The sequence below is a fragment of the Variovorax ginsengisoli genome, from assembly GCF_030811835.1.
In the GTDB taxonomy this organism is placed as follows: domain Bacteria; phylum Pseudomonadota; class Gammaproteobacteria; order Burkholderiales; family Burkholderiaceae_C; genus Variovorax; species Variovorax ginsengisoli_C.
Window position 1 is genome coordinate 112,975 of the sequence record NZ_JAUSRO010000002.1, and the last position, 224,527, is coordinate 337,501.

The following is a 224,527-nucleotide window of genomic DNA, read 5'->3' on the forward strand; positions in this document are numbered from 1 at the left end:
GTCCCACAGGATCACGGCCAGCGCGATGTGCAGCGACGGCGCCTGGTTGAACGGTTTGTCGAAGCCGCGCAGCGCGTCGAACAGGAACGCGGGCGCGCCTTCGACCACCGGTTGCCCAAAGCTGAAACGCAGCGGCCAGATCAGGAAACAAGTGACGGCAATGACGGTGGCGGTCAGCAGTCGCCAGGCATGGCGGTCGAGCGTGTGGCGGTCGCGTGCGAGAAAGAGCGACAGCGCATAGAAGGCATTGATGGTCCAGTACGGAAAGATCGTCCAGGGCCAGAAGGGGATCTGCCGCTCCCACCCGAAGGCCAGCGTCGGCACCTGGGGGCGCGATGCCGCCCACCAGGTCGCGAATCCGTAGGTGGCGTAGAACAGCGGGCCGAGCAGCAGCAGCCAGGCGGCGGCACGCTGCCACGGTCGGTGTCGGGCGGGCGCCTGCATCGCAGCGTCTAGTGACCGGTGCGGATCGCCAGCGACACGGTGAAGATCCCCCACTCATCGACGCGCTGGGCGATCTTGCGAAAGCCCGCGGCCTCGACCAACTGGTCCATCTCGGCCTGCGTGCGGCGGCGCATCACCCACGCTTCCCCCTGGCGGTGGCTGGTGAGCGCGCGCGCAATCATCTCCAGCTGCGGGTGCCAGGGTTGGTTGGTGTAGACGAGGTAGCCGCCATCTTCCACTGCATCGCCCACACCCGCGAGCGAGCGGCTGACCATTTCGTTGTCGGGGAACAGCTCGTAGAGGCCCGACACCACGGCCAGCGTGGGGCGTGGCACGACGCTGCCGACGCTCATTCGGTCGAAGGCGTCGGCCTGCACGAACTGGGCGACGTCTTCGAGGCCCTTCTCCGCGATCAGCGCCCGGCCGTCGCGCACGTTGATCTCGCTGTAGTCGCGCAGCAGCACCGAACTGGCGCGCACCGGGCTTGTGACCACCGCGTCGAGCACGTAACGGCCATGGCCGGCAGCGATGTCCATCAGCCGCACTTCGCGGTGCTTGCGCACCAGGCGTTCCATGGCATCGCGCAGGAACTCCTCCACGTGGATCTTGCGCTGGCGGATGCCGCGCCAGCCGATCGATTCGAGGTAGGTGCGGTCGATCGACCGCCCTAGGCTGCCGCGGCCAGCCGGTTGGTTGCGGTAGACATAGTCGAGCGTGCTGCCCGAATCGAAGCCGGTGGCGTGACCGAGCTTGACGCCCTCCGACAGGCGGCCGCCCAGCCGCAGGCTGGCGCGCGTGAGTGCCCAGTAGATGCCGCGTGGCGACAGCGCCGGCAGTGGCGCGGCCAGCCTGCGCGACTCCTCGGCGGTGTCGCCGCGCAGGTGCGCCTCGCGCAGGTCGACCGGTTGCGGCGCGGTGTCGAAGCGCTCCAGCACGAAAGCGCGCACGCCCTGCACGGCGGCTGCGCGGTCGCGTTCGCCGAGCGTGTCGTGAAAGAAGCCCGGCAACTCGACCTTCGTCTTGACGGCGCTGCCCAGCCGCTCGAAGAACCGGTGCTGCGGCTTGTGGTGCACCACCCAGTCGGCGCCAGAGATGAGCAACTGCACCGGCAGCGTGATGGCGTTGGCGTCGGCCACCACCCGGTCGGCGGCGGCGTACAGGTCGAGCAGGATGTTGACCGCAATGGGCCGCGAGATCAGCGGATCGCGCTCGTAGCTGGCGATGCGCTCGGGGTCGTGCGTGAGGAACTTGGGTTTGACGTAGCTGTTGACGAAGAACAGCCCGCGCAGCTTGTGCATCAGCCCCAGGCCGGCGCGCGCAAAGGGCACGTAGAGCTTGACCTTGAAGGCCGGCGAAGCCAGCGTGAGGCCGCGCACCTTGGGGGCGTAGTCGTGCGCCCAGGTGGCGATCAGCACCGCGCCCACGCTCTGGGCGATGACGTGGATGTCCTGCTCGGGCACGCCGTGCACGCTGCCGATGTGGTCGATGAAGGTCTGCACGTCGCGCACCGAGGTCGCGAAGCTCGGGCTGTGGCCGCGCGGGCCGGGCGACAGGCCGTGGCCGCGAGCGTCCCAGGCGAAGAAGTCGAAGTCGGGCAGGTCGAGCTCGTCGACCAGGTGCGCCATGCGCGCGCCGTGCTCATGGCCGCGGTGAAAGAGCACGACCGCGCCCCGTCGGTGGGGGGTCGTCGCGGGCCAGTGGCGGTAGAAAAGGGAAACGTGGTCGTGGGTCTCGAAATGGTGTTCTTGCGGTACGCGTGGTTCTGTCATGAAATCCCTGTCTCAGATGATGGGTGGGCCGCTGATCTCGGCCAGCGCGCGGCGGACCCGGTTCACGATGGTCCAGGCGACCAGCAGGGCCAGCAATGGCATCAGCCATGCGGTCCATGCGGGCAACGGCCCGCCGAGGGCCACGTAGAGTCCGAGGGCGCCAAAGACGAAGGCACGGTCGCTCTTGCCGAGCGGGCCGTCGTAACGGCGTGACGCGCCAACGGTCGGGCCAAGGGCGCCGGTGAATTCGCTCAGCCCTGCCAGCACGATCACCGTGCCGACCCAGAAGGGGCTGAAGGGCAGCACCAGCGCGAAGGGGAGGTAGAGCGCCGCGTCGGAGACGACGTCCGTCAGCTCGTTGAGGAAGGCGCCCAGTGCGCTTTGCTGGTGATGTTCGCGCGCCAGCATGCCGTCGATGGCGTTGAACGCCATGCGCAGGAACATCCACAGCGGGACCAGCGCGAACGCGCCGAGCGGCGGGGCTGCGAAGAAGAGCCAGAGGCCCAGCGCCACGGAGAGCCCGCAGGCGGCGATCGTGACCTGGTTGGCGGTGACCCCAGCCCGATGCAGGCGCAGCACCAGCGGTCTCAGCAGGGCCTGAAAGCGCGGCTTCAGCTCGTAGATCGACAAACTTATCCCCTCTGTTCTTGTAAGAGCGGCGATTCTCACTCGCCGCCCTGCGCGATCCTGTCGTCCGCAGCGCCGTCATCGCGAACTAAACTCTGCCAACGTTGCCTTATTGCACATGACCATCCAGACCGACGATTTTGCACCGCCCCTCCCGCGCATGGTGTCTGCCGCGCCCGCCTCGCCCAACGAGGAAGCGATCGAGCGCGCGCTGCGCCCCAAGCTGCTGCAGGAGTATGTCGGCCAGGCCAAGGTGCGCGAGCAACTGGAGATCTTCATCGGCGCGGCCCGCAAGCGCGGCGAGGCGCTCGACCATGTGCTGCTGTTCGGCCCGCCCGGACTGGGCAAGACCACGCTCAGTCACATCATCGCGGCCGAGCTGGGCGTGAACCTGCGCCAGACCTCCGGGCCGGTGCTGGAAAAGCCCAAGGATCTTGCGGCGCTTTTGACCAACCTCGAGCGCAACGACGTGCTCTTCATCGACGAGATCCACCGCCTGTCGCCCGTGGTCGAGGAAATCCTCTACCCCGCGCTGGAGGACTACCAGATCGACATCATGATCGGCGAAGGCCCGGCTGCGCGCAGCATCAAGCTCGACCTGCAGCCGTTCACGCTGGTCGGGGCGACCACCCGCGCGGGCATGCTGACCAACCCGCTGCGCGACCGCTTCGGCATCGTCTCGCGGCTGGAGTTCTACACGGCCGAAGAACTGGCGCGCATCGTCACGCGCAGCGCCGGGCTCCTGAACGTGCCGATGGACGCGGCCGGCGGCTTCGAGATCGCGCGCCGCTCGCGCGGCACGCCGCGCATTGCCAACCGCCTGCTGCGCCGGGTGCGCGATTACGCCGAGGTCAAGGGCGACGGCCGCATCACCGAGGACATCGCGCACCGGGCGCTCGCCATGCTGGACGTCGACCCGCAGGGCTTCGACTTGATGGACCGCAAGCTGCTCGAAGCCGTGATCCATCGCTTTGACGGTGGGCCGGTCGGGCTGGACAACATTGCTGCGAGCATCGGCGAGGAGTCGGGCACGATCGAGGACGTGATCGAGCCCTACCTGATCCAGCAGGGCTACCTGCAGCGCACGCCGCGCGGTCGCATCGCCACGCTGGCGGCGTACCGCCACCTGGGTGTGGCGCCGCCGACGCGCGACGGCGATCTGTTCGGGGCCTGAGCCGAACCGGAGCCAGGCGCTGTCACTGGCGCTGTCATTGTTGCGTCATGCCACCGCCGCGCCAGCGTCACGCACGCGGCGCAAGCTTCGGCCTCATGCAACGCGACGACGCCTTTCTTCGCGCATGGCGCGACACCTCCGGTCCTTCGTCTACCGACGCGGACGATGAACCCACGCGTGCGCCGCAGCGCTTTCGCACGTTGTGGATCTCCGACCTGCATCTGGGCACGCCCGGTTGCCAGGCGCGCGCGCTGCTCGACTTCCTCAAGCACACCGAGTCCGAGACGCTGTTCCTGGTCGGCGACATCATCGACGGCTGGCAGCTCAAGCGCCATTGGTACTGGCCGCAGGCGCACAACGACGTGGTGCAGAAGCTGCTGCGCAAGGCCCGCAAGGGCACGCGCGTGATCTTCATCCCCGGCAACCACGACGAGTTCGCCCGCAAGTACCTGAACCACAACTTCGGCGGCATCGACGTGGCGGACGACTGGATCCACGAGACCGCCGACGGTCGCAAGCTCTGGATCATGCATGGCGACCTGTTCGATGGCGTGATCCAGTGTGCCAAATGGCTGGCGCACGTGGGCGATTCGCTCTACGAATTCACGCTGCGCCTGAACCGGCACCTGAACTCGCTGCGCGCGCGCATGGGGTTGCCCTACTGGTCGCTCTCCAAGTACCTCAAGCTCAAGGTCAAGCGCGCGGTGAGCTACGTCGGCGACTTCGAGACCGCTGTGGCGCGCGAGGCCCGCAAGCGTGGCGTGCAGGGCGTGGTGTGCGGCCATATCCATCATGCGGAGATGCGCGACATCGACGGCATGCTCTACTGCAACGACGGCGACTGGGTCGAGAGCCTGACGGCGCTGGCCGAGCGTGCGGACGGCACGCTGGAGATCCTGCACTGGTCCGAGCACATGCCGCGGATGGTGCGCTCGAAGAAGGAAAAGGCCGCGAACCGGGACACCGTCGCGGCATGAAGGCACGCGCCAGCGCGGCTGGCGGTGGCGACGTGGCGCGCATTGGGTAAACTCCTGCGCATGTTGTCCTGGCTGCGTCTGGTCATGTTGTGGGCCGTCATGCTCGCTGTCCCCTTGCAGGGCTATGCGGCGGCGACCATGGCTTTCTGCGCGCCCACGGGCACTCCAGCCGCCGCCGGGACGACACTGCAGCCTGTGGCGCAGGCCGATCACGGCAACCACGGCCATGCTGCGGCGCCGGACCATGGCGCGCATGCCACACACGCCGGCCACACCGGTACCCATGCGCAGCACGCCGAAACCGCGGCCGATGTTTCTGATGGCCATCACGCCCATGCCGATGGCGGCGCCGCGCACAAGTGCGGCAACTGCGGGGCTTGCCACGCGCTTGGGTTGACTTCGGCGCTGCTGCAGTTCGTGCCCCACGTGCTGCCGCCCGCCGATCTGGTGGAGCCTTTCCACCCCGTGGCCAGCGTCGCGCCACGTCTTCTCGACAAGCCTCCTCGCGTCTGACGATGCGTTCGCACGCCCGTGAAAAGTCACGGGTGTCGGCGCACGCCCATGCATCGCACGTCTGCCTTGCGCCCTGAACACGGGCGCGTCGGCCGACGCACCCCGTTCATGACTTCGCGAGGATCCCATGTCCCACATCACGACAGCCCGTTGGCTGTTGACCCTTCCGTTGGCAAGCTCGGCATTCGGCGCGTTCGCGCAGGCCGCACCGCCGCTGTCGACCTACCGTTCGGCCATGGCCGGCTACCGCAGCTTTGCCGACGAGAAGCCGGTTCCCTGGAAAGAGGCCAACGAGATCGTTCACCGCCGTGGTGGCTGGAAGGCCTATGCGACGGAGGCCGAAACGTCGGGGGCGGCCGAGGATCGCAACGAGGCGCACGGCCATGCCGGGCATGCGGTGCTGAATCCGAGCACGCCGCACATGCCGAACACGCCACAAGCGACGGATGACGCGAAGGGGCGGCCATGAAGCACCCGCCGCGCCTTGCCGCCTGCGCTGCAGCCCTGGCCGCCGCAGTGTCGCTGGCAGGTTGTGCCTCTGCCGGGATCGACGAGGCGCTCCAGGAGACCCACTTGCGTGCCGCGGCCTTTACCGGTGGCACGCTGGCGCTGGACCGCACCCCGGCCGACCGCGATCGCTCCGCCGCGCTCAGCCGCGACCTGCTGGCCCAGCCACTGACCCAGGACGCTGCCGTGCAGCTGGCGCTGGCCAACAGCCCGGCCGTCCAGGCACTGATGGCGCAGGGTGCGGCCGACGTTGCCGCGGCGGGGCAGGCCGCGCGCCTGCCCAACCCGGTGTTGGCCTTCGAGCGCCTGCGTCTGGGCAGCGAACTGGAACTGGGGCGCCTGCTCTCCTTCGGCTTGCTGGATGTGCTGCTGTTGCCGCAACGCGCGGCCCTCGGGCAGCGCCAGGCACAGCAGGCCCGGTTGCAGCTGACCGGCGCCGTGGTCGACCAGGTCACGCGCGTGCGGCAGGACTGGGTGCGTGCCGTGGCCGCACAGCAGTCGCTGTCGTATGCCGAGCAGGTGCAGCAATCGGCCGAGGCCAGCGCCGAGCTGGCGCTGCGCATGCAGCGCGTGGGGAACTTCAGCCGGCTGCAGCGCGCGCGCCAGCAGGTCTTCTATGCCGACGCGACCACCGAACTCGCCGTGGCGCGCCATGCGGCGACGGCCACGCGCGAAGCGCTGGTGCGCAGCCTTGGGCTCGACGACGTGCAGGCCGCGCAGCTGCGCCTGCCTGAGCGCCTGGCCGAGTTGCCCAAGACGCCGCGGCAAGCGCAGGACGTAGCCGCAGCCGCAGGTGCCGAGCGCCTGGATGTGCAACTCGCCCGCACGCAGCTCGAACTGGCCGGCCGCGCGCAGGGCCTGAACCTGCTGGGCTCCTTCACCGACGTGGAAGTCGGCGGGCGTCGCGACACGGTGTTCGACAACGCCGAAGGCACGCGCAGCACGCGCCGTGGGTTCGAACTTGCCATCCGGCTGCCCCTGTTCGACTGGGGCGATGCGCAGCGCGACGCCATGAACGCACAGGCGCTGGCCGCTGCGCACCGCTACGACGCTGCCGTGCGCGACGCGTCATCGCAGCTGCGCGAGAGCTATTCGGCCTACCGCACGGCGTACGACATCGCTCGCCACTACCGTGACGAGATCGCGCCGCTGCGCCAAGCCATGGCCGACGAGAACGTGCTCCGCTACAACGGCATGCTCATCGGCGTGTTCGAGCTGCTGGCCGAGGCGCGTGACCAGATCGCGAGCGTGCGCCGCGCCATCGATGCACAGCAGCAGTTCTGGCTGGCCGATGCCGCGCTGGCCGCCACCGTCATCGGCCGTCCTGTCGGCGTGGGGGCCATCGCGTCTGCCGCACCCACCCCATCTGCTGCGCACTGAGCGCCATCCCCCCCATCACGGTCATCGACATGAACACCCACAGAAGAAACTTCCTCGGCGGCGCAGGCGCCCTCACCGGCGCGCTGGCCGCGGCCTCGGTCAGCAAGGTGGCCTTGGCCGCGCTGCCCGAACCCGTGCTGCAGACCTCGCCCGACACGATGGCGCCGCTCGCGCCCGCCACCGGTCGTCCCTACAACCCCGTCGTCACGCTCAATGGCTGGACGCTGCCCTGGCGCATGAACCAGGGCGTCAAGGAATTCCACCTGGTTGCCGAGCCGGTCGTGCGCGAGATGGCGCCGGGCTTCAAGGCTCACCTGTGGGGCTACAACGGCCAGTCGCCTGGCCCGACCATCGAGGTGGTGGAGGGCGACCGCGTGCGCATCTTCGTGACCAACCGGTTGCCCGAGCACACCAGCGTGCACTGGCACGGCCAGCGCCTGCCCAACGGCATGGACGGCGTCACCGGCCTCACGCAGCCGGGCATCGCGCCAGGCAAGACCTTTGTCTACGAATTCGTCGCCCGGCGCCCGGGCACCTTCATGTACCACCCCCATGCCGACGAGATGACGCAGATGGCCATGGGGATGATGGGCTTCTGGGTCACGCACCCGAAGGCGCGCCATCCGCTGATCGCCGAGGTGGACCGCGACTTCGTGTTCCTGCTCAACGCCTACGACATCGAGCCCGGCAGCGCCACGCCCAAGACGATGACCATGCTCGACTTCAACCTGTGGTCGTGGAACAGCCGCATCTTCCCGGGCATCGATTCGCTCAACGTGCGGCTGCATGACAGGGTGCGCATCCGCGTGGGCAACCTGACCATGACCAACCACCCGATCCACCTGCACGGCCACGAGTTCGAGGTGACCGGCACCGACGGCGGGCCGGTGCCGCGCGGCGCGCGCTGGCCCGAGGTCACGACCGACGTGGCGGTGGGCCAGATGCGCCAGCTCGAGTTCGTGGCCGACGAGGAGGGCGACTGGGCCGTGCATTGCCACAAGAGCCACCACACGATGAATGCGATGGGCCACGACGTCCCGACGCTCATCGGCGTGGACCACAAGGACCTGGCCCGCAAGATCACGAACCTGGTGCCCGACTACATGGTCATGGGCGAACGCGGCATGGCCGACATGGCCGAGATGCAGATGCCCATTCCCGACAACACCGCGCCGATGATGGGCGGCCGGGGGCCGTTCGGGTCGGTCGAGATGGGCGGCATGTTCAGCGTGCTCAAGGTACGCCGCGACCAGAAGCCGGGCGATTACGCGAACCCCGGTTGGTTCAAGCACCCGCCGGGCACGGTCGCCCGCGAATTCGATGGCGCGCTGGCGGCACCGGCGCGCACGCGCGACGCGGGCTCGGCGGCCATGCCCGCGCAGCACACGCCGACCAGGAACATCGAAGTGCAAGTCCGCAAGCCCGGCACGCACACCGGACATTGACGCCACCCCGTGCGCTCTGACTTTTTTCAATCACCCCCAAGCTCGAGGAAACCCATGAAAACGCTTCATTCCACTCTGTTCATCGCCGCCGTTCTGGCCTGCGCCAGTACCTTCGCCTCCAGCCAGCACGCAGGCGGCCACGACCATGCCGATGCGACCGAGGACCCGAACATGGTCACGCTCGCTGCCGGCAAGGTCGACTTCGCCTGCCTGCAGCCCGGTCACTACGACGCGGGCATGAAGGGCGTCGTCAGCGTGGCAAAGGCTTCGAAATGAGCACGGCCCGTCCAACCGGCGCACGGGGAGTGCGCATGTCGGTGCGGGGCCGCAGGGCCGTTCTGGCTGTGCTGGCGACGCTCGCCGTCAGCCATGCCGCTCTGGCGCAGACCGACGCGGCGGACCTCTCCGAAGGCGAGATCCGCAAGGTCGACAAGGAAAACAGGAAGCTCACGATCAAGCACGGCCCGCTGAAGAACCTCGACATGCCCGGCATGACCATGATCTTCACGGTCCAGGACGAGGCCGTTCTCGACACGCTGCAGCCCGGCGACCGCGTCCGCTTCCAAGCCGAGAAGGCCGACGGCAAGTTCACTGTGACCCGCATCGAAGCGGCGCGCTGACCCGGTCGCGTGGCAGAGGCTCAGCGCTTGAGTGCCTGGAGCACGTGTGCCGGTCGGATCGGCAGGTCGCGCACGCGGGCGCCCACGGCGTTGAAGATCGCATTGCCGATGGCCGGGCCGACCACGGTCGTGGCCGGCTCGCCGAGGCCGACTGGCATCTGCGTGCTCTGGATGAATTCGATGTCCATCTCCGGCACGTCACCCATGCGCAGCGGCGTGTAGGTGTTGAGGTTGCTGTCGGCCACCGCGCCGTTGACGAAGCGGGTGCCTTCGTGCAGCGCCATGCTGGCGCCCCACAGCGCGCCGCCTTCGGTCTGAGCGAGCGCGCCGTCGGGGTGCACCAGCGTGCCCGCGTCGACCACGACCGTGAGCTTCTCCAGCTTGACGAAGCCCGTTGTGCGGTCGACATGCACACGTGCCACGCAGGCGACCCAGGTCGGCATGTCGCGTTCCTGGCCGAAGGTGGTCGCGATGCCCAGGCCGGTGTCGGCGGGCAGCTTGCTGCCCCAGCCGGCTTTCTCGGCCGCACGCTTGACCACCGCGGCCTGTCGCAGCGCGCCACCCAGTGTCGACGGCGTGCTGCCCGCGTTGCGGCCTGCGCCGTCGAGCAGCTTCAGACGGAAGGCGACCGGGTCGATCTGGCGCGCGTGCGCCGCTTCGTCGATGAACGACTCAACGGCCCAGTTCGTCCAGCCCGGCCCCACCGAACGCAGCCAGCCCGGACGGAAGGCCCGGTTGGCCAGGCTGTTCGACAGCGCGCGCACCCGTTGCGCACCCACGCTGTACCAATGGTCCGCGCCGGAGATGGCAAACGGATCGTAGGGCACGCCGTTCTTGCCCTTGGGCATGAACGCGGGCACCATGACCTCGGTCGGCCAGCCCGCCGATGCGGCGTGCTCCATGGCGACCACCTTGTTATCGGAGTCGAAGGCCATGCGGACCTTCTGGATCGAAGGCGAGCGGAACGAGTCGAAGTGCGCGTCGTCCGGGCGTGTGAACACGACCTTGACCGGCTTGCCCAGCGCCTTGGCCGCAAGTGCGGCGGGCACGGCATAGTCGCCGTTGAGCCGGCGCCCGAAGCCTCCGCCGAGCAGGTACGTCCACATGACGATCTTCTTCGCGTCCACGCCCAGCGCCTTGGCGAGCGTCGGGAGGATCAGCGACTGCCACTGGTTGCCCGTGTGGATCTGCCAGATGCCGTCCTTCTCGAAGGCGAGCGCATTCACCGGCTCGAGCTGGAAGTGCAGCACGCTCGACGTCGTGTAGGTGGCCTCGACGACGTTCGCGGCGGCCTTGAACCTGTCCTCGGCGCCGGCGTCGTCGACCACCAGCGAGCCCGGTTCGCTCGCGTCGATCTGCTTGCGGCCGAAGGCCAGGATGTCCTCTTCCGACACCTTGGCCGTGTCATCGGATTCCCACTGCACGCTGACCAGCGATGCGGCGCGGAACGCGTTGTAGGTGCTGTCGGCCAGCACCAGCACCCAGCCGGGTACGGTGTTGCTCGGATCCTGCAGCACCAGATGGCCCTGGTAGCCCGGCGCGCCCTTGGCCTTGCTGTCGTCGACCGAGATCACCTTCGAGCCGTTGCGCGTCGGCGGGATCTTCGGTGCAGCGTAGACCATGCCCTCGACCTTGGCGTCGATGCCGTAGATGGCCTGGCCATCGGTCTTGGCGGGAATGTCGAGGGCCTGCGTCGGCAGGCCGATCTGGCGGCGGTCGACCGGCTTCTTGACCGGGATCTTCTTGAGCTCGTCGGCCGTGAAGCTCGCGCTGAAACCACCCTGCTTGACGATGTCGCCGTAGCTCGCCGAACGCGCGCCGGCATGGATGCGGCCGCTGCGCGCCTCGCACTGGGCCACGTCGGCGCCCAGCATCTTCGCGCCCGCGGCCAGCAGCACCTGGCGGCCGGCCGCAGCGGCTTGGCTCAGGGGCTCGAAGCTCTGCCACACCGACCAGCTGCCGCCGGTGACCATCAGCCCCCACTTCGGATCGCTGTTCACATGGTTGATGCGCACCTGGCCCCAGTCGGCCTCCAGTTCGTCGGAGACGATGCGTGCGAGCGCCGTGCCCACGTGCTGACCCATCTCGGCACGGATGATGTTGACGGTGACGATGCCTTGCGGATCGATGCCGTACCAGATGCTGGGCTCGAAATTGCCACTCTGTGCGGCCTCGGCCGGGTTGTCGACGCTCATCGCATTGCGCGCGAAGGCCAGCACGAGGCCGGTCGATGCGGACGCGACAAGGAAGCCGCGCCGGGAGAGCACGGACGTGGCGGCGGCGCCGGCGCGGTTCAGGCGATCAAACATGTTTGCCTGCCTCCGGCTGGGGTGCCGTGGTGCCCGCCATTTCGGCGGCGGCGATCTTGATGGCCTTGCGAATGCGGACATACGCCATGCACCGGCACAGGCTGCCCTGCATGACGCCGTCGATGTCTGCGTCGCTCGGCTGCGCAATGTCCTTGAGCATCGCTGCGGCCTGCATGATCTGTCCCGACTGGCAGTAGCCGCACTGCGGCACCTGGCATTCGACCCAGGCCTTCTGCAGCGGATGCGGCTGCGCGGCCGGCGCGAGCCCTTCGATGGTGGTGATCGATGCACCCGCGACCAGGCTGACCGGCGTGATGCACGAGCGGGTGGCGCGCCCGGCGATGTGTACCGTGCACGCGCCGCACATGCCAATGCCGCAGCCGAACTTGGTGCCGGTCAGATTGGCGTGCTCGCGGATGACCCAGAGCAGCGGGGTGTCGTCGGCCACGTCGGCCGACATGGGTTTGCCGTTGAGTTCGAAATTGATCATGGTTCTAGTTCTTCTTGGCGTCGTCGCGCTGCTTGGCCACCAGTTGCGCCACGCCCTGCCAGGGCGGAAGGTCGGTGCGCGTCTTGCGCAGATAGGTCACCAGGGCAGCGATGTCGTCGTTGGTCAGTGCCGTGCCGAAGGCCGGCATCATGGCCTCGGGCAGGCCTTCCTTGAGGCTCACGCCGTGCAGGATGACGTTGACGAGATTGGTCGGGTCGGCCGCACTCAGCGAACTCTTGAGACCCAGCTCGGGCCGCGCCGCCTGGGGCCCGGACAGCGCGTTGTAGTGGCAGGCCGCGCAGGCCGCCGCATAGACGTTGGCACCGCGTTCGACCGTCTGGCTGGCATCGAAGCGCGACCGGGCCAGCGCGCCGGCGACGACTTGCGCCACGTCGACGTTCCTGCTCGCCGAGCCGTTCATGCTGGCGAAATAGTGGGCGACGGCATGCACGTCGCTGTCATCCACCAAGGCCATGCCCTGGTACACGACATGCGACATCGGACCTGCGGCGACCCCGTGGTAGGCGGTACCGCCCTTGCGCAGGTAACTGTAGAGTTCGTCGGCGTTCCACGGCACGGGCGAGTTGTTCGACGCATTCAGCGCCGGGGCGAACCAGCCGTCGACCACCGCGCCCGCATAGCGTGCATCGCCCGTCTTCTCGGCGCCCAGCGCATTGCGCGGCGTGTGGCAGGAGGCGCAATGCGCGAGGCCTTCGGCCAGGTAGGCGCCGCGATTCCATTCGGCGGTCTGGGTGGTGACCGGCTCGTAGCGGCCCTCCTTGAAGAACAGCAACTTCCAGCCTGCCTGCAACAGACGCACGTTGAGCGGGAAGGGCATGTCGGGCGCCTTGGGCGCCTGGCTCACGGCCGGCTGGCTCATCAGGTAGGCGTAGAGCGCCTTCACGTCCTCGTTGGACGTCTTCGTGAAGCGGTCGTACGGGAACGCCGGAAACAGATGGGACCCATCGCGCGCCACGCCCTCGTGCATGGCACGGGTGAAGGCGGCCAGCGACCAGCTGCCGATGCCGGTCGCGGCGTCGGGTGTGATGTTGGTGGTGTAGATGGTGCCGAAGCCCGTGACCATTGGCAGCCCGCCGGCGAAGGGCTTGCCGCCCGCAGCCGTGTGACAGGTGACGCAGTAGCCCGCGGCAGCGAGTTTTTCGCCCCGCTGGATCTCCGTCGTGTCGAAGGAGATGGGAGCCGGTGGCGTGACCGGTGCAATGGCGGGCTTGATCGCCCAGGCGGTGAACCCGACCAACCCCGCGACGACGCACGCGCCGCCCCAGAGCAGCCGCCGGGCCGCTTTACTTTTCCCCATGGGTATTTCCTTGTTATTTGTGGGGGTAGTCTGCCTGAAGCTGGCGATTGAAGGCGGAGATGGTGGCTTTGGCCTTGGGGTGCGGTCAGTCACTTTGATGATGCCATTGCGCAAAGTCGGCTAAGTGCCGCAGCCCTGGTCGCGGCACACTCGACGGCAATGAGAACCCACCGTGCCGAACAGACCTACCGAAAGCGCGTAGCGCGCGTCGTTGTTCGCTTCGTGTTCAAAGCGGCATCGCCCGCGATCACGTTGCTGCTCGTCGCATTCATGGTCGCGGCCGCAGCACGCGAGGTTGCTAAGCGCCCCAAGCAACGTCTTGCAAAGTGGCAACTACTGCCTCGGCGTGCGGGTGGACCATTTGCGCTGACGGCGGGCGGCGCCGGCAGGCCACTGGCAATGCCGGAAAGATGAGCAGATACCGAGCCCCGCACTGCGATCGCCATCAGCGTGCAGTACCGCCCAGCTTGTCGAAATCACTGTCCAGCCGTGCCAGCGATGAAGAAATGCGTGCCCGGCTGCCCTGGATCCAGGCGTCCTGCTGCACGACGCGCTGCTGCGCCTCCTTCACCATTCGCTCCATCTCGGCTGGCTGCGGTCCGCCGGCGGTCTGGCGGTTTTGAACGATCGCGATCGGGTTGAGTGTGGAGCGAAATTCGGACTCCGACATCGGCAGCACCTGGGCGAAGTCCGAACCCTTGGCCGTTTCGGCGTAGATGCGCTGCGCCTCGGCATACGGGAAGTCCAGCGGCTTGATGTTCTTGGCCTTGGCGTACTCGACCACTTCGGAGGCGAAGTGGTGCCCGGCGCGAAACGGCAGCTTGTAGTTGCGCATCAGCACGTCGGCGAGTTCCTGCGAGGCCGTCCAGTCGCTGTTGAGCTCTTCGAGCGCGCGGTTGGGGTCAATCACCAGGTTATTCAGGATACGGTCCCAGTTGTTGAGCACGGTGATCGCGCTCTGAAGCATTGCGGTGTTGTTGCGACCGTCCTTGGGGTCCTGCATACCCGGTGGGATGTTGTGCGCCTGGATCGCTGCGCCCATACCGAGGGTGAGCGCCTGCGATGCATCGCGTCGGGTGCTGTTGAGCAGACCCGGGTTGCGTTTCTGCGGCATTGCGCTGCTCACATATGTGTTATCTCCGCCCTCCTGCAGCAAGATCCACGGTCGGGCTTGCGCATACTGCGTCATGACGTCCTCGATGAAAGTGCCGGCATGCAGCGCGATCGCCATCACGATGGCGCCAGCCTCCACCGGCTGATCTACCGCCGACACCTGTGCCGCGTCGTAGGCGTTGTCCACCGTGGAAGCGAAGCCCAGATAGTTGGCCATGCGTTTGCGATTGAGCGGCCAACTGGTGCCGTTGAGCACCGTGGTGCCCATGGGCGAGCGGTCGATGCGGGCATAGGCCTCACGGATGCGCTGCGCATCCCGATCCAGCCCCGCCGTCAGGCCCAGCAGGTAGTGGCCGTAGCTGTTGGGCTGCGCAGCCACGCCGTTTGTGTAGTTGGGCACGATGGTGGCGCGATGCTTATCGGCGAGCCGCACCATCGTGCCCGATACCTTGTTAAGCGCATCGGCCAGGTTCAGCATTTCGTCGCGCAGCATCGCAGAGCGCACGGTGGAGAGCATGTCCTGACTGGAGCGCCCTGCATGAAGAAGCGTGATCTGTGGCCCTACCGCCTCGATCAGCAACGGCTCGAACGTGATGACCAGCGTGGGCCGCTTGCCGCCCGGCTTGTCGCCATCGGCCAGCACCTTGGTGATGCCCGCGTAGGCCAGCGGCGTGATCGACTTGTCGAGCAGGCCCTCGTCGGTGTTGATGACGGCCGTTGCCTTGTTGATCTCGCCCAGCCAGAAGAATTCATCGTGCTTGGGTTTGGTTTGCGCATCTGCCTGGTCGGCGGCGAAGGACAGAGAAAAGGAGACTGCTAACGCCAGGGTGGAAAGTTTCATCGATGTCTCTTTGTAGGAATGGAGCAAACGTTGCATCGGAGCTGGTGAAGTAGCCCTGCAGTTCAGTTGCCTGGCTTCTAGTTTGCCTCCAAATGGCCGCGAATTTGAACTTCTCAAGAACCTCGACGAGCGCCAGTGATCTTGCCTCGCGTGCGGTAGGCGCGAGTGCTGGTTGTTGTGGTGCTCACGGCTAGGCGTTCGTGGTGACTGGGGGACGCCCAGTGTTTAATCACGACCGTCACCTGTAGTGTGAGTAACTAGCGGTTTTGAGACAGCGCTGGTCACATAAATGATTACGGCTCCGATCAGCGCTGCGATTAACAGCGTATTGAGACGCTCGCATGAAAAGCTCGTCTCAGGCGATGTGCAGGACTTTCAGTGAAGGGCCGAAATCGGACTTCGCGGAGAGTGTGTCGCTGCCGTTTCAAGTGCCTTATCCCATCCAGTGCAGAACCGCAGACAGGTCCAGCGGGGTTGTTGCGTGGTTCAAATTGCCGGACTGTGTCGCAGTGTTTAAGAAGCTGACTCGGTCCGTGTCAGTCTTTCCGATGCCGAGGTGCGCTTCAATGGCTCCGCCGGGCCACACCCAAATATCTTGGCCAAGGAGCGCCGCGCCGATTTGCGCAACCTGGGCTTGCATGGCCGCTGCCATCTTCTCAAAAGCCTCTGCGGGCGTTATGACTGCCTGGTTGCCTTGCTGATCTTTTCTGGCCGGAAGGCCGGACGCATCGAGGCAAAAGCCGTGCGCTGTCGCGTTGGCAGCGAACCACGCTTTGCAGTCCAGAAACTCCTGTGCTGCTGAATTAACCAGCCCTTCTCTTGGCGCGATCTTGAAAGCGAAATCGAGGTCCGCCAGGATTTTGGGTGCAAAGCCGACAGCAGCAAGAATTTGCTTCATCGGCAGCAGCGCTGAGCTACTCGACCCCGGTACGATGCAGCCCTTGTTATGGGCGTATGTATGCCCGCGGACAGTTTGATATAGCAGAGGCAACAGCATTTGCTCCGTCTTACCCTCCACTAAAAGGATGCTTTCTGAAAATAAAAAATGCGAGGCGTGCTGCAGCGAGAACAACGCTTCAGCATGATGGCCAAGTGTTTGCAAGGCGACCGCTGCCGCCTGAAGCTTATTCCGCGCGACAGTAGAGTTTGCCGCGCTCTTGTAGATCATCAGTGTGTTAAGCGCATGTGCTCGACCAATCAGGAGCGGAGAATGAGTGGAAAATATTATCTGGAAGTTCTGTTTGGATAACTGAACAAGAGACTCACGTAGGAGCTCAACGGCTTGGGGGTGTAGGTATAGCTCTGGCTCGTCGATAAGAAGAACTGTTGTTCCAACAGCATTTCCCGCTCCAGCCACGGTGAGATCCGCTAATAGCTTGATTAGGGCCATGTGTGCGCTGCGCTGCGCACCATGCCCGAAGGATGTGAATGGCCTGGGAAGACCTTGGGCATCGGACAGCGTAACAGTCGAAGATTTGAATAAATCGTCGATTGCTGGAGTCTCGAAATTCAGATGCAAAGAAAGTCCGGGGAAAAATGATGTGATCGCATCTGTCGCATCTACTTCAAAGGCGCCCAGCTCAGCCATGCGAGTTGCGCCGTTTAAGTGCCCTGACACTTGCGTGAGCGCCGCTCGCATCGCAGCGATTGCCGCCGCGTTCTGTGCATTGATCTTCGCAAGGACGTGCTTCAGCAGAAGGCCGATAGTATTTTTTGCGCCGAATTTTCCGACGTCTTCACCCGCATCTTCCATCGCCTCGATGTGTAAAGGCTCTGGGAAAAGTACCGCTAGTGCCGTGTCTAAGCCGGCCGGGTTGTCCACCCACGCTCCTGTTGCAGAGTTAAAAACATCGAGCTTGATCTGAGCAGCAGTCGTGGTGGGGCTATCCTGCCGCCGTCTGACTCGTAAGGCGCCGCCATTAACAAACGGTGTGACCGCCTGTCTTTGGTTTTGCGGCAGCAGGGCCAAATTAACGTTCTCAATCACGCCTTCAACCGTCACCGGTCGCGCAGTGTCAAAAAATCTATGGGCTGGCAAGGCGCTTTTCTTCAACAGCCAGCTTATGGCACGAAGAATGTTGGACTTTCCGGAGTTGTTATATCCGACGATTGGGTTGAAAGCAGCCAGTGGGACATCCACTGACTGGCATGAGCAAAAATTGTTAACAACGACTTGCGACAAGCGCATTTCCTTCTCCTCTTTTTTTTGATACCTTCCGTTATATCTGCCAGACGGCGAAACTTCAGTGATCTTGGGCACGTCTTGTCCGGTGAAAACCCGTAAAACTCGATGAGAATCTACGATGTGAAAAATGCGGGCCGCTTCAGCCCCGGCGAGGGTTGGTGCATCGCCATCGGCTCGTAGAAAACTGCCTCCCCTAAGCGCGCAGGTTTGTGGCGGCTAGGCAACGTGCTGCCGTGTTGCAGTGTTGCGTAAGAAATTTTGGGCAACAAAAAACCGCACTAGGCGGGTTTTTTGTGTTCGCGTAAGTCGTTGACTTACTTGAACTTTTAGTCTGGTGGCTCTTCACGGAGGAGCCAGTTAACCTCTTGCGAGAGGTCGAAAAACCTATATTAATCAACAACTTGCAACGCTCGTCAGGGGTGCCATGAGCGATCCGGCAAGTGGCACCCCGCGATGTAGCTCTTCTGGCGGCCAGCGCCGTTTTTTTGACAAGCGCGTGATCCTGCACGTCATGGAAGTTGATGGCGCCATAAGTTCAGATGTAACGTGCCGTTGCCGAGCTAAGTAAGCTCTGCCACAATGGAACCTTCAATTACGCGTACGGTAGCGGTTCTGTTTCTGCTATCAATGTCGGGCGCTTCGCCAGACTGAGCTGTAGTGGAGTGGATCAACGGCACGAAATCGGCATGCGCCGAATCCGTGTCCAGTTGGTCCCGATTCGGCGCATGCCGATTTCGTGCCTAAATTCTAGGTAATTGATTTGCTGGACGCTTTAGAACTATTTAAATCGAGCGTCGACCCGGCGAAAACCCGACTATGCCGTTTGCCAAAGATAATTTTGATTTTTGGCAGCGGCCCAATCGGGATCAGCGACGAGCATCGCTCCTCATCATTCCGGAACGTTTTTTTGAACTGGACGAGCGAGAACAGTCACTCGCTTACGTCGCAGTTTCGATTGCCGGAAAGCTTTCCAGAATGGAATAATTTCGAGGGCTATCAAAATCTAATTGATTTTGAGAGAGACGCCGGCGCCCTTTCAAATGCAATTCTTCTTTTCTCCGAAGGTACCGGAGCATTAGTGGAATTGGGCGCGTTCTGCATGGACGAAGTTTTGTCCGAACGCCTTCTAGTCGTTGTAAATCAAGCGCACTACAGTGCCGACTCGTTTCTAGTTCACGGCCCACTTCTGAAGCTGCGCGGTAGTCATTCCGACGCTTCAGTCTGTGTAATAGAGTCAAAACAACCTTCAGATTTTTATCTTGAAGCTGAAATTGTTGCTGAAGCGTTGAGGATTAAAGTTGACGAAAAACCTCGAACTAAAGTTTTTATCGAAGGTCGGACGCAAGATCAACTTTTGTTGATTGCGGATTTGGTCGAGTTGTTTGGTGCCGTAACCGAGACCGAAGTAATTTCCTTGCTGGAATTTATGGGCGTTAGTTTGGATAGAAATGCCTTTAGACGGATGGCGGGGCTTTTAAAACTCTTTGAGTTGATTTCTGAAAAACAGCAGTACACTCAAAAATTCTTGATCGCACCGCATAATGGTCGTCAGTCCTATATGGATTACACGTCTGTTCAGATTGGGCAGGCGGATAAAAAATTTGATAGGACCCGGTTCAAGTTCTCGGCGTTCGAGCAGTTGAAGAAAGAAACTGCTCGAAAGAAGGCGTACGAGCAAGTACATGGAAAGCTGCCACATGCAAGTAATTGAGTTACTTACTGCCGCTTTCCCGATTTCAGATCGTGAAGCCTTGCTGTTGATACGAACGGCCCCGCGCAGATACAAAGTTCATTCAATCGAGAAGCGCAATGGGCGTGGTAAAAGAATAATTGCACAGCCAACCGCAGAGTTGAAGGCGATCCAAAAATTTTTGATGGGAACATTGTTGCGAGGATTGCCAATCCATCCCGCCGCAATGGCGTATCGCCCAAAAATAGGAATTCGAAACCATGCGGAGTTGCATGCAGCAAAAAAATACCTGCTGAAACTTGACTTTGAAAACTTCTTTCCTTCGATAAGGGTTGAAGATTTTCAGAAGCATCTGGTCTTGTATTCAAAGTTGAATGAAGATGATGTGCGAGCCGTTTCGCGTCTTCTATTTCGATATGAAAAGGAAGTCGGAGCGCTAATTTTGTCCATTGGCGCGCCGAGTTCTCCATTCGTGTCGAATACTATAATGTATGAGTTTGACTCAATTGTTGCGGAGTATTGTGGCTCGCGGAACATAACTTACTCACGTTATGCCGATGACTTAGCATTTTCAACCGATGTACCTCATGAACTGGATCGGGTTCAGAATTTTGTTAGGCTGTTGTGCGAAAAAATCGTATTTCCCAGGCTAAGATTGAACGAAGAAAAGACAGTATTTACTTCGAAAAAGTTTCAACGCCAACTTACGGGATTAACTCTAACGAATGATGGAAAGGTTTCTCTCGGCCGAGAAAAAAAGAGAGAAATTCGATCAATGGCGCATCATTTCTCTTTAGGTCGATTAGATGCGCCCCAAATTGGAAAACTTCGTGGCTTGCTGTCATTCTCCCTTTCCATCGAGCCAGATTTTTCCGTTTCCATTCAACGAATGTTAGGCGATGTTAAATACCGAATTTTAATGATGGGGCTAAACTAAAATTTTTCGCGGAATTAGTGCGCTGGGCGTCATGTGCGGTGTCGTGTGTGGTGCCGACCGAAAAAATTCCTAAACATCTCCTCAAATGTCGGAACAGGCTTCCCGATGGACTATCCCGCGTCGTTCAGAAGGCTCATGTCATGAGGTCAGAGTCACCTAAGATTGCATGTTTGGGCTGGGGCTCATTGTGTTGGCAGCCGAAAGAGTTGCGGATGATCGGTGGTTGGCAGTCAGATGGCCCGATGCTCCCTTTGGAGTTCACGCGGGCGTCGGACATGGGCAAGGGGCGCCTGACGTTGGTTGTCACCCCAGGCGTTCCCGAGGTTCAATCGCTCTGGGCGCTCTTGGACTACGAAAGCCTGGAAGACGCTCGTAAAGCACTCATAGTCAGGGAAGGGTGCTTGCCACAAGGAGTAGGCGTTTGGCCAGGGGCCGATGAGCACAAGCGACTTGGGGGCGACACTATCGCGAAGTGGGCGAAAAATAAAGGCTTCGACCATGTGCTGTGGACTGCCTTGGGCCCAAAGTTCATGAATGAGAATGGAAGACAGCCGGCCTCTGCAAAGGAGGCAGTGGAGTACCTGCGCTCAAGACCGCTCGCGGTTTTCGCCCAAGCCGAGGAGTACGTGCGCAAGGCACCGCCTCAGGTCCGTACTGCATTTCGAACTGCCTTTGAGGAGCGACTTGGCTGGACGCCGCATCAGCCGCCGTTTTAATGGAGCCCCCAAACTTCCGCCGTTGCTAACGCGACCAGAATTGTGGGACGAACTGCCGAACTCCTTCAGATCACCATCAGCCTTTGGCCGGAGTCTGAATCGCCCCGGATTTTCTAGACACCTCTGAGCCCCAAACCTGAGGCCCAATAGGAGGTGCCATGAGCAAGCAGAGATACCCCGAAGAATTCAAGATCGAAGCGGTCAAGCAGATCACGGAACGAGGCCACAAGGTGGCCGATGTGTCGGCCAGGCTTGGCGTCAGCCAGCACAGCCTGTATCAATGGATCAAGGCCAGTCAGATGTCGCCTGACCAGCGCCAGGCACAGGGCTCGCAAGCCGACGAGATGCGCCGCCTGAAGGCTGAGCTCAAGCGTGTGACCGAGGAGCGCGACATCTTAAAAAAGGCCGCAGCGTACTTTGCCAAGCAGTCCGGGTGAAGTACGCATTTATCGAGCGGCATGAACATGAGCACAGCGTGCGCCGCATGTGCTTGTGTCTGCAGGTGCACCCCAGCGGCTACTACGCCTGGAAGGTCGATCCGATGAGCCCACGTGCGCAGGACGATCAACGGCTGCTGGGCCTGCTCAAGCACGCGTGGTTGGAGAGCGGCGGCGTGTACGGCTACCGCAAGCTCACCCTGGACATGGGCGATCTGGGCGAGATCTGCGGCAAGCACCGGGCTGCTGCTGTACTGCGAAGGTGCTGGTGGCTGTGCGACAGCAACAACTTGCGTTACAGGGGCCGCCGGCACTTCGATCTGCGCGGGCTGGTGGCATCCAGAAATCGCCTCCACGACATTGACGTTGCGCCCGAGGATGTCGAGGAAGGTGGCTTTCCATGTCGGACGTCGATCGAGTTCGGCCAAGAACCGACCGAGTCGATCCTGATCGTCGTCGTCGGCAACGGAGACATTGCCGATGGTCCACGTACTGATCGTGTTTCGGAAATCTTTGAAGGCAGACGGGCGGTGCGGCATTGGAACTCCCTCGATGAACGCGTTGAGCACTGCCACAAGTCTGCGGGCTTGGGAAAGGTCTTTTGTTCGAAGGGAGCTGCGCAGCTCACTAGGGAAAACACTTTTGCCTAGGAGCACTCGGACGAAGTAAACGCCCGTTTTTTGCGGTGTAAGCGCGGGGATGAAAATCCCATGGTGGCACCCTCAAGTGGCACCCCTGAAAAACAAAAAGCCTTGTAAGTCGTTGACTTACAAGGCTTTCTTGACTGGTGGCTCTTCACGGATTCGAACCGCGGACCTGTGGATTATGATTCCATCGCTCTAACCGACTGAGCTAAAGAGCCGAGCCTCGAATTATAGCGTGGTTGGACGCGTGCTCAACCCCCTGGGGAAATTTTTTAGCGTCGGGGGCCAGCCGGCTTCATCACTGGTGCGTGAACTTCGCCGTCCGCTTGGCCAGGAACGCGTCCATGCCTTCCTTCTGGTCGTTGGTTGCGAACAGCGCGTGGAACAGGCGGCGCTCGAACATCACGCCGTCGCTCAGGCTGCCCTCGAAGGCGCGGTTGACCGACTCCTTGGCGGCCATGACGGCGATCTGGGAGAAGTCGGCAATGACCAGCGCGGCACCCAGCGCCTCGTCGGCCAGTTTCTCGAAGGGCACGACGCGGCTGACGAGGCCGGCGCGCTCGGCTTCGGTCGCGTCCATCATCCGGCCGGTCAGCGCCATGTCCATCGCCTTGCTCTTGCCGACCGCGCGCGGCAGGCGCTGGGTGCCGCCGGCACCGGGGATCACGCCCAGCTTGATTTCGGGTTGACCGAACTTGGCGTTGTCGGCCGCGATGATGAAGTCGCACATCATGGCCAGTTCGCAGCCGCCGCCCAGTGCAAAGCCGCTCACGGCGGCGATCACCGGCTTGCGGATCGATCGGATGGTTTCCCAGTTGCGGGTGATGTAGTCGCCCTTGTAGGTGTCGACGAAGCTGTACTTTGCCATGGCGGCGATGTCGGCGCCTGCAGCGAAGGCGCGCTCGCTGCCGGTGATGATCATGCAGCCGATGGCGTCATCGGCGTCGAAGGCGCGCAGGGCGGCGCCCAGCTCGGTCATCAGCGCATCGTTGAGCGCGTTGAGCGCCTTCGGGCGGTTCAGCGTGACGATGCCGACCTTGCCGGCTTCGGTGCGCACTTCGATGTTGTCGTAGCTCATTGGTGTCTCCATGAGGGAAGGGAACAGGGTGAACAAGGGAAAAGGGGACGCGGTCCACTATACCGAGGCGCGCGCAAAACCTTTGTCGCCTTCACCTCTTCATTTGAGAATTGTTCTCATCTAGAATGGCGCGATCGAACGGAGATGCCATGGAAGAACACGCGGTACTGCTGCGCGCCTATGCCAAGGCGCAGGAACGTTGCTCTCGCCTGCTGGCCGATCAGGCCGCGCAGATCATGCGTCTGCGGGCGGCCTTGATCGTGCGCGATTCGGCACTGGCGCTGGCGCGTGAGGCGCTCGCCGACCAGGCGCACCAGGGCTTTCAACCGCCCCGGAGGCTGCTGGGCCTGCTGACGCCCGGCAAGCGCCGTGTGCCACCGCCGTCGGCCCCGTTGCCCGACCTGCGGGTGAAAGCCGTGCTGTGCGTGGGCCGTGCCGATGAAGCGTCTGCGCTCGCGCGCCAGCTGGTGGAGATTTCGGGCGGCAGTTACCTGCACCATGACGGCCGGGACGAGCCGGGCCTGGAGGCGGCCGACCTCGAAGCCAGCCTGCGCGCGGCCGATCTGGTGATCTGCCAGACCGGCTGCGTGAGTCACGGTGCCTACTGGCGTGTGCAGGACCATTGCAAGCGCACGGGCAAGCCCTGCGTGCTGGTGGACGCGGCAGGCACACAGCCCGTGCATTTCGTCAGGCGCGCAGAGGCGCCGGTGGCCTCAGAGGCTGCTGCGGGCGACGGCGGCTGAGGATGGCGCCGAGGACGCGGCTGCCGAAGGTACAGCCAGCCAGGCCGACAGCTTGCCCGCATCCTGCGCGAACAACCGCCACGTGGTCACGCCAGCGGGCAGCGTCAGCGGCAGGCGCATCAGGCGCCGGTCGCGCGCGACCAGTGCAGTCATCTTCTTGTGCGGACCAAGGTAGAGCGCCAGGTCGTCGAGCTTGGTGATGCGCCAGGCCTGCACCGGCTGCCGCTTGGGTGCAGGTACTTCGATGCCGATCCATTCGTCGTGGGTCGCGAAGCCGGCCTTCTCGGCCGCGCCGCCGCGCAGCACGACCTTGACCACCACACTGCCATTCGACTCCGCCACGCGCAGGCCGAGTTCTTGCGCGCGCTGCGCTGCATCGTCGAGCGTGGCGACGCCATGCGCGCGCAGCAGCTCCGACAGCGGCAGCTCGGCGGTGGAATGGACCCACTGCGTGAGTTCCTTGTCGTACGAGCGGCCGCCCACGGTCTCGATTGCCGCCGCCACGTCGGCTTCGGTGATCGGTCCGCCCTGGCTGCGCGCCCACAGCAGGCGCATCACGTCGTCGAGCGTGCCCTTGCCTTCGCTGCGCAGCGTGAGGTCCAGGCACATCGCCACCAGCGCGCCCTTGGTGTAGTAGCTGATGGTGACGTTGGGCGTCTGCTCGTCCTGGCGGTAGTACTTGACCCAGGCGTCGAAGCTTGCCTCGGCCACCGATTGCACCTGCCGGCCCGGCGCCTGCAGCACGCCGTTGATGGTCTTGTTGATCAGCCGCAGGTAGGTCGCGTCGTCGATGCGGCCGGCACGGCGCAGCAGCAGGTCGTCGTAGTAGCTGGTGAAGCCTTCGAAGAACCACAGCAGTTGCGTGTAGTTCTCTTGCGCGTAGTCGTAGCTTGCGAACTCGGCCGGCCGCATGCGCTTGACGTTCCAGGTGTGGAAGTACTCGTGGCTGATCAGGCCGAGCAGCGTGACGTAGCCCTCGGGCTGCTTCTTGGCGGCGAGCTGCGGCAGGTCGCGGCGCGTGCAGATGAGCGCGGTCGAGTGGCGGTGTTCGAGCCCGCCATAGCCGTCGTCCACTGCGTTGAGCATGAACACGTAGCGGTTGTGCGGCGCCTTGGGGCCGCCGCGCTTGCCGACCTTGTCGCCATGCCAGAAGCGCATCTGCGCTTCGCAGATGGCACGGGTGTCGGCAATCAGTCGTTCGCCGTCGAACGCCGCGGTCGCGCCGGCCACCACGAAGCGGTGCGGCACGCCGCAGGCCTCGAACTCGGCGCTCCAGAAGGCGCCCAGCTCGACCGGACTGTCGGCCAGTTCGTCGTAGCGCGCGGCCAGGTAGCTGCCGAAGCCGTACCGGTCGGTCTTGACGGGCATGAGCGCCGTGGCGCACGACCAGCGCGCATCGCCGGCGCGCAGCGGCACAGGTGCGACGATGTCCACCGCATGCGGGCTCTCAGTCTGGCCGTCGACGCGCAGGCAGAGGCTGGTACCGTTGAAGAAGCCGCGTTCGCTGTCGAGCCAGGCGGTGCGCACCGAAGGGTCGTACGCGCAGACCTCGTAGCGCAGCACCAGTGGCTTGCCAGCGTCGCAGGCAACCTGCCAACTGTGCTTGTCGAGCTGGGCCAGGGCCAGCTTGCGGCGGCCCTGCGTGGCCCGCAGGCCCTGCAGGTTCTTTGCGAACTCGCGCACCAGGTAGCTGCCAGGAATCCACACCGGCAACGACACGCGCTGCAGGGCAGCCGGGGACGCGACGGTCAGCGTGATGGCGAACAGATGGGCGTGACGGTCCGCGCACTCGACGCGGTAATGAACGGCAGCGGTTGTGCTCATCATCAGCTGGCAGCTGCGGCGAGTTGCTTTTCGACCTGTGCCGCGGGAATCGCGCCCGGCGTGCGCGTGCCGTTGGTAAAGATCAGCGTCGGCGTGCCGGTGATGTTGTACTTGCGCCCGAAGTCGATGTTGCGCTGCAGGGCCGTCACGTCGCAACTGGCGGCTGCGGTGTCGGGGCGGACCTCGCTGGCCATCCAGTCGTTCCACGCCTTGGCCTTGTCCTTGCTGCACCAGATGTTTCGGGCCTTGACGGTCGAATCGGGGCCGAGCACCGGGTAGAGGAAGAGGTAGATGGTCACGTTGTCGACGTTCTTCAGGTCGCGCTCGAACTGCTTGCAGTAGCCGCAGTTCGGATCCTCGAACACGGCGAGCTTGCGCTTGCCATTGCCACGCACGATCTTGAAGGCGTCCTGCACCGGCAGCTTGTCGAAGGCGACCTCACTGAGCTTTTCGATGCGCGCGGCCGTCAGGTCCTTGCGTGCCTTCACGTCGATCAGGCTGCCCTGCAGCAGGTAGTTGCCCTGCTCGTCGGTGTAGAAGATCTCGGTGCCGTTGATGCGCACTTCATAGAGTCCGGCCACAGGCGATTTGCTGATCTCGTCGATCTTCGCGAACTGCGGAATCTGGGCGGCGAGGTTCTTGCGGATTTCCGCTTCGCCGGCCTGCGCGTGAAAACTGGCGATCAAGGTGGCACCGAAGGCGGCGGCAAGGAGGGTGCGGGCGAATGTCATCGGCGGTACATCTCGAAAGGAAAACAGATCGTGTCGGACGGCGGCGCGAGCCTCATGACTTCATCGCCTGCCGCGTGACCCAGTGCTTGAGCATCCGGGTGCGGTCGAAGCCGCGCATGCCCCAGTTGCGCAGGGCGGGCAACGGTTCGGTGGTGTGCGAGAAGAGCTGCTGCAGGCCGTCGGTGGCCAGGCTCATCGACAGCACGTCGGTGCGCCGCGCGCGTTCGTAGCGGCGCAGCAGGCGCGCATCGCCCACGCTGCGCCAGTAGTCGCGCTGGCGCAGGACCTCGGCCAGCGCAGCCGCATCGGCCAGCCCCAGGTTCAGGCCCTGGCCGGCCAGCGGGTGCACGGTGTGCGCAGCGTCGCCTGCCAGCGCCCAGGCGCCCGGTGTGTGATGCGCGGGCGCACCGGCCGGCACGGGCATGCGGCCCGTCCAGCGATCGGCGATGGCGCGTTGCAGCGGCCATGCCGTGCGTTCGCTGGCGAGCGTGAGCGCACCCAGCACGTCGTGGCTGGCTTCGCCCACTGCCGTGGCAAAGGTGTCGGCGTCCTGAGCCATCACCTCCGGCGCGCGGAACTGTTCGACTGACCACACCAGCGCGACCGAGCGGCCCTGCTCGCCGCCCAGCGGCAGCAGCGCGAGCACCTCGCCCCGGTCGTTGAACCACTGGCGCGCGATGCCGTCGTGACCGCGCTCGGTGTCCAGGCGCGCGGCAATCGCGTGCTGCGGGTAGCGCGTCACCTCGTAACTCACGCCCAGCGCTTCGCGGGTGGCACTGGCCTTGCCTTCGCAGACCACCGTCAGCGGTGCCGCCACGGGCTCGGCGACCACCTCGATCATCGGCTGGAAGCGCACGGCGTCGGCCAACTGGCGTTCCAGCGCAGGCACGTCGACGATCCAGGTCAGCGCGTCGACCTTCTGCTGCAGCGCGCTGAAGGCGACATGGCCACCGTCGTCGCCGTAGACGCGCATTTCGCGCACGGCAGTGGCGTGCGCGGCGTCGGGCCAGGCGCGCAGGGATTCGAGCAGCGTGCGCGAGGCGCTGTTGAGTGCGTAGGCGCGTACGTCCTGCCGCACTGCGCTGTCGTTCGGGGAGGCGACCGCGGGCGCGACCAGCGCCACGCGCACACGTTCGCGTGCCAGCAAGAGGGCCAGCGTGCGGCCGACGATGCCGGCGCCGCGGATGCAAACTTCGGGAGGGAGGGCCATCGGCCCATTGTAGAGAGCCGTCCATGTGGCCCCGCGGCGCGCGTGCAGGAGACAATCCCGCATCGCCGCAAAGGAATATCGCTCGTGACCGCTCCCGTCCCCTTTCCCGTCCCTGTTCCCGCTCTCGCCAGTGACTTTGACCTGCAGGCCACCATCTCCCGCCTGTTCGTCTATCCCGTCAAATCCTGCGCAGGGGTCGAAGTGCCCGAGGTGCTGCTGACCGAAACCGGCCTGGAGTTCGACCGTGCCTGGATGGTGGTCAATGCCGAGGGTGTGTTCGTGAGCCAGCGCGAACTGCCGCGCATGGCGCTGATCCGGCCCCAACTCAAGCAACTGGAGATGGTGCTGCGCGCGCCCGGCATGCTGGCGCTCCACATCGCCTTCGACCGTGTCGAGCAACCCGTGCGCGTGAAGGTGTGGCGCGACGAGGTGGCCGCCTATGACATGGGCGATATTGCGGCCCAGTGGTTCAGCGACTTCCTCTCGGAGCCCGGCCGGCCCCAGACGCTGCGCATGGTGCGCTTCGACCCCGAGCACCAGCGGCTGTCGAACATGGCGTGGACGAACGGCGTGGCCGCGCCCCACCAGTTCGCCGACGGTTTTGCGCTGCTGGTGGCAAGCGAAGCGTCGCTCGACGAACTCAACGTCAGGCTGGAGGCCGCAGGTCATGCGCCCGTCGGCATCGAGCGCTTCCGCCCGAACATCGTGCTCGCGGGCATCGAGGCGCAGGACGAGGACCGCGTCGAGACGATGCACATTGCCACCGCCGAGGGCGGCGCGCGGATCGAGCCGTCAAAGCCCTGCACGCGTTGCCCGATCCCGGACATCGACCCGGCCACCGCCGCGTCCTCGCCGGAAGTCGGCGACACCCTGCGCAGCTACCGTGCGAACCCGCGCGTCAACGGCGCCAGCACCTTCGGCATGAATTGCATCGTGGTCGACGGCATCGACCACCTGCTCAAGATCGGCCAGCCGGTCGGCGCGAACTACCGCTTCGACTGACCCGGGCGGGCGCTCAGAAGCACACGCCCGAGACCAGCACGATGTTGGCGTAAGGCGTGCATTCGCCGGTGCGCACCACCGCCTTGGCGCGGGCGCTGAGCTGCTTGAGCGCCTCGTGCGAGATGGCTTCCGGTCCCTGGCCCAGCGCGTCCAGCGCGCTGGCGCACCACGCGGGCAGCGCGCCACCGTTGCGGTCGAGCGCTTCCTGCGCAATCACCGCGCGCTCCACCTGCATTTCCGAGAGCACGGCCTTGAGCACGTCTTCGACACGCGGAATGCCCGGTGTCAGCGCCAGGTCGATGCGGCGCGGGCCGTCCGGCACGGGCAGGCCCGCATCGCCGATGACGATCATGTCGCCGTGGCCGAGCATGGCAATTGCGTGGGAGAGTTCGGCGTGCAGGAGGGGGGTGCGCTTCACAGGACGGTCCAGTCGGTCGGTGAGGTGTGGCGCAGCACGGCGTCGCGCTGCGGAATCGAAGGTTGCGCGCCGGGCTGCGTCACGCAGAGCGCGGCGGCGCGGATGCCCAGGCCGACGGCTGCGTCGAAGCCGTTGCCGCTGCCCAGCGCCACCGCCAGCGCGCCGAGGAAGGTGTCACCGGCGGCGGTGGTGTCGACCGCCTTGACCACTGGCGCGCCGTGGTGGCGCGCACCGGTGGCGTCCACGGCCACGGCGCCCTGCGCGCCCAGCGTGACCACCACGCGCGCCACGCCGCGGGCGCGCAGCGCCTGGCCGGCCGCAGCCGCTTCGGTGGGCGTGTCGGCCGGCAGCCCGGCGAGCATGCGGGCCTCGACTTCGTTGACCACCAGCGTGTCGATCAGCGGCCACCAGGCGTCGTCGACCGGCTGCATGGGCGACGGGTTCAGCATCACCTTGCAGGCACTGCGCTGCGCCACCTGCAACGCGCGCCCGACTTGGGCGAGCGGCGTTTCGAACTGGGTCACGAGGAAAGCCGCGCCAGCGAGCTGCGTGGCAAGCGCCGCTTCGTCGATTTCCAGCTGTGCGTTGGCGCCCGCGATGACGACGATGCGGTTCTGCGCGGCGTCGTCGACCATCACCAGCGCCGTGCCGGTGGGTGCGTCCGGAACCACGCGCACCGCGGCCGTGTCGATGCCGTCCCCGGCCAGCGCGTCGCGCAGCGCCCGGCCATGCGCGTCGTCGCCCACGCAGCCGACCAGTTGCACGCGCGCGCCCTGGCGGGCACAGCCCACGGCCTGGTTGCCGCCCTTGCCGCCGGGAACGTTCGTGATGGAGCGGCCCTGCAGGGTTTCGCCGGCGTCCGGCGCGTGCGGCACGCGCAGCACGATGTCCATGTTCAGGCTGCCAAGCACCACGATGCGGGGTGGGGGAGAGGAAAGCGTCGGGTTCACGGGAGCGGTTCTGCGATCAGGGCTGGCGGAGCAGCGGGACGGGGTCAAGGGCAAGGGTAGGAGATAGGGCAAAAGGGGGCGCCGTCGAGGCACGCACGCGCAGCTCGGCCGGCAGCACCATCTGGTGTGGCTGGTGGCGCTGGCCGCTCACGCGTTCGAGCAGCATGTCGACGGCCAGCGCGCCGATGCGCGCCTTGGGCTGCGCGACGGTGGTCAGCGGCGGGCTGGTGTAGGCGCAGAGTTCGATGTCGTCGAAGCCCACCACCGACAGGTCGTCGGGCACGCGCAGGCCGACCTCGTGCGCGGCGCGCAGTGCGCCCATGGCCATCAGGTCGTTGCAGGCGAACACGGCCGAAGGCCGTGCGCCGGGGCTGCTCAAGATGGCGCGCATCGCCTCGTGGCCGCCCTGGCTGGTGAAGCCGCCGCGCCAGAGCAATGCATCGCCTTCGGGCAGCACACCGGCGTTGGCCAGCGCCTGGCGCCAGCCCTGCACGCGCAACTCGCCGGCGATCACATGGGCCGGCCCGCCGATGCAGGCGATGCGCCGGTGGCCGAGTGCCAGCAGGTGCTGCATGGCCAGCAGTGCGCCGTCCTTGTGGGCGGTTTCCACCAGGTCGCAGCCGGGGTCGTCGATCTCGCGGTCGAGCAGCACTGCGGGCATCTGCAGGCCATGCAGTTGCGCGACCAGCGCATCGTCGTCGCCGGTGGACACCACGATCAGCCCGTCGATGCGACGTTCGGCGAGCACCTTCAGGTACACGCTCTGGCGCGCGGGCGCATCGTCGGTGTTGCAGAGGATCAGCGTGTAGCCCGCTGCAAAGCAGCGTGCTTCCACCGCGTGCACGATCTCGGCGAAATACGGGTTCGAGCTGTTCGGAATCAGCATGCCCAGCGTGCGGGTGGTGTTGCTCTTGAGGCTGCGGGCCACTGCGCTGGGCACGTAGCCCAGTTCGCGGATCGCCAGCTCCACCCGTTCGCGCACCGCCGTGCTCACGTGGCGCGTGGTGTTGACGACGTGCGACACGGTCGTGACCGACACCCCGGCCTGCAGCGCAACGTCCTTGATGGTGGCCATGGGGCGCGCAGCGGTCAGTGGCCGCGGCGGTCGGCGCGGCGCTGGCGCAGCGTGTCGATGATCACCGCCACCACGATCACGGCGCCGGTGATGATGCGCTTGCTCGGCTCGCTCGCGCCGATCTGCGCCAGGCCCGCCTCGAGCACCGCGATGATCAACACGCCGAAGAAGGTGGTGATGACCGAGCCGCGCCCGCCCATCAGGCTGGTGCCGCCGATCACCACGGCGGCGATCACCTGCAGTTCGATGCCCACGCCCGCATTCGGATCGGCCGCCTCCAGGCGCGCCGACTGCATGAGGCCGGCCAGCCCGGCGAGCAGCCCGGTCAGCGCGAACACGATGATGCGGATCGGCCGCGGGTCGATACCGGCCAGGCGCATGGCCTCCTCGTTGGTGCCGATGCCTACCACCTGCCGGCCGAACACCGTGCGTGTGAGCACGGCCTGGCCGATGATCACCAGCACCACGGCCAGCAGGAAGGCGACCGAAATGCCGCCGATCCATGGCGCGGCCAGACCGGAGATCGCGTCGCCGACGTACTGGGTGCGCGAGTCGGTCACCAGATAGGCGCCACCGCGCACGGCTTCCAGCATGCCCAGCGACACGATGAACGAAGGCAGGCGCCAGGCCACCGACACCGCGCCGGTCACTGCGCCGCAGAGCAGGCCCGTCGCCAGGCCCAGCGCGGCTGCGGCCGGCACGCTCCACTGCCATTGCAGGATGGCGGCGGCCGTGGCCGCGGCGCTGAGTGCCAGCACGGAACCTACCGACAGGTCGATGCCCGCAATGATCAGCACGAAGGTCATGCCCACCGCCATCACGGCCAGCGCCGGGATTTCGTTGGCGATGGTCACGAAGGTCTCGCGCGTGAGGAAGTAGTCGCTCAGGCTGCCGAACAGCGCGATCATGCCGATCAGCACCGCGGCCAGGCCGAGGTAGGTGCCCAGTTGGCCCTTGAGGGCCGAGCGCGGCGCGGGCGCTGCGTCGGGCGCGTGGAGGGGAGTGGCAGTCTGGCTCATGAGGAGGCGCAATCGGTGGAGGCCGCGGCGGGCGGCGGGGAGAAAGAGGGGGCGTCGGTCGCTGTGGGTGGCAGCACGGCCGCATCGCTGAACGCTGCGGCCAGCAGCGACTGCTCGGTCCACTGGCCGCGCTCGAACACGGCGACCAGTCGGCCGCCGCTCATGACGCCGATGCGATCGCACATGGCCATCAGTTCGCGCAGGTCGCTCGAGACCATGAGCAGTGCGCGGCCCGCGTCGGTCATGCGGTCGAGCTCGGCGTACAGGTCGGCGCGCGCGCCCACGTCGACGCCGCGCGTGGGCTCGTCGAGCAGCAGCACCCGGCATTCGCGGTGCAGCCAGCGGGCGAACACCACCTTCTGTTGGTTGCCGCCGCTCAGCGTCGCCACGGGCTGCTCGATGCTGCTGGAGCGCACGCGCAGGCGCTCGACGAAGCGGCGTGCGATGCCGCGCTCGAAGGCCGGCCGCAGCCAGCCGCCGCGCGAGACCGCGCCCAGGTCGCTGAGCGTCGTGTTCACGCGGATCGATTGCGCCAGCAGCAGGCCCTGCGACTTGCGGTCTTCGGTGACCAGCCCGATGCCCGCGCGAATGGCCTGCATCGGCGAGCGCCAACCCTTGGGAATGCGGCGCACCCCGGCGGCGTCGCCCGTGCCCGCGTGCAGCGTGAGTTCGCCCCGATCGGCGCGATCGGCGCCGAAGAGCAGGCGGACGAGTTCGGTGCGGCCCGAGCCGACCAGGCCGGCCAGGCCCATCACCTCGCCGGCATGCAGGCTGAGGTCGACGTCGCGCACCACCTGCGCGCGGCCGATGCCGTGCGCCTGCATGACCACCGGGCCGGCCAGGCGGCGCGGGCGGCCTTCGTGTTCGTGCACGGCACGTCCGACCATGCGCTCGACGATGTCGGCCTCGCGCACGCCGGCCATCGGCCGCACGTCCACGAGCCGGCCGTCGCGCAGCACGGCCACGGTGTCGCAGATGCGCTGGAGTTCCTCCAGACGGTGCGACACGTAGATGATGGCGACACCCTGCGCCTTGAGCAGATCGATCTGCTCGAACAGGTGCGTGGTCTCGCGGGGCGTGAGCATGGCGGTGGGCTCGTCGAGCACCAGCACACGGGTGTCGTCCTGCAGGTTGCGGGCGATCTCCACCATCTGCTGCTGGCCGATGCCCAGCGCTGAAACCGGCGTGCCCGGGTCGATGCCCTGCATGCCGATCTTGGCGAGCTGGTGCGCGGCCAGCGCATGGAGTTCGGCGCGGCGCAGCCAGCCGGCGCGATGGGGCAGCCGGTCGAGCAGCAGGTTTTCTGCCACCGACAGCGTGGCCACCAGACCGAGTTCCTGCATGACCATGCGCACGCCCTGGCGTTCCGCATCGCGGCGCGAGGTCGGTGCAAAGGCCTGGCCGCCGAGCGACATGTGTCCGCGCGTCGGCGTGACCAACCCGCAGATGATCTTCGACAGCGTGCTCTTGCCCGCACCGTTCTCCCCGGTGAGCGCCAGCGCCTCTCCGGCACGCAGGGTGAGCGTGACGCCGTCGAGCACGGGCGCCGCGTAGTCCTTGCCGACCGCATCGATCTTCAGGACGGGCAGGGCGGCGCCTGCGGGGAGGGTGGAATGGCGCAAGGCAGTGTCCGTTTCAGCAGCCGGTTACTTGCTGTCCTTGGTCACCAGCACCACGTCGGTCTTCACCGTTGCGGGCATGGCTGACTGCGGCTTCTTCTCGGCCAGCGCCTTCAGGGCGGTCTCGATGCCGAACACGGCCTGCTTGGCGGCGAACTGGTCGGCCGTGGCGAGCACGCGACCGTCCTTGAGCATCGGCTTGATGGCGTTGATGTTGTCGTAGCCGACGACCTGCACCTTGCCGGTCTTGCCTGCAGCCTTGACCGCGGCCACTGCGCCCAGCGCCATGCTGTCGTTGCCGGCCAGCAGGGCCTTGAGGTCGGGGTGCTCGCGCATCATGCCGGCGGCCACCGTGTTGCCCTTGTCGATTTCCCACTGGCCCGACTGCACGCCGACCACCGTCACGCCGGCGGCCTTCATCGCGTCCTGGAAACCCAGGGTGCGCTGCTGTGCATTGAACGTGGTCGACACGCCTTCGATGATGCCGACCTTGTCGCCCGACTTCAGGCCCTTGGCCAGGAAGTCGCCCACCAGCTTGGCACCAGCACGGTTGTCGGGGCCGACGAAGGGCACCTGGATTGCCTTTTCCTGCAGCGCGGCTGCGTCGAGCTGGTTGTCGATGTTCACCACCAGAATGCCCTTGTCGATCGCGGCCTTGATCACCGGCACGAGCGCCTTCGAATCGGCCGGTGCGATCACCAGCGCGTTGATCTTCTGCGCCACCATCTGCTCGACCATCTTGATTTGTGCGGCGGTGTCGGTCTCGTCCTTGATGCCGTTGGCCATCAGCGTGTACTCGGCCGCATGGGCCTTCTGGTGGGCCTTGGCGCCGTCTTCCATGGTGCGGAAGAACTCGTTGGCCAGCGATTTCATGACCAGCGCGACCTTGGGCTTGTCCTGGGCCAGGGCGGGGGTGCCGGCCATGGCGCCGAGAACGGTGAGGGCGATGGCGCTCTGGAGTGCGCGACGGGTGAATTTCATGGTGTCTCCAAGGAATTGAACAGTGCCGGGTCTGTGCCGGGACCGCGATTCTTAGCGAAAGCAAACGTTTGCGCAAACGTTTGCTAATCAGGGTTTTCCCCGGGATGGCGTCCTCGCCTAAAATGCCCGGTTGACCCAAGAGGACCTCCATGAGTTTGCAATGCGGCATCGTCGGCCTGCCCAACGTCGGTAAATCCACCCTTTTCAATGCGTTGACCAAGGCCGGTATCGCAGCGGAAAACTATCCGTTCTGCACCATCGAGCCCAACACCGGCGTGGTCGAGGTGCCCGACCCACGGCTGCAGCAACTCGCCCAGATCATCACGCCGGAGCGCATCGTCCCGGCCATCGTCGAATTCGTCGACATCGCGGGCCTGGTGGCCGGCGCCAGCACCGGCGAAGGCCTGGGCAACAAGTTCCTCGCGCACATTCGGGAAACCGACGCCACGGTGAACGTGGTGCGCTGCTTCGACGACGACAACGTCATTCACGTGGCCGGCAAGGTCGACCCGATCTCCGACATCGAGGTGATCCAGACCGAACTCTGCCTGGCCGACCTGGCCACGGTCGAAAAGGCGCTGCACCGCCACACCAAGGTCGCGCGCTCGGGCGACAAGGATGCGCAGAAGCTGGTGGCCCTGCTCGAGCGCTGCCAGAAGGCGCTCGACGAGAACATCCCGGTGCGCGCGCTGGAGTTCACGAAGGAAGAGCAGCCGCTGGTCAAGTCGTTCACGCTGATCACGGCCAAGCCGGCGATGTTCGTGGGCAATGTGTCGGAGGACGGCTTCGAGAACAACCCTTACCTCGACCGCCTGCGCGAGTACGCCGCCAAGCAGAACGCACCGGTCGTGGCCATCTGCGCCAAGATCGAGGCCGAACTTGCCGAGATGGACGACGAGGACAAGAAGATGTTCCTCGCCGAGATCGGCCAGGACGAGCCGGGCCTTGACCGCCTGATTCGCGCGGCCTACAAGCTGCTGGGCCTGCAGACCTACTTCACCGCTGGCGTGAAGGAAGTGCGCGCCTGGACCATCCATGTCGGCGACACCGGCCCGCAGGCCGCCGGCGTGATCCACGGCGACTTCGAGAAGGGCTACATCCGCGCCCAGACCATTGCCTTCGAGGACTTCATCGCCTTCAAGGGCGAGCAGGGTGCCAAGGATGCCGGCAAGATGCGCGCCGAAGGCAAGGACTACGTCGTCAAGGATGGCGACGTGATGAATTTCCTGTTCAGTAGTTAAGCTCGCCCCCAGTCTCCGCGCACTTCGTGTCGCTTCGCCAACCCCCTGCCGGGGGCAACACCAGCGGCCCGGCAAAGCCGGTTCCGCGGTGTTTCGCGAAGTGGCCGTGATGTTTTCAACAGCACAACAGGTCCTTCGCGATGCTCACCGTCCACCACCTCAACAACTCCCGCTCGCAGCGCGTGCTCTGGTTGCTCGAAGAACTCGACCTGCCTTACGAGGTCGTGCGCTACGAGCGCGACCCCAAGACCATGCTGGCGCCTGCGGCCCTGCGTCAGGTCCACCCGCTGGGCAAGTCGCCGGTGGTGACCACCGACGACGGGCTCACGCTGGCGGAGTCCGGCGCCATCGTCGAGACGGTGATCGAGCGCTACGGCCAGGGCCGCCTGGCGCCAGCGGCGGGTACGCCCGAGGCGCTGCGCTACCGCTACTGGCTGCATTTCGCTGAAGGCTCGGCCATGTCGCCGTTGCTGCTCAAGCTGGTGTTCGACAAGATCGAGAACACGAAGATGCCCTTCTTCGCCAAGCCGATTGCCAAGGCGATCGCGGGCAAGGCCAAGGCCAGTTTCGTGATGCCCAACATCAACGCGCACCTCGACTACATGGAGCGCGAGCTCGCCAGCAACGAATGGTTTGCCGGCCCCGCGTTCAGCGGCGCCGACATCCAGATGAGCTTTCCGGTGGAAGCCGCAGCCGCCCGCGGCGGCCTGGACGCCAAGCATCCGAAGCTCATGGCCTGGTTGCAGCGCATCCATGCACGGCCGGCCTATCAGCGGGCGCTGGAACGTGGCGGCCCCTACGGGCTGCTGAGCTGAGCGAGCGTCGGCCGCTTCAGCTCGGCCAGATGTAGAGCAGTGCGACCGTCATCGTGACGTAGCGCGCGAACTTGCCGACAGCCATGTAGAAGGTGCAGGGCCAGAACGGCAGCTTGAGCCAGCCTGCCACCGCACACAGCGGATCGCCCACGATCGGCAGCCAGCTCAGCAGGCACGCCTTGGGCCCGAGCCGCTCCAGCCAGCCGAGCACGCGCACGTGGTGCTTCGAGTTCGCGTACTTGTCGGCCACCTTGTGGGCGCCGTAGCCCATCCACCAGTCGACCATGCCGCCCAGCGTGTTGCCCAGCGTGGCGACGGCGATCGCGGGCCAGAAGAGCTCCGGGTTGAGCTTGAGCAGGCCGAACAGGATGGGTTCGGAGCCGACAGGCAGCAACGTGGCTGAGACGAAGGCCGCGATGAACAGTGTCGAAAGCCCGTACTGGGGCAGCGCGAGAAGCGCCATGAGGGAGTCGAGCCAGGCTTGCATGTGGGCTGGAGTATAGGAAGTGCGCGTCGGATGTCGCGTCGGAAAAAGCGCCGCAAGCGTTCGTCGGCGCCACAGGTGCAAATGGTTTCAGCGCAAGGTGCCCGGCCTCGCTACAATCGTGCCTCATTTTTCAGCAGCCAGCGCTCGCGCCCCTCCATCCGTTTTCTCTCGACCATGCAGATCGGCCCCATCGCGCTGGAGAATCGCCTGTTCGTCGCCCCCATGGCGGGTGTGACGGACCGGCCTTTCCGCACGCTCTGCCGTGCGCTGGGTGCAGGCTACGCGGTCAGCGAGATGGTGACGTCGCGCAAGGACCTCTGGAAGACACTGAAGACCTCGCGCCGCGCCGATCACACCGGCGAGCCTGGCCCGATCTCGGTGCAGATCGCCGGCACCGATGCGGCCATGATGGCCGAGGCCGCACACTACAACATCGACCGCGGCGCGCAGATCATCGACATCAACATGGGTTGCCCGGCCAAGAAGGTCTGCAACAAGTGGGCCGGTTCGGCGCTGATGCGCGACGAGCCGCTGGCGCTCGCGATCGTTCAGGCGGTGGTGGCTGCTGCAGCGCCGCACGGCGTGCCCGTGACGCTCAAGATGCGCACCGGCTGGAGCGAGGACCATCGCAACGCCGTCAAGCTCGCGCGCGATTTCGAGGCCGCAGGCATTCAGATGCTCACCGTGCACGGCCGCACGCGTGAGCAGGGCTACAAGGGCGCTGCCGAGTACGACACCATTGCGGCCGTGAAGGCCGCCGTGCGCGTGCCGGTGGTGGCCAACGGTGACATCACTTCGCCCGAGAAGGCCCGCGACGTGCTCGCTGCGACCGGTGCCGACGCGGTCATGATCGGTCGCGCCGCCCAGGGCCGGCCCTGGATCTTTCGCGAGATCGCCCATTTCCTGGACCACGGCACGCACCGGGCGCCGCCGCGGGTGGCCGAGGTGCGCAGGCTGCTGCTCGACCACTTGCAGGAGCACTATGCGCTCTACGGCGAGTTCAGCGGCGTGCGCACGGCACGCAAGCACATCGGCTGGTACGTACGCGACCTGCCAGGCGGCGAGGCGTTTCGCAGCCAGATGAACGGCATCGAGGACTGCGCGCTGCAACTGCGCGCTGTCGGGGACTATTTCGACGTCCTCGCCGCCACGACCCAGCGCATGCCCGCAGGCAATGCCGCCGCGGCAGGCGCGCAGGGGGAAGAAGAAGACGAGGAGGCGGCATCGGCCGCGCATTGAGAAGAGAAAGCCATGAGCAAGAAAAACATCGAGGACTGCGTCAGGACCAGTCTGGACAGCTATTTCCGCGACCTGCGCGGGACCGAGCCTGACGGCATGTACGACATGCTCGTGCGCGTCGTCGAGAAACCGTTGCTTGACGTGGTCATGGCGCGCGCCGAAGGCAACCAGTCGAGGGCCGCCCAGTGGCTGGGCCTGAACCGCAACACGCTGCGCAAGAAGCTGGTCGAACACAAACTTTTGAAATGACGAAGAACCCCATGGCACTGACCGCACTCCTTTCCGTTTCCGACAAGACCGGCATCCTCGAATTCGCCCAGGCGCTGAACGCGCTGGGCATCAAGCTGCTGTCGACCGGCGGCACCGCCAAGCTGCTGGCCGACGCCGGCCTCCCGGTGACCGAGGTGGCCGACCACACCGGCTTCCCCGAAATGCTCGACGGCCGCGTGAAGACGCTGCACCCGAAGATCCACGGCGGCCTGCTGGCGCGGCGCGACCTGCCGGCGCACGTGGCGGCGATCCAGGAACACGGCATCGACACCATCGACCTGCTGGTGGTCAACCTCTACCCCTTCGAAGCCACCGTGGCCAAGCCCGGCTGCACGCTGGAGGACGCGATCGAGAACATCGACATCGGCGGCCCTGCCATGGTGCGCAGCGCAGCCAAGAACTGGAAGGACGTCGGCGTGCTGACCGACGCCTCGCAGTACGCCGTCGCACTGGCCGAACTGAAGGCCGACGGCAAGCTGAGCGACAAGACCAAGTTCGCGTTCTCCGTGGCCGCGTTCAACCGCATCGCCGACTACGACGGCGCCATCAGCGACTACCTGTCGGCCATCGACTTCGACGCCAGCATCGGCCAGAGCGCGCCCAAGCGCACGCTGTTCCCTGCGCAGAGCAACGGCCGCTTCGTGAAGATCCAGGACCTGCGCTACGGCGAGAACCCGCACCAACAGGCCGCGTTCTACCGCGACCTGTATCCGGCACCGGGCTCGCTCGTGTCGGCCAAGCAGCTGCAGGGCAAGGAACTCAGCTACAACAACATCGCCGACGCCGACGCTGCGTGGGAATGCGTGAAGAGCTTCGACGTGCCCGCGTGCGTGATCGTCAAGCACGCCAACCCGTGTGGCGTGGCCATCGGCAAGGATGCGGCCGAGGCGTATTCGAAGGCCTTCAAGACCGACCCGACCTCGGCCTTCGGCGGCATCATCGCCTTCAACCGGCCGGTCGATGCCGACACCGCACAGGCCATCGCCAAGCAGTTCGTCGAGGTGCTGATGGCGCCGGGCTACACACCCGAGGCGCTCGAAGTGTTCCAGGCCACGAAGGCCAAGCTCAACGTGCGCGTGCTGGAGATTGCACTGCCCAAGGGCGGTGCCAGCGACTGGGACAACGGCCGCAACATGATGGACGTCAAGCGCGTCGGCTCGGGCCTCCTGATCCAGACCGCCGACAACCACGAGCTCGCCGCCAGCGACCTCAAGGTGGTCAGCAAGAAGCAGCCGACGCCGCAGCAGCTCGACGACCTGCTGTTCGCCTGGAAGGTCGCGAAGTACGTCAAGAGCAACGCCATCGTCTTCTGCGCCGACGGCATGACCATGGGCGTGGGCGCGGGCCAGATGAGCCGCCTCGACTCCGCCCGCATTGCCAGCATCAAGGCCGAACACGCGGGCCTGTCCCTCAAGGGCACGGCCGTCGCCAGCGACGCCTTTTTCCCGTTCCGCGACGGTCTCGACGTGGTGGTGGATGCGGGCGCGAGCTGCGTCATCCAGCCCGGTGGCTCGATGCGCGACCAGGAAGTCATCGACGCTGCGGACGAGCGCGGCGTGGTGATGGTGCTGTCGGGTGTGCGGCACTTCCGGCACTGACAACGTGCGGGCACTCCGTGTATCCCACCGTCGCCATCGCGTCAGCCGCTGGTGGTACGTGGCGGCGGTCGCCTTGCTGGCCGGCTGCGCGCTGGAGGTGACGGCACAGACGGTCATGACGCCGCAGGACCTGGCGCGAAAGAATGGCTGCATGGCCTGCCACGGCATCGTCCACAAGCAGGTCGGGCCAGGCTTTGCGCAGGTGGCCGAGCGTTACCGCAACGATGCCGACGCGCCCGGCCGCCTGGCTGCGAAGATCCGTAACGGCAGCGTTGGCACCTGGGGCCGCTTGATCATGCCGCAGCAGACCCAGGTGGGCGATGCAGACGCCCAGGTGCTGGCGCGCTGGGTGCTGTCGCAGCCTTCGCCGCCGCCCGCGCGGTAGCCGGGTTCGGCGCTGCGCGCTGGCGGTCGGCGGGGCCATTCGACGGGCGCGCTACTCCGAAAAACGGTACTTGAGCTGAAAGCTCAAAGCGCCGTAGAGGCGGTCCTTGTAGCTGGGAATGAACGCAATGTTCAGTCCCCAGTTCCGTCCTTCGATAGCCGCGGTCGGGATCAGTGCCGGGAACCAGCCGCCGTGGCGGTAGTTGGAATAACCGTCGAAGGCGCCGACCACCGCGCCGAGCTTCACGCCGTAGAGCTCGACGGGCATCACATACAGGCCGAGGTAATGTGAGGTATCGCGGTCGCTGTTGCGGAAGATACCGGCCGTCAGGGAGTAGGTGGAATCCAGTGTCCACTCGACGCCGAGCCCCGGGTTCGCGTCCTCCAGGCCCTTGTGGCGATCGAAGTGGTACGAATAGAAGCCCGGGTTCAGCCAGAGCCGGCTGGGTTCGGACTGGGCGGTCGCCGCGTCCGGCAGGACCGCCAACAGGGCCAGGGCTGGCGGCAACAGGGTACGCAGTCGCATGGTGGTGAGGCCTAAAGGGTCTTGAAGATCTGCCGGGCCGCGTCGATGGTCGCGGCGATGTCGTCGTCGCTGTGCGCCGCACTCACGAAGCCCGCTTCGTACAGCGCCGGCGCGATGTAGACGCCGCGGTCCAGCAGGCCATGGAACAACGTGTTGAACCTGGCGTTGTCCGTGGTCATGACTGTGGCGTAGTTCTGTGGCAGTTCGTTGAACAGGAAGAAGCCGAACATGCCGCCTTCGCTGTCGACGCTGAAGGGCACGCCTTCGGCCGCCGCGGCGGCCTTCAGTCCTTCGACCAGCGTGCGTGTCTTCGCCGACAGCGCTTCGTAGAAGCCGGGCTTGGCGATTTCCTGGAGCGTGGCCAGCCCGCAAGCCGTCGCCACCGGGTTGCCCGACAGCGTGCCGGCCTGGTAGACCGCGCCCAGCGGCGCGAGCTGTTCCATGATGGCGCGCGGTCCGCCGAAGGCCGCCAGTGGCATGCCGCCGCCGATCACCTTGCCGAGTACCGTGAGGTCGGGCGTGATACCCAGCACGCCTTGCGCGCCGTGCAGGCCGATGCGAAAGCCCGTCATCACTTCGTCGAACACCAGCAGCGCGCCGTGCTGGGTGCACAGTTCGCGGCAGCGCCGGGCGAATTCGGGCGTGGCACGCACGAAGTTCATGTTGCCGGCGATGGCTTCGATCATCAGGCAGGCCATCTCGTGGCCGTGCAGCGCGAAGGCCTCTTCCAGCTGCGCGATGTTGTTGTACTCGAGCACCAGCGTGTGCTGCACCGCTTCGGGCGGCACGCCGGCCGAGGTCGGGTGGCCGAAGGTGGCCAGGCCGGAGCCGGCCTTGACCAGCAGCGCGTCGGCATGGCCGTGGTAGCAGCCCTCGAACTTGATGATGTACTTGCGGCCGGTCGCACCGCGCGCCAGGCGCAGCGCACTCATCGCGGCCTCGGTGCCCGAGCTGACCAGGCGCACCATCTCCATCGACGGCACCAGCGCGAGGATGGCCTCGGCCAGCTCGATCTCGCGCTCGGTCGGCGCGCCGTACGAGAAGCCCTCGGTCACGGCCTTCTGCACTGCGTCGACCACGGCCGGATGCCCATGGCCCAGGATCATCGGCCCCCAGGAGCCGATGTAGTCGATGTAGCGCCGGTCATTGGCGTCCCAGAAGTAGGCGCCCTGGGCACGGGTGATGAAGCGCGGCGTGCCGCCCACGGCCTTGAAGGCACGCACGGGCGAGTTGACGCCGCCGGGGATGACCCGGCGGGCGCGTTCGAAGAGGATGTCGTTGTGGTCAGTGGCGTGTGTCATGGGGAGGCAATGCAAAGTCGATGGGTTCGGGCGGCAGGCCGTCGTCTTCTTCGTTGTCGTCGTCTTCGGGCTGGGCCCAGAAAAGGCGGTCGGGCAGCACATGGCCCATGCCCGGGCGAAAGCCCGCGTCCAGGCAGCGGTCCATGTAGCTCAGCGCTTCGGACGCGGCGGCGGGCAGGTCGGTGCCGCTGGCCAGGAGGGCGGCGAGCGCGGCCGACAGCGTGTCTCCGGCGCCGGAGAACACGGCTTCCAGGCGCTCGAACTTCTCGCTGGCGAGCACCGACTGGGGCGACGCCAGCACGTTGTCGATGAACTGCTCGGGCAGCACGATGCCGGTGACCAGCGTGTAGGGCACGCCGAATTCGCCGGCCGCACGGGCGATGTCGCGCGCCGACGGCGGCCTGTCGCCCTGCCAGTCGGGCAGCAGCCAGCGCCACAGCGTGCTGTGGTTGCCCACCAGCACGGTGGCCTGCGGCAACAGCAATTCGCGGAAGGCGTCGAAGTAGGCGTCGATCTGGTTTTCTTCCCACCACGACAGGTTGGGCATGTAGGCCACCAACGGCACGTCGGGGTAGTCGGTGGCGGTCTCGGCGATGGTGCTGAGCACCTCGGGCGAGCCCACGAAACCGACCTTGATCAGCTTGACCTCCACGTCTTCCAGGATGGCGCGCGCCTGCTCGGCCACGGCCTCCTCGTCGAACGCGAAGTGGTCGAAGATTTCGGCCGTGTCGCGCGCATAGGCACCGGTGACGACCGGCAGCATGTGCGCGCCCACCGAGGCGATGGCCAATGCGTCGCCTCCCAGGCCGCCCGCGCCGCTGGGGTCGCTGGCGTTGAAGACGAGGACACAGGGCGGGTCGAGTTCGATTTCGGCGGCGATGTCCTCGGTGTCCGTCGGGTCGCTAAGATCGCGGGATGGGTCGGTGGTCTCGGGGGGTGATGCGTTCATGGTTTCGTGCCAGTGTGTCGTCCGAAAGTTGATACACCTGAATACAATTTTTGCCTCTCCACGGAGGCGTTGAGTTTGCGATGAATACGAAAACCTGGATGTGTCTGATTTGCGGCTGGATCTACGACGAAGCCGTCGGTGTTCCTGAAGATGGTATTGCAGCGGGCACGGCCTGGGCCGATGTGCCGATGAACTGGACCTGCCCGGAATGTGGCGCACGCAAGGAAGACTTCGAGATGGTGGAAATCTGAAGTTTGGCGCCGCATGGGCCTGATACCTTGGCAGGCTCCTTTTTGCATCACGCGCCTGCCGCCACCTTGCGCACCACCGCATAGCGCTGCAGTGTGCGCTCGCGCGCCTCGGCGTGGTCGACGATCGGCTTGGGGTAGTGCTCGCCCAGCTTCAGGCCGGCCGCTTCCAGTTCCACGGGCGTGGCCGTCCACGGCGCATGGATCACCTTGTTGTCGAGCTTGGCGAGTTGCGGCAGGTAGCGGCGGATGAACTTGCCCTCGGGGTCGAAGCGTTCGCTCTGGGTGACAGGGTTGAAGATCCGGAAATACGGTTGCGCGTCGCAGCCGCTCGAGCTGGCCCACTGCCAGCCGCCGTTGTTCGACGAGAGCTCGAAGTCGTTGAGGTGGGTGGCGAAGTAGGCCTCGCCGCGCCGCCAGTCCAGCCCCAGGTCCTTGCACAGGAAGCTCGCCACCACCATGCGCAGGCGGTTGTGCATGTAGCCGCTCTGGTTGATCTGCGCCATGGCCGCATCGACGAGCGGGTAGCCGGTCCGGCCCTGGCACCAGGCGGCGAACAGCCCATCGGCGTGCTTGCCGTGGTGCCAGATGATCTTGTCGTATTCAGGCTTGAAGCTTTTGCCTCGGGCGACGTCCGGGCGATGTGCGAGCGCCTGGAAGTAGAAGTCGCGCCAGATCAGCTCGCTCAGCCAGGTCGCCGCACCGGCGCTGCCCTCTCGCGAAAGCCGGTGCGCCGTGCCGGCCATCTGCCGGATCGACACGGTGCCAAAGCGCAGGTGCACGCCCAGGTAGCTGGGACCGCGCACCGCCGGAAAGTCGCGGGCGGTGTCGTAGCGGTCGATGCGCTCGACGAAGTCGTCGAACAGGGCTGCGCCGCCCTGGGCGCCGGTGGGTATCTCCAGGCTCGCGAGGTTGGTTGGCTTGAAGCCGATCGCCTCCAGCGTCGGCACTGGCGCGCGGTGGTCCGCGGGTGGCGGCGCCAGCGCGTCCACGTAGGCGCGAACGGGATAGGGCTTGAGGTAGAAGTCGTCGACCTTGGCCAGCCAGGCGCGCTTGTAGGGGGTGAACACGGTGTAGGGCTGCCCGGCCTGGGTCAGCACCTCGTCGCGCTCGAAGATGGCCTTGTCCTTGACGACGTTCAGCAGCACGCCGACGTCGGCCAGCGCCCCGAAGACGCGGGCGTCCCGCGCCATCGCGTCGGGCTCATCGTCGCGGTTGGCGAACACCGCCTGCACGTCGAGCGTCTTGGCCAGCGCGGCGATCTCGTCTTCGGCCACGGCATGGCGCACGATGAGCCCGCCACCGAGTGCGCGCAGTTCGGTGTCGAGCGCGACCAGCGATTCGCGGATGAACTCGACCCGGCGGTCTGCGCGCGGCAGCGCATCGAGGATGGCCTTGTCGAAAATGAACACGCAAACCACCTGGCGGCACGCGCGCAACGCCTGCCAGAGGGCAGCGTTGTCGTCGATGCGCAGGTCGCGGCGGAACCACATGAGTCCCTTGGGGTAAGTCTTGTCGACGGCAAGTAAAATCGGCGGCATGGCTTCCGATTCTGCCCCGATGAACCTCACGCACCATTTTTTGATTGCGATGCCAGGGCTGGAGGACAAGGCGTTTCACCGCAGCGTCGTTTATCTTTGCGAACACAGCGAGCGGGGTGCGCTCGGTCTCGTCATCAACAAACCCAGCGACATCAACCTCAAGGTGCTGTTCGAGAAAATCGAACTGCATCTCTCCCGACCCGAACTCGGCGATTCGCCGGTCTTCCAGGGCGGCCCGGTCCAGACCGAGCGCGGTTTCGTGCTGCACGAGCCGGTCTTTGCCGACGCTGACAAGCCCGAGGAATCGGTCTACGCCTCGACCATGACCATTCCGGGCGGCCTGGAGATGACCACGTCCAAGGACGTGCTCGAAGCCATGGCCACCGGCTCCGGCCCGCGCCGTGTGCTGGTTTCCCTGGGTTACGCCGCCTGGGGCGGGGGGCAGCTCGAATCCGAGTTGGCCGAAAACAGCTGGCTGACCGTCGGCGCCGACCCGGCCGTGATCTTCGATACGCCCATTGGCGAGCGCTACGACAAGGCGCTGCTGCTGCTGGGCCTGGAGGCCTGGACACTCTCGCCGGATGCGGGGCACGCTTGACCAGCGAAGCCACCCCCGTTCCCGCGCACTTCCAAAGCTTCCTGGCCTTCGACTATGGCCAGAAGCGCACCGGCGTCGCCACCGGCAACCGGCTACTCGGCACCGCGTCGCCGCAGCCGACCATCAAGGCCGAGGGCGACGCGCGCTTCGTGCAGGTGGCCGCGCGCATCAAGGAGTGGCAGCCCGACGCGCTGGTGATCGGCGTGCCCTTCCATCCCGACGGCGCCGCCCACGACAACACCCGCGCGGCGCAGAAGTTCGCGCGCCAGTTGCGCGGCCGCTTCAACCTGCCGGTGTACGAGGTCGACGAGCGCTACAGCACGACCGAGGCGCTCGCCTCCGGTGCCCGCGACGCCGACGCCGCATCGGCCTGCATCATCCTTGAACAATTCCTGAGGAGCCTTCCTTGAACTCCATCCCTGAAGCCGAGTCGCTGTACCGCGACCTGCTGCGCGGCGTGCAAGCGCTGATGCGGCCCGACACCCGCCTGGTCGGCATCACCTCCGGCGGCGCCTGGCTGGTCGAGCGCCTGCAGAAGGATCTGGGCCTGGCCGGCGCGCCGGGCATCATCTCCTCGGCCATGCACCGCGACGACTTCGCGCGGCGCGGCCTGTCGTCGAGCGCACAGACCGCGCTGCCCTTCGACGTGAACGGCGCAGACGTGCTGTTGCTCGACGACGTGCTCTACACTGGCCGCACCATCCGCGCCGTGCTCAACGAGCTGTTCGACTTCGGCCGCCCCGCCTGCGTACGGCTGGCGGTGATGGTCGACCGCGGCGGGCGCGAGCTGCCGGTGGCGGCCGATTTCGCGGCCGCGACACTCACGCTGCTGCCCACGCGATCACTCGCGCTGGCCCGCGGCGACGCCGGTGCCTTCAGCTTCGACGTCAAGGAGTCCTGACGTGCTCTACAAGCGCAATCCGCAACTCAACAAGAACGGTGAGCTGATCCACCTGCTGTCGATCGAGGGCCTGCCGAAAAGCATCCTCACGCACATCCTCGACACGGCCGCCAACTTCACCAGCGTGAGCGACCGCGAAGTGAAGAAGGTGCCGCTGCTGCGCGGCAAGAGCGTGTTCAACCTGTTCTTCGAGAACTCGACGCGCACCCGCACCACCTTCGAGATCGCGGCCAAGCGGCTGTCGGCCGACGTGCTCAACCTCGACATCGCGCGTTCGTCGGCGAGCAAGGGCGAGTCGCTGCTCGACACCATCGCCAACCTTTCCGCGATGGCCGCCGACATCTTCGTCGTGCGCCACAGCGAGTCGGGCGCGCCCTACCTGATCGCGCAGCATGTCGCACCGCACGTGCACGTGGTGAATGCCGGCGACGGCCGCCATGCGCACCCGACGCAGGGGCTGCTCGACATGTTCACGATCCGCCACTACAAGAAGGACTTCGCGAACCTCACGGTCGCGATCGTCGGCGACGTGTTGCATTCGCGCGTGGCGCGCTCCGACATCCATGCGCTCACCACGCTCGGCTGCGCCGAGGTGCGCGTGGTCGGCCCCAAGACGCTGGTGCCCGGCGACATGGCCGGCATGGGCGTGCGCGTGTGCCACACGCTCGAAGAGGGCATCAAGGACTGCGACGTCGTCATCATGCTGCGCCTGCAGAACGAGCGCATGAGCGGCGCGCTGCTGCCGTCGAGCCAGGAATTCTTCAAGACCTACGGCCTCACGCCCGAGAAGCTGCAGCTGGCCAAGCCCGACTGCATCGTGATGCATCCGGGGCCGATCAACCGCGGCGTCGAGATCGACTCGGCGGTGGTCGACGGCAAGCAGAGCGTGATCCTGCCGCAGGTCACTTTCGGGATCGCGGTCCGCATGGCCGTGATGAGCATCGTGGCCGGGAACGAAGCATGAACATCCTCATCACCAATGGCCGCGTGATCGACCCGGCCTCCGGTCTCGACCGGCAGGGCGACCTCGCCATCGCGGACGGCAAGATCCTGTCCATCGGCAATACGCCGAGCGATTTCCGGGCCGAGCGCACGCTCGATGCATCGGGCTGCATCGTCGCCCCCGGCCTGGTCGACCTGGCTGCGCGCCTGCGCGAGCCGGGCTACGAGCACGAAGGCATGCTCGACAGCGAGATGGCCGCGGCCGTGGCCGGCGGCGTGACCAGCCTGGTCTGCCCGCCCGACACCGACCCGGTGCTCGACGAGTCCGGGCTGGTCGAGATGCTGAAGTTCCGCGCCGAGAAGCTGCAGCGCGCGCGCCTGTTCCCGCTGGGCGCCGTCACGCGTGGCCTGGCCGGCGAGGTGCTCACCGAGATGGTCGCGCTGACCGAAGCCGGCTGCGTCGGCTTCAGCCAGGCCGACGTGCCGTTGACCAACACGCAGGTGCTGCAGCGTGCGCTGTCGTACGCCGCCACCTTCGGCTACACGGTCTGGCTGCGCCCACAGGACCGCGACCTGGGCAAGGGCGTGGCCGCGAGCGGTGCGCTCGCCACGCGCCTGGGCCTGGCCGGCGTGCCGGTCGCGGCCGAGACCATCGCGCTCTTCACCATCTTCGAACTGATGAAGAGCACCGGCGCACGCGTGCACCTCTGCCGCCTGTCGAGCGCGGCCGGCGTCGCGCTGGTGCGCGCAGCCAAGGCCGACGGCCTGCCGGTGACGTGCGACGTCAGCATCAATTCGCTGCACCTGACCGACGCCGACATCGGCTTCTTCGACAGCCGCGCGCGCCTGAACCCGCCACTGCGCCAGCAGCGCGACCGCGATGCGCTGTCGGCCGCACTGGCCGACGGCACCATCGATGTGTTGGTGTCCGACCACACGCCGGTCGATGCCGATGCCAAGACGCTGCCCTTCGCCGAGAGCGAACCGGGCGCCACCGGCCTTGAACTGCTGCTGCCGCTCGCGCTGCAGTGGGGCGAGCGCAGCGGCGCCGGCCTGGCGCGGGCGCTTGCAGTCGTCACCTCCGCGCCCGCGGCGCTGCTCGAGCCCGCAGCGACGGCCGGGGTCGGCCGGCTGATGGCCGGCGGCGTTGCCGACCTGTGCGTGCTCGACCCCGCGGTCGAATGGCAGGCCTTGCCCGAAGCCTTGTTCAGCCAGGGCAAGCACACGCCCTTCGCCGATTACCCGCTCAAGGGCCGTGCGCGCGTCACGGTCGTGGGCGGCCGGGTCGTGTTCGAGCGCTGAGCGAGCAACGCCATGCAGGCACTGACCGCTGCAGGAAGGTTGATCCGTGCCCTGGCGCATGCGTTCGTCGGCTGGTGGACGATCCGCCGCAGTTTCGCTGCCATGCCGATGGACGAGCGCGAGGCCCGCGTGCAGCGCTGGGCCCTGCGCATGCTCGAGATCATGGGCATCCAGCTGGTGGTGCAGGGCACGCCGCCCGCCCAAGGGCCGCTGCTGCTGGTGAGCAACCACCTGTCATGGCTCGATATCCTCGCCATCCATGCAGCGCGCCACGTGCGCTTCGTCTCCAAGTCGGGCGTGCGCCATTGGCCACTGATTGGCACCTTGTCGGACGGTGCGGGTTCGCTCTACATCGAGCGCGAGCGTCGCCGCGACGCCATGCGCGTGGTGCACCACATGACCGAGGCACTGCGCGAAGGCAACCTGATCGCGGTGTTTCCCGAGGGCACGACGAGCGACGGGCGTGGCCTGCTGCCTTTTCATGCCAATCTGCTGCAGGCCGCCATTTCGTCGGGCGCGCCGGTGATGCCGACCGCCTTGCGCTATGCCGATGCCGCGACAGGCGAGACCAGCCAGGCGCCGCGCTACATCGACGACGACAATCTGGCGCTCTCCCTGTGGAGCACGCTCAAGGCGGCGCCGTTGCTCGCCATCGTGCGTTTCGGGGAGCCCCAGTCATCCTTCGCCCGCGAGCGCCGCAGCTGGGCCCAGTCGCTGCACGCCGACGTGCAGGCATTGCGGCGCGAGACGCACTGAGCGAAGGGGTCGGCGACGTAGCGCTCATGGCGATGGATGCAGACCGGACGGTCGCGCGGCATCGGAATTCGGAACGTTGAAAGGCGCCGCCGTGCAAGGTTCAGTGCGAATGCCGCGGACGCCGCTGGCCTGGCTGTCGATGTCATCGCGCAGCCGTTGGTCCAGTGTCGGCACCTGGGCGTGCGTCAGACGCTCTTGCGCCATCCAGACGACGGCGTCGAACATGAACGCATCCATCGACCTGCCATCGAGGTAGGCGTGCACCAGCATCTTCGCTGAAGCTTTGGATATCCGCATGAGATAGGTTTCCTCCCCGCGCTAGCGGGTGGCCTACCCTATCCCAGTGATGTTCTTCGTTCTGTGCGGCGGCGAACAGAACAGCAAAAAGATTTCGAAGCGTCCGGCTTCTGTGGATCTCGTCCGGCGTCTATTCGAGCAGATCGGCGTAGCCCTTGCGGTCGGCTGCATAGCAGCCGCACGCCGCTGCTTCGAGCCCGGGGCGATCGAGCACCGTCAGTTCGCCGCGCGTGTATTCGATCAGCCCGTTCTGCTGCAGCAGGCCTGCCGCCGCGGTAATGCCGACCCGGCGCACGCCGAGCATGTAGGCCAGGAATTCATGGGTCATGTGGAAGCTGTCGGCGTGCGCACGGTCCTGGCTCATGAGCAGCCAGCGGGCGAGCCGGGGGCCGATCTCGTGAAAACGCAGGCACGCCGCCGACGTGGTCAGTTGTGCCATCAGCGCACACACGTAACGGTCGAGCACAGGCCGAAGGGCCTCGATGGCTCCGAGTTCATTCTGGAAAGCTGCGCTGCCGATGCGCCACGACATGCCAGGCCCCTGCACCACCGCGCGCAGCGGTGCGATGCGAACGCCCAGCGCCACCTGAGCGCCGACCATGCCTTCGCGGCCGACCATGCCGACTTCGATGTGTGCATCGCCGTCGGTCGTCGCCACCAGCGAGATGAAGCCATCGACCGGGAAGTAGACGTGCGACGTCGGCTCACCGGGCATGCAGAGCACGTCGCCCAGGACCAGCTGTACTTCTTCGCAAGCCGCAAGGAACTTCCGGCGATCGGCGCGCGGCAGCAGCTCGATCAGGTGATTCTGGACAATGGCCATCGGCCTCCCATGGTGTTCGTGCTTCCGAATGCGGGGCGAACAGGAGTAGAACGCTGGGGCCGTATCGAGTGGATGCAGCCAGTATGCGCCCCGGTGGGCCGCGGTGCGGCTTATTTCGCCTGCTTGTCTGGAAGCAGGCGGTCGTATTCCTTCTTCACCACGGCATAGCACTCGCACGAACGCTGCTCCAGCCGGTTGCGGTCGAGCACCGTGATGCGTCCCCGGGCGTAGCGGATGAGGCCTGCCGCCTGCAACTGCTGCGCCGCCTCCGTCACGCCTTCGCGGCGCACGCCCAGCATGTTGGAAATCAGCTCCTGGGTCATCACCAGCTGGTCGCCGGACAGCCGGTCCAGGCTGAGCAGGAGCCAGCGGCACAGTTGCTGGTCCAGCGAATGGTGGCGGTTGCACACGGCCGTCTGGGACATCTGGGTGATCAGCGCCTGGGTGTAGCGAAGCAGCAGGTGAAGCACCGGGCCGGCCCGGTTGAACTCCGACTTCAGCGCCTCCGCACCGAGCCGGTAGCCCTTGCCGGCGCTCTGCACCACCGCACGGTTGGGCGTCGATTCGCCGCCCATGAAGAGCGAGATGCCGACGATGCCTTCCTTGCCGACGACGGCGATCTCGGCGGACGCGCCGTTCTCCAGCACGTACAGCAGCGAGACAATGGCCGTGGTCGGAAAGTACACATGGCTGAGCGTGGCGCCCGACTCGTACAGCACATGGCCCAGCGGCAGGTCCACAGGCTCCAACCGGGGCAGCCAGCGCCGCAATTCTGTTTCGGGCAATGCGGCGAGCAAATGATTGGCCTCGGCATCAACGACTGCAACCATCTCGGACTCCACCTTCGGGCGCGGGGCCATCACCACATGGATGCCACGACAACGCCGATTAGTATAGATTTCGCCGCCGCCGGCTGTGCGCTATCGCACACAGCCGGTGGGGGCCCACCACACAGGAGACCGCCATGCCGGACCACACCATCGTCTGCCCGTCCGACAACCTGCCCATGGCCAACGGCGGCCCGATGCGTTTCATCGACAGCGATTCCACCCGGCGAGCGCTCGGCTTCGACCGCCTCATCCCCGCGCTGCGCGCCATGTTCGTCGCCGGCTGCGAGGTGCCGCTGCGGCACACGCACACGCTGGCAGGTGCACGCGGCGATGCCGCCGGCACGTTGCTCATCATGCCGGCGTGGCAGCCGGGCGCCTACCTGGGTATCAAGACGGTCGGCATCTTTCCGGGCAACGCGCAGCGCGGGCTGCCGGGCCTGCACTCGACCTACCTGTTGTTCGATGCGCAGACCGGCATGCCCCTGGCGCAGCTCGATGGCAACGAAATCACCTCGCGCCGCACTGCGGCGGCTTCGGCGCTGGCCGCGTCGTACCTGGCGCGGGCCCAAGCACGGCACCTGCTGGTGGTCGGCGCGGGCCGTGTCGCCGCACTGCTCCCCGCGGCTTACCGCGCCGTGCGGCCGATCGAGCGCGTCAGCGTCTGGGCGCGCAACACCGCACAGGCCGAGGCGCTGGCGCAGCAGTGGCGCGCCGGGGGCATCGATGCGCATGCAGCCACCGACCTGCCGGCCGCTGCGGCCGAGGCCGACATCGTCAGCTGCGCCACGCTCGCGACCGAGCCGGTGGTGCACGGCGCCTGTCTGCGCGCCGACAGCCATCTCGACCTGATCGGCAGCTTCACGCCAGCGATGCGCGAGGCCGATGACGCCTGCTTCGGCGGTGGTGCGCGCCTGTACGTGGACACTGCGGAGGCGTTGCAGAAGAGCGGCGAACTGCTGGGCCCGATGGCGCGCGGTGTGTTCGCGGCGGGTGACGTGGCCGGCACGCTGGCCGACCTGTGCAGCGGGCGCGTGCCGGGGCGGCGCGATGGCGATGGCCGCACTGTCTTCAAGTCGGTGGGCACGGCGCTGGAAGACCTGGCGGCGGCGGTGCTCGTGTTCGAGCAGGCCGGTGCCGCGTCAGGCCTGCCTGGCGCTATCGCCTAGGTGGATCTCGCCATCCATCAGTCCGGCGCGCAGGGCCTGCATCCAGCGAATGCAAAAAAAGCGCCCCGAAGGGCGCTGTAGAACGACGCCTTGCGGCGCCGCGAGGAGGAAACCTGCAAGCCGATGGAGGGTCAGAGGATGCCGAAAATCTTCAGCGCGATGATGGCGACGACGGGTACGCCGCACAGCCACAGGATGATGCTTTTCATGGAATGTCTCCGATCCGTTGATTGAATGTGTTGAATGGAATGTGCTTGCAGCCTAAGGCTGCGGCGGGTGCCTTCCATGCGGGAGAACGCTATCCGATGGCGTGGGCCCCTGCCTACACCTGCAGCCCGCTACATCACGGTCGCGTGCGGGTGCAGCGGATGTGCCAGCGTGTCGGCTATGAGCCGCAACGCCTGGTCGCAATCGTCGCGCGACATCGGCCCGCCCAGGCAGATGCGCACGGCCTCGGGCGGGTTGCCGTCGGTCGAGAAGGCCGCGCTGGCGACCACGCCCACGTTCTGCGTGCGCAGATATGACGCGAACTCGACCATGCTCCAGGCCGACGACAGCGGCAGCCACAGGTGGAAGCTCTCGCTCGGCGCGACCATGCCGTAGGTGCCAAGGTGCTTCTGCGCCATGGCCTGTCGAACATTCGATTCCGTGCGGATGGCCTGCAGCATCGCGTCGGCCGTGCCGTCTTCCACCCACAGCGTCGACAGCGCGTTGGTGATGGGCGAGGCCATCACGGTCGTCGCACGCAGTGCGCCTGCCAGCCGCTGCGACTGCCGCGCGCTGGGCGAGCGTACGTAGGCATTGCGAAGACCCGCGCCCAGCGTCTTCGAGAAGCCGGTGATGTAGTAGGTGAGGTCGGGCGCCATCGATGCGAGGGTCGGCGGCATCTGGCGCGGCAGCAGTCCGTAGGCATCGTCTTCGATGATGGGGATGGCGTAGCGCAGCGCGATGTCGGCCAGCGCTTCGCGACGCGCGCGGGAGATGGTCACGGTGGTCGGGTTGTTGATGGTCGGGTTGATGTACAGCGCCTTCGGCTTGAGCGTCTTGCACGCATGCTCGAAGGACTCGCCCATCGGCCCTTCCTCGTCGAGCGGCAGCGCATGCAGCTGCACGCCGAGCTGTGTGGCGATCGCCTTCACGCCCGGGTACGTCAGCGCCTCCACGCAGATCAGCTCGCCGGGCCGCGCGAGCTGCGAGAACAGCGCGGCCAGCACGCTGTGGATGCCGGGGCACACCAGCATCTGGTCGAGCCGACAGTCGGGGATGCGCGGGCGGATCCACTGCATGCCGGCCTCGCGGTCGCGCACCGTGCCGCCGAAGTCCTGGTAGCGCAGCAGGTCGTACACGTCGGTGTCGGCCATCACGCGCGCCGCGCTCTCCTTCATGCGGTCGAGCAGGCCGGCGTCCTGCGGTTCGGGTGGCAGGTTCATCGTCATCTCGGCACCGCCGCCACCGCGCAGCGGCACGGCCGGGCTGGTGCCGCGGATGAAGGTGCCGGTGCCCGCGCGCGAGTCGATCAGCCCGCGCTTGCGTGCCTCCGCATAGCCGCGTGCCACCGTCGTGTAGTTCAGCCGCAGTTCGGCCGCCAGGTCGCGCAGTGTGGGCAGCTTGTCGCGTGCGGTCAGGCGGCCGGTGCGGATGTCCTCGGCGATGAGGTCGGCGAGCAGCAGGTAGGCCGGCTTGTCGCTGGCCTCGAGGCGCTTCTGCCAGGGCTGGGTGATCTTGATCATGGTGACTTGATTGCATCCATTGATTGCATGTGTGCGAGTGGATGGACGCATGAAACATGCCGATCGCACAGAGGGGCCATGCCTTGATCGCGTGCATTCAGGCCTATTGATCGGGTGCATTGATCGCATGAGAAATGCATCAATCGGGTGCGCCGTCGTGCCTCGACGGCGGTCGGCGCGGGCGCTACAGCGCGTTGCAAATATTTTTTCGTGGCTGCGTGGCGCATCGCTGTTGCTTGATCGCGCATTGATCGCATCCAAGCGTCGGCGGGGTGGCACATCGCATGCAAAAGACAAGGGCGCGCAATCCACCCATCTCAACGTTTTTCAACTGGAGTCACCCCATGCCCGTAGTCACCAAAGCCCCGAACGTCGCCGGCGAACACCTCGTCGACTACGAAGAAAAAGTCTTCGAGGACGTCAAGGCCGAGCCCGGCGAGAAGGCGCTGGTCACCTTCCACACCGTGGCCTTCGAAGGCTCGATCGGCTTCGTCAACCTGCTGCAGGCTACGCGCCTCAAGCGCAAGGGCTACGAGACCTCGGTGCTGCTCTACGGCCCCGGCGTCACGCTCGGCGTGCAGCGCGGCTTCCCCACGCTGGGCGACGAAGCCTTCCCGGGCCACCAGAACTTCAACAAGCAGATCGTCAAGTTCATGGAAGAGGGCGGCAAGGTCTACGCCTGCCGCTTCGCGCTGCAGGCGCTGTACGGCCACGGCGAAGGCGCGCTGATCCCGGGCATCACGCCGATCAACCCGCTCGACGTGCTGGACATCGTGCTGCTGCACAAGAAGGCCGGCGCCGTCATCCTCGACACCTGGACACTTTGATCATGTCCTCCCCCAGTCTTCGCGCACTTCGTGTCGCTTCGCCAACCCCCTCGCCGGGGGCGACACCGGCGGCCCGGCGAAGCCGGTTCCGCGGTGTCTCCTGTGAAGAGCGGGCGCTGTGGGGGAGTTGCTGAAATGAGCCGAATCATTCGCGCCGCCGCGGTCCAGATCGCGCCCGACTTCGAGAACGTCGACGGCACCCTGAACCGGGTGTGCGCGGCGATCGATGAGGCCGGCGCCAAGGGCGTGCAGCTGATCGTTTTCCCGGAGACCTTCCTGCCGTACTACCCGTACTTCTCGTTCGTGCAGCCACCGGTGCTGCAGGGTCCTGCCCACATCCGCCTCATGGAGCGCGCGGTGATGGTGCCGGGGCCGGTCACGCTGGCCGTGGCCGAACGGGCACGTGCCAACAGCATGGTGGTCGTGCTCGGCGTGAACGAGCGCGACCACGGCAGCCTCTACAACACACAGCTGGTGTTCGACGCTGATGGCAGCCTGCTGCTCAAGCGCCGCAAGATCACGCCGACCTATCACGAGCGGATGATCTGGGGGCAGGGCGATGCCGCCGGCCTCAAGGTGGTGGACACCAAGGTCGGGCGCGTCGGCGCGCTCGCCTGCTGGGAGCACTACAACCCGCTGGCGCGCTACGCCCTGATGGCGCAGCACGAAGAGATCCACTGCGCGCAGTTCCCTGGCTCGCTGGTCGGGCCGATCTTCGCGGAGCAGATGGAAGTCACCATCCGCCACCATGCGCTCGAATCCGGCTGCTTCGTCGTCAACGCGACCGGCTGGCTCACCGACGCGCAGATCACCGCGATCACGCCTGATGCGGGCCTGCAGAAGGCGCTGCGCGGCGGCTGCCACACGGCCATCGTGTCGCCCGAAGGCAAGCACCTCGCGCCGCCGCTGACCGAGGGCGAAGGCATGGTCGTCGCCGATCTCGACATGGCGCTGATCACCAAGCGCAAGCGAATGATGGATTCGGTCGGCCACTACGCGCGGCCCGAACTGCTGAGCTTGGCCATCAACCAACGGCCCGCCGCAACCACCTTCGCGATGCCATCACACGCCAGTTCAGGCGGACCTGTTCCCACCACCCCCCACGGAAGCACCTCCCATGACCACGACAGCCTCGCCGTCCAGCCGCCAGTTGATGACCGAGTTGCAGTCCTTCGGGTTGCGGCTGGTTGACCCGTCGGCCGGCGCGGCCAGCCGCCGCGGCGGCGCCGGTCCGTCGGACCACAAGGCTGTCACCGTCGACGGCCACACGATCATGGTGCCGGTGCACACGTCGACGGCTTGGAACTCGCCCTTCACGGCGCAGGCGCCGGACGCGACGGGCCACAGCACCATCACGCGCGGCACCATTCCCATCGCCAGCATCAGCTTTCCGAAGCAGCCGCGCTTCACGAAGATGCAGACCTTCGACGGCGTGCCGTATTCGCACATCGCCACGCTGCACGGCAGCGACGTGCTGGCGACGACCGTGCTGCAGACCTGCATCCGCTACGAGAGCCGCCGGAAGACCTGCCAGTTCTGCGCGATCGGCCAGTCGCTCGCGGCCGGCCGCACCATCGCGCGCAAGACGCCCGAGCAACTGGCCGAAGTGGCGCGTGCCGCCGTGCTGCTCGACGGCGTGAAGCACATGGTGCTGACCACCGGCACGCCCAACGCCACCGATCGCGGCGCGCAGATCCTCTGCGAGAGTGCCTTCGCGATCAAGGCCGCGGTCGACATCCCCATCCAGGGCCAGTGCGAGCCGCCGGACGACGACCAGTGGTTCCACCGCATGAAGGCGGCCGGCATCGACACGCTGGGCATGCACCTCGAGGTGGTGACGCCATCGGTGCGCGAGAAGATCATGCCGGGCAAGGCCAGCGTGCCGATCTCGCGCTACATGAGCGCTTTCGAGGCGGCCGTCGGCGTGTTCGGCCGCGGCCAGGTCAGCACCTACATTCTGGCGGGGCTGGGCGACACGCGCGAAGCCATCCTCGCCATCTGCGACCAGCTGCTGGCGCTGGGCGTGTACCCCTTCGTCGTGCCCTTCGTGCCGATCAGCGGTACGCCGCTGGAAGACCATCCGGCCCCGACGCCTGAGTTCATGAAGTCGATCCTCGAGCCGCTGGGCCAGCGCGTGGCCGCGGCCAACCTGCGCTCGAGCGACATCAAGGCGGGCTGCGGCAAGTGCGGCGCGTGCTCGTCGCTTTCCGTCTACGAAAGCTGAGCCATGAGCTGCATCGATGACGTCGTCGATCCGGTCGTGCATTACGCGCCGGTCGAGTTCCTGGTGCGGGAGGCCGCGCAGCAGTGGGAGCGTGATGAGGCGCACGCGTTGCGCCGCGCGGTGTTCTGCATCGAGCAGGGCCTCTTTGTCGGCGACGACCGCGATGCCATCGACGAGCGCGCCCAGCTGCTGGTCGCGATGTCCTGCATGGGTGGCATGCCCGACCAGGTGGTGGGCACCGTGCGCATCCACGAAGCCTCGCCCGGCGTGTGGTGGGGCTCGCGGCTGGCGGTGCACGCGGCCTTCCGCAGCCAGGGCCATCTGGGCGCAACGCTCATCCGGCTGGCCGTGACGCGCGCGCATGCGCAGGGCGCCCACACCTTCATGGCGCACGTGCAGGCGCAGAACGAGGCGCTGTTCCACAAGCTGCACTGGCGCACGACCGGCACGCTCGCCATCCACGGCCGCGCACACGTCGAGATGCAACCGGCCTTCGCGCACTACCCGCCGTGCCACGACCCGGTGAGCGGTTTCGTGTCGCGTGCACGGAGCCGCGCATGACGCTCGCCGAACTCACAGCCGCCCTGCGCGACAGCCGTGGCTTCGCGCACAAGCGCGACATCAGCGACATCGTCACTGCGCTCGGCCATTCGCTGCCCGGCGGCGGCGCTGATCTGGCGCAGGCCGTGCCGGTCGGTGACGACTGCGCAGCCATCCCCGACGGCCATGGCGGCTACCTGCTCTTCGCGATCGAAGGCCTGGTGGAGGACTTCATCGAGCGCATGCCCTGGTTCGCCGGCTACTCCAGCGTGATGGTCAACGTGAGCGACATCTACGCCATGGGCGGCCGGCCGACCGCGGTGGTCGACGCGTTGTGGAGCGCCGGCATGCAGCCGGCCGACGAGATGCTCCAGGGCATGGCCGAGGCGTCGCGGAAGTACGGCGTGCCGATCGTCGGTGGCCACAGCAACAACCGCAGCGCGCGCCCGCAGTTGGCCGTGGCCATCCTGGGCCATGCGAAGAAGCTCTTGACCAGCTTCACCGCGCGGCCAGGCGACCTGCTGGTGATGGCGGTCGATTTGCGGGGCGCCTACCAGGAGCCCTTTCCATACTGGAATGCATCGACCGCCGCGCCCGGCGCGCGCCTGCGTGCCGACCTCGAGGTGCTGCCCACGCTGGCCGAGGCCGGCCTGTGCGACGCGGCCAAGGACATCAGCATGGCCGGTGCCATCGGCACGGCGCTGATGCTGCTCGAATGCTCGAAGGCGGGCGCGACCATCGACGTCGATGCCATCCCGCGGCCGGCGGGCGTGCCGCTGCTGCGCTGGCTCACGTCCTTCCCCAGCTTCGGCTTCGTGCTGAGCGTGCGGCCCGAGGCACTGGGCGACGTGCTCACCCGTTTCTCGGCGCGCGACATCGCCTGCAACGTGGTCGGCCAGGTCGACGACAGCCGCACCCTGATGCTGCGCCAGGGCGACGGTCGGCAGCTGCTGTGGGACCTGAACACCGACGCGTTCATCTGCGAGGCTATCGAGGACGGCGAGGTCCACCATGCATGAAGCCATGGCTTCGCGGCCGCTGAAGATCGGCCTGCTCACCCACTCCGTCAACCCGCGCGGCGGCGTGGTGCACACGCTCGAACTCGCGCACGCGCTGCACGACGCGGGCCACGACGTGACGGTGATGGCACCCGCATCGGCTGGCCAGCAGTTCTTCCGCCCGGTGCGCTGCGCCACGCGCCTGATCCCCGTCGGCCCCACGCCGCGCGACATGGTCGAGATGGTCGGCACGCGCATCGATGCGTTCACGACGTCACTCACTGAACTGTTGCAGGCCACCCGCTTCGACTTGCTGCACACGCACGACCCCATCGGTGGCAATGCGCTCGCCAACCTGCAGGAGCGTGGCCTGATCGACGGTTTCGTGCGCACGGTGCACCACCTGGAGGTGTTCGCCGACGTGCAGCTCATGCGCTGGCAAGCGCGCGGCTTCCGGGCCGCGCGGCAGGTGTTCTGCGTGAGCCGGCTGTGGCAGCACCTGCTGGCGACGAAACATGGCGTGCGGGCTGCGGAGGTGCGCAATGGCCTACAGCGCGGGCGTTTCAGCCCCGAGCGCCAGCCCGGCGACGCGTTGCTGGTGCAGCGCCTGGGCGTGCGCACTGGTGCACCCGTAGTGCTGGCGCTGGGCGGCGTAGAAGAACGCAAGAACACGCTGCGCCTGCTGCAGGCCTTCGTGCTGCTGCGCGCGTCGCACCCCGACACGCAGCTCGTCATCGCCGGCGGCGCCAGCCTGCTCGACCATGCGCAGTACGGGCGCGACTTCGCAGCGCTCGCCCAGGCCAGCGATCTACCCATCGGCCCCGGCGGCGCCATCGTGCTCACCGGCGCGCTGCCCGACGACGACATCCCTGCGCTCTATCGCCTGGCCGATGTGGTCGCGATGCCGTCGCTCAACGAAGGCTTCGGGCTGGTCACGCTCGAAGCGCTGGCCAGCGGCGTGCCGATCGTCGTCTCGCGCATCGCGCCCTTCACCGAGTACCTGCGCGACGCTGACTGCCACTGGGCCGATCCGTTGAAGTCAGCCTCGATCGCCCAAGCGCTGCAAGCCGCGCTGGCATCGCGTTCGCCCGCGCGCATCGCCGCGAGCGCCGCGCGCCTCGGCGAGACCTTCAGCTGGACCGCGAGTGCGGACCGCCATGTACAGCTCTACCGCGAGGGCCTGTCGCAAGGCGCCACCGCGGCCGTTGCACGAACCCACCTGCGTTGAGGACCCTCCCATGCCCGTCATGCATTTCCACGTCCGCTGGCCTGACCAGAGCGAGACCCGTTGCTATTCGCCGTCGCTCGTCGTGCAGGACTTCCTGACACCCGGCCAAGCCTATCTGCTGCCCGACTTCCTGGGCCGCACGCGCGAGGCGCTGGGCATCGCCTCGGAGCGGGTGCGCGCCAAGTTCGGCTTCGCCTGCTCGCAGGCGATGGACCAGCTCGCGGAGATCGAGCAGATCGCGCAGCGCTTCCACCAACAACCGCAGGCGCAGGTCACCGTCCTGCGCTTCGACTGACCCCACCGAGGACTTTCACATGACCCCCAAGACCACCCACTACAGCGTCGTCATCGTCGGCGGCGGCCAGTCCGGCCTGTCGCTGAGCCACTGTCTGCAGCAGCGCGGCATCGACCACCTCGTGATCGAGAAGCGCACGCTGGTGCATTCGTGGCGCAGCCAGCGCTGGGATTCGTTCTGCCTCGTCACGCCCAACTGGCAGTGCAACCTGCCGGGCTGGTCGTACAGCGGCAGCGATCCGCACGGCTTCATGGTGAAGGACGAGATCAACGCCTGGCTGGCCGGCTTCGTCGAGCAAGTGCAGGCGCCGGCGCTCGAGGGCGTGACGGTCGAGAAAGTGTCGAAGGCTGGCGAAGCGGACTGCTACACGATCGACACCAGCGCCGGCCGCTTCACCGCCGACCAGGTGGTGGTGGCCTCGGGCGGCTACCACAAGCCCGTGGTGCCACGGATGGCCGAGAAGCTGCCGGCCTCAATCGTGCAGTACCACTCCGCGCAGTACCGCAACCCGGCGCAATTGCCCGAGGGCGCGGTGCTGGTGGTGGGCTGCGGCCAGTCGGGCGCGCAGATTGCCGAAGACCTGCACCTGGCCGGGCGCAAGGTCTACCTGGCCACTGGCAACGCGCCGCGCTGCGCGCGCTTCTACCGCGGCAAGGACGTGGTCGACTGGCTGGCCGACATGAACTACTACGACATGCCGGTGACGCAGCACCCGCTGCGCGAAGGCGTGCGCGACAACACCAACCACTACGTGACCGGCCGCGACGGCGGCCGCGACATCGACCTGCGCCGCTTCGCGCTCGAAGGCATGGAACTCTACGGCCTGATGACCGGGCTCGACGGTGACACGCTGCAGTTCCAGCCCAACCTGCGCGCGAACCTCGACCATGCCGACCAGATCTTCAACGGCATCAACGCGTCGATCGACAAGTTCATCGCCGCCAACGGCATCGAGGCGCCGGGCGGCAGCGTCTACGAGCCGGTATGGGCACCGAAGGAAGAGCGCACCACCCTGAGCCTGCGCGAATCGGGCATCACCAGCGTGGTGTGGTGCATCGGCTTCCTGCCGGACTTTGCCTGGGTCGAGGCCCCGGTGTTCAACGGCCGCGGCGAGCCGGTGCACCTGCGCGGAGTGACCGGTGTCGAAGGGCTCTACTTCCTGGGTCTGCCATGGCTGCACACGTGGGGATCAGGGCGTTTCTCGGGTGTCGCGCGGGACGCGGTGTACCTGGCCGAGCGGATCGAGACGGTGAAACTGGCGCGCAGCGCCAGCGCTCAAAGTGTGCCTTGCGTCAGCGAGCGAAGCAGGGAGCCCGCCTCGTCTTCGAGCGCCTGAAGCCATTCGTCGGCGAGCGGGGAACTGATCGCGTTGCCGCGCACCGTCTCCACGTTGAGCGGGTACGCCCGTTCGAACTCGGCCCGTGCGTCGGGCGGCAGGCATCGAAGCAGGGTGAGAAAGGCGATGCGCATGGCCTGGTGCTTGCCCGCGGCCATGTTCAACCGCGCCATCGTCTTGTCGTTTGTGCTCATGACTGTGTTTGTAGGCGCCTTGCGGTCGGGGTGTGTGGCGTGCTTGCAAAATCGGGTCGAGCCGCAGGACGGCAAGGCGAGGAGGGTGCGCCTTCGCGTCTGGCTGAAGGCCAGCCAAAGGTCGTGCGTGGTCGCTCCCGATCCTCTGCAGGGGTCGCCACAATACGTGCATGCACCTGCTGTTGATCGAAGACGACATGGATCTGGGCCGCGCGCTGCAGTCGGCGCTGAAGGTGGAGGCGCTGTCCAGCGAGTGGTTGCGGCGCGCAGCGGATGCACCGGTGCGGCTCGATGCCGAAGCCTTTGACTGCGTGCTGCTCGACCTGGGCCTGCCCGATGCAAGCGGGTTCGACCTGCTGGCGCGCTGGCGCGGCCAGGGCTGCCTGACCCCGATCATCGTGGTCACCGCGCGTGGCGCGGTGGAAGACCGCCTGGCCGGGCTCAACGGCGGTGCCGACGACTTCGTCGTCAAGCCCTTCGAGACGCTGGAGCTCATCGCCCGCATTCACGCGGTTGCGCGCCGGGCCGCGCGGCAGGCCAGTGAGCGCTGGGTCATCGGCGACCTCGTGATCGAGCCGCGGCGTCATGGTGTGCGTCGTGACGGGCAACCCGTGGCGTTGTCGCCGCGCGAATTTCAGATACTGCTCGAACTCGCTCGTGACCCGGGTGCAGTCATTCCCAAACACCTGCTGGCGCAGCGCATGACCCCGTTGGGCAACGCACTCGATGCCAGCGCGCTCGAAGTCCACGTGTCCAACCTGCGACGCAAGATCGGCGCCGATTGCATCCGCACCGTGCGGGGTGTCGGTTACCTGCTGGTGGCGCCATGAATGGCGCGGCCTTGTCTTCGCGGCCCTCGCGCTCTTTGCCAACCCTGCTGCACGCGTTGCGCGCTCGTGTGGATGAGCCCACCCTGCAGCGACGGGGCGTGGCCTCGGTGCTCATTGCCTTCCTGGTCATCTGGTTCGTCCTGCTGGGCTACGTGTATATGCAGTCGCGACGCATCGATACCAGTGCACCAGGGCTCGATCAGTTCAGCGATGCGCTCGGCGACGCGCTGGCACCTGTTGCTGACGTGGCGCAAGCGCAGGCTGTGATGGCAGCCACGAGCCAGTGGCTCAACGTGCGGCGCCAGGCCGAGGGCCGCCTGCCCGGCCTGAGGCTGTACGAGTTGCTGGATTCGCAGGGCCGTCGCGTGTGGGCATCGCCGCCGCTGCGTGGCATCGTGCTGCCCAGCGCATTCCCGAGCCTCACGCCGCTGGAGGTGGGCGGTATCGCGCACAACGTGTACGAATCGCGTTCGGCCCGGTGGACGCTGCGCGTCATCGAGCCCCTGCGTACCGATGCCGCCTTCTTGGCCTACAACGGCCGTTGGCTGATGCCATACCTCATGCTGGCGCTGCCGATCATCCTGGGGGGCGTGTGGCTGTCGGTGCGCAACGGCCTCATGCCGCTGCAGCAACTGGCCCGCAGCATCGCCGAGCGCGCGCCGGGCGACCTCAGCCCGCTCGCCTTGCAGGTGCGGCACCGCGAGCTCAGGCCGCTGTCCGAGGCGCTCGACCACCTGTTCGCACGACTCAAGCACACAGTCGAGAGCGAACGCTTCTTCGTTCAGGATGCCGCCCACGAGATCCGCACGCCACTGGCCGTGATCACCGCGCAGGCGCATGTGCTCGCGCATGCCGACGGCCTGCAGGTGCGTGAAGAAGCCCTGCAGCACCTCAACCATGCCGTCTCGCGCGCGTCGCACCTGGCGCAACAGTTGTTGTTGCTGGCCTCGCTGGACGAAGGCCGGCGGCCTCCGCCGCAGCGCAGCAATGTCACGCAAGCGCTGCGCCAATGGCTCGCCCCGATGGCGACAGTCGCCATGGCGCGCGGCATCGAGCTCGAACTGGACGCTCCCGACGCGCTGATGGCCGCGGTCGACGAGGCCGCGCTCGCTTCCATCGTCGACAACCTGGTCGACAACGCGGTGCGCTACGGCCGACCCGATGGCCGCATCGTCGTGCATCTGCTCGACGAAGGTGAACGCCTCACGCTGCTGGTGCGTGACGACGGCCCCGGTATCGCCGCGGCCGATCGCGAACGCGCGTTCCAGCGCTTCTGGCGCGGCAGCGGTCACATCGACGTGGCAGGCTCGGGCCTCGGCCTGGCGATCGTGCGGCAGGCCGCGCAGGGCATGGGCGGCAATGCGACGCTCACGGCGGGCCTGGAGGGCCGCGGCGTCGGCTTTCGGATCAGCGTGCCGAATGCGGATTTTCGCGCTGGCTGACAGAGCAAGAATCAAGAACGAGGAGCGAGCCCCATGAGCAAGATTGGCAACGTCGGCGCGCTGTGGTGTCGCGCCCTGCTCGGGCTGGCGGGCCTGCTGGCCTTCGGCTACGCGGTTGCTCAACCGCCGAGCTTCGCGACCGACCCGGCGGTGCTGGCGCGCATGGCGCTGCGGGACGAACGCGGCTCGGTGTCGGTCGGCCTGTGGCACGCAGGAAAGGCACGCTTCGCATTCCTGCAAAACGGAGGACAGGGTGCGGCGAGCGGGTCGTCGCCGTCGGTCGATGCGGCCTCGCAGCCGCTCTACGAGATCGGGTCGATCACCAAGGTCTTCACCGGCCTGCTGCTCGCGCAGAGCGTGGAGCGCGGCGATCTTGCGCTGGAAGACAACCTCGGCATGCTGCTTCAGGACAAAGCCACGCTCTCACCCGAGGTTGCCGCGATCACGCTGCGCCAGCTCGTCACGCACAGCGCCTGCCTGCCGTGGGACCCGCCGGATTTCGAAGGCTATGCCTCGGGCGACCCTTTTTCCAGGTTCAGCCGGCGGCGCCTGCTGGCGGCGCTGTCCAACCAGCCATTGGCCAGCGCGCCGCCGTGTGCTGCGGCCTACAGCAACTTCGGCCTTGGCGTGGTCGGCCTGGTGCTGTCCGAGCGCTATGGCAAACCGTGGCAGCAACTGGTGCGCGAGAACATCACCGGCCCGCTCGGCATGCAGGACACGGTGCAGGACCTGGGTGACAAGGCCGTTCGCATGGCGCCGGCCTTCAATCACCGGGTCACCGCGCCGTTGTGGGATTTCGATGCGCTGGCGGCGGCCGGCGCGCTGCGCTCCACCCCGTCAGACCTGCTGGTCTTCAGCCGCGCACTGATGGCGGGGCGCAGCGGCCCCCTCGGCCCGGCCGTCGAACGCCTGCTCACGCCGCTGGGACGCTACCGCGAAAGCGAGATCGGCTATGCGGTGATGATGCGCGGCCCACCGGAGAAGCGGACCTACTTCCACTTCGGCGTGACCGCAGGATTTCGCACGCTGTGGATGATCGCGCCCGATACGCAGGAGGCGGCGGTCGTGCTCGCCAGCAGCGCGCATGCGCAGCCGGGTCGCGTCTTCGTCGGCCTCGCGGCCAGCCGCTATCCCGTGGCGTTGGAGTCGGCCGCGATCGATGCCGCGCCTTTGGCCGCCTATGCGGGCGTCTACCAGATCGACCGCAGCACGTCGTTCACCTTCGTGCCCCAGGACGGCAAGCTCTACCGGCGCATCACCGGTGGCGGCTACCGGGCGCTGCAGTTTGCGGGCAACGATACCTTCTTCGACGGCGACGTGGGCGCTGTGTACGTCTTCAGCCGCGAGAACGGTGCGTTGGCCCGTGTGGACTTCACCCAGGGCGGGGGACGCATTCGGGCCACGCGTACCGACAAGGCGGCGCCCACCGTGGCAGTGGTGGCGGCGGACCGGGAGGCCGACTACGTGGGGCACTATCACCTGGGCCGCACCCTGCGACGCAACCTGGACTTCGACGTGACGTCGGAAGCCGGCCAGCTGGGTGTGCGCTCGGCCAATTGGGAGCGCCGGCCGGTATTTCCGATGGCGGACCGGCCGGACCGCTTCGTTTACGAGAATGCGCGCATTCAGCTGCAGTTCGAGCGCGACGCCAGCGGCAAGGTGGTTGCGCTGGTTCTGCACGAAGGAGGAGAGTTCCGCATGCCGCGGGTGGGGGAGTGAGGCCCGCAGGCGAAAGCCGATGGGCGCTCCGACAGGAATCGAGATTCCCGTCGTTCAGAACTCCGACCAGTCGTCGGTGGCCGAAGTGGTCTTTGCCGTTGAACTCGCCGAACGCGCCGAGCTGTCGGGTGCAGTCCGCCTGGCTGCAGGCGTTGACGAAACCTTGTTCCGGCCGGCGACCGCACGCTTTGCGGCAACCACGGGCGCTTGCGTCTTGGCTGGTATGGGCTGGCTCGTCTCACTGGCGCCGCCCTGTCCCAGGTTGAATACCGCCACGGTCTTGACCAGATTACCGGCCTGTTCCTGCAGCGACCCGGCCGCTGCCGAGGCCTCCTCCACCAACGCCGCGTTTTGCTGCGTCACCTGGTCCATCTGCGCGATCGCCTGGTTGATCTGCTCGATGCCCGTGGTCTGCTCCTGGCTGGCCGCGGTGATCTCGCCCATGATGTCGGTCACGCGCTTGACGCTGCCGACGATCTCTTCCATCGTGCGGCCCGCGTCGGCCACCTGCTGGCTGCCCTCGGTCACCTTGCTCACCGAGTCGTCGATCAGGCCCTTGATCTCCTTGGCCGCTGCGGCCGAGCGCTGAGCGAGGTTGCGCACCTCCGCCGCCACCACCGCGAAGCCTCGGCCCTGTTCGCCTGCGCGTGCGGCCTCCACCGCCGCATTCAGCGCCAGGATGTTCGTCTGGAACGCGATCCCGTCGATCACGCCAATGATGTCCACGATCTTGCGCGAGGACGTGTTGATGGCCCCCATGGTGTGCACCACCTGGTTCACCACGCCCCCGCCGCGCACGGCGACGTCCGACGCCGACACCGCCAGCTGGTTCGCCTGGCGGGCGTTCTCCGCGTTCTGCTTGACCGTGCTGGTGAGCTCTTCCATCGACGCGGCCGTCTCTTCAAGCGAGCTGGCCTGTTGTTCCGTGCGGGAAGACAGGTTCTGATTGCCCGCTGCGATCTCGCTGGAGGCGGTGGCAACGGTCTGCGCGTTGTCGCGCACACTGGAAACGACGGTGCGCAGGGACTGCTGCATCTCGCCGAGGGCCACGAGCAGCGGTGTGAACTCATCGCGTTCGGTGTCGCGCACCGTGACCGACAGGTTGCCTTCGCTCACCCGATCGGCCACCGCCAGCGACAACGCCACACGCCGCCGCAGCAGCGAGGAGATGTAGATCGAGAACGCGATCAGGCCCACTGCGATGAAACTCACGAGTGCGATCAATTGGGTGCTGGTCGATTTCGCCTGTTCCTCGATGACCCCGATATCGGCCCGCAGGCCTTCCTCCTGGCGCTGCTTTTCCTCGGACAGCCACGTCGCGAGTCGCGTGCTCACGGGCCGTGCGGTCTCCGTCATGGACTTGTAGGCTGCGGCAGCGTCGCCCGCCTCGATCAGGCGAATACAGTCTTCGAGCAACGGCCAGTATTCGGCCTCCAATTTGCCCCATACGCCAAATGCGGGACGCAATTCCACTGGCGTGTCATTCAGAAAGGCGGCGTCGTTGCCATCAATGATCTTGCGCTTCATGCGAATGTCTGCAATCGAATCACGTATGCCTTCGGTCGTCGCATCCAGCAACGTCTGACGCAGCTGCGACGTTATTTTTACCAGACTGAGTTCGGTGCTCGCAATTCGCTGCAGCTGTTGTGTCCGAATATTGCCTGCACGTCTTGCCGTCTCGCTCAAGTCTGCCAGTTTGAGCCAAGTGGCAAACGTCATTCCCAGAAGAGCCACAATCAGAAGGAAGGAAACGGCATAGAGCCGTTTGGCGATGCCGAAACTGGAATTTTTTTTCATTTCATACTACCTCGCGCATTGCGCCAGGAAGGTAGGTCGCCGCGCAATATGGACCGGACATGTTGAACCCATGAATTAAGCATGGGAAGCAAAAATGATTTGTGTCCAAGATGCAAAAATCCACCGCTCATCGAATGCGCCGCCGACGTGCTGGAAAACCTCGCATGCCATTGACGAAGATCAACGTTCCGTTGGGAAAAATAAACCATGGACCTGCGAATTCCGCAACCCGTGGACGCCGATTCGCCTGCGATTTCGGCTTGCCGACTCTCCCGGCATTCGTTGAACAGGCGGCGGAGTTCAGAGGTGCCCGAGACCACCGATGCTGCTGGCTTTTTCTGCCTCGGCTGGTTGAGATTCTGGCGTCTCATGCCCAGCATCGTCCCGGCTCTTGGTACACTGCGAGCCGTGCCTCCGTAGCTCAGTGGATAGAGCGATCCCCTCCTAGATTTTTTGGGCACCAGGCTGCGAAAGCGCCTGCGTGAATTGAGTCAAATTCGGTGAACCCTCTGGGCATTCAGCCCGTGGCAACGCCGAGCCAAGCCCACCCTGGGTGGGAAGGTGTAGAGACTAGACGGCTCAGGCCTGCATGACCGCTTCGCGGCGGTTCATGGCCAAGGCATAGTCCAGCCCACGAACACGTTCACGTGGCGGCGAAAGCCGAAGTGGGATGAAGGGATAGGTCGCAGGTCCGATTCCTGCCGGGGGCACCATTTTTCCCTATTCAACACGCATGCCCGGGGCATGCCGTCCCGACCGTTTCATGGGCCCCATTCCAAGGGCTGCACAGTGGCGATGGGCGATGACCCGTTCGCTCAGTCGTACTTCACCGTGTAGATCAGGTCGACGCCACTTTGCTGGCCCGCTTGGCCGCGCAGGGTCAGGCGCTGCGTCAGGTCGTAGAAGATGAAGAGGGTGCCGAAGGTGCCAGACAGGCTGCGCTCGTAGGTCACGTAGAAGTCGTTGGCCAGGCGCTTGCCCAGCGTGACGGCCGACTCGCGCACGTCGCCACCGCTGCCCGGGCCCTTGAAGCCGACTTCGTCCAGGCCGAACCGGCTTGCCAGGCTGCCGCCCGAGCCGCCTTTGCCCAAGCCGCCAAGCACGGCGAGCGCGGCCTGCTGCAGCAGCTGCGATTCGCCGCCGCTGGTGGCCGAGGCGCGGCCCAGTACCACCCAAGAGAGCGTTTCGGCGTCCGACAGCGTCGGGTCGGAGTACAGCTTGACGCGCGGCGCCTGGGCCGTGCCCGTGACCTGCACACCCGCACGCTGCGAGATGTTCGGCCGGATGGCCAGGATGTCGAGCGACGGGTTGTCGTAAGGGCCGTTGAAGCGCGCGATGCCGGTCTCGACGTCGAGCTGCTGGCCGTAGGCGCGGTACTGGCCCTTGACCGTACGCACTTCACCGGTGATGCGCGGTGGCGCATTCAATGCCGCCGTGCGGATGTCCAGCACGCCTTCAAGTCGGGTCGTGATGCCACGGCCCTGCACCGCGAAGTCGTCGCCCAGGTCGAACTTGACCGCGATGTCGGGTGCCTTGGCGGTCTCAGGCTTCATGACCTGTTCGTTGGTCCGCGCTGCTTCGCGCTGTGCCGCCGCCGCAATTTCCTTGTCCTTGGCCGCCGAGCGCACCACCACATCCGAGCCCAGGCTGGGCGCCGTCTCGTCGGGCAGGATGATCACTGCGCGGTCGGTCTTCAGGTCGCCGCGCACGGTGATCTGCCCGGCTTCCAGCCGCGCAGTCAGATTGCCCGAGATCGTCACCTGGCGGTCCGAGCGCACCAGCAAGCGCAGCGCGCGCAGCTGCCCCTGCAGCGCCATGCGGATGCCTGAGGCGCCGGCGCTCGCCGCGCCCCAGCTCAGGTTGCCGGTGACCGACAGCGATCCGCCATCGCGCGCGGCTTCGCTGGAGACGGTGCTGCGGTTGCCGCTTTGACCGGCAATGCGGGCTGTGCTGCCGGTGCCGCCCTTGAGCGTGAATTCGGTGATCTCGACGCGGTCGCCCGACAGCGTGGCGCGCAGCCGACCGTCGCGCAGATCGAGCCCTTCGACCAGCGCACGCAGGGCGAGCTGGTCGGCACCCAGCGTGCCATTCCAACGCGGTGCGGCGCGGTTGCCCGACAGCGTGGCATCGGCATTGAGCGTCCCAGCGATACGCCAGCCCGGCGGTGCGAGCATCGACCAGACCCCGAGGCTTGGCAGCCGGGCGCTGATGCGGCCGTTCAACGGCGCGTCCTCGGCCCATTGCCATGCGCCGTCGCGCTGCTGCAGGCGTGTGTCGATGGAGGCCCGGATGTCGCCGGCACGTTCGCTGTCCCAGACCAGGTTGGCGCGCACCGCATCGCCGTTGGCGTCGATGCGCAGTTCGGCTTGGCGCAGACCGGCGGGCGTTGCCGGGCCGGTGGCCGCGTTGCCAGTGGCGGTCTCCAGCTTCATCTCGCTCGCGGTGCCCGTGCCGGTGCTGTGGATGCGCGTGACGAGCGCGGCCTCACCCGCCTGCACGCGGATGTCGCCGCTCTGGCGTGCGAGCCGGGCACTGGCGTGCAGCGTGTCGCCGGCATCGATGTCCCATTCGCCGTCGAACAGCAGATCGCCGGTGATGCCGGCGTCCGACAGCGTCGTGTTGCCGCTGAGTGCCTGCGCCCAGGCCATCGGCAGGCCCTTGAGGCTGCCCTTGGACTGGAGCCGCAGGCCTGCAGTGGCTCCGCTGCCCGCCTGGCGCAGCTGTATCGGTTGCCACGACAGGCGCACGGTGCCCGGTACCGGGCCTTGCAGCGACGCGCTGCCGGCAGACGTGTCGACGTCGAGCTGCGCCTTGCCCGAGCGTACGGTGGCGGTCAGCGGGTCGGCGAGCGTGAGTGTCCAGGGGCCGGGGCGGGTGCTGTCCTGTGCCTGCACGCTCAGGCTGGCAATGGCCGCGCGCCACTGGTTGGCACGTTCCAGGCCGCCACTGGCGCGGGTGTCGATCGTGAGCTTCTGCGTGCCCAGCGTGGCTTCGCCCTGCAAGGTGAGGTTGGCCTGGGCCAGGCTGCCGTCGAGTTCTGCACGCAGGCCGCGCAGGCCGATGGGCGTGGCCGCCGCGCCCGATGCGGACGGGGGGAACTGCAGATCGAGCCGGGGTGCACTCAGCGTCGCCTTGACAGTGGGTTCGTTGACACCGCGTGGTGCCGGCTGTCCGGTGTTCTGCAGCCGCTGCTGCACGGCCTTCCAGCCGCCCTGCCAGCGCGCATCGAGCTGCGCGTTGCCCTGCGCCGTCGTGCCCTCGAACACCCGGGCCAGGCCCGGCAGCTTCTCGACCCAGCGCTGCAGGGCGGCGGCGTCGGCCACCGTGGCCCGGACCTCGCCCGCACCTTGTGTCGGCGCGATGCGCCCCTGCACCTGGGCCGTGGCACCAGGCAGCACCGCGCTGAGCTTGCCGCTGCCGGCCTGTTCGGCCACGCGAAGCTGCAGCGTGCCGTCGATGCGCACTTGCGCCGCGTCAACGCGCAGCGTGTCCAGGTCCAGCACCTCGTCTTTCCACTGGCCTTTGGCCAGGGCGCGCTCGAGCTGGATGCCTGGCAGTGCCGGGCTGCCGGCGCCCCCACGCGCGGCCTGCAGCGCCACGTTGAAACGAAGCGCCGCGTCGCGTTGCTCGGCGGTGACGGTGCCGCTCACGGCGGCCCCGGCAAGTTGGGTGTGCAGCTCGCCGGGGCGTACATCGCGCACGGTCGCGTCGATCTTCCACGGCGCGGGCGTTGCACGCCAGGCACCTGCCGCGTCGATGCGGCCACCGCCCGCACGCACGGTGGCCTCTGGGATGGTCCAGGTACCGCCATCGAATTGCGCGCGCGCCTCAACCTGCTGCACAGGCAGCTTGCCGGTGTCCCAGGGGCCTGGCAGCGCGTTGCGGATGTCCGCGCTGGCCTGCCACGTGATGCCGCTGCCGGCCGCACCGGGGCCGGCGAGCACCTCGCCGCTCAGGCGCGTGGCGGGCGCGGTGGGCACGAGGCTCGCCAGGTCGACGTTCTGCAGATCGGCCTTGGCGTCGATGACCGGCTGCGCCAGCCAGGGCGCGATGTGCGCCTGCAATTGGGCACGCATCGGGGCGTCGACGTTTTCTTCGGCAGGCTTCAGGTGAGCCGCGATCTGAAGGCGCGCGGCCTCCCCAGCGAGCGTGCCCTTGGCGGTGGCGTCGGCGATCACGTCGATGCTGCGGCCTTCGGCGAGTGGCGCCTTCACGCGGCCGTCCAGCGACGCGTCGAGGGCCATGGGCGCCGGGCCCTGCAGCCGCACGCGGGCGCTGTAGTGGCCGTCTGCGATATCGACGCCCCTGACCTCCAATTGGTGGTGGGTGTCGGCATAGCGGTAGTGCCCTTCGAGCTGCGTGGCTTCGAGCACGGGCGGGCCGGCCCAGCGCAGGCGGTCGATGTGAAAGGGCAATTCGATGTCCACCGGCAGCGCGAGTTGCTCCAGCGGCTGCGTCGGCTTGTCTTCGACCGGCCCGCGCCGCTCGATCAACACGTCGGACGCATTCACCTTGCCGAGTTCGACCTTGCGGCTGAGCAAGGGCTTGAGCAGCCATCCAATGTCGGCGTTCTTCACCTCGACCGCGAGGCCCGGGCTTTCGTAGCGCAGGTAGCCGATGCGGCCGCCCGCGCGCAGTGAACCTTTCACGTCGCGGCTTTGCAGGGTCTGTCCGGCGGGCAGGTAGTTGGCCGCCTGGTTCAACGCAAAAGCCAATGACTGGTTGGTACCCAGCCACCACCAGCTTCCGGCGCCCAGTACCAGAACCAGCGCCAGCAGGATCCCCAGCGTCCATGCGGCGGCGCGTGCGATGCGGCGTCCGCGCGAGCGCCGTGCAGGCGCGGCGGCCGGGGCGGCAGGCGAAGCGGGCGCGGAAGGTGGATTCGGATCTTCAGGCGTCATGCACAGCGCGGGTCAGAAGGTAAAGCCCAGGCGCAGGTGCAGCCTGAACTTGCGCGTGGCTTCGCCATACGCGATGTCGGCTTGCACCGGCCCGAAGGGGCTGCGCCAACGAGCGCCGACGCCGACGCCGACCTTGGTCTTGAGCTCACTCGGTGTGTTGCCCACCGCGCCCGCGTCTACGAACACTGCGCTCTCCCATTCAGTGAGCTTGCCCTTCCAGACAAAGGGGCGTTGCCATTCGGCGCTGAGCACACCCAGGTAGCGGCCAGCAACGATGGAGCCGTCGGTGAGCTCGCTGCCGATCTTCTGGTATCCATAGCCGCGCACCGTGGTGTCGCCGCCGGTCAGGAACATCAGCGTGGAAGGGATCTGCGCCGCGTCTTTGGCCACCACGGCACCCAGATCGCCTCTCAACTGGATGCGGCTGTTGCGCGCCTGGCTGCCGTCGGAGGACGTGACGTCGCCCAGCGGGATGAAGCCCAGGCCGCGCACGAAGGTGCGAGTGAACGGCAGGCGCTCGCCAATGAGCGTGTAGCCCGCACCCAGTTCCAGCGCGATGCCGTAGCCGCGCGAAGGCGTGGCGTTGTTGTCGAAATAGCGTGCGGTCCAGGCCCAGTTGCCGCTGACGGCTGCGGCCGACTGTGGGGCGTCCGTTCCACGGTTCTTTGCATAGTCGTATTGCAGGTAGTAGCTGCGGTCGATGTGGTCTTCGGACTTGCTGCGGCCACTGCGCAACCGGCCGCTGTCGACGTCGTAGGTGCCGGCATTCTCTCGCTTGACGAGGGCCGAGTTGACCCAGCGCCAGCCGTTGTCGTCCGGAATGGAATTGAGTTCGGTGCCCAGCGAGCGGGTGTCGTTGTCGATCGACAGCTTCGAGACCGCGCGCCAGCCCAGCAGCGGCACCTGGTTATGGGTATGGTCCAGCGACAGGCGCGCGCCGCTGTCGGTGGTGAAGCCCACGCCTGCCACCACCTTCTGCAGCGGTGCCTCGCGCACCTGCGCAAGCACTGGCGCGGTCTGCGGGTCGTCGGCCGCGGTGTCGAGCGTGAGGAAGACGGAATCGAAGTAGCCGCTGCTGGCCATGCGCTGCTGCGCATCGAGCAGCTTCTGCTGGTCGTAGTCTTCGCCCGTGGGTACGCGGGCGACGCGCCGCATGGCGTCGGGGTTGTAGCGCTTGCTTTCGCTGATCTTCAGCGGTCCGAAGCGGTACGCCGGGCCTGACTGGTAGGTGATGCCGAGCTGCGCTTCGTGTCGATCGGCATCGACGTCGGCTCGGCTGGTGACCACGCTGGCTGTGGCATAGCGCTTGGCCGTGAGGTTGCGCAACCCCGCCGTTTTCGCGTTGTCCCAGCCTTGCTGGGTGAACGGCTGGCCCGGCGGCAGCGACCAGCCCTTGCGAATTGCCTCGCGCTGCGCGGCGGCGCCCGGGTCGCTCTCGATCGGGCCGTTGAACAGAATCTGCGCGCTGGTGACCTGGGTGGTCGCGCCAGGCTCGACGGTGACCACGACCGCGCGCGGTGCCTTGTCGCTGGTCGGCGTCTCGTTGAGTTCCAGTGTGAGCGTCGGTGTGAAGTAGCCGAGCGTGGCCAGCAACTCACGGGCATTCGCCTCGGCGGCCACCATCAGCCGCGACAGTTCGGTGGTGCCCAGGTCGGGAATGCGGCTGTAGCGCTGGATTTCGAGGTTCTGCGCGAGGTATTCGCGCACTTTGTCGGGGCCTTTGACTTCGACGGTGAAGGCCGCGCGCTTGCCAGCATCGTCTTCGGCTTTGGCGGAATCGGAGGTGTTTTCGGCGGCCACCGGACGTCCGCCCGGCGTTGCTTGCGCATCCTTCTTAGGCAGCAGACTGCAGCCTTGCACCAGCAAGACACTCGCGACAAGCAGCGTCGGCCGCCACGCCGATGACAAAAACGGTTCCACCCTGAACATCGCGGCATTGTGCCAGCACGCTGGCGCGTGGCCTGTAGGCGCAGGGCCAAGGGTAGGGCGTAAGGCTTACATACCGCCGCTCTGGCCTACTTTGACAGCATGCGCATGGCTTCCTCCAACCCCCGGAGGGTCAGCGGGTACATGCGGTTGGACATCAGCTGCTGCACCACCGCGATGCTCTGGCGATATTGCCACACGCCCTGTGGCTCGGGATTGATCCAGGCGAATTTGGGAAATGCATGGGTGAGGCGCTGCAGCCATTCGGCGCCCGCCTCTTCGTTGTTGTACTCCACGCTGCCGCCGGGCTGCAGGATCTCGTACGGGCTCATGGTCGCATCGCCGACGAAGATGAGCTTGTAGTCCTTGTTGTACTTGCGCAGGATGTCGAAGGTCGCGAATTTCTCGGAGAAGCGGCGCCGGTTGTTCTTCCACATGAAGTCGTACACGCAGTTGTGGAAGTAATAGAACTCCAGGTGCTTGAACTCGGTCTTGACGGCCGAGAACAGTTCCTCGACGCGCTGGATGTGCTCGTCCATCGTGCCGCCCACGTCCATCAGCAGGAGCACCTTGACGTGGTTGTGGCGCTCGGGCCGCATCTTGATGTCGAGGTAGCCCGCGTTGGCGGCCGTCTTGCTGATGGTCTCGTCCAGGTCCAGTTCCTCGACATTGCCTTCGCGTGCGAACTTGCGCAACCGGCGCAGCGCCACCTTGATGTTGCGCGTGCCCAGTTCCTGCGTGTCGTCGTAGTCCTTGTAGGCGCGCTGGTCCCACACCTTGACCGCGCTCTTGTTCTTGCCCGCACCGCCGATGCGCACGCCCTGCGGGTTGTAGCCGCCGTGGCCGAAGGGCGATGTGCCGCCGGTGCCGATCCACTTGTTGCCGCCCTCGTGGCGTTCCTTCTGTTCCTCGAAGCGCTTCTTGAGCGTCTCCATGAGCTCGTCCCAGCCCATTTTCTCGATCTTGGCTTTTTCCTCAGCCGAGAACTCGCGCTCCAGCGTCTTGCGCAGCCAGTCGAGCGGGACTTCCTTGGTGAAGTCCGTGAGCATGTCCACGCCCTTGAAGTAGCCCGCGAAGGCGCGGTCGAACTTGTCGTAGTGCTTCTCGTCCTTGACCAGCGCGGTGCGGCTCAGATAGTAGAAGTCGTCGAGCGCGAAGTTGCCATCGGAGTTCGGGCCGACCACATCGGCCTTCAGCGCCTCGAGCAGCGTGAGATATTCCTTGACGGACACCGGCAGCTTGGCTGCGCGCAGGGTGTAGAAGAAGTCGATGAGCATGGCGTTACTCGCGGGCGGTGCGCGGCCTGTCGAGCAGGTAGCGCAACTGGGCCTTGACCTCCGGCCATTCGCCGGCACTCAGGCTGTACATCACGGTGTCGCGCACCGTGCCATCGCGGCGCATGGCGTGGCCGCGGATCACGCCATCCTTCTTGGCGCCCAGGCGCTCGATGGCGCGCTGCGAGGCGAAGTTGAAGTTGTCGGTACGCCAGCCGACCGTGGCGCATCCGAGCGTCTCGAAGGCGTGCGTGAGCATCAGCAGCTTGCAGGTCGTATTGACGTGCGTGCGCTGGCAGCGCCGGGCGTACCACGTGTAGCCGATCTCCACGCGCCGGACCGCCGGCAGGATGTCGTGAAAGCTGGTCGTGCCGAGCACGGTGCCGCTCGCCGCCTCGGTCACGGCAAAAGCGAAGCGGTGGCCTTCTTCGCGCATCTTGAGGGCGGATTCGATGTAGGTGCGTGTCTGGTCCGGTTCGGGTACCGAAGTCACGCGCAGGTTCCACAGCTCGCCGTCGGCTGCGGCCTGGCGCAGTCCGTCTTCGTGGGCGAGCGCGAGTGGAACCAGCGCGATGCCTGGTGCCGACAGCGTGACGGGTTCGACGAATGCCATGCTCAGCTCCTCGAAGGGCCGTACTTGCGCACGTACCAGAGACGGCCCAGTTGGGCACCGGCGCCGCCGCCCAGGCCAATCAGCAGAATGCCGAACATTTCCTTGTTGCCGTAACCCGCGCTGCCAAAGGCGTCCAGCCCGAGCAGCAGACCGACGCCGCGGCCGAGCAGCGCGCCCACCACGAACAGGATGGCCTGTGCAAGACCGAGCTTGAACAACTGACGCGGCGGATGAGGGCCTTCGCTCATGCGCGCGGCCTCAGCGGTTGTTGCGTTGCATGAACACGAGCTTCTCGAACAGCGTCACGTCCTGTTCGTTCTTCAGCAGCGCGCCCACCAGCGGCGGCACCGCCACCTTGTCGTCCTTGCTTTGCAGTGCCTCGACCGGAATGTCCTCGGCCACGAGAAGCTTGAGCCAGTCGAGCAATTCCGAGGTCGACGGCTTCTTCTTCAGGCCGGGCAGGTTGCGCACGTCGTAGAAGGTCTTCATGGCTGCGGTGAGCAGCTCCTGCTTCAAGCCGGGGAAATGCACGTCGACGATGCTGCGCATGGTTTCGGCATCGGGGAACTTGATGTAATGGAAGAAGCAGCGGCGCAGGAATGCATCGGGCAGTTCCTTTTCGTTGTTCGAGGTGATGAACACCACCGGACGGTGCTTGGCGCGGATGAGTTCGCGCGTTTCGTAGCAGTAGAACTCCATGCGGTCGATTTCGCGCAGCAGGTCGTTCGGAAACTCGATGTCCGCCTTGTCGATCTCGTCGATCAGCAACGCCACCGGGCGGTCCGCCGTGAAGGCCTGCCACAGCACGCCCTTGACGATGTAGTTCTGGATGTTCTTGACGCGCTCGCCGCCGTCGATGTCCGACAGCTGGGAGTCGCGCAGCCGGCTGACCGCATCGTACTCATAGAGTCCCTGCTGGGCCTTGGTGGTCGACTTGATGTGCCACTGCAGCAGCGGCAGATCCAGGGCCTGCGCCACCTCTTCGGCCAGCATGGTCTTGCCGGTGCCGGGTTCGCCCTTGACGAGCAGTGGGCGCTGGAGGGTGATGGCGGCGTTCACCGCAAGCATCAGATCCCGTGTGGCAACGTAGTTGTCTGAACCCTGGAATTTCATGGATGGCGTCGAGCAGGAAGGTTGAATCGGCAGATTCCATCATGCAGTCGGAGGCCGGGCGCCGCAGGTGCTTTAGGTGACTCCCCGGATGGCCCGCAAAGAGCCCCTGCATATAATGAAATGTTGGCTTGTAACTGTATCTCCACGGGATTGTGCGCGCAAAATGAACAAGTTGTTGACCACGATGTTTGCCATGGCTGTCGCTTGCGTGACGGCTTCCGCCCAGTCCCAGACCCTCACGGGCAATGCGGACAACGGCGCCAAGAAAAACCAGATGTGCGTGGGTTGCCACGGCATCCCGGGCTACCAGGCCAGCTTTCCGGAGATTCACAAGGTTCCGATGATCGCGGGCCAGAGTCCGACGTACATCGTGGCAGCGCTCACCGCATACAAGGGGGGCGACCGCAAGCACCCGACCATGCGCGCCATTGCCGATTCGCTCAGCGAACAGGACATGGCCGATCTCGCGGCTTACTACAGCAAGCTGGGCGTGCGCGAGGGCGACGCGCCGCCGGCTGCGCCGTCCAAACAGCCGAGCGAGCGCGTCCAGGCACTGATCTCGCGCGACGCAGCCAACGCCTGCACCAAGTGCCACGGCGTGAACTTCAACACGCCGAACGACGGCACGGTGCCCAAACTCGCTGGCCAGCCTTCGGACTACCTGTACGTGGCGCTCAAGTCGTACAAGGTCGAGAACAACGCGCAGGTCGGCCGCTCGAATGGCGTAATGGGCGGCATTGCCAAGAAGTTCAGCAATGCCGAGCTCAAGACGCTGGCCAGCTACATCGGCTCGCTGCCGGGCGAGGTCAAGACGGTGCCGGAGTCGCGCCTGCACCACGCGCCTGCCTCCAGCAACTGAGGAGGGCAGCAGGCGCTCCGTGCGCGGCGCCTGCCCTGCATCCTCTCCAACTCAAATGTCGAAAAACACGGTTTCTGCGGCGCCCTGCATGTGGATGTCGAAGCGGTAGCTGACCTGGCCGCCTTGCACACTGCGTTCGGCGATCAGCGTGGCACGCCGCGCTGCCGGCACACTTTGCAGCACCGCGTCGGCTGCATTGGCCGGCGCTTCGTCGCTGAAGTAGATGCGCGTGAACACATGCACCAGCAGGCCGCGCATGGTCACGATCACATTGATGTGCGGTGCCTCGCCAGCGGCTTCGGCGGCGGGTTTGACGGTGTCGAAGACAAAGCGGTTTTGCGCGTCGGTGCCCGTGCCCATGCGGCCAAAGCCGCGAAAGCCCATGGCTGCGGCCTCTTCGACCGACTGCGGGTAGCGGCCACTGCCATCGACCTGGCTGATCTCGACCATCGCGTCGTTGATCGGGTTGCCGTCGCCGTCGATCACCCGGCCTTCGAGCCGAATGCGTTCGCCGGTCGCGTTGTCCAGCGCGACCGCGCCGTCGAAGGGCTGGTTGAAGTCGTAGCCGTACTGCGTGGCCGTCAGGCCATAGGCGAAGTAGGGGCCGACGGTCTGCGAAGGGGTCTGGCCAAAGTTGGTTTCAAGCGAGCTCATCATGGTGGGTGTCTCCTCAGCGGTTCTCGAAAGGCGTTTCGTCTGCGCCGCGCAGCACGATGTCGAACTGGTAGCCCAGCGCATAGCCGTCTTCGGTGACGTCGAGGCTGAAGTCGGCGATCAGGCGGTTGCGGGTTTTCTCGGGCGTGCCCGTGACCATCGGGTCGTACTGCAGCAGCGGGTCGCCCGGGAAGTACATCTGGGTGACCAGGCGGCTGCCGAAATGCTGGCCGAACAGCGACATGTGGATGTGCTGCGGACGCCAGGCGTTCGGGTGGTTGCCCCATGGGTACGCGCCCGGCTTGATGGTGAGAAAGCGGTAACGGCCTTCGTCGTCGGTCAGGCAGCGGCCGGCGCCCAGGAAATTGGGGTCGAGCGGCGCATCGTGCTGGTCGACCTTGTGCACGTAGCGGCCGGCGGCATTGGCCTGCCAGAGCTCGACCAGGGTGTTGCGCACCGGGCGCTTGCGCTCGTCGAGCACCTGGCCGGTGAGGATCATGCGTTCGCCCAGCGGCTCGCCGTTGCGGCGGGCGTTGCGCGTGAGGTCATGGTCGAGCTCGCCGATGCTGCTGTGGCCGTAGACCGGCTGGCGCAGTTCGCCCAGCGAGGCCTTCAGCGGGATCAGTGACTGCGTCGGGCCGCGCTTGACGGTCGACTTGTAGCCTTCGTAGATGTGCTTGGGATGGCTGTCCCAGTCGCGCGGATCGAGTGTGGGCAGGGCTTGGCCTGAGGGCTTGGACATGGCGGTCTCCTTCATCGTGGAAGCCGATACTGTATTCATGCGAAATGATGATGTAAATTGACCAATCCATGAATTTTCATAACCAGGAGTAATTCGATGACGGCGAGTCCGGCGCAGTTTGTGCGCGGCGTGCAGTTGCGCCATCTGCGCTGCCTGGTGGCCGTGGCCCAAGAGCGCCACCTGGCGCGCGCAGCCGAGCGGCTGGCGTTGAGCCAGCCGGCCATGTCCAAAACCCTGGCCGAGCTCGAGGCGTTGGCGGGAACGCGGCTGGTCGAACGCGGCACCGCCGGGCGGCGCGGCATCCAGCGCTTCACGGTCGCGGGTGAGCAGCTGCTGATGCATGCGCTGCGCGTGCTGGAGGCGGTCGACGCCAGCGCCCGGGCCGTGCTGCCGGGTGGCGGCGAGCGGCTGGAGCGGCTGCGCATTGGCGCCTTGCCGAGCGTCGCGCCGTCGCTGCTGCCCGATGCGCTCACGGCGCTGCGCACGCGCATGCCGGCGCTGCAGGTTCGGGTGCAGACCGGCACGAACACCGGCCTGCTCGATGCCTTGCGCGCTGGCGAGCTCGACCTGGTCGCCGGTCGCATGAGCGATCCGCAGTTGATGGCGGGCTTGACTTTCGAATGGCTCTACACCGAGCCGCTGGCGCTGGTCGTGCGCACCGGTCATCCGCTGGCCCGGGCCGGATCGCCGTCGATGCAGGATGTGCTCGCCTGTCCGCTCGTGGTCTACAGCGAGGGCACGATCCCGCGCCACCACACGGAAAGCTTTCTGTCGGGCCTGGGGTTGAGCCTGCCCACCGCTGCCACGCAGACGCTCGACCTGGCCGTGGCACGTGCGCTGCTGGTGCGCTCGGACGCGGTGTGGTTCACGCCATTCGGCGCCGCACGCGACGACCTAGCATCCGGCACGCTGATGCGCCTGGACGTGGACACGGGCGGAACCGAGGAGCCGGTCGGGCTGCTGATGCGCAGCGATGCCGAGCCCTCGGTGGCGCGCCAGACCTTCATCGCGCTGCTGCGCGAGGCGGCGGCGCAGGCGTCCAGCGCATGAAACGCAAAAGGGCTGGGAGCGGGCCCGTCAGGCCGTGGTCTCGTCCAGCGGCCGCTCCTGGTCGAGATGGGCCGTGTCACCCCAACCGACCAGCGCGAAGCCCTGCGGCGTCCACAGCAGCCGGTTGACGGCCGCATTGCCCAGGTGCCAGGTGCGCGGCGCCTGAAGTTCCTGGCCGGTGGCAGCGCGGTAAAGCACGTCCATCACGCCGCCATGCGCGACGAGGACGATCAGTTCGTTCGGATGGCGCGCGGCCAGCTCGGCGGCCACATCGGTGATGCGCCCGCGAAAGCGCAGCAGCGACTCGCCACCTTCGGGTTCGAAGTGCGGGTCGCGCGTGCGCCAGCGGCGAGCTTCTTCAGGCAGTTCGGCGTCGATGTCGGCGAAGGTGCGGCCTTCGAACTGGCCGAAGGCCCGCTCGCGCAGCCGCGGTTCGGCCACCACCTGCAGCCCGTGCGCACCGGCGATCGCCTGCGCCGTCTGCCAGGCTCGCGACAGGTCGCTCGCGTAGATGGCGCCGATCGGCTCGTCGGCCAGTGCGCGGCCGAGTTGGGTGGCCTGCCAGTGGCCTGTGGCGTTGAGCCCGATGTCGAGCTGGCCCTGGATGCGGGTGTCCACGTTCCATTCGGTTTCGCCGTGGCGTACGGCAATCAGTCGCGTGGCGTCCATCGCTGGGGGTGTCTTTCGAGGTTCAGGGTTGTCGGGCCGTCAGCGGAATGTCGACCCGCCGCGGGCCTTGCGGCGGATTCGGAAAGCCCTGCAGCGCCGCATCGAACAGGACCGGCAGGATGGCGTCGCTCGACGGGTAGGGGCCGTCGTTGTGCGCCCGCGTCTCGTAGACCACCGTGTTCGATGGCAGCTCGCGCAGCACCACGCTGACCTCGCGTGCATACCAGGGGTTGTCGGCCAGCGGCATGGGGCCGTACCAGCCATAGCCATGCCGGTAGTAGCCCGGCCCCCAGCCTGGACCCCAGCCCGCGCCCCAACCGGGTCCCCAGGCGCCCCAGCCGGCACCGCGCAGCCATGGGTCGGCCCAGGGCGACAGCGCAGCGGTCACGCGCGCGCCGATCTGCACGCTGTAGCGCGGTGCGGCGTTGTCCGGCCGGAGGCCTGCGCGTTCGAGCGCCGGCGCCGCCATGGCTTCGAGCTGCTGCTGCGCCGCGTCGCTGGCCTGCTGCGAGGGCAGGCGCTCGAAACGGTAGGTGGCGCCCGGAGCCACCGTGCCCAGCTTGGAAAAGCTCTGCACGTCGCTGTCGACCACCCAGGAAGTCGCACAGCCTGACAGTGCCGTCAGGGCAAAAACAACCAGCAACCAACGCTTCATATGGTTCTCCAGGCCACCAGGCATGCGTGCATGCGCGGCGCTCAGAGCTGCACGATGCGCAGTGCGGACGCCATGGCGGACGTTGCAGGGAAATCGGGCGCGTCGAAGGCCTTGTCGCCGTCCTCGTCGGCCACGCCCGTCGCCTTCAGACCCTTGAAGTCGTGGCGGGTTCCGTCGAGCAGGTGTGAAGGCACCACGTTCTGCAACGCGGTGAACATGTTCTCGATGCGTCCGGGGTGCTTCTTCTCCCACTCGCGCAGCATCTCGGCCACCTGCTTGCGTTGCAGGTTTTCCTGGCTGCCGCACAGCGTGCAAGGAATGATCGGGAATTCGCGGTGCTGCGCCCAGCGCACGAGGTCTTTCTCGGCCACATTGGCCAGCGGGCGGATCACGATGTGCCGGCCGTCGTCGCTCACCAGCTTGGGCGGCATGCTCTTCAACTTGCCGGCAAAGAACATGTTGAGGAAGAAGGTCTGCAGCATGTCGTCGCGGTGGTGGCCCAGCGCGACCTTGGTGGCGCCGAGTTCGTCGGCCACGCGGTAGAGGATGCCGCGGCGCAGCCGGCTGCACAGCCCGCAGGTCGTCTTGCCCTCGGGAATCACGCGCTTGACGATGCTGTAGGTGTCCTGGTTCTCGATGTGGAAGGGCACGCCCAGTTCGCTCAGGTACTTCGGCAGCACGTCCTCGGGAAAGCCGGGCTGCTTCTGGTCGAGGTTGACTGCGATCAGGTCGAAATGGATCGGGGCGCGGGCCTTGAGCTTGAGCAGGATGTCGAGCATGGCGTAGCTGTCCTTGCCGCCGGACACGCAGACCATGACCTTGTCGCCTTCCTCGATCATGTTGTAGTCGACGATGGCGCGACCGACCTCGCGGCACAGGCGCTTTTCCAGCTTGTGCGTCTCGCGCTCGATCTTCAGGGCCTTGTCGGCCGGTACGGCCTCTTGCTCATTCCATATCACGCTCATGACCATTGCCCCGTTTCCACGCGAATTGCGACTTCGCAGTCGTCGAAGATCTTCAGCTTGGCGATCTTCACGCGCACGCCCAGCACGCCCGGCAACTGCATGAGGCGGTTCGCCAGCTTGCCGATCATGCTCTCGAGCAGGTTCATGTGCACCGCGTTGCACTCGTCGATGATGATGCGGCGCACCTTGCGGTAGTCCAGCACGTGCGTGATGTCGTCGTCCGACGGCAGCAGCGGCTGTGTGCCGAGGTTGAGTTCCGCGTCGACCTGGATCTGCTGCGGGCTGTCGATTTCCTGTTCGAGGATGCCGAGGCTGGCGTCGAAGCGCAGGTTGCTCAGCGTGAGGATCTGGGTGCCTTTGGTGAGCATGGCGTCACATCAGCGAAAAGTCGCGTTCGAATTTCATGAGATGCTGGCCGCCGTCGACCAGCAGGGTGGTGCCGGTGATGGAGCGGTTTTCCAGCGCGAAGCGCACGGTCGCCGCCACGTCGGCAGCGGTCGAGGAGCGGCCCAGCGGGCTGGCCGAATGGAGGCTGCGGAACTTCTCTTCGCTGAGCATGTGGCTCGTCAGCGTGAGGCCCGGCGCCACACCGACCACGCGAATGCGCGGCGCCAGCGCCAGGGCCAGCATGGTGTTGGCGGCTTCCAGCGCGGCCTTGGAGAGCGTATAGCTCAGGAAGTCGGGATTCTGGTTCCAGAGCTTCTGGTCGAGCATGTTCACCACCGCGCCCTGGGCGTCGTCGCCCCGCGTCTGCATGTGGGCATGCAGCGCCTGCGTCAGCAGGATGGGCGCAGCCGTGTTGCTGCGCAGGTGCGCCTCCAGCGAGGCGAAGCCGAAGCTCGCTGCGTCGTCGTGTTCGAAGAGCGAGGCGCTGTTGACCACCGCGTCGAGGTGGCCGAAGCGCTCGACCACCTGCGGCACCAGTGCGCGCACCTGCGCCTCGTCGGCCAGGTCGGCACCGACCAGGGCGGCCGGTGCGCCGGCACGCGCCGCGCAGTCGGCCGCGGTCTGGCGCGCCTCGTCAGCCGAATGGCGGTAATGGACCGCCACCTGCCAGCCGGCGTCGGCGAGCGCGAGTGCGATCTCGCGGCCCAGCCGCTTGGCGGCGCCGGTGACGAGAACGGTGCGCAGGGACGGCGCGGGGGAGGGTGGGGACATCGGAGAGACAATCGGGAGCGTGACCAAAGGACCCGAAATTTTAACGACCGCCCTCGATCGACTCCTCGGCGAGGCCATTCAACGCGCGGGAGGCTGGATCGGCTTCGACCGTTTCATGGCCCTCGCGCTCTATGCGCCGGGGCTGGGCTACTACGCCAACAGCAGCCGCAAGTTCGGCGCCATGCCCGATTCGGGCAGCGATTTCGTGACCGCACCGGAGTTGTCGCCGCTGTTCGGCCAGACGCTGGCCGTGCAGGTTGGCGAGGCGCTCGCGCAGACCGGCACCGACACGGTCTGGGAGTTCGGCGCGGGCTCGGGTGCGCTCGCGCTGCAGTTGCTCGACACGCTGGGCGACCAGGTGAAGCACTACCGCATCGTCGACCTGTCAGGCACGCTGCGCGCGCGCCAGCAGCAAACGCTGGCACGGCATGCAGCCAAGGTCGAGTGGCTCGATGCGCTGCCCGAGCAGATGCAGGGCGTGGTCGTCGGCAACGAAGTGCTCGACGCGATGCCGGTGAACCTGATCGCGCGCGTGGGCGGCCAGTGGTACGAGCGCGGCGTGGTGGCACTGCCCGGGCCGTCCGACGGTGCCACCCCACCGGCAGGCTGGGCCTGGGAAGACCGACCGACCGATCGCCGGCCGCCCCTGGACATCGACGGTCCGCATGACTACCTCACCGAAATCCATCCGCAGGCCGAAGCCTTCGTCGCCACGCTGGCCGACCGCCTGACGCGTGGCGCGGCCTTCTTCATCGACTACGGGTTTCCGGAGAGCGAGTACTACCACCCGCAGCGCCACATGGGCACCGTGATGTGCCACCGCGCGCACCAGGCCGACGCCGATCCGCTGGTCGATGTGGGCCTCAAGGACATCACGGCGCATGTCAACTTCACCGGCATTGCGCTGGCCGCGCAGGATGCGGGCCTGTCGGTCATGGGTTACTGCAGCCAGGGCCGCTTTCTGCTCAATTGTGGGCTGCTCACGCTGTCGGACCAGGCGAGCGTGGCGCAGCGAGCGAGCGTCGGCATGCTGATCCACGAGCACGAGATGGGCGAGCTGTTCAAGGTGGTGGGCCTGTCGGTCGGCGAGCCGTGGGACGCCATCGGGTTCAGGGAAGGCGACCGTTCGCACACGCTGTAGCGCCAGGGCGCTTCGAACGCGCCTCGGTTCTAATCGAGTTCCATCCCGCAGAACCCTAGTCGAACCCGCAAACACGCTGCCATGACATTTCCCTCCGACCTCCTGCGCCACGCGCATGCGCTCGCCGATGCGGCCGCCGCACAGTCGATGGCCTGGTTCCGCCAGCCGCTGGACATCATCACCAAGGCCGACGAAAGCCCGGTCACGCTGGCCGATCGTGCCGCGGAGACGGCCATGCGCGAAATCCTCGGCCGCGCACTGCCCGCCGACGGCATCTATGGCGAAGAACACGGCGCCACGCAGCTGGACGCCGGGCGCATCTGGGTGCTCGACCCGATCGACGGCACGCGCAGCTTCATCACCGGCTCGCCGCTGTGGGGCACGCTCATCGGCGTGCTCGAAGGCGGGCGCGTCACGCTCGGCATGGTCGACATGCCGGTGCTTGGCGAACGCTGGGTCGGCCAGGCCGGGCTGGGCGCGACGCGCAACGGGCTCGCCGTGCGCGCGAGCGCCTGCACGGCCATCGACCAGGCGCGCATCGTCACCACCTCGCCCGACATCTTCAACGCCGCCGACTGGCAGGCCTTCGACGCGCTGAGCAGGCGCTGCGCGATGCGCCGATTCGGCGGCGACTGCTACGGCTATGCGCAGCTTGCTGGCGGCACCATCGACCTGGTGGTCGAAACCGGCTTGCAGCCCTACGACTACCTCGGTCCGGCCGGCCTGATCGAGGCGGCCGGTGGCGTCGTCACCGACTGGCAGGGCCAGCCGCTCGGCCTGCAGTCCGACGGACGCGTGGTGGCAGCGGCCACACCCGAACTTCACCGACAGGCGCTGGCGGCGCTGGCCGTTTAAGCTGGCGCCATGATCCGCTGGCTCAGCGTCGTCGTGCTTGCGCTGGTGCTCATGAGCGGGCTCACGCAGTGGCTGCGCCGCTTCGGTTTCGGCCGCCTGCCCGGCGACTTCGCCTTTCGCGCCTTCGGCCGCGAGTGGCAGATCCCGCTGGCGAGCACGGTGCTGCTGAGCATGATCGCGGCACTGGTGGCCAAGCTGATCTGACGGGTGGAGTGCCCTTCGTTGTTTCAACCGACACGTAAAGAAAGTAGTCCCTGATGAAAGCCTGCGTCGACATCGGCGGCACCAAGGTGGCCGTGAGTCTGGCCGAACCCGGCAGCCAGAAACTGATCGCGCGGCAGGCCGAGCCCACGGCCAAGACCGGCCGCAACGACGCAGTCGCCCGGCAGGTCCTGCACCTGATCGATGCGGCCTGCGCCGAAGCCGGCGTGGACGTGTCGTCGATCGATGGCGTCGGCGTGTCGTCGACGGGGCCCTTCGTGCTCCAGGGCGGCTGCGTCGAGCTGGCAACGCCCAACATCTGCGGCGGCCTGGCCGGCCCGGCGCGTGGCCTGCCCAACGACTGGATGACAGCCGTGCTGGAAGCGCCGCTGCGCGAGCGTTTCCAGCGTGTGCGGGTCGAGAACGACGCGGTCGCCGCGCTGGAGGCCGAACGCCACTGGGGCGCGCTCAAGGGCATCGACGACTGCGCCTACGTCACATGGAGCACCGGCGTGGGCGTGGGCCTGTGCGTCGGCGGCCACGTGCTGCGTGGCAAGAACGGCAATGCCGGCCATGTCGGCCATAGCTTCGTGTCGGACGACGACAACGAACATGCGCTGTGCGGCTGCGGCAACATCGGCGACGTCGAAGGCCTGGTGGCGGGCAATGCGCTGGAGCGCCGTTTCTCGCAGCCCGCGGCAGACCTGTTTGCGGCTGCCGTGGCCGGCGATGCGAAAGCGTTGGCGACCACCGACGCCCTGTGCCGCGTGATGGGTCGCATGCTCTACAACCTGGTGGTGACGCTCGATCTGCAGCGCATCAGCCTGGGCGGCAGCGTGTTCTGGCACAACCGCGAATTCCTGCTTGCGCGCCTGCAGGCGCAGCTCGATGGCAAGCTGCCAGCGCTGACCAAAGGCGCCACCCTGGTCGCGGCAGGGCTGGGCGACAAGGTCGGTGACTACGCCGCCCTGGCGCTGCTGGACTGAGCTCGGAACCCTCAGGACCGTTCGCTCGGCACTTCCTTGAGCGCTTCGAGGAAGGTCTCGCGCCACCAGTGCACGTCATGTTCGCGGATGCGCTGCAGCAGCCGCTGATGGCGTGACTTGCGCTCGTCCAGCGGCATCTGCAGGGCCTGCTGGATGGTCTCGGCTGTGCCGTGCGTGTCGTACGGGTTCACCAGCAGTGCTTCCTTCAACTGCTCGGCGGCACCCGCGAACCGCGACAGCACCAGCACCCCCGGATCGGCCGGGTCCTGGGCCGCCACGTACTCCTTGGCCACGAGGTTCATGCCGTCGCGCAGAGGCGTGACCAGGCCGACCGCGGCCGCGCGGCACAGGCCTGGCACACGCTTGCGCGCGACCATGCGGTGGATGTAGCGTACGGGCATCCAGTCGAGCTCGCCATAGTCGCCGTTGATGGCGCCGCACAGCGACTCAAGTTCGCGCCGGATGTCACCGTACGCGTCGACCGTTTCGCGGGTGGGCGAGGCGATCTGGATCAGCGTCGCGCTGCGTCGGTTCTCCGGGTAGTTCGCCAGCAGTTCGCGGAAGGCGCGCACCCGGTTGGGAATGCCCTTGGAATAGTCGAGGCGGTCGATGCCCAGCAGCAGGCGGCGCGTCGAATACTCCTTCTTCATCGTGTCGTACATGTCGCGCGCTTCCTTGGCATGGGTGAGTGCCACGAACTCGTCGACGTCGATGCCGATGGGGAAGGCGCTCGCGCGCACGGTGTTGTTCCACGCCCGGAACATGTCGTTGCCCAGCGCCTGGCCGTGCGCTTCATTGAGCACGTAGCGCTCGAAGTGCTGCACGTCCTGCTGCGCCTGGAAGCCGATGAGGTCGTAGGCGAACAGCGAGCGCATCAGCCATTCGTGCTGCGGAATTGCCGCCATGATGATCTGCGGCGGCAGTGGAATGTGAAGGAAGAAGCCGATGCGCTGCTTGCAGCCCATGGCCCGCAACTCGGCCGCCAGCGGGATCAGGTGGTAATCGTGCACCCAGATGATGTCGTCGTCGCGCAGCAGCGGCAGCAGCTTGCGCGCGAACAACTGGTTGGCGCGCCGGTAGCCGGTGATGAAGCCGGCGTCGAAGTTCGCCAGATCCAGCCGGTCATGGAACACGGGCCACAGCACCTTGTTGCTGTAGCCAAGGTAGTAGCTGTCGTGGTCTTCGCGGCTCAGGTCGAGGGTGGCCAGCGTCACCTTGCCGGCCTGTTGCTTGTGCAGCTCGCCCTCACCGGTCGGCCCGTCCTCGATGATGGTGCCGCTCCACCCAAACCACATGCCGCCGGTCTGCTGCAGCGATTCGCCCAGCGCCACGGCCAGTCCGCCTGCCGCGGGCTTGCGCGGGTCGGCCACGCGGTTCGATACGACGACGAGGCGGCTCATGCCGCAGCCTCCCCATTCGACTGCCGAGCCAGCAGGTCGCGGGTGGCAACCAGCCATTCATAGACCGTGCGGGTCGAGTCGAGGCGGTGCATCGCATGCGTCGGCCCGGACCCCACCTTGATGCCGATGCCGCCCATCGGCTGCACGACCACGAAGCCGCTCTCGTCGGTGGTGTCGTCGCCGGCGAACACCGGCTGGCGTCCGCGAAAGGGTGCCTCCTGCATGAAGGCCTCGATCGCCAGGCCCTTGTTCACGCTCGAAGGCTTGACCTCGAACACGAACTTTCCATGCAGCAATTCAAGCTGCGGCTGTCCTTCGATCACACGCGCCATCACGTCGCGGCAGACCGTTTCCAGGCCCGGGGCCAGCCGGTAATGCAGCGCGATGGCGCCATGCTTGCGCTCGACCAGCAAACCTTCGTGTACACCGGCCAGGGCATTGGCGGCATCGAGCACCGTACCCAGGTCGGGCGGCTGCACTTCCTTCATCTGTCCTTCGGCGTTGCGGCGCTGCACGCCGTGTTCGCCGGCTGCCGGCAGCCGAAGCGGCGCGAGGAAGCGGTCGAGCACGTCGATCTGGCGGCCCGAGACCACCGCGACGGCACCACCGAGCAGGTGATGCAGGTCGCCCAGAAGGGCAACCAGCGCAGGCGGAACCTCGATGGCCTCCGGTGTCTCGGCGAGCGCCACCAGCGTTCCATCGAAATCGAGGAACAGGGCGACGTCGGGCGTGAGTTGGGGGGGCGTTGGAAGCGTTGGCATCAACAAATGACCTTAACAGGCGCGCGGCTGATGCCGCGTCGGCCAACGCCGCACATTGCCCTCAGTCGACAGCGGCCAGCGCCTGGGCGCGGGCACGGGCAATGGCCTCGCCGATCTTCGGACCCGCCGCGCCTTCGCGCCGGGCCGCTTCGGCGATCGAGGCGGTGTCGACCGCTTGTGCCTTGGCCAGGGCCGTGCGCAGGCGCGCGCGCTGGGGATAGGGTGTGTCGTCGAAGCCCAGGCGACCCCGCGCATCGCATTCGCAGGCCTGCAGCACCTGGTCGAAGCGTTGGGGCTTGCGAAAAGCGTCGCACCGCTCGAGCAGCCGCACGAGTGCCGCGCCTTGGAGTTCTCCGCTGCGGTGGATGTTGCCGTGTTCACGCGCGACCACGTCGGCCAGCTCGCGTATCTCCACCGGTACGCGCCAGCGTTCGCAAACGTTCTGGAGCAGCCGCGCGCTGCGCTGCTCGTGGCCGATGTGCCGCGGCAGCACGTCGGCGGGCGTCGTACCCTTGCCCAGGTCGTGCGTGAGACAGGCAAAGCGTACCGGCAGTGTGGCGTCCAGCCGGGCGGCCATGTCGAGCACCATCATCAGATGAACGCCGGTGTCGATTTCCGGATGGTGCACGGCCGTCTGGGGCACGCCCCAGAGCCGGTCGACCTCGGGCAGCAGCACCTTGAGCGCGCCGCAGGAACGCAACACCTCGAACATGCGCGAGGGCCGGGCTTCCATCAACCCGCGCGACAGCTCCTGCCAGACGCGCTCCGGCACGAGCGCATCGACCTCGCCATCCTCGACCATGCAGCGCATCAGCTCCAGGGTCTCGGGCGCCACGCCGAAATCGGCAAAGCGTGCGGCGAAGCGGGCGACACGCAGGATGCGCACCGGGTCTTCGCGAAAGGCCTGGGTGACATGGCGCAGTACTTTGTGCTGCAGGTCGCGCTGGCCGTGGAAAGGGTCCTCGAGCTGCGCGGGGTCGAGGGTGCGCAGATCGCCCTCGGCCAGCGCGGCCGGCAAGGCGATTGCGTTGATCGTGAGGTCGCGCCGGGCCAGGTCTTCGGCCAGCGTGACCTCCGGCGAGGCGTGGATGGTGAAGCCCCGGTAGCCGGGTGCGCTCTTGCGTTCGGTGCGTGCGAGCGCGTGCTCTTCCCGGGTTTGCGGATGCAGAAATACGGGAAAGTCGCGTCCCACGGGCAGGAAGCCACGGGCTGTCATGGCCTGCGGCGTGGCGCCGACCACGAGCCAGTCGCGATCGCCTGCAGGCTGGCCGAGCAGGGCGTCGCGGATGGCGCCACCGACGAGATAGGTCTTCATGCGGGGAGTGTAGGCACGCCCGACTCCGGGATAGCCCTCTCCCTGAAAAAGCACGAGCGTTCGTAAGATATAAACGCCTCCGGTGATTTGTGCCGGAGGCTCACCACTCAGGAGCCTTCATGAAAAACATCAAGACAAGCATCGCGCTGGCGGCATCGGCCGTGGCCATGTGTGCATCCACGGGCGCCCTGGCCCAGCAGGCGGGGGCCTGGCAGGTTGGTACGGGCTGGCTGCATTTCTCGCCACAGGATTCGAGCGGGCCGCTGACCTTCACCTCGCCTGTGAATCGCCAGGTACCGGGCTCGGGCGCAGGCGTTGGCAATGCCGACACGCTGGGCTTCAATGCAACCTATTTCTTCGACAGCCACTGGGCAGGCGAAGCCGTGGTGGGCGTGCCGCCCAAGTTCAATCTCTACGGCGAGGGCTCGCTCGGGCGCCTTGGCAAGTTGGGCGAAGCGCGCCAGTACAGCCCCACGCTGCTGGCCAAGTACTATTTCAACGAGGGGTCCGCCCAGTTCCGACCCTTTGTAGGCTTCGGTGCCACCTACGTGTTCTACCGCAGCGTGAAGTTGACGCAAGGGCTGCAGGGAGCCATCGCTGGGCAGATCGGCGCACCGTCTGCATTGAGTTCGACGTCGGCCAAGCTCGACAGCTCTTTTGCGCCGGTGTTCAACGTGGGCGCCGCCTACCAGTTCGACAAGCACTGGGGCATGTCGTTCTCGGTGTCCTACATTCCGCTGAAAACCACGGCCAAGCTGACGACCTCCGTGCGTGGCAATGTGGTGGCGACCAGCGAAGCGCGCATCAAGCTCAACCCGATCGTGCCGTACCTGGCGCTCACCTACACCTTCTGAGCGTGGTCACGCCGACAGGTCAGCGTCCGAGCCGGTAGGGCTCTTCAAAATCGAGGAAATCCTGCTCGGCCAGGGCGCCGTCCACCCAGGCCTTCACGCCGGGCAGGGCCTCGACCCGCGCCATGTAGCCGGCCACCTCGGGCGGCACTGGCAGCGCATAGCGCGTGAGCCGCATCACGATCGGTGAGAAGTAGGCATCAGCGATGCCGAAGCGACCGAACAGCATGCCGTCTGCATGGCTGGATGCATGCGCGGCCAGCAGTTCGCTCCACATCGCGACGATGCGCGTCACGTCGGCACGCACACCCGGCTGGTCGCGCCAGATCAGCGCGCCTTGCGTGGACAGGTCCGCTTCGATGTTCATCGGGCAATGCGAGCGCAGGCTGCGAAAACCGGCATGCATCTCCGCGCAGATGCTGCGCGCGCGGGCGCGCTGCGCGCGGTGGGCGGGCCAGAGCTGGGCATCGGGCCACCGCTCTGCCGCGTACTCGGCGATGGCCAGCGTATCCCAGACGGCCAGGTCGTCGTCGATGAGCACCGGCACCGTGCCCGTCGGATTCACGGACCCGACGGTACGCTTGAAATCGGAGTCGGCTTCGAAGGAGTCGAAGCGCACCGACACTTCGTCGAAGGGGATGCCGACTTGCCGCAGCAGCACCCAGGGCCGCATGGACCAGGACGAGTAATTCTTGTTGCCGACATAGAGCTGGGGCATGGTCGTGTACCTGCAGGCAATGTGCCCGTGATGGGGAGGCCGCCATCGTAGCGATCCGCCGCGCACGCATTGATGCCAAAAGGCGTGTCGATTGATGCGCGGCGAAGCGCGACGCCATGCAACGCGTCAGGGCAGGTCTTTGTTCGGCTCGGGTTCGGCGGCGTTGCGAGGGCCGATGTTGCCCAGTCGGCTGCGCAGCGACTGCGGCTGGCCGCTGATGAGCGCCGCGTAGTTGGTGGTGTTGGCCAGCACCTTCTTCACGTAGTCGCGCGTTTCGCTGAAGGGCACGTTTTCCGCCCAGATGGCCGCATCGATCACGGGGCCGTTGCGCCAGCTGCGCGGGCGGCCCGGGCCGGCGTTGTAGGCAGCGGCGGCCAGCGCCATCGAACCGTCGAAGTCGTCGAGCGCGAGCTTGAGGTAGGCGGTGCCGATGGTGATGTTGGTTTCGCGGTCGTTGATCTGGTCGGCGGTGAAGCCGGCGAGACCGATCTTGCGCGCCGTCCAGCGCGCGGTCGCCGGCATCACCTGCATCAGGCCGGAGGCGCCCACGCCGGAGCGCGCGTCCATGATGAAGCGGCTTTCCTGGCGAATCAGGCCGTAGACGTAGGCCGGGTCGAGGCCGATCTCCTGGCTCTTGCGCAGCACGGTGTCATGGAAGGGCATCGGATAACGCTGGTCCACGTCGATCACGCCCTTGGTGCGCTCGCTGGTGTTGATGCAGCGGTCCCATACCTGCTGCTGGCAGGCCATGTCGGCCGCGGCGAGCAGCTCGCGGTCGCCCAGGCCGCCTCGGTCGTGCAGGCTGGTGGCGTAGTTCCACTCGCGCACGCCTTCGGAGCGCAGGCCGATGGCGATGGCGTAGAGCCCGCGCGCGAGCGACGGGTTGGCGCGCGCCGCGCTCTTCTCTTCCGGCGTGAGGGGGGCGGGGCGCGTGGGCACCTGCGCGCGTTGGCCCATGTCTTCGAGTGCCAGCAGCTCGTAGAAGCCACGCGTGCCGGCAATGGTTTCCAGCAGCACGCGCGCCTGCGCACGCTGGGCCTCGCCGCCCTGCGCGGTCATGGCGCGCGCGCGCCAGTAGACCCAGGTCGGGTCGAGCTGGGCCTCGGGGCTCATGGCGAGCACACCGGCCTGCACGTCCTTCCATTGGCCGGCGCGCAGTGCAGCGCGCACCTTCCAGCCGAGCATGTCGTCGGACAGGTCGGTGTTCTTGGTCACGTTGGCGAAGTACGCGTTGGCCTGTGGCTGCAGCTTGGTTGCCGCCTGGCGGCCGATGGCACCCCAGAGCCAGTTGCGTTCTTCGGCGCTGAGCATCGACGCCCACTTGCTGTCGAGCTGGGCGGCCGCCATGTCGGGGTCGGCGATGGCGATCTTGATGAGTGCGAGCACCACCATTTCCTTGCGCGCCTTCGACGCTGCCACCACGGCGCTGCCGAGGAATCTCGGCGCGTTCGCATTGAGCTGGTCGAACATCGGCAGCGCCTCGGGCGCGACGATGGTGATGGCGCCACGGGCGGCCTGGGGCCGGTTGGCTTCGATCGACAGGCGTGCCTTCTTCCACGCGTCGGCCGGCGTCATGAGGCGTTCGGAGATCATGCGGTCGGCGGCGGTCAGGCAGCCGTCGTCGGCGTCGCGCTGGCGCAACCAGTTGTCGCGCACCTCGTCGGCCTGCGCCTTGGCGAAGATGCCGGTGCGCAAGGCATTGACCAGAACGGCGTAGCACGCCACCTGCGGATCGTCGCGCATGCGAAAGCCCGGATGCAGGGCGGCAAAGCCGTCCCAGTCACGGCGCTGGCCGAGCAGCAGCAGCCAGTCGTTGCGCAGGCGGTCTTCCTGGTAGGTGCCGGCATAGCGTGCGAGGAAGTCCTGCACCTCGAGCGGGCTGGCTTCCTGCAGCCGGGCCTTGAGTTCCCAATAGGCCGCCCAGGGTTCGAGCGCATGGCCGCGGGCCTGCGGCAGCAGCGCACTCAGGCGCGATTTGTCGCCGCGCTGGAAGGCCTGCTTCATCTGGATGAGCACGTCGTCGTTGGGGGTCTGCGCGCACGCGGGCTGGGCGAGCACCGCGAAAGCCAGGGTGATTGCGCCGAGAAGGTGGCGCCGGGGTGCCAAAATGCCTGAAAACTGCATCGGGTGATTATGGACAAGCCACACGAAGGAAACGAGGAAAAAGGTCATGCCCAGACGGCTGCCTTTTTCAAATCGCAGGTGCGTGCTGCATTGATCGAGCAACGCCTGGCGCTGCCCGATCGCCAGCAGCGTGCGGATCTGCTGCAGCGCGTCATGCGCATCTGGTTGGTCGGCCGGCCTGACACGGTCATCGGCGCGTACTGGCCGATCAAGGGCGAATTCGATCCGCTGCCGGCGCTGCACCGCTGGAAGGAAGACGGTGAACTGCTCGACGAGCCGCACCGCCGGCGCATCGGGTTGCCCGTGGTCAACCGCGAGCACAAGACCATGACCTTCCATTCCTGGTATCCCGGCTGCCCGATGGAGAACGATGCCTACGACATTCCCAAGCCCAAGGACACCGAGCTGATCGTGCCCACGCTGCTGTTCGTGCCCTGCCTGGGCTACAGCGCCGGCGGCTACCGGCTGGGTTACGGCGGCGGTTTCTACGACCGGACGCTGGCGTCGCTGGAGCCGCGGCCGTTCACGGTCGGCCTGGGCTTCACGAACGGCTTCCTGGAAAACCTGGAACCCGAAGCGCATGACGTGCCGCTCGACGCGATCCTCAACGACAACGGCGTGGTGTGGCCGGTGGGTTGAGGCCCCGGCACTCCTGCACTGGCACGCTCAGCTCAGGTCGTCGACGGTGTCCGGATCGGGCACCTCGCCGATGGTTTCCCGCGTGGTGACGGCCTGGGTCTGCAACCACTCGCAGAACGCCTTGATCTCCGGGCGCAGCGCGCTGCGCGGGCCGGTGATGAGCCAATAGGCCATGGGGGAATCCATGCGGTGGCGCGGCAGGACCTCGATCAGGTCGCCGTTGGCCAGGCTTTCGGCAATGAGCGAGCTGCGGGCCAGCACCACGCCCTGGCCGGTGAGCGCGGCCTGCACCATCTGGTAGGCGTAGTTGAAGTAGAGCCAGCGTTTGGGTTGCGCGCGGCTCATGTCGTTGTCTTCGAACCAGCGGCGCCAGGTCAGCCATTCGAGGTGCGTGCGGTGGGCGTCGCCAGCCTCGATCAGGGTGAAGCGGGCCAGGTCGGCCGGTCCCTTGATGGCGGGATTGCTCTTGAGCAGCCAAGGGCTGGCCACGGGCGTGATGGTCTCGCCGAAGAGCCGCAGCGCGCCCAGCGGCATGTTCTCGCGCGGGCCGTAGCGCAATGCGATGTCCACGTCGGCCACCTCCATGTCCAGCGCCGCGTCGCTCGCGTCGATGCGGATGTCGATGTCCGGGTTGTCGCGCTGGAAAGCTTCGAGTCGCGGAATGAGCCACATTGATGCGAAGGAGGCGAAGGTGGTCAGTCCCACGCTCTTGCGCCCCGCGCTCTGCCGGATCTGGCGTACCGCCCCGTCGATGCGTGGCAGCGACTGCTGCACCGCCAGCAGCAGTTGGGCGCCCGCACCGGTGAGTTCCACTGCGCGCGTATGGCGCAGGAACAGACCCACACCCACTTCTTCTTCCAGTGACTGGATCTGTCGGCTCACTGCCGACTGGGTCAGCGCCATTTCTTCGGCAGCGGCGCGGAAGTTCAGGTGCCGCGCCACGGCCTCGAAAGCGCGCAGGTGTCCGGCGCTGATCGGCCGGGAGCGCAGGTGGGTTTGGGAGTGCTGCATGGATTGATGCGGAAACGGAATCAGTAGGCTAACTCCTTTTCATTGGACTGCCAACGGGCCTGCGCAGATCATTCATTCCCGAACCGCGCCATTGCGTTTCGTCACAACGCCACTGGAGTTTCCGATGTCCGCCGCATTCTCTTCCCTCCCGTCCCTGTCGTTACCCACGCGCGCTGCCGCCGTGCCGCCGGCCGTGCGCAACGGTGCATGGCGAATCGAGTTCGGCGATGCCATGACGCTCAGGGCCACCAGTGCCAGCATTCTGCGGGTGCGGCAGGGTCGCATCTGGGTCACCTGCGACGCGACGGCCACCTGGGGCAGCGAGGACCTGGTGCTCGCTCCGGGCGAGTCGTTGCGCGTGGCGGCCGGCCAGCGCCTGGTGCTCGAGCCGTGGGACGGCTACGGCGCGACCTGCAGCTGGGACGTCGCCACCCCGAGCGACGCGAGTTGATCAGCCGTTGACGTCGAACCCGCTGCGCAGCGCCAGGAAGCGGTCGAGCGCGACCTGTCCGTCGAGCGTGTAGATCTCGGCCAGGCCGGTCACGTCGTCGCCCTCGGCCAGGCCCATGTCGAAGCGCTGGTAGCGGCGCTCGAACAACGCACCGTCGTACACCACGCGCATGTCGGCGTGGCGCACGTCCATTTCCATCGACGATGCCAACGTGAGCACGGCTTCGCGCGGGCCTTCGATATGCTGGCAGAAACGAATGCCGTCGAACACCAGCAAGCCGGTGATGCCGCGCAGGGGATTGCGGGCGCGGGCCTCGGACACAATTTGCCCCACCACCGTGGGGGATTGGCCATTCGCCAGGACGCTGCAGTAGAGAATTTCGTGAAGATCGGTCAAGGCGATGGAGTGTAGGTACGCCATTTCCCGCAGTGAATGTCAAAAGACATGACAGTTGCGCCTATAGTTGCCGCGTGAAACCTGAGGACTATCCGGCACCCGTTTGCCCACCGCGCGGCGCACATCCCTGCGACGCATGTGGCCTGCGCAACAACCCTGCTTTTTTGCCGCTGGCGCACGAGCAGTTGCGCTTGATCGAGGCGTTTCGAACCGGCGAGCGCGAAGTCGACGCCGGTGGCGCGATCATCCACGAACACCGGCGCAGCACGCAGCTCTTCACGCTCTACTCGGGATGGGCTTTTCGCTACAAGACGCTCAGCGACGGCCGTCGCCAGATCCTCGGATTTCTGCTGCCGGGCGACTTCATCGGCCTGCAGGACGAATTTGCCGATGGCCAGACGCACGGCGTGGAGGCAGTGACCGGCGCCACGCTGTGCACGTTCAGCCGCGACCGCCTCTGGGAGATGTTCAAGGCGCAGCCCAAGCTGGGCTACGACATCACATGGCTGGCTGCGCGCGAGGAAAAGCTCATCGACGACAACCTGGTCACGGCCGGACGTCGCAATGCGAGCGAGCGGGTGGCGATGCTGTTGATGCAGCTGTACCGCCGTGCCGAGCGCGCCGGGATGATCAAGGACGGCTGGGTGGAATTTCCGTTCAACCAGCAGCACATCGCCGATGCACTGGGCCTGTCGCTGGTGCACACCAACAAGACGCTGCGTCGGCTGCAGCGGCTGGGCCTGCACAAACTGGACAACGGTTGGCTGCGCATCCTCGAGCCGCATGCGCTGGAAGCGCTGGGCGACTACTTCGAGCGACCGCTGCGCGCGGTGCCGCTGATCTGACGCGCCTGATTTGCTTGGCGCGCGTCCATCGGGCCGGCGTCGCTCAGGGCACCCCGCTGTCCTGCAGGGCGAGGGTGCGCAGGTCGTCGCGGTAGGCTCGCAGGCGCTGTACCGCGCGCTCGCGTTGCGCTGCGCGCATGGCGTTGTGCTGCGTTGCGACATTGCTGCAGCCTTCCTGGGTCAGCGCCTGCTGGTAGTCCCGCCACGGGCCCGGCGCCGGGTCGGCCACGCGCCTTACATAGCCGACGATGGCGCGACGGACGTCCTCGGGTGCCATCGCGGTCGTGCTGGCTTGGCGCAGCAGGGCGATCGACTCGGCCTGGCGCTTGCGGCGTTCGGCGTCGATGCGACGCGGGTCGAACCGCGACTGGTCGGTCAGGCGTCGCATGAGTGCGCGCTGTTCGACGTCGAGCGGGCCGTAGAAGTCTTCGTTGCGCTCCAGGAACTCTTCGTAGCGCTTGCGATGTACCTGCTCGGGCGTCCGGTCGATCCATTCGTCGGCGAATTTGGCGTCGTTCTTGGCGTATTTGCGCGCCAGCGTCTGCAGTTGCGCCTCGCCCAGACTCATGGCGAGTTCGGTGCCGGGGCGCGCCGCCTGCTCGCCCACGGCGACCAGGCGGGCGCGCACCTCGTCGGCCAGCGCGCAGACCTGTGCGGGTGTCACGTCGTTGGGTGCCATGGCTTCGGCTTTCTGCAGCAGCGCGATGAGCTTGGGCAGCTCGTTGCGGCGGTGCCATGCGAGCAGGGCCGTCAGCTCGTCGCGGGTGCGAGGCGTCTGCGCGCCATTGAAGTCGATGTAGCCGTCGAGCCACCAGTAGGTGAATTCAGGCAGGTTGTTGTACGCCAGCTTGACCGCGCTGCACGAAGCCAGGGCAACGCCCACCAGCACCGCGCCGATAATCTTTGCCAGCCAGGCGAAACGCATTCGGGAAAGAAACATGAAGCAGATTCCACAGCAAATACGAGACGCGCAAGGCGCGGGGGTGGCGACGGATGTCGTGATCATGGCCGCGGGCAAAGGCACACGGATGAAGAGCACATTGCCCAAAGTGTTGCACCGTTTGGGTGGGCGTGCGCTGGCGATGCATGTCATCCATACCGCCGCGCGGGTGGGCGCGCGCCGTGTGGTGGTGGTGACGGGCCATGGCGCCGAGGCCGTGGAAGCGGCCCTCGGCGCAGGTGCGCAGGGCGTGCTACCCCTGCAGTTCGTGCGCCAGATGCCGCAGTTGGGCACGGGCCATGCCATGCAGCAGGCCGCCCCGGTGCTGCCGGACGACGGCACGGTGCTGGTGCTGTCGGGCGACGTGCCGCTGATCGGTGCCGACACGCTGCAGGCACTGCTGGCCGCGAGCGCGGGCGAGCGCCTGGCGCTCTTGACCATCGTGTTCGACGACCCGGCGGGCTATGGCCGCATCGTGCGCGATGCAGCCGGCGGTGCCGTGCAGGCCATCGTCGAGCAGAAGGATGCCACCGAGGCCGAGCGCGCGATCCGCGAGGTCTACAGCGGCGTGATGGCCGTGCCGGCCCGGCTGCTCAAGGGCTGGCTTGCACGCCTGGACAACCGTAACGCGCAGGCCGAGTACTACCTGACCGACGTCGTCAAGATGGCCGTGGCCGACGGCGTGCCGGTGGTGGCGCACCTGACGACCGATGCCTTGCAGGTCGCCGGCATCAACAATCCCGCGCAACTGGCAGCGCTCGAGCGTGCCTGGCAGGCGCGCCAGGCCGATGCGCTGATGGAAGCCGGCGTGCGCCTGGCCGACCCGGCACGCTTCGACCTGCGCGGCACGCTGGACTGTGGCGCTGACGTGGAGATCGACGTCAACTGCGTGTTCGAGGGCGCCGTGACGCTGGGTGACGGCGTGCGCATCGGCGCCCACTGCGTGATCGCCAATGCGCGCATCGAGGCGGGCGCGGTGATCCACCCGTTCACCCACATCGACGGCGAAAAGGCCGGCGTGACGGTGGGTGCCGGCGCGTTGGTCGGCCCCTTTGCGCGACTGCGGCCGGGCGCGCAGTTGGGCGCGGAGGTGCACATCGGGAACTTCGTCGAGGTGAAGAACGCGACGCTGGCCAAGGGTGCCAAGGCCAATCACCTGGCCTACCTGGGCGACGCCACGGTGGGCGAGCGCGTGAACTACGGCGCGGGCAGCATCACCGCCAACTACGACGGCGCCAACAAGCATCGCACCGTGATCGGCGACGATGTGCACGTGGGCAGCAACTGCGTGCTGGTCGCACCCATCACCATCGGCGCAGGCGGCACCATTGGTGGAGGCTCCACCATTGCCAAGAGCACGGAGCCGGGCGCATTGACCGTGGGGCGTGCGCGGCAGGTGAGCTTTGCGAACTGGCAGCGTCCGAAGAAAAACCAGCCTTGATCCGGCGCGGGCCTGGCGGTCGCGGCCTTGCGCGGCAGCCGTTCAACCCAGCGGCACCCGCGGCGCGAACTTCGCGCGCCTCACGCTGAAGAAGGTCTTCACGTTGCGCACATTCGCATCGCTGTGGAAGAGGCGCTGCGCCAACGCCAGATAGCCGGGCATGTCGCGCGTGCCCACGATCAGGATGAAGTCCGGACCCGGCGATACGCGATAGCACTGCTGCACGGCGTCGTCGTCGGCCACGCGGGTCTCGAACGCGGCGAGCGAGGCTTCGTCCTGCCGGTCAAGGGAGACTTCCACCACCGCTTCCAGTCCATGCCCCTGCACCGCCGCCATGCGGCCTGGCGACAGCAGCGCGATTTCGCGTTCGATCAACCCGGCCTGGCGCAAGCGCTGGACGCGGCGCAGGCAGGTGGGCGGCGAGATCGCCATGCGGGCCGCCAGGTGCTGGTTGGTCTCTGACGCATCGCGTTGCAGCGCGTCGAGCAGGCGAAGGTCGATGGCATCGAGTGATACAGATTCCATAATTCCATGAATTATGGAATAAAAGTTCTTTATATCAGCGGATTGAATTTTTGTTTCACTAAATGATGAAATGAGAAATCCATTGCGCGGGGAGGCGTTCTACGATTCGGTTCGTTCCCGGGCTCAGGCCCATCACTCATCCAAAAGGCAGGTCTCCCATGTGTGGCATCGTCGGCGCAGCGTCCCATCGCAACATCGTTCCCGTCCTCGTCCAGGGTCTGCAGCGGCTGGAGTACCGCGGCTATGACTCCTGCGGCGTGGCTGTGCATGCGGGCGGCTTGACGCGTGCGCGAACCACTTCGAGGGTCGCCGACCTGCTCACGCAAGTGGCCGATGACCATCTCGAAGGCCTCACCGGCATCGCCCACACGCGCTGGGCCACCCACGGGGCGCCCGTGGTGCACAACGCGCATCCGCACTTCAGCCACGGACCGGGCGAGGGCGCCGACAGCGCGCGGCCGGCGCGCATCGCGCTGGTTCACAACGGCATCATCGAGAACCACGAGGCGCTGCGCGCAGCGCTGCAGGCCAAGGGCTATGTCTTCGCCAGCCAGACCGACACCGAAGTCATCTCGCACCTGGTCGACAGCCTCTATGACGGCGATCTGTTCGATGCCGTCAAGGCCGCGGTGCTGCAGCTGCATGGCGCCTACGCCATTGCGGTGATCTGCCGCGACGAGCCGCAGCGCGTCATTGGCGCGCGCGCCGGATCACCGCTGATCCTGGGCGTCGGCAAGGATGGCAGCGAGAACTTCCTCGCCAGCGACGCGATGGCGCTCGCTGGCGTGACCGACCAGATCGTCTATCTGGAAGAGGGCGACGTGGTCGACCTGCAACCGGGCAAGTACTGGATCGTCGACGGCGCGCACAAGCCGCTGTCGGCCGCGCAGCGCCCGGTGCGCACGGTGCTCGCGCACAGCGGTGCGGCCGAACTGGGCCCGTACCGCCACTACATGCAGAAGGAAATCTTCGAGCAACCGCGCGCCATTGCCGACACGCTCGAAGGCGTGGAAGGCATCGTGCCCGAGCTGTTCGATGGCGTCGGCCAGAACGGCGCCACCGGGGCGAGCGCGCACCGCGTGTTCAAGGACATCGACCAGGTGCTCATCCTGGCCTGTGGCACCAGCTACTACAGCGGCTGCACCGCCAAGTACTGGCTGGAAAGCATCGCCAGGATCCCGACCCAGGTCGAGATCGCCAGTGAATACCGCTACCGCGATTCGGTGCCCGACCCGCGGACGCTGGTCGTGACCATCACCCAGTCGGGCGAGACCGCCGACACGCTGGCCGCGCTCAAGCACGCGCGCAGCCTGGGCATGGAGCAGACGCTCACCATCTGCAACGTGGCGACCAGCGCCATGGTGCGCGAATGCAAGCTGGCCTACATCACGCGTGCTGGCGTCGAGATTGGCGTGGCGTCGACCAAGGCCTTCACCACGCAGCTCGCGGGTCTGTTCCTGCTGACATTGGCACTGGCCCAGGCCAAGGGCCGCCTCAGCGACGAGGCCGAAGCCGGCTACCTGAAGGCCATGCGCCACCTGCCCGTCGCGCTGCAGTCGGTGCTGGCGCTGGAGCCGCAGGTCATCAGCTGGGCCGAGGATTTCGCGCGCAAGGAAAACGCCCTGTTCCTCGGCCGTGGCCTGCACTACCCGATCGCGCTCGAAGGCGCGCTCAAGCTCAAGGAAGTGACCTACATCCACGCCGAGGCCTACGCCGCCGGCGAACTCAAGCACGGCCCGCTGGCGCTGGTGACCAGCGAAATGCCGGTGGTGGCCGTCGCGCCCAACGATGCACTGCTGGAAAAGCTCAAGAGCAACCTGCAGGAAGTGCGCGCCCGCGGCGGCGTGCTCTACGTGCTGGCCGACGCCGACACCCGCCTGGAGAACAGCGAAGGCATCCACGTCATCCGCATGCCCGAGCACTACGGCGCACTGTCACCCTTGCTGCACGTGGTGCCGCTGCAATTGCTGGCGTATCACACGGCGTGTGCACGGGGGACGGATGTGGACAAGCCGCGGAATCTGGCGAAGAGTGTGACGGTGGAGTGAGGGGCTGTATCGGGGGACAGGCCTGGGCCTCGATTGATTCTGTCGGCGCGACTGTGCTTCGAGCGGTGTGAGCGCCAGCAATGGGGTGATTGCTGACGATCGCGATCGGTAGACCGATCAAGGGCATTCCGCCCGCAGGTATCTCAGGACCTTTGTTGTGCTCGGGGTTGAAGGGGTGATGCGAGCGTGTCGTAACCCTCTGAGACTTCGTTTTCCTATGGCGCTGGCGACACTACCTCGGTGTTTCCAACCCAATGAAAACGAACGAAGGAGCCCAACAATGAGCGGATTCAAAATCGTCAACGGCGTCGCTGAAATCAGCGATCCCGCCATCTACAAGAACTGGCTTGACAACGACGAGTTCAAGGCCGCCGTTGCGGCGGACCCTTCGCCCGAGCGCACCGCAGTCAAACGGCTACTGATCGAGTTTGAAGCCGACCTTTCCCGGATCGTTCGTGACAATGTGATCTCCGAGCGGGTCGCTGAGGTGATGACGAAGTACATCGCCGAGGACTATATCCAGCACGATCCCAACGCATTCGGCCACGGCCGTGACAAGCTCATCGAGCAATTTCGGTTGGTGCCCATCACCGGCACGACGCCGCCGCCCGTCGTGAGCGTCATTCTCGATGGCGAGGTCGGCTGTCTCATGATGCGCGAACTTGCACCTGATCCCGTGGTGCCTGGCGCGACCTATGAGTGGAACATCCTCACGGTCTTTCGGGTGCACAACGGCAAGATCGCCGAGCACTGGAGCACCTTTCGCAAAGTGGTGCCCGGCCAGAACCCCATGGGAAATTGAGAACGCCACCTGACGCAGCTTGCCGTCGATCGGGTTCACCGGCGAGCCATCGCCAAGGTCCACCTCGGCGTGCCGCCAGGACCTTATCTCCAGACCTGGCCCGACGCTGGACCACATAACAATAGAAGGACAACCAATGACCTTGGAAATGAAACCGCCCGCAGGCGGTCCCCCCTCGGGATTTCCGCCGCTGGGAGGGCCTGCGCCCCAGCAGCCTCAGTTTCCCGAATCGCCGTACCTCAGCGAGGTTGGGCGTCGGATGCGTGATGAAGTTCTCGAGATGTTGCCGCTGCTGCGCAAGAACGCGGCCGAAGGCGAGCAACTCGGAGCCCTGGCGCCCGCCACGCTGGAGGCCCTCGATCGCGTAGGTGTCTTCAAGATCACGATCCCGACGGAGCTTGGAGGGTCCGCCCTTGGCGCACGCGACTCCGCGGAGATCGTCAAAGCGCTCGGCCAGGGCGATGCGTCGGCCGGCTGGCTCGTGATCGTCTCGAGTGCCGCCAGGAACGCGCTGGGCTTCGACTCGAAAGCCCGCGACGAGGTCTTTGCCAGCATCGCCGATTGGGTGGGGCCCATCATGTTCGGCGCCACCGTCTTCGCACCGAAGGTCGGTGACGGCCGCGAAGTCGACGGTGGCTATATGGTGAAAGGGAAATGGTCTTTCGGCAGCGGTTGCAAACATGCAGCCTGGGGAGCCGTCGGCTTCGAATATGACGACCAGGCCAGCGGAGAACGTCGGCGCGCGATGGGGATACTCTCCCGCGACCAGTACGAGATTGTCGATGACTGGAAAGTCATGGGCCTGCAGGCGACGAGCTCCAACAGTGTTCGATCGGAGACGGAGATCTTCGTGCCGGACTACCGCGTCGTCCACACCAACGATCTACCACGTCTGACAGAGGCGTTGCGCGGGAAGTACTCCGGACTGGCCTTCAAACATGGTCCGATCGGCGGCATGGTGGCCACGACGTGCTCGTTCGCGGCACTTGCGGTCGGTATCGCACAGGGTGCCCTCGACTCGTTTGTCCAACAGGCGACGAAGCGGCCGCCGTTCAACCTTCCCTACAAAACGATGTCGGAGATGGCGTCGATCCAAGTCGTCGCTGGCAAGGCACGGGCGGTCATCAACAGTGCCAATGCGGTCCTCTGGCGTCACGCCGACGAGATCGATCGGCGGGCGCTTGCGCAGGAAGAGTTCTTCCCATGGAACGAGCCAGAGATCACGACAGACCTGGTCCACCTCATCCACGAGTGCCTCCGCGTGGTCGATGGCTTGCTGCTCGCACTGGGCTCATCGGCTGTGGTGCTGAGCAATCCGCTCCAGCGCGCGGTACGCGATATCCATGTGTTGGCGACGCACGGTGCATTCCGCATCGATCCTGCGGCCGAAATCAGCGGGCGAGACATGTTCGGCCTCGATCCTTTCCCGATGATCGCCGCACTCAGTTCGCCCCCCGCAGCGAATGCGGACCGACCACCGGTGCCGCAGCCAGGGCGCGCGCGCGTTGGCGACATGGCCTCCGCTTTTCCAACCCGGTGAAAACGACATGAACCAACTCAGCAAGTCGGCAGACTTCGACGCCGGTTCCAGGGCCACATCCCTGGCTGCCAGGGGCGCCCAGTCCCGAAGCGGGACGAGAAAAACAGGTGAGGGCGCTCCGCCGAAGATCAGTTTGAAGCAGTACGTCGCCGACTTCATGAGGGCGTCGGGCCGCGCCAAGGCAGCACTCATCGGCAGTCTTCTGCTCGTGGCCATGGGCCCCGCCGGCCTGTCGGCACTGACCCCGTTCGTGGTACCGGCATTCGCGATGAAGACAGGGGCGCCGCTGCCGGTCGCGATCCTGCTTTTCGTTACCTTGCCGCTGATCATCGGCCCGCTGGTTCTGCCTTTCGCCGGACGATGGGCCGATCGGCTGGGTGCTCGGCGCGTGGCGCTTCCCGCGATCGTCCTGTACGCGATCATCACGGGGATCATCCCCCTTGTGGCGGGTACGACCTGGCTGCTGGGAACGCTCCTCGTGGTCGCGTCGATCTTTGGATTCAGCGCAAGCCTGGGGATCGCGTTCAAAGTGATCTCTGAGTGGTTTCCCGAGCACCGTGGGGTCGGATTCGGCCTGATCGGCGTGGCCTCCAGTCTCTTCAGTGCGGTCTTCTCACCGTTGTTCCAGTGGCTGGTCAACGGCAATGCTGCGGTGTCGCTCTCGATGATGCCGAGCGCCAGCGGGTGCACGTCCACTGCTGGACGACCATCTTTCTGGGTTGCACGGGGCAGCAGCTTCCACTGCCAATCCGGGTGTCTTTACGGGGTTGGGCTGGGACGGTGCCTATTATTTGATCGCCATGGCGATTGCCTTGATTGGTATCCCGGCTGTGCTCTGGCTCATATCAGAACCCAAGGCGGCATCCGTTGTGGCCATGCCGAAGACGGTGGATGCCCATCTGCCCGGCGTGCCTTTCGGAAAGGCCATCCGGACTCGCGCGTGGATATTCATCACGCTGTTCGTCGCGTTCTCGGCCGGGGGGCCGATCGCGATGCGCCTGATCGCAGTGGACTTCTACGGTCAGAATGGCATCCATCCGGCAACGGTATCCCTCGCGCTGTCCGTGCTCTTCAGTACATCGGTCATTGGATTGCTCGCCACTGGGGCCGTTCTGGATCGAGCGAGCCGACCATGGATCGTCGCAGCGCTCCTGGTAACGGTGCCCGTCGGTCTGGTGCTGGCGCTCGTCAATACCGGTTCCGTGGCGCTCCTGTACATCTCCATGGCGTTCCTCGGTTTCGCAAGCGGCGCCGAATCCACACTCGGCCCGACATTGATCGCCAAGTACTTCGGATTGAAGTCCTTCGCAGCGTTGCAAGGTCTGACCCTTGCGATCACGTCGCCGATTCTGGCCATGTCCCCCTTGCTCGTCAGCGTGGTGAAGACTGCCTCCGGCAGCTACGCCATTCCTCTCCTGATGCTCATCGGCATTGGCTTGATCGCCGTCATCCTTGCGGCGCTGCTCCCGAAGTACCCGAGGCCGTGGGTGGGCGGGGTCCAGAGCGGGGATTCACTTTCGTGATCGAAGGTGGCATCGCGCATCGCAACGCCGGCATCGGATTGCGTGCCCGTCAGGTCACCGTCGCGTGGGGCAACAAGCCCTGCGTTCCAACGACCCAGGCGGCCTCTGCCCCATCGATTCCAGGCATCCGCTGCACCGGCCAAGCCCCGCTGCCCACGGCTCATGGCGAGTTCCTCGCCCAGGTCTACCAACGCGAGGGAGATGCCCTCGAACACATCGTTCTCAGCCGTGGGCTCGACCAGCCGGCCGTAGCCGGCCCACCTGCGGGTGTGCTGCTGCGCATGCACTCCGAATGCGCCACCGGCGACCTCTTCGGCTCGCTGCGCTGCGATTGCGGCATGCAACTCACGCTCGCCCTGGAGCGTATTGCCAAGGAAGGGCGGGGCCTGATGATCTACCTGCGTGGTCATGAAGGCCGCGGCATCGGTCTGGCGCAGAAGCTGGCGGCCTACCAACTGCAGGACCAGGGCCTGGACACGGTGGATGCCAACCGAGCGCTCGGCCATGCGGTGGATTCGCGCGATTACGGCGTTGCCGTCGCGATCCTCCAGCAACTCGGCTTGAGCGCCGTGCGCCTGATGAGCAACAACCCGAGCAAGGTGGCAGCACTGGAAGCAGCCGGCATCGAAGTGCTGGAGCGCAGTCCACACGAGGTGCCAGCACAGTCGCACAACCGGCGCTACCTGCAGACCAAACACCAGCGCATGGGGCACTTCCTGACGTCGATCCTTTGATCGACCGGTCCTGTGGTCACTGCGCGTGTGCTTGGCTCAGTCGCCATCACCGGGGCGGCTTGGGCGGCGCAATCTTGTTGATGCCGCTCCAATGTTCGACCAGCTTTCCGTCACGGACGCGATAGGCATCGAAAACGAAGAACGGATAGGTGCGTGTTGGGTCTTCCGGCTCAGGTTGGGGGAACTCTCCCGCAATCACCACCATGTCGCCTTCTGCGACGATGAACGCCGGAGGAATCATCAGATCCGGTTGAACCGGAAGCTGCGGCAAACCGTGAAACGTCTCTGCAACGAAAGCCTCCAGGCCTGCGCGCCCGCTAGAAACATGGGAGGCGTGTTGACGGTAATCTTCCGCCACGAAGTCTTTGACCGCTGCTGGATTTCTCGCGTCGAAGACATGGCGATAGAAGTCGATCACGACTTGACGGTTGCGTGCTTCCTGGCTGGAGAGCTGAACTGAATCGGTCATCTTCTTTTTCGTGTTGCCTGGTTGAATTGGATGAAGCGCATGGGCGCGCCACGACCTTGGTGGTGTGGTTTGCAGATGCCCATGCAGTGTCGCCAATGCAGCAGGAAAACGAAGTCTCGAAAGGTCGCGCGGACTCCGTGACCTCCGGTGAACCGGTGAACTGTGGCGCCGCTATGCTCGTGCGTCGCAAGACGGGACATTCAATGGATGGGAGAGGCCAGCGTGCAGGGCTTTCGGGCTGGCCGTGCAGGGGCCATAGAGCTGGCACAGTCAGTCGCTTGCCGAGGCTAGGAGGTGTTCAGGCGGTTCGCAAAGGAGTTGAAACCCGGATGCGCCCGGAGGTCGTCATAAGCAGGGGAAGTGAGCAGTAGCAGTTCTTGCATCTGGTTGCGTGACGTCAATGCGCAATCGAGGCATCGAAATGCTTGCTCGAGATCTTCGAGTCCTGCGTGAACCAAGGTCATGGCCGCGGCGTTGGGGCCATCCGGGCGGGGGTGGCCTTGCTGCAGAATGCGCAAGAGACGTCTCGCTTCGACTTCTTTACCGCTGCGCGCGTAGGCGTAGCCGAGGTGCGCCAAAGCCACGGGATGCTCATCCGCCAGGCGGCATGCCTCTTCCAGTTGGGCGATCGCTGTCTTATGGAGTCCTGCATAGAGAAAGCAATCGCCCAACAGCAGCTGGGCTGCATCGAACTCGGGTGCCAAGGCCACTGACTTCTGGGCAAACATGATTGCGCCGTCAAAGTCGCGCATGTGCATGCAGATGGCAGCCAGGGACGAATGCGCAAATGCGGATCGGGGAGCGAATTCCACCCCGCGCTCTGCGGCTTGGAACGCGTCCTGCAATCGGCCGGATTGAAGGTATCCCAATCCCATGGCGGTATGCGGTAGACCGTCTGCAGGACTGGCCATGATCGCCTGACTGAACATGCGCGTCGCTTCACCGGTGTGGCCGGACGCGAGGCAACCCAGCCCGAGCGCCACTTGCTCGCCCGCCGTGCGGTCTCGAATCGCGCCGCGCAGATACTCGCGCAGCAGCACGTTGTCGCGCAGTACATGCCGTGGTGCCATGTCGTCTTCCACGGTGATCGATGGCGGTTTGGAACGCAGCCAGGATTGCACCGAAGCCGCGACGTCTGCGGCGACCTGCCTCTGAAAGGCGATCACATCCTCCACGTGTTGTTCACGACGTGCAGACCAGACAATCACATCCTGCTTCGAATCAATGATCTGCAGGGTCAGTCGATAGGTCTGCCCTTGGCGAAACAGGCTGCCTTGCATCGCATAGGTGGCTTCGGATGCGCGCAGGACAGGGGAAAGCTCTTCCGCGGTCTGACCCAAGCTCTCGCTGGAGCCCCGAGAAAGCACCGTCATGCCCGGTAGCTTTGCCATGGACAGGCTGATCTCGTCGTGAAACGCCGTCACGATGTCTGAATCGTGAGTGCTCAAGCCTGAGAAAGGAAGAATCAGCAGCCGTGCCGCAGCGCCCCGGCGGGCGAGCGGCTGCAGCGCCACCGGCTCATTGTCTTTTCTCTCCAACTCGAAGACCGGCATGAAGCCACCCTTCGGCAATGAGATTCTCACCTCGTCGTTCAATCCTTCGTTCTGATAGTAGAGATTCAGACGAGATCTCAGGCGCCACGCCTCGGTTCGCACGCTGGTCTGGACTTGCGGGTGAAAGTCCTCGTGGTGACCGAAGGCTTCCACGGCAATATTGAACTGTTTCAGCCGTTTGCCGCGGCCAGCCAGGGTTTCTGTCACCAGGTACTGCAATAACTGCCGCAGGCGCTTGGCCAGACGGAAGGTTTCGCTCTGTACCACGGCATGAAGTGCTGCGGTGATGCGTTCTTCCTGCAGCTCGAGAGAGTCAATGGAACCTGAAAGCATGGCTTTGTCGCATCTCCTAACGCTGGAGACCGAATCTATTCACTTTCCCGTCTCTCGAAGTAGCGGGTATATACCGGTGGCCAGGTCACATTACGTCACGGATTCCGCGAACCAGCCGGAGACCTGCTCCATCAGGACCGTGACCCTCCGAGACTTCGCTTTCCTATGGCGTTGGCGACACTACCCAGGCGTCTCCAACCCAACGAAAACGACATGAACCAACTCAGCAAGCCGGCAGACTTCGACGTCGGCGACAGTGCAGACAGTGCAGCCTCCGTCGGTGCCAAGGGCCCGAGCTCCGAAGCGGTGAAAATGCGCGACGCGATCAAGGCACTGACGCCTCTTCTGCGCGACACCGCCTGTGAAAGCGAAAAGGCGACAGCCCTCGTGCCGGAGGCGTTACGTGCATTGGATAAAACCGGCTTCTTCCGGATCACCCTGCCGAAAAAGTTTGGCGGTTCGGCTTTTGGTGCGCGCGACCTGGTCGAGGTGATCGCCGCCGCGTCCTATGCCGATGGGTCTGCGGGCTGGAGCGGCTTCGCTGCGTCCGGTATCCGGATGGTGCTCGCCTTCAGTCCGCAGGCGGTCGCTGAGGTCAGCGCGAAGCTCCCGAACTGGGTCGGGCCGGCGGCGGTTGGGGCGTCTATCTTTTCCACCATCGTCGGGCAGGCTAGGCGCACTGACGATGGGTTCCAGGTCACGGGCAAATGGATGTACGGCAGTGGCTGCAGCTACGCCGCGTGGGCGGTCGTCGGTATCGAGTGGCAGGAAGATGGCAAGCCAGTGCGCGGCCTGGCGCTGCTCTCGCGAGACCAGTACGAGGTCCTGGACGACTGGCATGTCATGGGCATGGCAGCGAGTTCGAGCAACAGCATCGTCACCCGCACCGAAGTCTTCGTTCCGGCGTACCGTGTGGTGCGCCACGCGGACCTGCCCCTCGCCCTGGGCGCGCTGCCGCAAAAGTACGAGGGATTGACCTATCGCATGGGGCCCTTGGCAACGATGCTATCGACGGCGCTCGCCAACATAGCGATTGCGCTTGGCATGGCCAGGGGCTGTCTTGACGCCTTTGTCGAGCAGGCCAACAAGCGCGTTCCATTCAACCTGCCTTATGAAACGGTGGCGGCGACGCCTTCGACTCAGGTCGTGGCGGGGCGGGTCTATGCCATGGTGCAGGCCGCCGAGGCATTGATCATGCAGACGGCCGAAGAGGTCGATGCGCGCACCCGCCGCGCAGAGGATTTCTCGCCTCGCGAGGAATCGCTTGCCACGATGACGCTCGTCTATGCAGCGAACCTCTGCGGCGAGGCGATCGACGAGATGCAACTTTGCATTGGCTCTTCATCGGTCAGCCTGCGCAACCCTATCCAACGTTTTGCCCGAGACGTGCGCGTCATGCTGACCCATGGGGCCATCCGCCGGGATCCGGCTGCGGAAATCGCGGGGCGGCATGTCCTTGGCATGCCGCCGTTCAACATGTTTGCCGGCGGCTTGGCGCAGCGCTGACTATTTTCAAAGGAGAAATTTCCATATGTCCACTTCCTCTAACAACCGCGTCTCGACTTACGCCGTCAATCCGATCTTTCTGAATCGTTGGTCGCCGCGCGCCCTTGATGAAAAGGCGGTCATTTCCGAGCAGGACCTGATGACCATCTTCGAGGCTGCGCATTGGGCGCCATCCTCTTTCAACTCGCAACCCTGGCGCTTCATCTACGCCCGTCGGGGCACGCCGGAATGGTCGCCCATTTTCAATCTTCTTGTCCCGATGAACCAGGCTTGGGCGGTGCGCGCATCCGCATTGGTCGTGCTGGTATCGGCGACCACGGCACAGATGCCCGGGGCTCCCGGTCCGATGCCGGCGTACAGCCATTCGCTCGACGCTGGCGCAGCCTGGGGCTATCTTGCGCTGCAGGCGACGCAACTGGGTTGGTACGCGCATGCGATGGCAGGCTGGGACGTTCAGCAAGCTCCCGGCGTGCTGGGCGTGCCAGACGGTTTCCGGGTCGAAACCATCATTGCCATCGGCCGGCTGGGGGACAAGAGCGTACTGCCTCCGCCACTCCAGGAGCGCGAGCAGCCCAATACCCGACGGCCCGTCGATGAGGTGGTGATGCAGGGGTTGTTCAGGCCATGAAGACATCCTCTGCCAAACCGTTCATCGTGGGCATCGGTGGTACGGCCGTCAAAGGCTCATCCACCGAGCAGGCGCTGGTTGCTGCGCTCGCGGTCGCCGAAGGGGCAGGCGGTCGGACTCAGCTCTTTGGCGGAGAGTACCTGCTCGCACTGCCTCACTATGTGCCCGGCAGCTCCGTGCGCAATGGCCATGGGCACGAATTGATCGAAGCCGTCCGTGCCGCGGACGGTCTCCTCATTGCAAGCCCCGGCTATCACGGAACCATTTCAGGGCTCGTCAAGAACGCGATCGACTATTTCGAAGAGATGGCCAAGGACGAGCGGGTCTATCTGGATGGTGTCCCCGTCGGCTTGATCGCCACGGCCTATGGCTGGCAGGCGACGGGCGGAACGCTCAGTTCTCTGCGCTCGATTGTCCATGCGCTGCGTGGGTGGCCCACTCCGATGGGAGCCGCGATCAATACGAGCGAGCGGGTTTTCTTCGATGGCGTCTGTCAGAACCAGGCCGCGGCCAGCCAGTTGAATCTGGTCGGCCGCCAAGTCGTCGAATTTGCTGCCCGTTCAGCGCCCCGTGCAGCCAGCCACGCCATTGAAACCACTTCAACGTTTGCTACGAGAACTTGCCATGTCACTTCCCAATAAATCAATTCAGGATCAACCGTTGCCACCCCCATTGGGGCTGGATGGTCATCCGCCATTTCCCCCGTCTGCGCCGACGGGTGCCGTCGAATCGCCTTGGCTCACCGACGCAGGCCGCGCCATCGCCGCCAAGGTGCGCTCGCTGATGCCGCTCATTCGTGAACAGGCTCAGCAAGGTGAGCGAATCGGTGCCCTGACGCCGCCGGTTCTCAAGGCGCTCGATGATGCGGGTGTCTACAAGATGACCATGCCCATCGAGTGGGGTGGGTATGGGCTTGGCACGCGTGACCTGCTTGAGATCATCAGCGTGCTTGGTGAGGCCGACGGCTCGGCGGGATGGGCCGCCTTCGTGGGAATCGGCGTCAAGAACCTGTTGGCCCTCGACTCGAAGATCGTCGACGAGGTTCGTGCCGACGCGCAAGGATGGGTGGGACCCGCTGTGGTCGGAGCCTCGGTGTTCGCCACGAATGTCGGCCGCGGCCGTCGCGTCGAGGGCGGGTGGATGATTGAAGGACGATGGGCGTTCGGTAGCGGCAGCAAGCACGCTCGCTGGGCCATGGTCGGTATCGAATACGACCCGGCAACTCACCCGGGAACCGGTCGCGGCGTGGTCGTGTTGCGGCAGCCGGACTACGAGGTTGTTGACGACTGGCATGTCAGCGGCCTATCGGGAACTTCGAGCAACTCGATCCGGGTCTCCACCGAGACCTTCGTTCCCGAGCATCGGTTCCTCGACCTCGCGGAATACCCGATGAGGTTCGGCGAGATGCACCGGCGCTACAGCGGGCCTGGCTACCAGCAGCACGGGACCGCGCTGCTCATCACGGTGTCGATTGCCGACGCTGCGATCGTGTTGGGCATGGCCCGCGGCACGCTTTCCTGCTTCGCCGAGCAAGCCAAGAAGCGCCAGCCCTTCAGCCTGCCGTACCCGACGATCGGTGACATGGCGAGCGCTCAGGTCGCCGCAGGCAAGGCGCTGGCGATGATCAATGTTTCCGCGGCAACGCTCGAAGGCATCGCTGATCAGGTCGACGCAAGAACGGCGGCGGGTCGCGATTTCTCGCGTGAGGAGGAGAGCGAAATCAGCCTCAGTGTGGCGTATGTCGCCAACCTGTGCGAAGACGCGATCAACCTCCTTCAGAAAACGATCGGTTCGTCCACCGTCAGCCTCAGCAACCCGATTCAGCGCTTCGTCCGGGACGCCCGCGTCCTGACATCGCATGGTGCCATTCGCCTCGACCCGCAGGCAGAGGTCAACGGACGCCGGCTCCTTGGTCATCCGCCATTTGCGATGTTCGGCGGCGCAGTGCCCGAACGAAGCGCGAAACCGAAGATGGACAGACCTCGCAGCTGAAGGATTTCAGATCGTCAGCGCACGCGCGACGCAGAGGGGGCAACCCCATCCGTTGGACCGATCCTCATCGACGCCTTTCCAGCCTGCGCGAAAGGTGAATCGAAGAAGGAGGCGCTCTGGGTAGGAGCGCACACAAGAGCACCCGTCCGGAACAGGCCGTTAGAGCCCCATGCCGGACGGAGAAAAGCTTTGTTTACAGGAGACAAAAACATGAATACACCGAGCCGATCGCCGTGGCTCCCCTTTCTGCTGGCGGCCAGCGTGCCGCTCGCCCTCACGATGGGGCGAGCAGACGCCGCAAGTGCACCGCCCGAGTCCACTGCGTCGAGCCCCACCCCCAGCCCGATTCCCGGGCCAGACAGCGCTTCCAACACGCTGGCACCCCCATCGTTTGGTCCTGGAGAGCCGCCGCCATCGGGCGCCTCCGACCTGCCGATGATGGACCTGCCCAAGACGGAGGCCGGACCTGTATTTCCCATACCCATTGGGGCTGGCGAGCCCGACTTCAAAATATCGAATACCCGCGTCATGCCCGGCCCTGCCCTTGCCGCGATTGGCCCTGTTTCTGTGCTCGATGGATTTGACGCATTGCTGGGTGCACCCCCTCTTCCAAATGGCTTTACGTATCACGGAGCCGAAATTGGGTTGATGGGTGGTTCCTATGGGCGTACGCAGGGACTCGTGCAGGCAGGTGGACTGATGGGTGACTTTGCTCTATTCGGAGCCTACAGCGACGTCAAGGACGATGGTTGGCAACAGCATGCCGGCGCCCGCATGCGGCAGGCTCACGGTGACCTGGGCTGGCGGAATGGAGGCAACGAATACCATGTCATCTTGCATAGCGTGTCGAGCATGAACAAGGGGGCGTTGCTATCTCCGGTGGAGCTCATCGCGGCAGATCAAACGGCACAACTCAACTATCCCTCTTCATTCGGCACGGACAGCACGCACATCAAGTTCACTGGAAGCTACGCCTTGAATGACGGGTGGACTGCCGAGAGCAAACTTTCATTCGGAAAATTCAAGAGCAAGCAGGTGATCACGCTTGGCGGCGCGCTGGTCAACGATTGCCCGAGCAACCCGGCCTTGCTCTGCAGCGGCACGACGCCATACATGGACATCCATGGCAATCAGTTCAGCTCTCCCGGCGCTGACTACTATGCCTATAAACAAACGTTGACGAGCGAGACGACCGCATGGGGGGCGGCGGCAAGCGCGTCCAATCGTGGACAGCTTATGGGCAGACTCAACAATTTCACCATGGGTGTGGACTACAACCGAGCGCGAGCGCGCGCCAGTTACAGACAGAATATTGGCACCATGACCGAAGATGGAGGATACGGGACCGATCTGGGTGTCACCGACTCCCCGCCGGTAGGTCGGCCGGAAGATGCCAGCGCAATCGCTAACTATGTCGGTCTGTACGCGACTGATTCTATCGACGTCACCGATAAGCTGAAAGTCGCGTTCGGTGGGCGTTTCAGCTATTCGAATGTGGAGTCGCGTGATCTACGAGGAACGCGCCCGTCTTTCAACGAGAATCGCACGTTCACCCATTTCGCTCCTTCGCTCGGCGCGACCTATGCGTTGACGCCGGGATTGATCGCCTATGGTGGCTATTCAGAGACGGCCCGCGTGCTCGCGCCTTCAGGAACATTCTGTGAGGACAGGGAATCGGCATGCAATTCGGTACCGCCCTGGTTTGTTTCCGACACGATCACTGACCAATCTGTTTACCGCACCTACAAAATCGGCCTCCGCGGTCAGTTGCCAAACCTGGGATTGCCGATAGCCGGCGCCCAGTTGGCCTGGAACGCCGCCCTGTACCGCACCGACATTTCTGACTATACCTATGTCGCCGCAAGTACCGGCCGGCCGTCGCTGGCCAACGTCGGGACGGTACGTCGGCAGGGTGTGAAACTGGGGGCGGAGATGGTCGTCGGTGCGGTGACGACCTCTGTCGGTTACATCTACACCGATGCCCGCTTCCAGTCGTCGTTCTCACTCTTTCAGCCGCTGAACACCTCGGCAGACGCCAATGGCTACATCCATGTGAAGCCGGGGAACGTTCTGCCGAACGAGCCAAAGCACCAGTTGGTCGTGAGCATGAAAACCAACGTGACCCCGAAATGGGTCGTTGGGACCTCGCTGCGAGCCGTATCGAGTTCTTACTACTTCGGTGACGAAATCAACGCCATGGGAAAGGTGCCCGGATACGTTGTCGCGAGCTTCAACTTCCAATATCGCATCGATAACCATTGGGATGTGTTTGGCATTGTGGAAAACGCGTTCAACACCCGATACGCGGTGACGGGTGGTCTGGCCTCGACCAGTCAACATATCTCGCTGGCGCCTGGCGCAACAGACTCTCGTGCGCAGGGCATTGGACAACCGCGTTCCATCTATGTTGGCTTTCGCTACAAGTTCTAGGTTGAACATGAAATTCAAGAGCCTTGGCCGAAGCCTGGAGATCGGCATTCACACGATGCCATGGTCGGAAGAGTCCCTTGCCGGCGCTGCCCTGAGGAGAGACTTCATATGATCAACGACGGAATCAGACAGGTCCGCGAGGCCGAAACACGGATCTCCTCTGCGCAGGAGATCATCCACGAGGCGCGCAACGGGCGCATGTTCATCCTGGTGGACGACGAGGATCGCGAGAACGAGGGCGATCTGGTCATCCCGGCGCAGATGGCGACGCCGGAAGCAATCAACTTCATGGCAACGCATGGCAGGGGATTGATCTGTCTTGCGCTGTCCGAAGAGCGCGTCGACCAACTCAGGCTGGAGCCGATGAGTCGCTCGAACGGAACGCGCCACGAAACTGCGTTCACCGTTTCGATCGAGGCGCGTGAGGACGTAAGCACCGGGATTTCGGCGGCGGACAGGGCGCGAACGATCTCCGTAGCCATCGATACGGCCAAGGGGCCGGCGGACATCGTGAGCCCGGGGCATGTCTTTCCGCTGCGCGCACGTGACGGCGGTGTGCTGGTTCGCGCGGGCCACACGGAAGCCTCGGTGGACGTGGCACGCCTGGCCGGGCTCCATCCGTCCGGGGTCATCTGCGAGATCATGAAGGACGACGGCACGATGGCGCGCCTGGATGATCTGATCGTGTTTGCGCGCAAGCACGGCATGAAGATCGGCACGATCCGCGACTTGATTGCGTACCGGCTGCTTCACGACCACCCCCTCGAACGACGAGCGGCGGTGCCCTTCCACAGCCAGTGGGGCGGACTGTGGCAGGCGCACGTGTTCTGGAACAATGCGAGCAAGACCGAGCAGGTGGCGTTGGTCAAGGGCGTCGTCGACCCTGGACAGCCGGTGCTGGTGCGCATGCATGCGCTGTCGATCTTCGCCGACGCTTTTGGCGAGATCGGCGAGCCATCTTCCTATCTCGCGCGGTCGATGCAGATGATTGCCGACGAAGGGGCGGGCGTCGTGGTGATCATCAACAAGCCGCGCGCTGATGCATTCACCGCGGCAGTGCGACTGCGTGGACAAAACGACCAGGACGCGGAGGTCAAGGAGCTTCGTGACTACGGCGTTGGCGCCATGGTGCTGGCCGAGCTCGGCATCCAGCAGGTGATCCTGCTGTCGAACCATCGGCACAGTCTGGTTGCCGTCTCGGGATATGGGCTGTCCGTGCTGGGAGAAAGACGCATCGACACCGCCACCTCTTAGGGCTTTGGGGCGGGAAGGCCGGGCGAGGATTGCTACACAACGTGGGCGCGACCGGCCAGCGCATTGAAGCGGGGATATGCGCGAAGGCTGTCATAGGCCGGTGACGACAGCAGCAACAACTGCTGCGAGTGGGGGCGCGACATGAGTGTGCGATTCAGCCATTCGAAGGCTTGCTCCACTTCACCCAGGCCGGTGTGGATCAAGGTCATGGCTGCGGCATTGGGACCGTCCGCACTGTCGGCGCCATCCTGGAGCATGCGCAGCAGGCGCCGTGCCTTGCCTTGTTGGCCCGTGCGGGCATACGCGTAGCCCAGGTGCGCCAGCGCTGCGGGATGTTCGTGCATGAGGTGGCGCGCCTCCTCCAATTGGGTGATCGCAGTCTTGTGAAACCCCGCGTAGAGATAGCAGTCGCCCAGCAGCAGCTTCACGGCATCGAACTCCGGAGCGAGGGCGACCGACTTTTGCGCGAACATGATGGCGCCGTCGAAGTCACGCATGTGCAGGCATATCGCGGCCAGCGACGAATGGGCAAACGCCGAGTCTGGCGCCAGTTCGATGCCGCGTTCGGCGGCGCTGTGGGCCTCCTGAAGACGTCCGGACTGGAGATGGCACAGCCCCATCGCTGTGTGCTGCAGGCCCTCATCCGGGCTGGACATGATGGCCTCGTTGAACACCGACGTCGCATCCGCGGTACCGCCGGACGTGAGGTGACCCAGGCCGAGCGCGACCAGTTCGCCGTCCGTCCGGTCGCGAATGGCGCTGCGCAGGTATTCCCGCAGCAGCAAGCTGTCGCTGAACACCCGGCGGGGCGCCATCGCGCTGTCGAGCCACGACCGAACGGATCCCGCCACGTCGGCGGCAACCTGACGCTGGAACGCAATCATGTCCTCGACGTGCTGCTCATGGCGGTTCGACCAGACCACGACGTCCTGCTGTGGATCGACGATGCGCACAATCAGCCGATAGGTCCGGTCCTGGCGAAAAAGGCTGCCTTCCATGACGTAGGCGGCCTGAGATTCGCTGGCGGCTTGCCGCAGGCCGTCGCCTGCCTGCCGGAGTTTCGAGCTGGTGCTGCGCGACAACACCGCCACCAGGGGAAGACTGGCCATATGGAGGCTGATCTCGTCGTGAAACGCGGCGAGCATGTCCGCATCGGCGATATTCAGCCCGGTGATGGGCACGATCAGCAGTCGAGGAGGGGATTCGATGCGTGCGACTGCGCGTGCTTCAGTCGCCATCATGCTGGGTTTCCTGGGCTCGAATGTGGGCATGAATCCACCCTTCGGCACCGAGATCTTCAATGGGTCCGTCGCACCCTCGGTTCGATAATAGTATTCGAGCCGGGATCGGAGTCGATACGCTTCGGTGCGCACACTGGTCAGTACCTGCGGGTCGAAGTCGCTGCCATATCCGAACGCTTCCACCGCAATATTGAACTGCTTCAGCCGTTCGCCCCGGCCTGCAAGGGTTTCGGCTACCAGGTACTGCAGCAGTTGCCGCATGCGCGTTGCACGCCGAAAGGTTTCGCTCTGCAGCAGCGCATGAACCGCTGCGTTGATGCGCTCTTCCTGCAGATAAAGGGAGGTGATTTCGCTTGGAGCCATCGTTTGCCCGCACCTATTTCGTCCCAATCGATCCATTTTATTCAGTTTAGTCAGACGTGCCACTGGTGCCACGGGTGAACAGGTCACAGCAGGTGACGGATTTGGAGCCCCGGGAGGGCGTTGGCCTGGTGCTGGAGGAGAACAAGGTCACGCCAGCGCCGTCACCTGCTGCGACTTCGTTTTTTTGCTGGGTGCTCGACACTGCCTGCGCATGTCCAACACTTGGGGAAAAACATGATCCAACGAAGCAAATCGGTGCCCGATGCCAATGGCGGCGCCCGGTGTAAGAGGGCAGGCGTCTCGTGAACCTCTCTCAAGACGCTTCGGGCGTCGACTCGAACTCACCATCGGTGCAGAGGCTGGATCCACACCTGCTGCGGGTGATGGGCGTCATCGTTCTGGGCGCCTTGATGTCTACTCTCGATACGACAGTCATCAATGTCGCGATTCGAGGGCTGACGAAGGCCTTCGAATCGCCCCTGGAGACCGCCCAGTGGATTTCGACAGGTTACATGCTCTCACTGACCGCCGTCATCCCGCTCTCGGGTTGGGCTGCCGATCGCTTTGGCACCAAGCGCCTTTTCATGGTCTCGATCGTTCTGTTTCTGGTGGGCTCCGCGCTGTCGGGTTGCGCGTGGTCGATGCCTGCACTCATCGTGTTTCGGGTGCTTCAAGGGCTGGGTGGCGGCATGATCCTGCCCGCGGGCATGATCTTGCTGAGCCAGACGGCAGGCCCTCGACGCATGGGGCGAGTGATGGGAATCGTTGGCGTGCCCGTTGTGATCGGTCCTGTCCTGGGCCCGTCTCTGGGCGGATGGTTGGTCGATGAAGCGTCCTGGCGCTGGATCTTCTTCATCAACCTGCCCATAGGCGCCTTGGCGCTGTACGCCGCTTACCGGGTGCTCACAGCCGATCAACCCAAGAGCTTTCGCCCCTTGGATTGGCGCGGCCTGCTGCTCCTCTCTCCGGGATTGGCGGTTTTCGTCTATGGCATGGCAAAGGCGACGGCGGTTGGAGGCCTGGGCTCGATCGATGCGAATGCGTGTGTGCTGCTCGGCGTTGTGATGATCAGTGCTTTCGTGCTTCACGCGCGGCGCTTCGAAGGCGCGCTCATCGACGTCCGCCTGTTCGCGCGCCGCACTGTCGGCGCGGCCGCGCTCACCAGCTTTCTGCTGGGTGCTGCATTCTTCGGGCTGTCGCTGCTGGTGCCCTTGTATCTTCAGATGTTTCGCGGGTATTCACCATTCGCCACCGGCATGCTGGTGGCCGCTGAAGGCGTGGGGGCGATGCTCGCGATGCCGATCGCGAGCATCCTCACAGACCGGATCGCGGCAGGGCGGGTCGTGCTGGTGGGCATTGCGTGCATCGCAGTCGCTGTTTTGATGCTCAGCGCGCTCGAGAGCACGACGCCGCTCTGGATCATCGAGCTCGCGCTCTTCATTCTGGGTCTTGGCAAGGGTGCAACGATGATGCCTGCGACCAGTGCGGCGATGAGCAGCCTGCGCAAGCATGAGATCGCGCGGGCCACCAGTGGCTTGAATGCACTGCAGTGCGCCGGCGGCGCCCTCGGCGCGGCCTTGCTGTCCGTCGTTCTGACGCGCGGCATGGCTCGCCTCGCGCCAGAGGGCCGCGGCGTCGCAGGATCTGCGTTCTTCGCGGAACCTGGTCACGCCGCGCCGGCCTGGCTGGGGCTGGCGTTCAGCCACACCTTTCTTTGCGCGCTCGCCGTCGTAGCGCTTGGGGGATGCGCGGCGGTGTTCCTATTGAAGGGCCGCGCGGTATCTCCAGTCGACCTCGACGGGGACCGAATGCCCGGGTAGAACCTGCGCCGAGCACCATGGTGCGTCGGCCGCTCACAGCACCCGTTGCGCCGCTCCCACGTACAGCGGGATTCCCAGAAGGATGTTGAACGGAAACGTCAGCCCCAGCGACATGCCGAAGTACAGCGACGGGCTCGCCTCCGGAATGGCCACGCGCAACACCGCGGGTACGGCGATATACGACGCGCTGGCCGCCAGCACCATCAGCAGTGCACCGTTGCCCACCGAGAGGCCGCAAGCTGCTGCCAGTGCCAAGGCGATGCTGGCATGCACCAGCGGCCCGCACACGGCATAGGCCAGCAGCCAAGGCGATGCCGTGCGCAGCGAGCCGAAGTTGCGTGCCGCCAGCAGTCCCATGTCGAGCAGGAAGAAAGCGAGCATGCCCTGGAACAGATCGCCGGAGAACGGCTGCATCGCCTTGTGGCCGGTTTCGCCTGTGACGATGCCGACCACCATCGCGCCCAGCAGCAGCAACTGCGCGCCGTCGGTGAACGATTCGTGCAGCACCTTGCCCAGCCCGTGGGGCGACGCATCCGATGTGGCGAGCCGCACCGCCGGATCCCGACGCCGCGCCAGCGTGGCCAGCACCACCGCCATCACGATGGCGGGCGATTCCATGAGCGCCATGCTCGCTGCCATGTGCCCGCCGAAAGGCAATCCACTGGATTCCAGGTATTGCGAGGCCGTGATGAAAGTGACCGCGCTCACCGAGCCGTACGTCGCGGCAATGGCCGCGGCGTCGTAGCGCGACAGGCGCCGCTTGAGCAGCAGGTAGCCGATGGCTGGCACGGCCACGGCCAGCGCGATCGCGCAGCCCAGGCTGACGAGCACTTCGGCAGTGAGACCCGATTTCGCCAGTGCAAAGCCACCCTTGAGACCCAGCGCCATGAGCAGGTAGAGCGAAAGGAAGCGCGCGATCTGCGGCGGAATTTCGAGGTTGGAACGAAGCGCACCGGCCAACAGGCCGAAGACGAAGAAGAGGATGGCGGGGTCGAGGAAGTTCTGCATGATGGGCGCCGATGGTCCGGGTTTGCGCTCATGCAAACAAGTGATATGTTCCGATACAACACATCGGATATCTCTATGAAAAAGGAATCACCCCCCGGCCTCGACAAGGCGTGGCGCGCCAGCCTCGTGCAGTTGCGCAGCCTCGAAGCAGTCGTGCGCCTTGGCGGTGTGGGCCGCGCGGCCAAGGCGCTGCACCTGGCCCAGCCCACCGTGTCCACGCAGATCAAGGAACTGTCGGCCGCGCTCGGACTGGTGCTGTTCGAGCCGCACGGGCGCAACCTGGCGCCGACTGCGGTGGCGCTTCGGCTTGCGGAAACGGCACGGTCCCTAGGCGCCTGCTGGCAGCAGTTCGAAGAAGACGCCGCCGCCTTGCAGGGCTTGCGGCGTGGCCGCCTGCGCATCGCTGCAGTGACGACCACCGAGTACTTCCTGCCCGACCTGCTGGGCCCCTTTGCGCGTCAGTACCCGGGTATCCAGATCGAGCTGGCAGTGGAGAATCGCGACGCCGTTGTGGCGCGTCTGGAACGAGGCGACGACGAGCTCGCCGCGATGATGCGCCCGCCCGTGCATCTGCCGCTGGAGCGCTGGCCCTTTCTGGAGAACCCGCTCGTGCTCATTGCGCCGCTCGACCATCCGCTGGCCAACCGGCGCCGGCTCAAGCTCGCCGACCTGACGGGCGAGCCCTTGCTGGTGCGCGAGTCCGGCTCGGGCACCCGCGCCGTGGCCGAAGAAGCCTTCGCACAGCAAGGCGTGAGCTGGCCGCCGCGCATGGCGCTGGGCAGCAACGAGGCTATCAAACATGCGGTGCGCGCCGGTCTGGGCCTGGCGGTGCTGTCGCGTCACACCCTGTCGCGCGACCCGGCCGTCGATGGACTCGCCGTGCTGCCGGTCGCGGGCTTTCCACTGAGGCGGCAGTGGCACCTGGTGTGGCGCAAGGACCGTGCACTGTCATTGCCGGCGCGCACCCTGATCGACGATTTGCGCACACGTCTGCTTGCGCAACGGCGCGACGAGTTGGCAGCTCGCAAGCGTGCACGCGCGACAGGGAGCATCCTCCAAATGTAGGAAATGACCCACAGTCACGCGCGGCATGGGCCGCCGCGGGTTCCAAACGCTGGAACCTTTGCGCTTCGATGGCGTCAGGACAGGATGAATGATTGCGGGAGGCATTCTTCTCACCGCGGGATCACACGACCTCACTGGGCGCCGCATCATGAAAAGACTCTGGGAACTCGACGTGGCGCGCGGGCTGATGCTCGTCCTGATGACGATCACGCACGTGCCGTCGCGTTTCACCGATCCGGTCGGCCAGCCATTCGGCTTTGTCTCTGCAGCGGAGGGCTTCGTGCTGCTGTCGGCCTTCGTGTCGGGGCTGGTCTACAGCCGCATCGGCTATGCGCAGGGCGTCGACGTGATGCGTCGCGCCTTTTGGCGGCGCGCGCTGAAAATCTATCTCATCCAGGCGGCGTTGCTGCTGTTCGTGTTCACGGTCATCACGGCGGTCGGGCTGCGGGTGGACCATACCGAGATCAAGGAGATGGTCAGGTACTACCTGGCCCATCCGCACGACGCGTTGACCTACTCGCTGCTGCTGGTCTACCAGCCCGCGTTCCTGGACATCCTGCCGATGTACATCCTGTTCATGCTGATGAGCCCGTGGGTCATCGCCTTTGCCATGCGTCACGGGTGGCAGTGGCCGATCGCGGTCAGTGCGACCTTGTGGGCCGTGGCCCAGTTCGGCTCGACCCAATGGCTGTATGCCGTGGTGAGCAGCCGTCTGCACGTCCCCGTGCCCTACGACGAAACCGGCTCCTTCGACACCTTCACCTGGCAGTTTCTCTGGTTCGTGGGCATGTGGATGGGCGCGAGCCGCAATGCGCCGGACGCGCAACCTTTCACATTCCCGCGCTGGCTTCTAGGCGGCGCCATCGTGGTGGCGGGGTTCTGCCTGGGCTGGCGCCATTTCGGGCCGACCGGGCAGGCGCCGTTCGGCGACGATGCGGGGTTGAACCTGCTGTTCGACAAGTGGCACCTCGGGCCGCTCCGGCTGGTGAACCTGGCGGCCCTGTGCATCGTGGCCATCCGGTTCGGCCCACCTCTGCTGAACCGGCTGCCATGGCGGCCACGTGTGCTCGAAGCCATGGGCTCGGCGTCGCTGCCGGTGTTCTGCGCGCACCTGGTGGCCGTGTTCCTGGTGCTGTCCTTCGTGGGTCGCAACAACCCCGCCACCTCATGGGCCAGCGACGTGCTGTTGCTCGCTGTCGTATTCTGCGGGTTGTACGCGGTCGCCTGGTGGGTGCAGCGGCGCGAGGAGAAGGAAAAGAGCGAGAAGAACGATCGCCCGGGCCGCCTCACACCGCGGACAGGAACCCCGTCTGCAGCAGCACCAGCACCAGCGCCCCCAGTAACAGCCGGTAGTACACGAAGGGCCTGAAACTCCGGGTGGAGATGAAGCGCATGAAACCCAGGATCACGCCGTAGCCCACCGCGAAGGCAACCACCGTCGCCAGCAGGGTGGGGCCGGCAGCCACCGGTCCGGGCTGCCCCCAGGACCTGGCCAGCTGGTAGAAACCGGACGCCATGACCGCTGGCACCGCGAGCAGGAACGAGTACCGCGCAGCTGCTTCGCGCCGGTAGCCGAGCAGCAGCCCGGCGGTGATGGTGCCGCCCGAGCGCGACACCCCCGGAATCAGCGCCAGCGCCTGCGCGAAGCCAAACAGCAGGCCGTCCCGCCACGACAGCTCGCTGAGTTCCCGCCGCTTGCGTCCGAAATGATCGGCCGCGCCCAGCACGAGGCCGAAGACGATCAGCATCGTCGCGGTGATGTAGAGATTTCGCAGGCTGCCTTCGATGAAGTCCTTCAGCAGCAGGCCCAGCACGGCGATGGGCAGGGTGCCGACGATGATCAGCCAGCCCATGCGTGCGTCGGGATCGAGCGCGCCGCCCCGCCCGGTCAGTGACGCCGCCCATGCCCGTGCGATCCGCAGGATGTCGTGCCGGAAATAGATCAGCACGGCCAGTTCGGTGCCCAACTGCGTGATGGCCGTGAAAGCGGCGCCTGGATCGGCGCCCGACGGCAACAGCGGTCCGAGGATGCGCAGGTGCGCGCTCGACGAGATCGGCAGGAACTCGGTCAGGCCCTGCACCACGCCCAGGACGGCAGCTTCGATCCATCCGATGACGTTGCTTGCGCCCGCGCTCATGGCTGCGTACCGAAGGGGATGGCGGGTGCGGTCTGGTGCGGGATTAAGTTCATTGGATGCGTTGAGAAGTGAAGAGGGCTGAGAAGACGACGGTGTGGACGGTTGCAGCGGACGAGGCGCATGCAAGGCCCGCGCCAATACCGGCGCGGTGCGCGGGGGGGGGGGGGCAGGTGGCGGCGCGCGCCGGCCTCTGCTAGCGCGGAAGGTAGGAGCGCAACGCGGCCACCACCTGGTCGGTGGCTTCGTCACGCTCGGCTTGCGAGAGGCCCTCGGCGCCAAGGTGGTCGCGGATGTGGCCCTCGAGCACCACGGACATCAGCCCGTTCACGGCGCCGCGCAGGGCGGCGATCTGCTGAAGCACGGCCATGCAATCGACGCTGTCTTCGAGCGCGCGTTCCAGCGCCTCGGCCTGCCCCTGGATGCGTCGCACGCGGGTCAGCAGCGGTTTCTTGTGTTGGATGGTGTGTGCCATGCCCAAATTCTAGTCAGTGCGACGGCCGGCCTGGGGTGCGATGCCCACGACAAGGCCCTCTTGGCCCGTACGCTGTCTTATACTGGGGGGGAGTATGGAGGACGACGCGATGATTCTTTCCCCGAACGCCGACCCGCAGGGTTGGCAACACTCCCACGTGTTCGACGAAGGCAACCCGCTGGCCGAGCGCAACACGCTGTGGGCGGCCCTGTTGACCGCGGCCATGATGGTGGTAGAGATCGCCGGCGGCTGGGCCTTCAACTCGATGGCGCTGCTGGCCGATGGCTGGCACATGAGTTCGCACGCACTGGCGCTGGGACTGTCGGTGCTGGTCTACGTCGTGGCGCGCCGGCTGGCGGGCAGCAAGCGCTTCGCGTTCGGTACGTGGAAGATCGAGGTGCTGGGCGGCTACACGAGTGCCATCCTGCTCGTGATGGTGGCTGGGTTCATGCTTTTCCAGTCGGCCGAACGGCTGCTTTCGCCCACGGCCATTCACTACGATGAGGCCATCGCCATCGGCGCCGTGGGCCTGCTGGTGAACCTGGTGTGTGCCTGGCTGCTGCGCGGCGGGCATTCTCACGGACATGGGCACGGGCATGCCCATGGGCACCACCACGACCACAGCCATTCCGGTGACCTGAACCTGCGCTCGGCCTACATGCACGTGGTCGCCGATGCGGCGACCTCCGTGCTGGCCATCGCGGCCCTGGTCGGCGGCAAGCTCTGGGGTGCGAGCTGGCTCGACCCGGTGATGGGCATTCTCGGCGCGGGCCTGGTCGCCGCATGGGCCTGGAGTCTGCTGCGCGAGGCGGGGCGCGTGCTGCTCGATGCCGAAATGAACGCGCCGGTGGTGGCTGAAATCCGGGAGGTGATCGCCGCGAGCCCGATTCCCGCCACGCTGTGTGATCTGCATGTCTGGCGGGTCGGCAAGGGCAAGTACGCCTGCATCGTGTCGCTGGCCACGCAGACCCGCGCGACGCCCGACGATTTCAAGCGCCAGCTGCGCATCCATGAGGAACTGGTGCACATCACCGTGGAGGTCAATCCCCTGGAGACGATGGCCGGGCCGGTGCCAGGCAAGGTCTGAACTGGCGGGCCAATGCCGCTTTGATGGCGGCTTTGGAAGGGCGGGCGTGCAGGCACAGTGTTCTCACTGGCGCATCTGTCGGTGAATGAGGAACCCGTCCGTGAAAGCCGCACCCAAGCGCGACAATGAATCCGAGAGCCTGGCCGCACTGCGCGCGCTGGACGTGCTCGACAGCGCCGCAGAGGCAGAGTTCGAGGCCCTGGCGCAGGCGGCCTCCCTGGTATGCGGCAAGCCGATCGCGCTGGTCTGCCTTATTGATTCCGAGCGTCAGTGGTTCAAGGCCAACATCGGGCTGGCTGGTCTGACCGAGACGCCGCGCAGCCTGTCGTTCTGCGCGCATGCGGTGCTCGGCGACGACCTGCTCGAGGTGATGGACGCCACGCTCGACCTGCGCTTTTTCGATCACCCCTGGGTCACGGGCGCACAACAGATTCGATTTTATGCCGGCGCGCCGCTGCGCCTGAGCAATGGCACGCGCATCGGAACGCTTTGCGTGTTCGACCGCGTGCCGGGGCGGCTCGACGACCGGCAGCGCACCACGCTGCGCCAGCTGGCGGTGGCCGTCGCGCGTGCCCTGGAAGGCCGGTGGGCACTGCGCCATGCACGGCGCGACATGCGCGCTGCCGAACATGCCGCGCTCCTGATGCAACACAGCGCGGACGCCGTGATCGGCGTGTCGGCGCTCGGTCTTATCGAGCGCTGGAACCCCGCGGCCGAGCACATGTTCGGTTACACCGCGACCACGGCGCTGGGTGAACCCCTGCGCATGCTGGTGCCCGCGGGCGAGCAGGCCCAGGAGGCGCACGCCTTCCGCTCGTTGCGCGAAGGCGGGCCGCAACACTACGAGTCGGTGCGCCTGCACATGGACCGGTCGCTGGTCGACGTGGCACTCACGCTGGTGCCGGAATTCGACGACGACGGCGAGCTGGCCTCAGCCACCCAGTTCCTGCGCGACATCGGCGCGCAGAAGGCCGCCGCCGCCCAGCTCGCGCGCCACGAGGCCGACCTGCGCCTGGTGGTGGACAACGTGCCGTCGATGATGGCGTACTGGGACCGCAACCTGCGGTGCCGCTTCGCCAACCGTCAGTACGAGAACTGGTTCGGCGTCGAGGCCGGCTCACTCGTGGGCATGCACCTGCGCGACCTGCAGGGCCCAGATTGGTTCCAGGAACAGCTGCCGCACATCGAGGCCGTGCTGCGAGGTGCAGCGCGCACCGAGGAGCGCAGCATGACGGCTCCCGACGGTGCCGTGCGCTACGGCCTGTCGCACTACGCGCCCGACCTGTTCGCCGGCGGCGTGGCCGGCTTTCTCATGCAGGTCAGCGATATCTCCGACCACAAGCGGATCGAAGCCGACCTGCGCGACGAAATGGACAGCCGCGAGCGCATCCATGAGTTGCTGCGCCAGAGCGCCATGGCGCTCGACAAGGCGCAGGAGCTAGGGCAGATCGGCAGTTGGGAGTGGCAGGTGGGGGTGGACGTCACCAGTTGGTCGCCGCAGCTCTACCGCTTGTTCGGCTGCGATCCGACCCTGCCGCCGCCCGGTGCCGGCCGGCGTGCCCGCTACTACGTGGCCGAGAGCTGGCGTCGCCTGCGTCGCGCCATCGATATCTCGGTGCGCTTCGGCGCGAGCTTTTCAGTCGAGCTGGAGATCGTGCGCGTCGACGGAGAACACCGTTGGATCGACGGGCGCGGAGAGGCCGTGCGCGATGCCAGCGGCGACGTGTGGCTGGTGCATGGCACCGCGCAGGACATCACCCAGCACAAGTGCGCCGAGCGCGAGCTCAAGCGCTCCCAGGACTTTCTCGAACGCACGGGCGCGCTCGCCGGCGTGGGCGGCTGGGAGCTGGATCTGCACGACGGCAGCGTGCGTTGGTCGCCCGAAGTCTGCCGCATCCACGGCATGCGTCGCGGCTACCAGCCTACGCTCGAGCAGTCGCTTGCTTTCTTCACGCCCGAGGCGCGCCCGATCATCGAGGCCGCCATGGGCCTGGCGATCGCGGAGTGCACCGGCTTCGACGTCGAGCTCGAAATGGTCCGCCGCGACGGTGCCACGCGCTGGGTGCACGTGGTGGGCACGGTCGACCTCGTCGATGGCGTGGCAGCGCGGCTGGCCGGCGCTTTCCAGGACGTGACCGAGCGGCGTGCGCTGATGGCCGAACTCGGCGAGCAGCACGAGCTGCTGCGCGTCACGCTGCAGTCCATTGGCGACGCAGTCATCACCACGCACGCCGACGGCGCGGTCGCGTGGCTCAATCCGGTGGCCGAACGCATGACGGGCTGGCTCGTGGGCGAGGCGATGGGCCGGCCGCTCGAGCAGGTGTTCCATATCGTCCATGCCGAGACCCGCATGCCCGCCGAGGTGCCGGTGCGTGCCTGCATGCTGGAGAAGCGTGTGCTGGGGCTGGCACGCAACACCATGCTGATCTCGCGCAACGGGCTGGAGTTCGGCATCGAAGACTCGGCTTCGCCCATCCTCAACGAGCAGGGCGAACTGCTGGGCGCCGTGCTGGTGTTCCACGACGTGACCGAACAGCGGCGCCTGAGCGGTGAGATGACCTTTCGCGCCACGCACGACGCGCTTACCGGCCTGATCAACCGCTCGGAGTTCGAGGCGCGCCTGCAACGCACGCTCGACAGTGCCCACGAAGACCATCGCGAACATGCGCTGATGTTCATCGACCTCGACCAGTTCAAGCTGGTCAACGACGCCTGCGGCCATGCGGCCGGCGACCAATTGCTCCAGCAGGTGGCCAAGCTGCTGTCGGAGACCGTCCGTTCGCGCGACACCCTTGCGCGCCTGGGCGGTGACGAGTTCGCGGTGATCCTGGAGCACTGCACGAGCGAGCAGGCCGGTCGCGCGGCCCAACAGATCTGCGACCGCATGGACGACTACCGCTTTGCGCACGATGGCCGGCGCTTTCGCATTGGCGCGAGCATCGGCCTGGTACCGGTAGACCGGCGCTGGGCCAGTACGGCATCGCTGCTGCAAGCCGCGGACACGTCGTGCTATGCGGCCAAGGAGGCCGGCCGCAACCGCTGCCACACCTGGTTCGACACCGACGCGGCCATGCACGAGCGCCACGGCGAAATGCAGTGGGCCAGCCGGCTGGAGCTGGCGCTCGACGAAAACCGATTTGCGCTCTATGCCCAGCGCATCTTCATGATCGACGACGCGCCGCAGGGCCTGCATGCCGAGGTGCTGCTGCGCATGGTCGAGACCGACGGTACGCTGATCCAGCCCGGCTCGTTCCTGCCGGCGGCCGAGCGCTTCAACCTGTCCTCGCGCATCGACCGCTGGGTGCTGCGCCGCTCCATCGATCTGCTGGCCGCGCTGCCCACGCACGGGCACATCGATTCGCTGTGCATCAACCTGTCGGGCCGGTCGATCGGCGACCGCGCCTTTCATCGGCAGGCCACGCAGATGCTTCGCGACGCGGGCAGCGCCGTGTGCCGCTGCATCTGCCTGGAGATCACCGAGACGGCGGCCATCACCAACCTGGCAGACGCGTCGCTGTTCATCGAGCAGGTGCATGCGCTGGGCGTGCGCATCGCGCTCGATGACTTCGGCGCCGGCGCGTCATCGTTCGGCTATCTGAAGTCGCTGGCGGTGGACGTGCTCAAGATCGATGGCCAGTTCGTCAAGGACATCCTCGACGACCCGCTCGACAGCGCCGCCGTGCGCTGCTTCATCGACGTGGCGCAGATCGTCGGCGTGAAAACGGTGGCCGAGTACGTCGACAACAAGGAGGTGCTGCTGAAGCTGCGTGAGATGGGCGCGGACTTCGCGCAGGGTTTCCTGCTGCACCGGCCCGAGCCGATCGAGGCGGTGCTGCGCCCGGAGAACGTCCTGCGCAGCATGGTGGTGGCACCGGAGTGATCGACGCCGCGACAGTGGCGCAGGCACAATGCGGCTTTGGAACTCAGAGCCGTTCACCATCATGAAGACCCAGGCTGCAGCCATCAAAGAAGGCTACGACGTCGATCTGTCCGGACCCGGCCGCCCGTTGGGCGCCAAAGGGAAGTATCCGCGCTACGAAGTCATTCCGCTGCTCACCGAGATGGAGGCGGAGCTGATCCGTACGCTGGGCTTGATCCGCACGCTGCTGGCCGAAGGCGAAGTCGGCCTGGACGCACGCCAGAACATCGTGCAGGCGATCGACGGCGTGCTGGCCGTGGCACAGAACTGAAGGTACCGGCAGGACCGGCCGGGCGTGTTCCCGTCCCGGCCCTGCTCGCCACGGCGTCGAAGGTGGCTCAGACCGCCATGATCGACACGGCCTTGGTCACCAGGTAGGCTTCCATGGCTTCCGGGCCGCCCTCGGAGCCGTAGCCCGAGTCCTTGACGCCGCCGAAAGGCATTTCCGGAGAAGGTGCGGCGGGCTGGTTGATCCACAGCATGCCGACTTCCACCTGCTGCGCCAGCATGTGCGCATTCTTGATCGACTGCGTGAACGCGTAGCCGGCCAGGCCGAACGGCAGGCGGTTGGCTTCTGCGATCGCCTCCTCCAGTGTGTCGAAACCACGGATCGCGGCCACCGGGCCGAACGGCTCGTTGTTGAACACGTCGGCGTCCAGCGACACGTCGGTCAGCACGGTCGGTGCGAAGAAGTTGCCGTCGCTGCCCACGCGTTCGCCGCCGGTGGCGATCTTGGCACCCTTGGCGCGCGCGTCGTCCATCACCTTGGCCATGGCGTTCAGGCGGCGCGGGTTGGCCAGCGGGCCGAGGGTCGTGCCTTCGGCCAGGCCGTCGCCGAGCTTCAGGCTTTCGGCATGCTTGACCAGCGCGCGTGCGAATTCGTCACGAATGCTGTTGTGCACCAGGAAGCGGGTCGGCGAAATGCACACCTGGCCGGCATTGCGGAACTTGGCACCGCCCGAGGCCTTGACGGCCAGGGCCACGTCGGCGTCGGCCGCCACGATCACCGGTGCATGGCCGCCCAGTTCCATGGTGGCGCGCTTCATGTGCGCGCCGGCCAGCGCGGCGAGCTGCTTGCCCACGGGCGTCGATCCGGTGAAGGTGACCTTGCGGATGATCGGGTGCGGGATCAGGTAGTTCGAGATTTCGGCCGGATCGCCGTAGACCAGGCCCACGGTGCCGGGCGGAACGCCGGCATCGACGAAGGTCTGCAGCAGCGCGGCCGGCGAGGCGGGCGTTTCTTCAGGTGCCTTCACCAGGAAGGAGCAGCCGCTGGCCAGTGCCGCGCCGAGCTTGCGCACGATCTGGTTGATCGGGAAGTTCCACGGCGTGAAAGCCGCGACGGGGCCCAGCGGCTCCTTGAGCACCAGCTGCTGCGCAGCCAGGTTGCGCGAGGGCACGATGCGGCCGTAGACGCGGCGGCCTTCGTCGGCGAACCATTCGATGATGTCGGCGCCGGCAAGCACTTCGCCGCGCGCTTCGACGAAGGGCTTGCCCTGTTCGAGGGTCAGCAGGCGGGCGATGTCGGCCGCCCGCTCGCGCAGCAGCGCTGCGGCCTTGCGCATCGTGGTGGCGCGTTCATTGGCGGGGATCTTGCGCCACGCCTCGAAACCGCGCTGGGCCGAGGCCAGTGCGCGGTCGAGATCGACGATGCCGGCGTGCGCCACCTTGCCGATCACCTTGTCGGTGGCCGGATTGATCACGTCCTGCGTCTTGCCGCTAGCGGCGTCGCACCATTTGCCGTCGATCAGGAGGCGCGTGTCGGTATAGCTGGTAGAGGTCATGTGAAGTCCTTGAGGAGGGGCGCGCGAACGCGCCTGGAAGATGGCGACCACAGCAGGGTCGCCGGCGGTACCGGGTCGCGCGTGGCGGACAGGCCGCTGCACGCGCTGCGAGGCAGCCCCACTATCCTAGCCGTGTTCGGTCGCCTGCATCGGGCAGGTGGTGGGTACCGCCGTAGCGCCCTTGGGGTCAAGGTGTCCCGCGCGTGAGATTGAGGATGCGGTCGGTCGCAGGGGCTGGGGCGCCGTGGCCCGCGCGGTCCTGCGCGTGGATGTGGCGCTCCAGCGCCTCCAGGTCCGGTGCACCGCCGAGCACCTCGGTGCCTTCGGTGAACACAGTGAAGTTGTCTCCGCCTGCGGCCAGGAAGCTGTTCATTGCGACGCGATAGCGGCCGTCGGCCTGCAGCGCGACGCCGTTGAGGCGCAGCTCCGAGATGCGTTCGCCAGGCGCGCGCTGCAGATCGAAGGCGTAGTGGAAACCTTCGGACACCATGAGCACCCGGGGCCGTTGGACCGTGTTGGTGCCGCTGTCGAATTGCTGCTCCAGCGCACGGCGGATCTGTGCGCCCGTGAAGGTCTTGACGACCATGCTGTTGCCGAACGGCTGGACGCTGAAGAGCTGCCCATAGCGCACGGTACCGTCGGGCGCAGGCACCAGGTCTTCGCGCATGCCGCCGCGGTTGGTGAATGCCAGTTGCGCACCGCCCGCCTCGGGCGCGCGGGTGGCGGCCAGCTGTCCATCGGCAATGAAATTGCCCAAGGTGCTTTCGCCCGATGCGCTCGGGCGGCGGTCGAGCGGCGCACCCAGCCGCCCGACCACCCGCTGCGCCAGCGGCTGGGCCGCCGCAGCGTAGCGCGCCACGAGGGTGGCCACGTCAGGGTCCTTGGAAAACACCGGATAACGGTCGTTCAGCGCCACGGTCTGGCCGGCGCGGGTGAAGGGCTCGCCCTGCACGATCACCTGGTCCGCGCTGCGGGTGACCACCCGGTGCGTGCGCGCATCGATGCGCAGACGGATGTCGGTCAGCAGCGTGCCGTACAGGCCGGCGCTGGTGAGCAGGCGCCGCCGCGACGGATCGCTGGTCGGCAGGTCGCAGAGGTAGGCCTGGTGGGTGTGGCCTGAGACCACCACGTCGATCTCGGGCGACAGGCGCGAGAGGATCGGCACGATGTCGCCGCTCAGCCCGGCGCAGCGCTTGTCGTTGTAGCCGACCTGCGTGCTGCCGCCCTCGTGCAGCAGCACGACAATGGCGTCGGCACCCTGGGCCTTGAGCGGGGCGACCAGCGCGTTGGCGGTGTCGGCCTCGTCGTCGAAGCGCAGGCCGGCCACGCCCGCGGGCGTCACCAGGCTGGGCGTGGCGCGCAGCGTCATGCCGATGAAGCCGACCTTCACCGTGGCGCCGTTCTGCGTGAAGGTCTTCAGTCCGGTGGCAGGGAACAGCGTGCCGCCGTCCTCTCGCACCGTGTTGGCCGCGAGAAAGCCGAAGTTGGCCCCTGCGAAGGCCGGGTTCAGGCGGCAGGGCTGCAGCAGCGTGTGCTGCACACAACCGCCTTGCTGCATGCGCACGAGTTCGGCGCGGCCCTTGTCGAATTCGTGGTTGCCCATCGCGTTGAAATCGATGTGCATCGCGTTGACCGCCTCGATGGTCGGCTCGTCCAGGAACAGCGCCGAGACCAGCGGCGACGCGCCGATCATGTCGCCGGCCGACACCACCGCATGGTTCGGGTTGCGCGCCTTGAGCGCGGCGATGGCCGAGGCCATGTAGGCCGCGCCGCCGGCAGGCACCTGCACCGTGCGGCCCATCGGTCCGGGTGCGTTGACCGTTGCGAGGGGCGGCTCGAGGTTGCCGTGCAGGTCGTTGAAGGCGATGAGCGTGACGTCGACCATGCCGGGCGGCGGTGCGTCGACAAGCTCCCCTGGCGCGCCCGGGGTGGCCGGGGCGGTACACGCGCCGAGCAGCGTCAGCGCAAGCAGCGCGGCGGCGATGCTGCTGAATGCTGAGCTGCTGCTGCGTGCTGAGCTGCTGCCGCGTGCCGAGATGCCGGAAAGAGGCCTGCCCATGATCGTCATGTTCCTTTGCAACGGGGGTGATGCTGGCACGCAGCGGTGACCTGCGCGTGACGGCTTAGCGTACCCGGTTCAGGCCCGTGGCAAGACGGCGTTGCCGAGCGACACCGGCAGGCCGAGCTTCTCATACACCGCAGCCGTCTGGCGCCGCAGGCGCAGCGACTCGGGCTGGCCGTTGCACTGCTGCTGAAGGATGCCTTGTGCGCCGGCCAGCGTGGCCTCGGTGCCGCTGCGGACGAGCGCATCGAGGTAGACCTGTTCGAAAAGATCGCGCTGCGCATGGCTGCCGCCGATGGCGACCAGGTGGGGCAAGGCGGTGCCCAGGCCCGCGATCGCCCCCGCGAAATCGCCGCGTGCATGGGCGTGCAGACCCTGTGCGGCCGGCACGCACACCTGCTGCCAGGCTGCGCGCGTGGCAGCCGGTGCGTGGGGTGCGTACTGCGCGATGTGATGGAGCAGCGTATCGGCCTCGGGCCGGCCGGCGCGGGCCAGGCCGTAGAGATACTGCAGGTCGAGGAAAGGCAGCACATGGTCGTCGAGCCGTCGGCCGAGGTAGCTGGCGACGTCGTTCCAGCGGTTGCCCACGTCGATGCCTGCCAATTCGAAGCGCGCCAGCAGCGACACCGCGTTGATCTGGTCCTGCGTGTAGTCCTTGACCACGCCCCACACCTGGCGGTCGTAGATGGCAAGCGCCTCTTCGGCGCGGTCGAGGTCAATGAGAAACAGCGCGACGTGCCACCAGTTGTGCGTGACCATGAACGAGTTGAGTCCCGTCCAGGTGTCACTCACGTCCTGCATGAAGGCCAGCCCCTCGGCCAGCCGGCCTTCGGTGAGCATCACGTGGCCGAGCGCGTGATGCGCCCAGGGCTCCTTGCGGCACAGTGCCATGGCCTGGCGCGCACTGGCCTCGGCTTCGCGCATCAGGTGGCATTGCTCGTAGCCGAACGCCGCCATGCCGTGCACGTAGGGCACGTCGGCCGCGGCCGGCAGCGCGGTCAGCGCCAGGCGCAGCATGCCCGGGCAATCGCCGGTGTTGAAGCAGTGGTATTGGCCCAGCTTGAGGGCGGCGAGGTCGCGTGGATGTGCCGCGGCCTGCTCATGGTGCAGCGCGATGGCGCGCAGGATGTCGCCCTCGGCCCAGGCCGCGACGGCGGCGATGAAGCGTTGCTCGCGCGACGTGGTGCGCGAAGCGCCGGCCAGTGCGCGTGCCAGATAGGGCTGGGCGTTGATGCGCCCCTCGCGCGACTCGGCGAACAGGTGCAGCGCGGCACCGTAGGCCTGCACGATGGGGCTCATGTCGCGGTCGATCAATTCCATGAGCGCACCGGCCCGGGCTTCGCAGGCAATGAAGCCCATCACGAAGTCGTCGACCCGCGGCAGGCTGGCCGGATCGTCGAGTGTCAGGGGGTTGCCGAGGGCGTCGGCGAGCAAGGGCACGGCGGTCATGGGGCCGATGGTGCCACGGTCCGCGCCATTGCGCGATGCCCCGTCAGACGCCGGCTTGCTGGTGGCGGTGCTCCTGGGTCTTGCCGCCGTAGCCGTAGGCGGCTGCGCGTGCATCGACCACATGCACGTACGACACCTCGTGCAGCGGCCCGTGCATTTGCGCCATGGCCGCATGCACTTCGCGCAGAAACCGCGCCTTCTCGGCCTTGGTGTTGGTTTCGTCGGTCACGCTGATCTCCAGGTTGAAGGCATGCAGGCCGAGCGTGGCCAGTGATTGGCCACCGACGAACCACGCGTCGTCCGGGATGTACTGCACGGTGACGGCGATCACCTGCGGTTGCTTGCCCAGCGTCGCCTGGGTCAGTGCCGCCAAGGTGTCGACTGCACGGCGGGTCAGCAGGGGATCGGCGGGTCCGGAGAGAAGGAGGGCGATGTGAGGCATGGCGATCTTGCAGAGAGGATTGAAGAGGCCTCGATTCTGGAAGTATCAAAAGCATCGGAAAAGCGGGAAGATATGATGAGTACCATCGGAATAACGGATGGATAAAAAATGGATGAGCGGTCATGCAGGTCTTCGACGTAGAGCAGTTGCGCACGCTGGTGGCGGTGGCCGAGGCCGGTAGCCTCACGGCCGCCGCACCGCGCGTGTTCCTGTCGCAGTCGTCAGTGAGCGAGCAGATGCGCAAGCTCGAGGCGCTGGCGGGACAGCCGTTGCTGTTGCGCAGCAAGGCTGGCGTGCAGCCGACGGAAGCCGGCGAGCGCCTGCTCGCACACGCCCGCCGCATCCTGGCGTTGAGCGACGAGGCGATGCGCGATCTGCGCGGCGAATCGCTGCAAGGGGAGCTTCGGCTGGCTGTGACCGACTACTTCCGGCCCGCCGAAGTGACGCGTCTGCTGGCACGGCTGGACGAGCGTTACCCGCAGGTCCGCCTGCATGTCAGCATCCTCAAGAGCGCTGCCATCGAGGCGGGCTGCGCGCGTGGTGAGTTCGACCTGGGCCTTTCGATGCGCATCGGTGGCGCGGGCGCGGGGAAGGGCACGCCGACACCGCCCGTTGCGGGTGCGTTGGCACTGTCGCGCGAGCCGCTGGTCTGGATGGCGGCGAACGGCATGCGTCTGGTGAGGGGCGAGTCCGTGCGCTTGCTGGTGCTGCCAGACACCTGCTCGCTGCATCGTTTCACTGTCGGGTTGCTGCGCGAGCGCAAGGTGCCGTATCGCGTGGCGCACGTGGCCTCTGGCGTGGCTGGACTGCAATCTGCCCTGGCGGCCGGACTGGGTGTCGCCTGCCTCAACACCTCGGCCCTGGTCGAGGGCGTCAGCCGCCTGGCCCCGCCCCATGGACTGCCCGCCTTGCCGCGCGTGACCTTTCAATTCCTGCCGCCGCGTGCGGGTGAAACCGATTTCGTGCGCAGGGCGCGCGAGCTGTTGGCTTCTCACCTACGCTGATGCTGGGCGCATGCCCGCACAGAGGGCGGGTGATCCCCGCTGGGAACCCGGCGCCTTTGCGTGCATCCTACGGCGCATGAATCAGCACATTCCCCCCACCGTGGCCTCGCGAGGCGTTCGCGCTGTCGCGGCGTCCCTGGCGCTTGCCGGTCTGGCCGCCTGCGTGTCGACACCACTGCCCCCGATGCCGCCGCTGCGTCCGCTGGGCAGTACCGATGCGCCGGCTCCTGCGCCCATGCCCGCGCCGCCGCGCCCGGTCGTCACGGCGCCCGCTGCACCGCCAGTGGTGACCGGCCCGCGCAGCTTCGTGCCGCCGGTGCCGGGCGCGCGGGTGGGACGCTTCAACAACGACACCAACAAGGGCGTCGATTTCGCCGGCAATCTGGGCGAGCCGATCCACGCCGCGCGCGCCGGGCGTGTGGTGCTGGTCAGCAGTGCGCTGTCGACGTACGGCACGATGATCGTGGTCAAGCACGACGACGATTTCATCACCGCCTATGCGCAGATCGGCAAGGCGCTGGTCAAGGAGGGTGACGAGGTGCAGCAGGGTCAGCCCATCGCCGAGATGGGCCGTAACGCGACGAACAACCGCGTCGAGCTGCACTTCGAGATTCGCAAGCAGGGCACGGCCGTCGATCCGGAGCCCTATCTCGACGGCCGGATGTTCTAGCCGCGCGGTGGGCCGCGATCGGCGGCTGCTACCGCGCGCCGGGTGGGTGGGGCCAGTGGCGCTGCGGCTCGCGGATCTGCTCGAAGGCGCGAGAGACCTGCAGCACGCCGAGGTCGTCGAAACGGCGGCCCGCGATCTGCAGGCCAATCGGCATGCCGGCACTGGTGTAGCCGCAGTTGATCGACGATGCAGGCTGTTCCGACATGTTGTAGGGCACCGTGAATCCGATGTGCTCGAGCGGCCGCATCGGGTCGTTGGTCGGACCGGCCCATTCAGCCGGTGCCGGTGAATTGGGCGCGGTCGGCGAAATCACGTAGTCGTAGTCGGCGCAGGCATCGACCGTGACCACGCGTGTCGCGTGGAACTGGCTGAAGGCCCGGAACACGTGCTCGCCACTGAAGCCGGCAGCGCTTTCGGCCCAGGCCCGGATGTAGGGCAGCACCTTGTCGCGTTGCGCGGAGGGCAGGGCCTGCAGATCGACCATCGAGCGCATGCGCCAGAGATGGTCCATGCCGTCGAGCAGGGTTTGCGTCATGAAAGGCTGCATCGGCTCGACGATGGCGCCGGCCTTCTCGAACAGCCGTGCGGCATGTTCGATGGCTTCGCGGATTTCGGGTTCGACCGGCAGCCCGCAGCCGGCTTCGAGCAGCAGCCCGATGCGCAGGCCGCGCAGGTGGTCCGGGCTCACGTCGCAGGCGTCCCAGTCGATGTCCTGCGCGGGCAGGCTCATGCTGTCGCGCGCGTCGGGCTGGGCGAGCACTTGCATCATCAGCGCGGCGTCACCGACGGTGCGCGTCATGGGGCCGGCCGCACGCCCCATGTAGGGTGGGTCGATCGGCACGCGCCCCAGGCTCGGCTTGAGCGTGAAGATGCCGCACCAACCCGCTGGCAGCCGCAGCGAGCCACCGATGTCGGTGCCAATGTGCAGCGGGCCGTAGCCGGCCGCGGCTGCCGCGCCGGCGCCGGCACTGGAGCCACCGGGCGTCTTGCTCAGGTCCCAAGGATTGCGAGCGAGCGTGTGGAAGCTCGACAGCCCGGACGACAACATGCCGTAATCAGGCATGGTCGTCTTGCTCACGAGCACCACGCCCGCCTCTTTCAGCCGTGCGGCCGGCGGCGCGTCGGCCGCAGCAGGCTTGAGCGTGACGGCCGCCGTGCCCGCAGGCAGCGGATCGCCGCGCGTGGCGATGTTTTCCTTGATGGTCGTCGGGATGCCGTCGAGCGGGCCGATGGCTTCGCCGCGCTTCCAGCGCGCCTCCGACTGGCGCGCCTGTTCGAGCGCGGCCTCGGGCCGCAGCAGCCAGGTGGCCTGCAGGTGCGGCTCCCAGCGCTCGATGTGCGCGAGCACCGCGCGGGTCACTTCGACGGGCGATAGCTTGCCGTCGCGGTAGTGGGATGCGAGTTCGCGGGCGGGGAGATCGTGCAGTTCAGAGGACATCGCCTGCGGTCACCACGACAGTGCGGACAGGTCGTTCGCAAAGATCGGCAATTCCTTCCACAGCCCCTTGACGCCCTTCTTGGCGATGGTGGGCCACTGTGGCTGGAACAGGAAGCCGTTGGCCGCGTCGACGGCCAGCATCTTCTGCGCGTCGCCCAGCAGCTTGTTGCGCTCGGTGGCATTGGCGGTGGTCTTGATCTTGTCGAACAGCGCGTTGAACGCCTTCGACTGGTAGCCCCAGTAGTAGTCGGCCTTGGCGTAGTTGCCCAGGTCGAAGGGTTCGACGTGCGAAATGATCGACAGGTCGTAGTTCTTGTTGCCGTAGGTGCCGCTGAGCCACTGGGCCCATTCGACGTTCTGCACCTTCACCACGATACCGATCTTGGCCAGCTGGGCCACGACCATCTCGCCGCCCTGGCGTGCGTAGGGCGGTGGCGGCAGTGTCATCGTGAGTTCGAGGGGCGTCTTGACGCCTGCTTCGGCCAGCAGCTTCTTGGCCTTCTCGACGTCGAAGGGGTTGACGCCGGTGGTGTCGACGTAGCCGGCCGCGCCAGGCACGTAGTGGCTCCCGATCGGCACACCGAGGCCATCCACAGCGCCTTCGATGATGGCCTTGCGGTCGATCGCAGCCAGGATCGCGCGGCGCACGCGCACGTCGTCCAGCGGCTTCTTCGCGTTGTTGATGGCCAGGATCGTCTTGGCGCGCGAGCCGGCCAGGATCACCTGGAACTGCGGGTTGTTCTTGAACTGCGCGACCACACGCGTGGCGATGCGGGGGAACGCGTCGACGTCGCCGGCCAGCAGCGAGGCGGCCTGGGCTGCCGGGTCGGAGATGAAGCGGAAGGTGATCTTGTTGATCTTGGCCTGGGCCGGCGCGCGGTAGCCGTCCCACTTGCTCAGCACAAGCGAGGCGCCCTTGTTGTAGCTGTCGAGCTTGTACGGACCGGTGCCCACGGGCTTGGCCGCATTGGTGTCGGCGCTCTTGGGCTCGACGATGATGGCAGTGGCCTGACCGAGCACGAACGGGAAGTCGGGGTCGATTTCCTTGGCGAGCAGCACGACGGTGAATTCGTCGATCACCTGCACGCCGACGTTGGCGAAGGTGCGCTTGTCCTTGTTGGTGCTCTTCTCGCCACCTGCGCGCTCAAAGCTGAACTTGACGGCCTGTGCGTTGAAGGGCTCGCCGTTCTGGAACTTGACGCCGCGGCGCAGGCGGAAGGTGTAGGTCTTGAGGTCGGGGGAAATGTCCCAGCTCTCGGCCAGCAGTGGCGTGACCGAACCGTCGGCGTTGATCTTGGTGAGCGTCTCGAAGATGTTGTAGAGCACGACCTCGGCGATGGAAGACGCTGCGCTGGTCGTCGGGTCCAGGCCGGTGGGTTCCAGCGTCATGCCCAGCACCATGGCGTCCTTGCGGTTCTGGGCGAAGACGGTCTGAGGCAGCGCCAGGGGAACGGTGGCCAGGGCGGCAGAGGCGAGCACGGTGCGACGATTCAACATACGAGGTTCACTCCGAAAAACTGCAGGGACCGGCGCGCTCGGCCCCGCAGGGCGCGCGCCATTCGACAGACACAGCACGAAAGATGCCATGTGCCTGCGCATTCTCGCGCAGGCCAGCGCGTCCCGGGCGGGTGCGGGGCAGGTATTTGCCCCAGCACTGCTTGGGCGTCAACCCCAGCGGATGGCCGCGATGTCGTTGGCGAAGATCGGCGCGTCCTTCCACAATCCGCGCAGGCCGCGCGCGGCCACCGTGATGAGCTGCGGCTGATAGAGGAACACGTTGGCAGCGTCCTCGGCCAGCACGCGCTGTGCCTCGCCGAGGTACTTGTTGCGCTCGGCCGCCGTGGGCGCGTTGCGCGCCTGGCTGAACGCCTTGTCGAAGCGCGGCGACTGGTAGCCCCAGTAGTAATCGGGCTTGGTGTAGTTCACCAGGTCGAAGGGTTCGACGTGCAGGATCACCGACAGGTCGTAATTCTTGTTGCCGTAGGTGCCGCTGATCCACTGCGCCCACTCGACGTTCTGGATCTTGGCCACGATGCCGATCTTCGCGAGCTGCGCCGCGATGAATTCCCCGCCCTGGCGTGCGTAGGGCGGTGGCGGCAGCACGAGGCTCAGTTCCAGCGGCGTCTTCACGCCGGCCTCGGCCAGCAGCCGCTTGGCCTTCTCGACGTCGTAGGGGTTGATGCCCGTGGTGTCAATGTAGCCCGGAGCACCCGGCACATAGTGGCTGCCGATCGGCACGCCGCGGCCGTCCGACGCCGCATCGATCACCGCCTTGCGGTCGATTGCCGCCGAGATGGCGCGGCGCACGCGCACGTCGTCCAGCGGCTTGCGCTTGTTGTTGATGGCCAGGATGACCTTGCCGCGCGAGGCGTTGAACAGCACCTGGAAGCGCTTGTCGTTCTGGAACTGCGGCAGGCTGCGCGAGACCGAGGCGTGCGGGAACAGGTCGACGTCGTTCGACAGCAGCGCGGCCACCTGCGCCGCCGGCTCGGAGATGAAGCGAAAGGTGACCTTGCGGATCTGCGCGGCCTCGGGCTCGCGAAAACCGTCCCACTTCACCAGGCCGATGGTCGACCCCTTGGCCCAGCTGTCGAAGCGGTAAGGCCCGGTGCCCACTGGCTTGGTCGCATTGGTCTCCACCGTCTTGGGCTCGACGATGATGGCCGAGGCCTGGCCCAGCAGGAAGAGAAGGTCGGGCTCGATCTCCTGCGTGATCAGCACCACGGTGTGGCTGTCGATCACCTGCGTGCGCAGGTTCGTGAAGGTGCGCTTGTCCTTGTTGGTGCTGTCGGTCGAGGCGGCGCGGTCGAAGCTGTACTTGACGGCCTGGGCATCGAAGGGCTCGCCGTTATGGAACTTCACACCGCGGCGCAGCTGGAAGGTGACGGTGCGCAGATCGGGCGAGATTTCCCAGCGTTCGGCCAGGAGCGGCGTCACGCTGCCGTCGCCGTTGATCTTGGTGAGCGTCTCGAACACGTTGTAGAGCACCACTTCGGCGATCTCGGCGCCGGCCTTGGCCGTCGGGTCCAGGCCGGAGGGTTCGAGCGTGAGCGCGAGAACCAGCGTGTCCTTGCGACGGCTCTGGGCCAGTGCGTTCAGCGGCAGTGCGAGTGGTGTGAGCAGCGGGAGTTGCGCCAGGGAGGCTGCGCCGGTGGCCAGCAGGGTGCGTCGATGGATCAAGCGTCAAGTCCTTCAGAGAACGATGGCCCCATCTTGAAGGCTGGCGCCTTCGCGCGCAACCAGATGCTCATGACCGAATCATCCGATGCCTGCGCGCCCTATCCGTGCAGCACGTTGCCACCTGGTGCCGCCATGACCGCATCGAGCAGCGTGCGCGTGTACGGGTGCTGCGCCGCGCGGAACAGCTGCTCGGGCGGCCCCTGTTCGACGATCTGGCCCTTGAAGACCACGCACACGTCGTCGCACAGGTGGTTGACCACGGCGAGGTCGTGGCTGATGAGCAGATAGCTCACGCCGAACTGCTGCTGCAGGTCCTGCATGAGGTTGAGCACCTGGGCCTGCACCGATACATCGAGCGCACTCACTGGTTCGTCCGCCACGATGAGCTTGGGGCGTGTGATCAGCGCGCGTGCGATGGCGATGCGCTGGCGCTGGCCGCCCGAAAACTCGTGCGGGTACTTGTCCATGTCGGTGCTGCGCAGGCCGACGGCTGCGAGCGATTCGCCCGCGCGTTCGCGCTGCTCTGCGCGGCTGATTTCCGCCAGCGCTTCCAGCGGCTCGGCCACGATGCGGGCCACCGTCTGGCGCGGGTCGAGCGAACCGTAGGGGTCCTGGAACACCATCTGGAAATCGCGGCGCGCGGTGCGCAACGCGTCCCGCGGCAGCTTGTGCAGGTCGCGCCCTTCGAGCTCGACACGGCCCGAAGTGGGCGAGTCCAGCGCCATCACGAGGCGCGCGATGGTCGACTTGCCGGAGCCCGATTCGCCCACGATGCCCATGCTGCGGCCGGCCTGCACGGAAAAGCTCACACCGTTGAGTGCCTTGACCAGCGGCACGGGGCCGAACAGCGTCTCGCGCGGCATGGCGTAGTGACGCACCAGGTCGGTCACCTGGAGCAACGGCGCGGTCGAAGGTGTCGCGCTCATGCGGCCACTCCTTCGGGCACGATCTCGTCGAGGCGTATGCAGCGCACCGCATGGTCGTGCGGCAGCCAGGTGGCCGGCGGCCGCGTGGTCACGCAGGCATCGACGGCGTGGCTGCAGCGCCCGGCGAACGGGCAACCCGGCGGCATGTCGACCAGTTCGGGCACGCTGCCGCGGATGGTGGCCAGCCGGCCGCCGCGCGGCGCGCCGAGCACCGGACGCGCGGCGAACAGGCCTTGCGTGTAGGGGTGCGCGCGCGCGGCGAACACGGCGGCGGTCGGGCCGCTCTCGACGACGCTGCCACCGTACATCACGAGCATCTTGGAGACGGTGTGGGCGATCACGCCCAGATCGTGCGAGATCAGGATCAGCGCCATGCCGCGCTCTGCCACCAGGCTGCGGATCAGTTCGAGGATCTGCTTCTGGATGGTCACATCCAGCGCGGTGGTCGGCTCGTCGGCAATCAGCAGGTCGGGCCCGCAGGCCAATGCCATCGCGATGCCGATGCGCTGGCGTTGGCCGCCCGAAAACTGGTGCGGGTAGGCGTCCAGCCGCGAGGCCGCGTCGGGAATGCCCACGCGGTCGAGCAGAGCCAGCACTTCCTTGCGCGCATCCGCCTGCGACAGGCCACGGTGCAGCCGCAGCGGTTCGCCCACCTGGCGCACGATCGTGTGCACAGGGTTGAGCGCCGTCATCGGTTCCTGGAAGATCATGCCGATGCGGTTGCCGCGAATGTCGCACAGCGTGCGCTCGCTGGCGCCGACGAGTTCCTGGCCGTCGAAGCGGATGCTGCCTGTGACCTTGGCGCTCGCGGGCAGCAGGCCCATGAGCGATTGCACGGTGATCGACTTGCCGCAGCCGGACTCACCCACGATGCCCAGCGTTTCGCCGCGTTCAAGAGAAAAGCCGATGCCGCGCACGGCCTCGGCGGGGCCGCGTTGCGTCTGCAGGCCGATGTGAAGGTCGTTGACTTCGAGGAGTGCCATGTCGGTCGTTCAGCGTGCCCGGGCCAGGCGTGGATCGAGAAGGTCGCGCAGGCCATCGCCGAGCATGTTCAGGCCCAGCACCGCCAGCGCAATGGCCATGCCCGGAAACACGGCCAGCAGCGGCGCCTGGAACATCAGCGTCTGCGCCTCGCTGAGCATGCGACCCCAGGAAGGCTGCGGCGGCTGTGTGCCCATGCCCAGGTACGACAGTGCGGCCTCGGCAAGGATCGCGATGGCGAAGCGGATGGTGATCTGCACGATCAGCACGGCCGAGATGTTGGGCAGCACGTGCTGGAACGTGATGGAGAAGGCGCCCTTGCCGCAGGCGCGTGCCGCAGCGATGTACTCGCGCGACCAGATCGCGTTGGCTGAGGCGCGCGTGATGCGCGCGAAGGTCGGGATGTTGTAGATGCCGATGGCGACGATCGCGTTCACGATGCCCGCACCGAACACTGCCGTCATCATGATCGCCGAGAGGATGGCGGGGAAAGCCAGCGAGAAGTCGGTAAAGCGCATGATGACTTCTTCGACCCAGCCGCGCCGCGCTGCGGCCAGCAGGCCGAGCGCCGTGCCCACCGTCAGGCCGATGCCCACGGCAATCACGCCCACCAGAATCGATGCGCGGGCGCCCACCAGCAGCAGCGACGCCACGTCGCGCCCGAAGCTGTCGGTGCCCAGCCAGTGCGACCAGCTGGGCGACTGCAGCTTGGCTTGCATGTCCATCTCGTAGGGCGACCACGGCGTCCAGACCAGCGACACGGCGGCCGCGAGCAGCAGCAGCAGCGTGAGCACGCCGCCGATGACGAAACTGCGGTGCTGCAGCGCGCGGCGCCAGAAGCCGGGCACCTTCAGGGCCGCGGCGTGGGGTGCGAGAACGGGGAGGGCGCTCATATGTCCGACGCCTTGATGCGCGGGTCGATCACTGCATACAACACGTCGACCACGAAATTGACGATGACCACCAGCGCAGCGAGCAGCATCACGCAGTTGCGCACCACGATCAGGTCGCGGTTGCTGATGGCCTGGAAGATCAGGCGGCCGAGGCCGGGCAGGTAGAACACGTTCTCCACCACGATGGTGCCGGCCAGCAGTTCGGAGAACTGCATGCCCATGACGGTGATGACCGGGATGAACGCGTTGCGCAGCACGTGCGTCCAGAGCACCGCGCGCTGCGACACGCCCTTGGCGCGCGCGGTGCGCACGAAGTCCTCGCGCATCACCTCCAGCACGGCTGATCGCGTGATGCGCGCGAGGATGGCAGCCTGCACGACGGCCAGTGCCAGTGCCGGCAGCAGCAGCGCCTTCAGGCCGGCACCCACGCCTTCGCCCCAGCCGTCGAAGCCGCCAGCGGAGAACCACTGCAGCTTGACCGAGAACACCAGGATGAGCAGGATCGCGAACCAGAAATTCGGAATGGCGATGCCCACCTGCGTGAGGCCCATGAGGCCCACGTCGCCCATCTTGTTGTGGCGCGCCGCAGCGGTCACGCCGACCAGCAGGGCGAGCACCGTGGTCAGCGTCATGGCCAGCAGGGCCAGCGGCACCGTGAGCGCCAGTCGTTCGAGGATCAGGTCGAGCACCGGCGAGCTGTAGGCGTAGCTGTCACCCAGGTTGCCGGTGAGCATGCCGCCCACCCAGTGCCAGTAGCGCGTCCAGGCGGGCTGGTCGAGACCGAGCTTGGTGGCCAGGGCAGCGACGGCGTCGGGGGACGCGTCCGGCCCCATGAGCATCTGCGCGGCGTTACCGGGCAGGATCTCGAGGACCAGGAACACGATGATGGAGGCACCGATCAGCGTGCCGATCAGGGTCGCGAAGCGTTTGAATAGAAAGAGACTCATGGGGCGGGGCGCAGCATAACCTGTCTCTCGCAACGACCATGCCCAAACGGGGATAATCCGGGGCATGGCACTCATGATCACCGACGAATGCATCAATTGCGATGTCTGCGAGCCCGAGTGCCCGAACGATGCCATCTACATGGGTCAGGAGATCTACGAGATCGACCCGCACAAATGCACAGAATGCGTCGGTCATTTCAGTGAGCCGCAGTGCGTGCAGATCTGTCCCGTGGCCTGCATCCCGGTGAATCCGGCGCACGTCGAGGCGCACGAGACGCTCTGGCAGAAGTTCGAGCGCCTCGAAGCCCGGAAGGCCGCGCTACGCGCCTGAGGGCGCAGCTGCAGCGCCGCTTTCGCCGCCGCCACTGCCTTCGCCAGGGTCGCGACGCGGCGGTTTCGGCCGTGGCGGCTTGCTGGTGTGGATCTGCAGCATCGCCTTGTCCATTTCGCCGGCCAGCAGCGCGGGTACCGCGTGCAGTGTGCGCATGACGGCGTCGTCGATCGCGTCACGTTGCTCCTTGAGCGGTTTTTTCAGCACCCAGTTCACGACCTCGGCCTTGACGCCGGGATGGCCGATACCCAGGCGCAGGCGCCAGTAATCGCCGGTCCCCAGTTGCGCATGGATGTCGCGCAGGCCGTTATGGCCGGCATGGCTGCCGCCGAACTTCAGCTTCGCCTGGCCGGGCACCACGTCGAGCTCGTCATGCACCACCAGGATCTCGGCCGGCTCGATCTTGAAGAAGCGCGCGAGCGCACCGACCGATTTGCCCGACAGGTTCATGAACGTCTGGGGTTCCAATAGCCAGACCGGCCGGCCTCCGACCTGCGTGCGCGCCACGAGGCCGTGGTAGCTGCGCTCGGGCGACAGGGTGAGCTTCCAATCGCGCGCGAGGGCATCGATCCACCAGAAACCCGCGTTGTGGCGCGTGGCTTCATATTCCGGGCCCGGATTGCCCAGGCCGACGAACAACTTGATCATGGTGCCGATTATCGAGGAGCCGATGAAAACAAAACGGCCCGCACGAGGCGGGCCGTCGAGAGACTGCGAGGCAGCCGCGAAGCAGCGATTACTTCTTGGCGGTCTTGGCAGCAGGTGCCTTGGCAGCAGGCGTCTTGGCGGCGGCCTTGCCACCCTTGCCGGCGGGTGCTGCAGCAGCTTCTTCCACGACCGGTGCGTCTTCTTCTTCGACCACCGGAGACGTGGCCGAGGCCAGCACCAGGTTCGACTTGCCGTGGCTCACCCATTTCACGCCGCGTGGCAGCTTGATGTCCTTGAGCGTGACGGTGCCGTTCTTCTTCAGGCCCGACAGGTCGACTTCGATGAATTCAGGCAGTTCTGCGGGCAGGCAATTCACTTCGAGTTCGGTGGTCACGTGGTTGACCAGGTTCAGCTCGATCTTGACGGCTTCCGATTCCTCTTCACCCTTGAAGTGGACCGGCACCTTCATGGTCATGCGGGTGCGGGCATCGACGCGTTGGAAGTCGATGTGCTGCACCAGCTGGCGGAACGGGTGGTATTGCACGTCGCGCAGCAGGACCTTGCTCACGGTGCCGCCCAGGTCCATCTCGAGGACGGAGGCGTGGAAGGCTTCCTTCTTCAGGGCGTGCCACAGTGCGTTGTGATCGATCTCGATCAGTTGGGGCGCGGTGTCACCACCGTAGACGATGCCGGGGGTCTTGCCCGAAATGCGGAGACGGCGGCTCGCACCCGTACCCTGCTTGGCGCGCTCAAAAGCGACGAATTGCATAATTAACTCCTGTGGAAGTCCACCGCGACCAGTGCGACTCCGATTTCAAAAGGGCGCCACGAAGGGCGCCCGCTTCTTTGCCCAGACCGGTCAATCTCAGAAGAGATTGTCCTGGTCCGAGAACAAACTCATCACCGACTCGCCCTTGGCAATGCGCTGGATCGTCTCTGCGATCAGCGGCGCCACGGACAGCTGGCGAATCTTTCCGCAGGCCTTGGCGCTGTCGGAAAGGGGAATGGTATTGGTGACGACCACTTCGTCCAGGGCCGAGCCCTGGGCGATGCGTTCGATGGCCGGGCCGGAGAAGATGGCGTGCGTGCAGTACGCATAGACCTTCTTTGCGCCGCGCTCCTTGAGCACTTCGGCTGCCTTGACCAGCGTGCCGGCCGTGTCGATCATGTCGTCCATGATCACGCAGTTGCGGCCGTCGATCTCACCGATGACGTTCATCACTTCGCTCACGTTCGCCTTGGGGCGGCGCTTGTCGATGATGGCCAGGTCGGTGCCCAGTTGCTTGGCCAGTGCACGCGCACGGACCACGCCGCCGACGTCGGGCGACACCACGATCAGGTCTTCGTAGTTCTTGGCCCGCAGATCGCCCAGCAGCACCGGCGACGCATAGATGTTGTCGACCGGAATGTCGAAGAAGCCCTGGATCTGGTCGGCGTGCAGGTCCATCGTCAGCACGCGGGACACGCCCACGGTCTGCAACAGATTGGCCACGACCTTTGCCGAGATCGGCACCCGGCTCGAACGCGGACGGCGGTCCTGGCGGGCATACCCGTAATAGGGGATGACGGCACTGATGCGTTCGGCCGAGGCGCGCTTGAGCGCGTCGACCATGATCAGCAGCTCCATCAGGTTTTCGTTGGTCGGCGCGCAGGTGGACTGCACCACGAACACGTCACGGGCACGCACGTTCTGGTTGATCTCGACCGTGACTTCGCCATCGGAGAATCGGCCCACACGGGCTGCACCGAGTGTGGTGCCCAGGTGATGTGCGATATCCGCAGCCAGACCCGGATTGGCATTGCCGGTGAAAACCATGAAATCAGGAGCTTGAGCCTGCATGAGTGCGTCCAGCAATGCAATGAGCCCTTCAGGGGGCTACCAGTGTTCTCGTCATCGTTGCAGCCGGCGGCTGCAAACTCGTGGGCCGCGATGTTGACGTCGCGATCGATACGGCGTCAGGGCCAAGAGGCCTTGACTGCCTGGTGTGCAGCCTGAGGCTGGCACATCATGTTTTGGCAGGGGAGAAAGGATTCGAACCTTTGCATGCTGGAATCAAAATCCAGTGCCTTAACCAACTTGGCGACTCCCCTACACGGGTCGACGACCAAAGTCGCCAACCGTTATGTCGCGCCGAAATGCCAAACATTCCGACTTTTATCTAGACTGCCCAACCCTGGAGAGGATGAGCGCCGAGATTATCGCACTGATGAACCTGCCAACCTACGGGGGATGGAGCCAGTGTCATTTCCTGCGAATTTTCCTGCAAATCTGCTGCCAGCACTGCAAACACCGCGCTTCCGGAGCCAGTCATCCTTGCTTGCAATCCCTGTGTGCCGAGCCAATCGATGGCGTCGGTGACAGCGGGGCAAAGCCGTTGAGCAACTGGCTGCAGATCGTTGTGCCCGAAGCCGTAGACTTCAGATTTGCTTGCTGCAGCAAAGCCTGTGATTATAGCCACAGAAGTTGAGCGATTCAAATCGCTCGCCGCAAAAATTTGCGCGGTGTCCAGGCCCTGGGGTGGTTTGACCACCACGAACCGTGCCGCAGGCAGGGCAATGGGTGTGATTTTCTCTCCGATGCCCTCGACCCAGGCGTTGTGTCCGCAGAGAAAGAAGGGCACATCGGCGCCGAGTGTCAGGCCGATGCGGGCGAGCGTGTCCAGCGGCAGGTCGAGCTGCCACAGGCGGTTGAGCGCGAGCAGGCAGGTGGCCGCATCCGAGGACCCGCCACCCATGCCCGCCTGAGCAGGCACCCGCTTGGCCACACCGATGTGCGCGCCCTGGCCGGGGGCCGCGAACGCCTGCAGGGCGCGCGCCGCGCGCAGCACCAGGTCGTCGGCCGGCAGCGGCGTGGTGAGGTCCTCCCGGCTCAGCTTGCCATCCGATCGCAGTTCCATGTGCAACGTGTCGCACCAGTCGACCAGCATGAACACCGATTGCAGCAGGTGGTACCCGTCGTCGCGCCGTCCGGTGATGTGCAGGAAGAGGTTGAGCTTGGCGGGTGCCGGCAGGTCGTAAAGCGCCTTCATTGCCGTTCGAAGACGATGCGCAGGTCGGCCAGCGGCTGCGGTGATTCGCGGGTGGCCTGCAGCCGGCCCTGAGTGACTTGAGCCAGATTGGGGCGCCAGCCGGTCACTGGCTCATCGCGGCCTTCCAGCCATCCGAAGAGCGCGGCCACAGGAATGGCGGCGCCCGTGACGGCCTCGATCAGGGCATTGAGCGAGGCGTACCGCCGCACGTCGTTGCCATTCTTGAGCAGCGCTTCGCCGGGCGACCACTGGAGCACCGCGAGCGTGCTGCCGATCGGACTGGTGAGCGTGAGTTCGCCAGCTTCGGGCGCGCCACGCAAGTCGAACATTGCCGCGAAGCTCTGCGTGCTGCTGTCTTCGACGCGCAGCGACAGACGGCCGCTCCAGTGCGTAGGTGGCTGCCCAGAAGGCGGCTGGGCGCCGGGTCCGGCGGGCGATGCGCACCCGGCCAATAGGACCAGACCGGCGGTCGCGGCGAGCAGCGACCGCCGCCCGATGGTCAGCGACCGCGGCTGCCGATACGCGGCACTCACAGCTTCACGCGCAGGCGCTTGAGCGTTTCCTGCAAGGTCTCGTTGTCGGCTTCGACCAGGCTGGCTTCCTTCCAGATTGCCAGGGCGCGGTCGCGCTGCCCCAGCGTCCACAGCACTTCGCCGAAGTGCGCGCCGATTTCCGGATCAGGGCGGCGCTTGTAGGCGTCCTCGAAGATGCGCAACGCCTCGGCCGTGTTGCCCATGCGGAACTCGACCCAACCGAGGCTGTCAGCGATGAACGGGTCTTGCGGCGCGAGCTGGACGGCCTTCTGGATCAGCGTGCGCGCCTCGGGCAGGCGGTCGTTGCGATCGGCCATCGAGTAGCCGAGTGCGTTGTAGGCGTTCTGGCTGTCCGGGCGCAGCGCGATCAGGCTGCGCAGCAGGCGCTCCATTTCGTCGAACCGATTGAGCCTTTCGGCGAGCATGGCCTGGTCGTAGATCAGGTCCGGGTCATCGGGCGTGGCCGTCCGGGCCTTGGCGAGCAGGTCGTAGGCTGCCTGGTATTGCTTGGCATCGCGCAGCAACTGCACTTCGGCCTGCAACTTCTGGCGCGCAGTGTCCGCATCTTTCTCGGGAATGGCGCGGACCAGTGCCAGTGCCTGAGGCAGCTTGTTCTGGCGCGCGAGCAATGCGGCGCTTCGGATCTGTGCCCCGGCTTCATCGTCGCTGCTGTCGACGCGCGCAAGCCAGCCCTCGGCGGCCTTGTAGTCCTTGCGGCGTTCAGTGAGCTGCGCGAGCATCAGGTACGCTTGGTTCAGGCCCCGCTTGCGCGCCTGGGGCGTGAGGGTGGAAGTCGGGCGGTCGGCGGTGGCGCCGGAATCGGTGTCGGCGGGCTGCTTTTCGACCAGGCTCGCATAACGCTGCAGCGAGGCTTCTGCCAGCGTGTCCTGACGCGCCTGCATCTGCAGGCTGGCCAGCAGCAGCCAGGGCTCGGCCAGATCGGGACGTGCGGTGGTGACCGCGGTGAGTTCGGCCGTGGCTTCGGGGTAGCGGCGAGCTTCGGCCAGCACGCGGGCATAGGCCACGCGCAGTTCGGGCAGTGCTTTGGGCGTGGCGAGGTAGCGCTTGACGATGGGTTCGGCCAGCGGCTGGGCCGGGTCGATCAGGTCGATGGCCAGCAATGCCGGGCCCTCGGACGTGGCATCGATCTGCTGCGCCTTGAGCGCGGCGTCGAGCGCGCCGGAGGAGTCACCGGCCAACAGGCGCAGGCGTCCGACGGTGGTCCAGGCGAGCGCGCCCGTCGTCGGATTGGCGATCTGGTCGTTGAGCGCCTGTTCCACGACCGCCGCAGCCAACTTCTTGTCGGTGGCGCGCGCATAGTTGCGGGCGACCAGCTCCATCAGCAGCGGGAGTTCGGGCAGCGGCGTGGCGGTCACCTCGGCGCGCAAGGGCTCGACGGTCTCGTTGATGCGGTTGAGCGCGATGAGGATCTGCAGTTCCACGCGACGCGCCTCGCGCGAGTCAGGCACCGACTCTTTCCAGGCGCGGGCGGCGACCAGCGCAGCGTCGCCGGAGCGCGACTGCAGTGCAATCTCGACGGCGCGCTGGAAGAGCAGCGGGTCACGCGATTTGCGTGCCGCGTCGAGCATCAGCGCGTAGCCCGCACTCGGGTCCTCAGTGCGTACGTTCAACTCGCCGAGCAGCACTTCGTAGAACAGCGAGGCGGTCAATGCCGACGGCTGGCTGGGCGTTTCCTCGGCTTTCTGGACCTGGGCTGCAGGCGGCGTAACGGTGGGCCCAGGCTGCGCGTAGGCGGAAATCGCCAGGGCAACGAGGGGAATGGCCGCCGCAAGGCGGAGTCGGCGAGGCGGAGGGGTCATTGAACTCATAATAATCCAAGGCTTTTGTCAGAGCGTTGCCAGGGCGTCAGGTTCCCGCGCGTTTTCATGTCGCCTTCATTCTCCCCATGCCTGAATTACCTGAAGTAGAAGTCACGCGCCGCGGTTTCGTCGACCGCATCAGCGACGCCCGCATCGAGGCCGTGCGCGTCGGCAAACCGCTGCGCTGGGCGTTGGCGGTTGATCCGGCACGGCTGGTCGGACGCACGGTGCGTACCGTGCGTCGGCGCGGCAAGTACCTGTTGCTCGATCTGGACGAGGGTCTGCTGCTGATGCACCTGGGCATGTCGGGCAGCCTGCGCTTCGACGCGGCGCCGCCGTCGCCCGGCGCGCACGATCATTTCGACCTGGTCACCAGCCGCGGCACGCTGCGCCTGAACGACCCGCGCCGGTTCGGCGCCGTCGTGTTCGTGGAGGATGAAGCATCGCCGCTGGCCATCAAGCTCTTGGGCCGGCTGGGCATGGAGCCCCTGGGCGAAGCCTTCGATTTCGACGCCTTTCATGCCGGCCTGCAGCGGCGCCAGGCGGCGATCAAGCAAGTGCTGCTGGCGGGCGACGTGGTGGTCGGCGTGGGCAACATCTATGCCTCGGAAGCACTTTTCCTGGCGGGCATCCGTCCGACCGTGTCGGCCTCACGCATCAGCCGGCCGCGCGCGTTGCGCCTGCATGCGGCGGTGCGCGAGATCCTCGCGCGGGCGGTGGAGCGCGGCGGCAGCACGCTGCGCGACTTTTCCAACATCGACGGCCAGAGCGGCTACTTCCAGCTCGAAGCCACGGTCTATGGCCGCGCGGGCGAGCCCTGCCGCGTCTGCGCGACGCCGATACGCCTGCTCAAGCAGGGCCAGCGCTCGACCTACTTCTGCCCCGTCTGCCAGAAATACTGAGCGGCGCCACCGCCGGAACACCGAGATCCCCCATGACCCATCCCACGCAGGGCCGTCCTGCGGCTCCAGAGGCCTGTGCGCCAGGCTTCGCGGCGCACATCGTGGCCTGGCAGGCCACCCACGGCCGCAGCACGCTGCCCTGGCAGAACACGCAGGACCCGTACCGCGTCTGGCTGTCCGAAGTGATGCTCCAGCAGACGCAGGTCACGACCGTGCTGGGCTACTTTGCACGCTTTCTCGACCGCTTTCCGACCGTCGCCGACCTGGCCGCGGGCAGCGAGGACGAGGTGCTGGGCCTCTGGAGCGGCCTGGGCTACTACAGCCGGGCCCGCAACATGCACCGCTGCGCGCAGGAGGTCGTCGCTCGGTTCGGCGGCGCCTTTCCTCGCACTGCAGCCGAGCTGGCGACGCTTCCCGGCATCGGCCGATCGACGGCCGCGGCCATTGCCGCCTTCTGTTTTGGCGAGCGCGTGGCGATTCTCGACGGCAACGTCAAGCGCGTGCTGACGCGCGTGCTCGCTTTTGCGGGCGACATGTCTTCTGCGGCGCAGGAGCGCGCACTCTGGGACATCGCCACGCAGATGCTGCCGCCGGCCGACGCGCCGCGCGACATCTCACGCTATACGCAGGGCGTGATGGACCTGGGCGCGACGGTGTGCCTGCCGCGCAAGCCCAGCTGCATGCTGTGTCCCGTCAACGACCTGTGCGCTGGGCTGCACCAAGGCGAGCCTGAAAAATACCCGGTGAAGACGCGCAAGCTCAAACGCACCGCGCAGTCGCTGTGGATGCTGCAGGCGCAGGATGCACAAGGCCGCATCTGGCTCGACAAGCGCCCTGCCAAGGGCATCTGGGCCGGGCTCTACTGCCTGCCGGTGTACGAGAGCCGCGAGGCACTCGCCGAGGCGCTGCCTGAGCGCTTGCACACCGCGGCGCAGGATGCACCTGCTTTCCTGCATGTGCTCACCCACAAGGATCTGCACCTGCATCCGGTGCGTGTCGACGTGCCGGAGGGGCTGATTCCAGGGCCGCGCGGCGACTGGTTTTCCACGGAGAGCTGGTCGGCGCTCGGCCTGCCCGCGCCGGTGCGCAAGCTGCTGGTGCTCAGCCAGCGTCCAGCTCGCGATGGCGCCTGAGCGTGGCCCAACGCGGGCCGAAGGTGCGCGCGAGCTGCTCGACCAGGAACACGGAGCGGTGCTGGCCGCCCGTGCAGCCAATGGCGACCGTGACGTAGCTGCGGTGGTCGAGCGCCAGCGCGTCGAGCCAGCGGCCCAGGAACTGCTCGACGTCGTCGAACATGCGCGCCACGTCGTCGTGGCCGCGCAGCCACTGGATCACCGGCTCGTCGCGTCCGGTCAGCGGGCGCAGCAGCGGGACGTAGTGCGGGTTGGGCAGCATGCGCACGTCGAACACGTAATCGGCATCGAGCGGCACCCCGCGTTTGAAGGCGAAGGACTGGAAGACCAGCGTGAGCGCACTCTCGGGCGCCTCGATCAGCGACTTGACGTAGCTCTGCAGCTGCGCGGGCCGGATGATGCTGGTGTCGATCACGTCGGCGCGGTCGCGCAGCTCGGCCAGCAGCTCGCGTTCGAGCTCGATCGCATGCACCAGCACCCGGTGCTGCTCCGGCACGTCGGTGCGGCCTTCCTGGCGCGACAACGGATGGCGCCGCCGCGTTTCTGAGTAGCGGCGCACCAGCGCGTCGGTGGTGGCGTCGAGGAACAGCGAGCGCAGCGACACGCCCTGGCGGCGAAGGTTCTCCAGCTGCGGCGGCACCATCGGCAGCGAGATGCCGCTGCGCACGTCCATGGCGATGGCCACGCGCGGAGTCTGCTGCTGGCGCTGCAGGTCGATGAAGGCGGTCAGCAGTTCGGGTGGAAGGTTGTCGACGCAGTAGTAGCCCGCGTCTTCCAGCGCGTGCAGCGCGACGGACTTGCCGGAGCCGGACATGCCGGTGATCAATACCAGTTCGAGGTTCATGGCGTGACGCCTGCAGTTGGCTTGCCAAGCATCTCGCGTGCGTGCGCAAGCGTCGTGGCCGACACGCGTTCGCCGCCGAGCATGCGGGCCATCTCGCGCACGCGGCCCTCGCCGTCGAGCACGGTCACGCTGCTTTCGGTGCGCGCGCCGCCGTCCGTCGCACCCCGGGTCTGGTGCTTGGCGACCAGGAGATGGTGGTCGGCGCAGCCGGCGACCTGGGGCAGATGGGTGACGGCCAGCACCTGGCGATCGCGCCCCAGTTGCTGCATCAACCGCCCGACGGTTTCGGCGACGGCACCGCCCACACCCGAATCCACTTCGTCGAAGATCAGGGTCTGCGCCGCACCGAGTTCACTCGTGGTCACGGCGATCGCCAGTGCGATGCGGGAGAGTTCGCCGCCCGAGGCAACCTTGCCGATGGGCCGTGGCGTGCTGCCGGTGTGGCCGCTCACGAGGAAGGCAACGTCCTCCAGGCCGGCGCGTCCGGGCTGTGCGAGGGGCTGCAGGGTGACTTCGAAACGCCCCCCCTGCATGCCCAGGTCCTGCATCGCCAGCGTCACGGCCTGGGACAACCGGGGCGCGGCCAGCTTGCGGGTCTTGCCGAGGGCCTTGGCTTCCTTCATGTAGCGCTGTTCGGCGGCGCGCTCGGCGCGCTCCAGTGCGTCGAGGTCGCTCTGCGCATCGAGGGTCTGCAGTTCGGCCTGCCAGCCGGCGAGCAGCGCGGGCAGGTCGGCGGGTGTGCGCTTGTAGCGGCGCGCCAGCGACATCCACAGGCCCATGCGCTCATCGAGCTCGGCCAGGTCGCGCGGGTCGGCGTCGGCGTGGCGCAGGTAACCGTGCAGCGAATGGGCCGCATCGGCGGCTTGGGCCACGGCGGACGCGAGCACCTCGCCCAGCGTCTTGAATTCAGGCTCGATGTGCTCGCAGTTCTGCAGCAGGGTGGTCGCGCGCGTGAGCGCGGCCAGCGCACCGCCGTCGTCGTCTTCGAGTGCATGGCGCGCGCCTTCGGCCGCGTCGATCAGCGCCTGCGCATTGGAAATACGCTGGTGGTTGGTCGAGAGTTCGTCCCATTCGTCCGCGCCCGGCGCGAGCTTGGCGACTTCGGCGATCTGCCATTGCAGGCGTTCGCGCTCGCGCTGCAGCGTGTCCTGCGCGGCGCGTGCGGTCTCCAGGGCACCGAGCGCCTGGCGCCACAGCTGCCAGACCTCGTCGAGCGTGCCAGCGTCCACGCCCGCATAGGCGTCGAGCAGGCCGCGCACCGCTTCGGGCCGGGTCAGGCTTTGCCACGCATGCTGGCCGTGGATGTCCAGCAAGCGGTCGCCGAGCTCGCGCAGCTGGGTGGCCGTGGCCGGGCTGCCGTTGATCCAGCCGCGGCTGCGGCCCTGCAGGTCGACCGTACGGCGCAGCAGCAGCGCATCGCCGGGCTCGAAGCCGCCGGCGTCGAGCCAGTCGGCCAGTGCCGGGTCGGCATCGAATTCGGCGCTCACGTCCAGGCGTTCGGCGCCTTCGCGCACGGCCCCTGCGTCGGCACGGTTGCCCAGGGCGAGCTGAAGCGCGTCGATCAGAATCGACTTGCCCGCGCCGGTCTCGCCCGTGAGCACCGAAAAGCCGGTGGACAGATCGAGTTCAAGCGCACGCACGATCACGAAGTCGCGCAGCGCAATGCGTCGCAAGGCCATCTCAGTTCTCCACGACGTGAGGGAAGGACAGGAGCATCACGATCCGCCCTCGTTCCAGTGCAGTTTCTTGCGCAGTGTGTCGAAGTAGCTCCAGCCCTTGGGGTGGAGAAACCGCGCGCGGAAGTCGGAGCGCCGCACCACCACGCGGTCGCCGATTTCCACTGAGGCGAGCGACTGCATGTCGAAGTTGGCGCTGGCGCCTCGGCCGGACACGAGTTCGATCACGACCTCGTCGACGTCGGGCAGCAGGATCGGGCGGTTCGACAGCGTGTGCGGGGCGATCGGCACCAGCACCCACCCCGGAATCGACGGGTGCATCAGCGGGCCGCCGGCCGACAGCGCATAGGCGGTCGAGCCCGTGGGCGACGCGATGATCAGCCCGTCGGCGCGCTGGTTGGCCACGAAGTGCCGGCCAACCGATACGCGCAGCTCCACCATGCCGGAAGTGGCACCCCGGTTGACCACCACGTCGTTCATGGCCAGCGCGCTGAACACGCATTCGCCGTCGCGCATCACATGCGCATGCATCAGGCTGCGATGGTCTTCCTCGTACTCTCCGGCCAGCATCGGAACGAGCGTGGCTTCGTAGTTGTCGAGCGGAATGTCGGTGATGAAACCCAGGCGCCCGCGGTTGATGCCGATGAGCGGCACGCCATAGCAGGCGAGCTGGCGGCCGATGCCCAGCATGGTGCCGTCCCCGCCGACCACCAGGCCCAGGTCGCAGTGTTCGCCGATTTCCTCGACGCTGAGCGCCTGGTAGCGGCTGATCTCTGTATCCTCGGCCTCGGACCGTTCGACAACGACCTCGCAGCCGCGCGATTCCAGGAACGCGCCGATGGCTTCCATGACGCCATCGCGCGCACCCGCCTGGGCGCGGGCGCCGGATGCCTGGTATTTGCCGATGAGCGCGACGCGCCGAAAGCGGGAAGTCATCTACAAATTACAACATTAAAATCAAGCCATGCTGGACGACCGTGCCAAGTTGCTGCTCAAGACACTCGTCGAGCGGTACATCGCCGAGGGGCAACCCGTCGGGTCACGCACGCTCTCTCGATCCGCGGGCCTCGAACTGTCGCCCGCGACGATCCGCAACGTGATGTCCGACCTGGAGACGCTGGGGTTGATCACCAGCCCGCACACCTCTGCCGGACGCATTCCAACCGCCCGTGGCTACCGGCTCTTTGTCGACACGATGCTGACCACGCAGCGCGAGCAATTTCCCACGCAGAGCCTTGCGCCCGACCAGCCGCAGAAGGTGATCGCCAACGCGGCTCACCTGCTGTCGAGCCTGTCGCAGTTCGTGGGCGTGGTGATGGCACCGCGCCGGGCATCGGTCTTTCGCCAGATCGAATTCCTGCGGCTGTCCGATCGGCGGCTGCTGGTGATCATCGTCTCGCCAGATGGTGACGTGCAGAACCGTGTGATCTTTCCGGAGGCCGACTATTCGCAGTCGCAACTGGTCGAAGCGGCCAACTACATCAATGCGAACTATGCGGGCCTGTCGATCGAACAGGTGCGCGATCGGCTCAAGTCGGAGGTCGACCAGCTGCGCGGGGAGATCGCCTCGCTGATGCAGGCGGCCGTCGATGCGAGCACCGAGGTGATGACCGAAGCCCAGGACGACGTGGTGATCGCCGGCGAGCGCAACCTGCTGGCCGTGACCGACTTCTCCAGTGACATGGGGCAGCTGCGCCGCGCGTTCGAACTGTTCGAGCAGAAGGCCCAGATCATGCGGCTGCTCGACGTGTCGAGCAAGGCGGAAGGCGTGCGCATCTTCATCGGTGGCGAGAGCAAGGTCGTGCCCTTCGAGGAACTGTCAGTGGTGAGCGCCAATTACGAGGTCGATGGCCAGGTGGTCGGCACGCTGGGTGTGATCGGCCCGACCCGCATGCCCTACGACCGCATGATCCAGATCGTCGACATCACCTCGCGCCTGGTCACCAACGCCCTGAGCCACCGCAAGTAAGGCGCCTGCGCGGCGATCAGCCACTAGAATCCAGGCCGAGTGGGCCGTTAGCTCAGTTGGTTAGAGCAGCGGACTCATAATCCGTTGGTCGATGGTTCAAGCCCATCACGGCCTACCACCGACATGAACCTCGTAAGTAATTGATCTGGAAAGATTTTTTGCTTGCGAGGCTTTCGTCTTTGCAAAGCATCATGGCGGGCCACGCAGGCTGCCTCCGGAGCGAACATGTCATTTGGCGAATCTGCAGCGATCTACGACAACGCCCGCCAGCCGTATGCCAACGAAGTGATCAACAAGAACGACTCAGGTGATTTCCGCGAATCAATCGTCGAGGTGGTCAGTCGCCATGTTCCGCTGCGCCATGCCCGCCCGAAGCTCCATTACCAACCCGCGAAGATATTGAGCGCATTGGGATTTGATGCCGTGGAGGAATCTGTCATCCCAGTGGTCGAGCATCTTTCGCCAGAACAGACGATCGCGCACGTCCGGTCCATGCGCTTGTGGGAAGAAGTCCCGCTGTCGTTCCACTACATGATCGAAGCCGAGTTATACGCCTACGTCGCTCAACGACTCGATGCGCACGGAATCTTTCAGCGGCCGCTTCATGTCGCCGTGGCGTGGGGGAGCAGGTCATAGAACGCATGCAAGCAACGTTCGCGCTGCAACTACGGATGCGGCAAGAATACCCGGGAGCCGAGGTAGGTGGCCTGTGTCCTCAAGCAAAGAAACGCGTGAGAGCTGCTTCGAAGGCGGGCACGTCGGCTTCCACATGTCCAGTCTCAAAGTCCGCCTTGATGACGGTCAGGCCCGGGTTCTTCTGAGCGGCCATCTGGGTGTAGAGGTCGTTGACGATCACCGGCCCGTTTCCGCGACTTGCCCCGGCGAGAAAGACGGTGGCTGACAAGGATTTGCCGTCGATCTGCTTTTCATACAGCCGGTATTCGGCTGGGTTGGCATGACCACCATAGCTCGACTCGGTCGACAGATAGTATGAAAAACTCAGCGGACCTCCTGCGAGACCTTCCAGCACAAGGGCCGCAATCACAAAATAACCTCCATGGGAGAGGCCTGAAAGCGCTCTGCGCCGGGGATCGGCTCGGTACTGACGTTCGACTGCCGGAATCAACTCCTTGGTGATGAATCGCAGGTAACTCTCCGCTCCCGGAAGAAGAAAATCGGTGGCGCGTCGCTGCGTACCGCTGATGCCCACCAGGATGGCCTGCGTGCCGCGCCGTTCCATGGCCTGCTTGAAGGTGTCGAACCTCAAGGCGCCAGAGCCGCTGGCACCGTAGGGCGCATCGTCTTCGGTCACGTAGATCACTGGCAACGTGGTCGACCCGGTTGCATAGGATTGAGGAACGAACACCTGAAGTGCATAGGTGTATCCGTTGGCATCGGATTTCAGCGTGAAACTGCTGACCTGCCCGAGGGCAGTCGACGGTGGCGCGCTGTCGCTGGATGATCCACCGCCGCCGCATGCCGACAACGCGGCAACTGCCAACATCAGGGCGGAGCGCCGTGTCGCTGAAAATCCTGAGAACGGGTCAAGATGGGGGGTCACAGGACATCCGCCTTGGAGTGTTTGAGATATCAACACATGTCTTGGTATGCGACGGCATCATGTCCTGACGGTTGCCGTGGGTCAAGGCGAAGCGGCATTGCTCCCGGCACCTGTGGTTCGTTGCCAGCTCAGCCTGATGCCCCACCTGCTCGCTGCGGTTTGTCGGGGGTGCACGTTGCAGCAACCGTCCCTTTCCTACAATTGCGCCGATGCAAGCCCCGGTGAGCGCATTCCTACCAAGTCCGTCGGTCATCGACGCGGATGTGGAATGCTTGCTTTGCGCTCGCCACCTGGCCTACACGTTGGCACGCATCGCACGGGCTGGCTTTCGACGCCAGTCGGCATGCTCGCGATTGACCCCGCCTTGAGCGCGCGGCAGTAGACGCCACTTCCGTGGCCTTTTCGCCGGTACGCCGGCGTTGTGTTTACTGCACTTCTGCAGCCCTGTTGCGGCTGCAGTGGTCATCGCATGCAATTCCATGAACTTTCAAAAAATCCGCCAGGACTGGCTTTCCAACGTCCGCGGCGACCTGCTCGCGGGCATCGTCGTGGCACTCGCGCTCATTCCAGAGGCCATCGCCTTTTCCATCATTGCGGGGGTCGATCCGAAGGTCGGCCTGTATGCCTCTTTCAGCATTGCCGTCGTCATCGCCTTCACCGGTGGCCGGCCGGGCATGATCTCCGCCGCCACGGGCGCCATGGCGCTCCTGATGGTCTCGCTGGTCAAGGACCACGGCCTTCAATACCTGCTCGCCACCACGCTGCTGACGGGCGTCCTGCAGATCGTCGCCGGGCTGTTCAAACTGGGCAGCTTGATGCGCTTCGTGTCGCGCTCGGTCATCACCGGTTTCGTGAATGCGTTGGCCATCCTGATCTTCCTGGCGCAGTTGCCGGAACTCACGAACGTGAGCTGGGTGGTCTACGCGATGACGGCGGCGGGCCTGGCCATCATCTATGGGTTCCCCTATGTGACCAAGGCAGTGCCATCGCCGCTGATCTGCATCGTGGTGCTGACCGGGGTGTCCATGGTCATGGGCCTGCAGATCCGGACCGTGGGTGACATGGGCCAGTTGCCCGACAGCCTGCCCGTCTTCCTGTTGCCCGACGTGCCGCTGAATCTGGAGACGCTGAAGATCATCTTTCCGTATGCGCTCACGCTGGCTGTGGTCGGCCTGCTGGAATCGATGATGACCGCATCCATCGTCGACGACCTGACGGACACCACCAGCAACAAGAGCCGCGAATGCGTCGGCCAGGGTGTCGCCAACATCGCCACGGGCTTCATCGGCGGCATGGCGGGCTGCGCCATGATCGGGCAGTCGGTCATCAACGTGAAGTCGGGCGGTCGTGGTCGACTGTCCACCCTGATGGCGGGCGTCTACCTGCTCTTTTTGATCGTCTTCCTGGGGGCCTGGGTCAAGCAGATTCCGATGGCTGCGCTGGTGGCCGTGATGATCATGGTCAGCATCGGTACTTTCAGTTGGGAGTCGATCCGCAAGCTGCGCGAACATCCGCCGAGTTCGTCGTTGGTGATGATCGCCACCGTGGCCGTTACTGTGTCGACCCATGACCTGGCCAAGGGGGTGTTTGTGGGCGTGCTGCTTTCCGGCATTTTTTTCGCTCACAAGGTCGGGCGGTTCCTCCGCATCGATCGCAGCCGCGATGCAGGAGGCAGCGTGCGCACGTACCGCATCGTCGGCCAGGTGTTTTTCGCCTCCTGTGAGACCTTCATTTCGGCCTTCGACTTCAAGGAGGATGTGCCCGGCGTTCGAATCGATCTGACGGCTGCGCACTTCTGGGACATCACCGCCGTGAGTGCCCTCGACAAGGTCGTGTTGAAGTTCAAGCGAGCAGGTGTTTCGGTTGAGGTCATCGGCCTGAATGAAGCGAGTGCGACGATGGTCGACCGCTTTGCGACGCACGACAAGCCAGGCGCCGTCGAGAAGCTGATGCATTGACGTAAAAAATCGCATCGGCCACCCGTGCCTGAAAATAGCCTATAATCGAAGGCTTCGCGGCTGTAGCTCAGTTGGATAGAGTACTTGGCTACGAACCAAGGGGTCGTGGGTTCAATTCCTGCCAGCCGCACCAAAATGAAACCCCAGTTTGCTCATGCGAACTGGGGTTTTTCTTTATCTCGCCCGGTCCGCGAGGCGTCCTGCATGGCGCCTGTCGAGCAGACGGAGCAGGCAACTATTTGCGTTGTCGCCGGGCCGTTGGAACGGCATCGCGGAAATCGCGTGCTATACTTGCAAGCTGTGCGGCTGTAGCTCAGTTGGATAGAGTACTTGGCTACGAACCAAGGGGTCGTGGGTTCAATTCCTGCCAGCCGCACCATAATCAGAAAAGCCTGCAACGAAAGTTGCGGGCTTTTTTCTTTTGGAGTGGCCACGACCATGAGCAAGGCATTCACCAAGGAAAGCGACGCCGACGAGGATGACGACGGCGTTGGCGGCGTTGCCGCCCCCATTCCCGCAGGCGCGAAGAACTACATCACGCCGCAGGGCTATGCGCGACTGCGCGACGAGTTGCTCCAGTTGATGGACGAGGAGCGTCCGAAGGTTGTCGAGGCGGTGCACTGGGCCGCCAAGAACGGCGATCGCTCGGAAAACGGCGACTATCTCTACGGCAAGAAACGCCTGCGCGAAATCGACCGTCGCATTCGTTTTCTCACCAAGCGCCTGGAGATTGCCGAGGTCACCGATCCGTCCGTGCACCAGGGCAGCGATAAGGTTTTTTTTGGCGCGACCGTCTGCTATGTGGACGAGGGGGGCGAGGAACGCACCGTCACCATTCTTGGCATCGACGAGGCACAAAGCGCACAGTCCCAGGTCAGCTGGATTTCGCCGATCGCCCGCGCACTGCTCAAGGCGCGTGAGGGCGACGTGGTCAAGCTGGTCACGCCCGGCGGCGCGCACGAGGTGGAAGTGCTGTCGGTGCGCTACCCCGCGCCGCCGTCCCCCACGTCCTGAGGGAGGGGCCGATCGACGCGCGGGCCGCGTAACGTCGAAGAAAGCGCAGACTCAGGCTGGCGGCACGATCCGCGAGGCGGAAAGCACCGACGGCGAGCGCTTGACCGCGCGCAGCGCTGCTTCAAGGTGCGACAGGTCGCTCACCGAGATCACGAAGCGCAGGTCGGTGGAGTCCTGCGGCGTTTCCTCGGCCATCTCGACGTGCGTGATGTCGGCCTCAGCGGCTGCGAGTGTCGACGCGACGCGCGCGAGCACACCCTTGTCGTTGCGCACGGTGATGACCACGCCGGTCTCGAAATTGCGTACGGGCTCATCGGCCCACTCGACCGCAAAGAAGCGTTCGCTGTCCTTGTAGTGCAGGCGCTGGCCCACGCCGCACGCCTCCGTGTGAACCACCAGCCCTTCGCCGTGGCCCAGGTAGCCGACGATCGGGTCGCCCGGAATCGGTCGGCAACACAGTGAGAAGCGCACCGAGGAATTCTCGCTGCCGTCGAGCGTGACGGCACCCTGCGACACGTTTTCGTGGGCCGTGAAACGTTCACGGCTGAGCATCAGCGCATCGGGTTTCTCGCCCCGTTCGGCCAGCAGCGCCATCAGGCGCTTGGCGACGATGCTTGCCACCCGCTTGCCAAGGCCGATGTCGGTGAGCAACTCGGCGCGGTTGCGGCTGCCGGTAAAACGCAGCAGCCGGTCCCAGATCGGCTGATGATCGGCATCGTCGGCCGGCAGATTGCCCAGGCCTTCGGCGCGCAGCGCTTGCGCGAGCAGCTTTTCGCCCAGACCTTCGGATTCGGTCTGCGCCAGTGTCTTGAGGTAGTGCCGAATCTTCGAGCGTGCCCGGCCGGTGCGCACGAAGCCGAGCCAGGCCGGGTTGGGTGTGGAGACCGGCGCGGTGATCACTTCGATCACATCGCCGTTCTTGAGCTCGGTGCGCAACGGCACTTGATCCCCATTGATGCGCGCGGCGGACGTGTGGTCGCCGATGTTGCTGTGGATCGCGTAGGCGAAGTCGACCACGGTCGCGCCGCGCGGCAGCGCCATGATCTGGCTCTTGGGCGTGAACACATAGACCGCGTCGGGGAACAGGTCGACCTTGACGTGATCCCAGAACTCGGCCGCGTCGCGCGTTTCGTCCTGGATGTCGAGCAGCGACTGCAGCCACTTGGTGCCCAGCCGGTCGCCATTGCTCGCGCTCGGCTCGGCCGCTTTATAGAGCCAGTGTGCGGCCACGCCCGACTCGGCCACGACGTGCATGGCCTCGGTGCGCAGCTGGAACTCGACGTTCACGCCCGATGGGCCCACCAGCGTCGTATGCAGCGACTGGTAGCCATTGAGCTTGGCGATCGCGATGTGGTCCTTGAACTTGCCCGGCAGCGGCTTGTACATCTGGTGCAGGATGCCCAGGCCGGTGTAGCAGGCGATCACGTTCGACACGATGAGCCGGAAGCCGTAGATGTCGGTCACCTGCGCGAAGCTCAGCCGCTTGTCTTCCATCTTGCGGTAGATGGAATAGAGCGTCTTTTCTCGCCCCGCGATGCGCACCGTGATGTTGGCCGCCGAGAACGCCGTTTCGAGTTCGCGCTGGACCTTCTGGATCAGGTCGCGGCGTCGGCCCCGCGCCTTGGCCACGGCCTTGGCCAGGATCGTGTAACGCCAGGGGCGCAGATGGCGGAACGACAGCTCCTGCAGTTCACGGTAGGTCTGATTCAGGCCCAGGCGGTAGGCAATGGGCGCGTAGATCTCCAGCGTTTCGTTGGAGATGCGAGCCCATTTTTCGCGTGGCGCATCGGCCAGCGTGCGCATGTTGTGCGTGCGGTCGGCCAGCTTGACCAGGATCACGCGCACGTCGCGCGCCATCGCCAGCAGCATCTTGCGAAAGGACTCGGCCTGATTCTCCTCGCGCGTATTGAACTGCAGCTTGTCGAGCTTGGTGAGGCCATCGACCAGTTCGGCCACTGGTGCGCCGAAGCGCTCGATCAGCTCTGACTTGGTGACGCCGCAGTCCTCCATGGCGTCGTGCAGCAGCGCGGCCATCAGTGCCTGCGCGTCGAGCTTCCATTCGGCGCACTGCGCGGCGACGGCGATCGGGTGGGTGATGTAGGGCTCGCCGCTGTTGCGCAGCTGGCCGAGATGCGCCTCGTCGGCAAAGCGATAGGCGCGCCGCACCAGGTCGGTGTCTTCGGGGCTGAGGTAGTCGAGCCGCGCCGTCAGTGCGGCAAAGCTGGCGGCGGCCGCATTCAACGCCGCCGGGCTGGGCCGGGGCGTGCCGCGAGGGGCGTTGGACTGTGGCTTAATGACCGCGCTCATGGCTTCCACTGTAGCGTGGCGCGCTGGAAGGGGTATTCAGCCACAAAAAAAGCACCGCGATGCGGTGCTTTTTTGTTGCAGGACTGCGTCAAGAAAGACTCAACCCGGCACCTTCTTGAGCATTTCGATGCCGATCTTGCCCTCTGCGATTTCGCGCAGCGCGGTCACGGCAGGCTTGTTCTTGCTTTCGATCTTGGGCGCGTGGCCCTGGCTGAGCATGCGCGCGCGGTAGGTTGCCGCCAGCACGAGCTGGAAGCGGTTGGGGATTTGCAGGAGACAGTCTTCGACGGTGATGCGGGCCATGATGATCTTTCGAGCAGTTGAGCGGGATGTCAGGGGATGTTCAATGCGGCAAAGGTGTCGGCGCGAGCGCGGCGCTGAGCTGAATACCGTAGCCGTTGAGCGTGGACGATGGCTTTCAGGTCAAAAAGCGCCCGCTCAAATAACTCGTTGATTATAACGAAGTCGAATTCGCTTGCGCGGGCCATTTCAGTGGCTGCGTTCTGCAGGCGCAGTTCGATGACCGAGGCACTGTCCTCCCCGCGCCGCTCCAGGCGCGAGCGCAGTTCTTCCCAGCTCGGCGGCAGGATGAAGATCAGCACGGCGTTGGCGAAGGTGTTGCGGATCTGCAGCGCGCCCTGGAAGTCGATTTCCAGAATCACGTCGGCGCCCTGCGCCACGCGTTCCTCGATCGCCTTCTTCGACGTGCCGTAGCGCTGCCCGTGCACATGCGCCCATTCGACAAAACCGTCGGCCGCCACCATGGCGTCGAATTCGGAGTGCGAGGCGAAGAAGTACTCGCGCCCGTGCTTTTCCTGGCCGCGCGGCGGCCGGGTGGTGTGCGACACCGACGGCTGCACCGCCGTGTCGAGTTCCATCAACGCCTTCACGAGGCTGGATTTGCCGGCACCGCTGGGCGCGGCGACCACGAAGATATTGCCTGGGTAGTCCATGCGCGTGCTCTTATTCGATGTTCTGGACCTGCTCGCGCATCTGTTCGATCAGCACCTTCATGTCCACGCCGATGCGTGTGAGTTCGAGTGCGGCCGACTTCGAGCCGAGCGTGTTGGCTTCGCGGTGCAGTTCCTGGATCAGGAAGTCCAGGCGCTTGCCGATCTCGCCGCCTTTTTTCACGAGGCGTTCGATTTCGTCGAGGTGCGAGGCGAGCCGCGTGAGCTCTTCGGCCACGTCGATGCGGATGGCGAAAGCGGTGGCTTCGGTCAGCGCGCGGTCCTGGGCGGCTTCGGGCAGCGTGCCGCCGGTCAGGCCCATGGCCTCCTGCCAGCGCTCCAGAAAGCGCGTGCGTTGCTGCTCGACGAGTTGCGGCACCAGCGGCCCGGCTTGCTTGGCAAGCTTGCCAAGCTGGGCCAGATGGTCCTTGAGCATCGTCGCCAACCGCGCGCCTTCGCGCTCGCGGGCGGCCATCAGGCCGTCGAGCGCCTTGCGGGTCACGTCGAGCAGGTCGGGGCCCCAGTCGCCGCGCGAGGCGGTGTCGCCGCCGGCCAGGCGCAGCACGTCGGCCACGCTGAGTTCACGCGCCCCCGGCAGCCAGGCCCGGATGCCGTCCTGCACACCGTTCAGGCGCTGCAGCAGGCGCGTGGAGGGCTCGGTGATGCCTGCCTGCGCCGTGTTCTCGATGGCCGCGCGCAGCTCGACCTTGCCGCGCTTGAGCTTGGCCGTGAGCAGCTCGCGCAGCGCCGGCTCATGCTGGCGCAACTCTTCGGGCAGCTTGAAGGTCAGGTCGAGGAAACGGCTGTTGACCGAGCGGATTTCGACGCCGAGCCGCCCGGTGAAAAGGGGCCGGACGTCGGTTTCGGGGGGGCTTCCAGAGGGGCCGTTCTGGCCGCTGGCATAGCCCGTCATGCTGTAAACTGGCATTGCGCCTCGCTGTGTTCGTGTTTGCACGCGCCGAGGTGACGGCACGGCGTTCGCTTGCCGACCCATCGCCTTCGGGCGAAACTCCCGGATTATGGCAAAGGTCCACGACGCTCCCTTGTCGATGGCCTCCGCCACCATCGCGGGCATCGCATTTCCTTCTCATTTCCCCACATCCATGACAGCCTTCGTTCGCAGCGGCAACCGCGCCGCAGACCAGATGCGCACCGTGCGCATCACCCGCGGTTTCACCATCCATGCCGAAGGCTCGGTGCTCATCGAATTCGGCCAGACCCGCGTGCTGTGCACCGCGTCGGTCGAAGAAAAGGTGCCGCCGCACAAAAAGGGCAGCGGCGAAGGCTGGGTGACCGCCGAGTACGGCATGCTGCCGCGCGCCACCCACACCCGCAGCAGCCGCGAAGCCGCCAAGGGCAAGCAGACCGGCCGCACCCAGGAAATCCAGCGGCTCATCGGGCGTTCAATGCGCGCGGTGTTCGACCTGGCCGCGCTGGGCGAGCGCACCATCCACCTCGACTGCGACGTGCTCCAGGCCGACGGCGGCACGCGCACCGCGGCCATCACCGGCGCCTTCGTGGCCGCGCAGGACGCCGTCAACACGCTGCTGGCGGCCGGCAAGATCGCCGCTTCGCCCATCCGTGGCCATGTGGCTGCGATCTCGGTGGGCATCGTGCAGGGCACGCCGCTGCTCGACCTCGAATACACCGAAGACTCCGCCTGCGACACCGACATGAACGTGGTCATGACCGGCGCCGGCCATTTCGTCGAAGTGCAGGGCACGGCCGAAGGCGCTGCGTTTTCACGCGCCGAAATGGACCAGTTGCTCGGCCTGGCCGAAAAGGGCATCGGCGAACTGATCGCAATGCAGGCACAGGCGCTCGCCGGCTGACGCCATGAAGCTGGTACTCGCATCGAACAACGCGGGCAAGCTGGCCGAGCTGCAGGTGCTGTTTGCGCCGCTGGGCGTCGAGCTGATGCGCCAGTCCGAACTGGGTGTCGGCGAAGCCGAAGAACCGTTTCGCACCTTCGTGGAGAACGCGCTGGCCAAGGCGCGCCACGCGGCTGCCGCCACCGGCCTGCCCGCCATCGCCGACGATGCCGGACTGTGCGTCGACGCCTTCGGCGGGCTGCCCGGCGTCGACACCGCCTACTACGCGACCCAGTTCGGCTACGACAAGGGCGATGCCAACAACGTGCGCGCACTGCTCGAACAGATGGCCGGCCTGGACAACCGGCGCGCCGCGTTGGTCAGCACGCTGGTCGCACTGCGCAGCGCCGACGATCCGGAGCCGCTCATCGCGGTGGGCCGCGCCGCTGGCGAGATCACGCGCGAGCCCATCGGCAGCTACGGCTTCGGCTTCGATCCGGTCATGTTCCTGCCGCAGTTCGGCAAGACCTTTGCCCAACTGCCGGCCGACGAGAAAAACGCGCACAGCCACCGTGGCCAGGCGGCCCGCGCCATGCTGGCGCTGATGCGCGAACGCTGGCTGTGAGCATCGTCGTTCCCATTGCAGTGGTCGATGAGGCGACGGTGGCCGAAGCCGGCGCGCCGCATGCCAACGACGTACTGCACCTGATGCGGCCCGGCCCGCTGCAACTCGCCGCGCTGCCGCCGCTGTCGCTGTACGTGCACCTGCCCTGGTGCCTGCGCAAGTGCCCGTACTGCGACTTCAATTCGCATGAGTGGCGGGCGGGCGGCGACGCGTTGCCCGAGCAGCGCTATCTCGATGCGCTGGTGGCCGACCTCGACGCGGCCCTGCCGCTGATCTGGGGCCGCACCGTGCACACCATCTTCATCGGCGGCGGCACGCCCAGCCTGTTCTCGCCCGCGGCCATCGACCGGTTGCTGAGCGACCTGCGCGCACGCCTGAAGCTGGCGCCCGACTGCGAGATCAGCCTGGAAGCCAACCCCGGCACCTTCGAGCGCGACCGCTTTCGTGCCTACCGCGCCGCTGGCGTCACGCGCCTGTCGGTGGGCGTGCAGAGCTTCAACGACGATCACCTGAAGGCGTTGGGCCGCGTGCACGATCGGGCACAGGCCATCGCCGCGGTGGAAGAGGCTGCCGGCGCCTTCGACACCTTCAACCTCGACCTGATGTATGCGCTGCCGGGCCAGACGCTCGCGCAACTCGATGAAGACCTCGACCAAGCGCTGGCCTTGGCGCCGCCGCATCTGTCGGTCTATCACCTGACCATCGAGCCCAACACCTACTTCGCCAAGTTCCCGCCAGTGGTGCCTGAGGACGACACCGCCTACGCGATGCTCGACCGGCTCACCGAACGCACCACCGCGCAGGGTTTCAGCCGCTATGAAGTGTCGGCCTATGCACGCGACGGCCACCGCTGCGCGCACAACCTGAACTACTGGCAGTTCGGCGACTACCTGGGCATCGGCGCGGGTGCATACAGCAAGCTGAGCTTTGCGCATCGCGTGGTGCGGCAGGTGCGGTTTCGCGAACCAGCGCGCTACATGGAGTGCGCGCTCGCCGGCACGGCGGTCGCCAAGAGCGAGGAGGTCGCCATTGCCGACCTGCCCTTCGAATTCATGCTCAACGCCCTGCGGCTGAAGGAAGGCTTTTCACTGGCCCAGTTCGGCGAACGCACCGGCCTGGCCACCACCGCGATCCAGCGTGGCCTCGACGAGGCCGAAGGCAAGGGCCTGCTCGCGCGCGACCTGCGCCACGTGTGGCCGACCGAGCGCGGGCTCGACTTCCTGAGCGACCTGCAGACCATCTTCCTGCCAGACACCTGAGCATCACCATGCAGCCAGCCGCACCGCCGGACCTCCCCCTGCCGTCGCCGCGGCGTGCGCGCGGCCGGCCCAACGCGGAGCAGGCCGCCGAACTGCGCGAGGCGCTCCTGAGCGCCGCGCTCCAGTCCTTTCTCGAACGCGGCTATGCCGCCACCAGCATCGAGGCGGTGGCGCGCGATGCAGGCGTGGCGAAGATCACCATCTACCGGCAGTACGAGAACAAGGAAGCGCTCTTCCACGAGGTGGTGCACCGCGCCGTGCAGAACGCGCGCGCCACCATGCAGGCCACGCTGGTGCGCGACAACGCCGACGTCCGCAGCGCGCTGCTCGACCTGGTCGAGCGCATGTACCTGTCGGCCACCGAGCCGGCAACGCTGGCCTTGCTGCGCCTGGTGATCGCCGAGGCGGTGCGTTTCCCCGAACTCGCCAAGTCGCTCTACGCCGAGAACCACTACGTGCTCGCCCCGGTGGTCGCCTACCTGGCCGAGGCGCACCGAAGCGGAAGACTGCACGTGCCGTCGCCCGAGCTGGCCGCCGTGCAACTCTCCACGCTCGCCTTCGGCGGCGTGCGCTTTTTCATCTCCAAGCCCTTGGCCGGCGGCGCCGAACGCCGCGCCTGGGCCGAAGACATCGTCGACCTGATGCTGCGGGGGTGGGCGCCGCTGGCCAACGGCACAGCTTTCGATAGGCCCGGCGTGGGGACGGGCGCGCAGAGCGTCTAAAATACGGCTCCTGGCCTCCAGCGCAAGCGGCCAGGCCACCAGGAGATTTGGGTGAGTGGTTTAAACCAGCAGTCTTGAAAACTGCCGACGGGAAACCGTCCGTGAGTTCGAATCTCACAGTCTCCGCCACTTGGCTTGTCCTTCAATACGCCTCGCGGCCTGACAGATCCTGCTCGCGCCGCGCAGCGCAGCGACCCGGCACCTGACAGTGGCCCTTTCATCCCACGATCATGGGAGGGCGCTCGCAAACCCTCGTTCAGTCACTCGACCCCGGCACCACACTTCGACCTCCACCCACCGAGGAGACACATGACGAAGAAGATGGCGGTGCTGATAGCAGCGATATGCATGAGTTGCGGGGCGCTCGCCCATTCCGGAGGTACCGACAAGAACGGTTGCCATCGTGACCACAAAAACGGCGGCACGCATTGCCATTGAGATGGGAGACGCGAAGCGCAATGGGCGCCGTTTCAGACTGACCGTGAACGCTAGAGGGGGCGTGCCAGCGATTTCTGAAACGCCTGAAGACGCATCGCTTTTTTGCGGTGTCATGCCTACCCCAGCAGAGGCCCGACCGACGGCATCAACAGGCAACCCACCACCTTCCCCAGCAAGTCATCCACATCCTTAGCCGCCACGGCGCCGGGAAGCGCGACGTCGCCGTGGAGCACGAACACCGGCGTGCCCCATTTCAGGCCCATCGCCATCTCCGACAGCGTGCCCATGTTGCCGCCGATGGCCACCAGGCAGACGCCGCTGCGCGCGACGATGCCGTTGCGAAGTTCGCCCATGCCCGTCGACACGGCGACGCTGAGCCATTCGTTGGCGTTGCGGTCGTCCTCTTCCGGCAGGATGCCGATGGCGATGCCGCCGGCCTCCGTCGCACCGCGCGCGGCAGCGGCCATCACGCCGCCCCGGCCACCGCAGATCACGGCCATGCCGGCGCCAGCGAGGTGATAGGCGACGGTGCGCGCCGCGTCGCACTCGCGTTCTCCGCCGTCGCCCGGCCCGATCACCGAGACCGGCCGCCGATGCCGATCGGCACGCTTCTGCTTTTCCGCCAGGCGCGCGAGCGCCTCAATGACCGGCGCCGACGGCACCGCGTTCACGCCTGCGTGTAACGACATCACCCACTCCCATCACGATCACACACACCACCATCAGCACCAGCGACAGCGCCGATGCCACCGGAAAATCCGACCCGCCGTCGCTGACCTGCGCGAGCAGCATCAGCGGCAGGATGTTCAGTTGCGTCCCGACCAGCGCCAGCGCCGTGCCATAGGTGCCCATCGCCAGAGCGGCCACGATGCAGCCGCTGGCCAGCACGGAAGGCGCGACCTCGGGCACCACGGTGTCCCAGAACGCCCGCGCACGCGAGGCGCCCAGCGTGCGGGCCGCCAGCGCCGGCCGCAGGTCCAGGTTGGCGAACACCGGGTACAACGACAGCGCCACACGCGGGATCAGGTAGTAGGCGTAGGCGAAGCCCAGGCCCGTCACGCTGTAGATCCAGCTGCCGATCACGGCCGGGTCGGCGCCCAGGCCCGCGAGCAGCTGGGTCACGAAGCCGGCGCGCCCGAAGGCGAGGATGAAGCCGTAGGCGATCACGAGGCCGGAGAAGGCCAGCGGCAGGCCCAGCAGCGTCATCATCCACTGGCGCCGGTGCGCAGGCTGCCGCGCGAGCTCGATCGCGATGCAGGTGCCCACGACGGCCGACACCGTGCCCGCCGCCAGCCCCAGCAGCAGCGTGTTGCGCAGCGCGCCAAGGAACAGTGGCTGGCCGAACAGCCGCCCGAAGGCGCTACCGCCGTCCGCGAAGGCCTCGGGCAGCAGGGCCGCCAGCGGCGCCGCGAAGAACAGCGCCATGAAGACCCAGGCGGGCCAGGCACCGAAACGCCGCATGGCCTACTTGCCCACCGTCGCCTGCGCCCAGAGCTGGTCGAGCTCGGCCTTGCGTTCCGACGCCTTCACCACGTCGAGCGGCCGGACCTGCGGCGCCGGCGGCATCTTGGCGGCGACGTCGGCCGACAGCGTGATGCCGGGCACGGACGGGCGCACGAAGCCCTGCGCGAACAGCGACTGGCCGGCCTCGCTCATGATGAAGTTGAGCCACAGCTTGCCGGCGTTCGGGTTCGGTCCGTTCTTCACCAGGCTGATGGCATAGGGCGCCGCGACGCTCGCCTCCTTGGGGATCACGACCTCGACCGCATCGCCCATGCCGTCGACGTGCTTGGCCTTGAGTCCGTCGTTCTCGTAGCTGATCCACACGGGGATCTCGCCCTTGAGGAACTTGGCGTACGGCGTGGTGCCTTCCACGCGCAGCACGTTGCCGGTCGCATGCAGTTTGCCCAGGTAGTCGGTGCCGGGCTTGACGTTGTCGACATCGCCGCCGTTGGCATAGGCCGCGGCGAAGGTCAGCACCTGGCCAATGCCGGTGGAGCGCGGGTCGAGGTACACCACCGAGCTCTTGAACTCCGGCTTGAGCAGGTCGGCCCAGCCGGTGGGCGTGTTCTTCACCAGCTTCTTGTTGACCAGGAAGGCGATGTTCAGCGTGTGGATGGTGAACCAGCGGCCCTCGGCCTCGCGGAACACCGGCGGCAGCTTGTCCAAGTTGACGGGCTTGAAAGGCGCGACCACGTCCTTCTTCACCGCGTCGACGGCGGAGGCGGCGAAGTAGTAGGCCGTGTCGGCCTGCGGGCGGCGGCGTGTCTTGTCCAGTGCGACCACGGTGGCGGCCGAGCCGATGTCGTTGTAGGTGAGCTCGATTTCGGGGTAGCGCTTCTTGAAGTCGCGGAACAGCGACTTCCAGTTGGCCCATTCGGGGCCGGTGTCGAAGGAGACGCACAGGCCTTCCTTCTGGGCTTCGGCATAGAGCGCCTTCTCCCCGGCGTAGAGCTCGGGGCCGTCGAAGGCGAAGGCGGTGCGTGCTGCGAGCGTGGCCAGCGGGAACGCGCCTGCGGCCTGGATCAGATGTCTGCGTTGCATGGAGAAACTCCTTGGGTGCGATGAGTGGGAAAAGGATCGATGCGGGGCCGGATCAGTCGTCCAGCAGCCGCACATGCGCGGGCGCGATGCCGATCGCCTCGCGCGCCGGCCAGGCCGATTCGGCAAGGAAGGGCGCGCCGGCGCCGGCGACCTCGAAGTCGTAGCGGGTGAGGGCGCCGAGGTAGCGCTGCGCACCGGTGCGTCCCGCGAGGCGGTTGACGCTGCCCACCGGCGGGTCGGCCTCGATGTGTTCGGGACGGATCAGCACGTGCACGGCAGTGCCGGGCGTGCGCGCGCCGGTCGGCGCGGCCAGCTCCGCGAAGCCGAGGTTCACGCGATCGCTGGCGGACACGGTGCCCGGCAGCAAGGTCGACAGGCCGACGAATTGCGCGACCGCACGGCTGGCCGGATGTTCGTAGAGATCGCGCGGGGTGGCGATCTGCAGCAGCCGCCCGTCCTGCATCACGGCCACGCGGTCGGCCATGGTGAGGGCTTCTTCCTGGTCGTGCGTGACCAGCAGCGTGGTGGCGTTGAAGCGCTGCTGGATCGCGCGGATCTGGTCGCGCAGGTGGCCGCGCACGCTGGCGTCGAGGGCGGACAGCGGCTCGTCGAGCAGCAGCGCACGCGGGTCGATGGCCAGCGCGCGGGCCAGGGCGACGCGCTGCTGCTGCCCGCCCGACAGTTGAGCGACGGCACGTCGCGCGTAGTCGCCGAGGCCCACCACGTCGAGCAGTTCCTGGGCGCGCCGATGTCGCTCGGCGGCCGGCACCTTGCGCAGCTTGAGGCCGTAGGCCACGTTGTCGAGCACATTAAGGTGCGGGAACAGCGCATAGCTTTGGAACACCATGCCGATGTGGCGCTGGTGCACCGGTGTGCGCGACAGGTCTTCGCCGTCGAGCGCGATGCGCCCGGTGTGGCCGGTCTCCAGCCCGGAGACCAGCTTGAGCAGGGTCGACTTGCCCGAGCCGCTCGGCCCGATGACCGCGACCAGTTCGCCGGTGCGCACGTCCAGCGAGAGGTCGTGCAGGCCCTGCGTGGTGCCGGGGTAGCTGTAGCTGACGTGATCGAGGACGAGGCTCATGAACGGGTCTTGACGAGGGAAGAGGACAGGAGCGCCGAGGCGCCCGCGAGCAGCAGCAGGATCACGGTGGCCGCGCAGGCGAAGCCTGTGGCGCCGTAGAAGGCCTGCAACAGCACCACCGGGTAGGTCCGGTTCTGGAAGCTGGTCAGCAGGTTCGACAGGCCGAACTCGCCGACCGACAGCGCCGCGACCATCACCAGCCCGCTGATCAGGCTCTGGCGCAGGCTGGGCAGCACGACGCTGGTGAACTGCTGCCAGTTCGACGCACCCAGCGTCGCGGCCGCCTGCTCCAGCCGCTCGAGCCCGAGGTGACGCAGGTCGGTCAGCAGCGTGTTCGTGAGGTAAGGCAGCGTGTAGATGGCATGCGCGGCGATCAGCAGCGGCATCGAGCCGAGCCAGGGCAGCAAGTCGCTGTTGAAGACGATGATGTAGCCGAAGCCCAGGGTGATGGTCGGCACAGCGATCGGCATGGCGCTCACGATGCGCGCGGTCAGGCTGCCGCCGCGGCGTGCGCCGTGGTACAGCGCATAGGCCAGCGGCATGGCCAGCAGGGTGTTGATGACGCAGGCGGCCAGCGCCACGACGAGGCTGTTGACGAAGGCCTTGCGGAACGATGGGTCCTGCCACAGTTCGACATACCAGCGGCCGGTCAGGCCGGTCGGCAGCAGGGTGTTGGTCCAGCTGTCGCCGGCGCTGCCCACCATCAGCAGGACGATCGGAAGCAACAGGTAAAGCCCGTAGACCAGGGCGACGCCGCGAATCAATGATGTCTCCGTTATCCCGTGAATGCCGGCATACTTTCCGGCTGCGCCAGTGTTGACCTTCTCGCCAACACCGACCATGCAAATTCTAGGAAGAGAGGCGCCTGAGATGGGTGAATATTGGATGACGTCTATTGAGCAATTGGAAAGTGTTTGTCATCGCACTTTCATGTGGACCTGCGTGGGCATCACGTGAAGCGCGACTGCCCGACCATTCAGGAACTGCTGGCCTTCGACGCCGTCGCGCGGCACGAGAGCATCACGCTGGCCGCCGGTGCGCTGTGCATCACCGTCAGTGCGGTCAGCAAGCAGATCGCGGGACTGGAAGCTTTTCTGGGTGGACGCGAACTGGTTCAGCGCAATGGGCGCGGTGTGCGGCTCACCCCGCAAGGCCGCGTCTACTGGCAGAAGATCGCCAGTGGCCTGCGTGCCATCGAGACCGCGACCTTCGAGGCCCGTTCGGGCAATGCCGGCGCCGGGCTGCTCACGCTGGCGAGCGTACCGACCTTCCTCACCAAATGGCTGATCCCGCGGCTGCCGGCCTTCAGCCAGAAGAGCCGGCAGGTCACGCTGAGCTTCAGCCGCCACCTGGAGCCCACCGACGGCATTCCCCCCGGGGTGGACGCCGCCATCCGCTACGGGACCGACGGCTGGCCCGGCGTGGTGTCCGAATACATCGCCGGTCGCGAATTCGTGCTGATCGCCGCACGCACACTCGTGGAAGACCGGCACCGCATCGTGCAGCCCCCTGATCTGATCGGCCACACGCTGCTGCATCATGAAGGCGCGCCCACGGCATGGCGCCAATGGGCATCGCAGCACGACATGGCCGAGAACCACACCCTGTCAGGGCCGCGTTTTGCGCAGTACGCCTCGCTGATTCAGGCGGCGGTCAACGGCCTGGGCGTCGGGCTGGTGCCACGCATCCTGGTCGAGGGCGAGCTGGCCGAGGGCGTGCTCGTCATGCCTTGCGGTGCTCCCGTCATGGTCGATCAGGGTCACTACCTGTGCTATCGGCCCGACCGGCTGACGATGCCCGGGTTCGATGCTTTCCGCACCTGGCTGCTGGAGCAAGGGGCGCAATCGCGCGGGACCGAGGTTCGCGGCTGAACCCCTTCAGGCTGGCCCCACGGGCGTATCCCCTGAGTGAATGCCGAGCGCCTCCAGGAAGCGCGACACCATGTTGTAAGCCGCGATGGTGGCCACGAGCTCCACTGTCGTTGCGTCGTCCAGGTGGCGTCGGACGGCATCCAGCTGTTCGCCTGGTACGTGGACATCGCGCGTCATCGTGTCGGTCAGCTGCAATGCCGCGCGCTGCAGATCGTCGAAAAGGCCGCTGTGGCGCCAATCGTCCAGCGCATCGATCTGTGCCTGCGTGATGCCTTCCTTGAGCGCAATCGGCGCGTGCTGGTCTGCCTCGTACTGCGCGCCATTGAGGACCGCGACGCGCATGATCACCAGCTCGCGAATCGCGCCGTCGAGACTGAACTTCTGGCGCACCGCCGTCAGCAGACCGAGCCAGCCTTCGGTCAGCGGCACGCTGTGCAGCAGCATCTGGTACAGATGGAGCACGGAGCCACGCTCCGCTGCGATGCGCTTGACGAGCGGTTGCACGGCGGGTGCGGAAATATCGGCGTAGGGAATCTGGGCCATTGGGGTTTCCTCGATCAAGCGCCGATGGTGCATCAATCCAGCCTGATGTTCGCCTGCTTGATCACCTTGCCCCACATCTGCCGGTCGGCGCTGATGAAGGCAGCGAACTCTGCCGGCGTGTTGCAGCGCAGTTCGCCGCCGTAGTCGCGCCACTTTTTCGCGAGCTCTTCGGACTGGCAGGCCTTCTGCATCGCGGCACTGAGCTTGTCGAGGATCGGTTTGGGCGTGCCGGCCGGCGCAAGAATGCCTTGCCAGGCGATGGGCGCGTAGTCGGGCAGCCCTGCCTCTGCGAAGGTGGGCACGTCTGGAAAGCTCGGGTGGCGCTTGCTGCCGGTAAGGGCCAGCAGCTTCAGTCGGCCGGCGCGGATACCCCCGGCGGCGGCAGGCAGGCCGTCGAACATCGCCTGCACTTGGCCGGCCATCAGGTCGGTGTAGGGGCTGGTGCTGTTGTACGGCACAAGGTTGGTCGCAACGCCCGCCGAACTGTTGAACCACACGGCCGACAGGTGGGAGTAGCTGCCGATGCCTGCCGTGGCGACCGTCACCGAATCGGGTTTGGCCTTGAGTGCCGCGATCAGGCTGCGCGCATCGTTCGCGGGCAGGGCAGGGTGGGCGATCAGGCCGGTGTTGAGCACGCCCAGCAGGCTGATCGGCGCGAAGTCCTTCTCTGCATTGAAGGGCAGCTTCGAGTACAGGTGCGGCACCACCGAGAGTGAACTCGTGGTCCCGATGTAGAGCGAGTAGCCGTCGGCCGGCGCCTTCGCGGCGACCTCGGTGCCGATGATGTTCGACGCGCCCGGCCGGTTCTCGACAAAGAAGCTCTGACCGAGGATCTTCGTCAGCTCCGCCGCGATCTCCCGCGCATTGGTATCGGGGCCGCTGCCCGGCGGGAACGGGGCAATGATCCGCACCGGTTTGCTGGGGTAGTTCTGCGCCACCCCGCTCAGCGGGATGAGGGCCGCGACGCCGCAGACGCCGATCGATATCCATTTCTTCAAGGTGCTCATGGTGTCTCCTGGTGATAAACGCTTGTTTTGTTCTGTCCTTATGTTAATGATTAAACAATGAAATTGTCAAAATAAGATAATCAAGATAATATTCAGCGCTGTTCGACGCCCGATCGAGGCGTGACTTCTCAAGGAGACAGCGGGATGGAAAAATCAAGTCGGACCGCCATGGGCGCGGGCGGACTCCAGTTCAGCCACATCGGGCTCTACGTGACGGACCTGTCGAAGGTCGCGCGCTTCTACAAGGAGGCGCTGCGCTTCACGCAGACCGACTTCGGCGACCTGGGAACGACGCAGCTTGTCTTCCTGAGCCGCGACCCGGCCGAGCACCACCAGATCGTGTTGGCCACGGGCCGCCCGGCGGACATGGCCTTCAACGTGGTCAACCAGATCTCGTTCCGCGTGCCCGACCTGCCGACCCTGCGCGACTTCCACGACCACCTGCTCGCGCATGGCGCGACCGACATGCATCCGGTGACGCACGGCAACGCGATCTCCATCTACTGCCGCGACCCGGAGGGCAACCGGCTCGAACTGTTCCTCGATACGCCGTGGTACTGCGACCAGCCCCTGCGCGAGCCGATCGACTTCAGCGAGAGCGACGAACAGATCATGGCGCGCGCAGAAGCCATCGCGACGCGCCTGCCCAAGTTCATGAAGCGCGAGGACTGGCAGGCCGAGGTCGCGCGGCGCATGGCGGAGGACCAGCGTGGCTGATCGCGTCCAAGACACCCTTGTCGATGTCGCGATCGTCGGCTTCGGCCCGACCGGTGCGATGCTGGCCAACCTGCTGGGGCAGGCCGGTCTTTCGGTGCTGGTGATCGAGAAGGAGGCTGGCATCTACCCGATGCCCCGCGCGATCCACTTCGATGGCGAGGTGATGCGCGTGTTCCAGAGCGTCGGCCTGCGGCAGGCGGTCGAGGCCGTGTCGCGCCCCGGCACGCAGGGCATGCACTTCGTCAATGCCGCTGGTGAGACACTGCTCATCCGTGGCGGCACCGCCGAACTCGGCCCGCATGGCTGCGCGAGCAACTACTACTTCCACCAGCCCGAGCTCGAAGCGGTCTTGCGCGAAGGCGTGCGCCGCTTTGCCAATGTCCGTGTGTTGCTGCGCCATGAGGCCATCGCCTTCGATGATGGGGGCGATGGCGTGGCGCTGGCTGTGCGCGATCTTGAGCACGGCGTCGATCGCACCGCCCGGGCGCGCTATGTCATCGGCTGCGATGGCGCGCGCTCGCCGGTGCGCGCTGCGATGGGCAGCACGATGCACGACCTCGGCCTGCGCCAGCCATGGCTGGTGTTCGACGCCGTGCTCGAACGTGAGGTCGATCTGCCTGCCTACACCGTGCAGTACTGCGACCCGGTCCGGCCCATGACCTACTGCAACGTGGTCGGTGCGCGCCGGCGCTGGGAGATCATGATCCTGCCGGGTGACGACAAGGCCGCACTGGTGCACCCGGACAACCTCTGGCGCATGGTCGCGCCCTGGATCACGCCGACCGATGCGCGCATGGAGCGCGCGGTGATCTACACCTTCCAGTCGGTCATCGCCGATGTCTGGCGCAAGGGCCGGCTGCTCCTGGCCGGCGATGCCTGCCACCAGACGCCGCCCTTCCTGGGCCAGGGCATGTGCGCAGGCATTCGCGATGCCGCCAACCTGGCATGGAAACTCGAAGCCGTGCTGCGCGGCAACGCACCCGATGCCTTGCTCGACACCTATGCGAGCGAACGGCTGCCGCACGTCCGCGCGTTCATCGAACTGGCGGTCCGGCTCGGCAACATCATCCAGACCACCGACCCGATCGAAGCCGCGGAACGTGACGCGCGCTTTCGTGCGGGCCAGCCGGAGATCTTCGAGTTTCCGGCACCCACGCTTGGGGAGGGCGCCCTCGACAGCGCACAAGGCGCACCCGTCGGCCGGCCGTTCCCTCAACCGCGGCTCGACGACGGCCGGCTGCTGGACGAACTGCTCGGCACGCGCAGTGCCGTCATTGGCCACCAAGGCATCCTCGCCTCGGTGGACAGTGCCACCGGCGCGCGCTGGCGCGATGCTGGCGCGGTCGTGATCGACCGGCCCGGCGCCGCGATCTCGCGTTGGCTCGAACTCAACGCCGCGCAGGCGGTGGTGCTGCGGCCGGACCGCTACATCGCCGGCGTAGCCAACACGGCCGCAGAGCTCGACCGCATCTCGCAGCACCTGCCCGTCTTGTCGTGACCCCTTTGTTCCTCCTCCCTTCCAACCCGAGTCATCCATGAAACTCATCTCCTATCGCTATCAGAACCAGAACAGCTATGGCGCACTTCAGGGCGACCGCGTCGTCGATCTGCGGGCCGTGTTTGGCGCGCGCGCGGCCGACCTGAAATCGCTCATTGCCGCCGACCTGCTCGGCGAGGCCGCGAAGGCGGCCGCCGCCACCACCGAAACGCTGGCGCTCACCGATGTGGCATTGCTGCCCGTCATCCCCAACCCTGGCAAGATCGTCTGTGTTGGCCTCAACTACGGCGACCACGTGCGCGAGACCGGCCGCGAAATCACCGAGAAGCCCACGCTGTTCCTGCGCGTGGCGGAGTCGCAGGTCGCGCATGGCGAGGACATCGTGCTGCCGCCCGAATCCAGCCGCCTCGACTACGAAGGCGAGATCGCCATCGTGATCAGCACCGGCGGGCGCCGCATCGCCGAAGCCGATGCATGGGGCCACATTGCCGGCTACGCCTGCTACAACGACGGCAGCATCCGCGACTGGCAGACCGCGACGCCGCAGTGGACGGCCGGCAAGAACTTCTGGCGCACCGGTGGTTTCGGCCCGTGGATGGTCACGCGCGACGAGATCGCGGACGACCGCGTGATGACGCTCGTGACCCGGCTCAACGGCCAGGAGATGCAGCGCACCACCACCGACAAGCTGATCCACAGCATCCCCCGGCAGATCGCGCACATCTCGGCGTTCATGCCGCTGGCACCGGGCGACGTGATCGTCACGGGCACGCCCGGCGGTGTCGGCGCCAAGCGCACACCACCGGTCTGGATGAAGGCCGGCGACGTGGTCGAGGTCGAGGTCGACGCCATCGGCATCCTGCGCAACGGCGTCCGCGCAGAGTGACGCGCGTCCGGCGCCCCTCCGGCACGTCCCGGAGCGGCTATCGTCGGAGCTCGCCGGCGCAGGTGCGCCGGCGCCTTTCAACGATCGGAGCGACGCAGCGTGACGGAAAAATCGGTCTCGAGCCTGGGGCGAATGCTGGATGTGCTGGACTTGTTCGACGACACGGTGCTGGCCCGGACCACCGACGACATCGCCGGTGCGCTGGACGTTTCCTTGCCGACGGCCTACCGCTACGTGCGATTGCTGGTGGAAGCCGGCCTGCTGCAGCGCGCTGAGAACTCGCACTACACGCTGGGGCCGCGCATCATCGTGCTCGACCACTACATCCGCAAGGCCGACCCGGTGCTGCGGGAGGGCATTCCGATCATGCGCGAGCTGGTGCAGGCGACCGGCTTCGACTGCGTGGCCTCGGGCCTCTTCGGTGACCAGGTGCTCGACACGCACCGCGAGACGGGCGGTGTTCCGACCATGCTGGCCTATGGCCGCGGACGGCCACGCCCTTTGTTCCAGGGCGCAGCGCCCAAGGTGATCCTGGCGCAGTTCACGCCGCCGCAGCTGCACAAACTGTTCGATGCGCGGCGCGACGAGCTCGTGCGCAACGGCCTGCCAGCAGAGTGGCCCGCGTTCCGGCGGTACTTCGCCGCGATCCGCAACGCAGGCTTTTACCTGTCGGTCGGCGAACTGGAGCCGCAGCTCGCCGCTGTTGCCGCGCCCATCCTCAAGGGCGAAGGCGGTACCTGGGGCGCGATTTCTGTCGTTCTGGACATCCAGCGCCTGTCGATCGTGGACACCCACAAGCTCGTCGGGCTTGTGACCGCAGCGGCCCAACGGCTGTCCGCGCGCCTCGCCTGAAGATCTTTGCCGAGTCCTTGCAGCCAACGGAAACGTGGTCGCGGAGGTTCATCGCCCATTGGACATTCGGTGGATGTGAAAGAATGAACTGCTCGCGCTGGGCGAGTGACGGGCAGAAGGGGCCGATGCTCCTGATGAACGGAGTGATTGAATGGTCTTTTTTCGGCGCCTGATTCTTCAAGATTTCGTCAAGACACATCCGCCTTCGCGGCAGTGTGTTCCCGCTTCCCGCGAGCTGATCCGCGCTTATGACGGCATTCTTCCCCCGAGCCTTCTCGACTTGTGGCGGCGAAAGGGGCTGGGGTTCTATGGTGACCAGCAGCTTGCGCTGATTGACCCCCGCCTGTGGCAACCCGTTCTCGACCGATGGATCATCTCGCCACCCGACGCCGTGCGACGCATCCCGATTGCGCTGACACCCTTGGGCGTGCTTCTTTACTATCGAAAGCTGACACCTGTGGATGAGGATGTCGCGTTCATCGATCCCGTGTCGAAGAAGACAGGTGAACTGGCCTGGAGCCTGGATGAATTCTTCAATCAGGTCCTTTGCAAACAGGAACTGCTTGAAGAGATCGTCTCGCCTGCATTGGCCCAGTCCGCTCGCCAGCAATGCGGCGCACTGGTGAACGGCGAGGTCTATGAAGTCGATGAAATGCTGTTGTCCATGCAAATGCTGCGCAGTGCGAAGGTGGATGCACTTGAGATGCACCGTCGCCTTCGCGAGGCCGTCGACCCACCTCCAGCGAAAGCGGCGGAGCCCACCACCGTCGCTGATGCGCTTCCGGTTGAATATCACCCCTTGTTCAAGGACATCACGAGAGGCCAGCATTGGGTCGGCCTGTATCTCTCGTCCTATATCGACTGGTACCGACTGCTGGCGCTGCAACCCGACGGTCGGTACCAGTTGCTCTTCTGGCGCATCCATCACAAGACGTTCGAGCGCATCGAGAAACGCCTCTACAGCGGGCGCTACGCGATGGCCCGCAGTTCCCATGGCGATGAAATCGTAGAGCTCGACATCGCCTTGCGCAAGGATTCGCTAGGGAGCGACGCCAATGACAACCGACTGGTCGTCATGCATTCGGGTGGAACGAATTTTCTGCTGCGAGCGGATGAGTTGGCCGGCCTTGCAGCCGCGATCGGCGGTCGCAATCTCATGGGGCGCAGCGAGTATTACTTCAGCCAGGTCGCGTTGGAAGACGAGTGGCCCGATGAGCCCAGCGATGGCCGGGCGGCGCCCGCGTTTGCGCATTTGCCATTGGAGCTTCAGGCGTTGATCGATGTCGCTCCGCTTCGAAGCCGCGGGGGAATTGATCAATGCGACTGAAGGCCCGGCCGGATGCGCAGTGAAGCCACATAGGCCGGATAGGCGACACAGCGCCTTCAGTCCCGCGGCACAGTGGTCGCGCGCAGTCCGCTTTTCATCGCTCGCTCGAACGCCGCGACCGGCTGCGGCCGTCCGAACATGTAGCCCTGGCATATCCGGCAGCCATGCTTTTCAAGGAAGCTGCGTTGCCCCTGGGTTTCGACGCCTTCGGCGACGATTTCCAGATCGAGGTTGCGCGCCATGCCGATGATGGTCTGGATGATCAGCTCGACCTTCGGATTCAGGCCGATGCTGTGCACGAAGAACTTGTCGACCTTGATCTGGTCGAGCGGCAACTGCGTCATGTACGACAGCGATGAATAGCCGGTGCCGAAGTCGTCCATCGAAAACCGGATGCCCAGCCCTGCGAGCGCATTCATCTTGACGATCGTGTCGGCAACCTTGTCCTGCAGCAGGCTTTCGGTGAGTTCGAGCTTGAGCTTGCTCGGGTTGGCGCCAGTGCGCACCAGCACCTTTTGCACCTGATCGACGAAGTCGTCCTTGCGAAACTGGCGCGCGCTCACGTTCACGGCCAGTGTGAGCCGGTGCAGGCTCGGATGCGGTGCCCAGAGCTGCAATTGCCTGCACGCGGCCTCCAGCACCCACAGGCCCATCGGGATGATGAGGCCTGTGTCCTCGGCGACGTCGATGAACTCCATTGGTTGCAGGAGGCCGCGCGTCGGGTGCTGCCACCGGATGAGCACCTCGGCCCCCACGACTTCGTCGTCGGCCGTGACCTGGCTCTGGTAGTGCAGCACGAACTGGTCGCTGGCAATGGCTGCATGCAGCTCGTTCTCCAGCGTGGCGCGTGCAGTGATGGTGGTCTGCATGCCTGCCTCGAAAAAGCGCAACGCGTTGCCGCCCGCCGTCTTGGCGTAGTACATGGCGATGTCCGCCTGCTTGAGCAGGTCTTCCATGGATCGGTGTTCGGCGTTGAACAGCGCCACGCCAATGCTGCAGGTGCTGTGGTGCTGCTGCGAGCCCAACTGGTAGGGCTGGTTCAGCGTCGCCAGGATGGCCGCGCCCATGGCCTCGGTCTGCGAGGTGGCGATCACGTTCTGCTCGCTCAGGTCTTCCAGCATCACGACGAATTCGTCGCCACCCAGGCGCGCTACGGTGTCGCCTTCGCGCACGCACTCCTTCAGGCGGCTGGCCACCTGCTTGAGCATCACATCGCCCATGTCGTGACCGAGGGCGTCGTTGAGTGTCTTGAAATTGTCCAAGTCCAGAAAGAGCAGTGCCCCCTGGCGCGAGCGCCGCGCGTTCAGCCCGATGGCCTGTTGCAGGCGGTCGAGCAGCAGGCGGCGGTTGGGCAGGCCGGTGAGGATGTCGTAGAACGCGAGATGCTCGATCTCGCGCGCTGCCAGCTTGCTCTCGGTGATGTTGCGCAGGATGACGATGAAGCGCGCATCGGAGCCGTCGCCCACCAGCTTGCGGGAGATCGATATTTCGAACCAGGCCTTGGCACGGTTGCCGCGCCGCTCGAACTGGCGGCCCCGCGAGTAGCCGCTTGCATAGGCTTCGCGCAGGGCTGCCATCACTTCAGCGGCGGCCTCCGGCGGCAGCAATTCGGGCAGGAGGCGGCCCACCGGATCTTCGACCTCGATGGCCGACAGCGGCACGCGCGGCGAATGGTAGCTGTGGCAGCGGCCGTCCAGGCCGACTTCCAGCAGCAGATCCGGCAGTGCATCGAACGTGGCCTGCAGTTGCGCCTTGCTCTCGATGATGGCGGCGGTGTGGCGGCGCTTCTCGGTAATGTCCTGGTAGACACAGACCGTGCCTCCGTCGGGTGTGCGGCTGCGCGTGGCTCGCAGCACCTGGCCCCCGGGCATGACGGTTTCCTGCTCGCTTTGCGCGCGCTCGAACTGCACCATGGTCGCTTCGAGCCATTCGTTGCGGCGATCCGGTCCGCCTTCGACCGACACGAACTTTGCCGTTTCCTCGACGATCCGGCGAAAGGGCGCCAGCGGCTTGGTATACGGAGCGGCCCATGGAAACAGATCGAGGAATCGCCGGTTCCATGTCAGCACGCGGTCCTGCGGGTCGAGCAGCACGAAGCCGTCGACCATGGATTCGAGCGCCTGGTCCAGCGTGGCCTTGGAACGGATCAGCGCGACGCGCGCCTGCCATTGCCGACGCAACTGGAGCTGGGTGAAGCGGGCCACCGACAGAATCATCAGCCAGAAGACCAGCGTCGTGCTGACGATCAGGTCGCGCTCGCGGCGCCAGTCGGCCAGCGCGGACGCCAGCGGGATGCTGGCAACGATGATCAGGTTGCGATGCAGCGTGGGCCGTGCCACGACGATGGCTGGTTGACCGCTCAGGCGCGCAGCCATGCGGGTGGGGCGGCCGTCGCTGGTTTGCTCGTGCAGCGGCGGCAGGATGCTGCGCCCCGAGAGATCATCACGCGGTGGCATGCTGGCCAGCAGGGGCCCACCGTCGCGTTCGAGCGTGACTTCAAGGCCCCTGATGCCGGCACCCTGCGTCATGATCGTGGCGAGCAGTGACAACTGCACCTCGCCCACGGCCACCACGCGGCTGCCATCTGCCAGCAATACGGCCCGCGCGAAGTACAGCACTTTCTGGGCGCTGGCATAGCTGGACACCGGCGCGCTGATCGCCAGGCTGGACACGGGCTGCGCCAGGATGTCGCTGACGAAAGTCGGCGGCAGCGACATCTGGATGTGTCGACCGCGGCGGTCCGACGATGCCAGTACCCCACCCGTCGAATCGACGAAGGCCACGTAGCGCACCAGCAGGTTCTGGCGCACCACGCCGTCCATCAGCATGTACACCTCGGGCTGGATGGCATCGCGTTCCACGCTGGTTGCGGTGGAATCGCGCAGCAGCTCACCGGCGCCGGCCAGCAGGATGTCAATGCTCAAGAGACTGCGGTTGAGCGCGGCCTCCGAACCGGCGACGAACCGCACTGCCTGGCTCTCGTTGTCTGCAATCGTCTTCTGATGGGTGTCCCAGACAATGGTGGCTGCCACTGCAGCCACAGTGATGACGAACAGCGCGGCGACGCCGTAGATGATCGCCGTGGCGCGGCGAGGAAGACGAGGTTTCACTGGACGGCCGGTGCCCGAAGTCCGATGACCGGGCCGACCGTGTCGTCCCAGACACGTGCGCAGATCGGTCCACAGCGCTGCACCCAGGCCGGGAGCACCCGGGTGGCGAAAATTTCCTTGCGCCGGGCCTCGTCCTGCAAGGTCGGGCTCACCGCGGTCATGGCGTTCTTGCGGGGCCTGCTGCATGCAGCCGCACCGGTATTGCAGGCCACGCCAGCGCCGGTCTCTCGCTCGGACTCGGCCCACACGGCCCGCTCCAGCTTGGGCAGTTCCTGGCGCAAAAGTGCGCGCAGGTCGGGGGGCAATGTGGTCCAGACCTCCCGGTTGGCCGCGAAGACGGCCAGCCCCCAGCTCAAGGGCATGGTGTAGAGATAGTGCGTGATCTCGTTGAGACCCAGCGAGTAACCGGACATGGTGCCGGTGATCGCACACTCGATGTTGCCGGAGTTCATGTTGGACATCAGCTCCGAGAACTCGGTGGTGACCGGCGTACCGTTCACCGCCATCACGAAATCGGCCTGCGTGGCGCTGGAAACGCGAATACGCCGTCCCGCCAGGTCCGCCAGACTGTGCAGCGGCTTGGCGCAGAAGATGGCCTGGGCCGGGTAGATGTAGATGGCCAGCAATTCTGCGCCGTAGCGCTCGCGCAGGTTCTGTTCCAGATACGGGCGAAATGCGGCAACCGTGCGGCGCAAAGTGGCGACATCAGGGTTGAGGCCTGCCATGTCGGGCGTGCCGAGTTCGGGGTATTGCACCGAAATCTGACTGAGCAGCGCGGTGCCGAAGGGAATGACACCCAGCCGCATGAGGTTGAGCATTTCCTGGCCCGGCACGCCAGCGCGGTCGAAAGGCACGATGCTCGCGCTGAACCGGCCATCGCTCAGGCGGGGAAGATCCTTGGTCCAGAATTGTTCTTCATGCTTGGTGTACTGGTTCACCCCTGCAAGACCGCCCACGATCCGCAAGCGCTGCATGGGGAGTGTCTGAGCGTTGCAGAGTGTTGCCACGAACAACAGAAGCGCAACGATGTAAGTCAAAGGAGTGCCTAATTCTGAATAATTTCGTTTCAGATTTTTACCATTAGTCCCGATCCCCGCGCGAGCCGCAGGCACCCAAATTTAGTGAATAAATGTAGAAACTGCGCAGACCTCGGGCAATGTGAAAAGCTTCGTTTTCAAAGTTGATCGGTAGGCACAAACCAGGAGAACAAAAGCAGCTGCAAACGGGTGAGCAAACTGGAGTCGGGCTCGTCGTCGAGCACCTGATTCTGGACGTCGCCGGTGCCCACCCATTGCACGCTCTGGCCATCGGGTTTCAGGCGCACGCGGTAGACGCCTTCCACGTGGTCCATTTGATAGGCATAGATCAGGGCGTGCGCGAGTTCGAAGCTGTCCACCCGCACGCCCAGTTCGGTGTTGATGAGGTCGGAGCGCGGGTCGAGGTTCATCGAGCCGAGCAGTACCTGGCGACGATCGATCAGCGCCAGCTTCGCGTGCAACCGGCCGCGCGCCTGGCGCAGCAGCCTTCGCATCTGGCCGCTGCGTTTGAGTTGCGTGGTGCTCATCTCCAGCAATTCGACGCCGGCCTGCAGCAACTCGACGCGATAGCGGTTGTAGTTGATGTTCACCAGCGGCTCGTCACTGTCGGCCAGGGAGTTGGTGACCACGCTCACGCGCACGCCCCGCTCGCGGGCGGTACGCAGGCGCGCAATGCCCGCCTCGCCGGGAATGAAATAAGGCGAGACGATGTTGACCTCCACGCGGGCCTCGGCGAGCTTTTCCTGCGTACGTTGCGCCAGCGACGCCGCTGCGTAAGCGCCGCGTCCGAAGGCTTTGTAGGGCGTGTCGGCCAAGGCCTCGGCAACGCCGCGGATCCACGGCAGATTGCCGCTGTCCATCTGCCGGCCCAGGGGCGGGTCGCCGAACATGTCGGTTTCGGGTGTCGGGTCGGGCAGCGGCGTGAGCTCCTCGGACGTGGCGTGCTCGAAGTCGTCTTGCAGGTCGTCGTTGCGACCCAAGCGGCTGGCCAGGCGGTCCAGCGGATAGACGACCTCGCTGTTCCAATAGATATCGAAGATCGATTCCAGCTCGGGAACCACCGGCCCGGCCATGAGCAGCTCGAAGTCGATGAAGTTCGCGCCTTCGCTGCGCAGGAAGTACTCGTCCGCCAGGTTGCGCCCGCCCGCGATGGCCATGGCGCCGTCGGCGACGAACAGCTTGTTGTGCATGCGGTGGTTCAGGCGCCGGAAGTCGGCGAAGAAGTCGATCCAGCGGGTCAGCGAGTGCTCGCGGCCGTTCACGAACGGATTGAAGAGTCGCACCTCGACATTCGGCTCACTCGACAGCGCGAGCAGCAGCGGTTCGATCGGGCCGGTGTAGAAATCGTCGAGCAGCAACCGCACGCGTACACCACGCCGGGCCGCATCGCGCAGTTCGCGCAAGACCAGGCGGCCGGTCTTGTCGTTGCCCAACAGGTAGGTCTGCAGGTCGATGGAGACCTGCGCGCGTCGAATCAGTTCCAGCCGTGCGTCGAGCGCGAAGCTCGCCTGCACGAGAGGGCGCACGCCCGAAAAACCGTCATGCGTCGTGTCCAGGCTGGCGGCCACGCGGCCAATCTCGTTGTCCAGCGACGGCGGGATCGAGCGTATGGGCTGGTCGACAACGCGCGGCGGAAGCCCTGCACAGGCGGCCAGCAGACATGCCAGCAACAGGGCGGCGCAGCGCAACATCAGCGCGTTCGAACGGCGCAACAGCATGAAAAGACACCAACGCGGGCTCAATGGGGGTGGAAACGCCGGCGCCATCGTAGCTGGACATTCCCTGTCTGCGGAAGAGTCTTTAACTTTCACCAATGTTGACAATTAGAATGCGAATCACTATCAATAAATGAGGTGAGAGCGCGCGTGAAAAATAGGTTCATTCCCCGGTCGGCGGCAGCATTGGCGGTGGGTTGCCTGGCCCTGCAAGGTCACAGTCAGGCCCAGGTGCCGGTGCCTTCGAGTCCTGCGACCACGTTGCGCGAGGTGCGCGTGGACGGCAACGCCGAGAACGAAACGGCCACGTCGCCCGTGGTCGGCTACCGCGCGAAGAACGCGCAGACGGCCACCAAGACCGACACGCCCTTGTCGGAAACGCCGCAGTCGGTGACGGTGGTCACGCGCGACCAGATCGTCGACCAGGGGGCGACCAACCTGCAGGATGCGCTGCTTTACGCGGCGGGGGTGCGTTCGGACGCCTATGGGCTCGATTCGCGCACAGACAGTGTCCTGATCCGTGGCAGCGAGCCGACGCTCTACCTCGACGGGCTGCAGATGTACTCGTCCGGCTACTACACCTCCACCGCGCGGCCCGATCTCTACACACTCGAGCGTCTTGAAGTGCTGCGCGGGCCAGCGGGCATGCTCTTCGGCGCGGGCACCGCGGCCGGAGTGATCAACATGGTCAGCAAGCGCCCTCAGCAGGAGACTTCGCGCGAAGTGGGTGTGCAATATGGCTCCTGGAGCCGCAAGCAGCTGCAGGCTGACTTGACGGGTCCGCTCACGGCCGATGGCGACTGGTCGTATCGGCTGGTGGCGTTGAAGCGTGACGCTGACACGCAGGTGGACCACGTGCCCGACGACCGCTCGCTGGTCATGCCCTCGCTCACCTGGCGGCCCAACGCCGCCACGTCGCTGACCTTGCAGGCCCTGTGGCAAAAGGACAAGACCGGCAGCACCTCCCAGTTTTTCCCGTGGGAAGGCACCATCCTGCCGAACGTCAACGGCCAACTCTCGACCAGCCGTTTCATTGGCGAACCCGGCGACGGCTACGACACGGAGCGCAAGACCTTCGGCTGGCTGTTCGAGCACAAGTTCAACGACCAATGGACGTTCCGTCAGAACCTGCGCCTGTCGCGTACCTTCAACGACTCGCACTACCACTACGCCGACTCCTTCAGCCAGCCCGGCGGCTGGGCGCTGGACCCGGACGGCCAGCGTCTGCTCGGCCGCTACTACAGCAAATCGTTGACCTGGACGCGCATGGCCGGCATCGACAACCATGTCGAAGGTCACTTCGACACCGGCGCAGTGCGCCACACCCTGCTGCTGGGCGCCGAATACTCGCACCAGCGGCAGGACAAGACGGAAGGCTACAGCTTCAGCACGATCGACGCCTATGCGCCGGTCTATGGTGTCAACGTCGACGACCCCGCGCTGAGCAGCCAGCCTCGCACCACGCAACGCAACGCGGGCGTCTATGTGCAGGACCAGATGAAGTTGAACGACTGGATCTTCGTGGCCGGCCTGCGCCGCGACCGCAGCACCACCGGCACTGTCGGCAGCGAATCAGAGACGACGAGTGCCACCTCCAAGCGCTTCGGCGTCATGTACCAGCTGCCATCGGGCTGGGCGCCCTACCTGAGCTATACAGAGTCCTTCACGCCGCAGACCGGCTACGACCTCAGTGGCAACCTGTTCAAGCCCTTGCGCGGCGAGCAGACAGAGGCGGGGGTCAAGTACCAGCCCCTCGGTTCGGCCACGAGTTTCACCGCCTCGGTGTTCTCGCTCAAGGAGAAGAACCGCACCGTCTCCGACACCACCAATCCGAACTATGGGCGCCAGGTTGATACGACGAAGAACGAAGGCCTGGAACTCGAGCTCAAGACGACGCTGGCGCGCGACCTGGACCTCATCGCCAACTACACGCGCATCAACGTCGACCACAAGCTGACCGACGAGCCGCGCAACCAGGCGTCGGTGTGGGGCAAGTACCGCTTCGCCGTCGCCGGCCTCACCGGTTTCTCGGCCGGCATGGGGGTACGCTACATGGGGGCCTACCGTGATGTGGAAGGGACGAGCACCGGACCGAACATGCCGTCCGTGGCACTGCTCGACCTGATGCTGGCCTACGAAACCGACCAGTGGCGCTACGCCCTCAACATCAACAACGCGACCGACAAGGTGTACTTCAGCACCTGCCTCGCGCGCGGCGACTGCTGGTACGGCGCGCGCCGCAACATCGTGGCCAGCGCGACCTACCGCTTCTGACGGTCAACTCTGAAAATACACCCACGATGAACAGCCAACAGATCAAGACCTGGGCCTGGGTCCACAAGTGGAGCAGCCTGGTCTGCACCGTCTTCATGCTGCTGCTGTGCCTGACCGGCCTGCCGCTGATCTTCCACCACGAAATCGGGCACCTGCTGGGTACCGAGGTCGAGTCGCCCAAGATGCCTGCGAACACGCCGCGCGTGAGCCTGGACCGGGTGATCGAGGTGGCGAAGGCGCAGTACCCCGAACGCGTGGTGCAGTTCGTGTCGCAGGCCGAGGACGACGACGGCATGTGGTTCGTCACGCTCACGCAGACCCCGGCGCCCACCGATGACTTCAAGTCGGTGGTGGTCGACGCGCGCACCGGCGCCATCCTGGCCCAGCCGAAGTTCGACGAAGGTTTCATGTACGTCATGTACAAGCTGCACGTCGACCTGTTCGCCGGACTGCCCGGCAAGCTGTTCCTGGGTTTCATGGGCTTGCTGCTGCTCGTGGCCATCGTCTCGGGGACGGTGCTGTATGCGCCCTTCATGCGCAAGCTCGACTTCGGCACGGTGCGCCGCGAGAAGCGCCCGCGCCTGAAGTGGCTCGACCTGCACAACCTGCTGGGTGTAGTGACGCTGGTGTGGGCCTTCGTGGTCGGCGGCACCGGCATGATCAACACCTGGGCCGACCTCATCATCAAGTACTGGCAACACGACCAGCTCAGCGGCCTGCTCGCGCCCTACCAAGGCCAGCCGACGGTGCCGGTGGCTGAACGTGGGTCGCTGCAACGTTCGCTCGAAGCGGCCGAAGCGCGCGCTCCGGGCATGAAGGTCTCCTTTATCGCCTTCCCGGGCACTTCGTTCTCCAGCCCGCACCATCACACGGTGTTCCTGCGTGGCAGCGAACCCTTCACCTCGCGGCTGCTGCAACCGGTGCTGGTGGACGCCAAGACCGATCAGGTCACGGCCAGCCCGAAACTGCCCTGGTATCTGACAGGCTTGCTGGTGTCGCAGCCGCTGCACTTCGGCGACTACGGCGGCATGCCGATGCAGATTCTGTGGGCGCTGCTGGACATCGCCACCATCATCGTGCTGGGCAGTGGCCTGTACCTGTGGCTCAAGAAGGCCAAGGGCGCACCCGCTGCGCACGCGCGCGATGCCGCCGCCGGTGCGCCGTCGCATCCGCCGGTCGGCGCTGTCCACCCGGCGGCAGCCAAGGTGGAGGCGCAGACGTGAAGCCGCGCCACGCCTTCTGGCCGCTCTGGGGCTGGCCGATCGTGCTGGGTGTGATGACGGCTGTCGGGCTGGTGTCGGCGCTCTTCAGCGACGGCGGCGCGGGCGACATGCTGGCCTGGGTCATGCTGGGCATCCCGGTCGCGGTCTGCGTGTGGTTTGGCTGGGTACGCCGCAGGCACTGACCGACTTCAACGGACAATTGGGGCATGAGAATTCCGATTGCCGTGCCTTGCCTGCTCCTGCTGTCCTCTCTCTCGGCGCAGGGGCAGGATGCCGAATCTCCCGCCACCCTGCGCGAGATCACCGTGTCCACCCCGCGCGGTGACGTCCGCCCCTTCGATGCGGCGGGGTCGGTCGATCGGGTGGAGGGCGCCGACCTGCGCGCCAGCCGGATGCAGGCGCAGCTCTCCGAAGGCCTTGGCGGCGTGCCGGGGCTGCAGGTGCAGAACCGCCAGAATCTGGCGCAGGACCTGCAGATCTCGGTGCGTGGTTTCGGCGCCCGGTCGACCTTCGGCGTGCGCGGTGTGCGGCTGTACGTCGATGGCATCCCCGCCACGCTGCCCGACGGACAGGGCCAGACATCGAACATCGATATCGGCTCGCTCGACCACGTCGAACTGCTGCGTGGGCCGTTTTCGGCGCTCTATGGCAACTCGTCGGGCGGCGTGCTGCAGGCTTTCACCGAAAATGGGGAGGGGCGACCCAAGTTGAGCTACTCGCTGGCTGCGGGTAGCGACGGCACCTGGCGCCAATCGCTCAAGCTCGGCGGCGCGTCGGGCGCTGTCGACTATGTGCTCAGCGGCAGCCGGTTCCAGACGGACGGCTACCGCGACCACAGCGCTGCGCGGCGCGACCTGGCCAACGGCAAGCTGGGCATCGCGCTGGACAACGGCGACCGGCTCACGCTGGTGTTCAACAGCGTGCACCTCGATGCGCAGGACCCGCTGGGCCTCACCGCCAGCCAGTATGCGCTGGCGCCGCGCAGCGCGGCGCTCGCCACCCAGTACGACACCCGCAAGACCGTCGACCAGAACCAGGCGGGCCTGACCTACGACCGGCGCATCGACGCCAGCAACACGCTGCGCCTGACGCTGTACGGCGGCGAGCGCAAGACCACGCAGTTCCAGTCGATCCCGCCTTCGGCCCAGCAGAGCGCCACCAGCGCCGGTGCCGTCATCGGCCTGCAGCGCGACTACGCGGGCATCGACGTGCGCTGGACCTCATCGCTGCAACTGGCCGGCCGACCCCTGGAGATCGTCGCGGGCCTGGGCTACGACAGCCTGCGCGAGTCGCGCCAGGGCTACCAGAACTACACGGGCAGCCTGGCGGCGCCGGTGCTCGGCGTGCAGGGCCGCCTGCGCCGCGACGAGCGCAACGAGGTCTGGAACCTCGACCCCTATGCCCAGGCCACCTGGCGCCTGGCCGACGCCTGGACGCTGGAGGCGGGGGTGCGCCGCAGCAGCGTGCGCTTCGACTCCAAGGACCACTACATCGTCGGTGCGAATGGCGACGACAGCGGCAGCGCGCGTTACACCAAGGTGTTGCCGGTGGCATCGCTGCGCTACGCGGCCACGCGCGACCTGGCGTTCTACGGATCGGTGGGGCGCGGCTTCGAGACGCCCACGCTCAACGAGCTGTCGTACCGCCCCGACGGTCGCAGCGGCCTGAACTTCGGGCTTCAGCCATCGGTGAATGACAGTGTGGAAGTCGGCGCCAAGGCGCGCCTGGCCGGGGGCCTGCTGACGGCTGCGCTGTTCCAGACGCGCACGCAGGACGAGATCGTCACGGCCACCAACAGCGGTGGCCGAACGACCTACCAGAACGCGGGCCGCACGCGCCGCGACGGCCTGGAAATCGGCTGGCAGCACGAGAGCGCGAACCACTGGCGCACCGAGCTGGCCTATACCTGGCTGGATGCACGCTACCGCGACGGTTTCTGCGCCGTGCCTTGCACGGCGGGCGCGGCGGTGCCGGCGGACAACCGCATTCCCGGCATCGCGCAGAACGCGCTGTTCCTCGCCTATGGCTGGGTGCCACCGCAAGGCTGGCGCGCGGGCGCCGAACTGCGCGCGCTGAGCCGCATCCAGGCGAACGACCTGAACACGGCGCAGGCGCCGGGCTACGCCGTGGTTGCGCTGCATGCGGGCTACGTCAAGCGCTGGGAAGGCTGGGAGCTCAATGCCTTCGCGCGCGTCGACAACCTGTTCGATCGCCGCTACATCGGCTCCGTCATCGTCAATGAAGGCAACCAGCGCTACTACGAGCCGGCGCCAGGCCGCAACTGGACGGTCGGACTGGGCGGCAGCTACCGCTTCTGACGGCAGCCGTGCGCCGTCAGGCCAGCGGCGGCGCCATCCCGACACCCAGCAACCCGTCGAGCAGCGCTGCGTCGGCGGCCAGCGCAGCGCTGGTGCTGGCGTGCACGACGGTGCCGCGTTCGAGCACGATGGCCTGGTGCGTCATCTCGAGCGCGAGCACCGGGTGCTGTTCGACCACGATCGACGCCAGCCCTTCGCCTTCGCACAGGCGGCGGATCGAGGCGGCCAGCTCTTGCACGATGATGGGCGCGAGACCTTCCATCGGCTCGTCGAGCAGCAGAAGCTTGGGGTTGGTCATGAGCGCACGGCCGATGGCGAGCATCTGCTGTTCGCCGCCGGACAGCTGGTTGCCGTAGTTGCCGCGCCGTTCGCGCAGCCGCGGGAAGAAGCCGTAGACGCGCTGCAGGTCCCACCGGCCGGGGCGGGCGACCACGGTCAGGTTTTCTTCGACCGTGAGCGACGGGAACACCTCGCGTTCCTGCGGCACCCAGCCCAGGCCGGTGCGCACGCGGCGGTGCGCTGGCCAGCGCGTGATGTCCTCGCCGCACCAGCGGATGGTGCCCTGCGTGACGCGGGTGTTGCCCATCAGCGTCTCGAGCAGCGTGGTCTTGCCCACACCGTTGCGTCCGAGCACTGCGAGGCTTTGGCCTTCGGCCAGCGTGAAGCCCAGGCGGTGCAGCACCACCGCGTTGCCGTAGCCGGCGACGACTTTGTCGAAGGCGAGCAGCTCAGCCATGGGCCACTCCTGCATGTATTCCTGCATGGGCGTGACCCAGGTACACCTCGCGCACGCGCGGATCGACGCCGATCTCGGCGGGCGTGCCCTCGGTCAGGATCTGCCCGGCCACCAGCACCGAGATGCGGCGCGAAAAACGGAAGACGAGTTTCATGTCGTGTTCGATGAACAGCACGCTGATGTCCTGCGGCAGTTCGGCAATCGCTTCGAAGAGTTCACCGCTCTCGTCCTCGGGCACGCCGGCCGCGGGCTCGTCGAGCAGCAGGATGCGGGGCTTGGCCGCCATGGCGAGCGCGATCTCCAGCAGCCGCTGCTTGCCGTAGGCCAGCTCGGCCACCGGCACGTCGGCCAGCGCATCGAGCTTCAGGCGACCGAGCAAGGCGTGCGCTTCGTCGAACAGCGCCGTGTGCCGCGTGAGCGGCCGCCACCACACCGCGCCCAGGCCTTCGCGCTCGCTGATGGCGAGCACCACCGACAGCAGCGGCGTGAGGCTGGGGAACAGCGTGTTGATCTGGAAGGTGCGCGCCAAGCCCATGCGGGCACGGCGGTCGGCGGTGAACGCGGTGATGTCCTGGCCGTCCATCTCGATGCGGCCCGCGGTTGGTTTGATCACGCCGGTCAGCAGGTTGATGAGGGTGGTCTTGCCGGCGCCGTTGGGGCCGATCAGCGCCTGGCGCGCGCCGGGTTCGAGCGACAGGTGCACGTCGTTCACCGCCTGGAAGGCACCGAAGCGCACGCCCAGGCCGTGGGTCTGCAGTGCTGGCTTCATGGCGCGCTCCGCTTCGCGAGGCGCGACAGCGCGCCCATGATGCCGCCGCGGCCGACCATGACGGCCGCGATCAGGAAGATGCCGAGCCAGAACATCCAGTACTCCGGGTTGAGGTCGGCGAAGGCGTCGTGCACCCCCATGTAGACCAGCGCACCGATCATCCCGCCGTAGAGCCGGCCGGTGCCGCCGAGCACCAGGATGATCAGCACCTCGGCCGAGCGGTTGAAGCCGATCGACTCGATGCCGACGAACTGCGTGGTCTGCGCCAGCAGCGCACCCGCCACGCCGGCCACCGCGGCCGACAACGCATAGGCCATGCGCAGGCGCGACTCGACCGGCGAGCCGATGGCCAGCATGCGCTTGCGGCTGTCGTGGATGCCGCGCAGCGCCAGGCCGAAGGGCGAACGCAGGATCAGCCGCACGCCCAGGAACAGGACGAGCACCACGCCGAAGGCGTACAGAAAGGCCGTCTTGCCGAACAGGTCGAACTCGAACAGCCCGAGCACCGGCCACATCACCATGCCCTGCAGGCCGTCGGTGCCGCCGGTGATGCCCGACAGGCGATTGGCCAACTCGGCCAGCAGCACGCACACGCCGATGGTGATCATCAGCCGCGTGAGGTCGGCACCGCGCACCACCAGGTAGCTCAGCAGGTAGCCGAGCGCGGCGCAGACGACCAGCGCCACCAGCAAGCCCGTGAAGGGCTCGCCCCAGCCGTGCTTGGCGAGCAGGCCTGCCGCATACGCGCCGGCGCCGAAGAACGCCGCGTGGCCGACGGTGAGGATGCCGGCATAGCCCAGCGCCATGTCGAGCGACACCGCGAACAGGCCGAAGATAAGGATCTGGCTCATCAGCGTGAGCTTGTCCGGCAACAGGAAGAAGCAGGAGGCCAGCGCGAGCCAGAAGGCCACCTCGACCCAGCGCAGGCGCTGTGGAGAAATTGCAATGCGTTTCATGCCAGGCCTCGCTTCGGAATGATGCCGTGGGGCCGCAGCAGAAGCATGATGATCATCACGACGTAGATGAGGAAGGCGCCCGCTTCGGGCCAGTAGTACTTGCCGGCCACGTCGACGATGCCGACCAGCAGCGCGGCGATGAAGGGGCCGGTGATGGTGCCGGCACCGCCGACGCACACCACGATGAGGAAGTACACGAGGTACTTGAGCGGGAACGACGGCTCCAGCCCCAGCATGCCGAGGCTCAGCGCGCCGCCCAGACCCGCCAGGCCGCAGCCCAGAGAGAAAGTCAGGAAGAAGAGGCGCTGCACGTGGATGCCGGTGCCGGCGGCCACGCGCTGGTTGTCGACGGCCGCGCGCACCATCGCGCCGTAGCGCGTCTTGCCGATGCCCAGCAGCAGCACGGCCAGCACCAGCACGCCGCAGACGACGAGGAAGAGCCGGTAGCGCCCGACCTCGAGCCCGCCCAGCGACACCCGCCCGTCGAGCAGCGGCGGCAGCTGGAAGGGCTGCATCGTCGGGCCGAAGAAGTAGGTGAAGACCGCGATCGAGACGAACACGACACCGATCGACAGCAGCACCTGGTCGAGCGGATGCGCCTTGTAGAGCCGCCGGTAGAACACGAACTCCAGCGCCGCGCCGATCAGCGCCGCGGCGACGAAGGCCGCGGCCAGCGCCGGGAAGAAGCCCACGCCGTAGCGGCTCATCAGCACGCTCGCGGCGTAGCCGCCGACCATCGCGAAACTGCCATGGGCAAGGTTGACGAAGTTCATCAGGCCCATCGTGATGGACAGGCCCACCGCGATGAGGAAGAGGAGCATGCCGTAGGCCACCCCGTCGAAAATCACAATGCCCATGGAACAGTCCAGTTACTTTGCGGCTTCCTTGGCCGGGTCCTTGACCTTGTCGAACTTGTCGAACTCGACGTTCACCAGCTTGCCGTCGACCTTCTCGGTCTTGCGGATGTAGACGGTCTGCACGATGTCGCGCGTGACCGGATCGATCTCGATCGGGCCGCGCGGGCTCTCGAAGCTAAGGCCCTTGAGTGCTTCCATGAACTTGTCGCCCGACACGTCGCCCTTGGTCTTGGCGAGCGCCAGGTCGATGGCGGCCATGGCGTCGTAGGCGGTCACGGCGAAGTAGCTCGGGCGCAGGGAGGTGCCGAATTGCGCGACGAAGTCCTTCACGAACTTCTGGTTCTTCGGTGAGGGATGCGCGTACGAGTAGTGGTGGCTGGTGACCAGGCCCAGCGCCACGTCGCCGGTCGCGTCGAGGTAGCTGTCGTCGGTGGCTTCGCCGGTCGCGAAGAGCTTGATGCCGGCTTCTTCCATGCCGCGTTCCTTCCACACCTTGAGGAAGGCCGGCGGCATCACGCCCGAGGGGAAGAAGAAGAACACGGCCTGCGGCTTGGCGTCCTTGATGCGCTGCACGTAGGCCGAGAAGTCGGGGTTGTTCATGGGCGTGCGGACCTCGCCCACCACCTTGCCGCCTTCGGCGGTGAAAGCCTTCTTGAAGGCCGTCTCGGCATCGACGCCGGACGCGTAGTCGGCCACCACGGTGTAGGCCTCCTTCACGCCCTGCTTGGCCATCCAGCGTGCCATCGGGTCGGTCACCTGCTGAACCGTGAAGGACAGCCGCGCGACGTAGGGCGAGCTGGTGGTGATGGCGGACGACGCCGCGTTCATCACCAGCGTCGGGATCTTCGCTTGCGTGGCGATGGCGCCCACCGCATAGGCGTTCGGGCTGAAGTCGAGGCCGGTGAGGATGCTCACCTTGTCCCGCACGACCAGTTCCTGCGCGATGCGCTTGGCGGCATCGGGCGCCGGGCCGGCCGTGTCCTTCTTGATGATCTCGACCGTGCGGCCGGCGATCTTGCCGCCGTGTTCCTTGAGGTACAGCGCGACGCCGGCGTCGAACTGCCGGCCGTAGTCCGCGTACGGGCCGGAATAGGTGGCGATCATGCCGATGCGCAGGGGTTCGTCGGCCGCGTGCGCGCTGCCGAAGGCGCCCATGGCCGTGAGCGCGGCGAGGGCGAGGGTGGCGAGGGTGCGTCGCTTGGTCATCTTCATCATGGAACTCCGAGGTTGGAAGGAATCAGGTCGCGGCCGTCGGCACGTTCTTCAGGTCGAAGGACGTGTCGGCCAGTTGTGCGGCAGTGGGCTGCGCGCGTGCGGCGATCAGCTTGCGGCTCTGCATGTGCTCGGCCGGCTTGTTGACCGAGTGCGCACCGACCAGCACGCCGTCGCGCAGGTAGAACAGGCTGAACTTGTCGCTGGCGATGTCGCCGCGGGTCACGACCTCGTCGCCGTGCACTGGCAGGCCGGCCATCTGGAACTTGAGATCGAACTGGTCGCTCCAGAACCACGGCACCGCGGTGTTGGGCTGTTCTCGACCGACCACCGCCGAGGCCGCGGCGCGCGCGCCGTCGTTGGCGGCCTGGATGGATTCGAGCCGCACCCGCGTCGGGCCACCGGGCACCGGCACGAGCGCCATCGAGGCCACGTCGCCGGCCGACAGCACGCGCGGTGCCGAGGTGCGGCCGAACGCGTCGACCACGATGCCGTTGTCGACGGCGATGCCTGCAGCCTGCGCCAGCTCGACGTTCGGCAGCACGCCGACGCCGAGCACCACCAGGTCGCAGTCCACGCTGTGGCCGTCCGTCAGCTCGACCGCGTCGACCTGCCCATTCGTGCCGTGCAGGGCGCGCACGCCGCGGCCGGTCAGCAGCTCGATGCCGCGGCGACGGTGGGCGTTCTCGACGTAGGCCGACATGATCGGCGGGAAGCTGCGGGTCAGCAGGTGCGGCTGGGCCTCGACCACCGTGACCTCGACGCCGCGCGTGCGCAGGGCCGATGCCACTTCGAGGCCGATGAAGCCGCCGCCGATGACGCAGGCGCGCTTGGTGCGGTCGGCGGCGTCGGCCACGCGCAGGGCGTCGTCGAGCGTGCGCAGTTCGACGACGCCATCAAGCTCGGCACCCGGCACCGTGAAGGGCCGGCAGCGCGCACCGGTCGTCAGCGCGAGCCAGCCATAGCCGAGCGTGCGGCCATCGGCGAGCGTGACCGTGCGCGCGCCGGCATCGACCGCAGCCGCGCGCTGGCCGAGCTGCAGGTCGATGCGGTTCTGCGTGAAGAAGTCGGGGCCGCGCAGTTGCAGTTGGTCGACGGTGGTCTTGCCGGTGAGCAGCCCCTTGGACAGTGGCGGCCGCTGGTAGGGCGCGTGGCGTTCGTCGCCGAGGATGGTGATCGGCTCCTCGAAGCCGAGTTCTCGCGCGGTGGCGGCGAGCTGCACGCCGGCGTACGAGGCGCCGACGATCACCAGGGTCTTCGCGCCGGGCATCAGATCTGCGTCTCGGGCACGCGCACCGTGATGCCGTCGAGTTCGGCCGTCATCGTGATCTGGCAGCTGAGGCGGCTGCCCGGCTGGCGTTCGGACGCGACGCCGTCGAGCAGGTCGTTCTCCATGTCGTCGGCCGGTGGCAGCAGGGCGACGAAGGCGTCGTCGACGTAGACGTGGCAGGTGGCGCATGAGCAGGAGCCGCCGCATTCGGCGTCGATGCCGCGCACGTTGTTGCGCACGGCGTTCTCCATCACGCTGCCGCCGGGCTTGGCGTCGATGCTGCGGGTGCTGCCGTCTTTGAGGATGTAGTGGATCGTGGGCATGGTTGCTTGTGGATGCGCTGTCTCAGCGTGGGACACCGCGGAACCGGCTTTGCCGGGCCGCTGGTGTTGCCCCCTGCAAGGGGGTTGGCGAAGCGACACGAAGTGCGCGAAGACTGGGGGTGAGCATCATTTCTAGAACATGTCGAAGTACTCGCGATGTTCCCATTCCGAAACGTCGAGGTTGAAGCGGGCGATTTCCGCTTCCTTGATGTGGCAAAGATAGTCGACGAAGGTCTTGCCCATCTGTTCGTTGAGCATGGCGTCGTCGCGCAGGCAGGCGAGTGCGTCACCGAGCGAGAGCGGCAGCTGCTGGGCCGGCGTCTCGTACGGTGCATCGGCCGAGGGGCCGGGGTCGGTCTGGTGCCGGATGCCGTCGAGCCCCGAGAAGAGCTGCGACGCGAGGTACAGGTACGGGTTGGCCGTCGGCTCGCCCACGCGGTTCTCGATGCGCGTCGCCTTCTGGCCGGGGCCGCCGAGCACGCGCAGCATCGCGCCGCGGTTGTCACGCGCCCAGATGGCGCGGTCGGGCGCCAGCGAGAAGGGGCGGTAGCGGCGGTAGCCGTTGATGGTCGGGCTCGCGAGCGCCGCGGCGCCGCAGGCGTGTGCCTTCAGGCCGCCGAGGTAGTGCAGACCGAGTGGGCTCAGGTCCTGGCCTTTCGCCTCGGGCATGAAGGCGTTCACCCCGTCGCTCTTGCGGCGCAGCGACTGGTGCAGGTGCCAGCCGCTGGACATCACGTTCGGGATCTTCGGCCGGCACATGAAGGTGGCGTGGTAGCCCGCGCGCTGGCAGATCTGCTTGATGGCGCTGCGCAGCAGCACCATCGTGTCGGCCGGCAGTACGCCGGCGGTGGGGCCGAAGGTCAATTCGAACTGGCTCGGGCCGTACTCGATCTCCAGCGAGCGCAGCGGCAGGCCGAGCGCGACGAGGTTGGAACGCAGCAGCTCCATCACCGGGTCGAGCCGGTCGTAGCGCAGCTCGGTGAGGTACTGGTGGCCGTGCGACAGCAGCGACACGCGCGGTGGCTCGCCCGGCTGGCCCGAATCGCCCAGGCCCAGGCGCGGGTCCTCGAGCTTGAAGACATGGAACTCGACCTCCAGCCCGGCGATGAAGTCCAGGCCGAGTTCGTCGAGCTGCTGGACTGCGCGCTGCAGGATCTGCCGCGTCGCGAACGGGCAGGGCTTGCCGTCGGCCATGTAGGCGTCGCACAGGACCCAGCCCGCGCGCGGCGACCACGGCAGCACCTTGAAGGTGGCGGGGTCGGCCACCACGGTGAAGTCGGCGCCGCCCTGGAAGCCTTCCATGGCGAAGCCGCCACCGGCGCTGAACACCGGGAACACGGTCTTGTGCGAGGTGTCCTTGGCGAGCAGGGTCGACGTGAGGTTCACGCCGTCCCACAGTGCGTCGCGTGCCTCGCTGGCGACCAGCGTCTTGCCACGCAGGATGCCGTGCTGGTCGGGGAACGCGAAGCGCACCACGTCGACTTCGCCGCTGTCGAGCCGGTGGGCCAGTTCCTTGGCCTGCTTGTCCTGGTCGTCGGACCACAGGCCGAAGCGTTTCACGAAATTGCTCATGGCGTGCGTACTCTCTGCGTTCGGTCAGGCGCCGAGCCGCGCGGCGGCCCAGGTCGACTTGAGGCGGCGCTCGCGGTCGGCTTGCAGCCAGTACGCTTGCGGGCCGACGCCTTCGCTGGCCTTCTCGTTCACGCCGTCGATCGACGGCGGCCCTGACATGGCGCTGGCCTGTTCCTGGCCGATGACCATCGGCGCGCCTTCGCCGGCCTGCGTGCTTTCGATCGCCTTCACCAGCATGCGGCGGTAGGCAATGATCCCCTTGTCGGTGGTGCCCAGGTGCTCGCGCGTGCGGTCCTGGATCGGGCCCTGCGACTCGACGGCCCACTGGTCGTGCACGTTGATGTCCTCGCCCATGCCGGTGTAGGTCTTGGTGAGCTGTTCGTTGACGTCGTAGCCGTAGTCGTTGCGCTTGTTCTTGCGCGACGTGTAGTTCGGCAGTTCGTACAGTTCCAGCCGCTGGTCGCGCATCTGCTGCTTGTCGACCGGGCCGGTGAAGCTGGTGAAGATGGCGTACCAGTAGCAGTGCGTGTCGTCGACCGGCACATGCCACTGCGAGATCGTCATCTCGGTGCTCATCGGGATCACGAAGGCCTGCGGGAACACGACGTTGGTGACGCGCACGTGCGTGTCGGTGTCCGACACCTTGCGCAGCGTGGTCAGGCGCAGGCCGTAGTCGGTGCTGTCGACGTTGATCTCGGGCAGGTCGAATTCGCGCAGCACCTTGGTGATGGGCAGGTCGGAGTCCGCCGAGGCGCCGCGGAACTGCTTGCCGTAGCTCTCCGACGTGTCCTCGTCCTCGAAGAAGCGATGCAGGTACGACGCATGCGCCGGGTCGATGCCCACCTCGAGCGCCTGCAGCCAGTTGCATTCGAACAGGCCCTTGAAGGCGAAGGTGTGGGTGTCGGGTGCGACGAAGCAGTCGAACTCGGGGAATGCGGGCGGCTCGCCTTCGCCGATGTACGCGAAGATGGTTCCGCTTTTCTCGACGACCGGATAGGCCGCCTGCTTGATGCGCGTGCACAGCTTGCTGCCCACGGGCTCGGCCGGGGTTTCGAGGCAGTTGCCCTTGGCATCGAACAGCCAGCCGTGGAATGGGCAGCGCAGGCCGCCGCCTTCGAGCCGTCCGAAGGCCAGGTCCGCGCCGCGGTGGGGGCAATCGCGGTCGAGCAGGCCCAGCTGGCCGTTCTCGTCGCGGAACAGGACGAAGTGCTGGCCCATCAATTTCACGGGCTTCACAGGACGCGGCCCGGCCAGCTCGTCCGAAATCGCCACCGGCTGCCAGTAGCGGCGCAGCAACTGACCGGCAGGCGTTCCGGGGCCGACCCGGGTGATGAGATCGTTCTGTTCGGCGCTGATCATGCGTGGAGCTCCATCGTGGGTTTGACGAACATGCATTGCATGCAATTGCATACATTTTCGAAGCTGTCTTTGGCGAAGGTCAACGTATTTTTACGATTCAGTGGGCTGTTGGGTTACCTGTAAGGGAAATTCATGGATTTTTGGGTGCACCTTGGATGTGCGCCAACACCCCGACCTGGGTCATCCATTGCGATGTATGCAACAAATGGACCAATCGCTGGCTCTTGCGTGCAGGCCTACTGTTCTCTCCTAGAATGGGTCTTCTTTGCTGCGCCTTGCGATCCCATGGACTCCCAACAATCCCGCGTGCTGGTCCAGTTGCGCGACTTGATCCTCAAGGGCGAATTCGTGCCCGGCGAGCGGCTCGCCGAGATTCCGCTGGCCGAGAAACTCGGTGCCTCGCGCACCCCGGTGCGTCTCGCGCTCACGAGCCTGGAGCACGAAGGCCTGATCGAGCAGTCGCCCTCGGGTGGCTACCAGATGCGCCGTTTCACGTCCCGCGAGATCGCCGACGCGATCCGCGTACGCGGCCTGGTTGAAGGCTTCGCTGCGCGCTTGCTGGCCGAAGACGGCGCGCCGCGCCAGTTGCTGCGCGACCTGCACGAATGTCTCGACGACGGCGACAAGGCCGTCAACAAGCCGACGATGGAGCTGGACGACTACGCGGCTTATGTCGAGATGAACGACCGCTTCCACAAACTCATCATGGACGGCTGCGGCAACTCGGCGCTGCGGCGCGTGATGGACATGCTCGACGGCCAGCCTTTCGCGTCGCCGAGCGCGATGCTGCCGATGCAGTCTTCGATGGAAGAAGGGCAGCAGTGGATGCGGCAGGCGCACCGCACGCACCACGCGCTCGTTCAGGCGATCGAGCGCGGGCAGGGGTCACGGGCGCAGGCGCTGGGTGAGGAGCATGTCGAGATTGCGCGGATGAATCTGGACTATGCGTTGGAGCGGCCGGAGTTGGCGGCTGAACTGATGCCTGGGATGCGGTTGGTGGCGGGGAAGGGGCGGGGCTGAGGTTCTAGTCGTTGGTTCTGGAGAGAGCGCCCGGCAGGCGGTGCGGGCCAAACGACCCCACTGCGCCGGCCCTTCGGGCTGCCTTGCGGTGCTCGCCTGTCGCGGGGTCTCGCTCAAACTCGCTGCGCTCAGACAATCGCGATCCCTGGTCCGCGACAGGCTGTGCTCCTCAGCGGCGCAGAGGGGATCGCCCGGCCCGCACCGCCTGCCGGGCTTAGGGTGGCGCAATCGCTGCGCTCGCTGCAAAGAGATGCACTGCCGACGCACCCCTCGAACCCTTGTCCTCAGGCCTTCGATGTCCCCCGCGCGGCATGCCGCTGCATCATCGCCACGAACGCTTGCGCTGCCGGTGACAACGCCATCCCTCGCCGCTGATAGATGTAGAACTGCCGCCGAATCTCCGGCCCGCGCAGCGGCACGAAGCGCACCTTGAAGTTGTCCGCGAACATGCGCGCGTAGTCGGGCACCGCGGCCAGCCCGGAGCCCACGCCGACCATGGCGAGCGCGGTTGTCAGGTAGCCGACCTCGACGGCCGTCTGCATCGACAGCGAGGCGTCGTGCGACTGCAGGATGCGTTCGAGTTGCCGGTTGAACTCGCTCGAATAGATGACCCAGCGCTCGTCGCGCAGTTCGTCCCACGACACGCCGCGTCGCTGAGCCAGCGGGTGCGTCGCGGGGCACACCATGCGGATGGGCACGTCCATCAGGAAGGTGCGCGTGACGTCTTCGCCCACGGTGCGCTCGGGGCCGACGCCGATCTCGGCTTCGCCGCGGCGCACCACGCCCACCACGTCGTCGGTCGTTGCGTCGGTCACGCGCAGCCCGATGTCCGGGTGCAGCGCCGCGAATTCGCCCAGCACCGTCGCGATCCAGGTGCAGCCCAGCATCTGCGGTGCGACGACCCGCAGCAGCCCGGTGCGCAGCGAGCGCAGGTCCGACGCGCCTTCGACCACCTGGTTCACGTCGTCGAGGATGCGGCGCGCCAGCGGCAGCAGCTGCCGACCCGCTTCCGTGAGCGTGACGGCCGCGCCGCGGTCGAACAGGGTCACGCCCAGGGACTCTTCCAGCTGCTGGACCAGCATGCTGACCGCAGACTGGGTGAGGTTCACCTGCCTGGCTCCCGCGGTGAAGCTGCCGGCGCGCGCCACGGCGGAAAAGGCGCGCATCTGGCGCAAGCTGATGTTCATGGCTGCACCACGCTGGGATGGTCGAGGAAGGGCATGGCGATCGATTATCAGAAAGTCTGATCCACACATCAAAAGAATTGGCTTGATTGATGATGGTGCCGCTTCCCAGAATGCGCCGCATGCACATCGCCGTCATCGGAACCGGCATCGTGGGCGTCTGCACCGCAGCATGGCTGCAGCGCGACGGTCACCAGGTCACCTTCATCGATCCGCTCGAACCGGGCGAAGCCTGCTCGTTCGGCAATGCGGGGTCGCTCTCGCCCAGCGCCTGCCTGCCCGTGGGCATGCCCGGCATGTGGAAGCGCGTGCCGCGCTGGCTGCTCGACCCGCTGGGGCCGCTCACCGTGCGCTGGCGCTACGCACCGGTCGTGCTGCCCTGGCTGGTGCGCATGCTGCAGCACTCGAGCCGCGAGGAAGTCACGCGCATCGCGACGGCGTTGCGCACGTTGCTCGAACCCATCTTCGACTGCTACGACCCGCTGCTCGCGCATGCCGACGCGCAATCGCTGGTGCGCCGCAGCGGTTGCCTCTACGTCTATTCGTCCCGCGAGGCTGCGGCGCAATGGCAGTGGGGCATGAACCTGCGGCGCTCGCTCGGCGTGAAGCTGGTCGACGTCGAGCGCGATGAGCTGGAGGCCCTGGAGCCCGACCTGAAGGGGCGCTTCCGCTTTGGCCTGCTGGCGCCGGACAACGGCTCGACGGCCGACCCGTCGGCGCTGGTGAAGGCGTTGCATGCGCGCTGCATGGCCGACGGCGCGCGGCGCAACGGGCACAGTGCGCTGGGATTCGAGCGCCAGGGCGGCCGGGTGACCGGCGTGCAGCTCGACTCGGGGGCGACGCTGGCCGTCGATGGCGTGGTCGTCGCCGCCGGTGCCTGGTCGGCACCGCTGGCTGCCGCGTTGGGTGAACACGTGCCGCTCGAGACGCAGCGCGGTTACCACGTCACCGTGCGCAGCTCGAACCTCGCCTTGCGCCACACCGTGATGGCGGTCGAGCACAACCTGATGGTCAACCCGATGGCGATGGGCCTGCGACTTGCCGGCACGGTCGAGTTCGCCGGCCTGCAGGCACCGCCGAACTACGAACGCGCCGACGCGCTGCTGCAGCAGGGACGCCACCTGTTCCCGCACCTCGACACCTCGGTGGTTACGCGCTGGATGGGCCACCGCCCCTGCATGCCTGACAGCCTGCCGGTGGTCGGCCGGGCACGCGGTGCGGACAACGCGTGGTTGGCCTTCGGCCACGGCCACATGGGCATGTGCATGGGCGCCAGCACGGGCCGCGAGATCGCGCACCTGGTGGCCGGCCGCGCGCCGCAGGTCGATCTGACGCCGTTCCGGCCCGATCGCTTCTGATGGCCGGGCCCGACACGTCACGCTGGGCAATCGGTGTCGACATGGGCGGCACCTTCATCGATGCCGTTGCGGTCGCCGATGACGGCCGCCTGGCGAGCCTTAAGCACCCGCGTGAAGCGGGCAGGCTGGCAGAACCCGTGCTGGCCGCCATCGATCGCATCTGCGCCGAGAACGGCATCGCTCCCCAGCAGGTGGCCCGCATCGTGCACGGGTCCACCGTGGTCACGAATCTGCTGCTCGAACAGAATGCCCCGCCCGTTGCGGTGCTGACGACCGCCGGCATGGGCGACGTGCTGGCGCTCGGCCGCCAGGAGCGACGCGAGCTGTACCTGCCGGTCATCGCGAAGCCGACGCCGGACGAGCGCCTCTTCCCCGCGCACCTGCGCTTCGAGATCGCAGGGCGCATCGACGCACAGGGCCGCGAGACAGCGCCGCTCGCGCTCGACGGCTTCGACCGCATCGCAGACGCCATCGCACAGTCGGGCGTGCGTGCCGTGGCCGTGTGCCTGCTGTTCGCGCACCGCAACCCGGCGCACGAGCAGCAAGTGCGCGATGTGCTGGCCGCGCGCCTGCCGTACCTGATGGTGTCGCTGTCGAGCGAGGTCGACCCGAAGCCGCGCGAGTTCGAACGTTTTCTGACCAGCGCGCTCGACGCCTACGCCAAGCCAATGGTCGCCGATTACCTGCGCGCGCTGGCGAGTGCGCTCACGACACGCGGTTTGCCCGAACCGTTCCTGATGCGCTCGGAAGGCGGCACCGGCGCCTGGCGTGACGTGGCGGCGCGACCGGTCGGCCTGGCGATGTCGGGGCCGTGCGCTGCGCTCGAAGGTGTGGCCGCCAGCCTGGGGGGGCGCACCGGCGCGCCGGCCGTGGTGATGGCCATCGACGTCGGCGGCACCAGCACGGACATCGGCATCGTCGAGCAGGGCCGCCCGGCCTTCGGCGACGCACTGCAGGTCGGCGATTTGAGCCTGCGGCTGCGCTGCGCGGATGTCGAATCGCTCTCGATCGGCGGCGGCAGCGTGGTGCGTGCGCTGCCCGGCGGCGCGCTGCGGCTCGGTCCGCGCTCGCAAGGCGCTTGGCCCGGCCCGGCGGCCTATGGCCTGGGCGGGAACCGTGCGACGCTGACCGACGCGCTGTGCGTGCTCGGTCGCTTGCCCGCGCAACTCGCCGGCGGCGTGTCACTCGACCGCGCGGCGGCCGAAGCCGCGTTGCAGCGTGATGCCGCGGTGCCGTTGGGCATTGAGGTGAAGGACGCGGCCCAGGCCGTCGTCCGCACCGCCGCGTCGGCGATGGCCGAGGCGCTGAAGATGCGCAGCTTCCAGCGCGGGCTCGACCCGGCCGACAGCCTGCTCGTGGCAGCCGGCGGCGGCGGTGCGCAGCACGCGGCGGAGGTCGCCGACCTGGCCGGCATGACGCAGGTGCGCGTGCTGCCGCAGGCCGGCGTGATCGCCGCGCTCGGCATGCTGTGCGCCGCGCCGACGCGGACCGTCGAACAGGCCATGGACGTGCTGCTGAACGACGACGAGCTGCAGGCACTTCGCACGCAGGCCGACGCGCAGGGCCAGGCCACGCACCGGCAGCTTGCGCTGTGCCACGCCGGCCAGGAATTCGCCATCGACGTGCGGTGGTTGCCCGACACCGACACGGTCGCGACGCTCGCCGAACGCTTCGAACAGCGTCACACGCAGCTGCGCGGGAACCTGCCGGCACGACAGGCTTTGCGAGTGCGCCAGATGCGCAGCGTGTTCGAAGCGGCGCTGCCGCAACCCGCGCCTTTCGCGGCGCCGCCCGCAGCGACTGCCAGCGCGTGGGCCGGTCTGGCGCCCTCGGGCAGCGGCCCGGCCTGCCTCTTCGCCGCGCTCACCACCGTGTGTGTGCCCGAAGGCTGGTGCTGGCAGCGGCTTCCGGACGATTCGCTGCTGCTCGAACGCAGTGAAAGGGCATCCGAATGACGGACGCAACCATCACAGCGCGCATGGAGCCGCTGCGCCTCGCCCTGCAGGGCGCCGTCGACCGGATGCAGACCGGCATGATGCGCGCCGCCTACTCGTCCATCGCCCGCGAGGGCGGCGACTGCGCGGCGGCCCTGTTCCTGCCCGACGGCCGGCTGCTGGCGCAGGCGCGCTCGCTGCCGCTGCTGCTGGGTTCGCTGATCCCCGCGGTCGGCGGCGTGCTCGCGCGCTTCCCCGCCGCGTCGATGCGCGACGGCGACGGCTACCTGATGAACGACCCCTGGTCCGGTGGCACGCACTTGCCCGACCTTGTCGTGGTGCGCCCGGTGCTGCGCGACGGCGAGGTGATCGCCGTGGCCGCGACCTGCCTGCACCACCAGGACGTGGGCGGCATGACGCCCGGCTCGATCCCGCCGAACGCCACGGAGATCTACCAGGAAGGCCTGCGCCTGCCACCGCTGCGCTGGCGCACGGCCGACGGCATCGACGCCAGCGTGCAGACGATCCTCGACGCCAACAGCCGCACGCCGGTCAACCTGCGCGGCGACCTGGCGGCGCAGTGGTCGGCGGTGAGCCTGGGTGCGCGAGAACTCGCGGCACTGGCCGCGCGCACCGGCGATGTGTTCCTGCCGGTATGCAACGCGCTCATCGCGCAGGCTGAGCAGATGACGCGCGCTGCGTTGCGCGATGCGCCCGATGGCGAATGGGCCTGGCAGGACCAGCTCGACGGCGACGGCGTCAGCAACGACCCGGTGCACATCGCGGTGCGCATCCGCAAGACCGGCGACGCCATCGACATCGACTTCACAGGCAGCTCGTCGCAGGTGCGCGGGCCGGTCAACGCGTCGCCCGGCAGTGTGTTGTCGGCGGCGCTTTTCTTCATGCGCACGCTCGCGCCCGATGCACCGAACAACGCCGGTTGCCTGGCGCCGCTGACGCTGCACCTGCCACCCGGCAGCGTGCTGAACCCCGATTTGCCCGCCGCCGTGAACGCGCGCACGGCCACCGTGAAGATGGCCTGCAACGCGATGCTGGGCGCCTGGTCTCAGGCGGGGGCCGGCGTTTCGGTGGCGCCGCATGCGGGCGTCGCGACGGTGATGTCGCTGAGCGGCACGCGTGACGACGGCCGGCGCTGGATGCTCACCGAGATCATCGCCAGCGGCGCCGGTGCGAGTGCGCTGGGCGCCGGCACGCCAGGCGTGTCGACCGACATCGGCAACGCGCGCAACACGCCGGTCGAGGTGATCGAGAGCGAGGCGCCGCTGCAACTCGAGTGCTATGCGATTCGTCACGGCTCGGGCGGCGCGGGCCTGCATGCGGGCGGCGACGGCGTGCGCCGCGTGTACCGGCTGCTCGAAGGCCGCGCGTCGCTGTCGTACCGCGGCGAGCGGCACGTGTCGCAGGCCCGCGGTGCGCAGGGCGGTGGCGCCGGCGCGTCGTCGGCCGCGCGCATCGAGCGCGCGAATGGAGACGTGGAGACGCTGGGCGCTCGCGCCCGGACCGAATGGCAGGCCGGCGACCGGCTCGTGATCGAGACGGCCGGCGGCGGCGGCTGGGGCGCGATCGACGCTGCCACCGCGAACGGCTCCCATGCAACGAACCCCCAGGAGTGAACCGATGACATCCACCCCCCTTCTTCAACGCAGTCGCCGCCTTGCCCTTGGCGGCGCCATGGCACTGGCCGCCACCGCGCTGCTGCCGTCTCTGGCCACTGCGCAAAGCTTCCCGACCAAGCCCATCCACATCGTCGTGCCCTTTCCGCCGGGCGGCAGCACCGACCTGCTGGCGCGCCGGATCGGCGAGAAGCTGGCGGCGGCGTGGGGCCAGCCGGTGGTGGTGGACAACCGCGCCGGTGCCGGCGGCACGCTGGGCGCCGACTATGTCGCCAAGTCGGCGCCCGACGGCTACACGCTGCTCATGGGCGTGACCGGCAGCAACGCCATCGCCAATGCGCTGTACCCCAAGCTGCCCTACGACGTGGTGAAGGATTTCGCGCCCGTGTCGCTCGTCGTTTCGTCGCCACTGGTGCTGGTGCGCAACCTCAACTTCGCACCGAAGACGGTGCAGGAAGTGGTGGCCGCCGCCAAGGCCAGGCCGGGCTCGATCAGCTACGGCTCGCCGGGCAACGGCACGTCGATGCACCTGACCGGCGAGATGTTCAAGCTGTCGGCCAAGGTGTCGATGCTCCACATCCCGTACCGCGGCAGCGCGGGCGCGCTGAGCGACCTGATGGGCGGACAGATCGACACCATGTTCGGCGACTTCCTCGTGGTCTGGCCGCAGCTCGAGGCCGGCAAGCTGCAGCCGATCGCCGTGACCTCGAAGACGCGCCACAAGATGCTACCCAACGTGCCGACCATCGCCGAGAGCGGCTACCCGGGCTTCGAGGCGCTGTCGTGGCAGGGGCTGTTCGCGCCGGCTGCCACGCCGCCGGCGATCGTCGAGCAACTCAACCGTGAAGTGAACAAGGCGCTGGCCAGCGCCGACATCCAGGAATACTTCGGCTCGCGCGGCTTCACGCTGGGCGGCAGCAGCGCCAGCGAGTTCAAGGCCTTCGTCAAGGTCGAGGCCGACAAGTGGGCCAAGATCGTCCAGGCGTCCGGCGCCAAGCCCGATTGAGCGATGGGCGCCATCACACACATCGGGCCACCGGTGGTCCGCGCAGGGAAGACGCAACCCATCTCACCCGCCGTGGTCGCCGAGGGCGCGCTGGTCTTCGTGTCGGGGCAGGTGCCGATGCGAGACGGGAAGCCCGCGGCGCCCGACATCGCGGGCCAGACGCATGTGGCGCTCGACATGATCGAAGCCATCCTCGTGCGTGCGGACTGCACGCTGGCCGACGTGGTCAAGGCGACGGTGTGGTTGGTCGACGCCGCCGATTACCCGGCCTTCAATATGGCGTGGGGCGAGCGCTTTGCGCTGGAGACGGCGCCGGCGCGATCGACCGTCATTTCGGGGTTGATCGCGCCGGTGCGCGTCGAAATCGAAGCGGTCGCCGTGCGCCGCTGAACCCGAGGCCTGATCAGAGCCCGGCGGCCGCCCGCAGCGCCGCAGCCTGCGTCGTCGCTTCCCAGGTGAACTCCGGCTCTTCGCGGCCGAAGTGACCGTAGGCGGCGGTCTTCTGGTAGATCGGGCGCAGCAGGTCGAGCATCTGGATGATGCCCTTCGGGCGCAGGTCGAAATGTTCGCGCACGAGTTCGGCGATCTTCTCGTCGGGGATCACGCCGGTACCTTCTGTGTAGACCGTGATGTTCATCGGCTGGGCCACGCCGATCGCGTAGGCGACCTGGATCTGGCACTGGCGCGCGAGGCCGGCAGCCACGATGTTCTTGGCCACGTAACGCGCGGCGTAGGCGGCCGAGCGATCGACCTTGCTCGGATCCTTGCCCGAGAATGCGCCGCCGCCGTGCGGGCAGGCGCCGCCGTAGGTGTCGACGATGATCTTGCGGCCCGTCAGGCCGCAGTCGCCCTGCGGGCCGCCGATGACGAAGCGACCGGTCGGGTTGATCAGGTAGCGGGTGTTCTGCAGCCATTCCTTCGGCAGCACCGGCTTGATGATCTCTTCGATGATGGCTTCGTTGAACGAAGCCTTCATCTTGGTCGGCGTCTCGCTCTGGTCGGGGTGGTGCTGGGTCGACAGCACCACTGTGTCGATGCTGTGCGGCTTGCCGTCGACGTAGCGCATCGTGACCTGGCTCTTGGCGTCGGGGCGCAGGAAGGGCAGGCGGCCGTCCTTGCGCAGCTGGGCCTGGCGCTCGACCAGGCGGTGCGCGTAGTAGATGGGCGCGGGCATCAGCTCGGGCGTCTCGTCGCAGGCGTAGCCGAACATGAGGCCTTGGTCGCCGGCGCCGGTGTTCAGGTGGTCGTCGCTGGCGTGGTCCACGCCCTGGGCGATGTCATTGGACTGCTTGTCGTAGCAGACCATCACGGCACAACCCTTGTAGTCGATGCCGTAGTCGGTGTTGTCGTAGCCGATGCGCTTGATGGTGTCGCGCGCGACCTGGATGTAGTCGACATGCGCGTTGGTCGTGATCTCGCCGGCCAGCACCACCAGGCCGGTGTTGGTCAGCGTCTCGGCGGCCACACGGCTGCGCGGGTCCTGCTCGAAGATCGCGTCGAGGATCGCGTCGGAGATCTGATCGGCGACCTTGTCGGGGTGGCCTTCGGAGACGGATTCGGAAGTAAAGAGAAAGTCGTTCGCCATTTAGATAAAACTCCATCGGTCGGTTGGCGCGTTGCCAGCCCGGGAGCTTCGGCGAACGCTTTAGCAGATGGCCTGTCCGGCCACGGCACAATGCATCGAGCATCTGTGCTTTGTCGCCCTGCAAGTAGTTCCATAACTCAGCGACAATTTCGATTCTATTCGAGGCTCATGCCCCTTGCATCCGTGCGTCAAGCGCCTAAAGACCCTCTGTATTCCTGAATGATTGTTCTGTTCCGCCTGCTCGCCCGCGTGCCCTTGTCATGGATGCACCAGCTGGGCGTGGTGTTCGGATGGCTGGTGTGGTGGACTTCGCCGGGTTACCGGCGCCGTTTCCGTGCCAATGCCGAGGCTGCGGGGTTCACCCCTGCCCAGTACCGCCCGGCCATCGGTGCGGCCGGCGCCATGGTGGCCGAACTGCCGTGGCTTTGGCTGCGTCCGCAAGGCGAAAGTGTGCTGTCCAAGGTGGTGCGCTGGGAGGGCATCGAAGCGTTCGAGGCCGCGCTGGCGGCGCGCAAGGGCGTGATCATCATTTCGCCGCACCTGGGCAGTTGGGAGATGTACGGCCAGGCGCTGGGCGAGCGCTTCGTCGCGCAGTACGGTCCGTTGACGGCACTCTTTCGGCCCGCTCGCAAGTCGTGGATGACCGAACTGGTCGCCGGTTCGCGCGATCGTCCGGGCCTGCACACATTGCCCACCTCCGTGGCAGGCGTGCGGGGGCTGATGCGCGTGCTGCGCGCGGGCGGCTACACCGGCCTGCTGCCCGACCAGGTGCCGCCGCTGGGGCAGGGCGTGTGGGCGCCTTTCCTGGGCCGGCCCGCCTACACCATGACGCTGCTGCCGCGCCTGGCGCAGCAGACGGGCGCGCGCGTGTTCCTGGGCGTGTGCGAGCGCCTGCCGCGCGGCCGGGGCTACGTGATTCGCTGCGAGCCCTTCGACGGCACCGCGCTCAACGATCCCAAGGCCACGCCCGAGGCCGCCGCCGCCGCGATGAACGAAGGCATCGAGCGGCTGGTGCGCGCGCTGCCGGGCCAGTACGTGTGGGACTACGCGCGCTTCAAGCAGCCCAGGGGCGATGCCGCCGGCACGCCGCCCCGGGAGGCTGCGCCATGAGCATCACGACACGCCTGGGCCTGGGCTTCATGCGGGTGTTGGCGCACGCGCCGCTGCCGCTGGTGCGCGGGCTCGGTCGCTTCCTCGGCCACGTGCTGCATACGGTGGCCGTGCCACGCCGCAAGGTCGTTGATATCAACCTGGCGCTGTGCTTTCCGCACAAGTCGGCGCACGAGCGGCGTGCCATCGCACGCGAGACCTTCGTCTTCGTCGCGCAATCCTGGCTGGACCGCAGCTGGCTCTGGCATGCGCCCAAGGCGGTGGTGGCGTCGCGTTTGCGCGTGGTGGGTGATGCCGCCGAGATCGAAGAAATCGCGCACGGGACGGCGCCCATGATCCTGTTCGCACCGCATTTCTACGGCCTGGACGCCGCGGCGACGGCACTCACTATGCGCACGATGCGCGCGTCGAACACCATCTACACCCCTCAGCGCAACGTGCTGGTCGACGCATGGATCCGTGAAGGCCGCGGGCGCTTTGGCAACGTGATCACGCTCAACCGGGGCGATGGCATCAAGCCGGTGCTCCAGGGGCTGCGCAAGAACGGCGTGCTGTACCTTCTGCCGGACATGGATTTCGGGCGGGATCACACCGTGTTCGTACCGTTCTACGGCGTCCAGGCATCCACCATTCCGTCGCTGTCGCGCTTTTCGCGCCTGGGCAAGGCCAAGGTGGTGCCGGTCGTCTCCCGGCTCACTCCGACGGGCTACGACATCGAGGTGCTGCCGGCGTGGCAAGACTTCCCGAGCGACGACGCCGTGGCCGACACGGCCCTCATGAACAAGCGGCTGCAGGGCTACATCGACACCATGCCCTCGCAGTATTACTGGGTACACCGGCGCTTCAAGACGCGCCCCGACGGCGAGCCGCCGGTCTACTGAGGCGCCAGACGCACGAAGCTGGCGATCTCGTGCGCCACGCGCTCGGGCTGCTCGTGGACGATCCAGTGGGTGGCGCCCGGCACGCGACACAGCGTGAGGTCGCCCACGTAATCGTCCAGGCCGTCGAGCAGGCTGGGCAACAGCGCGACGTCGTCGAGCGCCCAGATCACCAGCGTCGGCACGTCCACCGTCAGCCGTTCGCGCGGCGGAATGCGGATCTCGGCGGCCGGCTGGCCTGGGGGCGCCGGCTTGAGCGGCGTCACGCGGTAGAGGTTGCATCCGCCCACCAGCCCGGCGCCCCACAGGGCACGGTACTGGTCCTTGACCGGCTCGGTGAGCCAGGTGGGACCGCCTGTAGCGGCGTCAGCGCCCTGCAGGAACGGCCACATTCGCCGGAAGTCGTCTTCGGCCAACAGTGCCTCGGCATCGGGCCGGGCGAGGAAATTCATGTAGGCACTGGCAGCCTGCTGCGCCGGGCTGTCGCGCAGTTCGCGGGCAAAGGTGCCCGGATGCGGCGAATTCAGGATCACCAGCCGGTCGACCTGCTGCGGGAACGCGTTGGCGTAGCCCCAGCCGAAGGCGCCACCCCAGTCGTGAGCGACCAGCACGGCGATGCGGCCATCGGGGCTTTCGGTCGCCGCCAGTTGCTGGATGTCCTGGATCAGCAGGTGCGCACGGTAGTCGGCCGGATCGGCTGGCGCGCTCGAGTGCTCGAAACCGCGCAGATTGGGCGCCACGCAGCGGTACCCGCCCTGGGCGGGCTGGGAAAAATGATCGAGCAGGCCGTCCCAGATGAAGGCTCCCTCGGGAAAACCATGAAGAAACACCATCAGTGGGCGTCCGGGCGTGCCGCTGGCACGGCAGCTGAGCGTCGTGCCGTTGGGCAGCAGGCGCTGGAAGGTCTCGATCATTGGTCGTGTCTCCTTGATTCGGCGCGTTGTCCAGGAACACCGTGGAACCGGCTCCGCCGGGCCACCGGTGTTGCCCCCGGAACGGGGTGGGCGGCCACACGAAGTGGGCAAGCCTGGGGGCGAGCCTATTCCTTGGGGTGAGCCCAGCGCCAGAGCAGTTCGGCGGCATCCTCCACCCCCTGCTTCTTCAGCGCGGAGAACAGTTTGACCTCGCCGCCGCCGGCCTGCAGTCGCATGATGGACAGTGCCTTGGCGCCGTCCGAGCGCGTGAGCTTGTCGGACTTGGTCAGCAGGATCAGGAACTTGAGGCCCTGCTCGACACGCGGGCGGATGACTTCGAGCAGGATTTCGTCGAGTTCGGTCATGCCATGGCGCGGGTCGCACATCAGCACCACGCCGCGCAGGTTCTCGCGCGTCATGAGGTAGTTGCCCATCACACGCTGCCAGCGCAGCTTGGCTTCCTTGGGCACGGCCGCATAGCCATAGCCAGGCAGGTCGGCCAGCACGGCGTCGTCGACCTTCTGCTTGCCCACGCCGAACAGGTTGATGTGCTGTGTGCGGCCTGGCGTCTTGGAGGCAAAGGCCAGGCGCGTCTGTTGCGTGAGGGTGTTGATGGCCGTGGACTTGCCGGCGTTGGAGCGTCCGACAAACGCGATTTCAGGCAGGTCGAGCGCCGGCAGATGCTCGAGTTGGGGGGCGCTCGTGAGGAAGTGGGCGGTGTGCAACCAGCCCATGGCCGTGCGGGTCCGGTCGGGGGCAGGCGCCGCGTTCGGCGATGCGGGAGCCGGTGAGGGCACAGGGGTGGTCATCAGGGAGACTTTCTTAACGGGGGGGCCATTGTAGAATCGCGCGGTTTTGCGCCATAAAAGCGAGCCCCCGATATGAAGTTGTTTGCCAAATTAATGCTTGCAGCCCTCGTGGGCGCGGCCTCCAGCGCAAGTTTCGCCGCCGACGAGCCTGCCCCGGCCGCCGCCGTCGCGAAGCCGGCCAAGCCGGATCCGGCCAAGGGAGACACCGTCTTCAATGCAACGCCCGCCAACAGCCAGAGCTGTGCGTCGTGCCACAACGCGGACGGCAATTCAGCCATCGCGAGCAATCCCAAGCTGGCCCAGCAGCATCCGGAATACATCCTCAAGCAGCTCCAGGACTTCAAGTCGGGTGCACGCAAGAGCGCCATCATGAAGCCGCTCGCCTCGGCCTTGTCCGAGGAGGACATGCGCAACATCGCCTGGTTCGTCGGCTCCAAGAAGATCAAGACCGGTTTCTCCAAGGAGAAGGACCTGGTCGCCATGGGCGAGAAGATCTACCGCGGTGGCATTGCCGATCGCCAGATTCCGGCCTGCGCCAGCTGCCACAGCCCCAACGGCGCGGGCTTGCCTGCGCAGTACCCCCGCCTGGGAGGTCAGCATGCCGACTACACGAGCGCCCAGCTGGTGGCTTTCCGCGATGGCGTGCGCCTCAACAGCGGGCCGATGACCGGCGTCGCCGCCAAGCTCAACGACCGCGAGATCAAGGCCGTTTCAGACTACATCGCCGGATTGCGTTGATCCGCATGCCGTCCGCGCGGCGTGCCGCGACGTCGACCCACCGCCAATAACAATCCCAACAGGGCGGGCCGATCCATCCGGATGGCCCGCCCTTTTGCTTTCCCTTTTCCCTCGCAAGCCCATTCATGTCAGTTTCCACCCACGGTCTTCGCGTTCGGCGCGGTCCCCAGGCGGTTCGCGCCACGGTGGAGCTGTTTTCGTCGATGCGCTTTGCCATCGCGCTGCTCACGATCATCTGCATCGCCTCGATCATCGGCACGGTGCTCAAGCAGCATGAACCGCTGGGCAACTACGTCAACCAGTTCGGGCCTTTCTGGGCGCAGGTGTTCCGTGCGGCCAGACTCGACACGATCTACAGCGCCTGGTGGTTCCTGCTGATCCTGCTCTTCCTGGTGATCAGCACGTCGCTGTGCATTGCGCGCAACACACCGCACATCCTGAAGGATCTGCGCACTTTCAAGGAAGGCATTCGCGCGCAGAGCCTCAAGGCCTTCGGCCAGCGGGCCGAGGCGGCCCTGGATGCAGCACCGCAGGCCGAGGCCCAGCGCATCGGCCGGATGCTCTCGGGCGGCGGCTGGAAGGTCAAGCTGCAGCACCGCACGCAGGAAGGCCAGTCCCAGGGCTGGATGGTGGCCGCGCGCGCTGGCGGCGCCCACAAGCTGGGCTACATCGCCGCGCATGGTGCGATCGTGCTGATCTGCGTGGGCGGGCTGTTCGATGGGGATCTCGTGGTCCGTGCGCAGACCTGGTTCAACGGCAAGAGCGTGTACACCGGTGGCGGGTTGATCGCCGATGTGGCGCCCGAGCATCGCCTGTCGCCGGCCAACCCGACCTTTCGCGGCAACATCCTGGTGCCCGAGGGCGGCCGTTCGAGCGTGGCCATCCTCAACCAGGCCGATGGTGTGCTGCTGCAGGACCTGCCGTTCTCCATCGAGTTGAAGAAATTCATCGTCGACTACTACTCCACCGGCATGCCCAAGCTGTTCGCCAGCGAGGTGGTGTTGCACGACCGCGCCACCGGCGAGCAGGTGCCCGCGCGCATCGAGGTCAACCATCCGGCCAGCTACAAGGGCGTGGAGATCTACCAGTCCAGCTTCGACGACGGCGGTTCGGGCGTGAAGCTCAACGCGGTGCCGATGGCCATGGGCGTGAAGCCTTTCGAGATCGACGGCACCATCGGCAGCAGCGCCGAAATCGACGCTGGCGGCAGCAAGCTCACGCTGGAATACGTCGCGCTGCGGGTGATCAACGTCGAGAACTTCGCCGATGGCGGGCCGCTGTCGAGCGGCGCAGACGTGCGCAAGGTCGACCTGCGCAGCGACATCGAATCGCGCCTCGGTGCCGCCAACAAGACGAACAAGCCCAAGACCCTTCGCAACATCGGACCGAGCTTCGGCTACAAGCTGCGCGATGCGGCAGGACAGGCACGGGAATACCAGAACTACATGGTGCCGGTCGACACGGGCGACGGCCAGCCGGTGTTCCTGCTGGGCGTGCGCGAGCGGCCGGAAGAACCGTTTCGCTATCTGCGCGTGCCGTCCGACGACCAGGGATCGATGGCCGGCTTCACCCGCATGCGCAGGGCGCTGGCAGACCCTGGCCTGCGTGCCCGTGCGGTCGAGCGGTATGTTGCGCGCGCCACCGATCCGAAGCGTCCGGAACTGGCCGCGCAGTTGCGCGTGTCGGCCGCGCGGGCGCTCGACCTGTTCGCCGGTGCCGAGCGCGCGAAGAACGACGCCGTCAGCCAGGGCGGTTGGCAGGCGATTGCTGAGTTCATGGAAGCCAACGTGCCCGAGGCCGAGCGCGAGCGCGCGGGCACGGTGCTGGTGCGCATCCTGAACGACGTGCTGTTCGAGGTGCTCAACCTGAGCCGCGAATCGGCGGGCCTGGCCGCGCTGCCCAGCGATTCGGCATCACAGGCCTTTCTCACGCAGGCGGTGCTGGCCATCAGCGATGCGCATTTCTACCCGGCACCGGTCGCCCTGATGATGACGGACTTCAAGCAGGTCCAGGCGAGCGTGTTCCAGGTGGCGCGCGCACCCGGCAAGAACGTCGTCTACCTGGGCTGCTTGCTGCTGATCGTCGGCATCTTCTCGATGCTCTATGTGCGAGAGCGCAGACTGTGGGTGTGGCTGACGCCGCGTGAACCCATGGCCGACCCCCCTGGCGGCGCGGGCGGCAGTCAGGCGACGATGGCGTTCTCGGTGAACAGGCGCACCATGGACACCGACCGCGAATTCGACAATCTCAAAGACAAGCTGCTGGCCATCAAGAAGGAGACAGCGTCATGAACACCACGACCCTCAGGCTCAACGACAGCTGGCTGTCGCGCCGCAACCTGTTCGACTGGGTGTTTGCCGCGCTGGTGGCCGCCGGAGGGCTGTTCGCCTTCGCGCGCTACGGCGCGTCGATGGACTATTACGAAAAGCCCATCCTGCTGGCCGCACTCGCCGCCATGGTCTGGCTCGGCTGGTTCTGGCGGCCGCTGCGCGTGCTGGCGGTCGTCGTGGCCGCAGCCAGCATCCTGGCCGTCAGCTCCTACCAGGGCGACCTGGCGCGCGCCGACACGGTGTTCTGGCTCAAGTACTTCCTGTCGAGCCAGTCGGCCATTCTCTGGATGAGCGTGCTGCTGTTCATGAGCACGACCTTCTACTGGCTCGGCCTCTTCGGCGGCAAGCAGGGCGATGCGATGGAGCTCATCGGCTCGCGGCTGGCCTGGGCCGGCGTCACCATGGCGCTGATCGGCACCATGGTGCGCTGGTACGAAAGCCACCAGCTCGGCCCGGACATTGGCCACATTCCCGTGAGCAACCTCTACGAAGTGTTCGTGCTCTTCGCCTGGCTCACGACCGCTTTCTATCTGTATTTCGAAGCGCGTTACCGCACACGTGCCATCGGGGCCTTCGTGATGCTGGTGGTGAGCGCGTCCGTGGGTTTCCTGCTGTGGTACACGCTGGTTCGCGATGCCCACGAGATCCAGCCGCTGGTGCCGGCGCTGCAGAGCTGGTGGATGAAGCTGCATGTGCCGGCCAATTTCATCGGCTACGGCACCTTCTCCCTCGCGGCCATGGTGGCCTTCGCCTACCTCATCAAGGAGCAGGCCGACGAGACGCGCTGGTACAGGCTCACACCGATCTGGCTGCTCGGTGTGGCGCTGTGCTTCGTGCCTGTGGCATTCCGCCAGCGCGTGCAGGAGGCGGGTGGCAGCTACTGGGTGGTCTACGCGGTCATTTCCGCGCTGATCGCCGCGGGCATCCTGATGGGGCGCAAGCGCATCGCCGCCCGGCTGCCGGCCAACGAGGTGCTGGACGACGTCATGTACAAGTCCATCACCGTGGGTTTCGCGTTCTTCACCATCGCCACGGTGCTGGGTGCCCTGTGGGCAGCCGACGCGTGGGGCGGTTACTGGAGCTGGGACCCGAAGGAGACCTGGGCGCTGATCGTCTGGCTCAACTACGCCGCCTGGCTGCACATGCGGCTGGTCAAGGGCTTGCGCGGCACGGTGGCGGCCTGGTGGGCCCTGGCAGGCCTGGCGGTGACGACGTTCGCATTCCTGGGAGTGAACATGTTCCTGAGCGGCCTGCACAGCTACGGCACGCTTTGAAACCGAAAGCCCCCGCGCCGCGTAAACAACACAGGTTTGGCAAAAATGCGGGCTGTGTTTCCCGCAATCGAAAGGCGCCCCATGCTGATTCACCGCCGCGACAACGGCTTCCTGCACCCGGTTTCGAGTGAGATCACGCCGCGCAGCGCCTACGAAGGCCGCCGCGACATGCTCAAGCTGCTGGCCACCGGCGCGGCCGGTACCGCGCTGGCCTCGTGGGCCTCGCGCGACGCGCTCGCCCAGACGGCTGCGCCCGGCAAGCTCCCCCCGTTGAAGGGCGCCAAGTCATCCGTGCCGGGCGCCCAGGCCATGGACAAGGTCACCGATTACAAGGATGCGACCACTTACAACAACTTCTACGAATTCGGCACCGACAAGGCGGACCCGGCCAGGAATGCCGGCACGCTGAAGACGCGCCCCTGGACCGTCGAGGTCGAGGGGCTGGTCAAGAAGCCCGGCAAGTACGGCATCGAAGACCTGCTCAAGCTCAGCGCCCAGGAAGAACGCATCTACCGGCTGCGCTGCGTTGAAGGCTGGTCGATGGTCATTCCGTGGGTCGGCTATTCGCTGGCCGAACTCATCAAGAAGGTGGAACCCGAAGGCAATGCCAAGTACGTCGAGTTCCTGACGCTGGCCGACCCGAAGACCATGCCCTTCGTCGGCTCCCGCGTACTCGACTGGCCCTATGCCGAGGGCCTGCGCATGGACGAGGCCATGCATCCGCTGACGCTGCTGAGCTTCGGCATGTACGGCGAGGTGCTGCCCAACCAGAACGGTGCGCCGGTGCGCATCGTGGTGCCATGGAAGTACGGCTTCAAGAGCGGCAAGTCGATCGTGAAGATCCGTTTCGTCGAAAAGGAGCCGGGCACCGCATGGAACAAGGCGGCTGCCAACGAGTACGGCTTTTATTCCAACGTGAACCCCAACGTCGACCACCCGCGTTGGAGCCAGGCGACCGAGCGCCGCATCGGCGACGGGGGTGGGCTGTTTGCCAAGCGCACCAAGACGCAGATGTTCAATGGCTACGAAGCCCAGGTCGGCCAGCTGTACGCGGGCATGGACCTGAAAAAGCTGTTCTGACCACCCTGCGCCGATGAACAAACTGTTGCTGAACCCGGCCATCAAA

General features: G+C 66.3%; 208 protein-coding genes, 6 tRNA genes and 2 pseudogenes (2 of these 216 running past the window's edge). 108 read left to right on the forward strand and 108 right to left on the reverse strand.

From position 1 onward, the window contains the following. The 3 genes in view from J2W36_RS02680 to J2W36_RS02690 are tightly spaced (at most 12 nt apart) and all read right to left on the reverse strand, a layout consistent with a single transcriptional unit that may run on beyond the window. Positions 1-444 carry the beginning of a phosphatase PAP2/dual specificity phosphatase family protein gene (locus J2W36_RS02680; RefSeq protein WP_307688125.1) on the reverse strand. It extends 888 nt beyond the left edge of the window, so 444 of the gene's 1,332 nt are visible here — the first part of the coding sequence; it begins with the start codon at positions 442-444; the stop codon falls past the left edge of the window. Positions 445-452: 8 nt separating this feature from the next. After that, on the reverse strand, positions 453-2,213 hold the full coding sequence (locus J2W36_RS02685) for a bifunctional alpha/beta hydrolase/class I SAM-dependent methyltransferase (protein ID WP_307688126.1): 1,761 nt from the start codon (positions 2,211-2,213) through the stop codon (positions 453-455). Positions 2,214-2,225: 12 nt separating this feature from the next. Further along, a complete protein-coding gene (locus J2W36_RS02690; RefSeq protein ID WP_307688127.1) occupies positions 2,226-2,843 on the reverse strand; it encodes a CDP-alcohol phosphatidyltransferase family protein in 618 nt (205 codons plus the stop codon). A gap of 115 nt (positions 2,844-2,958) precedes the next feature. Here J2W36_RS02690 and ruvB point away from each other — a divergent pair, with 115 nt between their 5' ends. The 8 genes from ruvB to J2W36_RS02730 all read left to right on the forward strand — a co-directional run bounded on the left by ruvB (position 2,959) and on the right by J2W36_RS02730 (position 9,456). After that, positions 2,959-4,014, forward strand: coding sequence for a Holliday junction branch migration DNA helicase RuvB (ruvB, locus tag J2W36_RS02695; RefSeq protein WP_307688128.1), 1,056 nt, complete (start codon positions 2,959-2,961; stop codon positions 4,012-4,014). 95 nt (positions 4,015-4,109) lie between these two features. After that, the gene (locus J2W36_RS02700; RefSeq protein WP_307688129.1) at positions 4,110-4,991 is read left to right on the forward strand and encodes a UDP-2,3-diacylglucosamine diphosphatase; all 882 of its coding nucleotides are present in this window, start codon (positions 4,110-4,112) and stop codon (positions 4,989-4,991) included. Positions 4,992-5,090: 99 nt separating this feature from the next. Beyond that, entirely contained in the window at positions 5,091-5,504 is a 414-nt protein-coding gene (locus tag J2W36_RS02705) for a hypothetical protein (protein WP_307688130.1), read from the forward strand. A gap of 127 nt (positions 5,505-5,631) precedes the next feature. Continuing rightward, on the forward strand, positions 5,632-5,973 hold the full coding sequence (locus tag J2W36_RS02710) for a hypothetical protein (protein ID WP_307688131.1): 342 nt from the start codon (positions 5,632-5,634) through the stop codon (positions 5,971-5,973). Beyond that, the gene (locus J2W36_RS02715) at positions 5,970-7,391 is read left to right on the forward strand and encodes a TolC family protein (RefSeq protein ID WP_307688132.1); all 1,422 of its coding nucleotides are present in this window, start codon (positions 5,970-5,972) and stop codon (positions 7,389-7,391) included. The genes J2W36_RS02710 and J2W36_RS02715 overlap by 4 nt, the downstream gene beginning before the upstream one ends. 29 nt (positions 7,392-7,420) lie before the next feature. Continuing rightward, complete coding sequence (locus J2W36_RS02720; RefSeq protein ID WP_307688133.1) at positions 7,421-8,836, forward strand: multicopper oxidase family protein; 1,416 nt, start codon at positions 7,421-7,423, stop codon at positions 8,834-8,836. Between the two features lie 54 nt (positions 8,837-8,890). Next, entirely contained in the window at positions 8,891-9,112 is a 222-nt protein-coding gene (locus J2W36_RS02725; protein WP_307688441.1) for a cupredoxin domain-containing protein, read from the forward strand. Next, entirely contained in the window at positions 9,109-9,456 is a 348-nt protein-coding gene (locus J2W36_RS02730; RefSeq protein WP_370869246.1) for a copper-binding protein, read from the forward strand. The genes J2W36_RS02725 and J2W36_RS02730 overlap by 4 nt, the downstream gene beginning before the upstream one ends. A gap of 20 nt (positions 9,457-9,476) precedes the next feature. Here J2W36_RS02730 and J2W36_RS02735 read toward each other — a convergent pair whose 3' ends face one another. From J2W36_RS02735 to J2W36_RS02760, 5 genes are all read right to left on the reverse strand, one after another. Then, a complete protein-coding gene (locus J2W36_RS02735; protein ID WP_307688134.1) occupies positions 9,477-11,765 on the reverse strand; it encodes a xanthine dehydrogenase family protein molybdopterin-binding subunit in 2,289 nt (762 codons plus the stop codon). Continuing rightward, complete coding sequence (locus J2W36_RS02740; protein ID WP_307688135.1) at positions 11,758-12,255, reverse strand: (2Fe-2S)-binding protein; 498 nt, start codon at positions 12,253-12,255, stop codon at positions 11,758-11,760. The genes J2W36_RS02735 and J2W36_RS02740 overlap by 8 nt, the downstream gene beginning before the upstream one ends. A gap of 4 nt (positions 12,256-12,259) precedes the next feature. Beyond that, a complete protein-coding gene (locus J2W36_RS02745; protein ID WP_307688136.1) occupies positions 12,260-13,573 on the reverse strand; it encodes a cytochrome c in 1,314 nt (437 codons plus the stop codon). 445 nt (positions 13,574-14,018) lie between these two features. Then, entirely contained in the window at positions 14,019-15,527 is a 1,509-nt protein-coding gene (locus J2W36_RS02755) for a lyase family protein (protein ID WP_307688138.1), read from the reverse strand. Between the two features lie 433 nt (positions 15,528-15,960). Then, positions 15,961-17,787 (reverse strand): ATP-dependent nuclease, encoded by a 1,827-nt coding sequence (locus J2W36_RS02760; protein WP_307688139.1) that lies wholly within the window; start codon positions 17,785-17,787, stop codon positions 15,961-15,963. A gap of 685 nt (positions 17,788-18,472) precedes the next feature. On the opposite strand from J2W36_RS02760, the gene J2W36_RS02765 reads away from it, so the two are divergent. The 3 genes and pseudogenes from J2W36_RS02765 to J2W36_RS02775 form a co-directional block, all read left to right on the forward strand. After that, positions 18,473-19,423: a retron St85 family effector protein gene (locus J2W36_RS02765; RefSeq protein ID WP_307688140.1), complete on the forward strand. Its 951-nt coding sequence runs from the start codon at positions 18,473-18,475 to the stop codon at positions 19,421-19,423. Next, positions 19,410-20,339, forward strand: coding sequence for a retron St85 family RNA-directed DNA polymerase (locus J2W36_RS02770; protein ID WP_307688141.1), 930 nt, complete (start codon positions 19,410-19,412; stop codon positions 20,337-20,339). The genes J2W36_RS02765 and J2W36_RS02770 overlap by 14 nt, the downstream gene beginning before the upstream one ends. A gap of 874 nt (positions 20,340-21,213) precedes the next feature. After that, positions 21,214-21,752, forward strand: a pseudogene (locus tag J2W36_RS02775) (transposase); the annotation flags it as partial. Positions 21,753-22,277: 525 nt separating this feature from the next. On the opposite strand, the gene J2W36_RS02780 reads toward J2W36_RS02775, so the two are convergent. Then, positions 22,278-22,354, reverse strand: a tRNA-Met gene (locus tag J2W36_RS02780). Positions 22,355-22,434: 80 nt separating this feature from the next. Next, the gene (locus J2W36_RS02785) at positions 22,435-23,214 is read right to left on the reverse strand and encodes an enoyl-CoA hydratase (protein ID WP_307688142.1); all 780 of its coding nucleotides are present in this window, start codon (positions 23,212-23,214) and stop codon (positions 22,435-22,437) included. A 149-nt stretch (positions 23,215-23,363) separates the two neighbouring features. Between J2W36_RS02785 and J2W36_RS02790 the strand changes: the two genes are divergently transcribed. After that, positions 23,364-23,957: a DUF2325 domain-containing protein gene (locus J2W36_RS02790; protein ID WP_307688143.1), complete on the forward strand. Its 594-nt coding sequence runs from the start codon at positions 23,364-23,366 to the stop codon at positions 23,955-23,957. Here the strand turns inward: J2W36_RS02790 and J2W36_RS02795 are convergent. From J2W36_RS02795 to J2W36_RS02805, 3 genes are read right to left on the reverse strand one after another with little or no spacing between them, the layout of a single operon-like run. Beyond that, positions 23,928-25,781: a M61 family metallopeptidase gene (locus tag J2W36_RS02795; protein WP_307688144.1), complete on the reverse strand. Its 1,854-nt coding sequence runs from the start codon at positions 25,779-25,781 to the stop codon at positions 23,928-23,930. The two genes, J2W36_RS02790 and J2W36_RS02795, sit on opposite strands and share 30 nt — an antisense overlap. A gap of 2 nt (positions 25,782-25,783) precedes the next feature. Further along, positions 25,784-26,512, reverse strand: coding sequence for a DsbC family protein (locus J2W36_RS02800; protein ID WP_307688145.1), 729 nt, complete (start codon positions 26,510-26,512; stop codon positions 25,784-25,786). Between the two features lie 52 nt (positions 26,513-26,564). Continuing rightward, positions 26,565-27,722 (reverse strand): FAD-dependent monooxygenase, encoded by a 1,158-nt coding sequence (locus J2W36_RS02805; RefSeq protein WP_307688146.1) that lies wholly within the window; start codon positions 27,720-27,722, stop codon positions 26,565-26,567. Between the two features lie 84 nt (positions 27,723-27,806). Between J2W36_RS02805 and J2W36_RS02810 the strand changes: the two genes are divergently transcribed. Beyond that, positions 27,807-28,724, forward strand: coding sequence for an MOSC domain-containing protein (locus tag J2W36_RS02810; RefSeq protein ID WP_307688147.1), 918 nt, complete (start codon positions 27,807-27,809; stop codon positions 28,722-28,724). 13 nt (positions 28,725-28,737) lie between these two features. On the opposite strand, the gene rbsD is transcribed toward J2W36_RS02810, so the two are convergent. From rbsD to J2W36_RS02840, 6 genes are read right to left on the reverse strand one after another with little or no spacing between them, the layout of a single operon-like run. Further along, positions 28,738-29,142 carry a D-ribose pyranase gene (gene rbsD, locus J2W36_RS02815; RefSeq protein ID WP_307688148.1) on the reverse strand — a complete coding sequence of 135 codons (405 nt, stop codon included), beginning with the start codon at positions 29,140-29,142 and terminating at the stop codon, positions 28,738-28,740. After that, on the reverse strand, positions 29,139-30,092 hold the full coding sequence (gene rbsK / locus J2W36_RS02820; RefSeq protein WP_307688149.1) for a ribokinase: 954 nt from the start codon (positions 30,090-30,092) through the stop codon (positions 29,139-29,141). Before rbsK ends, rbsD begins: the two co-directional genes overlap by 4 nt. 16 nt (positions 30,093-30,108) lie before the next feature. Further along, complete coding sequence (locus tag J2W36_RS02825) at positions 30,109-31,167, reverse strand: LacI family DNA-binding transcriptional regulator (protein ID WP_307688150.1); 1,059 nt, start codon at positions 31,165-31,167, stop codon at positions 30,109-30,111. Between the two features lie 14 nt (positions 31,168-31,181). Continuing rightward, complete coding sequence (locus J2W36_RS02830; protein ID WP_307688151.1) at positions 31,182-32,186, reverse strand: ABC transporter permease; 1,005 nt, start codon at positions 32,184-32,186, stop codon at positions 31,182-31,184. Next, a complete protein-coding gene (locus J2W36_RS02835; protein ID WP_307688152.1) occupies positions 32,183-33,808 on the reverse strand; it encodes a sugar ABC transporter ATP-binding protein in 1,626 nt (541 codons plus the stop codon). The genes J2W36_RS02830 and J2W36_RS02835 overlap by 4 nt, the downstream gene beginning before the upstream one ends. 24 nt (positions 33,809-33,832) lie before the next feature. Beyond that, on the reverse strand, positions 33,833-34,786 hold the full coding sequence (locus J2W36_RS02840; RefSeq protein WP_307688153.1) for a sugar ABC transporter substrate-binding protein: 954 nt from the start codon (positions 34,784-34,786) through the stop codon (positions 33,833-33,835). A 149-nt stretch (positions 34,787-34,935) separates the two neighbouring features. Between J2W36_RS02840 and ychF the strand changes: the two genes are divergently transcribed. Beyond that, the gene (ychF, locus tag J2W36_RS02845) at positions 34,936-36,027 is read left to right on the forward strand and encodes a redox-regulated ATPase YchF (RefSeq protein WP_307688154.1); all 1,092 of its coding nucleotides are present in this window, start codon (positions 34,936-34,938) and stop codon (positions 36,025-36,027) included. Between the two features lie 140 nt (positions 36,028-36,167). Further along, on the forward strand, positions 36,168-36,842 hold the full coding sequence (locus J2W36_RS02850) for a glutathione S-transferase family protein (RefSeq protein ID WP_307688155.1): 675 nt from the start codon (positions 36,168-36,170) through the stop codon (positions 36,840-36,842). Positions 36,843-36,858: 16 nt separating this feature from the next. Here the strand turns inward: J2W36_RS02850 and J2W36_RS02855 are convergent, their stop codons facing one another. Next, a complete protein-coding gene (locus J2W36_RS02855) occupies positions 36,859-37,329 on the reverse strand; it encodes a YqaA family protein (protein WP_307688156.1) in 471 nt (156 codons plus the stop codon). A 174-nt stretch (positions 37,330-37,503) separates the two neighbouring features. Here J2W36_RS02855 and dusB point away from each other — a divergent pair, with 174 nt between their 5' ends. Genes dusB through J2W36_RS02875 form a run of 4 tightly spaced genes read left to right on the forward strand, consistent with a single transcriptional unit; the run spans position 37,504 to position 40,821 of the window. After that, entirely contained in the window at positions 37,504-38,568 is a 1,065-nt protein-coding gene (dusB, locus tag J2W36_RS02860; RefSeq protein ID WP_307688157.1) for a tRNA dihydrouridine synthase DusB, read from the forward strand. Positions 38,569-38,580: 12 nt separating this feature from the next. Further along, a complete protein-coding gene (locus tag J2W36_RS02865) occupies positions 38,581-38,817 on the forward strand; it encodes a Fis family transcriptional regulator (RefSeq protein ID WP_307688158.1) in 237 nt (78 codons plus the stop codon). An 11-nt stretch (positions 38,818-38,828) separates the two neighbouring features. Further along, the gene (gene purH / locus J2W36_RS02870; RefSeq protein ID WP_307688428.1) at positions 38,829-40,436 is read left to right on the forward strand and encodes a bifunctional phosphoribosylaminoimidazolecarboxamide formyltransferase/IMP cyclohydrolase; all 1,608 of its coding nucleotides are present in this window, start codon (positions 38,829-38,831) and stop codon (positions 40,434-40,436) included. 4 nt (positions 40,437-40,440) lie between these two features. Then, complete coding sequence (locus J2W36_RS02875) at positions 40,441-40,821, forward strand: c-type cytochrome (protein ID WP_370869247.1); 381 nt, start codon at positions 40,441-40,443, stop codon at positions 40,819-40,821. Between the two features lie 51 nt (positions 40,822-40,872). Here the strand turns inward: J2W36_RS02875 and J2W36_RS02880 are convergent, their stop codons facing one another. From J2W36_RS02880 to thiD, 3 genes are read right to left on the reverse strand one after another with little or no spacing between them, the layout of a single operon-like run. Then, positions 40,873-41,346, reverse strand: coding sequence for a hypothetical protein (locus J2W36_RS02880; protein WP_307688159.1), 474 nt, complete (start codon positions 41,344-41,346; stop codon positions 40,873-40,875). A gap of 11 nt (positions 41,347-41,357) precedes the next feature. Continuing rightward, a complete protein-coding gene (gene hemL, locus J2W36_RS02885; RefSeq protein ID WP_307688160.1) occupies positions 41,358-42,647 on the reverse strand; it encodes a glutamate-1-semialdehyde 2,1-aminomutase in 1,290 nt (429 codons plus the stop codon). Further along, complete coding sequence (gene thiD / locus J2W36_RS02890) at positions 42,631-43,596, reverse strand: bifunctional hydroxymethylpyrimidine kinase/phosphomethylpyrimidine kinase (RefSeq protein ID WP_307688161.1); 966 nt, start codon at positions 43,594-43,596, stop codon at positions 42,631-42,633. The genes hemL and thiD overlap by 17 nt, the downstream gene beginning before the upstream one ends. Positions 43,597-43,676: 80 nt before the next feature. On the opposite strand from thiD, the gene J2W36_RS02895 reads away from it, so the two are divergent. Continuing rightward, positions 43,677-43,847, forward strand: coding sequence for a rubredoxin (locus tag J2W36_RS02895; RefSeq protein ID WP_007838397.1), 171 nt, complete (start codon positions 43,677-43,679; stop codon positions 43,845-43,847). A 47-nt stretch (positions 43,848-43,894) separates the two neighbouring features. On the opposite strand, the gene J2W36_RS02900 is transcribed toward J2W36_RS02895, so the two are convergent. Beyond that, complete coding sequence (locus J2W36_RS02900) at positions 43,895-45,385, reverse strand: cryptochrome/photolyase family protein (protein WP_307688162.1); 1,491 nt, start codon at positions 45,383-45,385, stop codon at positions 43,895-43,897. On the opposite strand from J2W36_RS02900, the gene J2W36_RS02905 reads away from it, so the two are divergent. The 6 genes from J2W36_RS02905 to J2W36_RS02930 are packed head-to-tail and all read left to right on the forward strand — an operon-like array spanning position 45,384 to position 49,884. Further along, positions 45,384-45,983, forward strand: coding sequence for a YqgE/AlgH family protein (locus J2W36_RS02905; RefSeq protein WP_307688163.1), 600 nt, complete (start codon positions 45,384-45,386; stop codon positions 45,981-45,983). The genes J2W36_RS02900 and J2W36_RS02905 overlap by 2 nt on opposite strands. Then, positions 45,980-46,393 carry a Holliday junction resolvase RuvX gene (ruvX, locus tag J2W36_RS02910; protein ID WP_307688164.1) on the forward strand — a complete coding sequence of 138 codons (414 nt, stop codon included), beginning with the start codon at positions 45,980-45,982 and terminating at the stop codon, positions 46,391-46,393. The genes J2W36_RS02905 and ruvX overlap by 4 nt, the downstream gene beginning before the upstream one ends. After that, positions 46,390-46,884 carry a bifunctional pyr operon transcriptional regulator/uracil phosphoribosyltransferase PyrR gene (gene pyrR / locus J2W36_RS02915; protein WP_307688165.1) on the forward strand — a complete coding sequence of 165 codons (495 nt, stop codon included), beginning with the start codon at positions 46,390-46,392 and terminating at the stop codon, positions 46,882-46,884. The genes ruvX and pyrR overlap by 4 nt, the downstream gene beginning before the upstream one ends. 1 nt (position 46,885) lies before the next feature. Beyond that, positions 46,886-47,848 (forward strand): aspartate carbamoyltransferase catalytic subunit, encoded by a 963-nt coding sequence (locus J2W36_RS02920; protein ID WP_286649239.1) that lies wholly within the window; start codon positions 46,886-46,888, stop codon positions 47,846-47,848. Continuing rightward, a complete protein-coding gene (locus J2W36_RS02925) occupies positions 47,845-49,128 on the forward strand; it encodes a dihydroorotase (RefSeq protein ID WP_307688166.1) in 1,284 nt (427 codons plus the stop codon). Before J2W36_RS02920 ends, J2W36_RS02925 begins: the two co-directional genes overlap by 4 nt. Before the next feature lie 12 nt (positions 49,129-49,140). Beyond that, a complete protein-coding gene (locus tag J2W36_RS02930; protein WP_307688167.1) occupies positions 49,141-49,884 on the forward strand; it encodes a lysophospholipid acyltransferase family protein in 744 nt (247 codons plus the stop codon). Between the two features lie 24 nt (positions 49,885-49,908). Here J2W36_RS02930 and J2W36_RS02935 read toward each other — a convergent pair whose 3' ends face one another. The 3 genes from J2W36_RS02935 to J2W36_RS02945 form a co-directional block, all read right to left on the reverse strand. Next, a complete protein-coding gene (locus tag J2W36_RS02935; protein WP_307688169.1) occupies positions 49,909-50,181 on the reverse strand; it encodes a hypothetical protein in 273 nt (90 codons plus the stop codon). A gap of 130 nt (positions 50,182-50,311) precedes the next feature. After that, the gene (locus J2W36_RS02940) at positions 50,312-51,004 is read right to left on the reverse strand and encodes a Crp/Fnr family transcriptional regulator (protein WP_307688170.1); all 693 of its coding nucleotides are present in this window, start codon (positions 51,002-51,004) and stop codon (positions 50,312-50,314) included. A 110-nt stretch (positions 51,005-51,114) separates the two neighbouring features. Continuing rightward, complete coding sequence (locus J2W36_RS02945) at positions 51,115-51,834, reverse strand: Crp/Fnr family transcriptional regulator (protein ID WP_307688171.1); 720 nt, start codon at positions 51,832-51,834, stop codon at positions 51,115-51,117. A gap of 194 nt (positions 51,835-52,028) precedes the next feature. Here J2W36_RS02945 and lhpI point away from each other — a divergent pair, with 194 nt between their 5' ends. Beyond that, the gene (gene lhpI / locus J2W36_RS02950; RefSeq protein WP_307688430.1) at positions 52,029-53,000 is read left to right on the forward strand and encodes a bifunctional Delta(1)-pyrroline-2-carboxylate/Delta(1)-piperideine-2-carboxylate reductase; all 972 of its coding nucleotides are present in this window, start codon (positions 52,029-52,031) and stop codon (positions 52,998-53,000) included. A gap of 131 nt (positions 53,001-53,131) precedes the next feature. On the opposite strand, the gene J2W36_RS02955 is transcribed toward lhpI, so the two are convergent. Together J2W36_RS02955 and J2W36_RS02960 are read right to left on the reverse strand one after the other, a co-directional pair. Further along, a complete protein-coding gene (locus tag J2W36_RS02955; RefSeq protein WP_307688172.1) occupies positions 53,132-53,287 on the reverse strand; it encodes a hypothetical protein in 156 nt (51 codons plus the stop codon). Positions 53,288-53,338: 51 nt separating this feature from the next. Beyond that, positions 53,339-54,730 (reverse strand): aminotransferase-like domain-containing protein, encoded by a 1,392-nt coding sequence (locus J2W36_RS02960; protein ID WP_307688173.1) that lies wholly within the window; start codon positions 54,728-54,730, stop codon positions 53,339-53,341. Between the two features lie 344 nt (positions 54,731-55,074). Here J2W36_RS02960 and J2W36_RS02965 point away from each other — a divergent pair, with 344 nt between their 5' ends. From J2W36_RS02965 to J2W36_RS03000, 8 genes are all read left to right on the forward strand, one after another. After that, positions 55,075-55,557 carry an MSMEG_0572/Sll0783 family nitrogen starvation response protein gene (locus tag J2W36_RS02965; protein WP_307688174.1) on the forward strand — a complete coding sequence of 161 codons (483 nt, stop codon included), beginning with the start codon at positions 55,075-55,077 and terminating at the stop codon, positions 55,555-55,557. Positions 55,558-55,692: 135 nt separating this feature from the next. Next, positions 55,693-56,748 (forward strand): Nit6803 family nitrilase, encoded by a 1,056-nt coding sequence (locus J2W36_RS02970; RefSeq protein ID WP_307688175.1) that lies wholly within the window; start codon positions 55,693-55,695, stop codon positions 56,746-56,748. Next, positions 56,711-57,781, forward strand: coding sequence for an MSMEG_0568 family radical SAM protein (locus tag J2W36_RS02975; RefSeq protein ID WP_307688431.1), 1,071 nt, complete (start codon positions 56,711-56,713; stop codon positions 57,779-57,781). The genes J2W36_RS02970 and J2W36_RS02975 overlap by 38 nt, the downstream gene beginning before the upstream one ends. Positions 57,782-57,784: 3 nt before the next feature. Continuing rightward, the gene (locus tag J2W36_RS02980; RefSeq protein ID WP_307688176.1) at positions 57,785-58,342 is read left to right on the forward strand and encodes an MSMEG_0567/Sll0786 family nitrogen starvation N-acetyltransferase; all 558 of its coding nucleotides are present in this window, start codon (positions 57,785-57,787) and stop codon (positions 58,340-58,342) included. Further along, the gene (locus tag J2W36_RS02985) at positions 58,339-59,340 is read left to right on the forward strand and encodes a sll0787 family AIR synthase-like protein (RefSeq protein WP_307688177.1); all 1,002 of its coding nucleotides are present in this window, start codon (positions 58,339-58,341) and stop codon (positions 59,338-59,340) included. Before J2W36_RS02980 ends, J2W36_RS02985 begins: the two co-directional genes overlap by 4 nt. Beyond that, positions 59,333-60,547: an MSMEG_0565 family glycosyltransferase gene (locus tag J2W36_RS02990; protein ID WP_307688178.1), complete on the forward strand. Its 1,215-nt coding sequence runs from the start codon at positions 59,333-59,335 to the stop codon at positions 60,545-60,547. The genes J2W36_RS02985 and J2W36_RS02990 overlap by 8 nt, the downstream gene beginning before the upstream one ends. Positions 60,548-60,557: 10 nt before the next feature. Next, the gene (locus tag J2W36_RS02995; RefSeq protein WP_307688179.1) at positions 60,558-60,842 is read left to right on the forward strand and encodes an MSMEG_0570 family nitrogen starvation response protein; all 285 of its coding nucleotides are present in this window, start codon (positions 60,558-60,560) and stop codon (positions 60,840-60,842) included. 19 nt (positions 60,843-60,861) lie between these two features. Further along, positions 60,862-62,178 (forward strand): MSMEG_0569 family flavin-dependent oxidoreductase, encoded by a 1,317-nt coding sequence (locus J2W36_RS03000; RefSeq protein WP_307688180.1) that lies wholly within the window; start codon positions 60,862-60,864, stop codon positions 62,176-62,178. On the opposite strand, the gene J2W36_RS03005 is transcribed toward J2W36_RS03000, so the two are convergent. Further along, positions 62,118-62,372, reverse strand: a complete 255-nt coding sequence (locus J2W36_RS03005) for a hypothetical protein (RefSeq protein WP_307688181.1) — start codon at positions 62,370-62,372, stop codon at positions 62,118-62,120. The two genes, J2W36_RS03000 and J2W36_RS03005, sit on opposite strands and share 61 nt — an antisense overlap. Positions 62,373-62,542: 170 nt before the next feature. On the opposite strand from J2W36_RS03005, the gene J2W36_RS03010 reads away from it, so the two are divergent. The 3 genes from J2W36_RS03010 (at position 62,543) to J2W36_RS03020 (ending at position 66,363) form a co-directional block, all read left to right on the forward strand. After that, positions 62,543-63,202: a response regulator gene (locus J2W36_RS03010; protein WP_307688182.1), complete on the forward strand. Its 660-nt coding sequence runs from the start codon at positions 62,543-62,545 to the stop codon at positions 63,200-63,202. A gap of 68 nt (positions 63,203-63,270) precedes the next feature. Next, complete coding sequence (locus tag J2W36_RS03015) at positions 63,271-64,644, forward strand: sensor histidine kinase (protein WP_307688183.1); 1,374 nt, start codon at positions 63,271-63,273, stop codon at positions 64,642-64,644. Between the two features lie 33 nt (positions 64,645-64,677). Continuing rightward, entirely contained in the window at positions 64,678-66,363 is a 1,686-nt protein-coding gene (locus J2W36_RS03020) for a serine hydrolase domain-containing protein (protein WP_307688184.1), read from the forward strand. A 54-nt stretch (positions 66,364-66,417) separates the two neighbouring features. Here J2W36_RS03020 and J2W36_RS03025 read toward each other — a convergent pair whose 3' ends face one another. From J2W36_RS03025 to J2W36_RS03055, 7 genes are all read right to left on the reverse strand, one after another. Next, positions 66,418-68,160 (reverse strand): methyl-accepting chemotaxis protein, encoded by a 1,743-nt coding sequence (locus J2W36_RS03025; protein WP_442478256.1) that lies wholly within the window; start codon positions 68,158-68,160, stop codon positions 66,418-66,420. Positions 68,161-68,975: 815 nt separating this feature from the next. Then, positions 68,976-73,061, reverse strand: coding sequence for a translocation/assembly module TamB domain-containing protein (locus J2W36_RS03030; protein ID WP_307688186.1), 4,086 nt, complete (start codon positions 73,059-73,061; stop codon positions 68,976-68,978). Between the two features lie 12 nt (positions 73,062-73,073). Then, positions 73,074-74,990, reverse strand: a complete 1,917-nt coding sequence (locus J2W36_RS03035; protein WP_307688187.1) for an autotransporter assembly complex protein TamA — start codon at positions 74,988-74,990, stop codon at positions 73,074-73,076. Positions 74,991-75,076: 86 nt separating this feature from the next. After that, a complete protein-coding gene (locus J2W36_RS03040; RefSeq protein WP_307688188.1) occupies positions 75,077-76,264 on the reverse strand; it encodes a vWA domain-containing protein in 1,188 nt (395 codons plus the stop codon). Between the two features lie 4 nt (positions 76,265-76,268). Beyond that, positions 76,269-76,874: a GNAT family N-acetyltransferase gene (locus J2W36_RS03045; RefSeq protein WP_307688189.1), complete on the reverse strand. Its 606-nt coding sequence runs from the start codon at positions 76,872-76,874 to the stop codon at positions 76,269-76,271. Positions 76,875-76,876: 2 nt separating this feature from the next. Continuing rightward, a complete protein-coding gene (locus tag J2W36_RS03050; RefSeq protein WP_307688190.1) occupies positions 76,877-77,122 on the reverse strand; it encodes a hypothetical protein in 246 nt (81 codons plus the stop codon). A 10-nt stretch (positions 77,123-77,132) separates the two neighbouring features. Continuing rightward, positions 77,133-77,987, reverse strand: a complete 855-nt coding sequence (locus J2W36_RS03055) for an AAA family ATPase (protein ID WP_307688191.1) — start codon at positions 77,985-77,987, stop codon at positions 77,133-77,135. 163 nt (positions 77,988-78,150) lie between these two features. Here J2W36_RS03055 and J2W36_RS03060 point away from each other — a divergent pair, with 163 nt between their 5' ends. After that, positions 78,151-78,846: a c-type cytochrome gene (locus tag J2W36_RS03060; protein ID WP_307688192.1), complete on the forward strand. Its 696-nt coding sequence runs from the start codon at positions 78,151-78,153 to the stop codon at positions 78,844-78,846. A gap of 51 nt (positions 78,847-78,897) precedes the next feature. On the opposite strand, the gene pcaG is transcribed toward J2W36_RS03060, so the two are convergent. Next, positions 78,898-79,503: a protocatechuate 3,4-dioxygenase subunit alpha gene (pcaG, locus tag J2W36_RS03065; protein WP_307688193.1), complete on the reverse strand. Its 606-nt coding sequence runs from the start codon at positions 79,501-79,503 to the stop codon at positions 78,898-78,900. Between the two features lie 13 nt (positions 79,504-79,516). Continuing rightward, on the reverse strand, positions 79,517-80,242 hold the full coding sequence (pcaH, locus tag J2W36_RS03070) for a protocatechuate 3,4-dioxygenase subunit beta (RefSeq protein WP_307688194.1): 726 nt from the start codon (positions 80,240-80,242) through the stop codon (positions 79,517-79,519). A gap of 96 nt (positions 80,243-80,338) precedes the next feature. Between pcaH and J2W36_RS03075 the strand changes: the two genes are divergently transcribed. After that, the gene (locus J2W36_RS03075; protein ID WP_307688195.1) at positions 80,339-81,292 is read left to right on the forward strand and encodes a LysR substrate-binding domain-containing protein; all 954 of its coding nucleotides are present in this window, start codon (positions 80,339-80,341) and stop codon (positions 81,290-81,292) included. A 27-nt stretch (positions 81,293-81,319) separates the two neighbouring features. Here J2W36_RS03075 and J2W36_RS03080 read toward each other — a convergent pair whose 3' ends face one another. From J2W36_RS03080 to J2W36_RS03100, 5 genes are read right to left on the reverse strand one after another with little or no spacing between them, the layout of a single operon-like run. Continuing rightward, positions 81,320-81,961: a histidine phosphatase family protein gene (locus J2W36_RS03080; protein ID WP_307688196.1), complete on the reverse strand. Its 642-nt coding sequence runs from the start codon at positions 81,959-81,961 to the stop codon at positions 81,320-81,322. A gap of 22 nt (positions 81,962-81,983) precedes the next feature. Further along, the gene (locus J2W36_RS03085; protein ID WP_307688197.1) at positions 81,984-82,616 is read right to left on the reverse strand and encodes a DUF4136 domain-containing protein; all 633 of its coding nucleotides are present in this window, start codon (positions 82,614-82,616) and stop codon (positions 81,984-81,986) included. A 41-nt stretch (positions 82,617-82,657) separates the two neighbouring features. Continuing rightward, positions 82,658-83,581, reverse strand: coding sequence for a tRNA 2-thiocytidine(32) synthetase TtcA (ttcA, locus tag J2W36_RS03090; protein WP_307688198.1), 924 nt, complete (start codon positions 83,579-83,581; stop codon positions 82,658-82,660). Then, positions 83,578-83,949, reverse strand: coding sequence for a dihydroneopterin aldolase (locus tag J2W36_RS03095; protein ID WP_307688199.1), 372 nt, complete (start codon positions 83,947-83,949; stop codon positions 83,578-83,580). The genes ttcA and J2W36_RS03095 overlap by 4 nt, the downstream gene beginning before the upstream one ends. A gap of 4 nt (positions 83,950-83,953) precedes the next feature. Further along, complete coding sequence (locus J2W36_RS03100; protein WP_307688200.1) at positions 83,954-84,739, reverse strand: SDR family oxidoreductase; 786 nt, start codon at positions 84,737-84,739, stop codon at positions 83,954-83,956. Positions 84,740-84,749: 10 nt separating this feature from the next. Between J2W36_RS03100 and J2W36_RS03105 the strand changes: the two genes are divergently transcribed. The 4 genes from J2W36_RS03105 (at position 84,750) to J2W36_RS03120 (ending at position 87,922) form a co-directional block, all read left to right on the forward strand. Then, positions 84,750-85,880, forward strand: a complete 1,131-nt coding sequence (locus J2W36_RS03105; protein ID WP_307688432.1) for a class I SAM-dependent methyltransferase — start codon at positions 84,750-84,752, stop codon at positions 85,878-85,880. A gap of 81 nt (positions 85,881-85,961) precedes the next feature. Further along, positions 85,962-86,735, forward strand: a complete 774-nt coding sequence (gene hisN / locus J2W36_RS03110) for a histidinol-phosphatase (protein ID WP_307688201.1) — start codon at positions 85,962-85,964, stop codon at positions 86,733-86,735. 9 nt (positions 86,736-86,744) lie between these two features. After that, positions 86,745-86,939, forward strand: a complete 195-nt coding sequence (locus J2W36_RS03115) for a DUF2905 domain-containing protein (protein ID WP_307688202.1) — start codon at positions 86,745-86,747, stop codon at positions 86,937-86,939. 53 nt (positions 86,940-86,992) lie between these two features. Then, positions 86,993-87,922, forward strand: coding sequence for an ROK family protein (locus J2W36_RS03120; protein WP_307688203.1), 930 nt, complete (start codon positions 86,993-86,995; stop codon positions 87,920-87,922). Between the two features lie 11 nt (positions 87,923-87,933). Here J2W36_RS03120 and otsA read toward each other — a convergent pair whose 3' ends face one another. The 3 genes from otsA to J2W36_RS03135 all read right to left on the reverse strand — a co-directional run bounded on the left by otsA (position 87,934) and on the right by J2W36_RS03135 (position 91,398). Next, positions 87,934-89,322: an alpha,alpha-trehalose-phosphate synthase (UDP-forming) gene (gene otsA, locus J2W36_RS03125; protein WP_307688204.1), complete on the reverse strand. Its 1,389-nt coding sequence runs from the start codon at positions 89,320-89,322 to the stop codon at positions 87,934-87,936. After that, complete coding sequence (otsB, locus tag J2W36_RS03130) at positions 89,319-90,083, reverse strand: trehalose-phosphatase (RefSeq protein WP_307688205.1); 765 nt, start codon at positions 90,081-90,083, stop codon at positions 89,319-89,321. The genes otsA and otsB overlap by 4 nt, the downstream gene beginning before the upstream one ends. 61 nt (positions 90,084-90,144) lie before the next feature. Continuing rightward, on the reverse strand, positions 90,145-91,398 hold the full coding sequence (locus tag J2W36_RS03135) for a multifunctional CCA addition/repair protein (RefSeq protein ID WP_307688206.1): 1,254 nt from the start codon (positions 91,396-91,398) through the stop codon (positions 90,145-90,147). A gap of 119 nt (positions 91,399-91,517) precedes the next feature. On the opposite strand from J2W36_RS03135, the gene J2W36_RS03140 reads away from it, so the two are divergent. After that, entirely contained in the window at positions 91,518-92,252 is a 735-nt protein-coding gene (locus J2W36_RS03140) for an OmpW/AlkL family protein (RefSeq protein ID WP_307688207.1), read from the forward strand. 19 nt (positions 92,253-92,271) lie between these two features. On the opposite strand, the gene J2W36_RS03145 is transcribed toward J2W36_RS03140, so the two are convergent. Together J2W36_RS03145 and J2W36_RS03150 are read right to left on the reverse strand one after the other, a co-directional pair. Beyond that, positions 92,272-92,967 (reverse strand): glutathione S-transferase family protein, encoded by a 696-nt coding sequence (locus tag J2W36_RS03145; protein ID WP_307688208.1) that lies wholly within the window; start codon positions 92,965-92,967, stop codon positions 92,272-92,274. A gap of 126 nt (positions 92,968-93,093) precedes the next feature. Next, complete coding sequence (locus J2W36_RS03150) at positions 93,094-95,091, reverse strand: lytic transglycosylase domain-containing protein (RefSeq protein WP_307688209.1); 1,998 nt, start codon at positions 95,089-95,091, stop codon at positions 93,094-93,096. Between the two features lie 9 nt (positions 95,092-95,100). Here J2W36_RS03150 and J2W36_RS03155 point away from each other — a divergent pair, with 9 nt between their 5' ends. Further along, on the forward strand, positions 95,101-95,730 hold the full coding sequence (locus J2W36_RS03155) for a 5-formyltetrahydrofolate cyclo-ligase (protein ID WP_307688210.1): 630 nt from the start codon (positions 95,101-95,103) through the stop codon (positions 95,728-95,730). 27 nt (positions 95,731-95,757) lie between these two features. On the opposite strand, the gene J2W36_RS03160 is transcribed toward J2W36_RS03155, so the two are convergent. Continuing rightward, positions 95,758-96,741, reverse strand: a complete 984-nt coding sequence (locus J2W36_RS03160; protein WP_307688211.1) for a LysR substrate-binding domain-containing protein — start codon at positions 96,739-96,741, stop codon at positions 95,758-95,760. Positions 96,742-96,865: 124 nt separating this feature from the next. Between J2W36_RS03160 and J2W36_RS03165 the strand changes: the two genes are divergently transcribed. After that, positions 96,866-97,192: a DUF2917 domain-containing protein gene (locus tag J2W36_RS03165; RefSeq protein ID WP_307688212.1), complete on the forward strand. Its 327-nt coding sequence runs from the start codon at positions 96,866-96,868 to the stop codon at positions 97,190-97,192. Here J2W36_RS03165 and J2W36_RS03170 read toward each other — a convergent pair whose 3' ends face one another. Next, positions 97,193-97,588, reverse strand: a complete 396-nt coding sequence (locus J2W36_RS03170) for a BLUF domain-containing protein (protein ID WP_307688213.1) — start codon at positions 97,586-97,588, stop codon at positions 97,193-97,195. Between the two features lie 74 nt (positions 97,589-97,662). On the opposite strand from J2W36_RS03170, the gene J2W36_RS03175 reads away from it, so the two are divergent. Beyond that, positions 97,663-98,433, forward strand: a complete 771-nt coding sequence (locus J2W36_RS03175) for a Crp/Fnr family transcriptional regulator (protein WP_307688214.1) — start codon at positions 97,663-97,665, stop codon at positions 98,431-98,433. 43 nt (positions 98,434-98,476) lie between these two features. On the opposite strand, the gene J2W36_RS03180 is transcribed toward J2W36_RS03175, so the two are convergent. Then, positions 98,477-99,373: a DUF6279 family lipoprotein gene (locus tag J2W36_RS03180; RefSeq protein ID WP_307688215.1), complete on the reverse strand. Its 897-nt coding sequence runs from the start codon at positions 99,371-99,373 to the stop codon at positions 98,477-98,479. On the opposite strand from J2W36_RS03180, the gene glmU reads away from it, so the two are divergent. Further along, positions 99,372-100,814, forward strand: coding sequence for a bifunctional UDP-N-acetylglucosamine diphosphorylase/glucosamine-1-phosphate N-acetyltransferase GlmU (gene glmU / locus J2W36_RS03185; RefSeq protein WP_307688216.1), 1,443 nt, complete (start codon positions 99,372-99,374; stop codon positions 100,812-100,814). The genes J2W36_RS03180 and glmU overlap by 2 nt on opposite strands. A 42-nt stretch (positions 100,815-100,856) precedes the next feature. Here glmU and J2W36_RS03190 read toward each other — a convergent pair whose 3' ends face one another. Beyond that, entirely contained in the window at positions 100,857-101,339 is a 483-nt protein-coding gene (locus J2W36_RS03190) for an Lrp/AsnC family transcriptional regulator (RefSeq protein ID WP_307688217.1), read from the reverse strand. A 158-nt stretch (positions 101,340-101,497) separates the two neighbouring features. Between J2W36_RS03190 and glmS the strand changes: the two genes are divergently transcribed. The 6 genes and pseudogenes from glmS to ribA all read left to right on the forward strand — a co-directional run bounded on the left by glmS (position 101,498) and on the right by ribA (position 107,986). After that, positions 101,498-103,387: a glutamine--fructose-6-phosphate transaminase (isomerizing) gene (gene glmS / locus J2W36_RS03195; protein ID WP_307688218.1), complete on the forward strand. Its 1,890-nt coding sequence runs from the start codon at positions 101,498-101,500 to the stop codon at positions 103,385-103,387. 280 nt (positions 103,388-103,667) lie between these two features. After that, positions 103,668-104,189 carry a nuclear transport factor 2 family protein gene (locus tag J2W36_RS03200; RefSeq protein ID WP_307688219.1) on the forward strand — a complete coding sequence of 174 codons (522 nt, stop codon included), beginning with the start codon at positions 103,668-103,670 and terminating at the stop codon, positions 104,187-104,189. A gap of 280 nt (positions 104,190-104,469) precedes the next feature. Continuing rightward, a complete protein-coding gene (locus J2W36_RS03205) occupies positions 104,470-105,729 on the forward strand; it encodes an acyl-CoA dehydrogenase family protein (protein WP_307688220.1) in 1,260 nt (419 codons plus the stop codon). A gap of 214 nt (positions 105,730-105,943) precedes the next feature. Beyond that, positions 105,944-106,354, forward strand: a pseudogene (locus J2W36_RS26545) (MFS transporter); the annotation flags it as partial. 166 nt (positions 106,355-106,520) lie between these two features. Continuing rightward, positions 106,521-107,252, forward strand: coding sequence for an MFS transporter (locus tag J2W36_RS03210; RefSeq protein WP_307688221.1), 732 nt, complete (start codon positions 106,521-106,523; stop codon positions 107,250-107,252). 116 nt (positions 107,253-107,368) lie between these two features. Then, positions 107,369-107,986, forward strand: a complete 618-nt coding sequence (gene ribA / locus J2W36_RS03215) for a GTP cyclohydrolase II (RefSeq protein ID WP_370869251.1) — start codon at positions 107,369-107,371, stop codon at positions 107,984-107,986. A 46-nt stretch (positions 107,987-108,032) separates the two neighbouring features. Here ribA and J2W36_RS03220 read toward each other — a convergent pair whose 3' ends face one another. Then, positions 108,033-108,455 carry a nuclear transport factor 2 family protein gene (locus J2W36_RS03220; protein WP_307688224.1) on the reverse strand — a complete coding sequence of 141 codons (423 nt, stop codon included), beginning with the start codon at positions 108,453-108,455 and terminating at the stop codon, positions 108,033-108,035. Positions 108,456-108,742: 287 nt separating this feature from the next. Further along, on the reverse strand, positions 108,743-110,341 hold the full coding sequence (locus J2W36_RS03225; protein WP_307688225.1) for a hypothetical protein: 1,599 nt from the start codon (positions 110,339-110,341) through the stop codon (positions 108,743-108,745). 213 nt (positions 110,342-110,554) lie between these two features. Between J2W36_RS03225 and J2W36_RS03230 the strand changes: the two genes are divergently transcribed. The 6 genes from J2W36_RS03230 to ribB all read left to right on the forward strand — a co-directional run bounded on the left by J2W36_RS03230 (position 110,555) and on the right by ribB (position 118,151). Beyond that, positions 110,555-111,847, forward strand: coding sequence for an acyl-CoA dehydrogenase family protein (locus tag J2W36_RS03230; protein WP_307688226.1), 1,293 nt, complete (start codon positions 110,555-110,557; stop codon positions 111,845-111,847). A 25-nt stretch (positions 111,848-111,872) separates the two neighbouring features. Beyond that, complete coding sequence (locus J2W36_RS03235) at positions 111,873-112,475, forward strand: nitroreductase family protein (protein ID WP_307688227.1); 603 nt, start codon at positions 111,873-111,875, stop codon at positions 112,473-112,475. Beyond that, positions 112,472-113,116 carry an NADPH-dependent FMN reductase gene (locus tag J2W36_RS03240; protein ID WP_307688228.1) on the forward strand — a complete coding sequence of 215 codons (645 nt, stop codon included), beginning with the start codon at positions 112,472-112,474 and terminating at the stop codon, positions 113,114-113,116. The genes J2W36_RS03235 and J2W36_RS03240 overlap by 4 nt, the downstream gene beginning before the upstream one ends. Then, positions 113,100-114,467, forward strand: a complete 1,368-nt coding sequence (locus J2W36_RS03245; RefSeq protein WP_307688229.1) for an acyl-CoA dehydrogenase family protein — start codon at positions 113,100-113,102, stop codon at positions 114,465-114,467. Before J2W36_RS03240 ends, J2W36_RS03245 begins: the two co-directional genes overlap by 17 nt. Before the next feature lie 210 nt (positions 114,468-114,677). Next, positions 114,678-116,897 (forward strand): TonB-dependent receptor domain-containing protein, encoded by a 2,220-nt coding sequence (locus tag J2W36_RS03250; RefSeq protein WP_307688230.1) that lies wholly within the window; start codon positions 114,678-114,680, stop codon positions 116,895-116,897. Positions 116,898-117,005: 108 nt separating this feature from the next. Then, the gene (gene ribB, locus J2W36_RS03255; RefSeq protein WP_307688231.1) at positions 117,006-118,151 is read left to right on the forward strand and encodes a 3,4-dihydroxy-2-butanone-4-phosphate synthase; all 1,146 of its coding nucleotides are present in this window, start codon (positions 117,006-117,008) and stop codon (positions 118,149-118,151) included. 32 nt (positions 118,152-118,183) lie between these two features. Here the strand turns inward: ribB and J2W36_RS03260 are convergent, their stop codons facing one another. Next, entirely contained in the window at positions 118,184-119,755 is a 1,572-nt protein-coding gene (locus J2W36_RS03260; protein ID WP_307688232.1) for a tetratricopeptide repeat protein, read from the reverse strand. A gap of 302 nt (positions 119,756-120,057) precedes the next feature. Between J2W36_RS03260 and J2W36_RS03265 the strand changes: the two genes are divergently transcribed. Beyond that, positions 120,058-121,575, forward strand: a complete 1,518-nt coding sequence (locus tag J2W36_RS03265) for a DHA2 family efflux MFS transporter permease subunit (RefSeq protein WP_307688233.1) — start codon at positions 120,058-120,060, stop codon at positions 121,573-121,575. Positions 121,576-121,608: 33 nt separating this feature from the next. Here J2W36_RS03265 and J2W36_RS03270 read toward each other — a convergent pair whose 3' ends face one another. Continuing rightward, on the reverse strand, positions 121,609-122,583 hold the full coding sequence (locus tag J2W36_RS03270) for a sodium-dependent bicarbonate transport family permease (protein ID WP_307688234.1): 975 nt from the start codon (positions 122,581-122,583) through the stop codon (positions 121,609-121,611). Positions 122,584-122,658: 75 nt separating this feature from the next. On the opposite strand from J2W36_RS03270, the gene J2W36_RS03275 reads away from it, so the two are divergent. Both J2W36_RS03275 and J2W36_RS03280 read left to right on the forward strand, forming a co-directional pair. Beyond that, the gene (locus J2W36_RS03275) at positions 122,659-123,648 is read left to right on the forward strand and encodes a LysR family transcriptional regulator (protein ID WP_307688235.1); all 990 of its coding nucleotides are present in this window, start codon (positions 122,659-122,661) and stop codon (positions 123,646-123,648) included. Between the two features lie 148 nt (positions 123,649-123,796). Continuing rightward, positions 123,797-125,017 (forward strand): OpgC domain-containing protein, encoded by a 1,221-nt coding sequence (locus tag J2W36_RS03280; RefSeq protein WP_307688236.1) that lies wholly within the window; start codon positions 123,797-123,799, stop codon positions 125,015-125,017. Here J2W36_RS03280 and J2W36_RS03285 read toward each other — a convergent pair. Together J2W36_RS03285 and J2W36_RS03290 are read right to left on the reverse strand one after the other, a co-directional pair. Further along, on the reverse strand, positions 124,935-125,786 hold the full coding sequence (locus tag J2W36_RS03285) for an undecaprenyl-diphosphate phosphatase (RefSeq protein ID WP_307688237.1): 852 nt from the start codon (positions 125,784-125,786) through the stop codon (positions 124,935-124,937). The two genes, J2W36_RS03280 and J2W36_RS03285, sit on opposite strands and share 83 nt — an antisense overlap. A 193-nt stretch (positions 125,787-125,979) precedes the next feature. Further along, on the reverse strand, positions 125,980-126,258 hold the full coding sequence (locus J2W36_RS03290; RefSeq protein WP_307688238.1) for a metal/formaldehyde-sensitive transcriptional repressor: 279 nt from the start codon (positions 126,256-126,258) through the stop codon (positions 125,980-125,982). A gap of 109 nt (positions 126,259-126,367) precedes the next feature. On the opposite strand from J2W36_RS03290, the gene dmeF reads away from it, so the two are divergent. The 3 genes from dmeF to J2W36_RS03305 all read left to right on the forward strand — a co-directional run bounded on the left by dmeF (position 126,368) and on the right by J2W36_RS03305 (position 131,535). After that, positions 126,368-127,345 (forward strand): CDF family Co(II)/Ni(II) efflux transporter DmeF, encoded by a 978-nt coding sequence (gene dmeF, locus J2W36_RS03295; RefSeq protein ID WP_307688239.1) that lies wholly within the window; start codon positions 126,368-126,370, stop codon positions 127,343-127,345. A gap of 100 nt (positions 127,346-127,445) precedes the next feature. Further along, on the forward strand, positions 127,446-131,225 hold the full coding sequence (locus J2W36_RS03300) for an EAL domain-containing protein (RefSeq protein WP_307688240.1): 3,780 nt from the start codon (positions 127,446-127,448) through the stop codon (positions 131,223-131,225). A 61-nt stretch (positions 131,226-131,286) separates the two neighbouring features. Next, positions 131,287-131,535: a hypothetical protein gene (locus tag J2W36_RS03305; RefSeq protein WP_307688241.1), complete on the forward strand. Its 249-nt coding sequence runs from the start codon at positions 131,287-131,289 to the stop codon at positions 131,533-131,535. Between the two features lie 67 nt (positions 131,536-131,602). Here the strand turns inward: J2W36_RS03305 and J2W36_RS03310 are convergent, their stop codons facing one another. The 4 genes from J2W36_RS03310 to J2W36_RS03325 form a co-directional block, all read right to left on the reverse strand. Then, positions 131,603-133,048, reverse strand: coding sequence for an NAD-dependent succinate-semialdehyde dehydrogenase (locus J2W36_RS03310; RefSeq protein ID WP_307688242.1), 1,446 nt, complete (start codon positions 133,046-133,048; stop codon positions 131,603-131,605). Positions 133,049-133,235: 187 nt separating this feature from the next. Next, entirely contained in the window at positions 133,236-135,107 is a 1,872-nt protein-coding gene (locus J2W36_RS03315) for a bifunctional metallophosphatase/5'-nucleotidase (RefSeq protein ID WP_307688244.1), read from the reverse strand. Between the two features lie 78 nt (positions 135,108-135,185). Next, positions 135,186-136,559, reverse strand: a complete 1,374-nt coding sequence (locus J2W36_RS03320) for a tetratricopeptide repeat protein (RefSeq protein WP_307688245.1) — start codon at positions 136,557-136,559, stop codon at positions 135,186-135,188. Positions 136,560-136,602: 43 nt separating this feature from the next. After that, a complete protein-coding gene (locus tag J2W36_RS03325; protein ID WP_307688246.1) occupies positions 136,603-137,001 on the reverse strand; it encodes a tautomerase family protein in 399 nt (132 codons plus the stop codon). A 122-nt stretch (positions 137,002-137,123) separates the two neighbouring features. Here J2W36_RS03325 and J2W36_RS03330 point away from each other — a divergent pair, with 122 nt between their 5' ends. Beyond that, positions 137,124-138,005, forward strand: coding sequence for a LysR family transcriptional regulator (locus J2W36_RS03330; protein WP_307688247.1), 882 nt, complete (start codon positions 137,124-137,126; stop codon positions 138,003-138,005). Between the two features lie 76 nt (positions 138,006-138,081). Continuing rightward, positions 138,082-138,675, forward strand: a complete 594-nt coding sequence (locus tag J2W36_RS03335) for a murein hydrolase activator EnvC family protein (protein WP_307688248.1) — start codon at positions 138,082-138,084, stop codon at positions 138,673-138,675. A 28-nt stretch (positions 138,676-138,703) separates the two neighbouring features. On the opposite strand, the gene J2W36_RS03340 is transcribed toward J2W36_RS03335, so the two are convergent. The 7 genes from J2W36_RS03340 to J2W36_RS03370 all read right to left on the reverse strand — a co-directional run bounded on the left by J2W36_RS03340 (position 138,704) and on the right by J2W36_RS03370 (position 147,040). Then, entirely contained in the window at positions 138,704-140,113 is a 1,410-nt protein-coding gene (locus J2W36_RS03340; protein ID WP_307688249.1) for an amidase, read from the reverse strand. Positions 140,114-140,122: 9 nt separating this feature from the next. Beyond that, positions 140,123-141,610, reverse strand: coding sequence for an ABC transporter substrate-binding protein (locus J2W36_RS03345; protein WP_307688250.1), 1,488 nt, complete (start codon positions 141,608-141,610; stop codon positions 140,123-140,125). Between the two features lie 168 nt (positions 141,611-141,778). Then, positions 141,779-143,293 carry an ABC transporter substrate-binding protein gene (locus tag J2W36_RS03350; protein WP_307688251.1) on the reverse strand — a complete coding sequence of 505 codons (1,515 nt, stop codon included), beginning with the start codon at positions 143,291-143,293 and terminating at the stop codon, positions 141,779-141,781. Positions 143,294-143,391: 98 nt separating this feature from the next. After that, the gene (locus J2W36_RS03355; RefSeq protein WP_307688252.1) at positions 143,392-144,219 is read right to left on the reverse strand and encodes an ATP-binding cassette domain-containing protein; all 828 of its coding nucleotides are present in this window, start codon (positions 144,217-144,219) and stop codon (positions 143,392-143,394) included. Then, the gene (locus tag J2W36_RS03360) at positions 144,216-145,202 is read right to left on the reverse strand and encodes an ABC transporter ATP-binding protein (RefSeq protein WP_307688253.1); all 987 of its coding nucleotides are present in this window, start codon (positions 145,200-145,202) and stop codon (positions 144,216-144,218) included. The genes J2W36_RS03355 and J2W36_RS03360 overlap by 4 nt, the downstream gene beginning before the upstream one ends. A 9-nt stretch (positions 145,203-145,211) precedes the next feature. Continuing rightward, on the reverse strand, positions 145,212-146,093 hold the full coding sequence (locus J2W36_RS03365) for an ABC transporter permease (protein WP_307688254.1): 882 nt from the start codon (positions 146,091-146,093) through the stop codon (positions 145,212-145,214). Continuing rightward, a complete protein-coding gene (locus J2W36_RS03370; RefSeq protein ID WP_307688255.1) occupies positions 146,090-147,040 on the reverse strand; it encodes an ABC transporter permease in 951 nt (316 codons plus the stop codon). Before J2W36_RS03370 ends, J2W36_RS03365 begins: the two co-directional genes overlap by 4 nt. A 64-nt stretch (positions 147,041-147,104) precedes the next feature. Here J2W36_RS03370 and J2W36_RS03375 point away from each other — a divergent pair, with 64 nt between their 5' ends. Next, positions 147,105-147,371, forward strand: coding sequence for a YfhL family 4Fe-4S dicluster ferredoxin (locus tag J2W36_RS03375; protein WP_307688256.1), 267 nt, complete (start codon positions 147,105-147,107; stop codon positions 147,369-147,371). On the opposite strand, the gene pth is transcribed toward J2W36_RS03375, so the two are convergent. From pth to J2W36_RS03410, 7 genes are all read right to left on the reverse strand, one after another. Further along, positions 147,360-148,019: an aminoacyl-tRNA hydrolase gene (gene pth, locus J2W36_RS03380; RefSeq protein WP_307688257.1), complete on the reverse strand. Its 660-nt coding sequence runs from the start codon at positions 148,017-148,019 to the stop codon at positions 147,360-147,362. The genes J2W36_RS03375 and pth overlap by 12 nt on opposite strands. 88 nt (positions 148,020-148,107) lie before the next feature. Then, complete coding sequence (locus J2W36_RS03385) at positions 148,108-148,788, reverse strand: 50S ribosomal protein L25/general stress protein Ctc (protein ID WP_307688258.1); 681 nt, start codon at positions 148,786-148,788, stop codon at positions 148,108-148,110. A gap of 96 nt (positions 148,789-148,884) precedes the next feature. Next, on the reverse strand, positions 148,885-149,859 hold the full coding sequence (locus J2W36_RS03390; protein ID WP_307688259.1) for a ribose-phosphate pyrophosphokinase: 975 nt from the start codon (positions 149,857-149,859) through the stop codon (positions 148,885-148,887). A gap of 174 nt (positions 149,860-150,033) precedes the next feature. Then, positions 150,034-150,110: transfer RNA gene (locus tag J2W36_RS03395), tRNA-Gln, on the reverse strand. A 68-nt stretch (positions 150,111-150,178) separates the two neighbouring features. Beyond that, the gene (ispE, locus tag J2W36_RS03400) at positions 150,179-151,048 is read right to left on the reverse strand and encodes a 4-(cytidine 5'-diphospho)-2-C-methyl-D-erythritol kinase (RefSeq protein ID WP_307688260.1); all 870 of its coding nucleotides are present in this window, start codon (positions 151,046-151,048) and stop codon (positions 150,179-150,181) included. Further along, positions 151,045-151,581 carry a lipoprotein insertase outer membrane protein LolB gene (locus tag J2W36_RS03405; RefSeq protein ID WP_307688261.1) on the reverse strand — a complete coding sequence of 179 codons (537 nt, stop codon included), beginning with the start codon at positions 151,579-151,581 and terminating at the stop codon, positions 151,045-151,047. Before J2W36_RS03405 ends, ispE begins: the two co-directional genes overlap by 4 nt. After that, entirely contained in the window at positions 151,578-153,401 is a 1,824-nt protein-coding gene (locus J2W36_RS03410) for a tetratricopeptide repeat protein (RefSeq protein WP_307688262.1), read from the reverse strand. The genes J2W36_RS03405 and J2W36_RS03410 overlap by 4 nt, the downstream gene beginning before the upstream one ends. Before the next feature lie 86 nt (positions 153,402-153,487). Here J2W36_RS03410 and mutM point away from each other — a divergent pair, with 86 nt between their 5' ends. Both mutM and mutY read left to right on the forward strand, forming a co-directional pair. Then, positions 153,488-154,303 carry a bifunctional DNA-formamidopyrimidine glycosylase/DNA-(apurinic or apyrimidinic site) lyase gene (mutM, locus tag J2W36_RS03415; protein WP_307688263.1) on the forward strand — a complete coding sequence of 272 codons (816 nt, stop codon included), beginning with the start codon at positions 153,488-153,490 and terminating at the stop codon, positions 154,301-154,303. 32 nt (positions 154,304-154,335) lie between these two features. Continuing rightward, a complete protein-coding gene (gene mutY / locus J2W36_RS03420; RefSeq protein ID WP_307688264.1) occupies positions 154,336-155,436 on the forward strand; it encodes an A/G-specific adenine glycosylase in 1,101 nt (366 codons plus the stop codon). Here the strand turns inward: mutY and rapZ are convergent. From rapZ to J2W36_RS03435, 3 genes are read right to left on the reverse strand one after another with little or no spacing between them, the layout of a single operon-like run. After that, positions 155,405-156,280: an RNase adapter RapZ gene (rapZ, locus tag J2W36_RS03425; RefSeq protein WP_307688265.1), complete on the reverse strand. Its 876-nt coding sequence runs from the start codon at positions 156,278-156,280 to the stop codon at positions 155,405-155,407. The two genes, mutY and rapZ, sit on opposite strands and share 32 nt — an antisense overlap. Beyond that, positions 156,277-157,959, reverse strand: coding sequence for a DNA repair protein RecN (gene recN, locus J2W36_RS03430; protein ID WP_307688266.1), 1,683 nt, complete (start codon positions 157,957-157,959; stop codon positions 156,277-156,279). The genes rapZ and recN overlap by 4 nt, the downstream gene beginning before the upstream one ends. Before the next feature lie 36 nt (positions 157,960-157,995). Further along, positions 157,996-158,892 carry an NAD kinase gene (locus J2W36_RS03435; RefSeq protein WP_307688267.1) on the reverse strand — a complete coding sequence of 299 codons (897 nt, stop codon included), beginning with the start codon at positions 158,890-158,892 and terminating at the stop codon, positions 157,996-157,998. A 28-nt stretch (positions 158,893-158,920) separates the two neighbouring features. On the opposite strand from J2W36_RS03435, the gene hrcA reads away from it, so the two are divergent. The 3 genes from hrcA (at position 158,921) to J2W36_RS03450 (ending at position 160,561) form a co-directional block, all read left to right on the forward strand. Next, the gene (gene hrcA / locus J2W36_RS03440) at positions 158,921-159,925 is read left to right on the forward strand and encodes a heat-inducible transcriptional repressor HrcA (protein WP_307688268.1); all 1,005 of its coding nucleotides are present in this window, start codon (positions 158,921-158,923) and stop codon (positions 159,923-159,925) included. 41 nt (positions 159,926-159,966) lie between these two features. Beyond that, positions 159,967-160,043, forward strand: a tRNA-Ile gene (locus J2W36_RS03445). A gap of 107 nt (positions 160,044-160,150) precedes the next feature. Then, positions 160,151-160,561 (forward strand): hypothetical protein, encoded by a 411-nt coding sequence (locus J2W36_RS03450; RefSeq protein WP_307688269.1) that lies wholly within the window; start codon positions 160,151-160,153, stop codon positions 160,559-160,561. 79 nt (positions 160,562-160,640) lie between these two features. On the opposite strand, the gene J2W36_RS03455 is transcribed toward J2W36_RS03450, so the two are convergent. Continuing rightward, positions 160,641-161,486 (reverse strand): alpha/beta hydrolase, encoded by an 846-nt coding sequence (locus J2W36_RS03455; protein ID WP_307688270.1) that lies wholly within the window; start codon positions 161,484-161,486, stop codon positions 160,641-160,643. Positions 161,487-161,965: 479 nt separating this feature from the next. Here J2W36_RS03455 and J2W36_RS03460 point away from each other — a divergent pair, with 479 nt between their 5' ends. The 4 genes from J2W36_RS03460 (at position 161,966) to greB (ending at position 164,458) form a co-directional block, all read left to right on the forward strand. Next, positions 161,966-163,444 carry a SulP family inorganic anion transporter gene (locus J2W36_RS03460; protein ID WP_307688271.1) on the forward strand — a complete coding sequence of 493 codons (1,479 nt, stop codon included), beginning with the start codon at positions 161,966-161,968 and terminating at the stop codon, positions 163,442-163,444. A 56-nt stretch (positions 163,445-163,500) separates the two neighbouring features. Then, positions 163,501-163,577, forward strand: a tRNA-Arg gene (locus J2W36_RS03465). Between the two features lie 169 nt (positions 163,578-163,746). Beyond that, positions 163,747-163,823, forward strand: a tRNA-Arg gene (locus J2W36_RS03470). 59 nt (positions 163,824-163,882) lie between these two features. After that, positions 163,883-164,458 (forward strand): transcription elongation factor GreB, encoded by a 576-nt coding sequence (gene greB, locus J2W36_RS03475; protein ID WP_307688272.1) that lies wholly within the window; start codon positions 163,883-163,885, stop codon positions 164,456-164,458. Positions 164,459-164,509: 51 nt separating this feature from the next. On the opposite strand, the gene J2W36_RS03480 is transcribed toward greB, so the two are convergent. The 4 genes from J2W36_RS03480 to J2W36_RS03495 form a co-directional block, all read right to left on the reverse strand. After that, entirely contained in the window at positions 164,510-166,765 is a 2,256-nt protein-coding gene (locus J2W36_RS03480; RefSeq protein ID WP_307688273.1) for a RelA/SpoT family protein, read from the reverse strand. A gap of 99 nt (positions 166,766-166,864) precedes the next feature. Beyond that, entirely contained in the window at positions 166,865-167,068 is a 204-nt protein-coding gene (rpoZ, locus tag J2W36_RS03485; protein ID WP_021009011.1) for a DNA-directed RNA polymerase subunit omega, read from the reverse strand. A 29-nt stretch (positions 167,069-167,097) separates the two neighbouring features. Further along, complete coding sequence (gmk, locus tag J2W36_RS03490; protein WP_307688274.1) at positions 167,098-167,718, reverse strand: guanylate kinase; 621 nt, start codon at positions 167,716-167,718, stop codon at positions 167,098-167,100. Positions 167,719-167,728: 10 nt separating this feature from the next. Further along, entirely contained in the window at positions 167,729-168,643 is a 915-nt protein-coding gene (locus tag J2W36_RS03495; RefSeq protein ID WP_307688275.1) for a YicC/YloC family endoribonuclease, read from the reverse strand. A gap of 175 nt (positions 168,644-168,818) precedes the next feature. Between J2W36_RS03495 and rph the strand changes: the two genes are divergently transcribed. The 6 genes from rph (at position 168,819) to J2W36_RS03525 (ending at position 172,570) form a co-directional block, all read left to right on the forward strand. After that, positions 168,819-169,547 carry a ribonuclease PH gene (rph, locus tag J2W36_RS03500; protein ID WP_307688276.1) on the forward strand — a complete coding sequence of 243 codons (729 nt, stop codon included), beginning with the start codon at positions 168,819-168,821 and terminating at the stop codon, positions 169,545-169,547. A 4-nt stretch (positions 169,548-169,551) separates the two neighbouring features. Further along, on the forward strand, positions 169,552-170,151 hold the full coding sequence (gene rdgB, locus J2W36_RS03505) for an RdgB/HAM1 family non-canonical purine NTP pyrophosphatase (protein WP_307688277.1): 600 nt from the start codon (positions 169,552-169,554) through the stop codon (positions 170,149-170,151). Between the two features lie 83 nt (positions 170,152-170,234). Next, positions 170,235-171,410: a radical SAM family heme chaperone HemW gene (gene hemW / locus J2W36_RS03510; protein ID WP_307688433.1), complete on the forward strand. Its 1,176-nt coding sequence runs from the start codon at positions 170,235-170,237 to the stop codon at positions 171,408-171,410. Positions 171,411-171,418: 8 nt separating this feature from the next. Next, positions 171,419-172,132, forward strand: coding sequence for a TetR/AcrR family transcriptional regulator (locus J2W36_RS03515; RefSeq protein ID WP_307688278.1), 714 nt, complete (start codon positions 171,419-171,421; stop codon positions 172,130-172,132). 41 nt (positions 172,133-172,173) lie between these two features. Further along, positions 172,174-172,261, forward strand: a tRNA-Ser gene (locus J2W36_RS03520). Positions 172,262-172,441: 180 nt separating this feature from the next. After that, positions 172,442-172,570 (forward strand): YHYH domain-containing protein, encoded by a 129-nt coding sequence (locus J2W36_RS03525; protein ID WP_307688279.1) that lies wholly within the window; start codon positions 172,442-172,444, stop codon positions 172,568-172,570. Between the two features lie 116 nt (positions 172,571-172,686). Here J2W36_RS03525 and J2W36_RS03530 read toward each other — a convergent pair whose 3' ends face one another. From J2W36_RS03530 to J2W36_RS03550, 5 genes are read right to left on the reverse strand one after another with little or no spacing between them, the layout of a single operon-like run. Continuing rightward, the gene (locus tag J2W36_RS03530) at positions 172,687-173,259 is read right to left on the reverse strand and encodes a TIGR00725 family protein (protein ID WP_307688280.1); all 573 of its coding nucleotides are present in this window, start codon (positions 173,257-173,259) and stop codon (positions 172,687-172,689) included. Then, positions 173,210-174,031: an ABC transporter permease gene (locus J2W36_RS03535; RefSeq protein WP_307688281.1), complete on the reverse strand. Its 822-nt coding sequence runs from the start codon at positions 174,029-174,031 to the stop codon at positions 173,210-173,212. Before J2W36_RS03535 ends, J2W36_RS03530 begins: the two co-directional genes overlap by 50 nt. Positions 174,032-174,034: 3 nt before the next feature. Then, the gene (locus tag J2W36_RS03540) at positions 174,035-175,114 is read right to left on the reverse strand and encodes an extracellular solute-binding protein (protein ID WP_307688282.1); all 1,080 of its coding nucleotides are present in this window, start codon (positions 175,112-175,114) and stop codon (positions 174,035-174,037) included. A 52-nt stretch (positions 175,115-175,166) separates the two neighbouring features. Next, positions 175,167-176,195 (reverse strand): ABC transporter ATP-binding protein, encoded by a 1,029-nt coding sequence (locus J2W36_RS03545; protein ID WP_307688283.1) that lies wholly within the window; start codon positions 176,193-176,195, stop codon positions 175,167-175,169. Then, positions 176,192-176,899 (reverse strand): ABC transporter permease, encoded by a 708-nt coding sequence (locus J2W36_RS03550; protein WP_370869252.1) that lies wholly within the window; start codon positions 176,897-176,899, stop codon positions 176,192-176,194. The genes J2W36_RS03545 and J2W36_RS03550 overlap by 4 nt, the downstream gene beginning before the upstream one ends. 249 nt (positions 176,900-177,148) lie before the next feature. Between J2W36_RS03550 and J2W36_RS03555 the strand changes: the two genes are divergently transcribed. Further along, positions 177,149-178,066, forward strand: a complete 918-nt coding sequence (locus J2W36_RS03555; protein ID WP_307688434.1) for a LysR substrate-binding domain-containing protein — start codon at positions 177,149-177,151, stop codon at positions 178,064-178,066. 6 nt (positions 178,067-178,072) lie between these two features. On the opposite strand, the gene J2W36_RS03560 is transcribed toward J2W36_RS03555, so the two are convergent. Both J2W36_RS03560 and J2W36_RS03565 read right to left on the reverse strand, forming a co-directional pair. After that, positions 178,073-178,609, reverse strand: a complete 537-nt coding sequence (locus J2W36_RS03560) for a carboxymuconolactone decarboxylase family protein (protein WP_307688285.1) — start codon at positions 178,607-178,609, stop codon at positions 178,073-178,075. A 32-nt stretch (positions 178,610-178,641) separates the two neighbouring features. Next, on the reverse strand, positions 178,642-179,616 hold the full coding sequence (locus J2W36_RS03565) for a Bug family tripartite tricarboxylate transporter substrate binding protein (RefSeq protein ID WP_307688286.1): 975 nt from the start codon (positions 179,614-179,616) through the stop codon (positions 178,642-178,644). 144 nt (positions 179,617-179,760) lie between these two features. On the opposite strand from J2W36_RS03565, the gene J2W36_RS03570 reads away from it, so the two are divergent. The 5 genes from J2W36_RS03570 (at position 179,761) to J2W36_RS03590 (ending at position 184,896) form a co-directional block, all read left to right on the forward strand. Further along, positions 179,761-180,333 carry a VOC family protein gene (locus tag J2W36_RS03570; RefSeq protein ID WP_307688287.1) on the forward strand — a complete coding sequence of 191 codons (573 nt, stop codon included), beginning with the start codon at positions 179,761-179,763 and terminating at the stop codon, positions 180,331-180,333. Then, entirely contained in the window at positions 180,326-181,831 is a 1,506-nt protein-coding gene (gene mhpA, locus J2W36_RS03575) for a bifunctional 3-(3-hydroxy-phenyl)propionate/3-hydroxycinnamic acid hydroxylase MhpA (protein WP_307688288.1), read from the forward strand. Before J2W36_RS03570 ends, mhpA begins: the two co-directional genes overlap by 8 nt. Before the next feature lie 37 nt (positions 181,832-181,868). Further along, entirely contained in the window at positions 181,869-182,717 is an 849-nt protein-coding gene (locus J2W36_RS03580; protein ID WP_307688289.1) for a fumarylacetoacetate hydrolase family protein, read from the forward strand. Positions 182,718-182,816: 99 nt separating this feature from the next. Next, entirely contained in the window at positions 182,817-183,569 is a 753-nt protein-coding gene (locus tag J2W36_RS03585; protein ID WP_307688290.1) for an IclR family transcriptional regulator, read from the forward strand. A 151-nt stretch (positions 183,570-183,720) separates the two neighbouring features. Then, positions 183,721-184,896 (forward strand): GAD-like domain-containing protein, encoded by a 1,176-nt coding sequence (locus tag J2W36_RS03590; RefSeq protein WP_307688291.1) that lies wholly within the window; start codon positions 183,721-183,723, stop codon positions 184,894-184,896. A gap of 56 nt (positions 184,897-184,952) precedes the next feature. On the opposite strand, the gene J2W36_RS03595 is transcribed toward J2W36_RS03590, so the two are convergent. From J2W36_RS03595 to J2W36_RS03605, 3 genes are all read right to left on the reverse strand, one after another. After that, on the reverse strand, positions 184,953-188,006 hold the full coding sequence (locus J2W36_RS03595) for a bifunctional diguanylate cyclase/phosphodiesterase (protein ID WP_307688292.1): 3,054 nt from the start codon (positions 188,004-188,006) through the stop codon (positions 184,953-184,955). Beyond that, on the reverse strand, positions 188,003-188,980 hold the full coding sequence (locus J2W36_RS03600; RefSeq protein ID WP_307688294.1) for a TRAP transporter substrate-binding protein: 978 nt from the start codon (positions 188,978-188,980) through the stop codon (positions 188,003-188,005). Before J2W36_RS03600 ends, J2W36_RS03595 begins: the two co-directional genes overlap by 4 nt. Before the next feature lie 200 nt (positions 188,981-189,180). Further along, positions 189,181-190,761: a phospholipase D family protein gene (locus tag J2W36_RS03605; protein WP_307688295.1), complete on the reverse strand. Its 1,581-nt coding sequence runs from the start codon at positions 190,759-190,761 to the stop codon at positions 189,181-189,183. Between the two features lie 147 nt (positions 190,762-190,908). Here J2W36_RS03605 and J2W36_RS03610 point away from each other — a divergent pair, with 147 nt between their 5' ends. Genes J2W36_RS03610 through J2W36_RS03625 form a run of 4 tightly spaced genes read left to right on the forward strand, consistent with a single transcriptional unit; the run spans position 190,909 to position 196,573 of the window. Then, positions 190,909-193,032 (forward strand): TonB-dependent siderophore receptor, encoded by a 2,124-nt coding sequence (locus tag J2W36_RS03610; protein WP_307688296.1) that lies wholly within the window; start codon positions 190,909-190,911, stop codon positions 193,030-193,032. Positions 193,033-193,058: 26 nt separating this feature from the next. After that, entirely contained in the window at positions 193,059-194,255 is a 1,197-nt protein-coding gene (locus tag J2W36_RS03615; protein WP_307688297.1) for a PepSY-associated TM helix domain-containing protein, read from the forward strand. Continuing rightward, positions 194,252-194,437 carry a hypothetical protein gene (locus J2W36_RS03620; protein ID WP_307688442.1) on the forward strand — a complete coding sequence of 62 codons (186 nt, stop codon included), beginning with the start codon at positions 194,252-194,254 and terminating at the stop codon, positions 194,435-194,437. The genes J2W36_RS03615 and J2W36_RS03620 overlap by 4 nt, the downstream gene beginning before the upstream one ends. Before the next feature lie 24 nt (positions 194,438-194,461). Beyond that, positions 194,462-196,573, forward strand: a complete 2,112-nt coding sequence (locus tag J2W36_RS03625) for a TonB-dependent receptor domain-containing protein (RefSeq protein ID WP_307688298.1) — start codon at positions 194,462-194,464, stop codon at positions 196,571-196,573. 16 nt (positions 196,574-196,589) lie between these two features. Here the strand turns inward: J2W36_RS03625 and J2W36_RS03630 are convergent, their stop codons facing one another. The 9 genes from J2W36_RS03630 to J2W36_RS03670 form a co-directional block, all read right to left on the reverse strand. Continuing rightward, on the reverse strand, positions 196,590-197,309 hold the full coding sequence (locus J2W36_RS03630; RefSeq protein ID WP_307688299.1) for an ABC transporter ATP-binding protein: 720 nt from the start codon (positions 197,307-197,309) through the stop codon (positions 196,590-196,592). Continuing rightward, positions 197,302-198,078 carry an ABC transporter ATP-binding protein gene (locus tag J2W36_RS03635; protein ID WP_307688300.1) on the reverse strand — a complete coding sequence of 259 codons (777 nt, stop codon included), beginning with the start codon at positions 198,076-198,078 and terminating at the stop codon, positions 197,302-197,304. The genes J2W36_RS03630 and J2W36_RS03635 overlap by 8 nt, the downstream gene beginning before the upstream one ends. After that, on the reverse strand, positions 198,075-199,034 hold the full coding sequence (locus J2W36_RS03640) for a branched-chain amino acid ABC transporter permease (RefSeq protein ID WP_307688301.1): 960 nt from the start codon (positions 199,032-199,034) through the stop codon (positions 198,075-198,077). Before J2W36_RS03640 ends, J2W36_RS03635 begins: the two co-directional genes overlap by 4 nt. Further along, positions 199,031-199,891, reverse strand: a complete 861-nt coding sequence (locus tag J2W36_RS03645) for a branched-chain amino acid ABC transporter permease (RefSeq protein ID WP_307688302.1) — start codon at positions 199,889-199,891, stop codon at positions 199,031-199,033. Before J2W36_RS03645 ends, J2W36_RS03640 begins: the two co-directional genes overlap by 4 nt. A gap of 12 nt (positions 199,892-199,903) precedes the next feature. After that, a complete protein-coding gene (locus J2W36_RS03650) occupies positions 199,904-201,103 on the reverse strand; it encodes an ABC transporter substrate-binding protein (RefSeq protein ID WP_307688303.1) in 1,200 nt (399 codons plus the stop codon). Between the two features lie 25 nt (positions 201,104-201,128). After that, complete coding sequence (locus tag J2W36_RS03655; protein ID WP_307688304.1) at positions 201,129-202,373, reverse strand: NAD(P)/FAD-dependent oxidoreductase; 1,245 nt, start codon at positions 202,371-202,373, stop codon at positions 201,129-201,131. Next, entirely contained in the window at positions 202,373-202,696 is a 324-nt protein-coding gene (locus J2W36_RS03660) for a 2Fe-2S iron-sulfur cluster-binding protein (RefSeq protein WP_307688305.1), read from the reverse strand. Before J2W36_RS03660 ends, J2W36_RS03655 begins: the two co-directional genes overlap by 1 nt. Positions 202,697-202,828: 132 nt before the next feature. Beyond that, on the reverse strand, positions 202,829-204,268 hold the full coding sequence (locus tag J2W36_RS03665) for a glutamine synthetase family protein (protein WP_307688306.1): 1,440 nt from the start codon (positions 204,266-204,268) through the stop codon (positions 202,829-202,831). A gap of 24 nt (positions 204,269-204,292) precedes the next feature. Beyond that, positions 204,293-205,627 carry an aromatic ring-hydroxylating dioxygenase subunit alpha gene (locus tag J2W36_RS03670; RefSeq protein ID WP_307688307.1) on the reverse strand — a complete coding sequence of 445 codons (1,335 nt, stop codon included), beginning with the start codon at positions 205,625-205,627 and terminating at the stop codon, positions 204,293-204,295. A 285-nt stretch (positions 205,628-205,912) separates the two neighbouring features. On the opposite strand from J2W36_RS03670, the gene J2W36_RS03675 reads away from it, so the two are divergent. Then, positions 205,913-206,647 (forward strand): GntR family transcriptional regulator, encoded by a 735-nt coding sequence (locus tag J2W36_RS03675; RefSeq protein ID WP_307688308.1) that lies wholly within the window; start codon positions 205,913-205,915, stop codon positions 206,645-206,647. Between the two features lie 284 nt (positions 206,648-206,931). Here the strand turns inward: J2W36_RS03675 and J2W36_RS03680 are convergent, their stop codons facing one another. Further along, positions 206,932-207,834 carry a LysR family transcriptional regulator gene (locus J2W36_RS03680; RefSeq protein ID WP_307688309.1) on the reverse strand — a complete coding sequence of 301 codons (903 nt, stop codon included), beginning with the start codon at positions 207,832-207,834 and terminating at the stop codon, positions 206,932-206,934. Positions 207,835-207,953: 119 nt separating this feature from the next. On the opposite strand from J2W36_RS03680, the gene J2W36_RS03685 reads away from it, so the two are divergent. From J2W36_RS03685 to J2W36_RS03705, 5 genes are read left to right on the forward strand one after another with little or no spacing between them, the layout of a single operon-like run. Next, positions 207,954-209,189 (forward strand): NAD(P)/FAD-dependent oxidoreductase, encoded by a 1,236-nt coding sequence (locus J2W36_RS03685; RefSeq protein ID WP_307688310.1) that lies wholly within the window; start codon positions 207,954-207,956, stop codon positions 209,187-209,189. Then, positions 209,189-211,144, forward strand: coding sequence for a hydantoinase/oxoprolinase family protein (locus tag J2W36_RS03690; protein ID WP_307688311.1), 1,956 nt, complete (start codon positions 209,189-209,191; stop codon positions 211,142-211,144). Before J2W36_RS03685 ends, J2W36_RS03690 begins: the two co-directional genes overlap by 1 nt. Then, on the forward strand, positions 211,141-212,757 hold the full coding sequence (locus tag J2W36_RS03695) for a hydantoinase B/oxoprolinase family protein (RefSeq protein ID WP_307688312.1): 1,617 nt from the start codon (positions 211,141-211,143) through the stop codon (positions 212,755-212,757). Before J2W36_RS03690 ends, J2W36_RS03695 begins: the two co-directional genes overlap by 4 nt. A 4-nt stretch (positions 212,758-212,761) precedes the next feature. Next, on the forward strand, positions 212,762-213,763 hold the full coding sequence (locus J2W36_RS03700) for a tripartite tricarboxylate transporter substrate binding protein (RefSeq protein ID WP_307688313.1): 1,002 nt from the start codon (positions 212,762-212,764) through the stop codon (positions 213,761-213,763). Positions 213,764-213,766: 3 nt separating this feature from the next. Beyond that, positions 213,767-214,153 (forward strand): RidA family protein, encoded by a 387-nt coding sequence (locus J2W36_RS03705; RefSeq protein WP_307688314.1) that lies wholly within the window; start codon positions 213,767-213,769, stop codon positions 214,151-214,153. A 13-nt stretch (positions 214,154-214,166) separates the two neighbouring features. Here J2W36_RS03705 and metK read toward each other — a convergent pair whose 3' ends face one another. Beyond that, positions 214,167-215,348 carry a methionine adenosyltransferase gene (metK, locus tag J2W36_RS03710; protein WP_307688315.1) on the reverse strand — a complete coding sequence of 394 codons (1,182 nt, stop codon included), beginning with the start codon at positions 215,346-215,348 and terminating at the stop codon, positions 214,167-214,169. A gap of 219 nt (positions 215,349-215,567) precedes the next feature. Between metK and J2W36_RS03715 the strand changes: the two genes are divergently transcribed. Together J2W36_RS03715 and J2W36_RS03720 are read left to right on the forward strand one after the other, a co-directional pair. Continuing rightward, positions 215,568-216,458 (forward strand): lysophospholipid acyltransferase family protein, encoded by an 891-nt coding sequence (locus tag J2W36_RS03715; protein ID WP_307688316.1) that lies wholly within the window; start codon positions 215,568-215,570, stop codon positions 216,456-216,458. Next, entirely contained in the window at positions 216,455-217,339 is an 885-nt protein-coding gene (locus J2W36_RS03720) for a lysophospholipid acyltransferase family protein (protein ID WP_307688317.1), read from the forward strand. Before J2W36_RS03715 ends, J2W36_RS03720 begins: the two co-directional genes overlap by 4 nt. Here the strand turns inward: J2W36_RS03720 and J2W36_RS03725 are convergent. After that, on the reverse strand, positions 217,333-218,250 hold the full coding sequence (locus tag J2W36_RS03725) for an alpha/beta fold hydrolase (protein WP_307688318.1): 918 nt from the start codon (positions 218,248-218,250) through the stop codon (positions 217,333-217,335). The two genes, J2W36_RS03720 and J2W36_RS03725, sit on opposite strands and share 7 nt — an antisense overlap. A 125-nt stretch (positions 218,251-218,375) precedes the next feature. Further along, the gene (gene yihA, locus J2W36_RS03730) at positions 218,376-219,059 is read right to left on the reverse strand and encodes a ribosome biogenesis GTP-binding protein YihA/YsxC (RefSeq protein ID WP_307688319.1); all 684 of its coding nucleotides are present in this window, start codon (positions 219,057-219,059) and stop codon (positions 218,376-218,378) included. Positions 219,060-219,131: 72 nt separating this feature from the next. On the opposite strand from yihA, the gene J2W36_RS03735 reads away from it, so the two are divergent. The 5 genes from J2W36_RS03735 to msrQ form a co-directional block, all read left to right on the forward strand. Continuing rightward, the gene (locus tag J2W36_RS03735) at positions 219,132-219,797 is read left to right on the forward strand and encodes a c-type cytochrome (RefSeq protein ID WP_307688320.1); all 666 of its coding nucleotides are present in this window, start codon (positions 219,132-219,134) and stop codon (positions 219,795-219,797) included. 125 nt (positions 219,798-219,922) lie between these two features. After that, positions 219,923-222,088, forward strand: coding sequence for a cytochrome c biogenesis protein ResB (locus tag J2W36_RS03740; RefSeq protein ID WP_307688321.1), 2,166 nt, complete (start codon positions 219,923-219,925; stop codon positions 222,086-222,088). Next, a complete protein-coding gene (ccsB, locus tag J2W36_RS03745; RefSeq protein ID WP_307688322.1) occupies positions 222,085-223,401 on the forward strand; it encodes a c-type cytochrome biogenesis protein CcsB in 1,317 nt (438 codons plus the stop codon). The genes J2W36_RS03740 and ccsB overlap by 4 nt, the downstream gene beginning before the upstream one ends. Before the next feature lie 81 nt (positions 223,402-223,482). Continuing rightward, entirely contained in the window at positions 223,483-224,481 is a 999-nt protein-coding gene (gene msrP / locus J2W36_RS03750; RefSeq protein ID WP_307688323.1) for a protein-methionine-sulfoxide reductase catalytic subunit MsrP, read from the forward strand. 13 nt (positions 224,482-224,494) lie between these two features. Further along, a protein-coding gene (gene msrQ / locus J2W36_RS03755) for a protein-methionine-sulfoxide reductase heme-binding subunit MsrQ (protein WP_307688324.1) crosses the window boundary here: on the forward strand, positions 224,495-224,527 show its start. 612 nt of this gene lie beyond the right edge of the window; 33 of the gene's 645 nt are visible here — the first part of the coding sequence; its start codon is at positions 224,495-224,497; the stop codon falls past the right edge of the window.

Bases quoted from the DNA above. Each gene is read 5' to 3' on its own strand.
- J2W36_RS03435 (WP_307688267.1), bottom strand. From the start codon at position 158,892: ATGACTTCCCGCTTTCGGCGCGTCGCGCTCATCGGCAAATACCAGGCA.
- J2W36_RS03305 (WP_307688241.1), top strand. From the start codon at position 131,287: ATGAAGACCCAGGCTGCAGCCATCAAAGAAGGCTACGACGTCGATCTG.
- J2W36_RS03695 (WP_307688312.1), top strand. From the start codon at position 211,141: ATGACGGACGCAACCATCACAGCGCGCATGGAGCCGCTGCGCCTCGCC.
- glmS (WP_307688218.1), top strand. From the start codon at position 101,498: ATGTGTGGCATCGTCGGCGCAGCGTCCCATCGCAACATCGTTCCCGTC.
- J2W36_RS03565 (WP_307688286.1), bottom strand. From the start codon at position 179,616: ATGAGCACCTTGAAGAAATGGATATCGATCGGCGTCTGCGGCGTCGCG.
- metK (WP_307688315.1), bottom strand. From the start codon at position 215,348: ATGGCGAACGACTTTCTCTTTACTTCCGAATCCGTCTCCGAAGGCCAC.
- J2W36_RS02795 (WP_307688144.1), bottom strand. From the start codon at position 25,781: ATGAGCACAACCGCTGCCGTTCATTACCGCGTCGAGTGCGCGGACCGT.
- J2W36_RS03685 (WP_307688310.1), top strand. From the start codon at position 207,954: ATGCACATCGCCGTCATCGGAACCGGCATCGTGGGCGTCTGCACCGCA.
- J2W36_RS02830 (WP_307688151.1), bottom strand. From the start codon at position 32,186: ATGAGCCAGACTGCCACTCCCCTCCACGCGCCCGACGCAGCGCCCGCG.
- ttcA (WP_307688198.1), bottom strand. From the start codon at position 83,581: ATGAGCGTGATATGGAATGAGCAAGAGGCCGTACCGGCCGACAAGGCC.
- J2W36_RS03025 (WP_442478256.1), bottom strand. From the start codon at position 68,160: ATGAAAAAAAATTCCAGTTTCGGCATCGCCAAACGGCTCTATGCCGTT.
- J2W36_RS03385 (WP_307688258.1), bottom strand. From the start codon at position 148,788: ATGCAATTCGTCGCTTTTGAGCGCGCCAAGCAGGGTACGGGTGCGAGC.
- J2W36_RS03240 (WP_307688228.1), top strand. From the start codon at position 112,472: ATGAAGACATCCTCTGCCAAACCGTTCATCGTGGGCATCGGTGGTACG.
- J2W36_RS02745 (WP_307688136.1), bottom strand. From the start codon at position 13,573: ATGGGGAAAAGTAAAGCGGCCCGGCGGCTGCTCTGGGGCGGCGCGTGC.
- hemL (WP_307688160.1), bottom strand. From the start codon at position 42,647: ATGACACACGCCACTGACCACAACGACATCCTCTTCGAACGCGCCCGC.
- J2W36_RS03450 (WP_307688269.1), top strand. From the start codon at position 160,151: ATGTCATTTGGCGAATCTGCAGCGATCTACGACAACGCCCGCCAGCCG.
- J2W36_RS02850 (WP_307688155.1), top strand. From the start codon at position 36,168: ATGCTCACCGTCCACCACCTCAACAACTCCCGCTCGCAGCGCGTGCTC.
- J2W36_RS02900 (WP_307688162.1), bottom strand. From the start codon at position 45,385: ATGCCGCCGATTTTACTTGCCGTCGACAAGACTTACCCCAAGGGACTC.
- J2W36_RS03530 (WP_307688280.1), bottom strand. From the start codon at position 173,259: ATGTCGTTACACGCAGGCGTGAACGCGGTGCCGTCGGCGCCGGTCATT.
- otsA (WP_307688204.1), bottom strand. From the start codon at position 89,322: ATGAGCCGCCTCGTCGTCGTATCGAACCGCGTGGCCGACCCGCGCAAG.
- recN (WP_307688266.1), bottom strand. From the start codon at position 157,959: ATGGCCTTGCGACGCATTGCGCTGCGCGACTTCGTGATCGTGCGTGCG.
- J2W36_RS03390 (WP_307688259.1), bottom strand. From the start codon at position 149,859: ATGCAGGCTCAAGCTCCTGATTTCATGGTTTTCACCGGCAATGCCAAT.
- J2W36_RS03605 (WP_307688295.1), bottom strand. From the start codon at position 190,761: ATGCTGTTGCGCCGTTCGAACGCGCTGATGTTGCGCTGCGCCGCCCTG.
- J2W36_RS03220 (WP_307688224.1), bottom strand. From the start codon at position 108,455: ATGACCGATTCAGTTCAGCTCTCCAGCCAGGAAGCACGCAACCGTCAA.
- gmk (WP_307688274.1), bottom strand. From the start codon at position 167,718: ATGGACTACCCAGGCAATATCTTCGTGGTCGCCGCGCCCAGCGGTGCC.
- msrP (WP_307688323.1), top strand. From the start codon at position 223,483: ATGCTGATTCACCGCCGCGACAACGGCTTCCTGCACCCGGTTTCGAGT.
- J2W36_RS02685 (WP_307688126.1), bottom strand. From the start codon at position 2,213: ATGACAGAACCACGCGTACCGCAAGAACACCATTTCGAGACCCACGAC.
- J2W36_RS03630 (WP_307688299.1), bottom strand. From the start codon at position 197,309: ATGGCTGAGCTGCTCGCCTTCGACAAAGTCGTCGCCGGCTACGGCAAC.
- J2W36_RS03535 (WP_307688281.1), bottom strand. From the start codon at position 174,031: ATGCGGCGTTTCGGTGCCTGGCCCGCCTGGGTCTTCATGGCGCTGTTC.
- J2W36_RS03740 (WP_307688321.1), top strand. From the start codon at position 219,923: ATGTCAGTTTCCACCCACGGTCTTCGCGTTCGGCGCGGTCCCCAGGCG.
- J2W36_RS03525 (WP_307688279.1), top strand. From the start codon at position 172,442: ATGACGAAGAAGATGGCGGTGCTGATAGCAGCGATATGCATGAGTTGC.
- J2W36_RS03120 (WP_307688203.1), top strand. From the start codon at position 86,993: ATGAAAGCCTGCGTCGACATCGGCGGCACCAAGGTGGCCGTGAGTCTG.
- J2W36_RS03720 (WP_307688317.1), top strand. From the start codon at position 216,455: ATGAGCATCACGACACGCCTGGGCCTGGGCTTCATGCGGGTGTTGGCG.
- otsB (WP_307688205.1), bottom strand. From the start codon at position 90,083: ATGCCAACGCTTCCAACGCCCCCCCAACTCACGCCCGACGTCGCCCTG.
- J2W36_RS03345 (WP_307688250.1), bottom strand. From the start codon at position 141,610: ATGTTGAATCGTCGCACCGTGCTCGCCTCTGCCGCCCTGGCCACCGTT.
- J2W36_RS03340 (WP_307688249.1), bottom strand. From the start codon at position 140,113: ATGTCCTCTGAACTGCACGATCTCCCCGCCCGCGAACTCGCATCCCAC.
- J2W36_RS03325 (WP_307688246.1), bottom strand. From the start codon at position 137,001: ATGCCTCACATCGCCCTCCTTCTCTCCGGACCCGCCGATCCCCTGCTG.
- J2W36_RS03290 (WP_307688238.1), bottom strand. From the start codon at position 126,258: ATGGCACACACCATCCAACACAAGAAACCGCTGCTGACCCGCGTGCGA.
- hrcA (WP_307688268.1), top strand. From the start codon at position 158,921: ATGCTGGACGACCGTGCCAAGTTGCTGCTCAAGACACTCGTCGAGCGG.
- J2W36_RS02985 (WP_307688177.1), top strand. From the start codon at position 58,339: ATGACGCTCGCCGAACTCACAGCCGCCCTGCGCGACAGCCGTGGCTTC.
- J2W36_RS03280 (WP_307688236.1), top strand. From the start codon at position 123,797: ATGAAAAGACTCTGGGAACTCGACGTGGCGCGCGGGCTGATGCTCGTC.
- J2W36_RS03235 (WP_307688227.1), top strand. From the start codon at position 111,873: ATGTCCACTTCCTCTAACAACCGCGTCTCGACTTACGCCGTCAATCCG.
- J2W36_RS03250 (WP_307688230.1), top strand. From the start codon at position 114,678: ATGAATACACCGAGCCGATCGCCGTGGCTCCCCTTTCTGCTGGCGGCC.
- J2W36_RS03050 (WP_307688190.1), bottom strand. From the start codon at position 77,122: ATGAGCGAAGGCCCTCATCCGCCGCGTCAGTTGTTCAAGCTCGGTCTT.
- J2W36_RS03270 (WP_307688234.1), bottom strand. From the start codon at position 122,583: ATGCAGAACTTCCTCGACCCCGCCATCCTCTTCTTCGTCTTCGGCCTG.
- lhpI (WP_307688430.1), top strand. From the start codon at position 52,029: ATGCGTTTCATCGACAGCGATTCCACCCGGCGAGCGCTCGGCTTCGAC.
- J2W36_RS03230 (WP_307688226.1), top strand. From the start codon at position 110,555: ATGAACCAACTCAGCAAGCCGGCAGACTTCGACGTCGGCGACAGTGCA.
- J2W36_RS03700 (WP_307688313.1), top strand. From the start codon at position 212,762: ATGACATCCACCCCCCTTCTTCAACGCAGTCGCCGCCTTGCCCTTGGC.
- J2W36_RS03260 (WP_307688232.1), bottom strand. From the start codon at position 119,755: ATGGCTCCAAGCGAAATCACCTCCCTTTATCTGCAGGAAGAGCGCATC.
- J2W36_RS03180 (WP_307688215.1), bottom strand. From the start codon at position 99,373: ATGTTTCTTTCCCGAATGCGTTTCGCCTGGCTGGCAAAGATTATCGGC.
- ispE (WP_307688260.1), bottom strand. From the start codon at position 151,048: ATGAAGGCGCTTTACGACCTGCCGGCACCCGCCAAGCTCAACCTCTTC.
- J2W36_RS03005 (WP_307688181.1), bottom strand. From the start codon at position 62,372: ATGAGCACAAACGACAAGACGATGGCGCGGTTGAACATGGCCGCGGGC.
- J2W36_RS02720 (WP_307688133.1), top strand. From the start codon at position 7,421: ATGAACACCCACAGAAGAAACTTCCTCGGCGGCGCAGGCGCCCTCACC.
- J2W36_RS03000 (WP_307688180.1), top strand. From the start codon at position 60,862: ATGACCCCCAAGACCACCCACTACAGCGTCGTCATCGTCGGCGGCGGC.
- J2W36_RS03365 (WP_307688254.1), bottom strand. From the start codon at position 146,093: ATGAGCGCCCTCCCCGTTCTCGCACCCCACGCCGCGGCCCTGAAGGTG.
- J2W36_RS02960 (WP_307688173.1), bottom strand. From the start codon at position 54,730: ATGATCAAGATCACCCAGCCCTGGCAGAAGCGCCTCGAGGCCAGCGAC.
- J2W36_RS02715 (WP_307688132.1), top strand. From the start codon at position 5,970: ATGAAGCACCCGCCGCGCCTTGCCGCCTGCGCTGCAGCCCTGGCCGCC.
- J2W36_RS02990 (WP_307688178.1), top strand. From the start codon at position 59,333: ATGCATGAAGCCATGGCTTCGCGGCCGCTGAAGATCGGCCTGCTCACC.
- J2W36_RS02700 (WP_307688129.1), top strand. From the start codon at position 4,110: ATGCAACGCGACGACGCCTTTCTTCGCGCATGGCGCGACACCTCCGGT.
- J2W36_RS02995 (WP_307688179.1), top strand. From the start codon at position 60,558: ATGCCCGTCATGCATTTCCACGTCCGCTGGCCTGACCAGAGCGAGACC.
- J2W36_RS03660 (WP_307688305.1), bottom strand. From the start codon at position 202,696: ATGCCCACGATCCACTACATCCTCAAAGACGGCAGCACCCGCAGCATC.
- J2W36_RS03680 (WP_307688309.1), bottom strand. From the start codon at position 207,834: ATGAACATCAGCTTGCGCCAGATGCGCGCCTTTTCCGCCGTGGCGCGC.
- ccsB (WP_307688322.1), top strand. From the start codon at position 222,085: ATGAACACCACGACCCTCAGGCTCAACGACAGCTGGCTGTCGCGCCGC.
- J2W36_RS03495 (WP_307688275.1), bottom strand. From the start codon at position 168,643: ATGCCAGTTTACAGCATGACGGGCTATGCCAGCGGCCAGAACGGCCCC.
- J2W36_RS02945 (WP_307688171.1), bottom strand. From the start codon at position 51,834: ATGGTTGCAGTCGTTGATGCCGAGGCCAATCATTTGCTCGCCGCATTG.
- J2W36_RS03100 (WP_307688200.1), bottom strand. From the start codon at position 84,739: ATGTCCCCACCCTCCCCCGCGCCGTCCCTGCGCACCGTTCTCGTCACC.
- J2W36_RS03310 (WP_307688242.1), bottom strand. From the start codon at position 133,048: ATGACCTCTACCAGCTATACCGACACGCGCCTCCTGATCGACGGCAAA.
- J2W36_RS03200 (WP_307688219.1), top strand. From the start codon at position 103,668: ATGAGCGGATTCAAAATCGTCAACGGCGTCGCTGAAATCAGCGATCCC.
- J2W36_RS02930 (WP_307688167.1), top strand. From the start codon at position 49,141: ATGCAGGCACTGACCGCTGCAGGAAGGTTGATCCGTGCCCTGGCGCAT.
- J2W36_RS03040 (WP_307688188.1), bottom strand. From the start codon at position 76,264: ATGCTCATCGACTTCTTCTACACCCTGCGCGCAGCCAAGCTGCCGGTG.
- J2W36_RS03145 (WP_307688208.1), bottom strand. From the start codon at position 92,967: ATGCCCCAGCTCTATGTCGGCAACAAGAATTACTCGTCCTGGTCCATG.
- thiD (WP_307688161.1), bottom strand. From the start codon at position 43,596: ATGAACGCATCACCCCCCGAGACCACCGACCCATCCCGCGATCTTAGC.
- J2W36_RS02735 (WP_307688134.1), bottom strand. From the start codon at position 11,765: ATGTTTGATCGCCTGAACCGCGCCGGCGCCGCCGCCACGTCCGTGCTC.
- glmU (WP_307688216.1), top strand. From the start codon at position 99,372: ATGAAGCAGATTCCACAGCAAATACGAGACGCGCAAGGCGCGGGGGTG.
- J2W36_RS03705 (WP_307688314.1), top strand. From the start codon at position 213,767: ATGGGCGCCATCACACACATCGGGCCACCGGTGGTCCGCGCAGGGAAG.
- J2W36_RS03640 (WP_307688301.1), bottom strand. From the start codon at position 199,034: ATGAAACGCATTGCAATTTCTCCACAGCGCCTGCGCTGGGTCGAGGTG.
- J2W36_RS03150 (WP_307688209.1), bottom strand. From the start codon at position 95,091: ATGCAGTTTTCAGGCATTTTGGCACCCCGGCGCCACCTTCTCGGCGCA.
- hisN (WP_307688201.1), top strand. From the start codon at position 85,962: ATGACATTTCCCTCCGACCTCCTGCGCCACGCGCATGCGCTCGCCGAT.
- J2W36_RS03055 (WP_307688191.1), bottom strand. From the start codon at position 77,987: ATGAAATTCCAGGGTTCAGACAACTACGTTGCCACACGGGATCTGATG.
- J2W36_RS03140 (WP_307688207.1), top strand. From the start codon at position 91,518: ATGAAAAACATCAAGACAAGCATCGCGCTGGCGGCATCGGCCGTGGCC.
- J2W36_RS02980 (WP_307688176.1), top strand. From the start codon at position 57,785: ATGAGCTGCATCGATGACGTCGTCGATCCGGTCGTGCATTACGCGCCG.
- J2W36_RS03245 (WP_307688229.1), top strand. From the start codon at position 113,100: ATGTCACTTCCCAATAAATCAATTCAGGATCAACCGTTGCCACCCCCA.
- J2W36_RS03715 (WP_307688316.1), top strand. From the start codon at position 215,568: ATGATTGTTCTGTTCCGCCTGCTCGCCCGCGTGCCCTTGTCATGGATG.
- J2W36_RS02800 (WP_307688145.1), bottom strand. From the start codon at position 26,512: ATGACATTCGCCCGCACCCTCCTTGCCGCCGCCTTCGGTGCCACCTTG.
- greB (WP_307688272.1), top strand. From the start codon at position 163,883: ATGAGCAAGGCATTCACCAAGGAAAGCGACGCCGACGAGGATGACGAC.
- pcaG (WP_307688193.1), bottom strand. From the start codon at position 79,503: ATGATGAGCTCGCTTGAAACCAACTTTGGCCAGACCCCTTCGCAGACC.
- J2W36_RS03165 (WP_307688212.1), top strand. From the start codon at position 96,866: ATGTCCGCCGCATTCTCTTCCCTCCCGTCCCTGTCGTTACCCACGCGC.
- J2W36_RS03515 (WP_307688278.1), top strand. From the start codon at position 171,419: ATGCAGCCAGCCGCACCGCCGGACCTCCCCCTGCCGTCGCCGCGGCGT.
- J2W36_RS03330 (WP_307688247.1), top strand. From the start codon at position 137,124: ATGCAGGTCTTCGACGTAGAGCAGTTGCGCACGCTGGTGGCGGTGGCC.
- J2W36_RS02840 (WP_307688153.1), bottom strand. From the start codon at position 34,786: ATGAAATTCACCCGTCGCGCACTCCAGAGCGCCATCGCCCTCACCGTT.
- mutM (WP_307688263.1), top strand. From the start codon at position 153,488: ATGCCTGAATTACCTGAAGTAGAAGTCACGCGCCGCGGTTTCGTCGAC.
- J2W36_RS02825 (WP_307688150.1), bottom strand. From the start codon at position 31,167: ATGGCCACCATCAAGGACGTTGCGCTGCAGGCCGGGGTGTCGGTCACG.
- J2W36_RS02790 (WP_307688143.1), top strand. From the start codon at position 23,364: ATGGAAGAACACGCGGTACTGCTGCGCGCCTATGCCAAGGCGCAGGAA.
- J2W36_RS03600 (WP_307688294.1), bottom strand. From the start codon at position 188,980: ATGCAGCGCTTGCGGATCGTGGGCGGTCTTGCAGGGGTGAACCAGTAC.
- J2W36_RS03020 (WP_307688184.1), top strand. From the start codon at position 64,678: ATGAGCAAGATTGGCAACGTCGGCGCGCTGTGGTGTCGCGCCCTGCTC.
- J2W36_RS03205 (WP_307688220.1), top strand. From the start codon at position 104,470: ATGTTGCCGCTGCTGCGCAAGAACGCGGCCGAAGGCGAGCAACTCGGA.
- pth (WP_307688257.1), bottom strand. From the start codon at position 148,019: ATGATCAAGTTGTTCGTCGGCCTGGGCAATCCGGGCCCGGAATATGAA.
- J2W36_RS03115 (WP_307688202.1), top strand. From the start codon at position 86,745: ATGATCCGCTGGCTCAGCGTCGTCGTGCTTGCGCTGGTGCTCATGAGC.
- J2W36_RS03060 (WP_307688192.1), top strand. From the start codon at position 78,151: ATGAACAAGTTGTTGACCACGATGTTTGCCATGGCTGTCGCTTGCGTG.
- mutY (WP_307688264.1), top strand. From the start codon at position 154,336: ATGACCCATCCCACGCAGGGCCGTCCTGCGGCTCCAGAGGCCTGTGCG.
- J2W36_RS02755 (WP_307688138.1), bottom strand. From the start codon at position 15,527: ATGAAACTTTCCACCCTGGCGTTAGCAGTCTCCTTTTCTCTGTCCTTC.
- dusB (WP_307688157.1), top strand. From the start codon at position 37,504: ATGCAGATCGGCCCCATCGCGCTGGAGAATCGCCTGTTCGTCGCCCCC.
- J2W36_RS02925 (WP_307688166.1), top strand. From the start codon at position 47,845: ATGAACATCCTCATCACCAATGGCCGCGTGATCGACCCGGCCTCCGGT.
- J2W36_RS02895 (WP_007838397.1), top strand. From the start codon at position 43,677: ATGAATACGAAAACCTGGATGTGTCTGATTTGCGGCTGGATCTACGAC.
- pcaH (WP_307688194.1), bottom strand. From the start codon at position 80,242: ATGTCCAAGCCCTCAGGCCAAGCCCTGCCCACACTCGATCCGCGCGAC.
- J2W36_RS03615 (WP_307688297.1), top strand. From the start codon at position 193,059: ATGAACAGCCAACAGATCAAGACCTGGGCCTGGGTCCACAAGTGGAGC.
- J2W36_RS02805 (WP_307688146.1), bottom strand. From the start codon at position 27,722: ATGGCCCTCCCTCCCGAAGTTTGCATCCGCGGCGCCGGCATCGTCGGC.
- J2W36_RS02855 (WP_307688156.1), bottom strand. From the start codon at position 37,329: ATGCAAGCCTGGCTCGACTCCCTCATGGCGCTTCTCGCGCTGCCCCAG.
- J2W36_RS03285 (WP_307688237.1), bottom strand. From the start codon at position 125,786: ATGAGCGCGGGCGCAAGCAACGTCATCGGATGGATCGAAGCTGCCGTC.
- J2W36_RS03155 (WP_307688210.1), top strand. From the start codon at position 95,101: ATGGACAAGCCACACGAAGGAAACGAGGAAAAAGGTCATGCCCAGACG.
- J2W36_RS03135 (WP_307688206.1), bottom strand. From the start codon at position 91,398: ATGAAGACCTATCTCGTCGGTGGCGCCATCCGCGACGCCCTGCTCGGC.
- hemW (WP_307688433.1), top strand. From the start codon at position 170,235: ATGCGGCCCGGCCCGCTGCAACTCGCCGCGCTGCCGCCGCTGTCGCTG.
- J2W36_RS03410 (WP_307688262.1), bottom strand. From the start codon at position 153,401: ATGACCCCTCCGCCTCGCCGACTCCGCCTTGCGGCGGCCATTCCCCTC.
- J2W36_RS02935 (WP_307688169.1), bottom strand. From the start codon at position 50,181: ATGCGGATATCCAAAGCTTCAGCGAAGATGCTGGTGCACGCCTACCTC.
- J2W36_RS02710 (WP_307688131.1), top strand. From the start codon at position 5,632: ATGTCCCACATCACGACAGCCCGTTGGCTGTTGACCCTTCCGTTGGCA.
- J2W36_RS03690 (WP_307688311.1), top strand. From the start codon at position 209,189: ATGGCCGGGCCCGACACGTCACGCTGGGCAATCGGTGTCGACATGGGC.
- J2W36_RS02905 (WP_307688163.1), top strand. From the start codon at position 45,384: ATGGCTTCCGATTCTGCCCCGATGAACCTCACGCACCATTTTTTGATT.
- rdgB (WP_307688277.1), top strand. From the start codon at position 169,552: ATGAAGCTGGTACTCGCATCGAACAACGCGGGCAAGCTGGCCGAGCTG.
- rpoZ (WP_021009011.1), bottom strand. From the start codon at position 167,068: ATGGCCCGCATCACCGTCGAAGACTGTCTCCTGCAAATCCCCAACCGC.
- J2W36_RS03670 (WP_307688307.1), bottom strand. From the start codon at position 205,627: ATGATCAGCGCCGAACAGAACGATCTCATCACCCGGGTCGGCCCCGGA.
- J2W36_RS03675 (WP_307688308.1), top strand. From the start codon at position 205,913: ATGGACTCCCAACAATCCCGCGTGCTGGTCCAGTTGCGCGACTTGATC.
- J2W36_RS02965 (WP_307688174.1), top strand. From the start codon at position 55,075: ATGCCCGTAGTCACCAAAGCCCCGAACGTCGCCGGCGAACACCTCGTC.
- J2W36_RS03580 (WP_307688289.1), top strand. From the start codon at position 181,869: ATGAAACTCATCTCCTATCGCTATCAGAACCAGAACAGCTATGGCGCA.
- J2W36_RS03355 (WP_307688252.1), bottom strand. From the start codon at position 144,219: ATGAGCGCGACACCTTCGACCGCGCCGTTGCTCCAGGTGACCGACCTG.
- J2W36_RS03540 (WP_307688282.1), bottom strand. From the start codon at position 175,114: ATGCAACGCAGACATCTGATCCAGGCCGCAGGCGCGTTCCCGCTGGCC.
- J2W36_RS03190 (WP_307688217.1), bottom strand. From the start codon at position 101,339: ATGGAATCTGTATCACTCGATGCCATCGACCTTCGCCTGCTCGACGCG.
- J2W36_RS03545 (WP_307688283.1), bottom strand. From the start codon at position 176,195: ATGAGCCTCGTCCTCGATCACGTCAGCTACAGCTACCCCGGCACCACG.
- J2W36_RS03655 (WP_307688304.1), bottom strand. From the start codon at position 202,373: ATGCCCGGCGCGAAGACCCTGGTGATCGTCGGCGCCTCGTACGCCGGC.
- J2W36_RS03735 (WP_307688320.1), top strand. From the start codon at position 219,132: ATGAAGTTGTTTGCCAAATTAATGCTTGCAGCCCTCGTGGGCGCGGCC.
- J2W36_RS02785 (WP_307688142.1), bottom strand. From the start codon at position 23,214: ATGAGCTACGACAACATCGAAGTGCGCACCGAAGCCGGCAAGGTCGGC.
- J2W36_RS03075 (WP_307688195.1), top strand. From the start codon at position 80,339: ATGACGGCGAGTCCGGCGCAGTTTGTGCGCGGCGTGCAGTTGCGCCAT.
- J2W36_RS03360 (WP_307688253.1), bottom strand. From the start codon at position 145,202: ATGGCACTCCTCGAAGTCAACGACCTTCACATCGGCCTGCAGACGCAA.
- J2W36_RS03010 (WP_307688182.1), top strand. From the start codon at position 62,543: ATGCACCTGCTGTTGATCGAAGACGACATGGATCTGGGCCGCGCGCTG.
- J2W36_RS03570 (WP_307688287.1), top strand. From the start codon at position 179,761: ATGGAAAAATCAAGTCGGACCGCCATGGGCGCGGGCGGACTCCAGTTC.
- J2W36_RS03645 (WP_307688302.1), bottom strand. From the start codon at position 199,891: ATGGGCATTGTGATTTTCGACGGGGTGGCCTACGGCATGCTCCTCTTC.
- J2W36_RS02955 (WP_307688172.1), bottom strand. From the start codon at position 53,287: ATGGAAGGCACCCGCCGCAGCCTTAGGCTGCAAGCACATTCCATTCAA.
- dmeF (WP_307688239.1), top strand. From the start codon at position 126,368: ATGATTCTTTCCCCGAACGCCGACCCGCAGGGTTGGCAACACTCCCAC.
- J2W36_RS03725 (WP_307688318.1), bottom strand. From the start codon at position 218,250: ATGATCGAGACCTTCCAGCGCCTGCTGCCCAACGGCACGACGCTCAGC.
- rph (WP_307688276.1), top strand. From the start codon at position 168,819: ATGACAGCCTTCGTTCGCAGCGGCAACCGCGCCGCAGACCAGATGCGC.
- J2W36_RS03080 (WP_307688196.1), bottom strand. From the start codon at position 81,961: ATGGACGCCACGCGACTGATTGCCGTACGCCACGGCGAAACCGAATGG.
- J2W36_RS03045 (WP_307688189.1), bottom strand. From the start codon at position 76,874: ATGGCATTCGTCGAACCCGTCACGCTGTCGGCACCAGGCATCGCGCTG.
- J2W36_RS02975 (WP_307688431.1), top strand. From the start codon at position 56,711: ATGACCGAGTTGCAGTCCTTCGGGTTGCGGCTGGTTGACCCGTCGGCC.
- J2W36_RS03460 (WP_307688271.1), top strand. From the start codon at position 161,966: ATGAACTTTCAAAAAATCCGCCAGGACTGGCTTTCCAACGTCCGCGGC.
- J2W36_RS02770 (WP_307688141.1), top strand. From the start codon at position 19,410: ATGCAAGTAATTGAGTTACTTACTGCCGCTTTCCCGATTTCAGATCGT.
- J2W36_RS03625 (WP_307688298.1), top strand. From the start codon at position 194,462: ATGAGAATTCCGATTGCCGTGCCTTGCCTGCTCCTGCTGTCCTCTCTC.
- ruvB (WP_307688128.1), top strand. From the start codon at position 2,959: ATGACCATCCAGACCGACGATTTTGCACCGCCCCTCCCGCGCATGGTG.
- J2W36_RS02940 (WP_307688170.1), bottom strand. From the start codon at position 51,004: ATGGCCATTGTCCAGAATCACCTGATCGAGCTGCTGCCGCGCGCCGAT.
- J2W36_RS02740 (WP_307688135.1), bottom strand. From the start codon at position 12,255: ATGATCAATTTCGAACTCAACGGCAAACCCATGTCGGCCGACGTGGCC.
- yihA (WP_307688319.1), bottom strand. From the start codon at position 219,059: ATGACCACCCCTGTGCCCTCACCGGCTCCCGCATCGCCGAACGCGGCG.
- rapZ (WP_307688265.1), bottom strand. From the start codon at position 156,280: ATGAACCTCGAACTGGTATTGATCACCGGCATGTCCGGCTCCGGCAAG.
- J2W36_RS02730 (WP_370869246.1), top strand. From the start codon at position 9,109: ATGAGCACGGCCCGTCCAACCGGCGCACGGGGAGTGCGCATGTCGGTG.
- J2W36_RS03030 (WP_307688186.1), bottom strand. From the start codon at position 73,061: ATGACGCCTGAAGATCCGAATCCACCTTCCGCGCCCGCTTCGCCTGCC.
- J2W36_RS02725 (WP_307688441.1), top strand. From the start codon at position 8,891: ATGAAAACGCTTCATTCCACTCTGTTCATCGCCGCCGTTCTGGCCTGC.
- J2W36_RS02705 (WP_307688130.1), top strand. From the start codon at position 5,091: ATGCTCGCTGTCCCCTTGCAGGGCTATGCGGCGGCGACCATGGCTTTC.
- J2W36_RS03315 (WP_307688244.1), bottom strand. From the start codon at position 135,107: ATGGGCAGGCCTCTTTCCGGCATCTCGGCACGCGGCAGCAGCTCAGCA.
- J2W36_RS02970 (WP_307688175.1), top strand. From the start codon at position 55,693: ATGAGCCGAATCATTCGCGCCGCCGCGGTCCAGATCGCGCCCGACTTC.
- J2W36_RS02865 (WP_307688158.1), top strand. From the start codon at position 38,581: ATGAGCAAGAAAAACATCGAGGACTGCGTCAGGACCAGTCTGGACAGC.
- J2W36_RS03095 (WP_307688199.1), bottom strand. From the start codon at position 83,949: ATGCTCACCAAAGGCACCCAGATCCTCACGCTGAGCAACCTGCGCTTC.
- J2W36_RS02880 (WP_307688159.1), bottom strand. From the start codon at position 41,346: ATGCGACTGCGTACCCTGTTGCCGCCAGCCCTGGCCCTGTTGGCGGTC.
- J2W36_RS03225 (WP_307688225.1), bottom strand. From the start codon at position 110,341: ATGCTTTCAGGTTCCATTGACTCTCTCGAGCTGCAGGAAGAACGCATC.
- J2W36_RS03650 (WP_307688303.1), bottom strand. From the start codon at position 201,103: ATGAAGATGACCAAGCGACGCACCCTCGCCACCCTCGCCCTCGCCGCG.
- J2W36_RS03320 (WP_307688245.1), bottom strand. From the start codon at position 136,559: ATGACCGCCGTGCCCTTGCTCGCCGACGCCCTCGGCAACCCCCTGACA.
- purH (WP_307688428.1), top strand. From the start codon at position 38,829: ATGGCACTGACCGCACTCCTTTCCGTTTCCGACAAGACCGGCATCCTC.
- J2W36_RS03560 (WP_307688285.1), bottom strand. From the start codon at position 178,609: ATGGCCCAGATTCCCTACGCCGATATTTCCGCACCCGCCGTGCAACCG.
- J2W36_RS03085 (WP_307688197.1), bottom strand. From the start codon at position 82,616: ATGAAGCGTTGGTTGCTGGTTGTTTTTGCCCTGACGGCACTGTCAGGC.
- J2W36_RS03375 (WP_307688256.1), top strand. From the start codon at position 147,105: ATGGCACTCATGATCACCGACGAATGCATCAATTGCGATGTCTGCGAG.
- J2W36_RS03335 (WP_307688248.1), top strand. From the start codon at position 138,082: ATGAATCAGCACATTCCCCCCACCGTGGCCTCGCGAGGCGTTCGCGCT.
- ribB (WP_307688231.1), top strand. From the start codon at position 117,006: ATGATCAACGACGGAATCAGACAGGTCCGCGAGGCCGAAACACGGATC.
- J2W36_RS03590 (WP_307688291.1), top strand. From the start codon at position 183,721: ATGGTCTTTTTTCGGCGCCTGATTCTTCAAGATTTCGTCAAGACACAT.
- ychF (WP_307688154.1), top strand. From the start codon at position 34,936: ATGAGTTTGCAATGCGGCATCGTCGGCCTGCCCAACGTCGGTAAATCC.
- J2W36_RS03035 (WP_307688187.1), bottom strand. From the start codon at position 74,990: ATGTTCAGGGTGGAACCGTTTTTGTCATCGGCGTGGCGGCCGACGCTG.
- J2W36_RS03550 (WP_370869252.1), bottom strand. From the start codon at position 176,899: ATGGTGGGCAGCGCCGGCGACAGCTGGACCAACACCCTGCTGCCGACC.
- J2W36_RS03160 (WP_307688211.1), bottom strand. From the start codon at position 96,741: ATGCAGCACTCCCAAACCCACCTGCGCTCCCGGCCGATCAGCGCCGGA.
- J2W36_RS03480 (WP_307688273.1), bottom strand. From the start codon at position 166,765: ATGAGCGCGGTCATTAAGCCACAGTCCAACGCCCCTCGCGGCACGCCC.
- J2W36_RS03665 (WP_307688306.1), bottom strand. From the start codon at position 204,268: ATGAGCAATTTCGTGAAACGCTTCGGCCTGTGGTCCGACGACCAGGAC.
- J2W36_RS03275 (WP_307688235.1), top strand. From the start codon at position 122,659: ATGAAAAAGGAATCACCCCCCGGCCTCGACAAGGCGTGGCGCGCCAGC.
- J2W36_RS03635 (WP_307688300.1), bottom strand. From the start codon at position 198,078: ATGAAGCCAGCACTGCAGACCCACGGCCTGGGCGTGCGCTTCGGTGCC.
- J2W36_RS03370 (WP_307688255.1), bottom strand. From the start codon at position 147,040: ATGAGTCTCTTTCTATTCAAACGCTTCGCGACCCTGATCGGCACGCTG.